The sequence below is a fragment of the Brenneria rubrifaciens genome (assembly GCF_005484945.1).
Classification (GTDB): domain Bacteria; phylum Pseudomonadota; class Gammaproteobacteria; order Enterobacterales; family Enterobacteriaceae; genus Brenneria; species Brenneria rubrifaciens.
In genome coordinates this window covers 2,709,127-2,939,812 of the sequence record NZ_CP034035.1, presented here as the reverse complement: position 1 = coordinate 2,939,812, position 230,686 = coordinate 2,709,127, and the positions used below count along the sequence as shown (strand labels likewise).

198 protein-coding genes, 6 tRNA genes, 2 pseudogenes and 1 riboswitch (2 of these 207 running past the window's edge) are annotated in these 230,686 nt (G+C 53.7%); of the genes and pseudogenes, 117 read left to right on the top strand and 89 right to left on the bottom strand.

Going from position 1 to position 230,686, the window contains the following annotated elements; genetic code table 11:
* From nrdE to EH207_RS13340, 6 genes are all read right to left on the bottom strand, one after another.
* Window positions 1-1,106, bottom strand: partial view of a class 1b ribonucleoside-diphosphate reductase subunit alpha gene (gene nrdE, locus EH207_RS13365; RefSeq protein ID WP_137714433.1) — the 5' portion only. Its footprint begins 1,045 nt before the window's first position; only the first 1,106 of its 2,151 coding nucleotides appear in the window; its start codon is at window positions 1,104-1,106; its stop codon lies beyond the left edge, outside the window.
* The gene (gene nrdI, locus EH207_RS13360; protein WP_137714432.1) at window positions 1,085-1,492 is read right to left on the bottom strand and encodes a class Ib ribonucleoside-diphosphate reductase assembly flavoprotein NrdI; all 408 of its coding nucleotides are present in this window, start codon (window positions 1,490-1,492) and stop codon (window positions 1,085-1,087) included. The genes nrdE and nrdI overlap by 22 nt, the downstream gene beginning before the upstream one ends.
* 9 nt (window positions 1,493-1,501) lie before the next feature.
* Complete coding sequence (gene nrdH / locus EH207_RS13355; protein WP_137714431.1) at window positions 1,502-1,741, bottom strand: glutaredoxin-like protein NrdH; 240 nt, start codon at window positions 1,739-1,741, stop codon at window positions 1,502-1,504.
* Between the two features lie 296 nt (window positions 1,742-2,037).
* Window positions 2,038-2,832, bottom strand: a complete 795-nt coding sequence (speD, locus tag EH207_RS13350) for an adenosylmethionine decarboxylase (RefSeq protein WP_137714430.1) — start codon at window positions 2,830-2,832, stop codon at window positions 2,038-2,040.
* Window positions 2,833-2,861: 29 nt separating this feature from the next.
* Window positions 2,862-3,725 (bottom strand): polyamine aminopropyltransferase, encoded by an 864-nt coding sequence (gene speE / locus EH207_RS13345; RefSeq protein ID WP_137714429.1) that lies wholly within the window; start codon window positions 3,723-3,725, stop codon window positions 2,862-2,864.
* Between the two features lie 107 nt (window positions 3,726-3,832).
* On the bottom strand, window positions 3,833-4,180 hold the full coding sequence (locus EH207_RS13340; protein ID WP_137714428.1) for a YacC family pilotin-like protein: 348 nt from the start codon (window positions 4,178-4,180) through the stop codon (window positions 3,833-3,835).
* A 280-nt stretch (window positions 4,181-4,460) separates the two neighbouring features.
* Here EH207_RS13340 and EH207_RS13335 point away from each other — a divergent pair, with 280 nt between their 5' ends.
* From EH207_RS13335 to hpt, 3 genes are all read left to right on the top strand, one after another.
* On the top strand, window positions 4,461-6,041 hold the full coding sequence (locus tag EH207_RS13335) for an ABC transporter permease (RefSeq protein WP_137714427.1): 1,581 nt from the start codon (window positions 4,461-4,463) through the stop codon (window positions 6,039-6,041).
* A gap of 4 nt (window positions 6,042-6,045) precedes the next feature.
* Window positions 6,046-7,107 carry an ABC transporter ATP-binding protein gene (locus EH207_RS13330; protein WP_137714426.1) on the top strand — a complete coding sequence of 354 codons (1,062 nt, stop codon included), beginning with the start codon at window positions 6,046-6,048 and terminating at the stop codon, window positions 7,105-7,107.
* Between the two features lie 224 nt (window positions 7,108-7,331).
* Window positions 7,332-7,865: a hypoxanthine phosphoribosyltransferase gene (hpt, locus tag EH207_RS13325; protein ID WP_137715355.1), complete on the top strand. Its 534-nt coding sequence runs from the start codon at window positions 7,332-7,334 to the stop codon at window positions 7,863-7,865.
* A 45-nt stretch (window positions 7,866-7,910) separates the two neighbouring features.
* Here hpt and can read toward each other — a convergent pair whose 3' ends face one another.
* On the bottom strand, window positions 7,911-8,552 hold the full coding sequence (gene can / locus EH207_RS13320; RefSeq protein ID WP_137714425.1) for a carbonate dehydratase: 642 nt from the start codon (window positions 8,550-8,552) through the stop codon (window positions 7,911-7,913).
* 128 nt (window positions 8,553-8,680) lie between these two features.
* Here can and EH207_RS13315 point away from each other — a divergent pair, with 128 nt between their 5' ends.
* Window positions 8,681-9,604: an ABC transporter ATP-binding protein gene (locus tag EH207_RS13315; RefSeq protein WP_137714424.1), complete on the top strand. Its 924-nt coding sequence runs from the start codon at window positions 8,681-8,683 to the stop codon at window positions 9,602-9,604.
* The gene (locus EH207_RS13310; protein ID WP_137714423.1) at window positions 9,601-10,371 is read left to right on the top strand and encodes an ABC transporter permease; all 771 of its coding nucleotides are present in this window, start codon (window positions 9,601-9,603) and stop codon (window positions 10,369-10,371) included. The genes EH207_RS13315 and EH207_RS13310 overlap by 4 nt, the downstream gene beginning before the upstream one ends.
* A 47-nt stretch (window positions 10,372-10,418) precedes the next feature.
* Here the strand turns inward: EH207_RS13310 and panD are convergent, their stop codons facing one another.
* From panD to thpR, 9 genes are all read right to left on the bottom strand, one after another.
* On the bottom strand, window positions 10,419-10,799 hold the full coding sequence (panD, locus tag EH207_RS13305; protein ID WP_137715354.1) for an aspartate 1-decarboxylase: 381 nt from the start codon (window positions 10,797-10,799) through the stop codon (window positions 10,419-10,421).
* A gap of 17 nt (window positions 10,800-10,816) precedes the next feature.
* The gene (gene panC, locus EH207_RS13300; RefSeq protein ID WP_137714422.1) at window positions 10,817-11,671 is read right to left on the bottom strand and encodes a pantoate--beta-alanine ligase; all 855 of its coding nucleotides are present in this window, start codon (window positions 11,669-11,671) and stop codon (window positions 10,817-10,819) included.
* A 23-nt stretch (window positions 11,672-11,694) separates the two neighbouring features.
* On the bottom strand, window positions 11,695-12,489 hold the full coding sequence (gene panB, locus EH207_RS13295) for a 3-methyl-2-oxobutanoate hydroxymethyltransferase (RefSeq protein WP_137714421.1): 795 nt from the start codon (window positions 12,487-12,489) through the stop codon (window positions 11,695-11,697).
* 152 nt (window positions 12,490-12,641) lie between these two features.
* The gene (gene folK, locus EH207_RS13290) at window positions 12,642-13,139 is read right to left on the bottom strand and encodes a 2-amino-4-hydroxy-6-hydroxymethyldihydropteridine diphosphokinase (protein ID WP_137714420.1); all 498 of its coding nucleotides are present in this window, start codon (window positions 13,137-13,139) and stop codon (window positions 12,642-12,644) included.
* Entirely contained in the window at window positions 13,139-14,551 is a 1,413-nt protein-coding gene (gene pcnB, locus EH207_RS13285; RefSeq protein WP_137714419.1) for a polynucleotide adenylyltransferase PcnB, read from the bottom strand. Before pcnB ends, folK begins: the two co-directional genes overlap by 1 nt.
* Before the next feature lie 96 nt (window positions 14,552-14,647).
* The gene (gene gluQRS, locus EH207_RS13280; RefSeq protein ID WP_137714418.1) at window positions 14,648-15,517 is read right to left on the bottom strand and encodes a tRNA glutamyl-Q(34) synthetase GluQRS; all 870 of its coding nucleotides are present in this window, start codon (window positions 15,515-15,517) and stop codon (window positions 14,648-14,650) included.
* A gap of 190 nt (window positions 15,518-15,707) precedes the next feature.
* Window positions 15,708-16,163 (bottom strand): RNA polymerase-binding protein DksA, encoded by a 456-nt coding sequence (dksA, locus tag EH207_RS13275; protein WP_137714417.1) that lies wholly within the window; start codon window positions 16,161-16,163, stop codon window positions 15,708-15,710.
* Between the two features lie 336 nt (window positions 16,164-16,499).
* On the bottom strand, window positions 16,500-17,201 hold the full coding sequence (gene sfsA / locus EH207_RS13270) for a DNA/RNA nuclease SfsA (RefSeq protein WP_137714416.1): 702 nt from the start codon (window positions 17,199-17,201) through the stop codon (window positions 16,500-16,502).
* A gap of 7 nt (window positions 17,202-17,208) precedes the next feature.
* The gene (gene thpR / locus EH207_RS13265; RefSeq protein WP_137714415.1) at window positions 17,209-17,751 is read right to left on the bottom strand and encodes an RNA 2',3'-cyclic phosphodiesterase; all 543 of its coding nucleotides are present in this window, start codon (window positions 17,749-17,751) and stop codon (window positions 17,209-17,211) included.
* 74 nt (window positions 17,752-17,825) lie between these two features.
* Here thpR and hrpB point away from each other — a divergent pair, with 74 nt between their 5' ends.
* From hrpB to fhuB, 5 genes are all read left to right on the top strand, one after another.
* Entirely contained in the window at window positions 17,826-20,270 is a 2,445-nt protein-coding gene (gene hrpB, locus EH207_RS13260) for an ATP-dependent helicase HrpB (protein WP_137714414.1), read from the top strand.
* 102 nt (window positions 20,271-20,372) lie between these two features.
* Complete coding sequence (gene mrcB, locus EH207_RS13255; protein ID WP_137714413.1) at window positions 20,373-22,829, top strand: bifunctional glycosyl transferase/transpeptidase; 2,457 nt, start codon at window positions 20,373-20,375, stop codon at window positions 22,827-22,829.
* A gap of 186 nt (window positions 22,830-23,015) precedes the next feature.
* Window positions 23,016-23,813 (top strand): Fe3+-hydroxamate ABC transporter ATP-binding protein FhuC, encoded by a 798-nt coding sequence (fhuC, locus tag EH207_RS13250; RefSeq protein WP_137714412.1) that lies wholly within the window; start codon window positions 23,016-23,018, stop codon window positions 23,811-23,813.
* Between the two features lie 2 nt (window positions 23,814-23,815).
* Window positions 23,816-24,736, top strand: coding sequence for a Fe(3+)-hydroxamate ABC transporter substrate-binding protein FhuD (fhuD, locus tag EH207_RS13245; RefSeq protein WP_137714411.1), 921 nt, complete (start codon window positions 23,816-23,818; stop codon window positions 24,734-24,736).
* A gap of 7 nt (window positions 24,737-24,743) precedes the next feature.
* Window positions 24,744-26,714 (top strand): Fe(3+)-hydroxamate ABC transporter permease FhuB, encoded by a 1,971-nt coding sequence (fhuB, locus tag EH207_RS13240; RefSeq protein ID WP_137715353.1) that lies wholly within the window; start codon window positions 24,744-24,746, stop codon window positions 26,712-26,714.
* On the opposite strand, the gene EH207_RS13235 is transcribed toward fhuB, so the two are convergent.
* On the bottom strand, window positions 26,707-27,297 hold the full coding sequence (locus tag EH207_RS13235; RefSeq protein ID WP_137714410.1) for a LysE family translocator: 591 nt from the start codon (window positions 27,295-27,297) through the stop codon (window positions 26,707-26,709). The genes fhuB and EH207_RS13235 overlap by 8 nt on opposite strands.
* Before the next feature lie 143 nt (window positions 27,298-27,440).
* Between EH207_RS13235 and EH207_RS13230 the strand changes: the two genes are divergently transcribed.
* Window positions 27,441-28,901 (top strand): aminotransferase-like domain-containing protein, encoded by a 1,461-nt coding sequence (locus EH207_RS13230; protein WP_137714409.1) that lies wholly within the window; start codon window positions 27,441-27,443, stop codon window positions 28,899-28,901.
* 9 nt (window positions 28,902-28,910) lie between these two features.
* Here EH207_RS13230 and EH207_RS13225 read toward each other — a convergent pair whose 3' ends face one another.
* The gene (locus tag EH207_RS13225; protein ID WP_137714408.1) at window positions 28,911-29,534 is read right to left on the bottom strand and encodes a glutathione S-transferase family protein; all 624 of its coding nucleotides are present in this window, start codon (window positions 29,532-29,534) and stop codon (window positions 28,911-28,913) included.
* 247 nt (window positions 29,535-29,781) lie between these two features.
* Window positions 29,782-31,062, bottom strand: a complete 1,281-nt coding sequence (hemL, locus tag EH207_RS13220; RefSeq protein WP_137714407.1) for a glutamate-1-semialdehyde 2,1-aminomutase — start codon at window positions 31,060-31,062, stop codon at window positions 29,782-29,784.
* Window positions 31,063-31,260: 198 nt separating this feature from the next.
* Here hemL and erpA point away from each other — a divergent pair, with 198 nt between their 5' ends.
* Window positions 31,261-31,605, top strand: coding sequence for an iron-sulfur cluster insertion protein ErpA (erpA, locus tag EH207_RS13215; RefSeq protein ID WP_137714406.1), 345 nt, complete (start codon window positions 31,261-31,263; stop codon window positions 31,603-31,605).
* 84 nt (window positions 31,606-31,689) lie between these two features.
* On the opposite strand, the gene btuF is transcribed toward erpA, so the two are convergent.
* Entirely contained in the window at window positions 31,690-32,514 is an 825-nt protein-coding gene (gene btuF / locus EH207_RS13210) for a vitamin B12 ABC transporter substrate-binding protein BtuF (protein ID WP_137714405.1), read from the bottom strand.
* Between the two features lie 5 nt (window positions 32,515-32,519).
* Complete coding sequence (mtnN, locus tag EH207_RS13205) at window positions 32,520-33,218, bottom strand: 5'-methylthioadenosine/S-adenosylhomocysteine nucleosidase (RefSeq protein ID WP_137714404.1); 699 nt, start codon at window positions 33,216-33,218, stop codon at window positions 32,520-32,522.
* Window positions 33,219-33,337: 119 nt separating this feature from the next.
* Between mtnN and dgt the strand changes: the two genes are divergently transcribed.
* The 7 genes and pseudogenes from dgt (at window position 33,338) to EH207_RS13170 (ending at window position 40,969) form a co-directional block, all read left to right on the top strand.
* On the top strand, window positions 33,338-34,846 hold the full coding sequence (gene dgt / locus EH207_RS13200) for a dGTPase (protein ID WP_137714403.1): 1,509 nt from the start codon (window positions 33,338-33,340) through the stop codon (window positions 34,844-34,846).
* Window positions 34,847-35,074: 228 nt separating this feature from the next.
* A complete protein-coding gene (gene degP / locus EH207_RS13195; protein ID WP_137714402.1) occupies window positions 35,075-36,508 on the top strand; it encodes a serine endoprotease DegP in 1,434 nt (477 codons plus the stop codon).
* Between the two features lie 117 nt (window positions 36,509-36,625).
* Window positions 36,626-36,898, top strand: a pseudogene (locus EH207_RS13190) (helix-turn-helix domain-containing protein); the annotation flags it as partial.
* A 259-nt stretch (window positions 36,899-37,157) separates the two neighbouring features.
* Window positions 37,158-38,168, top strand: a complete 1,011-nt coding sequence (locus tag EH207_RS13185; RefSeq protein WP_137715351.1) for a sulfate ABC transporter substrate-binding protein — start codon at window positions 37,158-37,160, stop codon at window positions 38,166-38,168.
* Window positions 38,169-38,281: 113 nt separating this feature from the next.
* A complete protein-coding gene (gene cysT / locus EH207_RS13180) occupies window positions 38,282-39,094 on the top strand; it encodes a sulfate ABC transporter permease subunit CysT (protein WP_137714401.1) in 813 nt (270 codons plus the stop codon).
* A gap of 11 nt (window positions 39,095-39,105) precedes the next feature.
* The gene (cysW, locus tag EH207_RS13175; RefSeq protein WP_137714400.1) at window positions 39,106-39,987 is read left to right on the top strand and encodes a sulfate ABC transporter permease subunit CysW; all 882 of its coding nucleotides are present in this window, start codon (window positions 39,106-39,108) and stop codon (window positions 39,985-39,987) included.
* A complete protein-coding gene (locus EH207_RS13170) occupies window positions 39,977-40,969 on the top strand; it encodes a sulfate/molybdate ABC transporter ATP-binding protein (RefSeq protein ID WP_137714399.1) in 993 nt (330 codons plus the stop codon). Before cysW ends, EH207_RS13170 begins: the two co-directional genes overlap by 11 nt.
* 141 nt (window positions 40,970-41,110) lie before the next feature.
* Here EH207_RS13170 and EH207_RS13165 read toward each other — a convergent pair whose 3' ends face one another.
* The 7 genes from EH207_RS13165 to oxdA form a co-directional block, all read right to left on the bottom strand.
* Window positions 41,111-41,788, bottom strand: a complete 678-nt coding sequence (locus tag EH207_RS13165; RefSeq protein WP_137714398.1) for an energy-coupling factor ABC transporter permease — start codon at window positions 41,786-41,788, stop codon at window positions 41,111-41,113.
* 86 nt (window positions 41,789-41,874) lie between these two features.
* Window positions 41,875-42,312, bottom strand: coding sequence for a nitrile hydratase accessory protein (locus EH207_RS13160; protein ID WP_377805053.1), 438 nt, complete (start codon window positions 42,310-42,312; stop codon window positions 41,875-41,877).
* Between the two features lie 2 nt (window positions 42,313-42,314).
* Window positions 42,315-42,968: a nitrile hydratase subunit beta gene (gene nthB, locus EH207_RS13155; protein WP_137714396.1), complete on the bottom strand. Its 654-nt coding sequence runs from the start codon at window positions 42,966-42,968 to the stop codon at window positions 42,315-42,317.
* Between the two features lie 25 nt (window positions 42,969-42,993).
* Window positions 42,994-43,599, bottom strand: coding sequence for a nitrile hydratase subunit alpha (gene nthA / locus EH207_RS13150; RefSeq protein WP_137714395.1), 606 nt, complete (start codon window positions 43,597-43,599; stop codon window positions 42,994-42,996).
* A gap of 38 nt (window positions 43,600-43,637) precedes the next feature.
* Entirely contained in the window at window positions 43,638-45,152 is a 1,515-nt protein-coding gene (locus EH207_RS13145; RefSeq protein ID WP_137714394.1) for an amidase, read from the bottom strand.
* A gap of 208 nt (window positions 45,153-45,360) precedes the next feature.
* Window positions 45,361-46,227, bottom strand: coding sequence for a transporter (locus tag EH207_RS13140; protein ID WP_137714393.1), 867 nt, complete (start codon window positions 46,225-46,227; stop codon window positions 45,361-45,363).
* Between the two features lie 23 nt (window positions 46,228-46,250).
* Window positions 46,251-47,309, bottom strand: a complete 1,059-nt coding sequence (oxdA, locus tag EH207_RS13135) for an aliphatic aldoxime dehydratase (RefSeq protein ID WP_137714392.1) — start codon at window positions 47,307-47,309, stop codon at window positions 46,251-46,253.
* A gap of 542 nt (window positions 47,310-47,851) precedes the next feature.
* Between oxdA and EH207_RS13130 the strand changes: the two genes are divergently transcribed.
* Window positions 47,852-48,781, top strand: a complete 930-nt coding sequence (locus EH207_RS13130; RefSeq protein ID WP_137714391.1) for an AraC-like ligand-binding domain-containing protein — start codon at window positions 47,852-47,854, stop codon at window positions 48,779-48,781.
* 103 nt (window positions 48,782-48,884) lie between these two features.
* On the opposite strand, the gene EH207_RS13125 is transcribed toward EH207_RS13130, so the two are convergent.
* The 4 genes from EH207_RS13125 to EH207_RS13110 form a co-directional block, all read right to left on the bottom strand.
* Window positions 48,885-48,960, bottom strand: a tRNA-Lys gene (locus tag EH207_RS13125).
* A 7-nt stretch (window positions 48,961-48,967) separates the two neighbouring features.
* Window positions 48,968-49,043, bottom strand: a tRNA-Val gene (locus EH207_RS13120).
* 42 nt (window positions 49,044-49,085) lie between these two features.
* Window positions 49,086-49,161: transfer RNA gene (locus tag EH207_RS13115), tRNA-Val, on the bottom strand.
* 65 nt (window positions 49,162-49,226) lie between these two features.
* Window positions 49,227-49,302 (bottom strand) — tRNA-Val (locus EH207_RS13110).
* A gap of 291 nt (window positions 49,303-49,593) precedes the next feature.
* On the opposite strand from EH207_RS13110, the gene gltX reads away from it, so the two are divergent.
* The 3 genes from gltX (at window position 49,594) to EH207_RS13095 (ending at window position 51,452) form a co-directional block, all read left to right on the top strand.
* Window positions 49,594-51,009 (top strand): glutamate--tRNA ligase, encoded by a 1,416-nt coding sequence (gltX, locus tag EH207_RS13105; protein ID WP_137714390.1) that lies wholly within the window; start codon window positions 49,594-49,596, stop codon window positions 51,007-51,009.
* 245 nt (window positions 51,010-51,254) lie between these two features.
* Window positions 51,255-51,330 (top strand) — tRNA-Ala (locus tag EH207_RS13100).
* 46 nt (window positions 51,331-51,376) lie between these two features.
* Window positions 51,377-51,452 (top strand) — tRNA-Ala (locus tag EH207_RS13095).
* Between the two features lie 120 nt (window positions 51,453-51,572).
* On the opposite strand, the gene ung is transcribed toward EH207_RS13095, so the two are convergent.
* Window positions 51,573-52,259 (bottom strand): uracil-DNA glycosylase, encoded by a 687-nt coding sequence (ung, locus tag EH207_RS13090; RefSeq protein WP_137715350.1) that lies wholly within the window; start codon window positions 52,257-52,259, stop codon window positions 51,573-51,575.
* A gap of 363 nt (window positions 52,260-52,622) precedes the next feature.
* Here ung and grcA point away from each other — a divergent pair, with 363 nt between their 5' ends.
* The gene (gene grcA / locus EH207_RS13085; protein ID WP_137714389.1) at window positions 52,623-53,006 is read left to right on the top strand and encodes an autonomous glycyl radical cofactor GrcA; all 384 of its coding nucleotides are present in this window, start codon (window positions 52,623-52,625) and stop codon (window positions 53,004-53,006) included.
* Window positions 53,007-53,091: 85 nt separating this feature from the next.
* Here grcA and srmB read toward each other — a convergent pair whose 3' ends face one another.
* Window positions 53,092-54,423, bottom strand: a complete 1,332-nt coding sequence (srmB, locus tag EH207_RS13080; RefSeq protein WP_137714388.1) for an ATP-dependent RNA helicase SrmB — start codon at window positions 54,421-54,423, stop codon at window positions 53,092-53,094.
* A gap of 133 nt (window positions 54,424-54,556) precedes the next feature.
* Between srmB and trmN the strand changes: the two genes are divergently transcribed.
* Window positions 54,557-55,303, top strand: coding sequence for a tRNA(1)(Val) (adenine(37)-N(6))-methyltransferase TrmN (gene trmN / locus EH207_RS13075; RefSeq protein WP_137714387.1), 747 nt, complete (start codon window positions 54,557-54,559; stop codon window positions 55,301-55,303).
* A gap of 33 nt (window positions 55,304-55,336) precedes the next feature.
* On the opposite strand, the gene nadB is transcribed toward trmN, so the two are convergent.
* Window positions 55,337-56,938, bottom strand: a complete 1,602-nt coding sequence (nadB, locus tag EH207_RS13070) for an L-aspartate oxidase (protein WP_137714386.1) — start codon at window positions 56,936-56,938, stop codon at window positions 55,337-55,339.
* A gap of 366 nt (window positions 56,939-57,304) precedes the next feature.
* Here nadB and rpoE point away from each other — a divergent pair, with 366 nt between their 5' ends.
* From rpoE to acpS, 11 genes are all read left to right on the top strand, one after another.
* Entirely contained in the window at window positions 57,305-57,880 is a 576-nt protein-coding gene (gene rpoE, locus EH207_RS13065; RefSeq protein ID WP_137714385.1) for an RNA polymerase sigma factor RpoE, read from the top strand.
* A 49-nt stretch (window positions 57,881-57,929) separates the two neighbouring features.
* Complete coding sequence (gene rseA, locus EH207_RS13060) at window positions 57,930-58,577, top strand: anti-sigma-E factor RseA (RefSeq protein ID WP_137714384.1); 648 nt, start codon at window positions 57,930-57,932, stop codon at window positions 58,575-58,577.
* Window positions 58,577-59,536, top strand: a complete 960-nt coding sequence (gene rseB, locus EH207_RS13055; RefSeq protein WP_137714383.1) for a sigma-E factor regulatory protein RseB — start codon at window positions 58,577-58,579, stop codon at window positions 59,534-59,536. The genes rseA and rseB overlap by 1 nt, the downstream gene beginning before the upstream one ends.
* A complete protein-coding gene (gene rseC, locus EH207_RS13050; RefSeq protein ID WP_137714382.1) occupies window positions 59,536-60,006 on the top strand; it encodes a SoxR-reducing system protein RseC in 471 nt (156 codons plus the stop codon). Before rseB ends, rseC begins: the two co-directional genes overlap by 1 nt.
* A 278-nt stretch (window positions 60,007-60,284) precedes the next feature.
* Window positions 60,285-62,084 carry a translation elongation factor 4 gene (gene lepA, locus EH207_RS13045; protein ID WP_137714381.1) on the top strand — a complete coding sequence of 600 codons (1,800 nt, stop codon included), beginning with the start codon at window positions 60,285-60,287 and terminating at the stop codon, window positions 62,082-62,084.
* Window positions 62,085-62,100: 16 nt separating this feature from the next.
* Complete coding sequence (gene lepB / locus EH207_RS13040; RefSeq protein ID WP_137714380.1) at window positions 62,101-63,051, top strand: signal peptidase I; 951 nt, start codon at window positions 62,101-62,103, stop codon at window positions 63,049-63,051.
* Window positions 63,052-63,242: 191 nt separating this feature from the next.
* On the top strand, window positions 63,243-63,923 hold the full coding sequence (gene rnc / locus EH207_RS13035) for a ribonuclease III (RefSeq protein ID WP_137714379.1): 681 nt from the start codon (window positions 63,243-63,245) through the stop codon (window positions 63,921-63,923).
* Window positions 63,920-64,825: a GTPase Era gene (gene era, locus EH207_RS13030; RefSeq protein WP_137714378.1), complete on the top strand. Its 906-nt coding sequence runs from the start codon at window positions 63,920-63,922 to the stop codon at window positions 64,823-64,825. Before rnc ends, era begins: the two co-directional genes overlap by 4 nt.
* 11 nt (window positions 64,826-64,836) lie before the next feature.
* Window positions 64,837-65,574, top strand: coding sequence for a DNA repair protein RecO (gene recO / locus EH207_RS13025; RefSeq protein ID WP_137714377.1), 738 nt, complete (start codon window positions 64,837-64,839; stop codon window positions 65,572-65,574).
* 81 nt (window positions 65,575-65,655) lie between these two features.
* The gene (gene pdxJ / locus EH207_RS13020; RefSeq protein WP_137714376.1) at window positions 65,656-66,387 is read left to right on the top strand and encodes a pyridoxine 5'-phosphate synthase; all 732 of its coding nucleotides are present in this window, start codon (window positions 65,656-65,658) and stop codon (window positions 66,385-66,387) included.
* Window positions 66,387-66,767 (top strand): holo-ACP synthase, encoded by a 381-nt coding sequence (gene acpS / locus EH207_RS13015; RefSeq protein WP_137714375.1) that lies wholly within the window; start codon window positions 66,387-66,389, stop codon window positions 66,765-66,767. Before pdxJ ends, acpS begins: the two co-directional genes overlap by 1 nt.
* Window positions 66,768-66,770: 3 nt before the next feature.
* Here acpS and EH207_RS13010 read toward each other — a convergent pair whose 3' ends face one another.
* Complete coding sequence (locus EH207_RS13010) at window positions 66,771-67,031, bottom strand: YfhL family 4Fe-4S dicluster ferredoxin (RefSeq protein WP_137714374.1); 261 nt, start codon at window positions 67,029-67,031, stop codon at window positions 66,771-66,773.
* Between the two features lie 360 nt (window positions 67,032-67,391).
* Here EH207_RS13010 and pdeH point away from each other — a divergent pair, with 360 nt between their 5' ends.
* Together pdeH and EH207_RS13000 are read left to right on the top strand one after the other, a co-directional pair.
* A complete protein-coding gene (gene pdeH, locus EH207_RS13005) occupies window positions 67,392-68,183 on the top strand; it encodes a cyclic-guanylate-specific phosphodiesterase (protein ID WP_137715349.1) in 792 nt (263 codons plus the stop codon).
* Between the two features lie 779 nt (window positions 68,184-68,962).
* Window positions 68,963-70,477, top strand: a complete 1,515-nt coding sequence (locus EH207_RS13000) for a sensor domain-containing protein (RefSeq protein WP_137714373.1) — start codon at window positions 68,963-68,965, stop codon at window positions 70,475-70,477.
* Between the two features lie 91 nt (window positions 70,478-70,568).
* Here the strand turns inward: EH207_RS13000 and EH207_RS12995 are convergent, their stop codons facing one another.
* From EH207_RS12995 to EH207_RS12985, 3 genes are all read right to left on the bottom strand, one after another.
* Window positions 70,569-71,933, bottom strand: a complete 1,365-nt coding sequence (locus tag EH207_RS12995; RefSeq protein WP_137714372.1) for an HlyD family type I secretion periplasmic adaptor subunit — start codon at window positions 71,931-71,933, stop codon at window positions 70,569-70,571.
* Entirely contained in the window at window positions 71,920-74,109 is a 2,190-nt protein-coding gene (locus tag EH207_RS12990) for a type I secretion system permease/ATPase (RefSeq protein WP_217496096.1), read from the bottom strand. Before EH207_RS12990 ends, EH207_RS12995 begins: the two co-directional genes overlap by 14 nt.
* Before the next feature lie 138 nt (window positions 74,110-74,247).
* Window positions 74,248-75,600: a TolC family outer membrane protein gene (locus EH207_RS12985; protein ID WP_137714371.1), complete on the bottom strand. Its 1,353-nt coding sequence runs from the start codon at window positions 75,598-75,600 to the stop codon at window positions 74,248-74,250.
* A 377-nt stretch (window positions 75,601-75,977) separates the two neighbouring features.
* Between EH207_RS12985 and EH207_RS12980 the strand changes: the two genes are divergently transcribed.
* Together EH207_RS12980 and EH207_RS12975 are read left to right on the top strand one after the other, a co-directional pair.
* Window positions 75,978-88,397, top strand: a complete 12,420-nt coding sequence (locus tag EH207_RS12980; protein WP_137714370.1) for an Ig-like domain-containing protein — start codon at window positions 75,978-75,980, stop codon at window positions 88,395-88,397.
* 91 nt (window positions 88,398-88,488) lie between these two features.
* A complete protein-coding gene (locus EH207_RS12975) occupies window positions 88,489-88,833 on the top strand; it encodes a tryptophan synthase subunit beta (RefSeq protein ID WP_137714369.1) in 345 nt (114 codons plus the stop codon).
* Between the two features lie 129 nt (window positions 88,834-88,962).
* Here the strand turns inward: EH207_RS12975 and lapD are convergent, their stop codons facing one another.
* Both lapD and lapG read right to left on the bottom strand, forming a co-directional pair.
* The gene (gene lapD / locus EH207_RS12970; protein WP_137714368.1) at window positions 88,963-90,918 is read right to left on the bottom strand and encodes a cyclic di-GMP receptor LapD; all 1,956 of its coding nucleotides are present in this window, start codon (window positions 90,916-90,918) and stop codon (window positions 88,963-88,965) included.
* Between the two features lie 3 nt (window positions 90,919-90,921).
* Window positions 90,922-91,614 (bottom strand): cysteine protease LapG, encoded by a 693-nt coding sequence (lapG, locus tag EH207_RS12965; RefSeq protein ID WP_137714367.1) that lies wholly within the window; start codon window positions 91,612-91,614, stop codon window positions 90,922-90,924.
* Window positions 91,615-91,784: 170 nt separating this feature from the next.
* Here lapG and murQ point away from each other — a divergent pair, with 170 nt between their 5' ends.
* From murQ to tadA, 3 genes are all read left to right on the top strand, one after another.
* The gene (murQ, locus tag EH207_RS12960) at window positions 91,785-92,708 is read left to right on the top strand and encodes an N-acetylmuramic acid 6-phosphate etherase (RefSeq protein ID WP_137714366.1); all 924 of its coding nucleotides are present in this window, start codon (window positions 91,785-91,787) and stop codon (window positions 92,706-92,708) included.
* A gap of 68 nt (window positions 92,709-92,776) precedes the next feature.
* The gene (gene yfhb / locus EH207_RS12955; protein WP_137714365.1) at window positions 92,777-93,415 is read left to right on the top strand and encodes a phosphatidylglycerophosphatase C; all 639 of its coding nucleotides are present in this window, start codon (window positions 92,777-92,779) and stop codon (window positions 93,413-93,415) included.
* Window positions 93,416-93,525: 110 nt separating this feature from the next.
* The gene (gene tadA, locus EH207_RS12950) at window positions 93,526-93,999 is read left to right on the top strand and encodes a tRNA adenosine(34) deaminase TadA (RefSeq protein WP_246048975.1); all 474 of its coding nucleotides are present in this window, start codon (window positions 93,526-93,528) and stop codon (window positions 93,997-93,999) included.
* A 30-nt stretch (window positions 94,000-94,029) separates the two neighbouring features.
* Here the strand turns inward: tadA and mltF are convergent, their stop codons facing one another.
* Window positions 94,030-95,475 (bottom strand): membrane-bound lytic murein transglycosylase MltF, encoded by a 1,446-nt coding sequence (gene mltF / locus EH207_RS12945; protein WP_137714363.1) that lies wholly within the window; start codon window positions 95,473-95,475, stop codon window positions 94,030-94,032.
* Between the two features lie 410 nt (window positions 95,476-95,885).
* Between mltF and purL the strand changes: the two genes are divergently transcribed.
* The 5 genes from purL to glnB all read left to right on the top strand — a co-directional run bounded on the left by purL (window position 95,886) and on the right by glnB (window position 104,533).
* Window positions 95,886-99,773 (top strand): phosphoribosylformylglycinamidine synthase, encoded by a 3,888-nt coding sequence (gene purL, locus EH207_RS12940; RefSeq protein ID WP_137714362.1) that lies wholly within the window; start codon window positions 95,886-95,888, stop codon window positions 99,771-99,773.
* Window positions 99,774-100,502: 729 nt separating this feature from the next.
* Window positions 100,503-101,939, top strand: coding sequence for a sensor histidine kinase (locus EH207_RS12935; RefSeq protein WP_137714361.1), 1,437 nt, complete (start codon window positions 100,503-100,505; stop codon window positions 101,937-101,939).
* Between the two features lie 3 nt (window positions 101,940-101,942).
* On the top strand, window positions 101,943-102,770 hold the full coding sequence (gene qseG, locus EH207_RS12930; RefSeq protein ID WP_137714360.1) for a two-component system QseEF-associated lipoprotein QseG: 828 nt from the start codon (window positions 101,943-101,945) through the stop codon (window positions 102,768-102,770).
* Window positions 102,767-104,104 (top strand): two-component system response regulator GlrR, encoded by a 1,338-nt coding sequence (glrR, locus tag EH207_RS12925; protein WP_137714359.1) that lies wholly within the window; start codon window positions 102,767-102,769, stop codon window positions 104,102-104,104. Before qseG ends, glrR begins: the two co-directional genes overlap by 4 nt.
* A 90-nt stretch (window positions 104,105-104,194) precedes the next feature.
* Window positions 104,195-104,533, top strand: a complete 339-nt coding sequence (gene glnB, locus EH207_RS12920; RefSeq protein ID WP_137714358.1) for a nitrogen regulatory protein P-II — start codon at window positions 104,195-104,197, stop codon at window positions 104,531-104,533.
* Between the two features lie 190 nt (window positions 104,534-104,723).
* Here glnB and paeY read toward each other — a convergent pair whose 3' ends face one another.
* Window positions 104,724-106,385 (bottom strand): pectin acetylesterase PaeY, encoded by a 1,662-nt coding sequence (gene paeY / locus EH207_RS12915; protein WP_137714357.1) that lies wholly within the window; start codon window positions 106,383-106,385, stop codon window positions 104,724-104,726.
* Window positions 106,386-106,798: 413 nt separating this feature from the next.
* Between paeY and glyA the strand changes: the two genes are divergently transcribed.
* The 3 genes from glyA to EH207_RS12900 all read left to right on the top strand — a co-directional run bounded on the left by glyA (window position 106,799) and on the right by EH207_RS12900 (window position 110,836).
* On the top strand, window positions 106,799-108,052 hold the full coding sequence (gene glyA / locus EH207_RS12910; RefSeq protein WP_137714356.1) for a serine hydroxymethyltransferase: 1,254 nt from the start codon (window positions 106,799-106,801) through the stop codon (window positions 108,050-108,052).
* A 145-nt stretch (window positions 108,053-108,197) separates the two neighbouring features.
* On the top strand, window positions 108,198-109,526 hold the full coding sequence (locus EH207_RS12905; protein ID WP_137714355.1) for an IS4 family transposase: 1,329 nt from the start codon (window positions 108,198-108,200) through the stop codon (window positions 109,524-109,526).
* Window positions 109,527-109,687: 161 nt separating this feature from the next.
* Window positions 109,688-110,836, top strand: coding sequence for a 3-phenylpropionate MFS transporter (locus EH207_RS12900; protein ID WP_137714354.1), 1,149 nt, complete (start codon window positions 109,688-109,690; stop codon window positions 110,834-110,836).
* A gap of 95 nt (window positions 110,837-110,931) precedes the next feature.
* Here EH207_RS12900 and EH207_RS12895 read toward each other — a convergent pair whose 3' ends face one another.
* The 4 genes from EH207_RS12895 to suhB form a co-directional block, all read right to left on the bottom strand.
* Window positions 110,932-111,732: an ABC transporter ATP-binding protein gene (locus EH207_RS12895; RefSeq protein WP_137714353.1), complete on the bottom strand. Its 801-nt coding sequence runs from the start codon at window positions 111,730-111,732 to the stop codon at window positions 110,932-110,934.
* Window positions 111,729-112,814, bottom strand: a complete 1,086-nt coding sequence (locus tag EH207_RS12890; protein WP_137714352.1) for a FecCD family ABC transporter permease — start codon at window positions 112,812-112,814, stop codon at window positions 111,729-111,731. Before EH207_RS12890 ends, EH207_RS12895 begins: the two co-directional genes overlap by 4 nt.
* A gap of 5 nt (window positions 112,815-112,819) precedes the next feature.
* Entirely contained in the window at window positions 112,820-113,944 is a 1,125-nt protein-coding gene (locus EH207_RS12885) for an ABC transporter substrate-binding protein (RefSeq protein WP_137714351.1), read from the bottom strand.
* Window positions 113,945-114,112: 168 nt separating this feature from the next.
* Window positions 114,113-114,916, bottom strand: coding sequence for an inositol-1-monophosphatase (suhB, locus tag EH207_RS12880; RefSeq protein WP_137714350.1), 804 nt, complete (start codon window positions 114,914-114,916; stop codon window positions 114,113-114,115).
* 120 nt (window positions 114,917-115,036) lie between these two features.
* On the opposite strand from suhB, the gene trmJ reads away from it, so the two are divergent.
* From trmJ to sseB, 6 genes are all read left to right on the top strand, one after another.
* Window positions 115,037-115,759, top strand: coding sequence for a tRNA (cytosine(32)/uridine(32)-2'-O)-methyltransferase TrmJ (trmJ, locus tag EH207_RS12875; protein ID WP_137714349.1), 723 nt, complete (start codon window positions 115,037-115,039; stop codon window positions 115,757-115,759).
* 134 nt (window positions 115,760-115,893) lie between these two features.
* Window positions 115,894-116,394: a Fe-S cluster assembly transcriptional regulator IscR gene (gene iscR / locus EH207_RS12870; RefSeq protein WP_137714348.1), complete on the top strand. Its 501-nt coding sequence runs from the start codon at window positions 115,894-115,896 to the stop codon at window positions 116,392-116,394.
* Window positions 116,395-116,631: 237 nt separating this feature from the next.
* Window positions 116,632-117,846, top strand: coding sequence for an IscS subfamily cysteine desulfurase (locus tag EH207_RS12865; RefSeq protein ID WP_137714347.1), 1,215 nt, complete (start codon window positions 116,632-116,634; stop codon window positions 117,844-117,846).
* A gap of 46 nt (window positions 117,847-117,892) precedes the next feature.
* Window positions 117,893-118,042, top strand: coding sequence for a Fe-S cluster assembly protein IscX (locus EH207_RS18175; protein WP_175413678.1), 150 nt, complete (start codon window positions 117,893-117,895; stop codon window positions 118,040-118,042).
* Window positions 118,043-118,134: 92 nt separating this feature from the next.
* Window positions 118,135-119,430 (top strand): aminopeptidase PepB, encoded by a 1,296-nt coding sequence (gene pepB / locus EH207_RS12860; protein WP_137714346.1) that lies wholly within the window; start codon window positions 118,135-118,137, stop codon window positions 119,428-119,430.
* A gap of 56 nt (window positions 119,431-119,486) precedes the next feature.
* On the top strand, window positions 119,487-120,281 hold the full coding sequence (sseB, locus tag EH207_RS12855; RefSeq protein ID WP_137714345.1) for an enhanced serine sensitivity protein SseB: 795 nt from the start codon (window positions 119,487-119,489) through the stop codon (window positions 120,279-120,281).
* Window positions 120,282-120,305: 24 nt separating this feature from the next.
* Here the strand turns inward: sseB and EH207_RS12850 are convergent, their stop codons facing one another.
* From EH207_RS12850 to EH207_RS12835, 4 genes are all read right to left on the bottom strand, one after another.
* On the bottom strand, window positions 120,306-121,079 hold the full coding sequence (locus EH207_RS12850; protein ID WP_137714344.1) for a MurR/RpiR family transcriptional regulator: 774 nt from the start codon (window positions 121,077-121,079) through the stop codon (window positions 120,306-120,308).
* Between the two features lie 39 nt (window positions 121,080-121,118).
* Complete coding sequence (gene sseA / locus EH207_RS12845; RefSeq protein WP_137714343.1) at window positions 121,119-121,988, bottom strand: 3-mercaptopyruvate sulfurtransferase; 870 nt, start codon at window positions 121,986-121,988, stop codon at window positions 121,119-121,121.
* A 90-nt stretch (window positions 121,989-122,078) separates the two neighbouring features.
* Window positions 122,079-123,440, bottom strand: coding sequence for a 6-phospho-alpha-glucosidase (locus EH207_RS12840; protein WP_137714342.1), 1,362 nt, complete (start codon window positions 123,438-123,440; stop codon window positions 122,079-122,081).
* A 13-nt stretch (window positions 123,441-123,453) separates the two neighbouring features.
* Window positions 123,454-125,016: a PTS transporter subunit EIIC gene (locus tag EH207_RS12835; protein WP_137714341.1), complete on the bottom strand. Its 1,563-nt coding sequence runs from the start codon at window positions 125,014-125,016 to the stop codon at window positions 123,454-123,456.
* A gap of 357 nt (window positions 125,017-125,373) precedes the next feature.
* On the opposite strand from EH207_RS12835, the gene ndk reads away from it, so the two are divergent.
* From ndk to EH207_RS12780, 11 genes are all read left to right on the top strand, one after another.
* Complete coding sequence (gene ndk / locus EH207_RS12830; protein WP_137714340.1) at window positions 125,374-125,805, top strand: nucleoside-diphosphate kinase; 432 nt, start codon at window positions 125,374-125,376, stop codon at window positions 125,803-125,805.
* A gap of 186 nt (window positions 125,806-125,991) precedes the next feature.
* Entirely contained in the window at window positions 125,992-127,188 is a 1,197-nt protein-coding gene (gene rlmN / locus EH207_RS12825) for a dual-specificity RNA methyltransferase RlmN (RefSeq protein WP_137714339.1), read from the top strand.
* Between the two features lie 136 nt (window positions 127,189-127,324).
* On the top strand, window positions 127,325-128,083 hold the full coding sequence (pilW, locus tag EH207_RS12820; protein WP_137714338.1) for a type IV pilus biogenesis/stability protein PilW: 759 nt from the start codon (window positions 127,325-127,327) through the stop codon (window positions 128,081-128,083).
* Entirely contained in the window at window positions 128,073-129,095 is a 1,023-nt protein-coding gene (rodZ, locus tag EH207_RS12815; RefSeq protein ID WP_137714337.1) for a cytoskeleton protein RodZ, read from the top strand. The genes pilW and rodZ overlap by 11 nt, the downstream gene beginning before the upstream one ends.
* Window positions 129,096-129,135: 40 nt before the next feature.
* Entirely contained in the window at window positions 129,136-130,257 is a 1,122-nt protein-coding gene (gene ispG, locus EH207_RS12810) for a flavodoxin-dependent (E)-4-hydroxy-3-methylbut-2-enyl-diphosphate synthase (RefSeq protein ID WP_137714336.1), read from the top strand.
* Between the two features lie 141 nt (window positions 130,258-130,398).
* Window positions 130,399-131,673, top strand: coding sequence for a histidine--tRNA ligase (gene hisS, locus EH207_RS12805; protein WP_137714335.1), 1,275 nt, complete (start codon window positions 130,399-130,401; stop codon window positions 131,671-131,673).
* 13 nt (window positions 131,674-131,686) lie between these two features.
* Window positions 131,687-132,307 (top strand): YfgM family protein, encoded by a 621-nt coding sequence (locus EH207_RS12800; RefSeq protein WP_137714334.1) that lies wholly within the window; start codon window positions 131,687-131,689, stop codon window positions 132,305-132,307.
* Window positions 132,308-132,317: 10 nt separating this feature from the next.
* Window positions 132,318-133,499 (top strand): outer membrane protein assembly factor BamB, encoded by a 1,182-nt coding sequence (gene bamB, locus EH207_RS12795; protein ID WP_137714333.1) that lies wholly within the window; start codon window positions 132,318-132,320, stop codon window positions 133,497-133,499.
* 149 nt (window positions 133,500-133,648) lie between these two features.
* Complete coding sequence (der, locus tag EH207_RS12790) at window positions 133,649-135,142, top strand: ribosome biogenesis GTPase Der (RefSeq protein ID WP_137714332.1); 1,494 nt, start codon at window positions 133,649-133,651, stop codon at window positions 135,140-135,142.
* Between the two features lie 76 nt (window positions 135,143-135,218).
* Window positions 135,219-136,178: an AEC family transporter gene (locus EH207_RS12785; protein ID WP_137714331.1), complete on the top strand. Its 960-nt coding sequence runs from the start codon at window positions 135,219-135,221 to the stop codon at window positions 136,176-136,178.
* A 39-nt stretch (window positions 136,179-136,217) separates the two neighbouring features.
* On the top strand, window positions 136,218-136,451 hold the full coding sequence (locus EH207_RS12780; RefSeq protein WP_137714330.1) for a zinc ribbon domain-containing protein: 234 nt from the start codon (window positions 136,218-136,220) through the stop codon (window positions 136,449-136,451).
* Here EH207_RS12780 and EH207_RS12775 read toward each other — a convergent pair.
* The 3 genes from EH207_RS12775 to xseA all read right to left on the bottom strand — a co-directional run bounded on the left by EH207_RS12775 (window position 136,443) and on the right by xseA (window position 139,401).
* Entirely contained in the window at window positions 136,443-136,793 is a 351-nt protein-coding gene (locus EH207_RS12775; protein WP_137714329.1) for a protealysin inhibitor emfourin, read from the bottom strand. The genes EH207_RS12780 and EH207_RS12775 overlap by 9 nt on opposite strands.
* Complete coding sequence (locus tag EH207_RS12770) at window positions 136,790-137,833, bottom strand: M4 family metallopeptidase (protein ID WP_137714328.1); 1,044 nt, start codon at window positions 137,831-137,833, stop codon at window positions 136,790-136,792. The genes EH207_RS12775 and EH207_RS12770 overlap by 4 nt, the downstream gene beginning before the upstream one ends.
* 182 nt (window positions 137,834-138,015) lie before the next feature.
* Entirely contained in the window at window positions 138,016-139,401 is a 1,386-nt protein-coding gene (gene xseA / locus EH207_RS12765) for an exodeoxyribonuclease VII large subunit (protein ID WP_137714327.1), read from the bottom strand.
* Between the two features lie 171 nt (window positions 139,402-139,572).
* Between xseA and guaB the strand changes: the two genes are divergently transcribed.
* From guaB to EH207_RS12735, 5 genes are all read left to right on the top strand, one after another.
* Complete coding sequence (gene guaB / locus EH207_RS12755) at window positions 139,573-141,039, top strand: IMP dehydrogenase (RefSeq protein ID WP_137714325.1); 1,467 nt, start codon at window positions 139,573-139,575, stop codon at window positions 141,037-141,039.
* A 112-nt stretch (window positions 141,040-141,151) separates the two neighbouring features.
* Entirely contained in the window at window positions 141,152-142,729 is a 1,578-nt protein-coding gene (gene guaA / locus EH207_RS12750) for a glutamine-hydrolyzing GMP synthase (RefSeq protein ID WP_137714324.1), read from the top strand.
* A 300-nt stretch (window positions 142,730-143,029) separates the two neighbouring features.
* Window positions 143,030-144,286 carry a tyrosine-type recombinase/integrase gene (locus EH207_RS12745; RefSeq protein WP_137714323.1) on the top strand — a complete coding sequence of 419 codons (1,257 nt, stop codon included), beginning with the start codon at window positions 143,030-143,032 and terminating at the stop codon, window positions 144,284-144,286.
* Window positions 144,287-144,353: 67 nt separating this feature from the next.
* The gene (locus EH207_RS12740) at window positions 144,354-144,626 is read left to right on the top strand and encodes a hypothetical protein (protein WP_137714322.1); all 273 of its coding nucleotides are present in this window, start codon (window positions 144,354-144,356) and stop codon (window positions 144,624-144,626) included.
* Window positions 144,626-145,150 carry a helix-turn-helix transcriptional regulator gene (locus tag EH207_RS12735; RefSeq protein WP_137715347.1) on the top strand — a complete coding sequence of 175 codons (525 nt, stop codon included), beginning with the start codon at window positions 144,626-144,628 and terminating at the stop codon, window positions 145,148-145,150. Before EH207_RS12740 ends, EH207_RS12735 begins: the two co-directional genes overlap by 1 nt.
* A gap of 14 nt (window positions 145,151-145,164) precedes the next feature.
* Here EH207_RS12735 and EH207_RS18545 read toward each other — a convergent pair whose 3' ends face one another.
* From EH207_RS18545 to EH207_RS12720, 3 genes are all read right to left on the bottom strand, one after another.
* Window positions 145,165-145,560 carry a helix-turn-helix transcriptional regulator gene (locus tag EH207_RS18545; protein WP_137714321.1) on the bottom strand — a complete coding sequence of 132 codons (396 nt, stop codon included), beginning with the start codon at window positions 145,558-145,560 and terminating at the stop codon, window positions 145,165-145,167.
* A 272-nt stretch (window positions 145,561-145,832) separates the two neighbouring features.
* Complete coding sequence (locus EH207_RS12725) at window positions 145,833-146,702, bottom strand: ImmA/IrrE family metallo-endopeptidase (protein WP_137714320.1); 870 nt, start codon at window positions 146,700-146,702, stop codon at window positions 145,833-145,835.
* A 2-nt stretch (window positions 146,703-146,704) separates the two neighbouring features.
* Window positions 146,705-147,097 carry a helix-turn-helix domain-containing protein gene (locus EH207_RS12720; protein WP_137714319.1) on the bottom strand — a complete coding sequence of 131 codons (393 nt, stop codon included), beginning with the start codon at window positions 147,095-147,097 and terminating at the stop codon, window positions 146,705-146,707.
* Between the two features lie 280 nt (window positions 147,098-147,377).
* Between EH207_RS12720 and EH207_RS12715 the strand changes: the two genes are divergently transcribed.
* The 12 genes from EH207_RS12715 to EH207_RS12660 all read left to right on the top strand — a co-directional run bounded on the left by EH207_RS12715 (window position 147,378) and on the right by EH207_RS12660 (window position 158,995).
* Entirely contained in the window at window positions 147,378-147,602 is a 225-nt protein-coding gene (locus EH207_RS12715; protein ID WP_137714318.1) for a DUF2188 domain-containing protein, read from the top strand.
* A 7-nt stretch (window positions 147,603-147,609) separates the two neighbouring features.
* The gene (locus tag EH207_RS12710; RefSeq protein ID WP_137714317.1) at window positions 147,610-148,611 is read left to right on the top strand and encodes a CBASS cGAMP-activated phospholipase; all 1,002 of its coding nucleotides are present in this window, start codon (window positions 147,610-147,612) and stop codon (window positions 148,609-148,611) included.
* On the top strand, window positions 148,605-149,747 hold the full coding sequence (locus EH207_RS12705; protein ID WP_137714316.1) for a CBASS cGAMP synthase: 1,143 nt from the start codon (window positions 148,605-148,607) through the stop codon (window positions 149,745-149,747). Before EH207_RS12710 ends, EH207_RS12705 begins: the two co-directional genes overlap by 7 nt.
* Window positions 149,744-151,384, top strand: a complete 1,641-nt coding sequence (locus EH207_RS12700) for a ThiF family adenylyltransferase (protein WP_137714315.1) — start codon at window positions 149,744-149,746, stop codon at window positions 151,382-151,384. Before EH207_RS12705 ends, EH207_RS12700 begins: the two co-directional genes overlap by 4 nt.
* Window positions 151,372-151,848, top strand: a complete 477-nt coding sequence (locus EH207_RS12695; RefSeq protein ID WP_137714314.1) for a Mov34/MPN/PAD-1 family protein — start codon at window positions 151,372-151,374, stop codon at window positions 151,846-151,848. The genes EH207_RS12700 and EH207_RS12695 overlap by 13 nt, the downstream gene beginning before the upstream one ends.
* 337 nt (window positions 151,849-152,185) lie before the next feature.
* Window positions 152,186-152,584, top strand: a complete 399-nt coding sequence (locus tag EH207_RS12690) for an ATPase (protein ID WP_137714313.1) — start codon at window positions 152,186-152,188, stop codon at window positions 152,582-152,584.
* Window positions 152,585-153,167: 583 nt separating this feature from the next.
* Entirely contained in the window at window positions 153,168-153,479 is a 312-nt protein-coding gene (locus tag EH207_RS12685; protein WP_137714312.1) for a DUF736 domain-containing protein, read from the top strand.
* 355 nt (window positions 153,480-153,834) lie between these two features.
* Complete coding sequence (locus EH207_RS12680) at window positions 153,835-154,632, top strand: DUF2285 domain-containing protein (RefSeq protein WP_137714311.1); 798 nt, start codon at window positions 153,835-153,837, stop codon at window positions 154,630-154,632.
* A gap of 83 nt (window positions 154,633-154,715) precedes the next feature.
* Window positions 154,716-155,003: a helix-turn-helix domain-containing protein gene (locus EH207_RS12675; protein WP_121553534.1), complete on the top strand. Its 288-nt coding sequence runs from the start codon at window positions 154,716-154,718 to the stop codon at window positions 155,001-155,003.
* A gap of 26 nt (window positions 155,004-155,029) precedes the next feature.
* On the top strand, window positions 155,030-155,875 hold the full coding sequence (locus EH207_RS12670) for a replication initiator protein A (protein WP_137714310.1): 846 nt from the start codon (window positions 155,030-155,032) through the stop codon (window positions 155,873-155,875).
* Window positions 155,876-156,278: 403 nt separating this feature from the next.
* The gene (locus EH207_RS12665; RefSeq protein ID WP_137714309.1) at window positions 156,279-156,848 is read left to right on the top strand and encodes a S26 family signal peptidase; all 570 of its coding nucleotides are present in this window, start codon (window positions 156,279-156,281) and stop codon (window positions 156,846-156,848) included.
* A gap of 203 nt (window positions 156,849-157,051) precedes the next feature.
* Window positions 157,052-158,995, top strand: a complete 1,944-nt coding sequence (locus EH207_RS12660; RefSeq protein ID WP_137714308.1) for a relaxase/mobilization nuclease and DUF3363 domain-containing protein — start codon at window positions 157,052-157,054, stop codon at window positions 158,993-158,995.
* A 93-nt stretch (window positions 158,996-159,088) separates the two neighbouring features.
* On the opposite strand, the gene EH207_RS12655 is transcribed toward EH207_RS12660, so the two are convergent.
* Window positions 159,089-159,385 (bottom strand): helix-turn-helix domain-containing protein, encoded by a 297-nt coding sequence (locus EH207_RS12655; RefSeq protein WP_137714307.1) that lies wholly within the window; start codon window positions 159,383-159,385, stop codon window positions 159,089-159,091.
* A 594-nt stretch (window positions 159,386-159,979) separates the two neighbouring features.
* On the opposite strand from EH207_RS12655, the gene EH207_RS12650 reads away from it, so the two are divergent.
* The 7 genes from EH207_RS12650 (at window position 159,980) to EH207_RS12625 (ending at window position 165,277) form a co-directional block, all read left to right on the top strand.
* Window positions 159,980-160,285 carry a putative quinol monooxygenase gene (locus tag EH207_RS12650; RefSeq protein WP_137714306.1) on the top strand — a complete coding sequence of 102 codons (306 nt, stop codon included), beginning with the start codon at window positions 159,980-159,982 and terminating at the stop codon, window positions 160,283-160,285.
* Window positions 160,286-160,510: 225 nt separating this feature from the next.
* On the top strand, window positions 160,511-161,722 hold the full coding sequence (gene wecB / locus EH207_RS12645; protein ID WP_137714305.1) for a non-hydrolyzing UDP-N-acetylglucosamine 2-epimerase: 1,212 nt from the start codon (window positions 160,511-160,513) through the stop codon (window positions 161,720-161,722).
* Window positions 161,719-162,441 (top strand): hypothetical protein, encoded by a 723-nt coding sequence (locus tag EH207_RS12640; protein WP_137714304.1) that lies wholly within the window; start codon window positions 161,719-161,721, stop codon window positions 162,439-162,441. The genes wecB and EH207_RS12640 overlap by 4 nt, the downstream gene beginning before the upstream one ends.
* A gap of 53 nt (window positions 162,442-162,494) precedes the next feature.
* Entirely contained in the window at window positions 162,495-163,139 is a 645-nt protein-coding gene (locus tag EH207_RS12635) for a glutathione S-transferase family protein (protein WP_137714303.1), read from the top strand.
* A gap of 40 nt (window positions 163,140-163,179) precedes the next feature.
* Complete coding sequence (locus tag EH207_RS18255; protein ID WP_217496094.1) at window positions 163,180-163,338, top strand: hypothetical protein; 159 nt, start codon at window positions 163,180-163,182, stop codon at window positions 163,336-163,338.
* 12 nt (window positions 163,339-163,350) lie between these two features.
* Window positions 163,351-164,475: a hypothetical protein gene (locus tag EH207_RS12630; RefSeq protein WP_217496093.1), complete on the top strand. Its 1,125-nt coding sequence runs from the start codon at window positions 163,351-163,353 to the stop codon at window positions 164,473-164,475.
* 16 nt (window positions 164,476-164,491) lie between these two features.
* Window positions 164,492-165,277, top strand: coding sequence for an SDR family NAD(P)-dependent oxidoreductase (locus EH207_RS12625; protein ID WP_137714302.1), 786 nt, complete (start codon window positions 164,492-164,494; stop codon window positions 165,275-165,277).
* A gap of 53 nt (window positions 165,278-165,330) precedes the next feature.
* Here EH207_RS12625 and EH207_RS12620 read toward each other — a convergent pair whose 3' ends face one another.
* On the bottom strand, window positions 165,331-166,239 hold the full coding sequence (locus tag EH207_RS12620) for a LysR family transcriptional regulator (RefSeq protein WP_137714301.1): 909 nt from the start codon (window positions 166,237-166,239) through the stop codon (window positions 165,331-165,333).
* Window positions 166,240-166,342: 103 nt separating this feature from the next.
* Between EH207_RS12620 and EH207_RS12615 the strand changes: the two genes are divergently transcribed.
* The 3 genes from EH207_RS12615 (at window position 166,343) to EH207_RS12605 (ending at window position 169,210) form a co-directional block, all read left to right on the top strand.
* Window positions 166,343-167,299 carry an MFS transporter gene (locus EH207_RS12615; RefSeq protein ID WP_217496092.1) on the top strand — a complete coding sequence of 319 codons (957 nt, stop codon included), beginning with the start codon at window positions 166,343-166,345 and terminating at the stop codon, window positions 167,297-167,299.
* A 68-nt stretch (window positions 167,300-167,367) separates the two neighbouring features.
* Window positions 167,368-168,488 (top strand): IS3 family transposase gene (locus EH207_RS12610; protein ID WP_137712505.1). Its coding sequence is split into 2 segments (ribosomal slippage): window positions 167,368-167,626 and window positions 167,626-168,488, totalling 1,122 coding nucleotides; the frame shifts between segments, so codons are not numbered across the junction.
* A 62-nt stretch (window positions 168,489-168,550) separates the two neighbouring features.
* Window positions 168,551-169,210, top strand: coding sequence for an SPASM domain-containing protein (locus tag EH207_RS12605; RefSeq protein ID WP_246048888.1), 660 nt, complete (start codon window positions 168,551-168,553; stop codon window positions 169,208-169,210).
* Window positions 169,211-169,844: 634 nt separating this feature from the next.
* Here EH207_RS12605 and EH207_RS18170 read toward each other — a convergent pair.
* Window positions 169,845-170,744: a hypothetical protein gene (locus EH207_RS18170; protein WP_175413677.1), complete on the bottom strand. Its 900-nt coding sequence runs from the start codon at window positions 170,742-170,744 to the stop codon at window positions 169,845-169,847.
* 255 nt (window positions 170,745-170,999) lie between these two features.
* Window positions 171,000-171,152 (bottom strand): hypothetical protein, encoded by a 153-nt coding sequence (locus EH207_RS18640; RefSeq protein ID WP_175413676.1) that lies wholly within the window; start codon window positions 171,150-171,152, stop codon window positions 171,000-171,002.
* Between the two features lie 188 nt (window positions 171,153-171,340).
* Between EH207_RS18640 and EH207_RS18635 the strand changes: the two genes are divergently transcribed.
* The 7 genes and pseudogenes from EH207_RS18635 to EH207_RS12570 form a co-directional block, all read left to right on the top strand.
* Window positions 171,341-171,646, top strand: a complete 306-nt coding sequence (locus tag EH207_RS18635) for a TrbI/VirB10 family protein (RefSeq protein ID WP_425456711.1) — start codon at window positions 171,341-171,343, stop codon at window positions 171,644-171,646.
* Entirely contained in the window at window positions 171,615-171,899 is a 285-nt protein-coding gene (locus EH207_RS18630) for a TrbI/VirB10 family protein (protein ID WP_425456710.1), read from the top strand. Before EH207_RS18635 ends, EH207_RS18630 begins: the two co-directional genes overlap by 32 nt.
* Window positions 171,900-172,160: 261 nt before the next feature.
* A complete protein-coding gene (locus EH207_RS12590; RefSeq protein WP_137714300.1) occupies window positions 172,161-173,225 on the top strand; it encodes a patatin-like phospholipase family protein in 1,065 nt (354 codons plus the stop codon).
* On the top strand, window positions 173,218-174,282 hold the full coding sequence (locus EH207_RS12585) for a cyclic GMP-AMP synthase DncV-like nucleotidyltransferase (protein WP_137714299.1): 1,065 nt from the start codon (window positions 173,218-173,220) through the stop codon (window positions 174,280-174,282). The genes EH207_RS12590 and EH207_RS12585 overlap by 8 nt, the downstream gene beginning before the upstream one ends.
* Window positions 174,282-176,048, top strand: a complete 1,767-nt coding sequence (locus tag EH207_RS12580; RefSeq protein ID WP_137714298.1) for a ThiF family adenylyltransferase — start codon at window positions 174,282-174,284, stop codon at window positions 176,046-176,048. The genes EH207_RS12585 and EH207_RS12580 overlap by 1 nt, the downstream gene beginning before the upstream one ends.
* A complete protein-coding gene (locus EH207_RS12575) occupies window positions 176,023-176,487 on the top strand; it encodes a M67 family metallopeptidase (protein WP_175413675.1) in 465 nt (154 codons plus the stop codon). The genes EH207_RS12580 and EH207_RS12575 overlap by 26 nt, the downstream gene beginning before the upstream one ends.
* Window positions 176,488-177,385: 898 nt before the next feature.
* Window positions 177,386-177,571 (top strand): annotated as a pseudogene (locus tag EH207_RS12570) (transposase); the annotation flags it as partial.
* 82 nt (window positions 177,572-177,653) lie between these two features.
* On the opposite strand, the gene EH207_RS18160 reads toward EH207_RS12570, so the two are convergent.
* Genes EH207_RS18160 through EH207_RS12560 form a run of 3 tightly spaced genes read right to left on the bottom strand, consistent with a single transcriptional unit; the run spans window position 177,654 to window position 179,294 of the window.
* Window positions 177,654-177,821 carry a hypothetical protein gene (locus EH207_RS18160; RefSeq protein WP_175413674.1) on the bottom strand — a complete coding sequence of 56 codons (168 nt, stop codon included), beginning with the start codon at window positions 177,819-177,821 and terminating at the stop codon, window positions 177,654-177,656.
* Between the two features lie 42 nt (window positions 177,822-177,863).
* A complete protein-coding gene (locus EH207_RS12565) occupies window positions 177,864-178,253 on the bottom strand; it encodes an ArsR/SmtB family transcription factor (RefSeq protein ID WP_137714296.1) in 390 nt (129 codons plus the stop codon).
* A gap of 27 nt (window positions 178,254-178,280) precedes the next feature.
* Window positions 178,281-179,294: a metal-dependent hydrolase gene (locus EH207_RS12560; RefSeq protein WP_137714295.1), complete on the bottom strand. Its 1,014-nt coding sequence runs from the start codon at window positions 179,292-179,294 to the stop codon at window positions 178,281-178,283.
* 78 nt (window positions 179,295-179,372) lie between these two features.
* Between EH207_RS12560 and EH207_RS12555 the strand changes: the two genes are divergently transcribed.
* The 3 genes from EH207_RS12555 to EH207_RS18425 are packed head-to-tail and all read left to right on the top strand — an operon-like array spanning window position 179,373 to window position 181,418.
* The gene (locus tag EH207_RS12555; RefSeq protein ID WP_137714294.1) at window positions 179,373-179,912 is read left to right on the top strand and encodes an NAD(P)H-dependent oxidoreductase; all 540 of its coding nucleotides are present in this window, start codon (window positions 179,373-179,375) and stop codon (window positions 179,910-179,912) included.
* Complete coding sequence (locus EH207_RS12550) at window positions 179,909-181,081, top strand: MFS transporter (protein ID WP_137714293.1); 1,173 nt, start codon at window positions 179,909-179,911, stop codon at window positions 181,079-181,081. Before EH207_RS12555 ends, EH207_RS12550 begins: the two co-directional genes overlap by 4 nt.
* 49 nt (window positions 181,082-181,130) lie before the next feature.
* Window positions 181,131-181,418 carry a LysR family transcriptional regulator gene (locus tag EH207_RS18425; RefSeq protein ID WP_425456730.1) on the top strand — a complete coding sequence of 96 codons (288 nt, stop codon included), beginning with the start codon at window positions 181,131-181,133 and terminating at the stop codon, window positions 181,416-181,418.
* Here the strand turns inward: EH207_RS18425 and EH207_RS12540 are convergent.
* The gene (locus tag EH207_RS12540; RefSeq protein WP_137714292.1) at window positions 181,349-182,284 is read right to left on the bottom strand and encodes a LysR family transcriptional regulator; all 936 of its coding nucleotides are present in this window, start codon (window positions 182,282-182,284) and stop codon (window positions 181,349-181,351) included. The two genes, EH207_RS18425 and EH207_RS12540, sit on opposite strands and share 70 nt — an antisense overlap.
* A gap of 122 nt (window positions 182,285-182,406) precedes the next feature.
* On the opposite strand from EH207_RS12540, the gene EH207_RS12535 reads away from it, so the two are divergent.
* Window positions 182,407-183,738 (top strand): SGNH/GDSL hydrolase family protein, encoded by a 1,332-nt coding sequence (locus EH207_RS12535; protein WP_217496091.1) that lies wholly within the window; start codon window positions 182,407-182,409, stop codon window positions 183,736-183,738.
* Window positions 183,739-183,748: 10 nt separating this feature from the next.
* Here the strand turns inward: EH207_RS12535 and EH207_RS18155 are convergent, their stop codons facing one another.
* Together EH207_RS18155 and EH207_RS12530 are read right to left on the bottom strand one after the other, a co-directional pair.
* The gene (locus tag EH207_RS18155) at window positions 183,749-183,982 is read right to left on the bottom strand and encodes a hypothetical protein (RefSeq protein WP_175413673.1); all 234 of its coding nucleotides are present in this window, start codon (window positions 183,980-183,982) and stop codon (window positions 183,749-183,751) included.
* A gap of 40 nt (window positions 183,983-184,022) precedes the next feature.
* Window positions 184,023-184,595, bottom strand: coding sequence for a chorismate mutase (locus EH207_RS12530; protein ID WP_137714291.1), 573 nt, complete (start codon window positions 184,593-184,595; stop codon window positions 184,023-184,025).
* A gap of 330 nt (window positions 184,596-184,925) precedes the next feature.
* Between EH207_RS12530 and EH207_RS12525 the strand changes: the two genes are divergently transcribed.
* On the top strand, window positions 184,926-185,705 hold the full coding sequence (locus EH207_RS12525; RefSeq protein WP_137714290.1) for a DUF3750 domain-containing protein: 780 nt from the start codon (window positions 184,926-184,928) through the stop codon (window positions 185,703-185,705).
* A gap of 187 nt (window positions 185,706-185,892) precedes the next feature.
* Here the strand turns inward: EH207_RS12525 and EH207_RS12520 are convergent, their stop codons facing one another.
* The 8 genes from EH207_RS12520 to EH207_RS12485 form a co-directional block, all read right to left on the bottom strand.
* Window positions 185,893-187,728, bottom strand: a complete 1,836-nt coding sequence (locus tag EH207_RS12520; RefSeq protein ID WP_137714289.1) for an ABC transporter ATP-binding protein — start codon at window positions 187,726-187,728, stop codon at window positions 185,893-185,895.
* Window positions 187,729-187,845: 117 nt separating this feature from the next.
* Window positions 187,846-189,630, bottom strand: coding sequence for a gamma-glutamyltransferase family protein (locus tag EH207_RS12515; protein WP_137714288.1), 1,785 nt, complete (start codon window positions 189,628-189,630; stop codon window positions 187,846-187,848).
* 20 nt (window positions 189,631-189,650) lie between these two features.
* Entirely contained in the window at window positions 189,651-190,523 is an 873-nt protein-coding gene (locus tag EH207_RS12510) for an ABC transporter permease (protein ID WP_137714287.1), read from the bottom strand.
* On the bottom strand, window positions 190,520-191,467 hold the full coding sequence (locus tag EH207_RS12505) for an ABC transporter permease (RefSeq protein ID WP_137714286.1): 948 nt from the start codon (window positions 191,465-191,467) through the stop codon (window positions 190,520-190,522). Before EH207_RS12505 ends, EH207_RS12510 begins: the two co-directional genes overlap by 4 nt.
* Window positions 191,468-191,565: 98 nt before the next feature.
* Window positions 191,566-193,077 (bottom strand): ABC transporter substrate-binding protein, encoded by a 1,512-nt coding sequence (locus EH207_RS12500; RefSeq protein ID WP_137714285.1) that lies wholly within the window; start codon window positions 193,075-193,077, stop codon window positions 191,566-191,568.
* 81 nt (window positions 193,078-193,158) lie between these two features.
* A complete protein-coding gene (locus EH207_RS12495; protein ID WP_137714284.1) occupies window positions 193,159-193,875 on the bottom strand; it encodes a FadR/GntR family transcriptional regulator in 717 nt (238 codons plus the stop codon).
* Between the two features lie 289 nt (window positions 193,876-194,164).
* Window positions 194,165-194,710 (bottom strand): NADPH-dependent FMN reductase, encoded by a 546-nt coding sequence (locus EH207_RS12490; protein ID WP_137714283.1) that lies wholly within the window; start codon window positions 194,708-194,710, stop codon window positions 194,165-194,167.
* Between the two features lie 11 nt (window positions 194,711-194,721).
* A complete protein-coding gene (locus EH207_RS12485) occupies window positions 194,722-196,113 on the bottom strand; it encodes an NAD-dependent succinate-semialdehyde dehydrogenase (RefSeq protein WP_137714282.1) in 1,392 nt (463 codons plus the stop codon).
* 358 nt (window positions 196,114-196,471) lie between these two features.
* A riboswitch (TPP riboswitch) is annotated at window positions 196,472-196,571 on the top strand.
* A 124-nt stretch (window positions 196,572-196,695) separates the two neighbouring features.
* Here EH207_RS12485 and thiD point away from each other — a divergent pair.
* Window positions 196,696-197,499: a bifunctional hydroxymethylpyrimidine kinase/phosphomethylpyrimidine kinase gene (thiD, locus tag EH207_RS12480; RefSeq protein WP_137714281.1), complete on the top strand. Its 804-nt coding sequence runs from the start codon at window positions 196,696-196,698 to the stop codon at window positions 197,497-197,499.
* A 356-nt stretch (window positions 197,500-197,855) separates the two neighbouring features.
* A complete protein-coding gene (gene psiE, locus EH207_RS12475) occupies window positions 197,856-198,266 on the top strand; it encodes a phosphate-starvation-inducible protein PsiE (RefSeq protein WP_137714280.1) in 411 nt (136 codons plus the stop codon).
* Between the two features lie 11 nt (window positions 198,267-198,277).
* Here the strand turns inward: psiE and yegS are convergent, their stop codons facing one another.
* The 9 genes from yegS to EH207_RS12430 all read right to left on the bottom strand — a co-directional run bounded on the left by yegS (window position 198,278) and on the right by EH207_RS12430 (window position 213,193).
* Window positions 198,278-199,177 (bottom strand): lipid kinase YegS, encoded by a 900-nt coding sequence (gene yegS, locus EH207_RS12470; RefSeq protein WP_137714279.1) that lies wholly within the window; start codon window positions 199,175-199,177, stop codon window positions 198,278-198,280.
* 457 nt (window positions 199,178-199,634) lie between these two features.
* Window positions 199,635-200,996, bottom strand: coding sequence for a prephenate-dependent tRNA uridine(34) hydroxylase TrhP (gene trhP, locus EH207_RS12465; RefSeq protein WP_137714278.1), 1,362 nt, complete (start codon window positions 200,994-200,996; stop codon window positions 199,635-199,637).
* Between the two features lie 126 nt (window positions 200,997-201,122).
* Window positions 201,123-202,085, bottom strand: coding sequence for a glutathione S-transferase family protein (locus EH207_RS12460; protein WP_137714277.1), 963 nt, complete (start codon window positions 202,083-202,085; stop codon window positions 201,123-201,125).
* 188 nt (window positions 202,086-202,273) lie between these two features.
* Window positions 202,274-202,996: an envelope stress response regulator BaeR gene (baeR, locus tag EH207_RS12455; RefSeq protein ID WP_137714276.1), complete on the bottom strand. Its 723-nt coding sequence runs from the start codon at window positions 202,994-202,996 to the stop codon at window positions 202,274-202,276.
* A 25-nt stretch (window positions 202,997-203,021) separates the two neighbouring features.
* Window positions 203,022-204,395, bottom strand: a complete 1,374-nt coding sequence (baeS, locus tag EH207_RS12450) for an envelope stress sensor histidine kinase BaeS (RefSeq protein ID WP_137714275.1) — start codon at window positions 204,393-204,395, stop codon at window positions 203,022-203,024.
* Between the two features lie 7 nt (window positions 204,396-204,402).
* The gene (gene mdtD / locus EH207_RS12445; protein WP_137714274.1) at window positions 204,403-205,806 is read right to left on the bottom strand and encodes a multidrug transporter subunit MdtD; all 1,404 of its coding nucleotides are present in this window, start codon (window positions 205,804-205,806) and stop codon (window positions 204,403-204,405) included.
* A gap of 3 nt (window positions 205,807-205,809) precedes the next feature.
* Window positions 205,810-208,878, bottom strand: coding sequence for a multidrug efflux RND transporter permease subunit MdtC (mdtC, locus tag EH207_RS12440; RefSeq protein WP_137714273.1), 3,069 nt, complete (start codon window positions 208,876-208,878; stop codon window positions 205,810-205,812).
* Window positions 208,875-212,012 carry an MdtB/MuxB family multidrug efflux RND transporter permease subunit gene (locus EH207_RS12435; protein ID WP_137714272.1) on the bottom strand — a complete coding sequence of 1,046 codons (3,138 nt, stop codon included), beginning with the start codon at window positions 212,010-212,012 and terminating at the stop codon, window positions 208,875-208,877. Before EH207_RS12435 ends, mdtC begins: the two co-directional genes overlap by 4 nt.
* Window positions 212,012-213,193, bottom strand: a complete 1,182-nt coding sequence (locus EH207_RS12430) for an MdtA/MuxA family multidrug efflux RND transporter periplasmic adaptor subunit (RefSeq protein WP_137714271.1) — start codon at window positions 213,191-213,193, stop codon at window positions 212,012-212,014. The genes EH207_RS12435 and EH207_RS12430 overlap by 1 nt, the downstream gene beginning before the upstream one ends.
* A 534-nt stretch (window positions 213,194-213,727) precedes the next feature.
* On the opposite strand from EH207_RS12430, the gene EH207_RS12425 reads away from it, so the two are divergent.
* From EH207_RS12425 to EH207_RS12405, 5 genes are all read left to right on the top strand, one after another.
* A complete protein-coding gene (locus EH207_RS12425) occupies window positions 213,728-214,336 on the top strand; it encodes a helix-turn-helix domain-containing protein (protein ID WP_137714270.1) in 609 nt (202 codons plus the stop codon).
* 98 nt (window positions 214,337-214,434) lie between these two features.
* Window positions 214,435-215,202: a transporter substrate-binding domain-containing protein gene (locus tag EH207_RS12420; RefSeq protein ID WP_137714269.1), complete on the top strand. Its 768-nt coding sequence runs from the start codon at window positions 214,435-214,437 to the stop codon at window positions 215,200-215,202.
* Between the two features lie 5 nt (window positions 215,203-215,207).
* Window positions 215,208-215,897: an ABC transporter permease gene (locus EH207_RS12415; RefSeq protein WP_137714268.1), complete on the top strand. Its 690-nt coding sequence runs from the start codon at window positions 215,208-215,210 to the stop codon at window positions 215,895-215,897.
* Window positions 215,894-216,586, top strand: coding sequence for an ABC transporter permease (locus tag EH207_RS12410; protein WP_137714267.1), 693 nt, complete (start codon window positions 215,894-215,896; stop codon window positions 216,584-216,586). Before EH207_RS12415 ends, EH207_RS12410 begins: the two co-directional genes overlap by 4 nt.
* Before the next feature lie 26 nt (window positions 216,587-216,612).
* On the top strand, window positions 216,613-217,497 hold the full coding sequence (locus tag EH207_RS12405) for an arginase family protein (protein WP_137714266.1): 885 nt from the start codon (window positions 216,613-216,615) through the stop codon (window positions 217,495-217,497).
* 53 nt (window positions 217,498-217,550) lie between these two features.
* Here the strand turns inward: EH207_RS12405 and EH207_RS12400 are convergent, their stop codons facing one another.
* Window positions 217,551-218,747, bottom strand: coding sequence for a NupC/NupG family nucleoside CNT transporter (locus EH207_RS12400; RefSeq protein WP_137714265.1), 1,197 nt, complete (start codon window positions 218,745-218,747; stop codon window positions 217,551-217,553).
* A gap of 261 nt (window positions 218,748-219,008) precedes the next feature.
* Window positions 219,009-220,022, bottom strand: a complete 1,014-nt coding sequence (gene galR / locus EH207_RS12395) for an HTH-type transcriptional regulator GalR (protein WP_137714264.1) — start codon at window positions 220,020-220,022, stop codon at window positions 219,009-219,011.
* Window positions 220,023-220,545: 523 nt separating this feature from the next.
* On the opposite strand from galR, the gene galT reads away from it, so the two are divergent.
* Together galT and galK are read left to right on the top strand one after the other, a co-directional pair.
* Window positions 220,546-221,586: a galactose-1-phosphate uridylyltransferase gene (gene galT / locus EH207_RS12390; RefSeq protein ID WP_137714263.1), complete on the top strand. Its 1,041-nt coding sequence runs from the start codon at window positions 220,546-220,548 to the stop codon at window positions 221,584-221,586.
* Between the two features lie 9 nt (window positions 221,587-221,595).
* Window positions 221,596-222,759 (top strand): galactokinase, encoded by a 1,164-nt coding sequence (gene galK, locus EH207_RS12385; RefSeq protein ID WP_137714262.1) that lies wholly within the window; start codon window positions 221,596-221,598, stop codon window positions 222,757-222,759.
* A 39-nt stretch (window positions 222,760-222,798) separates the two neighbouring features.
* Here the strand turns inward: galK and mgtE are convergent, their stop codons facing one another.
* From mgtE to ppk1, 3 genes are all read right to left on the bottom strand, one after another.
* Window positions 222,799-224,223 (bottom strand): magnesium transporter, encoded by a 1,425-nt coding sequence (gene mgtE, locus EH207_RS12380; RefSeq protein WP_137714261.1) that lies wholly within the window; start codon window positions 224,221-224,223, stop codon window positions 222,799-222,801.
* Between the two features lie 759 nt (window positions 224,224-224,982).
* Window positions 224,983-226,518 (bottom strand): exopolyphosphatase, encoded by a 1,536-nt coding sequence (gene ppx / locus EH207_RS12370; protein ID WP_137714259.1) that lies wholly within the window; start codon window positions 226,516-226,518, stop codon window positions 224,983-224,985.
* Window positions 226,518-228,590 carry a polyphosphate kinase 1 gene (gene ppk1, locus EH207_RS12365; RefSeq protein WP_137714258.1) on the bottom strand — a complete coding sequence of 691 codons (2,073 nt, stop codon included), beginning with the start codon at window positions 228,588-228,590 and terminating at the stop codon, window positions 226,518-226,520. The genes ppx and ppk1 overlap by 1 nt, the downstream gene beginning before the upstream one ends.
* A gap of 302 nt (window positions 228,591-228,892) precedes the next feature.
* Between ppk1 and EH207_RS12360 the strand changes: the two genes are divergently transcribed.
* Window positions 228,893-230,686 carry the 5' portion of an ABC transporter permease subunit gene (locus EH207_RS12360; RefSeq protein WP_137714257.1) on the top strand. It continues 369 nt past the right edge of the window, so the window shows 1,794 of its 2,163 coding nt (coding positions 1-1,794); its start codon is at window positions 228,893-228,895; its stop codon lies beyond the right edge, outside the window.

Here is a 230,686-nt window from a genome sequence, read left to right as displayed (position 1 = left end):
ATCATGTAGGGATAGCCGGACTCAAACTGGATCTCGGCAAGAATCTGGAAGAACTCTCTGGCCTTGATGTGTGACTTGCGGATGCGTTTGTCGTTCACCATTTCATGGTATTTTTCGCTGATACTGATTTCCGATAGCGGAACGCCATATACCTGCTCGACATCGTATGGCGAGAACAGATACATCACCTGATTGTTTTTCGCTAGCTGAAAAGTGATATCCGGGATGACGACGCCAAGCGATAGCGTTTTAATGCGGATTTTTTCATCGGCATTTTCCCGTTTGGTATCAAGGAAGCGCAAAATATCGGGATGATGCGCATTGAGATAAACCGCGCCAGCCCCTTGCCGCGCCCCCAGTTGGTTGGCGTAGGAAAACGCATCTTCCAGCATTTTCATCACCGGAATAATGCCGGATGACTGATTTTCGATGCGTTTGATCGGCGCGCCGGTTTCACGGATGTTGGTGAGCATGAAGGCGACACCGCCTCCGCGCTTGGAAAGCTGTAGCGCGGAGTTAACGGCGCGACCGATGGACTCCATATTGTCTTCAATGCGCAGCAGGAAGCAGGAAACCAGCTCGCCCCGCTGCTTTTTGCCACAGTTCAGAAAAGTGGGCGTGGCAGGCTGAAACCGGCCGCTGATGATTTCGTCCACCAGGGCGCTGGCAAGTTCGGCATCGCCGGCGGCCAGCGTCAGTGCGACCATGCAGACGCGATCTTCATAGCGTTCCAGATAGCGTTTGCCATCAAAGGTTTTAAGGGTGTAGCCGGTATAGTATTTAAAGGCGCCCAGAAACGTTTGAAAGCGGAACTTATGGCTATAAGCTTGCTGGAAGAGGCTTTTGATAAAATTGAAGGCGTATTGATCCAGAACTTCGGCTTCGTAATAGCCTTCTTCGACCAGATAGCGCAGTTTTTCTTCCAGATTATGGAAAAACACGGTGTTTTGATTCACGTGTTGCAGGAAATAACGCCGTGCGGCCAGTTTGTCCTGTTCAAACTGGATATTTCCCTCTGCGTTGTAGAGGTTCAGCATGGCGTTCAGAGAATGGTAGTCCAGCTCCGTGTTGGCTGGTTTGGTGGTCACGGATTCTGTTGTTGCCAAAATTCAATTACTCCCTTACGCACATTTGCAACGTCTTCTGCGGTGCCAAGCAGCTCGAAGCGATACAGGTAAGGCACCTGACACTTCTGCGCGATAATGTCGCCCGCGATACCGTACGCTGCGCCGAAGTTCATATTGCCTGCGGCGATGACGCCACGCAGGTAATCACGATTTTGCCGTTCGTTCAGAAAATGGATCACCTGACGGGGGACGGCGCCTTTACTACCGCCGCCGCCGTAGCTGGGAACCACCAGAATATAAGGCTGATCCACTTTCAGTGTCGGTAGCTCGGTCGCGATGGGTATTCGCAGGGCTGGTAACCCAACCTTGCTGATAAAGCGATGGGTGTTTTCCGACTGGCTGGAAAAATAGACCAGTGGGTTCATCGCGCGCCCTTACTGAAGCCGTTGGGAGGCGTGAAGCGTACTGATTTTGTCAGGACGAAAGCCGCTCCAATGATCGTCAGCCGTCATCACAACCGGTACTTGTTGATAACCGAGTGCTCTTACCTGCTGTAACGCCTGGGCATCTTCCGTTAAGTCCACCAGTTGATAGTCAATTCCCTGTTTATCCAGCGCACGGCAGGTCGCATTGCATTGAACACAATCTGGTTTGGTGAAAATGGTAATGCGCATGATTCGTATTTACCTTCTGGCGTAAAGAGAGTTTGTCGGAGCGGCTATCATCACGGGTATCTGCACCCGAACCGATCCACGAAGCAACCATCATGGGTGATGAGGTCACGCTTTGAATACTAGATGTAGTTGTTTTTAATTTCAACCATACAAGATGTAGAAATTTTTGTGTGGGTCTACGCAAAAGGCCGCTAACCCAGACGGCGCAAGGGTAAAAGCAAAAACAGGGAAAGAATAATTTTTAGGAAACGGCAAGGGTGGTTAAGGAAGGGAGCCTCGCTCCCTTAAGGAAGACGTTACAGTATGGGCAGATTTCTGCCGTAATAGATCTCCTGCATCTCGTGATACAGCAAATCAGTGATTCTTTTACGCTCGGCTTCGCTCAATGTTTCGGGTCTGACGTTAAACAGATAGTGCTTCAGATCGAAGTCTTTCAGTAACATCTTGGTATGAAAGATATTTTCCTGATAAACGTTAACGTCCATCATGTGATAAAGCGATTTCATATCTTCTGACATGAAGTTCTGAATTGAATTGATCTGATGGTCGATGAAATACTTTACACCATTGATATCCCGGGTGAATCCCCGCACGCGATAATCAATGGTCACGATGTCGGATTCCAATTGGTGAATCAGGTAGTTAAGGGCTTTTAAGGGAGAAATCACCCCACAGGTCGACACTTCAATGTCGGCGCGAAAAGTACACAGCCCGCTTTCAGGATGGCTTTCCGGGTAGGTATGTACGCAAATGTGGCTTTTATCGAGGTGCGCAACCACAGAATTGGGCAAAGGCCCCGGGTGTTCAGAGTTATCGACATCACGCGGGTCTATCGGCTCTTCGCTGACCAGAATCGTGACGCTGGCGCCCTGCGGTTCATAGTCCTGACGGGCGATATTAAGAATATTGGCCCCGATGATTGAGCAGGTTTCGCTCAGGATCTCCGTCAAACGGTTGGCGTTATACTGCTCATCAATATAGGCGATGTAACCATCACGTTCATCGTCTGTTCTGGTGTAACAGATATCGTAGATACAAAAACTCAGGCTTTTGGTCAGATTGTTAAAGCCGTGTAGTTTCAGCTTGTGCAATTTAAGTCACCCCCTTGTTGATGTGAGAATTATCGTGAACCGGATAATGCATTCAATAAATACTGTGGTAGCGCAAAGCTACCCGCATGCACTTCTGGATTGTAATAGCGACATACAATATCCGAAGCGGCGAAGCGCTGACGTAAAGTGTCTACGGTGATCTGGCGCAGCGTCGCATTATTACTGGCCCAAGCGAATGTCATGATACCACCGTAGTAGGTCGGTATGGCTGCCTGATAAAAACTCACGTCGCTGAAATAGCGACTAAGTTTTTTGTGACTGTTAACGGCTTCATCCTGTTGCAGGAAACAGACTCCGTTTTGGGCGACAAAAATGCCGCCTTCATTCAGGCAACGCGCGCATCCTTGATAAAAATCCGAGGTGAACAGGCTTTCACCTGGTCCGATGGGATCGGTGCAGTCGGAAATGATGACATCAAATTTTTCACTGCATTGACTGACGAATTTCACGCCATCGTCAATAACCAGATTGAAACGAGGATCGTCGTAAGCGCCGGCATTATGGTTGGGCAAATACTGGCGGCAGAATTCCACCACGCCAGCGTCGATTTCTACCATGGTAATGTGCTCAATGCGGCGGTGCCGACTGACTTCGCGCAGCATCCCGCCGTCGCCGCCGCCGATGATCAGCACGCGTTTGGCATTGCCGTGGGCCAGAAGTGGGACATGGGTCAGCATTTCGTGGTAGATAAATTCATCACGCTCGGTGGTCTGAACCACGCCGTCAAGCGCCATGACACGACCTAAGGCCGCGTTTTCAAAAATAATCAGATCCTGATGATCGGTCTTTTGGTGATACAACACCCGGTCAATCGAGAAATACTGACCGAAGTTGGCATGCAGGGTTTCATACCAAGTTTCTTTCTGGGACATGTTAGAGCTTCCTCCGCGATAACAGCCATGAAAATTGGCGCGCCATCATAGCTAACTCTTGCGCCGCTTGCACGGTCAAATTTCAGTCAGCGCGGAGGATGGGAAGATTATTGCGCGTAGGAAAGCAATCCGAGTGAATTACGGGCCAGTGATTGGCATTTTTTAGTCGTTGGGATCGCAATCTTGCTGAGATCGCGATAACTGTCTTCACCCATCGCCGCCATGTTATAGGCATTGTAATTGCTGAGATCCCATTTGTTCTGCCGCGCAAACGCGACTAACGTCCGGCGAATCTGCTCGTTGGGCAGATCCTGATAGCCACAGTTGTTCTTCAAATAAACGAAAATGGCAGTCAGATCGGCAAGATCTTCCGCTTCAAATTCGTTAAGCGCCTTGCTGGCGGAGGAGACGCTCATCAGACTCAGGAGGAGCATCGCCAGCGCAGAGTTTTTCATGGTTAAACCTGATCCGGGTATCGTCAGATGACGTTATCACAGATATTGCCTCAGGTTCCAAGCTTTCTTGCTGTTGCGGCGCTGCGGCAGCCAAACACGGGGAAGACGGGCTCAGGCCAGGACCGGAACGCGAGTGATGATGGCGGTTGGCTACCGGCAAGGAAAATCCTCTCAGGTTAATCGTACGATTACAGGCTATTTATCATCGATAGACGCCATGACGTCGACAGCAAGCTCTGTTATTAATAAGAGTAGCCTAATTTGATATAGCCCATATTTTATGATCTCTGGTGTCTGGCGCGTCAGCAGTTGGTTGTCGGCGGGGCTGTTGCTGCTTCTTTTAGCAACGCTTTTGTTTCAGGCTTTTTTTGCTGAAGGTCGAGGATTTACCCTGCTATGGCAAACAGGGCTAACGACTTATCTGCTGAATTCCGCCGTGCTGATGGCGGGCACGACGTTACTCAGCCTGCTCATCGGCTTGCCCGCGGCCTGGCTGATGGCGATGACCCGTTTTCCCGGCCAGCGTCTATTGCTGTGGGCGCTCTGTTTGCCGCTGGCGATGCCCGCTTTCCTGCTGGCTTATCTTTATGGCGATGCGCTGAGGTTTGTCGCGCCTGTGCGGTGGCAGTCGGATTCAGTGGCTTTTCTCAGCGGAGCCTGTGCGATTCTTGCTCTGGTTTTTTACCCGTATATTTATCTGCTGGTGCGTCATGCATTGGCGAAACAGCCTGCCAACCTGCTTTATTCTGCCCGGTTGCTTAAGCATTCCCCTTCACAGGTGATGTGGCGCGTGTGCCTGCCAATCACCCGGCCAGCCATGGTTGTGGGGGCGGTGCTGGTTGCGCTGGAGGCGTTCGGCGACTACGGCACGGCGTCTTATCTGGCGATCCCCACGCTGACGACCGCCGTGCTGGATATCTGGCAGCATCAGGGCGATCTGAGCGCGGCAGCGCGTGTTGCCGTTATGATTTTGCCCGTTATTTTTTTATTGATGTTTCTGGCGCACATTTGGCGGCGGAAACAACAAGTCTATCAAACGCATTTGCAGTCGGAACCGTTTGCCCCGCCAGTTTTACGAGGCTGGCGGAGCGGGCTGGCGCAGTTCTACTGCTGGAGTCTTGTCTGTCTGGCGTTCATTTTCCCCTTTTTGCGGCTGGCGTCCTGGGCCGTGATGGACGTTGTGCGGGGATGGGATAGGGCGTTTTTGCACGCCATCGGTAATAGCGTGCTGGTATCTGTCATGACCACGGCATTGATTACCCTCATGGCGTTATCGTTTGTGTTTTATAACCGAACGGCAGGCCAATCGGCCAACCCGCACGCTGTGTGTCTGATCAGGCTAAGCTATGCGATGCCGGGCGCTGTTTTGGCCATTGGTTTGTTTATCCTGCTGGTTTGTATCGATCACGCTATCGGGCAGTTGGCTAAAAGCGTGGCGCTATCGTTACCAGAAACGCTGTTATCACAATCGTTATTCGTCTTGATACTGGCCTACAGCGTCAAATTCAGTCGTCTGATGCTGGATGGTTTGGAGTACAGCATGGCGAAGATTCCGGTATCGCTGGATCGAGCCTGTCTGGTGTTGAAATGCTCTGCCGCAGCGCGTTGGTCGCGGGTACATCTTCCCTTGTTGAGTCGTGCCCTGCTAGGCGGTGCGGTGCTGATCTTTACAGAAAGTATGAAGGAACTGAATGTCTCTCTGCTATTGCGTCCGTTTCATCTTGAAACGCTGGCGAGCTATGTTTTCCGGTTTACTTTGGAGGAGCCGGTGATGTCGTTTGCCTTGCCTGCATTGGTGCTGGTCCTGGTGGGAATGGCGCCGGTGGTCGGCTTGAGCCGGGTTTTGAACTTCAAAGGGTAATCAAATGGTGACGTTGGTGGATATTCTGGGTGTGCAGTCATTAAGCTGTCGCTCGCCGCAGGGGGCGAGTCTGGAAAAGGTGACGTTTGCCGTGAGAGCGGATGAAGCGATCTGTTTGTTGGGCAGAAACGGTAGCGGCAAAACGACGCTATTGCAGGCTATTGCCGGGTTGTTACCGATAGAGCAGGGGGAAATTAAGCTTGCCGGGCAATCTATCAGTACACCCCAGCAGAGGTTGCCGCCGGAGCAACGTCAGATTGGCCTGATTTTTCAGGACGATACCTTGTTTCCCCATTTGACCGCCGCAGGGAATGTGGCGTTTGGTCTATATGGTCAATCGCCCGGCGAGGTGGCGCGGAGCGGCGGAGAAATACTGACGCTCTTGAAACTTGACGATGTGGCGTCCCGCTATCCTCACGAATTGTCAAATGAACAGCGGCATCGTTTGTCGATTGCTCGGATACTGGCCTGTAAGCCTGAACTGCTGTTGCTGGACGAACCTTTTCCCGGACTGGATAGCCACAGTCGTCATCATCTGATAACCGAACTGCGGCAAATACTCAAGCAGCGGCACATCGCGGCTATTTTCGCGACACATAACCGGGAAGCGGCGTTTGCCTGTGCAGATCATCTCATCTTGCTGGAAGAGGGGAGCATTGTGCAGCAGGGATATCCCTATGAGCTATACCACCGTCCTATCAACCGGTTTGCTGCGGATTTTCTGGGTAACACGAATTATTTGCCCGTGAAGATCCTGAGCGATCATCGATGGCAGAGCGCACTAGGCGAACACCATGCGAACCGTCCGCTGAATCAACCGATTAATTCAGCCTGCGACTGGATGGTGCGCCCTTTGGATGTGGCGCTGGCGCTGGATGCAGACGGCGCGGCGCAAATTGAGGATAGGCTTTTTACCGGTACGTCCAATCTCTATAAGGTAAGTCTGAATGCGCAGACGATCCTGGTTCAAACCAGCAACTGGTTTGAACCAGGACAGAACGTGCGTCTGAGCATTAAAACCGATCAGCCGGTACTCTTTCCGGTAACGCCAGACGCAGACTCATAAACCCGCAACTGAATATTCGCTATTACTATTGCGCTTAGGGTCAGCCCGGTTTTACGCCTCAATTCGTTCACCGTTAAATTTCTGGCGGAGGGTTTCTGGTATACTTCACGCCCTTGAGCGCAACCTGCCCGCGTTGATAAAAGGTCAGCATAGGGGCATCATTGGTGACAACCTTCGTCTATGCCGATGATGCGGGATTTTTCTATTTAAGAGTTATGAGTATGATGAAACATACCGTAGAAGTCATGATTTCCGAACAGGAAGTGATGGCGCGAGTTAACGAGTTAGGTCGGCAAATCAGTGAACACTACCGTAACCGCGGCAACGATATGGTGCTGGTTGGCTTACTGCGCGGTTCATTTATCTTTATGGCGGATTTGTGCCGGGCTATTGATGTTTCACACGAAGTCGATTTCATGACGGCATCCAGCTATGGCCGCGGGATGAATAGCACGCGCGACGTCAAAATCCTCAAGGATCTGGACGAAGATATTCGTGGTAAAGATGTGTTGATCGTTGAGGATATTATCGACTCCGGCAACACGTTGAGCAGAGTGCGTGAAATCCTGCAATTGCGCGAACCCGAATCGCTGGCGATATGTACCCTGCTGGATAAGCCGGAACGCCGGGAAGTGGACGTAAAAGTCGAGTGGGTGGGGTTCTCTATTCCCGATGAGTTTGTGGTGGGCTATGGCATCGACTACGCCCAGCATTATCGACATTTACCCTATGTCGGCAAAGTCGTCCCTCAGGCGTGAGACTGGTGGGATAAATGACGCCCGTTGCAGGGCGTTAACTGTAAATCAGGGCAGGGAGGAAATCGCGCGGCGGTAGCGTTGCTCCAGTGACTCTCTGCTGGTGGCGGTGACTTCCAAATCCCGCAGGCAACCGTCCTGAATACCGTAAACCCAACCGTGGACCGTGATTTTCTGCCCGCGTTTCCAGGCTGACTGCATCACGGTAGAGTGGCCGAGGTTATAAACCTGTTCAATAACATTGATTTCGCACAGCGTATTCAGCCGCTGTTCGGGCGGCAGTTCTCCCAGTAGCGAACTATGCTTGTACCATAGGTCGCGGATGTGCAGCAGCCAGTTGTTGATCAGCCCCAGTTCGGGGTTTTCAAGCGCCGCTTGCACACCGCCGCAACCGTAGTGGCCGCAGATAATGATATGTTCGACTTCCAGTACTTCGACAGCATATTGCACAACGGACAGGCAATTGAGGTCGGTGTGAATGACCAGATTGGCGACGTTACGGTGAACAAACAGCTCTCCAGGTTCGAGGCTGGTCAGGCTTTCCGCGGGTACGCGGCTATCCGAGCATCCAATCCACAAAAAACGAGGCTGTTGTGTCTGCGCCAGTCGTTCAAAATAACCAGGATCTTCTTCCACCATCGTTTTCGACCAGCGTTGGTTGTTGGCGATGAGCGTTTCAATATCTTTCATGAAAGTAAATGACCTGTAACAAACAAGGGGCGATGGGGATTAATATAAGGCAACACCCGGCGTTTGAAAAACGATAGTTTCAAAATCGAAACGGTATAACTCACGGATAATAAGGCAATCCATTTTTTATGACATATGCACTGGAATTGGCGCAATTAACCAAAACCTACGCCGGCGGCGTCAAGGCATTGCGCGGGATCGATCTACAGGTCGAAGCGGGCGACTTTTATGCCCTGCTGGGGCCAAATGGCGCGGGAAAATCTACCACCATTGGCATTGTTAGCTCATTAGTAAATAAAACCGCGGGAAGGGTACAGGTTTTTGGCTATGACCTGGATCGGGATGCCGTTAACGCCAAGCATCAACTGGGGTTGGTGCCGCAGGAATTTAACTTTAACCAGTTTGAAACCGCATTGCAGATTGTGGTGAGCCAGGCAGGATATTACGGCGTAAAACGCGGCGACGCGTTGTTGCGGGCGGAAAAATACCTCAGGCAGTTGGATCTGTGGGAGAAGCGTAATGAGCAGTCCCGGATGCTCTCCGGCGGGATGAAGCGCCGTTTGATGATTGCCCGTGCGCTGATGCATGAACCCAAACTGCTGATTCTTGATGAGCCAACCGCCGGCGTAGATATTGAGTTGCGCCGTTCCATGTGGGGCTTTCTGAAAGAGCTCAACGCGCAGGGCACCACGATTATTTTGACCACCCACTATCTGGAAGAGGCTGAAATGCTGTGCCGCAATATCGGCATTATCCAGAATGGCGAGCTGGTGGAAAATACGTCGATGCGGCATTTGCTCTCCAAACTGAAATCTGAAACGTTTATTTTCGATTTGGCCGCCAGAAGTCCGTTACCTCAGCTTGAAGGTTATCCGTTCCGTTTGCTGGATACGTCGACGCTGGAGGTGGAGGTCATGCGTGAGCAGGGTCTGAATGCGCTGTTCAGCCAGTTAAGCGCGCAGGGGATACAGATATTGAGTATGCGTAACAAGGCGAACCGGCTGGAGGAGCTGTTTGTCACCCTGGTTAACGGTAAGGGAGAAAAAGCATGATGCAGTTGTATTGGGTGGCCCTACAGAGTATCTGGGGTAAAGAAATACACCGTTTTGGACGCATCTGGGCGCAGACGCTATTGCCGCCGGTTATCACCATGACGCTGTATTTTATTATTTTTGGCAACCTGATTGGTTCGCGTATCGGTGAGATGCACGGTTTTGACTATATGCAGTTCATCGTACCCGGCCTTATCATGATGTCGGTGATCACCAATTCCTACGCGAACGTCGCCTCTTCATTTTTCAGTGCGAAGTTTCAACGTAACATCGAAGAGCTTTTGGTCGCGCCAGTGCCGACCCATGTGGTCATCGCGGGTTATGTCGGTGGCGGCGTGGCGCGTGGCGTGTGCGTCGGCATATTGGTTACGGTGGTTTCTCTGTTTTTTGTACCGCTCCAGGTTCATGCCTGGTGGATTATCGTGCTGACGCTGCTGCTGACGGCGGTGTTGTTCTCGTTGGCGGGGTTGTTGAATGCGGTATTCGCCAACACGTTTGATGACATCAGCCTGATCCCGACCTTTGTGTTGACGCCGCTGACCTATCTTGGCGGGGTGTTTTATTCCTTAACGCTGCTGTCACCGTTTTGGCAGGCGGTGTCAAAGCTTAATCCGGTGGTGTATATGATCAGCGGGTTCCGCTATGGTTTTCTCGGCATTCATGATGTCCCGCTGGTCTTAACCCTGGCCGTGCTGGTTGGCTTTATCGTGGTGTTCTATCTTCTGGCATGGTGGTTGATCGAACGCGGACACGGACTGCGTACCTGAGGGGGTTAAAAGGGTAAGAAGGCGGTGTCGCCACCGCCCTCTTCACGTCAGGCGACCTGTACCGGAATGGCCTTGGCCTGACGCTGAAGCGCGTTATCGCCGGAGAAATAGGCGACTTTGGGGCGGTGCTCTCTTGCCTGCTCGTCGGACATCTGCACATAAGAACAGATGATCAGCTTATCACCCACGCAAGCGCAGCGCGCCGCCGCGCCGTTGACAGAAATAATCCGCGAACCTCTCTCGCCGGCAATGGCATAGGTCGAGAAACGCTGTCCGTTATCCACGTTATAGATATCAATCGCTTCATATTCCAGGATGCCCGCAGCATCCATAAAATCCTGATCGATGGCGCAAGAGCCTTCATAATGCAGGTCTGCCTGGGTGACTTTTACCCGGTGCAGTTTGCCTTGCAGCATGGTACGTATCATCGCTTTGTTACCTCTGTTCATACAGTCAAATCGACCTGCTGGTTATCAATCAATCGCGCTTTGCCTAACCAGGCTGCCATGAGAACAACCGCACGCGTGCTGGCTGTTGTCAGTGGTTGTAATGTCTCGGCGTCGCAAATAAACAGTTCGTCAGGTGTAAAGCCGGCTTGCCGAAGCTTTTCTTCCGCCTGACCCAGTAAATCATCAATCTGGCGCTCCCCGCTGGCCAATCGCGCAACCACGCTAGCCATCACCTTATTTAGCCGCGGCGCGATCTGGCGCTCTTCCGGGCTGAGATAGCCATTGCGTGAACTCAAGGCCAGGCCGTCTTTCGCCCGCACAATCGGCACGCCGACAATACTGATGTCATAGCCCATGTCGCTGACCAACTGACGGATCAGCAGCAACTGCTGATAATCTTTTTCGCCAAAGCAGGCCAGGTCCGGTTGCACCATATTGAACAGTTTACTGACAATGGTGGCGACGCCGCGAAAATGACCGGGGCGGCTGGCGCCTTCCAACCGATGAGACAGACCCGGCACCTCGACAAACGTTTGCTCTTCCAATCCGTTTGGATATATCACATCCGGGCCGGGCGCGAAAACCAGATCGACGCCTTTATGATTCAATTTCTCGCAATCTTCCTGCAAGGTCCGGGGATAGTGCGCTAAATCTTCTTGTCGTTCAAACTGCATGGGATTGACGAAAATACTGACGATCACGATATCGGCGCGCACGCGGGCTTCATCCACCAAGGTCAAATGCCCATCGTGCAGGTTCCCCATAGTGGGCACCAGCGCAATACATTTCCCCTCTTGACGCCAGCGGCGAATTTCACGGCGTAGCAGCAGAGGGGTTTCAATAATCAACACACCTGACTCCTTAACGAACGGCATTAATGGAAAGAATGTTCTTCGGCGGGATAAATACCCTGTTCCACTTCGTGTACATAGCGGCGTGCGGCAGTACGAATATCGCCACTTTGCGCCAGAAAGTTTTTAGCGAATTTAGGGGTTTTGTCGCCGGTGATGCCAAGGGCGTCATGCATAACCAGGATTTGCCCATCAGTGACGTTACCGGCGCCGATACCGATAACCGGAATGGCGAGGGTTTCGGTGATACGCTGCGCCAGAACAACCGGCACGCACTCCAGAACCAGTAACTGGGCGCCAGCCTGTTCCAGCGCAAGCGCGTCATCCAGTAATTGATTGGCTGCCGTTTCGTCCCGGCCCTGAACTTTGTAACCGCCGAAGATATTAACGGATTGCGGCGTCAGACCGAGATGCCCGCAAACGGGCACCGCGCGTTCAGTCAGCATGTTGACCGTCGGCGCCAGCCAGCTTCCGCCTTCCAGTTTGACCATATTGGCGCCGGCGCGCATCAGTTCCGCGGCCTGACTAAACGTTTGCTCTGGCGTGGCGTAACTCATGAACGGCATGTCCGAAAGCACCAGTGCGAAAGGCGCGCCGCGCCGCACGCAGCGCGTGTGGTAAACCATGTCGCTGATGGTGACGGGCAACGTTGAATCATGCCCTTGTAATGTCATGCCCAGTGAATCGCCAACCAGCATCACGTTAATTCCCTGCTCATAAAACAGGCGGGAAAAGCTGGCGTCGTAAGCCGTAATCGTAGCGAATTTACGCTTTTCTTTTTTCCATTGGCGTAAATGGGAGATGGTCGTCGGTTTCATGACAGCCTTCCTAAGTCAATAGGGCGAAGAATGAAAGGCAATCATTCTAATGGAAGCGGGCGTGCAGGGATATAGCCTTATCTTGCAAGTTGTTGAAGTCTATCAAGGCAAGTGAAACGGGCCGTGAGAGAAGTGTTCTTAATGAACGCGGTTCAATCGGGGTTATCGCTATCCCACAGCGTCAAACCGTTACGGTCTACGCAGGAAAGGCGGTGAGAAAGCGGTTCGCCATCGGGGAACACCAGAGCGGGTGCGATTTCAGCCAACGGATACAGCATGAATTCACGGTTTTTCATATCGTAATGCGGAACCGTCAGCCGCGCCGTATCAATCACCTCGTCACCGAACAGCAGAATATCCAGATCCAGCGTGCGGGGTCCCCAACGGTGTGCCTTGCGCACACGTCCCTGTTCAAGCTCAATCGCCTGCGTATGGTTCAGCAACTGTTCCGCGCTCAGCCCGGTTTCCATCGCGACGACCGCGTTGAGGTAATCCGGCTGATCCTGCTGGCCCAACGGGCGACTTCGGTAAAACGAAGAACAACTGATTATCTGGGTGAGCGGGACGTTATCCAGCGCGGCCAATGCGGTTCGCACTTGCTGTAGCGGCTGTGCCAGATTGCTGCCCAGCGCCAGATAAACCCGCGTCATCAACTATTTTCTCTGTGAATCGTCGTCGGTCTGCGTGGACGGCGGGGCCGCGAGCGACGATGTGCGGTTGGGCCATCATCCAGTGATTTGAGCATGTTCTGCTGTAGCGGCGGCGCGGCGACCTGAAATTCGCCCCACCATGCGGACAGACGCAACAGTTCCTGATGGTTTTCTATTTCCGCGCGCAGACAGAGCAGGTCATAGGCGGCGCGGAATTTTGGATGTTCCATCAGCTTATACGCGCGTTTCCCCTGACGACGTGACAGACGCAGTTGTAGTTGCCAGATATCCCGCACCATGGATGTAATACGCTTGGGAATGGCCAGTGAACGGCATTGCTCGTCGAGCACGTCGTTCATGGCCAGCAAGAAGGCGTCGAAGTAGGCCAGGCCGCTTTCCTGCGCCAGCTTTTGCGCATGTTCAATCAGCGGATACCACAGCATGGCGGCGAACAGAAACGCCGGGTTAACGCGCAAACTATTTTGCAGACGTTGGTCGGTGTTACTAAGAACCTTCACGACCATCCGCTCCAGCGTCGTGTCGCCGGTTTCAGTGAAGTGACGGCTGATCAGCGGGAACAACGGCTGGAATAGCTGATATTCGCACAGCATTTTATAAGTCGGGTAACCGTAGCCCGTTTGCAACAGTTTCAGCGACTCTTCAAACATACGGGCAGCGGGAATATCGTGCAGCAACGCCGCCAGACGGGGGATCGGTTGTGCTGTTTCAGGGCTGATGGTCATTCCCAGCTTGGCGGCAAAACGCACGGCGCGCAGCATTCGCACCGGATCTTCACGGTAGCGGGTTTCCGGGTCGCCAATCATGCGAATAATGCCTTGACGCAGGTCGTTCAACCCATTGGTATAGTCACGAACGGTGAAATCGGCAATGCTGTAATACAGGCTGTTGATGGAGAAATCGCGGCGCTGGGCGTCTTCCTCAATCGAACCAAAAATATTGTCGCGCAGCAGCATGCCATTGTGGGCTTGCTGGGCGGAATTCTTGATCTCCTGCTGTTCCTGATGCTGGTTGTGATGACCGCGGAACGTCGCGACTTCAATCACTTCGGGTCCGAACATCACGTGTGCCAGGCGGAAACGGCGGCCGACCAAACGGCAATTACGGAACAGCTTGCGCACCTGTTCTGGCGTCGCACTGGTGGTGATATCAAAATCTTTAGGCTTTTTGCCCAGCAGGAGGTCACGAACGCCGCCGCCAACCAGATAAGCCTCGTAGCCCGCTTTGTTCAAGCGATAAAGTACTTTCAGCGCATTATCACTGATATCGCTGCGTGAAATATTATGCTGGTCACGCGGGATTACCGTCAGATATTGACGCGTCTCCTCATGTTCGACCGTTTCGTTCTCGCGATTCAGTACTTTACGGCAAAAATTAGCGACTCGGGTAAAGATAATACACCTCGTTAGTGATGGATAAATAAAGGCACAACCAAAAAATAGCGGCTAATCATAGCTCACCAGACCCCCTTTGAGAATGATCATGTGACTTCAGACTGCCTTAAAAGGGATTTTATCCAGCGCCCAATGCGAGATAGACCACTCAAGCAGCGCCGTAAGCGTCAAGTCCTGCCAGCTCTCCGGTAGCGGTTGATGCAAAAATTGCAACGCCGCAACCAGAATCGGGCGTGGATCGCTCTCTGGCAGCGCAGGCGCATGGTTTTGCTTGGAGAGTTTTTGTCCCGCGCTATTCAGCACCAGCGGCAGGTGAATGTAATCCGGTTCCTTATAACCCAACTGATGATAGAGCGCGATTTGCCGTACGGTAGGTTCAATCAGGTCGGCTCCGCGTACGATTTCCGTGATCCCCTGTTGATGATCGTCCACCACCACGGCCAGATTGTAGGCAAACAGCCCGTCCCGGCGATGAATGATAAAATCTTCTTCAGCCAGTGCGCGATCGGCGTGAATATCCCCGCGCAGGCGGTCATGAAAGTGAAAAACCGGCGCTGTTTGTCGTAGACGCGCGGCGGCCCGCTCAGCAGGGAGGCCGAGATCGCGGCAGTGACCGTCATAGTGGCCGCCCAGTTGCTGGATACGGCTGCGGGTGCAGGTACAGTAATAGCTCAACCCACGCCGTTGAAGCTGATTAAGCGTGCTGCGGTAATGTTCATGCCGCTGTGATTGATAGACGACGTCGCCGTCCCAATGCAGGCCGTAATGTTCCAATTGGGAGAGAATCCGCGCCGATGCGCCGGGAATTTCACGGGGAGGGTCAATGTCTTCAATGCGTACCAGCCAGCGCCCGCACTGGGCTCGCGCCTGTAAGTAACTGCCTAACGCGGCAATCAGCGAGCCAAAATGCAGTGCGCCGGATGGAGAGGGGGCAAAGCGCCCGACGTAATGGTTTGTTGCTGACATATGAAGATATACGCAGAGTGAGATGTAAGCACACTAACACAACGAGCGGCATTGAAAATGCGTGGAGTCAAAGAGACGCAACGATCGTATTCGATTGATCGTCCACTTCATGTGGCTGAAGAGCCTGTTCCATAAAGCCTGACCCTGCGCACGTATTCCACGCTTACAGGGCAGGTTTTTAACGGGATGATCATCCTGCCATTTGCTTTTCGCGTATTTCCGCCAGTGTCTTACAGTCAATACACAAATCGGCGGTTGGACGGGCTTCAAGACGGCGGATGCCGATCTCTACGCCACAGGACTCACAGAAACCAAAGTCTTCATCTTCGATTTTTTGCAACGTTTTTGCGATCTTTTTGATCAGCTTACGTTCACGGTCGCGATTGCGCAGTTCGAGGCTGAATTCTTCTTCCTGAGCCGCGCGATCCACAGGATCGGGAAAATTGGCGGCTTCATCTCGCATATGCGATACAGTACGATCCACTTCATCTCTGAGTTGGTTGCGCCATGCTTCGAGAATACGCTTGAAATGAGCCAGCTGGACGCTGTTCATATACTCTTCGCCCGCCTTCTCCTGGTACGGCTCTACTCCGGCAATTGCGAGAATGCTCAGAGAAGATGTCTTACGGCTTTGCCCTTCTTGCATGTTGCTTCTCCTACATAACACGACACGCATTATACCCTGTATATTTGAAGTTACCGCGTAGGCCGACACAATAAAAATTGCTTCTTTCCACTTACTCGAATCACCTATCTTGCAGGTCATTCGGCGCGCCTTCGTTTGCTGTTCGGCCGAACTTCAATCACTCTGGGTATATCGATCCCCTAACGGGGAAAAACAGGCCGCTATAAATAGCAGATGGAGATTAGGTTGGCAATGATTCCTGACACCGGCCTGATAAAGTGTGAGGAACGGCTAATTATCATCAGATGATAAACAACGTGTTAGCGTGTTATACCCATGCGCACTTTATTTATCTACTTATAATAATGGCAACCGATGCGTAAGCCTGATGCCATTAGGAGACAAAGTGGAGGCATAACATAAAATTTCAACCCCCTGTTGTTGCGCCGCCATGAATAATTCCGCATAGCGTGGGTCAATATGCTGAGCGGGAGAAACTTGTGCTATCCCCGAATGCAGCACGGCGAAAAACAATACCGCTCGTTCGCCATTGGCAACCACCTGTTGCAGTTCTCGCAGATGCTTCTGCCCCCGGAGGGTAACCGCATCGGGAAAGTAACCATATCCATGTTGCGATAATGTGACGGACTTCACCTCAATATAGCAGTCAATCCTGCCGCCCGCCTGTAACAGCAGATCAATACGGCTATTTTCCGCCCCATATTTCACTTCGGTTTTTAAAATGTTATAGCCAGCCAGTTCCGCTATCCGATTTTCCGATAAGGCTTCATGCAATAATGAGTTGGCGCGCAAAGTATTGACGCAAATCCATTCGTTTTGTTGCGTTTCCGTCAGTTCCCAACTGTGGGGATACTTTCGTTTGGGATTGTCGGATGTGGAGTACCAGACCGTGTCGCCCGGTGTGGCGCAACCCGTCATCGCGCCGGTATTGGCGCAATGCAGCGTGAGTATTTCGCCCTGCGGGGTGAGCACATCGGCAAGGAAGCGTTTGTAGCGTTTAATCAGTCTGGCCGACTGTAGGCGAGGAGTGAATTGCATGGGTATCCTAACGTGAGAGAGGCTGGGTCAGCGGCCAGCTTGCCAATGCCTGATAGCGGGTTTTGCCCTTTTCAAACAAAGATTGATAAAGCGAGAAATGATCCACTTTTATCCGCCAACTGAAATTCGCAGGCGGTAAGGCAACCGGTCTGGTCGCGCCGCGTAACAGCGTGATATGCGGATGAAAAGGCTGGGATGTTTGGTAACAGCCATTACGGGCGGCTTGTGACCTTAATAAATCAGCCAATTGCAACAAGCCTTGCGGCGCCTGCCGACATCCTATCCACACCACGCCGGGACGAGGCCACTGTCCGGCGTCGTTCAGGTCGACGGTAAACTCAGGCTGGCGGATTCTTCCTGCCAGCGCGCGCAGCGCCCGCTCTTTCTGTTCACTGACTTCCCCCAGGAAGGCCAGCGTCAGGTGAAGGTTGTCGGCGGCCACCGGATGACCGGCTTCCGGTAAGAAATGTTCAGCGCGCCAGCGGATAATGTCCCGCTGGATCGTTTCCGGCAACGATAACGCAAAAAACAGTCGGCGGGTGACGTGCATGTCTATCTCTCCGTTCTGATTCCATCCGATGCTACAATGCCAGCCGCTGAAAGTTAACCTTTACGGAGATTTCTGTGATTTTACCGCCCGTCAGTGCCGTTTTAAATGAGGTGATCTCGGCGCTGCATTCCTCGCCTCAGGTGTTGCTCAACGCCCCCACCGGCGCCGGGAAGTCAACCTGGCTGCCGCTGCGGTTGCTGCAACAGGGCAATCTGAACGGACGGATTATCATGCTCGAACCCCGTCGCCTGGCGGCGAAAAGCGTCGCCTGGCGGCTGGCCCGGCAATTAGGTGAGGAACCGGGGCAGACGGTGGGTTACCGGATGCGGGCGGAAAGCCGGGTGAGCGCGACGACGTGTCTGGAGGTGATCACCGAAGGCATGTTGACGCGTTTATTGCAGCAGGATGCCGAACTAAAAGATATCGCGCTGGTGATCCTGGATGAGTTTCATGAACGCAGCCTACAGGCCGATCTGGGGCTGGCGCTATTGTTGGATGTACAGCAAGGGCTGCGTGAGGATTTGAAGCTGCTGATTATGTCCGCCACATTGGATAACGCGCGCCTTTCCGCCCTGCTGCCGAACTGCGCCTGTGTGGTGTCCGAAGGGCGAAGCTATCCGGTTGAGCGCCACTTTGTGCCTTTGAACGGCCAGGCGCGTCTGGAAGAGGGCGTTGCCCGTCAGGTAAGGCGTTTAATGATGGATCAGGCGGGATCGCTGCTGCTGTTTTTACCCGGCGTCGCCGAAATCAAGCGGGTGCAGGCGCTGTTGGAAAACAACGTAACGGATGACGTGGATTTATGTCCGCTGTACGGGGCGCTGACGTTGTCAGAGCAGCAAAAGGCTATTCTGCCGGCGGAAAACGGCCGCCGAAAAGTGGTGCTGGCGACCAACATTGCGGAAACCAGCCTGACCATTGAAGGCATTCGCCTGGTTGTGGATTGCGGTTTGGAGCGGGTAGCGCGTTTCGATGTTAAAAGCGGTTTAACCCGGTTGGTGACGCAGCGTATCAGTCAGGCCTCTATGGTGCAGCGCGCCGGGCGCGCCGGGCGCGTGAGTCCCGGCATTTGCTGGCACCTCTGTTCCCGAGAGCAAGCCGAACGCGCGGCGGCGCAAAGCGATGCCGAAATACTCAACAGCGATCTGAGCAGTTTCTGGCTGGACTTGTTGCTGTGGGGATGCACAGATGTGGGACAGCTTAACTGGCTGGATACGCCGCCGTGCGCCGCGATGCAGTCCGCGCGTAATCTGCTGGAACAGTTGCAGATTACCGATCGGAAGGACAGGCTGACGTCCGCAGGACGAAAGATAGCCGCCCTGGGGTGCGATGCCCGGCTGGCAACGATGCTATGCGCCGCCGCCCGGCAAGGCGACGATGTGCTGGCAACCGCAGGTTGTCTGGCGGCGATTCTGGAAGAACCGCCCCGCGGCGGATCGATCAATCTGCTGGACTGGCTGCATCGGCCGCTGCCACACTGGTTGCGGCGCGGACGGCAACTGACACGGCGATTGTCCCCGGTTTCCGGCCGTATAGATACCGCCTGGGCCGCCTGGCTGCTGGCCCAGGCTTTTCCCGATCGCATCGCCCGGCGGCGCAGTGAGGACGGCCGCTATCAGTTGGCTGGGGGCATGGGCGCCATGATGCCGCCCGATGATGCGCTGTCTGGCGCCGACTGGCTGCTGGCGCCGGCTTTATTGCACAACGGCCACACGGCGGAGGCGCGCATCCTGCTGGCTCTGCCGCTGGACATTCATCAACTGGTACAGCAGTTGCCGGCGCTGGTGAGCGAGCATAACGTCGTGCAGTGGGACGAGGAAAAAGGCACGCTGCGCGCCAGCAAACGCAGCCAGATTGGTAACCTGATATTACAGACGCGTCCGCTGACCAAACCTTCCGATGAAGCGTTCCAACAGGCTATGCTGGGCTGGCTGCGGGAACAGGGGCTGGCCCGGTTGAATTGGGAGCCTGCGGCGGCACAGCTTCGCGCCCGCTTGCAATGCGCCCGCCAATGGCTGCCTGAGGTCGACTGGCCGCGGGTGGATGATGAAACATTGCTGGCGACGCTGGAGTCATGGCTACAGCCTTCTTTAACGGGCGTGCGTGATTTACGCGCGTTGCGGCAGGTGGATTTGAGCGAGGCGTTGCTGCGCCTGCTGGACTGGCCTTTGCGTCAGCGGCTGGATAGTGCGTTGCCGAGTCATTACACTGTGCCGGGCGGCAGCCGTTTGCCCATCGCTTATTATGAAGATAAGCCGCCGGTTCTGGCCGTACGGCTACAGGAGATGTTCGGCGAACGGCAAAGTCCGCGGTTGGCGGAAGGGCGGGTTGCGCTGGTGTTGGAACTATTATCGCCGGCTCTACGCCCCTTGCAGATTACGCGCGATCTGGCCGCGTTCTGGCAAGGCGCTTACCGTGACGTACAAAAAGAGATGAAAGGGCGATATCCCAAACATGTCTGGCCGGACGACCCGGCGAATGCGGCCCCGACCCGGCGTACCAGGCACTATCGGGATCACTAATTTCAGACGTTTCCGCTTCCTTGAAAGAAACGGCGGAAACAGAGTAGACCGCTTGAGCGCAAAGCTGGTGGCCGTTAACAACCTGATGGAGAAGTAACAGTAATGTCTCGGGACGATCGCGAACCTATCGGGCGCAAAGGAAGGGCGTCAGGACGTAAACTTACACACAGGCAGGCAATACGGCGTCGCAGGGATGATTATGAAGATGATTTGGACGACTTTGACGACGATGATGGCTATGACGATGAGGAAGAGATGACAAGGAAACCGCATAAAAAAAGACGCTGGCTGGGGCTTTTTATCAAGCTGTCCCTAGTGTTTGCGGTCGTGCTGGCGATTTATGGCGTGTACCTCGACAGCCAGATCCGCAGCCGTATCGAAGGTAAGGTATGGCAATTGCCCGCGGCGGTGTATGGCCGCATGCTTAACCTTGAGCCGGGGATGTCTTATAACCAGAAAGAGATGATCGGCCTGCTGGAAGGCATGCAGTATCGTCAGGTCAGCCGTATCACCCGGCCGGGCGAATTCAGCGTTCGGGGCAATGTCATCGAAATGCTGCGGCGTCCGTTTGATTTCCCGGATGGCAAAGAAGGGCAAATTCGCGCTCGTCTGACGTTTAGCAACGATCGTCTGGCGCAGATCCAGAATCTGGATAACCAGCGCAATTTCGGCTTCTTCCGTCTCGATCCGAAATTGATCACCATGATGCAGTCGCCTAACGGCGAGCAACGTCTGTTTGTGCCGCGTACCGGATTTCCCGATCTGCTGGTCGATACGCTGATTGCCACGGAAGATCGTCACTTCTATGAGCATGACGGGATTAGCCTGTATTCGATCGGCCGCGCGTTTTTGGCGAATATTACCGCCGGACGTGCGGTACAGGGGGGAAGTACCCTGACGCAGCAACTGGTGAAAAACCTGTTTCTCACCAATGAGCGTTCCTTGTGGCGTAAAGCCAACGAAGCTTACATGGCGTTAATCATGGATTACCGCTACAGCAAAGATCGCATTCTGGAACTGTATCTCAATGAGGTTTATCTCGGTCAGAGCGGGAGCGATCAGATCCGCGGCTTCCCGTTGGCCAGCCTTTATTACTTTGGTCGTCCGGTCAATGAGCTGAGCCTCGATCAGCAGGCGCTGCTGGTGGGCATGGTAAAAGGCGCGTCGTTGTATAACCCGTGGCGTAACCCGAAAATCACGCTGGAACGACGCAATCTGGTATTGCGTCTATTGCAGAATCAGCAGGTTATTGATGCCGAACTGTACAATATGCTGAGTGCTCGTCCGCTGGGCGTACAACCTAAAGGCGGCGTCATCAGCCCGCAGCCCGCCTTTATGCAACTGGTGCGTCAGGAATTGCAGCAGCGGCTGGGCGACAAAGTCAACGATCTGTCGGGGGTGAAAATTTTCACCACGCTTGATCCCGTGTCTCAAAATGCGGCGGAAAACGCGGTGGAAGAGGGGATTCCGGCGCTAAGGGCGGCTCGCAACGTCAACGATCTGGAGTCGTCCATGGTGATTGTGGATCGTTTCAGCGGTGAGATCCGCGCGATGGTCGGCGGTTCGCAGACGCAATATGCCGGGTTCAACCGTGCATTGCAGGCGCGCCGTCCCGTCGGTTCCCTGGCGAAGCCGCCAACCTATCTGACGGCGTTAAGCCAACCGGATGTTTATCGTCTGAATACCTGGCTGGCGGATGAACCGCTGTCGTTCAGGCAGTCAAACGGACAACTGTGGCAGCCGAAAAATTATGATCGTCAATTCCGCGGCCGCGTCATGCTGGTTGACGCGTTGGCGAACTCGCTGAACGTCCCGACGGTGAATCTGGGGATGGCTGTTGGTCTGGATCAGGTCACCGCGACGCTGAAGCGATTGGGGATACCAGACATCGCCATTCAACCCGTACCGGCAATGCTGTTGGGGTCAATCAGTCTGACGCCGATGGAAGTCGCGCAGGAATATCAGACAATCGCCGGCGGCGGTAATCGTGCGCCGTTATCGTCTCTGCGTTCGGTGATTGCGGAAGATGGCAACGTGCTGTATCAAAGCTTCCCGCAGGCGGAACGCGCTGTTCCGGCACAGGCTGCCTATCTCACGCTGTACGGCATGCAACAAGTGGTGGCGCGGGGCACATCCCGTTCACTGGCGGTTAAGTTTCCGAACTATCATCTGGCGGCGAAAACCGGTACGACCAACGATCTGCGTGACAGTTGGTTCGCCGGGATAGATGGCAAAGAGGTGGCGATCACCTGGGTCGGACGCGATAATAACGGTCCGGCGAAACTGACGGGAGCGAACGGTGCGCTGACGATTTACCGCCGCTATCTGGAAAATCAAACGCCTCTGCCGCTGATGTTGACGCCGCCTGAAGGGATCACGACCATGACGGTTGACGCCGACGGCAACTTTGTCTGTAACGGCAGCAGTGCCGGGCGAGTTCTGCCTGTCTGGACGGAGAATCCGCAGGCGCTGTGTCAGGCAGGTCAGCAATCTCAGCAACAAGAGCAGCAAAATGGCGACGGCGTGGCTGACTGGATCAAGCAAATGTTTGGCCAGTAACGGTATATTCCCCCGGGTTTTCCGGGGGATTTTCTTTACGCGCGCTTCAATCCTCCCGTCGGTAAATTTGTTGCGAAGACGATTCCGTTAGGCCTATTATGCAATCTTTATAATAATCATTATCGTTTCCCCTTGACCTGGCAACGGTTAATCATTTCCTCAAATTGCATTGAAAGCCAACACGTTATGCAAAATAAAAATAGATTACCTGATACCACGTTCGGACTGGAGGGGGTGAGTTTTTCCGTCACGGGTCGTACGTTACTGTACCCACTGTCGCTGACATTCCCCGTCGGCAAAGTCTGTGGTTTGATCGGACACAATGGCTCAGGGAAATCCACACTGTTGAAAATCCTGGGCCGCCACCAACCTGCCAGCAGTGGCCGCGTGTATCTGGGGGAGCAGCCGGCCGCAAATTGGGACAGCAAATCCTTTGCCCGCCAGGTTGCCTATCTGCCGCAGCAGTTGCCTGCCGCGGAAGGCATGACGGTACGTGAACTGGTGGCGATAGGGCGTTATCCGTGGCATGGCGCGCTGGGGCGTTTCGGCAGCGCCGATCGAGAAAAAGTGGACGAAGCGATCAGGCTGGTCGGGCTGAACGCGTTCGCCAATCGTCTGGTCGACAGTTTGTCGGGCGGCGAACGACAGCGTGCGTGGCTGGCGATGACCGTGGCGCAGGATAGCCGGTGCCTGTTGCTGGATGAGCCGACCTCGGCGCTGGACATCGCTCACCAGGTCGAAGTGCTGGCGCTGATTCAACGCATGAGTCAGACGCGTGGATTAACCGTGATTGCCGTCTTACATGATATCAATATGGCGGCCCGCTACTGTGATTACCTGATGGCATTGCGCGGTGGGGAGATGATTGCGCAAGGCGAACCTTCCGCCCTGATGCAGGCTTCGGTATTGGAAAGTATTTATGGCATCCCCATGGGTATTTTGCCTCATCCCAGCGGTGGCGCGCCGATCGGTTATGTTTGCTGAATATGTCTGATTTATTACCTTCCGTTTATTCCCCGGATCCCATGCGTCGTCGTTTGCTGACGGCGCTGATGTTATCTCCGCTTTTCTATCCCGCGTTCAGCAGGGGAGCCGCTTACCCTGACGCACAGCGCGTTGTGGCGCTGGAATGGCTGCCGGCTGAGCTGCTGATGGCATTGGGCATCACGCCGCTTGGGGTGGCCGATGTACCTAACTATCGCCTGTGGGTGGAGGAACCGGTATTGCCGACGCAGGTTATTGACGTTGGGTTGCGCACTGAACCGAACCTGGAATTGCTGACCCAGCTTCGACCCTCGCTGATACTGCATTCCGAAGGTTACGGGCCGCCGGTGGAGAGAATCTCCCGTATCGCGCCGATCATGGGATTCAGTTTTAGCGATGGCGGCGGCAAGCCGCTGACATTCGCTCAGGCATCGTTAGTCAAGCTGGCGAATGCGCTGGGAAGACCCGCGGCAGCGGACCGCCACTTACAACAATTCTCTCAGTTTATGCAGCAGGCAAAAACAAGCTTGCGTCCCTATACCCGCCGTCCGCTGTTGTTGTTTTCCCTGTTGAATACGCGCCACGCGATAGTGATTGGCAACAACAGTCTCTTTCAGGAAGTGATGGATGAGATCGGGATCGTCAATGCCTGGCAGGGGGAAACCAATTTCTGGGGAAGCGCCATCGTTGGCGTTGAACGTCTGGCCGGGATTGATGATGCTTACGCCCTCTGTTTCGATCACGGCAATGACGTGATAACGCAGCAGGTGGCCGGTAGCCCGCTGTGGCAGGCAATGCCGTTCGTGCGTCAGCAACGCTGGCAGCGTGTTCCCGCCGTCTGGATTTATGGCGCCACGCTATCGGCCATGCGTTTCTGCCGCGTGCTGGAACAGGCGCTGGAGGCACGGCGTGATATCAGTTAAAAACCGGATGTTGCCTGTCCTGCTGATTGGCCTTCTGTTGGCGCTGCTGCTGGGCATAGGCGGTTACAACTTGCAGCGGCAGTTACCTGCGGCGTTATGGCGGCAGGGATTATGGCAGCCGTCCGCCGACGATGTCCGGCAACTCCTGTTCCACTATAGTCTACTGCCGCGGATGGCGCTTGCTTTGCTGGTGGGCGCCGGGCTGGGGCTGAGCGGAATACTGTTTCAGCAGGTATTACGCAATCCGCTGGCGGAATCATCGACGCTGGGGATCGCGGCAGGCGCCCAGTTGGGCATCACCGCGGCAACGCTGTGGGCGTTGCCCGCAGGCGCGTTTATCCAGCAAATCGCCGCGTTGTTGGGCGCGTTAGCGGTCGGCGCGCTGGTATTCGGCGTCGCCTGGGGCAAGCGATTATCGCCGGTTACGCTGATACTGGCCGGGTTGGTGCTGAGCTTCTACTGCGGCGCCGTCAACCAACTGCTGGCGCTGTTTCATCATGATCAGCTTCAGAATCTGTTTCTATGGAGCAGCGGCGCGCTGAATCAGCAGGACTGGTATCACGTACGATTTGTCTTTCCCCTGCTGATCGTGGCGTTCTGTCTGACGTTATTGCTGTTACGTCCGCTCACTCTGCTGGGGTTGGACGACGGCGTCGCGCGTAATCTGGGGCTGGGGCTATCACTGGCGCGCCTGTGCGCGCTGGGACTGGCTGTCTTTCTAAGCGCGCAATTGGTCAATGCGGCAGGGATCATCGGTTTTATCGGCCTTTTTGCCCCGCTGTTGGCCAAAATGCTGGGCGCCAGACGTTTATGGCATCGGCTCTGGCTGGCTCCGCTACTAGGCGCGTTACTGTTGTGCCTGACCGATCAGGTCGTGATCTGGCTGACCGGAGTATGGCGTGAAATTCCGACCGGAGCGGCAACGGCGTTGATCGGTGCGCCGTTGTTACTGTGGTTATTGCCCCGTCTGAGAGCGTCTGGTCAGGCGCCGCTCCTGGAACGGCCCGCTTCGCGTTCTGCTGAACGTCGGCAATGGGGAGTGTGGATGGCGGGGGGCGTTGTGCTGCTGTTGGCGGCCATCGTGCTGGCGCTGCTGCTGGGCCGGGATGCGCATGGCTGGGGGTGGGCAAACGGCGAATCGCTGCCATCGCTGCTGCCGTGGCGCTGGCCGCGCGTAATGGCGGCCCTGTCTGCGGGAATGATGCTGGCGGTGGCCGGAACCCTGATTCAAAAGTTGACCGGCAATCCGATGGCAAGCCCGGAGGTCCTGGGGATAAGCGCCGGCGCGTCATTCGGTATCATCATGCTGCTATTTTTTGTGCCCGGTAATGCTTTTGTGTGGTTGATACCTGCCGGAAGCGCTGGCGCGGCGGTGACGCTGTTGACGATGATGGTGATTGCCGGACGCGGCGGGTTTTCCACCCAGCGTATGCTGCTGGCCGGAATCGCCCTGAGTATGGCGTTTTCCACCGTGATCACCCTGTTGTTGGCCAGCGGGGATCCGCGTATGGGCAGCGTGCTGACCTGGCTGTCCGGGTCAACCTATGCCGTTGAAGGGCGTGATGCCGTGCGAACCGCCGTCATTGCCGCATTGTTGTTGCTGATAGTGCCGCTGTGCCAGCGCTGGCTGCGTATTCTGCCGTTAGGCGCGACCATGTCGCGTGCAGTGGGGATCGCGGTCACGCCGGTACGTTTACTGGTATTACTGCTGGCTTCCGTGCTGACGGCAGTGGCGACGCTGACGGTGGGGCCGATGAGTTTTGTGGGATTAATGGCGCCGCATCTGGCGCGCATGATGGGGTTTGGCCGGGTAATCCCGCAACTGTGCTGTTCAGCGCTGATTGGCGGTTTACTCATGGTGACGGCAGACTGGTGCGGCCGTATGGTGCTGTTTCCGTACCAGATCCCGGCAGGCTTGCTGGCGACCTTTATCGGCGCGCCCTATTTTGTTTATTTGCTGCGCAAGCAGGTCAGATAACTTTCGTCATCGCTTCCACCAGCATCCAGATAGCGGTGGTTAACAGCGAGAGCGCCATAACCGTGTTGAACAACCGCAGTTTCCAGGCTTCCTGAAGGTGCTTGCCGATTCGGTCGCCAAGCGCCGCCCACACCAGAATGCAGGGCAGATTTAGCGCCATCAACGCGACGGTGACCGTGAAAACACCGCTGCTGGCGGTATAGAGCAACGCCACGTTACTGGCCATCAGCCAGGCTTTGGGGTTGACCGCCTGAAACAACGCGCCCTGTAGCAGCGTCATCGGCTTACTTTCACCGCGTAACGCCGGCGCGGATGCCTGCGCAATTTTCCAGGAAAGCCACAGCAGATAGCTGCATCCCAGCACAGTAAGCGGCATTCTTACCGCGCTCATCCAGCTTAGCAACAGATCCAGTCCCACGCCCATCAGCGCCGTTTGCACCGCGCAACCCAACATGATGCCCAATGACATTGGCAGCGTACGCCGTATGCCAAAATTAACGCCGGAGGTCGCCAGTAGCAGGTTATTGGGGCCGGGGGTAATCGACATGACGGCGACGTAGCTGAAAAAAGAGGGATCGAGCATTGGTCTGTCCTTTTATTTAACTCTGAATGAGAACGCCATGATAAAGGGATTGATAGCGATGGTAACAGATACACAAAAAGACTATTGTTATGAGTACAAAAGGTATTTGTCATTAATTGTACTCATCGATTAACGAGGTGATTGTGTCCATTATCGAGACGCAGGAAAGCACGCTTTATCAGCAACTGGCGGAAACCTTTGCCACGGCGATTCATCAGGGCACCTGGCCGCCGGGGAGTCGTTTACCCGCCCTGCGACGCGTGGCCGGATCGCATCAGGTCAGCGTGAATACGGTGCTGAATGCCTGGCGCATTCTTGAGGATCGCGGCCTGATCGAAGCCCGTCCGCAATCAGGCTATTTCGTTCGAGGGCGGCTGCCGTCGCTGACGAAAACCCGGCAGCACCGCGCCCAGGTTATTTCACCCGGCAGTGAGAAACTGGATCTGATCGATACGGTCTTTGCGGCGCAAAATCACCCTGATTACCTTAATATCTCTCTCGCCTGTCCGCAGAATAGCGATTTTTATCCTACCGCCAGACTCAGCCGCATTACCGCCTCGCTGCTGCGTCGCCATCCCGACATGATCGGCCGTTACGCATTACCCCCGGGTAGCGAGCGGCTGCGGCGCGAGGTGGCGCGGCGGGCGATGGATTCAGGCATCGCGTTGAGCGGTGACGACATTACGTTGACCCACGGCTGTATGGAAGCGCTGCAACTGGCGTTACGCACGGTGACCCGGCCGGGCGATTGTGTGGGGCTGGAAACGCCGACCTATTTCTACCTGTTTCCGCTGCTGGCCAGTCTGGGACTGAAAACGGTGGAGATCCCGACCGATCCGCAGCGCGGGCTTTCATTGGATGCGCTGGAGATGCTGCTTTCAGAGCAACGGCTTCAGGCGATCATCGCCATGCCCAATGTGCAAAATCCGCTGGGTTGCAGTATGACGCTGGAGGATAAAAAACGGCTGGCGAAACTGGTGAATGCTTACCAGATTCCGCTGATAGAGGACGGATTGTATGGCGAGCTACAGTTTAACTGGCCGCTTTCCCCGGCGGTCAAGGCGTTCGATCGTGAAGGCTGGGTGATTTATTGTTCCAGCTTTACCAAAACGCTGGCGCCCGACTATCGTATTGGCTGGATCGCCGCCGGGCGGTTCAGCGCGATGGTATCGCGGCTGAAAGCGGTGTCGTCGATCGCCGAGTCCGCCCTGTTGTCAGAGACGCTGGCGCAATTTCTGGCGTCAGGCGGCTACGATCACCATTTGCGAACGCTGCGGCGCCGCTATGCCGCCCAGTTGGATGAAGCCCGTGGGCTGATTGCCCGTCATTTTCCTCAGGGCACTCGCGCCACGCAGCCGCAGGGCGGTTTTGTCTTCTGGCTGGAGATGCCGGGCAACGTGGACGGCGTAGCTTTGTTTCATCGTTTGTTACAGGAGAAGATTAGCGTGACGCCCGGCGCGCTTTACACGCTGAGCGACCGCTGCAAACATGCCATTCGCCTCTCCTGCTGCTATCCCTTTGATGAGCGCTACACCTATGCGCTCAAAAGGGCGGGGGCGTTGGCCTGCGAAATGAGCGGCATTGCGCCGGGCAGCGAAAACTAGCCGGATATTTTATGGCGTGCCGTTCCGACCCCAGAGACGGTAGGCCGGGCGTTCGCTTAAACATTCATAGTAGGCGCGAACCGCCGGGTAATTCGGATGATCCAGCGGGGTTTCGTACCAGCGGTTGACGGATAAGCCGATGGGAATATCGGCCAGGGTGAACGAGGTTCCCGTCACATAGCGGCCGGTTTTTTCCAACTGTCGGTCGAGAATACTCATGGCGTGCGCCCACTCTTTGCTGGATGCGGCCAGCAGGTGTGGTTCCTGATGAGCGGGCGACTGGCGTACCAGCGACATAAACGCGTAACGCCATGCAGTATTCAGCTCGGTGCCCTGCCAGTCGATCCACTGATCGACGGGCGCGCGGGCGCGGGCATTTTGCGGATAGAGCCATTCGCCGCCGTGGGCGTTGGCGAGATAGCGCAGGATCGCGTTCGATTCCCACATGACAAAATCTCCTTCCTGAATGACGGGCACCATGGCATTAGGATTTAACGCCAGAAATTCAGGTTTAAGGGGGGGTTGATAGCCAGCGCCCCAGTCCTCGCGGTCAAAGGGAAGCGCGAGCTCGTCGCACAGCCAGAGGACTTTCCTAACGTTGATCGACGACGCGCGTCCTAAAACTTTCAACATGGATTTTTCACTCTTTCAGGGAATTGAACTTATTCATAGCTCAGCTTGGCGCACGTAGCTATACCTTAATGGAAATCATTTTGAGGCGACCGGCGAAATGGGGCAAAACGCACGCGCTTTGCCGGTAAGCGGCAGTGCTTACCGGCGATAGTTAAGATAATGGCTGGAATGAAAGGCGAGATTTTAAGGTTGCCAACGGGGTCAGGGACGTGACGCCGTTGGCAAAAAGAGCAGAAATCCGCGCGGCTTACAACCGTGCAAAGCAGCGTTGGGCCGCCGCGATGGTGCGTTCAATATCCTGCTCGCGATGAGCCAGCGACATAAACCCGGCTTCAAAGGCGGACGGCGCCAGATAGACCCCTTCTTCCAGCATCATGTGGAAGAAACGTTTGAAACGCGCCACATCGCACTGCATCACATCCTGATAGCAGGTCACGCTGTGGGCATCGGTAAAGAACAGACCAAACATGCCGCCGGCCTGATTTATCACCAGCGGGATATTTTCCGCCTGGGCCGCGGCCAGCAGACCGGCGCTCAGTTGCGCTGTCAGTGCGGTGAGTTTTTGGTGAACGCCCGGTTTGGCGACTTCCGTCAGGCAGGCGAAGCCTGCGGCCATCGCAATCGGGTTGCCGGAGAGCGTACCCGCCTGATAAACCGGGCCGGTCGGGGCGAGCGCCAGCATCACTTCACGCCGGCCGCCGAATGCGCCGACAGGCATACCGCCGCCGATAATTTTACCCAGACAGGTCAAATCAGGCCGCACGCCATAGTGAGCCTGCGCGCCCGCCAGCGCCACACGAAATCCGGTCATGACTTCGTCAATAATCAACAGCGCGCCGAACTCATCGCACAGGGTGCGTAAGCCGGGCAAGAACGCCGGCAACGGCGGAACACAGTTCATATTCCCTGCCACCGGCTCGACAATAATCGCGGCGATCTCTTGCGGGTATTGCTCAAATGCGGCGCGAACGGATGCCAGATCGTTATAGATGCAGGTCAGCGTATGACGGGCAAAGTCCGCGGGAACGCCGGGAGAGTTGGGTTGCCCCAGCGTCAGGGCGCCGGAACCGGCTTTGACCAGCAGGCAGTCTGCGTGGCCGTGGTAACAGCCTTCAAACTTGATGATTTTATCGCGTCCGGTATAGCCGCGGGCCAGGCGGATGGCGCTCATGGTGGCTTCTGTACCGGAGTTGACCATGCGTACCATATCCATACTCGGCACCAGCGAGGTCACCAGCCGGGCCATCTGTACTTCCATTTCAGTCGGTGCGCCAAAGCTCAAACCCCGCTCCGCGGCGGTGATCACCGCCTGACGGATCGCCGGATGGTTATGCCCCAGCACCATTGGCCCCCAGGAGCCCACGTAATCAATATAGGATTGACCGTCGGCGTCATAAAGATAGGCGCCGTCAGCCCGTTCGATAAACAGAGGAACGCCGCCCACGCCATTAAATGCGCGCACCGGCGAGTTGACGCCGCCTGGAATGAGTTGCTGTGCCGCAGCATACAGACTTTCAGATTTGTTCATTAAGTAGTCCTGACGTTGCTTTTATCATGGAAAGTCGGGCTATTCTAATCAACTGGCCGCGGTTATGAAATCTTTGCGAATGTCCCACGGCGGCGATGAATTCAACAAAAGACGTCAAACCTTGAACGTTGTAGTCTACTGCCGGATAATAAGCGTATGATTGGGTGTATGAAGACCCTGAGTTGGGAGTAAAAGAAGATGAGCGACGATATAGCATTGCCATTACAGTTTACCGATGCGGCCGCAAACAAGGTGAAAAACCTGATTGCGGATGAAGACAATCCAGAGCTGAAACTTCGGGTTTATATTACTGGTGGCGGTTGCAGCGGCTTTCAATACGGTTTTACCTTCGACGATCAAATCAATGAAGGCGACATGACCATTGAAAAGCAAGGGGTCGCGCTGGTGGTGGACCCGATGAGCCTGCAATATCTGGTCGGTGGTTCGGTCGATTACACGGAAGGGTTGGAAGGGTCGCGTTTCGTCGTAACCAACCCGAACGCGAAAACCACCTGCGGCTGTGGTTCTTCTTTCAGTATCTGATAAAACCAACAATAAAAACCCGTGTCGTCTGAACAGCGGCACGGGTTTTTTATTTGTGTCGTGAATAGTGAAGCGAGTGGGGGCTTAACGGCGGGATAACTGCTGGCAGATTTGCTGCGCCGCGAGCAATAAACGTGGCCCGCTGCGATTAAACCAGTCTTCATTAACCGCGATAATCGGAATATCGAGCTGAGGTCGCCAGAAGTCTCGCGTATTGGCGACCGCGACCGCTGAACCACTGATGATAATGACCTGCGGCGCGCGTATTAACACTTGTTCCCGGCTGACCTGCGGCCAGGGCACCGGGCTGTCACTGAAAATATTCCGCGCGCCGCACAGCGTCACCACCTGGCTTTGCAGCGTGTCTTTGCCGGAGGTGAATAGCGGCTGGGAGCCAAACTGTATAAAGACCTGCGGCGGACGCGTTTCGCCTGCGGATGTCTTGCCGGCGTAGCGTCGCCGCAAATCGGTTATTTTCCGACGCAATTCGGCGGCGGCGTTCTCCGCCTGGGCCGGATGGTTGCTGTATTTTGCCAACTGTTGCAGCGCGGCGGGAATATCTTCCAGCGTTTTGGGGTCAAGATAAACGATCGGGATACCAAAATTGGCCAGTTGTTCCAGCGGCCGTTGCGGATTGCCTTCGCGCCAGGCCAGAATGAGGTCGGGCTTGAGCGCCAGGAGCCGTTCCAGATTGATTCCCTGCCAGGAAGCCACCTGTTCCAGTTTTTTCGCTTCGGGCGGATAGTCCGACCAGGCGCTGACCGCGACCAGTTGTTCTCCCATTCCCGCCGCATAAGCGAACTCCGTGGCATGCGGCGCCAGACTGATCACCCGTTTGGGCGCGGCGTTTGCCGCCGCCAACAGCAAAAAAAACAGCAGGCCCGGCAGACAGCGCTTCCTTGACGCCATGAACATCAACGCTTGGCCAGCGCCTGTAACATGGTTTCCACCATCCGGGTCGATTGTTCGGCGGCCACGGTCAGGAACGCGTCAAAGTTCAGGTGAGATTCCTGATCGGCAATGTCGGAAATGGCGCGTACGATAACAAAGGGAACACCAAACTGATGGCAAACATGCGCCACGGCGGTCGCCTCCATTTCTACGGCGATAGCCTGAGGGAAGGTGTTGCGAATACGCGCCAGCGGTTCGGCGCCGTTGATAAAGGCGTCGCCGCTGATCACCAGACCGCGCACGGCATTGAGTTGCAATTTATTAATGGCGTCCTGAGCCAGCGTAATCAAGCGCTCATCGGCGATGAACGCCGCCGGGCAGCCAGCCATCTGACCGGGCTCATAGCCAAACGCGGTAACATCGGCGTCGTGATAGCGAACTTCATCGGACACCACGATGTCGCCCACTTTCAGCGTAGGGGAGAGTCCGCCGGCGGAACCGGTGTTAATTACCGCGTCTGGCTGGCAGTGTTCCAGCAACAATGTGGTTCCCAGCGCGGCAGACACTTTGCCAATCCCGGATTTCAGTAATGCGACATCAATGCCGTTTAACTGCCCGCTGTAAATTTCACATCCGGCGCGCTGTAAGGTTTGACGGTTTTCGATGCGATCGCGCAGCAGAGTCACTTCTTGTTCCATGGCGCCGATAATGCCGACTTTCATAAAGATCCCCACAAAATTTGTTATAAATGGCATGAGTATAGCGCCGACTAGTCTATCATGGCTGGCAGGGGTAAATGGAGCGAGTGAACTGACGTTAGCGGGATAACATGGAGAATCATATGTCAGATATCGATTTTGCGAAAAAGATAAGTTTCCAACGGCCTTTCAGCGCAGAGATCGTGCCCGAGGATGACTATGCCGTCGTTCGTCAGTTTGAAAGCGATCGCGGACGTATCGTCAATTCCGCCGCTATCCGTCGTCTACAGCAAAAAACACAGGTTTTCCCGCTGGAGCGCAATGCCGCCGTGCGCTCGCGTCTGACACACTCTATGGAAGTTCAACAGGTGGGGCGCTACATCGCCAAAGACATTCTGCATCGTCTGAATGAAGGCAACCGGCTTAAAGAACTGGGATTGGAAAACAGGGAAACCCCGTTTGAAAGTATGGTGGAAATGGCGTGTCTGATGCATGACATCGGCAATCCGCCCTTTGGACATTTTGGCGAGTCCGCGATTAATAACTGGTTCGGACAGTTAATGGACATGACCTATCTTGGCGAGGACGCCGCCCCTGAAGATCGGTGCCGGGTCGGTTTCTTGCGCATGCAGGATGACGGATTAAATGAATTACGCGGCAGAATTCGTCAGGACTTAAGCTCTTTTGAAGGCAATGCGCAGGCTATCCGCATGGTGCATACCTTACTCAAGCTCAACCTGACCTATGGTCAGGTCGGCTGCATATTGAAATATACCCGTCCGGCATACTGGCGCGACAAAATTCCTGCCGAATATAGTTATCTGATGAAAAAACCGGGTTATTACCTGGCTGAAGAGGCTTTCGTCACCCGGTTGCGCGACGAATTATCCATGGGGGAGTTTCACCGCTATCCGCTCACCTACATTATGGAGGCGGCGGACGATATCTCATACTGTATCGCCGATTTGGAAGATGCAGTGGAAAAAGACATTCTCACCGTAGAACAACTCCATGATCGTCTGCGTGACGCATGGGGAGGGGTACGAGCCGGGGATCTGTTCGCCAAAACCGTTGGCAGAGCATATGAAGGGCGTGAGCGTCGACCCTGGCGCGGTATGAACGATCAGTTTTTTATGCATCTGCGGGTGAACACCGTGGCCAGAATGGTGCCGCACGCGTCGCAACGCTTTATCGATAATTTGCCGGCTATCTACGCCGGGTCGTTTAACCATGCTCTGCTGGAAGATGACAGCCCGCAGAATCGCCTGTTGAAAATATTTAAAAATGTTGCGCTGAAGCACGTTTTTAATCACCACGAAGTGGAACAGCTTGAACTACAGGGATATCGGGTTATCCGTGGGTTATTGGATATCTACAGTCCGCTGCTTGAGATGTCATATCGGGATTTCAGCCTGCTGGTCAAAGAAGATCGCCACAAACATTATCCTATCGAAACCCGGCTGTACCATAAATTATCCAGAAAACATTGTCTGGCTTACGGTGAAGCGGTGGAAAAACTGCAAGCATTACCGGACAAAGAACGGGAAATCCGCGAGTATTACTATCGCGCCCGTTTGATTCAGGACTATATCAGCGGCATGACCGATTTATATGCTTATGATGAGTATCGGAAATTGATGGCGGCGGAATAAGCGCTTTTTTGTAAAGAGGTTCAATATTTTCTTACGCTTCTCGTCTTCACTGGATGAACTTTGTGAGTTCATCTTTAATCTCATACAGCACGACCGCTGCATGTATCCGTTGTCGTTCAAGCGGCAGGTATATCGACCGCATTCGTTTGCCGTCTCCCTGCGCGTTGAGAGTGATTGGGTATAAAAGGCCGTAAGACTCGCAGGTTGATTAATTATGAGAATATCCCTATGAAAAGAAAATCATTGGTTCTAAGTGCGCTAACCTTAAGCCTGGCGATGGCAATGGGGCCGGTCGCCGCCGCGAATGCCGCAGAGTCGGTTTCGTCATCCAGCGGACAATTGCCCAGTCTTGCTCCCATGCTGGAAAACGTGATGCCTTCGGTCGTCAGTATCTATGTGGAAGGTCATACCAATGTCGATAAAGCGGGAATCCCTCAGCAGCTTCAGCCTTTCTTTGACGAGAATTCTCCGTTTTGTCAGGAAGGTTCCCCTTTCCTGGAATCACCGATGTGTCAAGGAGGCGGCAATGATGAAGGACAGCCCCCCAGACAGCAGAATTTCCAGGTGTTGGGCGCGGGGGTGGTGATCAACGCGGAAAAAGGCTATGTAGTGACCAATAGCCATGTAGTGGAAGACGCGGACAAAATTCAGATTAGACTCAGCGATGGCCGTAAATATGACGCCAAGGTCATCGGTAAAGATCCGCGTTCGGATATTGCGCTGGTGCAGTTGAAAGATTTTAAAAACCTGACAGCCATTAAACTGGCCGACTCGGATCAGCTACGCGTCGGCGATTATACCGTGGCGATCGGTAACCCTTATGGATTGGGAGAAACGGCCACCTCAGGCATCGTTTCCGCGCTGGGACGCAGCGGACTGAATATTGAAAACTATGAAAACTTTATTCAGACCGATGCGGCGATCAACCGGGGAAATTCCGGTGGTGCGCTGGTGAATCTCAACGGTGAATTAATTGGCCTGAATACGGCTATTCTGGCGCCGGAGGGCGGAAATATCGGTATCGGTTTCGCGATCCCCAGCAATATGGTGAAAAGTCTGGTCGCACAGATGGTTGAATTTGGTGAGGTGAAACGCGGCGAACTGGGGATTACCGGGACGGAGCTGAATTCCGAACTGGCGGAGGCGATGAAAGTGGACGCACAGCGCGGCGCCTTTGTCAGTCAGGTTCGGCCCAAGTCCGCGGCGGCTGAAGCCGGTATTAAAGCAGGCGACGTGATCGTCTCGTTAAACGGCAAAGCCATCAGCAGTTTCGCTGCATTGCGGGCGCAGGTCGGCTCAATGCCCGTCGGCAGCAAGCTGTCGTTGGGATTGTTGCGCGACGGCAAACCGGTGACGGTCGAGGTGACGCTCCAACAAAGCAGTCAGACCCAGGTGGCCTCCGGTAATCTCTATTCAGGTATTGAAGGCGCCGAATTAAGCAATACCGAGCTGAACGGTCAGAAAGGCGTCAAGGTTGATAACGTCAAGGCAGGCACGGCCGCCGCGAAAATTGGTCTGAAAAAGGACGACGTCATTCTGGGCGTAAACCAACAGCCGGTGCAAAATATCGGTGAGCTGCGTAAAATTTTGGACCGCAAACCGGCGGTGCTGGCGCTGCATATCCGGCGTGGCGAGAGCAATATCTATCTCTTGGCACAGTAACGCCTTTCTGATGCCGGGTACGTTTGTACCCGGCTTCTTACCCACGACTTGTGAGTTCTCCCCAGATTCAAACGAATCCGTCATTCTTTGGTCATTTGTACAATGTTCGGCGCGCCGCGTGACGTTATGCTGCCGCTATCGCTGGATAGTTTGCGCGGCGATGGGCAGGCGAATGAATGGCAAGGGTTTGTTGCGCCGGACGTGGGCGCCTGGTTTCGCAACAACGTTCATCCCGGCGCGACAGCTAACACCCTGTTTATTTACCTTAATACTCTGGACTACCGGCTTAAACGTATTTCCGAACTCACCGGGCTGGATCTGGGAAATTTCGACGATCGCTTGTTGCCGTATGTCGCGTTGCGACTGAATGAAGAAGACTTATTTACTTAGACTGAAAACTATTACATAACCATTAACAATATAACGCGATAGCATAAATTATCGCGAAACAATATTTTTGCCACTTTCCCATATCCTCTATTGTCACTCCCTGACTATCAGCCTGATGGCTGTGTTGGTAAACCGCGTAGACCAGTAGCATCCGTCGTTATTTTCAAATTCATCGGACCCGATACCGTCAGTCACGATAACGAATAAGAGCGGCGGTTTAGTCGGGTAGATACATTTCAAATGTTAGGGAGTGATAATGATGTCAATACGTCGTCTGGGGCTATCTGTCGCTACGGCAGCACTGCTATTTTCTGGCGCGGCAACGGCTGCGACTGAATTATTAAACGTGTCTTACGATCCTACTCGCGAATTATATCAACAATATAACGCGGCTTTTATTAAGCATTGGAAAGCGACGACGGGCGAAGATATTTCTATCAAGAATTCTCACGGCGGTTCAGGTAAGCAGGCGCGTTCCGTTATCGACGGCTTACAGGCTGATGTCGTCACGTTGGCGCTGGCCGGAGATATTGATGCGCTCAATCTGAATCAACAAATTATCGATCCCAAATGGCAGACTCGCCTGCCGGATAACAGCACGCCTTATACCTCCACCATTGTGTTTCTGGTGAGAAAGGGCAATCCGAAACAAATCAAAGACTGGGGCGATCTGGTGAAGCCCGGCGTTGAGGTCATTACGCCGAACCCGAAAACGTCCGGCGGGGCGCGCTGGAATTTCCTGGCTGCCTGGGCTTATGCCAAAGCGCAACCCGGCGGCAACGATGAAACGGCGCTGAAGTTTGTGACCGATCTCTACCGTAACGCCCCTGTTCTGGATACCGGCGCCCGCGGCTCGACGATCAGCTTTGTGCAGCGTCAGCTCGGCGATGTCCTGCTGGCCTGGGAGAACGAGGCGTACCTTTCCCTGAAAGAGCAGGGCGGCGATCAGCTTGAGATTGTCACGCCATCCTTGTCGATTCTGGCGGAGCCGCCTGTCGCCGTGGTCGATAAAGTGGTTGAGCGCAAGGGAACGCGGAAACAGGCGGAAGCTTATCTGCAATACCTCTATAGCGATGAGGCGCAGCGCATCATCGGTAAAAACTTCTATCGTCCACGTAACGCCAAAATCGCCGAGGAATTTAAAGGTCAGTTCGCGCCGGTGAATCTGGTGACTATCGATAAAGATTTCGGCGGCTGGAAAGCCGCGCAGGACAAATTCTTCAATGATGGCGGCGTGTTCGATAAGATCTTCCAGGAAATTAATAAGTAAGCAACGAGACGGATTTCTGATGTTGGTAAGCCGCTGTGTTTTGCAGCGGCTTTGATTCGTCGGCAAGGATTTGATTTGCCGGAATCATCGAGTATGACTATTAAAGGCACTGTATGTCACAACGTAGCTCCCCGGTCATCCCCGGTTTCGGCTTAACGCTGGGTTTCAGCCTGAGTTATTTAGGGCTGATTGTCCTGATTCCGTTAGCCGGTATGTTTCTTTATGCCAGCCAACTGACGCTGGCGCAGTTTTGGGAACTCATTACCAGCCGGCAGGTGCTTTTTTCCCTCAAGCTCTCATTTGGTACGGCGCTGGCCGCCGCCTTGATCAACGGTATTTTAGGGACGTTACTGGCGTGGGTATTGGTTCGTTACACCTTTCCCGGCCGTAAGGTCATCGATGCGATGATCGATATGCCATTTGCGCTGCCGACGGCGGTCGCGGGGATTGCATTAACGGCGCTCTATGCGCCGAACGGCCTGATTGGTTCTCTGTTTCCATTCAAAATTGCCTATACCGGCATCGGCATTACGCTGGCGTTGATTTTCGTCACGCTGCCGTTTGTCGTCCGCACACTGCAACCGGTACTGGCGGATATTCCGAAAGAAATCGAAGAGGCGGCCGCCTGTCTGGGCGCGCGGCCGCTACAGATATTTCGACATGTTTTGATTCCCACGCTGCTGCCGGCCTGGTTGACGGGTTTTGCGCTGGCTTTTGCACGCGGCGTGGGAGAATACGGCTCTGTGGTATTCATTGCCGGCAATATTCCGTTTAAAACGGAAATTCTGCCGCTGCTGATCGTCTCTAAACTCGACCAGTACGACTATAAAGGGGCCACCGGGATTGGCGTATTTATGCTGCTGGTTTCTTTCATTATGCTGCTGCTGATTAATGTGTTGCAGCGCCGCATTCAACCGAAACTGTAAGGCAGGCCGCCATGGAACAGATTATTTCCGCTCAGACCCGTGCGCCGAAATCCAGAAAAAATCCTGTCAGCTACTATGTTTTGGTGTCGTTGGCGTGGGGCGTGTTTTTCCTGATTTTGGTGCTGCCGCTGCTGATGGTGGTGACTCAGGGGCTGGATAACGGCGTGGGGGCTCTTTGGGACGCTATCTCTGAACCGGATGCGGTTTCGGCGCTGAAACTGACCTTGCTGGCAACGGTGATTTCCGTCCCGTTGAACATGGTTTTCGGTTTGGCGACCGCATGGTGCGTGACCAAATTTGAATTTCGCGGCAAGAGCCTGCTGCTGGCGCTGATCGACCTGCCATTCTCCGTTTCACCGGTGGTGGCCGGGCTGGTCTATGTGCTGCTGTTCGGCGCGCAAAGCAAGCTCTACCCGTTTCTGACCGCCCATAATCTGGAAATCGTTTATGCGGTGCCGGGCATTGTACTGGCGACCATTTTCGTGACGTTGCCTTATGTTGCGCGTGAACTGATCCCGCTGATGGAGCAGCAAGGCTCACAGGAAGAAGAGGCGGCGAGGCTACTGGGCGCTAATGGTTGGCAGATGTTCTGGCACATTACGTTGCCGAATGTGAAGTGGGCGCTGATTTACGGCGTGGTGCTGTGTACCGCCAGAGCGATGGGCGAGTTCGGGGCCGTTTCGGTGATCTCCGGCCATATTCGCGGCTTGACCAACACGCTACCGCTGCACATTGAAATTCTTTATAACGAATACAACATCGTCGCCGCTTTCAGCGTCGCCATTCTGCTGCTGGTCATGTCGCTGGTGGTGTTGCTGTTACGTCAGTGGAGCGAAAGCAGGTTGACGAAGCAAATGCAGAAACAACAGGAGTTGACCAAAAATGAGCATTGAGATCCGCAATATTAATAAACAATTTGGTCAGTTTCGTGCCTTGAACGAAATCAATCTTGCTATTCAAAGCGGTGAACTGGTGGCGCTGCTCGGGCCGTCCGGGTGTGGTAAAACCACCTTGCTGCGGATTATCGCCGGTCTGGAACAGCCGGACAGCGGCAGCATTATCTTCCACGGTGAGGATGTCTCCGTTCACGATGTGCGCAAGCGGAATGTCGGCTTTGTTTTCCAGCATTATGCGCTGTTCCGGCATATGACCGTGTTCGACAACGTGGCGTTTGGTCTGCGGATGAAACCGAAGCGCATTCGCCCCTCAAAGCGGGAAATCGAACGGAAAGTTCATGAGTTACTGAATTTGGTACAGTTGGATTGGCTGGCGGATCGCTATCCTGAACAGCTTTCAGGCGGACAGCGGCAGCGCATCGCGCTGGCTCGCGCGTTGATTGTCGAACCGAGCATTTTGCTGTTGGATGAGCCATTCGGCGCGCTGGACGCCAAAGTGCGTAAAGAGTTGCGCCGCTGGTTATCCCAACTGCATGAAAATATCAATCTGACATCGGTTTTCGTCACGCACGATCAGGAAGAAGCAATGGAAGTCGCCGATCGCATTGTGCTGATGAACAAAGGCGTGATTGAGCAGATTGGTTCCCCGGATGATGTCTATAACCGGCCGGCAACGGAGTTTGTTTATCACTTTTTGGGCGACAGCAACCGCTTGAGGATCGCGCAAGGTGATAAAACCATTCTGTTCCGTCCGCATGAGGTGGCTTTGTCCACCCAGGCTCAGGAAGGCTACCAGCCCGTGGTGGTTCGGGATATTCGTCCGCTTGGCGCGTTGACCCGCCTGTCGCTGAAACTTGGCGATGAGCAAGAACTGATCGAAGCGGAAGTGGCAAAAGACGATTTGAGTCTGCATGGTTTGCAAAAAGGGGATGTCATCCAATTCAAACCCAAACGTTATAATCACGACTGGGAAATTTAACTCCCTTCCTTTTTGCGCCGGATGATCAATATGTTCCGGGTTCGGATGCGCAGTGATGACATTGGCCCCAGCGCGGTAACGTCGCGCTGGGGCCGATTTACGCGCAAGCCATTTTTGATGGATGGCGCGATGCGGACTGAGTTATGCGGATTGATAAAGCCGTTTTTCAACCAGCGCGCTGCCTTGCAGCCGACCGGCCGCCTTCGCGACGGCCAGCACCGCCAAATCCACCAGCGGCTCAACGATAACGACCATCATATAAGCGCCGCCGAATGACAGGACGGACGCGGTATTCCCGGCGGTGAAACCCTGACCGTACACGGCCCAGAAAGCCACCCAGGTGACGATACCGGCCTGATAAGCCGTTGAGAGCGCCAGCGCCTGCCGATACGTTAGCTCGACATAAGGGGTATCCGGCCGGATGATGCGCTTAGCCAGCGCCGATAGCGCAAACAGCGGCACCAGCAGCGTGGTGACGTTCATGCCGTACTGCGGCAGATCGAACGGCGCGAAGAACAGACCCTGGGTGAGCAGCCCCAGCGCCAGACCGATGGCCGCGGGTGCGGCGCCGAACAGCAGGAACAGCGTCGAACCGAGGATGAGATGCACCTCGGAGACACCCACGGGCTGGTGCGGCATCACCTCGAAGAAACAGAAAACCAGCGCTGTGCTGGCAACCGCCCGTGACGCGAGCGAGAGGAGTCCGCGTTCACGCGCCGCCGCCAGTGCGAGCTTGAGCGTATAGGTTCCGGCGCCTGCCGCCGTGGCATAACTCAGCCAGATTTTACCGGCTTCAACCACACCTGGTTCGATATGCATTGTTGACTCCTTTGCCGTCCTGAGTGACGGCCTTGAATGAAATCGCCGCGCCAGACGTCCACGGGTCGAAAGGCGCTGCTCTTTTTTCAGCCGCCAAATGCCCGACTGACCGCCACCGGCGCACGATGCGGCGAGTGGTCGTGATGGTGGCCGTGCGGCGGCGGACAACTGGCATGCGCCAATAGCACCGGTTGCCCGTGAGGGGTATTGAGATAAGCCTGTCGCCACGCCTGCGCCCGCCTTGAAACGTCGTCCTCGCCGGTTAAACCGAGGGAAGTGATCATTTTTTCCATGGCCGTCGTCCATTGGCGGTAATAGGCGTCGTTCACACTTTCATCGGGTCTGGCCGGCGACGCCTTGATCTCATCGCTGAATGCCTGTACCCAGTCGCGCCAGGTGAAGCAGCCTGCCTGATGCAGATGAACCGTCAGGGAGAAAACCTGCGCCTGCCACGGCTTGTCAAATACCGGGCCTGCTTCGTCCCTCGGCAAGCCAACTGCCTCATAGTGGTTGTGCATCGTCATGCTCATGCCTCCTCCAGATAGTCATCCCACAGGTCGATGTAGACCTTGTCCGACCGCGCTTCACCCCACAATTCCTGCGCGGTGAAGCTCACGCTGTAAACATGCTGGGGATGCTCCCCCAGCCCGTGCGCCATGGTGTCCGGCGTGGCGAAAACGCCGTGATCGATCTCGATCGTCCCGACTTTACCGCGCACATAGCGGGGCAGGCGGGTGTGCGTGGTCGGGTTGATGTTCTTCGCCCGCACCCGATCGCCCACGATGAAAAACGCGGGCGTGTCGTGAGCGACCCGGGCGGAGGCGCCGGTGTTGACCACCTGCGACACCATATCTTCGGTCAGCACTGACGGGGCCGGCGCGCGCTGAACCGTGTTAACCGCGCCCTGAAGCTCGGCGGCGGAGATCACCCCTTTTTCGCACAGCAGCGTCTCTATCGCATGCAGCCAGTGTTCATAGTAGCTGGCGAGCAGATAATGGGTGGGTTCCATACGCTCCATAGCGTGACGGAACTCATCCACATTGAAATGCCCGCCGGCGAACAGCGCCGGGAACAGGGCGAACATCCTGCGCTCCCACTCATGGTGGAAGAAAGGTTCGTTCTCTTCGGCGAGGATCGGGCCATGCCCATGCATCCCGCCCAGATCGTGTATACCGTTCATGCGTTGCTCCTCATGCTTTATGGCATCATCGCGGGGGCAAGGGCAGGCCCGTGCCGATCATGGAATCCCGCGTGACGAGATCGGCCAGTTTTTCCTCGCTCCAGCCATCGGTTCCCGCCGGGCGTTCCGGCAGCACCAGATAACGCAACTCGGCGCTGCTGTCCCAGACGCGGATCTCTTTGTCTTCGGGGATGGTCAGCCCGAACTCCGCCAGGACGCTGCGCGGATCGATCACGACGCGCGATCGGTAAGGGGCGGATTTGTACCAGGCCGGCGGCAGCCCCAGCGTCGGCCAGGGGTAGCAGGAGCACAGCGTACAGACCGTCACGTTATGGACCTGCGGCGTGTTCTCCACCACCAGCATGTCTTCGCCTTGAACGCCGGAAAAACCCAGTTCGGCAATCGCCGCCGTCGCGTTGTCCAGCAACCGTCGCTTATATTCCGGGTCGGTCCAGGCTTTGGCGACGACTTGCGCGCCGTTGCGCGGTCCGATTTTGTTCTCGTAAGTGTCTATCAGCGCGTCGATAGCGGCAGGGTCGATCAGCCCCTTCTCGCGCAGCAGCGACTCCAGCGCCTTGACGCGCAGTTCGATCTCCTCGGGCGGTTCGGTGTGATCGTGCTTATGGCTCATATCATGCTCCTTACTATTTAGGGGCGCATACGCGGCGGTTAGATTTTTTGCCAGTCACAATCCGCTTCAAATGCGGCGGCGGCCTGATAGATAGTGCTTTCGGCATAGTGACCGCCGACCAGCATCAGTCCTACCGGCAGGCCGTCGACCAGTCCGCAGGGGATGGACATGGCCGGGTGGCCGGTGATGTCCTGCGGGGCGGTGTTGCCGATCATTTCAAACGCCCGCGAGATGTACTCGGTGACGGAACATCCCGGCTCCGGCAGCGGCTGGGCGGTGATGGGCAAGGTAGGCATCACCAGCAGGTTGTAGCGGGACAGGGCATTGTCGTAGCCGGCGCGGGCTTTACGCGCCAGATTCTGGGCTTTGGCATAGTAGCGGCCGTGATAGTGCTCCAGTCCGTATTGGCCGACGAACATACAGACCTTGAGGGAGGCGGAAAGCGCGTCGGCGCTGTCGCGCCAGTTGGCGTGCTTGTCCAGCAGACCGACATCGTACAGGCCCTTCCAGTTAAAGCCCATACCGTTGCCGTGCATCATCTGCGCGGTCAGCCCCTCGCAGCCGATCGGAGACCAGAGCGCTCCCGCCAGACCATGCTCAGGCACCGATACCTCCTCGACCACCGCGCCTAGCGCTTCCAGACGGGCGATGGCTTCACGCACTTTATCGGCGACGCGGGTATCGAGGTTGGTCAGTTGAAACCCCTCGCTCAGCATACCGATTTTCAGACCTTTGACGCCACGGCTTAGCGCGTCGCTGTAAACTTCGACCGGCGGGGCATACTGGCGCGGGTCCAGTCCGTCCGCTCCGGCCAGAACTTCCAGCATCAGGGCGTTATCGCGCACGCTGGTGGTGATTGGGCCGGCGTGGTCGATGGTGGCCTCAATGGGCATGATGCCGCTATAGGGCACCAGACCGTGGGTCGGCTTCATGCCATAGGTGCCGCAGAAGGCGGAAGGAATGCGGATAGATCCCCCCTGATCAGCGCCGATGGCCATGTCCGCATCCCCGGCGGCGACCAGCGCGGCGCTGCCAGAGGAGGAGCCGCCTGCGGCATAGCCGCGGCGACGCGGGTTATGCACCGGGGCGGGATCGGAGGTGTGGCTGCCGCCGGAAAGACAGAAGTGTTCGCAGGTCGCTTTACCGATGATGGTGGCGCCAGCGTCAAGCAGGCGGGTAACCACGGTGGCGTCGAAGGCTGGAACGAACCCTTCCAGCGTTGATGTGCCGTTCATCATCGGCACGCCGGCCAGTGCCACATTGTCCTTGAGAACCACGGTGCGGCCAGCCAGTTTACCGTTAGCGGCGCCTTTCACCTCGGATTTGTAGTACCAGGCGTTATGGGGATTCTCGGCGCCGACCGGCCGGTAGCCAGCGGTGCGCGGATAGCGTACCTCCGGCACCTCGTCGGGCAGCGAGTCGATCAGGTCGTAGGCGTCGAAATTAGGCTGCATCAAAGCCAGGTATTCGCTGGCCTGTTCCGGCGTCAGGCGCATATGCAGACGGCTGGCGATAGCCTGGAGTTGATCGATGTCGGGGCGAGTGATGGCCATAAGTGTTCTTGTCCTTGTCTTGTACCGGGCACTTGCCCGGTAGGGAAAATGTTCGCTACATGTGGTAAGCGGCGACGCTCGCGCTGAAGCCGATGCGGAAACCGAGGCGGCGTCAGATTTCAATATAGGGTGCTCCCCCCAACGATGCTTGGCCCGGAAGGACAGCCGTTTGGCTGTGACGGACAGTCCGCGCCGCTGGGCGGAAGCATCAAAATACCCTGGCGTAGCGCAGGTTCAGGCGAAAATCCTCTTTGGCGCCGTTCTCCACCGACAGATCCCGGCCCAACTGTATCTGCATCTGGTCTCTGGACGTGACGAACTTGGTGGCGGTGAGGCGAATATTGGTGGTTTCCTGTTTGTTGTCCTGCGCGACGCTGGCAATCTTGGTTTCTCCGCCCCAGTTATGGCCGAAGCCGATACCGAAGGCGGTGGTGGCGTCCGGCATGTAGCGTCCCATAAGCTGGGCGCTGTAGGAGATATTCTGCTCCAGACGAACCGAATTGGCGCCATAGTCGTTGTTGTCGCCGTACCAGATGGCGTCGCCGACCAGATCGATGGCCCACTTGTCCGAGAAGTGCTTGACGTAGGCGGCCTGGAGGTCGATTTTCCAGCGGTTTTCGCCGAGATTGAGCGCGTCCTGCTTGTGGTAACGGCCGGTGGGCACGTAGAGGTAAGGGGCGACGCTGAGCGTATCTCTGGCGCTGTTGAGGCGCAGTTTGACGGGTGCGGTCAGGATCAGGTCGCCAGTGCCGCTGGTATCCCCCAGCGCGGAGGCGTCGGCGCTGCCCGACAAGCGTCCGAAGGGCAGCAGGAATTGCGGGTCGATGGTGACGGTGTCGCTCAATGCATAGACGTGCAGCAGACGCAGCATGCCGATATCGGATGTCAAATTGAAATCCGGGCTGGTCTTGCGGCCCTGGGCATAGAGGGTATCGGTGGTGGCGTGTTGATAGTAAAGCAGACCCAGCGTCGTACCCACAGGCAGTTGCTCATAGTCGCCCGGCGTGACTTCGACCGCCTGAGCATGGAGTGCGGGCAGCAGCGCGGCGAGAAGGAGAGAGTGTGACTTGCGCATGGTGATGCTCCTGTGTAAAAGCGTCAGTTTCCGGCCGGTTGCGCATCGCGCAGCATACCGGTCTGCGGGTGGCAGTTAATGTATTCGAATACCTGGTGGTGTCCGTCCGATACCGATACCTCGTGGTACAGCCGCAGTTTCGACAGGCCGGCCGCCACGCGAAAAAAGGTGGTGAAGATCCGCAGGTGGGTGGGGTGGGATTCCGCCCAGCGTTCAAGCTTTTCGAGCGAACGCCAGTGGCCGATGTTATAGCTCAGATCGAGAAAGTTTCCCTCCAGGTCGATATTGCGCACGAAGCGGTTGCTGTAACATCCCACCGTCTGACCATTGTCACGCAGAAAATCCATGCCGGCTTGCAGGGTCGGCAGAATTTCGTCGAGATACAGCGAGCGTTCGTCCGCCTCGGCGTCCACCCAATCCTGACCGGAACGGATTAGCGCGATGTTGTCATGGCCCTGCACCACCACGCGTCCCCCTTTGGCGGGATTGCCGACGATGATTTGCAGTTCGCCGGACGGCTGTATCCAGTCTGTCTGGGAGAGCGGGAAGCGGTCGCGCATCGAACCCCAGTAGCCATGTTCCTCGATCTCGCCGCTGATATCGTCCATAACGGCCCCGACGCCGGGCAGGTTGTCGCGAAAGGCATACAGGGTTTCAAATTGTTCGGCGCGCGGCGCCACGATCTCGCGGAAGTAACCCAAACCTTCGTTAAGACGTTCGTCGGAGGTCCACCATTCGGCCACCGTCGGGGAACGGAGCCAGCGGCAGTGGGCGGCCGGATCTTTCCAGTAACCGGCGATCATCAGGTTCTCGTAGCCTTGATTGTCGATGTGGTGGGTGAGGTCATAATGCAGCGGGCCATCAGGGAGAGCGTAACTGGACACCATATGGCGCAGGGCTTTTAAAGCGGCCATGCGTTGCGTCTCGCCGCGAAATTGCACGCCGAGATAACCCATCACCACTTGTTGCAGTTGTTCGTCGGCGCGCCCCACCCACATGGGAAATGGCGGCTGGTAGTCGTCGGGGACGCGGCGGGACAGCGTCCGGGGACACTTAAGGTGTTTGTCGATTGCGGACTCCATGAGGGCTCCTGTTCTGGTTCATCAAGTTCGGGCTTGCCGATGAGGGTTTTCACATCAGGTTCGGCGTTCTGCTGACGCAAACCAGCCGTGCCTGCTCTCTTTGATCGGGGGAATGGAAACCTCGACAGGCCAGAGGTTAACCCCTGTGGTTCGCGGCCCGCTTGTCTCAGAAAGACAGAAGTTTGGTTGACAGGGACACCCGGTGGATGTCTTCCCGGCGGGACAATGGCAAGAGGCGCGTCGTGTGATGTCGTGAATTCCGATGGTGCGTGATTGAACTATTTTGGGGCAGGGCCGTTCCGGGATACGGTGTCGGCGCCTGGACGATTTTATGGCCCGGATGACGTTTCGCCATGCGTCAGGTGACCGGAATTTGGTAATAAAATGAAAGCCGGCCAGCTGTCGATGTATATCCCCGCGGCATGTAAGGAGGATTTACCCATTTCAGTTGGGTGGGGGGCGGGATGTGTTCTGGCATGGTATTTGCCTTAGTTAAAAAAGTGTTTACTGTTTACAGGTAGTTTGTTGCCGTGAGGTGGGACATGAGTAATACGCAATATTCGACTGCCGAGGTTGCCGTGCCACAACGCTTTGAATACTGGAAAGAAGTGGTGCTGCGTCATTGTATTCCCGCCGCCAGCAAGCCTTTATCCAACAGCGATTTCGACGGTCGGCTCAAGGTGCATGGCGTGGGGCTGCTGGATATTTGCACGTTGTCCGCGCCGCTGCACTACTGGGAACGAACGCCGCATCATCTGCGCACCGGCCCCAACGATGATCTCTGGCTGGGTTTCACCCGCAACGGTCATGGACAACTGGAGCAGGGGGGCCGCCGGGCGGCGCTGGCGGCGAACAGCCTGGTGCTTTACGATGCTTCCCAGACTTTTCGCTTCAGTCTCGGCGGCGTCGATAATCATCTGGTGCGCATTCCCCGTCACCTGCTGAGTACCCGGTTGCCCGGCGTCGAACATCTCACTGCCGTGGTGCTGGACGACAGGCGTCCGGGCGTGGTTCCATTGCGTGAAATGTTGTGTCAGGTTGCGGCTGAGCCGATTGGATTACAGGATGGCGATATTTCCTGCCGATTTTCCCAAACGCTGCTGGATCTGCTGGTATTGAGCCTTGAACTTCAGGATTTGGGAAAAAATGGCGCAGAGCGCGATCTGTATGCGCGGATGATGAACTACATTCGCCGCCACCTGACCGAGCCCAATTTAACCATTGAGCGTATTGCCGACGCGCATCATGTTTCCAGCCGCACTGTCACCAGAGCGTTTGCGCGCCATCAGAAGACGCCGATGTCGGTCATCTGGCATGAGCGCTTACAGGCCAGCCGGAACGCCATTGAGCGCGGTAACGTACGAAGCATTTCCCAGGCTGCGCTGGATTTCGGCTTCTCCGATTTCTCCCATTTCAGCCATGCTTTTCGCAAAGCCTTTGGCGTGGCGCCTCACTCCCTGCTACGGCGATAGCGGAACGCTATCGTCATCTTCGGCATGACGCTTCTTGAGATACAAATTCAGGTAGATTTATTTCAGGGTGGATCGACTTCAGGGTGGGGATACTCTGGGGAATTGGTGGGTCGTGCAGGATTCGAACCTGCGACCAATTGATTAAAAGTCAACTGCTCTACCGACTGAGCTAACGACCCGCAGAAGTGGTGGGTGATGACGGGATCGAACCGCCGACCCCCTCCTTGTAAGGGAGGTGCTCTCCCAGCTGAGCTAATCACCCACTTCTGTACTTCATCAAACAGGAAAACAGCTGGTATGAGATTGGTGGGTGATGACGGGATCGAACCGCCGACCCCCTCCTTGTAAGGGAGGTGCTCTCCCAGCTGAGCTAATCACCCAATCTCAAATCTTCCTGTTTCACACAGTAAAATTTACTTCTCACACAACGCGGCATTCAAAATAGTGGTGGGTGATGACGGGATCGAACCGCCGACCCCCTCCTTGTAAGGGAGGTGCTCTCCCAGCTGAGCTAATCACCCTCGCTGTGTGGAGTCGCATTATAGGGATAGTTGAAAGTGAGTCAACGCTTTTTAAAACTAAAGCGTGTGTTCGTTGTAAAATTAGTCAGGACGCTATATTTCTGGCGACTGGCGCCGTTTCCTTATTCAAATCTGCGGGTAATCAACGGATATCCGGTTTAATAAACACAGGTGTGACAAGTTACAGCGTTGAGGATTCGGGGCAGAATGATAGAATGCTCCCCACTGTTGTTATCTGAACTCATGTCGGTATTCGCCGGCAGCCGTCGCGTAATAAGGCTTCAATCCCAAATGAAAATCAAAACCCGTTTCGCACCCAGTCCAACTGGTTATCTGCATGTCGGCGGTGCCCGTACCGCACTTTATTCCTGGCTGTTTGCCCGTCATCAGGGCGGTGAGTTTGTTCTGCGTATTGAAGATACGGATCTGGAACGTTCTACCCAGGAAGCGATCGACGCCATTATGGATGGTATGAGCTGGCTGAATCTGGACTGGGACGAAGGCCCGTACTATCAGACCAAACGTTTCGACCGTTATAACGCGGTTATCGATCAGATGCTGGAAAACGATACGGCCTATAGATGCTACTGCTCAAAAGAACGTCTGGACGCATTGCGCGAGCAGCAGATGGAAAACGGTGAGAAGCCGCGCTATGACGGTCACTGCCGTGACTCCCATGAACATCATGCCGATAATGAACCGCATGTGGTGCGTTTTCGTAATCCGCAGCATGGTTCCGTTATTTTTAATGACCGTATCCGTGGGCCGATTGAATTCAGTAATCAGGAACTGGATGACTTGATCATCCGTCGTACCGATGGTTCACCGACCTATAACTTCTGCGTGGTGATTGATGACTGGGATATGGAAATCACCCATGTGATTCGTGGTGAAGATCATATCAACAATACGCCGCGCCAAATCAATATCTTGAAAGCGTTGGGTGCGCCAGTACCGGAATATGCGCACGTTTCCATGATTTTGGGTGACGATGGTAAGAAACTGTCCAAGCGTCATGGCGCGGTCGGTGTGATGCAGTACCGTGATGATGGTTATCTGCCTGAAGCCTTGCTCAATTATCTGGTTCGTTTGGGGTGGTCCTCCGGCGATCAGGAGATTTTCTCGGTTGACGAGATGAAAAACCTGTTTTCATTGGATGCGGTCAGTAAATCGGCCAGCGCTTTCAATACGGAAAAACTACAGTGGCTGAATCACCACTATATTAATCATCTCCCCGCGGAATACGTGGCAACCCACCTGTCATGGCACATCGAGCAGGCCGGTATCGATACCCGCATGGGGCCGCAACTGAGCGAACTCGTGACACTGCTTGGAGAGCGGTGTAAAACGCTAAAAGAAATCGCGGCTTCATGCCGCTATTTCTACGAAGATTTTGATCAGTTCGACCCCGACGCCGCGAAGAAACATTTACGTCCGGTTGCTCGTCAGCCTCTGGAACGGGTGCGCGCGAAGCTGGCAGATATCACTGACTGGACGGCGGAAAATATCCATCATGCCATTCAGGGAACGGCCGATGAACTGGGACAGGGAATGGGCAAGGTTGGTATGCCGCTGCGCGTGGCCGTTACGGGCGCGGGCCAGTCTCCAGGCGTTGATGTGACCGTAAAAGCAATAGGGCAACAACGTGCTCTGGCGCGTATTGATAAGGCACTGGCGTTCATTGCCGATCGCGAGGCTCAGCAATAATCGCTTTCGCCGAACCCGTCGTCAAAAATAAAATCCTAGCCCCGGACCCTCCGGGGTTTTTAATGGTAAAAATGTACGGCGCCTGGTGCGCTTATTACTCCTTTACTTTGAATGGCTGCGGGTGTTTGGCGGCTTTTTCAGCGGTTGGCCGCATAAAAAGATTTAGCCGTTGACACTGTTAAGCGGGTTTCATATTATGCGACCCGTTCCCACGGAACCCTATCTAACAGGGGGCTGTAAGAGACGGGGCTATAGCTCAGCTGGGAGAGCGCTTGCATGGCATGCAAGAGGTCAGCGGTTCGATCCCGCTTAGCTCCACCAAACCTTGACGGTTTGGTTTTCAATATGACGAACATTCCACATATGTGGGGCTATAGCTCAGCTGGGAGAGCGCTTGCATGGCATGCAAGAGGTCAGCGGTTCGATCCCGCTTAGCTCCACCAAATCAGAATCCTTGTTCTACACTCCCTGAATTATCATTTCCGAACGCTATCTGTAAACTTACATTTAAAAAACACAATTTTACTGCCTCCTGTCACGAAGGCAGACAGTTTTTTATTACACTACGCGGTTTCAGATAGACGTGGTGTCCAATCAATCGGAGTTAAACCTTGTTTTTCGATAAACTGATTAGCTTGAGAAAAATGTTTACATCCAAAAAATCCACGATGTGCTGATAACGGGGAGGGGTGTGGAGCCTTCAATATATGGTGCCGCTGACCGTCAATAATGCTGCCTTTTTTCTGCGCATGGGAACCCCATAGTAAAAAGACAATGCCTTCCCGGTTTTCATTCAATGCCGCAATTACACGGTCGGTAAAGGTTTCCCAACCCAAATTGGCGTGTGAATGCGCGTGTCCTGCTTCAACCGTCAACACGGTATTGAGCAGTAAGACGCCTTGTTCAGCCCAACTTTGCAGAAAGCCATGATGGGGGATCTCAAACCCTGGGATGTCAGTGGCCAACTCTTTATAGATATTCACCAGCGACGGTGGCGCCGGAATACCGGGCCGAACGGAAAAGGATAATCCATGTGCCTGGTTGGGGCCGTGATACGGGTCCTGACCCAGAATGACAACTTTAACCTGATGCAGTTCGGTAAACCGGAATGCGTTAAACACATCTTTCTGTGGGGGATAAATGGTCTTTCCGGCTGCGCGTTCTTTGCCAACAAATTCAAGCGTATTAATAAAATAAGGTTGCCTTTTTTCTTGCGCCAGTACGTCATGCCAGGTTAGGGAAGTCGTCATCATGCACTCTCTGTCCATAGGGTGAATTTGCTGCCAATAGCTTACCGTTCAATTGTGCAGAGGTAAAATCGGAAAGATAGAAGAGAGACATAGCTATCGGTTGTTTTTGAAAAAAAATTTAAAATTTACAAAAATATTTTTAGCACAGATGATTGTTAAATTTGATATAAAACAATAAATTATATTAATCGCTTGATATCTGCTGGCTTTTGGGTTGATTTAAATCAAAGATTGCCCATCCTTGTACTGGTATATAAAGAATCAGATTCAGTTGATTTTATTCAAATGTTAAATACTAACGGCAGTATGTTACTGATACCGATTTTCAATTAAGATATTACACGCCGTTTTACGGAGGCAATAATGGTTACTGGTATTCAAATCACCAAGGCAAACAACAGCGCTCTGATCAATTCATTTTGGTTGCTGGACGAAGAAAAATCCCAGGCACGTTGTGTTTGTGCAAAATCCGTTTATAACGAAGATCAGATTGTTCCAGTAAGCGATCTGGGCCAGATCGAATATCGTGAAGTACCGCTGGAAATTAAACCGGAAGTACGCGTTGAAGGTGGACAACACCTGAATGTCAACGTTCTGCGTCGTGAAACGCTGGAAGATGCGGTTAAGCATCCTGAAAAATATCCACAGTTGACTATCCGTGTTTCCGGCTATGCTGTGCGTTTTAACTCTTTGACGCCAGAACAACAACGCGATGTCATAACGCGTACTTTTACCGAAAGTCTGTAAGTCTCTATTTCGTTTTACTCAAGAAAATTCAAAGGGAGCCAGAAAAGGCTCCCTTTTACGTTAGCGCATTCTTAACAAACGTGCGTTATTCGTTAGTTGATTCATCCGCTTTTTTCGCTGGCTGGCGGCGCTTACCGATGTTTTTACTATCGCGGTGGCGCACTTTCACCCTTACTTTAGCTTTTTCCTTATCCTGCTCTTTTTTCTCTTTTCGTTTGGCCAACGCTTTCTTCGATGGTTTTCCGGTAGCTTTTGCATTGGGCGCTTTGGTTGCCGGCCGCAGCTCATCAACGATTCTGGGTTTCAGCGGTTCATTTAAATAACGGGAGATCTTGCCGAGCAGCAGATGGTCGTGTGCTTCGACGAAAGAGATTGCGCAACCTTTGCGTCCTGCGCGACCAGTTCGTCCGATGCGATGGAGATAGGTATCCGCCGTTCGCGGCAGGTCAAAGTTAAATACATGGCTGACATCGTTGATGTCGATGCCGCGAGCGGCGACATCGGTGGCAACCAGCACGTTTACCCGGCCTTCGCTCAGGCGTTTGATTGCTTCATTGCGTTTGGCCTGCACCATTTCACCTTCGAGATAGCAGACGGTAATCCCTGCATCACGTAGCCAGGCTACCAGCTCATGAACGCGCTCGCGTTTGCGAACAAAAATAATCGAGCGCGTCACATCCGGTTGCTTCAACTGGTGGCAGAGCAGGGCGATTTTGTGTTTGATGTCGTCAGCACGGTAATACCATTGCAGAATTTTTTTGCGTTCCCGGCGAGAGGGATCGGCCTCCACCTCGACAGGATCATTCAACAGACGCTCGGCAAAATCTTTAATCGTCTCGCCTTCCAGCGTCGCGGAAAACAACAACGTTTGCTTGCGCCAGCGGGTTTCACCGGCAATGTGTTCGATATCCTGGGCGAATCCCATGTCCAACATTCTGTCAGCTTCATCCAGAATCAGCGTTTCAACGGCGCGGCAGTCAAAATTTTCTTCTTTTATGTACTGTAGCAGGCGGCCCGTTGTCGCAACGACCAAATCCTGATTTTCGCTGAAGACTTCCGCGTGGTTCATGTACGCCACTCCGCCGGTAATCGTCGCAATATCCAAACGAGTATGCGCTGCCATTGCGCGTGCCTGGTCAGCGACCTGCATGGCGAGTTCACGGGTTGGCGTCAGGATCAAAATACGAGGCGGCCCGGATTTTTTTCGAGGAAAATCTAAAAGATGCTGTAAAACCGGTAGCAGATACGCTGCGGTTTTACCGGTGCCTGTCGGGGCGGAGCCCAGCACATCACGACCGTCCATTGCGGGTGGTATGGCTGCCAGTTGGATGGCTGTCGGGCGTTCATAACCCATATCACGCAGTGCGTCTAACAGGCTGTCATCAAGATCAAGCTCGGAAAAATTTGTTGCAGTCATGGTCTACCTCTGTTTGGGGCGCTGATTATAGACGCATTAGCTGGGTTCTTCACCTGTTTAAACAGACAACGGCGCTTTTACTGTATTGAGGATTAACTTATGCTACGGCGGTTTTAGTCGGGAACCGTCCATAATGAGTTATTGTTCTGATAATAAACCGACATTGCGTCGAGATGGATTTACCTTCAAGCAATTTTTTGTGGCGCACGACCGCTGTGCCATGAAAGTCGGTACTGATGGCATTTTGCTGGGAGCCTGGGCGCCGGTATCTGGCGTGCAACGCATACTGGATATCGGTTGCGGTTCGGGATTGATTGCGCTGATGCTGGCGCAGCGCACGGGTAGCGATGTTCATATCGATGCCGTTGAGCGGGAGACGTCGGCAGCTCGGCAAGCTTTGGAGAATATCGTGGCGTCCCCGTGGGCCGATCGTATGTGCGTTTATGCTGACGACATTGTGAATTTCGCCGCCGCCAGTGAGAACGCCTATTCGCTGATTGTCAGTAATCCGCCTTATTTCCCGCCGGGCGTCGCCTGTGCAGGCGAGCCGCGTACTCAGGCCCGTTATACCACGTCACTGACGCATGAAGTCCTGCTCGACTGTGCTCGGCGGCTGATTGCCGCAGACGGGATATTTTGTGTGGTGCTGCCGGTTCAGATTGCGGAAGGTTTCGCGCCGTTGGCGCAGCAGTATGGTTGGTTTGTTCGCCAACGTATTGCGGTGAGTGAATTCAATGCGCGGCCCGCACATCGCGTATTACTGGCATTATCCCTCCAGCCCGGAGATTGCCTGGTACAACCGCTGGCGATCCGCGATACTGACAATCGCTATTCTGCCGATTTTCGGTATCTGACAAAAAACTTTTATTTGTTTATGTAGACGTCTGTCGGCGTCTACATAAATGAGGTGGTGTTAGGGCATCAGAATGGTGGGCTGTGGCGCATCGAACTGTTCTGGGTAATCCAGCGTATAGTGCAGCCCGCGGCTTTCTTTTCTTTCCAGCGCGCAGCGTATAATCAACTCGGCAACCTGAACCAAATTACGTAACTCCAGCAGGTTATTGGAAATGCGAAAATGGGCGTAATACTCATCAATTTCCTGTTGCAGCATGATGACGCGCCGCCGTGCCCGTTCTAGTCGTTTAGTGGTTCGGACGATACCGACATAATCCCACATGAACAGACGTAACTCATGCCAGTTGTGCTGAATCACAACCTGTTCGTCCGAGTTATCGACCTGGCTTTCATCCCATTCGGGCAGTTTTTTGATGGGTTTTATCTGCGGCAGACGTTGCAGAATGTCTTCTGCCGCCGACCAGCCATACACCAGACACTCTAATAGTGAGTTTGATGCCATGCGGTTGGCGCCATGCAGACCGGTATAGCTGACCTCGCCAATCGCATATAATCCGTCAAGATCGGTACGCCCATGCTGGTCGACCATAACGCCACCGCAGGTATAGTGTGCAGCAGGAACGATAGGAATCGGCTCCTGGGTCAAATCGATGCCCAGCGATAACAGCTTTTCATAGATGGTTGGAAAGTGTTGTTTGATGAATTCCGCCGGCTTATGACTGATATCCAGATACATGCAGTCTGCACCGAGGCGTTTCATCTCATGGTCGATTGCTCTGGCAACCACATCACGCGGGGCCAGTTCACCTCTGGCGTCGAAGTCCGGCATGAAGCGACTGCCGTCAGGACGCTTCAAGCGAGCACCTTCGCCACGTAACGCTTCCGTCAGCAGAAAGTTACGCGCCTGCGGATGGAATAAACAGGTCGGGTGGAACTGGTTGAATTCGAGGTTTGCCACCCGGCAGCCAGCACGCCAGGCCATAGCAATACCGTCGCCGGATGAAATATCCGGGTTGGTGGTGTACTGATAGACTTTGGAGGCGCCTCCGGTAGCCAGAACCACGGTTTTCGCCCGGCAGGATTCCACGATTTCCCGTTCGCGGTTCCAGATATAAGCCCCGACAATACGCCGCGTACCGGGCAGCCCCAGTTTATTGGAGGTGATCAAGTCAACGGCGTTACAGCGCTCCATGATGCGGATATTCGGATGCGCCAGTACCTTGCCGACCAGTGTATTTTCAACTTCTTTCCCCGTTGCATCGGCGGCATGCAGGATCCTGCGGTGGCTATGTCCACCTTCACGTGTAAGATGATAACGTTCTTCACCGCTGGTATTGGTTTCGGTATCGAACAGTACGCCTTGTTCGATTAGCCACTGTACACAGTGTTTGGCATTACCGGCGATGAATTCGACGGTTTCACGTTCGCACAAACCATCGCCCGCGATTAGCGTGTCTTCAATATGCGAGTCGATACTGTCGGTTTCATCGAAAACAGCCGCAATTCCGCCCTGAGCATAAAACGTCGAGCCTTCATTAAGCGGACCTTTGCTGAGAACGGTAACGTTTGCCTCAGAGGAAAGGCGAAGGGCAAGGGAAAGCCCGGCAGCGCCGCTGCCGATGATTAATACATCACAGGAGTGTTCTACGGTCGGTTGCATGTTCAGGTGCCATTGATGCAAGAAAGAAGAGGAGATTTGATGGTATCACCCAATGATTTATTCATGTATTGATTTTTCAACCCTGTAAAGATGTATAAATACCGGGCGTCAGGATGGCGGGAGCCGTGCTAATGCATGGAATTTATCGTATGATCGTTTTTTATATTTTTCTGATAAATACAAAAAATGGATGGTGCCGGTTTCTGCATTCGAAGGTGATAAAGAGATCGTCACCGAAGAAAAAATGATTACAGGGAACTTTATGCCGGGTGTTGGCTCTAAGCTAAGCTTGCTCAGGTATAACTTAAATATGGCTGGCAGTACTATTTTACGCGTGGAGAACGGTTTGAGGAGATATTACCTCGGATGAGTGAGCAGCTGGCAGATCAGGTTCTGGTCGAGCGAGTCCAGAAAGGCGACCAAAAATCGTTTAATTTGCTGGTCGTTCGTTACCAGCATAAGGTAGCGAGTCTGGTGTCGCGTTATGTGCCCCAAGGGGATGTGCCTGACGTGGTGCAGGAATCGTTCATCAAAGCATATCGCGCGTTGGAATCATTTCGTGGCGATAGTGCGTTTTATACGTGGCTGTATCGTATTGCCGTCAATACTGCGAAAAACTATCTGGTAGCTCAGGGGCGGCGTCCCCCTCCCAGCGACATTGATGCCAATGATGCTGAAAACTATGAAAATGCGGGCGCTTTAAAAGAAATTTCGAACCCTGAGAATTTAATGTTGTCAGAGGAGTTGAGAAGTATCGTTTTTCGTACTATTGAGTCTTTACCGGAAGATTTGCGATTGGCGATTACGCTGCGCGAATTAGATGGATTGAGTTACGAAGAGATAGCCGTGATTATGGATTGTCCCGTCGGCACTGTTCGTTCTCGCATCTTCCGGGCACGGGAAGCAATTGATAATAAAGTACAACCGCTTATTCAGCGCTAGCGACTATTCGCATGATTAATGATGGATTTGACAAGGTAAGGGTATCGGTATGCAGAAAGAGAAGCTTTCCGCTTTAATGGATGGTGAGGCAGTCGATTCTGAACTGCTGAATGTCTTGTCACGTGATGACAAGCTACAGCAAAGTTGGCAAAGTTATCATCTAATCCGCGATACGCTGCGTGGTGATATTGATGAAAAAGTAGTTCATCTGGATATCGCCTCCTGTGTTGCCGCTGCAATTGAAAAAGAACCGGTTCGCCTGTTCCCGCAGGCGCAGCCCGAATCCCAGCCACACCCTGCTTTTTGGCCTCAGATGGCGTTTTGGCACAAAGTTCGTCCCTGGGCGAATCAGTTGACTCAGGTTGGCGTTGCCGCCTGTGTGTCGCTGGCCGTGATTGTCGGCGTTCAAAGTTATAATAGTTCGAGTGTTTCCGAAGGAACAAGCGAGTCTGCCTTGTTCCGCACATTGCCCGCGTTGGGAACCGCCTCTCCGGTCAGCCTGGGCGCTCCGTCAGACAGCGTGTCCGCCCCTAACGGACAGCAAAAGCCCGACGCGCAGCGTAACCGGCTCAATGCTATTTTGCAGGACTATGAATTACAGCGCCGGTTACATGCAGAACAGGTTCAGCAGCATGACGATCAGCAAGCCGCCATTCAGGTCCCTGGAACTCAATCATTAGGAACTCAGCCTCGGTAATGAAGCGTGTCTTGTTTGCCGCCTGTGTGCTGATTGGCAGTTTGTTCTATTCCACCATCGCCCCGGCTCAGACTCAAACTGAGTCCGGGGCGTTGTTGCAACAGATGAACAGCGCCAGTCGCTCATTAAATTACGAACTCTCTTTTATTAACATCACCCAGCAAGGATTCGAGTCGGTCAGATACCGTCACGCCAGACTGAATAATCGTTCTTTGGCGCAGCTTGTTCTGATGGATGGGCCAAGGCGTGAAATCGTACAGCGTGGTAATGAAATCAGCTATTTTGATTCCGGACTTGAGCCCTTCACGCTGGTGGGGGATCACATTGTTGACTCGTTGCCGGCCTTGGTTTATGCAGATTTCAAAAAGCTGGCCATGTTTTACGATTTCGTTCCTGCGGACGGACGGGTACGTATCGCCGATCGTCTGGCTGTGGGTATTCGGATCATCTCCAGGGATGCGACGCGATATAGCTATGCCGTCTGGATTGACGCCCAGTCCAAATTGCCTTTGCGGATTGATCTACAGGATCGAAATGGCGAGCGTCTGGAGCAATTTTTGGCGACTTCGCTGATCATCAACGATGAGATCGTAGAAGCCTTGCGGCCTTTGGATAAGGTTGACTTGCCCCCTTCATTACCCGCTCCAACGCCGGAAAATGACAATTTCGCCTGGAGTGCGGAGTGGCTGCCTGTAGGGATGAAAGAAATTTCGCATAGTCGCAGAATACTGCCGGGGAGCAATCTTCCCATTGAGATGCGTTTATACAGTGACGGTTTGTTCAGTTTTTCGATTAATGTCAGCCCTGTTCCTGAAGTACGCCCCGAACAGGCAATACGTAACGGAAGACGCTCAATATATACGGAAATCCGTAATAATAACGAGATCACGGTGGTCGGAGAGATACCCCCCGACACGGCTAAACGTATTGCAGACAATATTATCCAGAAGGCGCAGTAATGATTAAAGAGTGGGCGACGGTTGTATCATGGCAGGATGGCATGGCTGTCCTGCGTTGTGACCAGAGTTCAGGATGTGGAAGCTGTAAATCCCGGTCTACCTGTGGCACGGGGTTGCTGAATCAGCTTGGTGCGTCTGCCGAACATCTCCTGACGGTGCCTTGCGCGCAACCGCTTGAGTCAGGGCAGCGAATTGAATTGGGCATTGCCGAAGCCAGTTTGTTGCGTTCCGCAGTGATGGTTTATTTTTTGCCTTTGCTGGGGCTGCTTATCGGTTCGGCGTTGTTTCAGATGTTTTTGGGCAGTGAGTTGTCTGCTATTATCGGGGCATTTATCGGCGGAGCGCTGGTTTTTGTATTGGTAAAACATTGGGCTAAGCGGGCAGGCAAAAATAATTATTATGAACCTGTTATCCTGCAAATTGCGTTACCCGGCGAGTTCCTGCAAATCAAATCGCTTCCCCAATCGTAGCGCCTTATTTATGACTTATGACTTTGTTGACTCGTCTTGATTATCTCTAAGGTTCTCACCAATTATCATCCGTTTATTTTCTTCTTTTGCCTTGCTCCTCCGCCATAGTGAATAAAACCGCCATAATCAATGGCAATGCACTGGACATGACTAGGTTTTCGCTCTTCTGACATGTAGAATGCTGCGATTCGGGTGGAGTAACATCGCGGAAGTTTTCACCCAGTGCGCATGCCCACCGGCAAGAATTTCAGAAATATCAAGGTAGAAAAATTTTTATAATGAAGCACATACGAAATTTCTCCATTATTGCCCATATCGACCACGGTAAGTCGACATTATCCGACCGTATTATCCAGATTTGCGGCGGTTTAAGCGAACGCGAAATGGCTGCGCAGGTTCTGGACTCCATGGAGTTGGAACGCGAACGCGGTATTACGATCAAAGCACAAAGCGTGACATTGGATTATAAAGCGCAAGATGGTCAAACCTATCAGTTAAATTTCATTGATACTCCCGGACACGTTGACTTCTCCTATGAAGTTTCTCGCTCACTGGCGGCCTGCGAGGGGGCGTTGCTGGTGGTTGATGCCGGTCAGGGGGTTGAAGCGCAGACGCTGGCGAACTGCTATACCGCGCTGGATATGGATCTGGAAGTGGTGCCGGTTCTGAACAAAATCGACCTGCCTGCCGCCGATCCGGATCGGGTTGCTCAGGAAATTGAAGACATTGTGGGTATTGATGCGACGGATGCGGTTCGCTGCTCAGCGAAAACGGGCGTCGGTGTGCCGGAAGTATTGGAACGTTTGGTACGTGATGTTCCGCCGCCTGAAGGCAGCGCAGAGGCGCCGCTACAGGCGCTGATTATTGACTCCTGGTTTGATAACTACCTGGGTGTTGTCTCGTTGGTCCGTATTAAAAATGGCACCATGCGTAAAGGAGACAAGATTAAGGTGATGAGCACAGGTCAAGTCTATAACGCCGATCGTTTAGGGATTTTTACGCCTAAGCGCGTTGATCGCGATGTGCTGAACTGCGGTGAAGTGGGCTGGTTAGTCTGCGCCATCAAAGATATTCTCGGCGCGCCGGTTGGCGATACCCTGACGCTGGCTCGTCAGTCTGCGGAGAAAGCGCTGCCGGGCTTTAAGAAAGTGAAACCCCAGGTTTATGCGGGCCTCTTCCCAATCAGCTCCGATGATTATGAAGCCTTCCGTGACGCGTTGGGTAAACTGAGTCTGAACGATGCTTCCCTGTTTTATGAACCGGAAAGCTCTACAGCACTGGGTTTTGGTTTCCGTTGTGGCTTCCTCGGTCTGTTGCACATGGAGATCATTCAGGAGCGTCTGGAGCGCGAATATGATCTCGATCTGATCACCACGGCACCGACGGTTGTCTATGAAGTAGAAACAACCGCCGGTGAAACGGTTCATGTGGATAGTCCTTCCAAACTGCCGCCGCTGAATAATATTCAGGAACTGCGCGAACCTATTGCTGAGTGTCATATGTTGATGCCGCAGGAATTTCTGGGCAACGTCATTACACTGTGCATCGAAAAACGTGGTGTACAGACAAACATGGTTTATCACGGCAATCAGGTGGCGCTGACGTATGAAATTCCGATGGCGGAAGTGGTTCTCGACTTCTTTGACCGCTTGAAATCAACATCCCGCGGCTATGCCTCGCTGGATTACAGCTTCAAGCGTTTCCAGGCTTCTGACATGGTACGCGTAGACGTGTTGATTAACGGCGAACGCGTTGATGCGCTGGCGCTGATTACGCACCGGGACAATTCTCAGTACCGTGGCCGTGATCTGGTGGAAAAAATGAAAGATCTCATTCCGCGTCAACAGTTTGATATTGCGATCCAGGCGGCCATCGGCAATCACATTATTGCTCGCTCTACGGTTAAGCAACTGCGTAAGAACGTATTGGCGAAATGCTATGGCGGTGATGTCAGCCGTAAGAAGAAACTGTTACAGAAACAGAAAGAAGGTAAGAAGCGTATGAAACAGGTGGGTAATGTTGAGTTACCGCAGGAAGCATTCCTGGCCATTTTGCACGTCGGTAAAGACAACAAATAAATCCTGAGGAGTTGGAATGGCCAATATGTTTGCCGTGATTTTGGCATTGGTGACGCTTGTTACGGGTATCGTCTGGTGTTTGGAACGCTTTATGTGGGCGCCTGCACGTCGGAAAAAATTAGTGGTATCGGATGAGCAGGCTGCGCTGTCAAAATCAGCAGCACAACCTGGATGGATTGAAACGGTCGCATCGATATTTCCGGTCGTTGCGTTGGTGTTAGTGGTGCGTTCATTCATTTATGAACCCTTTCAAATACCGTCTGGCTCAATGATGCCAACGTTGCTGATTGGTGATTTTATACTGGTAGAGAAATTTGCATACGGTATTAAAGAGCCTTTTACTCAGCAAACATTAGTTGAAACCGGCCATCCGAAACGTGGTGATGTGGTGGTATTTAAATACCCGTCCGATCCAAAGGTTGATTTTATCAAGCGTGTGGTTGGCCTACCGGGCGACCGCGTCAGTTATAACCCGATGAGCAAGCAGGTGACCATTTACCCTGCCTGCGATGGTTCGCAACGTTGCGATAAAGCGCTGACCGTGACCTACGACAATGTGCGGCCCAGTGACTTTGTTCAGACGTTTGATCAGCCTAACCTGGAATCGCGAAGCGGTTTTTATCAGATTCCGCAGAGTGAAAATAATGCCGACGGTGTCCGTATGGGCGTTCGTAAGGAATCTCTGGGCAACCTGACGCATAACATTCTGGTCGTTCCGGGCGTGCAGGACCAATTGGGCGGGTATTATCAGCAACTCCGGCAGCCGCTTGCGACCTGGGTTGTGCCAGCAGGCCATTATTTTATGATGGGAGATAACCGCGATAATAGTCTTGATAGCCGTTATTGGGGGTTTGTTCCAGAAAGAAATCTTGTCGGTAAAGCAACGGCGATCTGGATGAGCTTTGAAAAACAGGAAGGTGAATGGCCTACCGGCGTTCGATTGAGCCGTATTGGTGGTATTCATTAATCAAAGCGATAAACACGCAGCATTATTATGTTGTCCGTTGTAGAATATTTACCGAAACACTATTTTTGAAACATTAACGCAGGCTCCCGGCCGGGGGCCAATGCAAACGAAACAGTTTTGACTGAAAACTAGCAATACAGTGCTGTTCCGTATGCTGCTGTTTTTGACGCTCGTTGATCTATTGGTAACACATGAACCCCATCTTGATAAATCGTCTACAAAGAAAGCTCGGCTATACTTTCCAGCAGCATGAGCTTTTGTTACAAGCTCTGACACATCGCAGTGCCAGCAGCAAGCACAACGAAAGACTCGAGTTCCTGGGTGATTCCATTCTCAGCTTCGTTATCGCAAATGCGTTGTATCATCGTTTCCCCAAAGTTGACGAGGGAGACATGAGCCGGATGCGTGCGACGCTGGTGCGCGGCAATACGTTGGCGGAAATTGCGCGTGAATTTGAATTAGGCGAGTGTTTGCGCCTTGGCCCAGGTGAATTAAAGAGCGGGGGTTTCCGCCGGGAATCCATTCTCGCCGATACGGTAGAAGCGTTGATTGGCGGTATTTTTCTCGACAGCGACATCCAGACTATCGAGCGTTTGATCCTTAATTGGTATCAAAGCCGACTTGATGAGATTAGTCCTGGTGACAAGCAAAAAGATCCCAAAACGCGGTTGCAGGAGTTTTTGCAAGGGCGTCACTTACCGCTGCCAACCTATCTGGTGGTCCAGGTTCGTGGTGAAGCGCACGATCAGGAATTTACTATCCACTGTCAGGTCAGTGGTTTTAGTGAATCGGTAGTCGGTACGGGGTCGAGCCGCCGGAAGGCTGAGCAGGCTGCGGCAGAACAAGCGTTAAAAAAACTGGAGCTTGAATGAGCGAAGAACAGACATACTGCGGTTTTATCGCGATTGTTGGTCGGCCCAACGTTGGTAAATCAACCTTATTGAATCAACTGCTGGGTCAGAAGATTTCGATTACGTCGCGTAAACCCCAAACAACACGTCATCGTATAATGGGCATTCATACCGAAGGCCCCTATCAGGCTATCTATGTGGATACCCCGGGTTTGCACATTGAAGAGAAACGAGCGATTAACCGTCTGATGAACCGGGCGGCCAGCAGTTCGATTGGCGATGTTGAGCTGATCATTTTCGTGGTGGAAGGTACGCACTGGAATGCCGATGACGAGATGGTATTGAACAAGCTCAGAGATCAGAAGCATCCTGTTTTGCTGGCAATTAACAAAGTGGATAACGTTACGGATAAAACCAAGCTGTTACCGCATATTCAGTTTATCAGCCAGCAAATGAGTTTTCTGGATGTGGTGCCGATTTCCGCGGAAAAAGGAACGAATGTCGATACGATTGCCAGCATTGTGCGTAAGCACCTGCGGCAGGCCGATCACCATTTCCCGGAAGACTATATCACCGATCGTTCACAGCGTTTCATGGCGTCAGAGATCATTCGTGAAAAACTGATGCGTTTTCTCGGCGAAGAACTGCCTTATTCCGTAACGGTTGAGATTGAGCGTTTTGCGACCAATGAACGCGGTGGCTATGACATCAATGGCCTGATCCTGGTTGAGCGGGAAGGCCAAAAGAAAATGGTCATCGGAAACAAAGGCGCCAAGATTAAAACGATCGGCATTGAAGCTCGCCATGATATGGAGCAAATGTTTGAGACTAAAGTTCATCTCGAACTTTGGGTAAAAGTAAAATCAGGTTGGGCGGATGACGAACGCGCCCTGAGAAGCCTGGGTTACAGCGAAGATTTGTAAGGCCCTTGCCGATGGAAGGCTGGCAACGCGCATTTGTCTTGCATGGGCGACCTTATAGCGAAACCAGTTTATTGCTGGATTTGTTTAGTGAAAGCGATGGCCGGGTCCGGGTACTGGCAAAAGGCGCTCGTGCGCGACGCTCCAGTTTGAAAGGGTGTTTGCAGCCTTTTACGCCTTTACTGGTGCGCTGGAGCGGCAGGGGAGAAGTGAAAACCCTGCGTAATGCAGAACCGGTGTCGTTGGCGCTTCCTATTTCCGGCGTCATGCTTTATAGCGGTTTATATGTGAATGAACTGCTGGCGCGTGTGTTGGAACACGAAACCAATTATTCCGCCCTCTTTTTTGATTATCTTCAATGTTTGCAACAGCTTGCTGTTCAGAATGCGTCACCTGAGCCTGCGTTGCGCCGTTTTGAACTGGCGCTGTTGGAGTATCTTGGCTACGGCGTAGACTTCCTGCACTGCGCGGGAAGTGGAGAACCGGTATCCGACACCATGACGTACCGGTATCGTGAGGAGAAAGGATTCATCGCCAGCCTAATTATTGATAACAATAGTTTTACCGGTTATGAACTGCGTGCGCTGGCATCACGTGAATTTCCTGATACGGTGTCGTTGCGGGCGGCAAAACGTTTTACCCGCATTGCATTAAAGCCCTATCTTGGCGGTAAGCCGCTGAAAAGCCGCGAGCTTTTCCGTCAGTTCGTCCCTGCATCAAGGGGAGCCAAACCGTCTTCTTCCGAGAAATAATACCGCTCCCCATGTACCCAGAAACCTGCACATCGGTGTAAACTGCGGGGCATTACGCGTTTGTTCTTTTGAGGATTTATCATGGCTGAATTATTGCTAGGCGTTAACATCGATCATATCGCCACCCTGCGTAATGCCCGTGGAACGGCCTATCCTGATCCGGTTCAGGCCGCGTTTATGTCTGAACAGGCGGGGGCGGATGGCATTACCGTACACTTGCGTGAAGATCGACGTCATATTACCGATCGTGATGTACGTATTTTGCGGGAAACGATCCAAACCCGCATGAATCTGGAAATGGCCGTGACGGAAGAAATGCTGAGGATTGCCTGTGAACTGCACCCCCAGTTTTGCTGCCTAGTGCCGGAAAAGCGTCAGGAGGTCACCACTGAGGGGGGGCTGGATGTTGCCGGGCAGCAGGGGAAAATCAATGACGCTGTCGCCAGATTGACTCAGGCGGGTATTTTAGTTTCCCTGTTTATCGATGCTGATGAACGTCAGATCGATGCTGCTGTCACCAGTGGTGCGCCTTATATCGAAATACACACTGGTGCGTACGCGGAGGCATTCAGCGACAGTGAACGTCGGTATGAATTTGAGCGTATTCGTCATGCGGCAACCTATGCTGCGGGAAGAGGGCTGAAAGTGAATGCCGGTCACGGGTTAACATATCACAATGTCCAGCCGATCGCGGCTTTACCGGAAATGCATGAATTGAATATTGGCCACGCCATTATTGGCCGTGCGGTGATGAGTGGACTCAGTGAAGCCGTTGCAGAGATGAAACGACTGATGAAGGAAGCCCGTCGTTAATGCCGATTCTTGGATTGGGCACCGATATTGTCGAAGTCGTTCGTATTCAAGCTGTGATTGAACGCAGCGGTGAGCGTCTGGCACGCCGTATCCTGACGGATGCGGAGTGGTTGCAATATCAGCAACATCAGCAACCGGCGCGTTTTCTCGCTAAACGTTTTGCAGCTAAAGAAGCGGCGGCGAAAGCGCTTGGTACGGGAATCCGCAATGGTTTGGCGTTTTCTCAGTTTGAAGTATTCAATGACGAACTGGGCAAACCCTGTCTGCGTTTTCTCGCCAACGCAGCGAAGCTTGCGGATCGCCTGGGGGTGATATATGTGCACCTAACCCTGGCGGATGAGCGTCGCTACGCTTGTGCCACGGTTATTATTGAAAGCTAGCGTTTACAGTCTGTCTGCATGGTGCATTATGACGAATTTTTCCCATAGTTGCTCATTACCTTCCAGATGTGCAGGATCTTTGATGATGGTGTTATCAATTGGACAGACTTTCTGACAGGTCGGTGTGTCATAATGCCCAACGCACTCGGTGCATCGGTCTGCATTAATTTCATAGATATCCATACCCATCGAGATGGCCTGATTGGGACATTCCGGTTCACACATGTCGCAGTTGATACATTTATGGGTGATGAGTAGTGCCATGATAGTCTTCTGTCTTCAAACGGGGCGCAGATTATACCTTTTGGAAACCGTTTAAACACGCGTAACCGTTACTCATGGATAAATAGATGGTTAAGTTACAGGGTAAAATAACCATCTGTTCGTTACATTGGTTTTCTTTTTCTTCATTAGACTGTTTAGATCAGCTAGGGAAACGGTGATTCTCAAGTTGTAATCTGCTGATTTATAAATTGATTAGTTTTGATTGTAATATCAATATTCTTATTTCATGAGGTTGTCCGTATTGATTTGATTGGTATCACCGATAAAGTTTGTGTCGGGAAAGCCGATAACGGTATATATCCGTATGATGTGTTTTTTATAACTTACAGTGTCATTCTAATGGCGGAACGCATAGTGCAGCAGGACGGTAACCTCAATTATTTTGAGCCATTGTTTTCCCATCAAGTAAATGTCGAATCATTAAGCGTTGATTATTGGCATCAATGCCAACGGCGGTATACTTTTCAGCCAATTTACCGAACATCAGGTAAATTGATGGCTATTGAGTTGCTAACCTCCGTCTCCTCTCTTACCTCACCTCAGAAGTTTATTTCGCCGGAAAAATACTTTGCTAATATTAACGTCGATGCACGTTTGCAGATTATTGTAGAACAACTACAGTTATTGTCACATTGGCATTTACGTTTTATCCGCGAAGGTCTGCTTGCGTCTGTGAATATTGATGGTATGACGCTGTTGGCGTTACAGAAAAGCCATGAGGCAAAGCAGCTGATCTCTTCCATGCCCTGGATTCGTTTTGAAATGGTGGAAAATCAGGGGGGATTACCAAAAGAAACCCTGACCATCCTTCCAGAGACTCAAATGCTCTGGCTGGATGATTTTGGTTGTGGCATGGCGAATTTTTCATCATTGATGCTGGCGCAATATGACTGTATTAAAGTGGCGCGAGAGCTGTTTATTTTACTACAACAAAGTGAGGAAGGGCGTTCTGTTTTCCCAACGTTAATCTCGCTGCTTACTCGTTTTTGTAACCATGTCGTGATCGAAGGAATCGAGACTAAAGAAGAATGGGCGATTGTCAAAGCTTCCCATGCGGATGCGGCACAGGGTTACTATCTTTCCCGTCCTCAACCATTTGATAACTTTGAGGCGCTAAAATTGGAACTTTGAGGTTCAATCGATCATGCTGCGCGATTGACATACCGTTTTAATGTAACCAATTTCTCCCTTGAATTTCGCCTTGTTTTTTATCAGATACAATTTTCTTTCATAATGTTTTCTCGTCATAAAAAGCATATTCTGCGAAATACGTGAGGTTTGCGGAGAAAAGCTAATGAATTTATCTATTAACATAGTATTTTATTCTTATGAGTTTATTAATTATAGTTCTTTATGTTTATACATAGAAGAATGATAATTTTTACGACTTTTTTAATGATGCTTTGCCATTCTCGTGGCATAGACGGTTGAATGATATTGATGTTTATTTTAAATTTATGATTTTTAATGATAAAAAATAACAGCCTTCGCTGATAACGATCGAAAACCATTTTGTGATAGATTTTGTTGATTAAAAGAATGATACTTATTGGTATAATTGATTTGCTTACAAAAAATTGATGTTCAAAATATATCACCATGAATCCGGTGAAATATTTTCCTATTCCATTAACAAAACTTATAACACGAACAATTATTAATACTAAATCAATACATTTTTAAGCTTATTATTCTTATTTGCGCACAGTCACATGCGGGGGCATTATGCTGACGTTCTTATGTATCTGAATACTCCAGCAATATGGAGCATTTTTCTTTCATCCTTCCCGCTCTCCGGAAATGTACCAATCCTGAAAATCAATGGGATAGGGGATTGTTACCGGGATTTTTCGTCATCAATACTGTGATTTGTACGATCAGGACCGCTTGGGCCTGAGGAGAGTGTTATTGTGTATGAAATGATAATAACCACATTATTATTGCTGCTGTTCTTTTCTTCTGTAAGGAATAGAAAAATCAAACAAAAATTTGATATTGAGCGAAAAAGGCAAGATTTTATAAACATGATTTTCTTTGCGACGGAATATAGCCCTGCATCGATTATAATTGCGGATGAGAATTGTGAAATCATTTACGTAAATCGTCAATTTATTGCCTTGTCTGGTTATATGCCGGATGAAGTGATTGGCAAAAAGACGAATATGTTTAAGTCAGGGATGACCAACGCAAACGTCTATGAAGATATGTGGGCTACCATAAATAAAGGTGATATTTGGAGCGGTGAGTTTATTAACCGTCGTAAAGATGGGCAACTCTATTGGGAAAAAGCCAATATCGTCAAAATATATAACAAAGCGACTCACTCAACCCAATATGTTGGCGTAAAGCTGGATATCACAGAAAGAAAGTCACAAGAACATCATGACAACTCCTATAATCGCGCTCTAGAGCTTTTGTCGAGTGGCGCACCACTCAAAGATATTCTTGATGCGATAATATTCAGTGTTGAAGAGAAAAACCCCGGTCGTATCGTCTGTTCGGTGTTGCTGGTTGATAAAGATAAAAAATGCCTGACTTTGGGGTCGGCGCCGAGTTTGCCGGGATTCTATAAAAATGCCATCCACAACGTTAATATTGCTGACGGCGTCGCATCGTTTGGGACGGCTGCATCCACGGGAAAGCGAGTCATCGCGGGCGATATTTCTATCCATCCTGATTGGTCTCAACATAAGGGATTGGCATTATATGCCGGGTTGCGGTCATGCTGGTCTGAGCCTATTTATGGACAAAATCAAGAAATACTCGGGGTGTTAAATGTTTATCATCGTAAAGTGTACGTTCCCACAGAAGAAGAAATTCTTTCTGTAGAAAAATCAGCTCAACTTATTTCTATCGCCATCGAGCGTTATCGGGCGATAGACATGTTGCGCCGGAGCGAGGAACATTACCGCCAACTGGCCCACTATGATTCGCTGACTTCACTGGCGAACAGTTTAACGTTTGCCGAGCAAATGGAACAGGCTATATTGCTGTCCAAGCAAACGGGCAGAAAAATTGCGCTGATGTTTCTCGATTTGGATAAGTTTAAGCAGATCAATGATTCTTTCGGCCATGCCGTGGGCGATTTACTATTAAGAGAAGCCGCAGCGCGTATGCGTGGCGCGGTAAGGGATTCCGATACAGTGTATCGACGCAGCGGTGACGAATTTATTATTCTGCTGCAAGGCATTAAAGAAGTTGATAATACGTTGTATGTTGCAGATAAAATCCATAATGCTCTAAATAAGACCTTCGAGATTGAAGGCAAAAAGCTGGATATATCGTGCAGTATCGGTATTGCACTCTATCCTGAGCATGGAACTGACTCTTTGACATTGGCAATCAACGCGGATTCAGCAATGTATCAGGCAAAATCAATGGGACGTAGTCAGACTCAAATTTATCAAGACGTCAATACACATTAATAATTGATAAGACTGTGATGATTATTTTTTAATAGAGCACCTTAGCGTGCTCTTTCTTTTATTTTCTCTTGCCATTCTCTTTCTTGTTCTATTACCTTTCTCGCAATGATTCTGCTCTTGCCCTGATGATGGGTTTTAAAAGGTAGCTGAGAATTGTTTTCTTCCCAGTGATGATATCTACCGATGCCACCATGCCAGGAATAATAAGCAGAGGTTTATCCGCGCTGCCCAAATAGTTTTTATCGGTGCGTAAACGGATAATATAAAAACTGTTCCCTTCTTTGTCGGTAACGGTATCTGGACTAATCTGCTCAAGTTGACCTTTTAGCCCACCGTAGATGGTGTAATCATAAGCCGTTAGTTTAATAATCGCTTCCTGGCCGGGGTGCAAAAACGCGATATCTTGCGGACGAATTCTGGCTTCAACCAGTAATTTGTCATCCAGTGGCACAATTTCCACCAAATCACTCCCCGGCTGAATAACGCCCCCAATGGTGTTGACCAGAATTTGCTGAACAATACCACGCACCGGCGAAACCACCAGCGTCCGGTTTACGCGATCTTCCAGCGCTCTGCCGGTTGCGGTAATTTTGTTCAGATTGGTTTGCGCTTCATTCAATTGTGATAACGCATCACTTTTATAGCGCCCGCGCGCTTCCTCAATTTTATTTTCAATTTCTTTTATCGCCGACTCTGCCCTGGGTATCGACAGCCTGACCGAATCAAGTTGGCCTTTGGTTTCGACCTCCGCCCGTCTTAAACGTAGTACCTCTACTTTTGAGATGGCGCCTTCGGCGATAAGAGGCTCCGACATCCTGATTTCCTGTTGTAGTAAATTCAGGCTATTACGAAACTGAATCTGTTTTGCGGAAAAGTCCCGTAATTCCTGATGGCGTTGCACCAATTGCTCTTTGAGGCCGGCTATCTCGTTATGAAATTGTTGGCGCCGGCTGTTGTAAAGCTCCCGTTCACCATTGGCGACTTCCGGTGTCAGTTGGGTGACTTCCTCTGATAAAATAAATTCACGATCGTTGATTTCAGCGTTAAGACGTTCGATTCTTGAAATCAGCGCCAGTCTATCGGCTTCGGTTTCACCGACGTTTGAGGCAAACCGGGTATCGTCCAGGCGTAGTAGCGGATCGCCAGCGTTGACGACCTGACCTTCATGAACAAGTACTTCCGTGACGATGCCGCCTTCCAGGTTCTGGATCTTTTGCAGTCTTGATGATGGGATGGCTTTTCCATCTCCCCGGGTTACTTCATCAATGTCAGCAAACGCCGCCCAAAGGATGAAAAACAGGAAAAAAGCACCAATAACCCAAAGTGTGATGCGGGCAATTCTGGGGGAATCTTCGATCAACGCACGGCTGACTTCCGGCATCGTCTGAAGGTTCTCATGGTTATCATCACCTGTGAAGTAGCGTTTGATACGTCTAAGATATTTAGCGAGACGCATTGATTTGTCCCTTCTTCAAGGCGTCCATCACGATGGCCTTCGGGCCGTCGGCAATAATGCGGCCTTTATCAACAATAACCAGGCGATCTACCAGCGCCAACATAGAGACCCTGTGTGTCACCAGCAATAGCGTTTTATTGACGAGCACTGGCGCCAGAACCTGTTTCAACCGGTCTTCACTGGTATTGTCCATTGAACTGGTGGGTTCATCAAAAACCAAAATAGGGGGATCGAGTAACAGTGCTCTGGCTAATGCTACTGCCTGACGCTGACCGCCGGAAAGTTGCTGACCGCGTTCGCCAACCTGAAGGTTATAGCCATCCGGATGCAGGCGGGCGAATTCATTTACGCCGGCGATTTCCGCAGCCAACAGCATCGCTTCATCTTCGACATAGCGCGCGCCGCTGATCAGATTGTCACGCAGCGTGCCGCTGAACAGTTGAATATCCTGTGGGACATAGCCGATATTGTGCCTGAGGTCGCTGACGTCGAGCTGGCGTGCATCGACGCCATCAATCAGCAAGTTACCCGTTGAGGGCTGGTAAAGATTGACGATCAGTTTTTGCAGCGAACTTTTACCGGAACCGCTTCGTCCGATAATGCCCACTTTCTCACCGGGGGCGATGCTCAGGTTGATGCCTTGCAAGGAGCTGTTTTTCTGTTCCGGGTAGTTAAACGTGACATCGCGAAACTCAATGCTGCCGCGAATGCTTTCACGCTTGAGCGGATGTTCGTTGTCGCTTCGCTCTTGCGGCAGTTGCATCATTTGTTCAGTGGTATCCATCGTCAGGGAAGCCTGCTGGTAACGGGTTACTAATCCTGACAGTTGGCCCAGCGGCATTAGCGCTCTGCCGTTCAGCATGTAGCAGGCAATCAATCCGCCCATACTGAGGTTGCCGTTAATCAGCATGTAAACGCCAGCCACAATCATGGCGACACCGGCAAACTGCTGAAACCCAAGCGTCAGGTTAACCGCTAATGAGGATAGCGTTTTTGCCCGTAATTCGAGCTTGCTGAGACTGCCGATAGTCTGTTCCCACTGGTACTGCCGTTCACTTTCCGCATTATTGACTTTTATCGCGTCCAGGCCACCGAGTGTTTCAATCAACGTTGCCTGCCGTTCACTGGCAAGATGCATGGTTTTTTCAATGGTGGATGAGAGCGGTTTTTGCAGTGCCCAACTGGTGAGCAGAGCAAGAGGGTAAGTGAGAATCGAAACCCAGACCAGCGGACCGCCGATGAATCCGATTACTAGCAATAGCAGTAAGGTAAAAGGGAAATCAATCAGGGTGGTCAACGTCAATGAAGAAAGGAAATCTCTGAGCGACTGAAATTCATGAATATTCTGTGCAAAACTGCCTACCCGGGCGGGTCTGGCTTTCATCGACATGCCGGTGATTCGTTCAAACAGCGTGGCGGAAATGATCAGATCGGTTTTTTTCCCCGCCATATCCAGGCAGATCCCACGCAGGGTTTTTAGCACTAAATCAAAGAAAAAAGCGCCAGTAATACCGATAGCCAGCACCCATAGGGTCGCCGTTGCCTGATTGGGAACCACCCGGTCATAAACATTCATGACAAATAGCGGTGTTGCCAGTGCGATGATATTGATAAGCAGGCTGGCGAGCACGGCATCCAGATACAAAAAACGCGAGAGTTTAAGCGTATCTTTGAACCAGGATTTTGTCTGTTTGATTAAAGAGTGATGTTGAATATCAAACTGATGGCGAGGTTGGGCGAACATCACCAACCCGAGGTAATTCTGCTGTAATGAGTCGTGATCGACCGCAATTTCTCCCCCCTCTGTCTCACTGGGCATGATGCGGGCGCTGCCGTCGGCATTCCAGCCCAGCAGAATAGCGGCTCTTTCTTCACGCAATAGCAGCATGGCCGGTAGGGACATGGCTGGAATTTTGTTCAGCGCTCGCTTGAGCACCCGGCCTTGTAAACCGGCGCGGGCCGCTGCACGGGGAAGCAGTTGGATGGTCAGACGCTGATTGGCAAGAGGAAGGCCGGCTGTCAATGTGCTTCGACTGGCGGATTTTCCCTGTAAAGCACAAAGTATCAACAGACCATCCAATAAGGGATCATCATGGCGATTGCGAGGATCGCTGTGTTTATGGACAACCGTTTCGTCAGGGTTGTTACTTTCATCTTGTTTGGAATGCAACTTCATTTAACAGAACTTTCCTTACGCCAGGCAATCTCTGCAATGACAATATGCAGACAGATGCTTTCCAGCAAGATCAAATATATTTATTCGCAGCACCAATAATGCTTACGGAGCAACGATCTTCATTAGTGCGTGAATATATTAATTCAGGTTTGGCAACCCTGCGCGAGTGGTCACGTTCGTAAGACTTTTACCCGCCGCAGGCTCAGGAATCGATAAACTCTTCAACAGATCTCCCATGCGCGATTTTATCCGATACTCGGTAAATCGCCCGATAAAACGTACTTCAACCAGACGGCGTTGTGCGGTGAACAATTCATTTTCACTGTCCAGCAAATCCAAAAGCGTCCTTTCGCCTAAACTGAATTGTTTCTGATAAGCCGAACGCACTTTCATACTGCGTTCGGCATATTCTGCCGCAATAGGAAGCTGCTGGCGTGCATTATTTAACGCAGACCAGGAAAGACGCAGTTCTTCATCAAGTAAACGCAGAGCATTATTTCTGACATCTTGTGCTTCTTTGATCTGGTAGGCTTTTGATTCCATGTTGGCTTTGCCGGAGCCGCCTTGATACAGATTGTATTGCATTCTCAGCATGGCCTGCCATTCGTTATTGTGACCACGCGAACCGTCGATGTTATTGTCCATGCTGCGCGCCAGTTCAACATTGACTCGTGGATAAAATGTCGACTTGGATGCTTCGTATTGCTTTTCCGTTGCTTCAACATCAGATTCCGCGGATTTCAATGCCGGGCTGTTAGCCAGCATGATACGCCGCGCTTCTGCCAGCGATGCGGGTACGGAAAGCATGGCGCTATCTGGAAGAATTAGATTGTCAGGTTCTTTGCCGACCACGCTCAGATAATTGGTTATCGCGTCGTCCAGATTGGTTTTTTCTGTCAAAACGTTATTCCGTGCCTGGGCGAGACGTGCTTCCGCCTGTTCCATATCAGCCAGACGGCCCACGCCTTGCTCGCTGCGTAGCCTGATCTGATCGTAGATGCGTTCATGGCTGGCGAGGTTGGCTTCGGCAAGCCGTACAAATTCCTGACGCTGCAAGACAGAAAGATAGACCTCAACCGCATTTAATGCGGTAGTTTCACTGGTATTAAGCACGTTGTATGCGCGAGAGTTCACGGTAGCTCGCTGCCGGGCAACTTCACTGGATGTCGCAAACCCATCAAATACCATCTGGCTCAGATTGATGCTGGATTCACTTCGTGTCAGTTCAACACCATGATTGCCGCTGAACCTCGTTGAGCTACTGTCTGTCTCCTCGCGCCCCACGCCCGCATTTAATGTTACGGAAGGAAGGTAGGCTCCTTTGGCGGCGCTCAGATCATGTTCGGCTGAAAAGCGGCTGTTTATGGATGCACTGACCTCAGGGTGGGTATTAAGCGAGTGCTTTATCGCTTCCTGAATAGTATCGGCATAGGCTGTATTGGCAAAAGCGACAATTAGCGTCATTAAAGCAACATTATATTTACGTATCATTAGCTGTTTTCCTTCACAAAGGCTAATTTGTGATTATTCCTATTAATTAACAGGGTAAATATATTAATTTGTAATTAATTTAATAAAAAAAATCCCAGTAAAATCAATGTGTTTATTTATAATTAAATGCATCCCGATAGATAGGGAAATATTATTTACACTTAGTGAGTAAACTTCTGGAAAGAATAATCTGAATTTTTTATTATATCAGCCACTGAGTCAAGCGATTGACGCATACGAAAGTCAAATTATAGCGGTATCCCAACCATTTGCTCAGGATGACACTCAGCAATTCACTTCATCTGGATGATGCCGGAAGATAATTATTAAAATGTCCCTGCACCATAAATATTAATAGATATCAAGGAGAAGCTATTATGAATAGCGTAATCGGTATCATCAAATTTGTGATCGGTCAGGTCTTCGTTGTCGCTTTAGATGGAAGTCAGCGGTTATTGACCGCAGGTGATCGCATCTATAGTGGTGAAGAAATTGTTACCGGCGACAATGGTGCAGTTTCCATAACCTTGCCAGATGGACGTACTCTGGATTTAGGTCGTGATAGCCGTTGGAGTGGTGGTATTGATGCCACATCGCAGAAAACGGAAGAGGCTGTAGAGGATGTTGCTGCTTTGCAGGCAGCCATTGCGCAAGGGGCAGATCCAACACAGGCGCTTGAGGCTACCGCGGCAGGTAATGATGACACTGGCGAGGCGGGTGACGGTGGCGGAGGCCACACTGCCGTGGTGCTCGATCTTACTGCTAAAACTATCGATGTATCAACTAGTTATGATTCTTCAGTCTTGGAGGTTAGCGCTGCCACGACACTAAGAGAGAGTGACAGCGCCCTAACTACACTGGCCCCAGCGAGCAGTTATGCCGAAGATAGCACACCTGCTGCGTTGACTGTCGCAATCAATGATGGCGGTACAGTCGTCTTTACATTCACAAAATCACCTGTCGGTTTTGATTTCAGTGACATCACCGTTGAAAACGGCACATTATCGAATTTGGTTCAGGATCCTAACGATACCACTCAGTGGACAGCGGTATTGATACCTTTCTCTAATTTTGAAGGAGAGGTTCGGGTTAGCGTACCGGATGGCAGCTATACCGATGAAACCGGGCTCTCTGGTACTGGCGGAAGCGATACAATCGTTGTTGATACGCTGCCGCCGGCGGCTTCAATTGGCATTAATGCTCTTACGGGTGACGATATCGTCAACGCCGAGGAAGCGGGTCAGATGCTTTCGGTATCCGGTCAGGTGGGTAACGATGTGCAGACCGGTGATACGGTCACCGTGACCGTGGGATCGAATAACTATCTGACGGCCGTGAATGCGGACGGTAAAACCTGGAGCGTCAGTGTCCCCGGCAGCGTGCTGGCGGCCCATACTGAAGTCAACGCCAGCGTCACCACTCGGGATGCGGCGGGGAACAAAGCGACAGCCGATACGATCCGCGCTTATGCCGTAGATACTACTGCGCCTAGAGCATCGATCAGCATCAATACGCTTGCGGGGGATGATATTGTCAATGCCGATGAAACGAGTCAGACGATCGCGGTGACCGGTCAGGCGGGCAATGACGTTAAAGCGGGCGATACGGTGACCGTGACCGTCGGCGCCGAGTCTTATCAGACCACGGTGGATGCGGACGGCCGGAGCTGGAGCGTCAGTGTCCCCGGCAGCGTGCTGGCGGCCTATACCGAGGTGAGCGCCAGCGTGATCACCGTTGACGCGGCAGGCAATCAGACCACGGCGGATACTACTCGCGGTTATAGCGTAGATACCACCGCGCCCGAAGCGACCATCACCATTGATACCCTTGCCGGTGACGATATCGTCAACGCCGTTGAAGCCGATCAGACGATTGTGGTCACCGGTCAGGTGGGTAACGAGGTGCAGGCCGGTGATGCGGTGACCGTGACTGTCGGCGCTGAGATCTACCAGACCATTGTGAATGCCGATGGTCAGCGCTGGAGCGTGAATGTGCCGGGCAGTGTACTGGCGGCCCATACCGAGGTGAGCGCCACGGTCACCACCGTTGATGCGGCAGGCAATCAGACCACGGCGGATACTACACGGGGTTATAGCGTAGATACGGCCGCACCCGACGCCGTTATTACTATTGATACGCTTGCCGGTGACGATATCGTCAATGCCGAGGAAGCCGATCAGACGATTGTGGTCACCGGTCAGGCGGGCAGCGACGTGCAGGCCGGTGATACGGTCACCGTGACTGTGGGCTCGAACACCTATCAGACGGCCGTGAATGCGGATGGTAAAACCTGGAGCGTGGCGGTGCCGGGCAGCGTGCTGGCGGCCCATACCGAAGTGAGCGCCACGGTCACCACCGTTGACGCGGCAGGCAATCAGACCACGGCGGATACTACTCGCGGTTATAGCGTAGATATCACCGCGCCGGAGGCGTCTATTACCATCGATACGCTTGCCGGTGACGATATCGTCAACGCCGAGGAAGCGGGACAGACGCTGACGGTGTCCGGTCAGGTGGGCAGCGACGTTAAAGCGGGCGATGCGGTCACCGTGACCGTGGGCTCGAACACCTATCAGACGGCCGTGAATGCGGACGGCCAAAGCTGGAGCGTCAGTGTCCCCGGCAGCGTGCTGGCGGCCAATACCGAAGTGAGCGCCACGGTCACCACCGTTGACGCGGCAGGCAATCAGACCACGGCGGATACTACTCGCGGTTATAGCGTAGATACCACCGCGCCCGAAGCGACCATCACCATCTATACCCTTGCCGGTGACGATATCGTCAACGCCGAGGAAGCGGGGCAGACGCTTTCGGTGTCCGGTCAGGTGGGCAACGATGTGCAGGCCGGTGATACGGTCACCGTGACCGTGGGCTCGAACACCTATCAGACGGCTGTGAATGCGGACGGCCGGAGCTGGAGCGTGGCGGTGCCGGGCAGCGTGCTGGCGGCCAACACCGAAGTGAGCGCCACGGTCATCACCGTTGATATGGCAGGCAATCAGACCACGGCGGATACTACTCGCGGTTATAGCGTAGATATCACCGCGCCGGAGGCGTCTATTACCATCGATACCCTTGCCGGTGACGATATCGTCAATGCCGAGGAAGCGGGACAGACGCTTTCGGTGTCCGGTCAGGTGGGCAGCGATGTGCAGGCCGGCGATACGGTGACCGTGACAGTCGGTTCCGAGACTTACCAGACCACGGTGAATACGGATGGTCAGCGCTGGAGCGTGAATGTGCCGGGCAGCGTGCTGGCGACCCATGCCGAGGTGAGCGCCACGGTCACCACCGTTGACGCGGCAGGCAATCAGACCACGGCGGATACTACTCGCGGTTATAGCGTAGATACCACCGCGCCGGAGGCGACCATCACCATCGATACCCTTGTCGGTGACGATATCGTCAACGCCGAGGAAGCGGGACAGACGCTGACGGTGTCCGGTCAGGTGGGCAGCGACGTTAAAGCGGGCGATGCGGTCACCGTGACCGTGGGCCCGAACACCTTTCAGACGGCCGTGAATGCGGATGGCCGGAGCTGGAGCGTGGCGGTGCCGGGCAGCGTGCTGGCGGCCAATACCGAAGTGAGCGCCACGGTCACCACCGTTGACGCGGCAGGCAATCAGACCACGGCGGATGCCACACGCGGTTATAGCGTAGATACGGCCGCGCCGGATGCCGCTATTACTATTGATACCCTTGCCGGTGACGATATCGTCAACGCCGAGGAAGCGGGACAGATGCTGACGGTATCCGGTCAGGTGGGCAATGACGTTAAAGCGGGCGATGCGGTCACCGTGACTGTCGGTTCCGAGACTTATCAGACCACGGTGAATGCGGATGGTAAAACCTGGAGCGTGGCGGTGCCGGGCAGTGTGCTGGCGGCTAACACCGAAGTGAGCGCCACGGTCATCACCGTTGATATGGCAGGCAATCAGACCACGGCGGATACTACTCGCGGTTATAGCGTAGATATCACCGCGCCGGAGGCGTCTATTACCATCGATACGCTTGCCGGTGACGATATCGTCAATGCCGAGGAAGCGGGTCAGACGCTGACGGTGTCCGGTCAGGTGGGCAATGACGTTAAAGCGGGCGATGCGGTGACCGTGACTGTCGGCGCTGAGATCTACCAGACCATTGTGGATGCGGACGGCCGGAGCTGGAGCGTGAGTGTCCCCGGCAGTGTGCTGGCGGCCCATACCGAGGTGAGCGCCAGCGTGATCACCGTTGACGCGGCAGGCAATCAGACCACGGCGGATACTACTCGCGGTTATAGCGTAGATATCTCCGCGCCCGAAGCGACCATCACCATTGATACCCTTGCCGGTGACGATATCGTCAACGCCGAGGAAGCGGGACAGACGCTGACGGTATCCGGTCAGGTGGGTAATGACGTTAAAGCGGGCGATGCGGTGACCGTGACTGTCGGCGCTGAGATCTACCAGACCATTGTGGATGCGGACGGCCGGAGCTGGAGCGTCAGTGTCCCCGGCAGCGTGCTGGCGGCCCATACCGAGGTGAGCGCCAGCGTGCTCACCGTTGATGCTGCAGGCAATCGGACCACGGCGGATACTACTCGCGGTTATAGCGTAGATACCACCGCGCCGGATGCCGCTATTACTATTGATACGCTTGCCGGTGACGATATCGTCAACGCCGAGGAAGCGGGTCAGACGCTGACGGTGTCCGGTCAGGTGGGCAACGATGTGCAGGCCGGTGATACGGTCACCGTGACTGTGGGCCCGAACACCTATCAGACGGCCGTGAATGTGGATGGTAAAACCTGGAGTGTGGCGGTGCCGGGCAGCGTGCTGGCGACCCATGCCGAGGTGAGCGCCACGGTCACCACCGTTGACGCGGCAGGCAATCAGACCACGGCGGATACTACACGCGGTTATAGCGTAGATACCACCGCGCCGGATGCCGTTATTACTATTGATACGCTTGCCGGTGACGATATCGTCAACGCCGAGGAAGCGGGTCAGACGCTTTCGGTGTCCGGTCAGGTGGGCAACGATGTGCAGGCCGGTGATACGGTCACCGTGACTGTGGGCCCGAACACCTATCAGACGGCCGTGAATGCGGATGGTAAAACCTGGAGCGTGGCGGTGCCGGGCAGCGTGCTGGCGACCCATGCCGAGGTGAGCGCCACGGTCACCACCGTTGACGCGGCAGGCAATCAGACCACGGCGGATACTACACGCGGTTATAGCGTAGATACCACCGCGCCGGAGGCGACCATCACCATCGATACCCTTGTCGGTGACGATATCGTCAACGCCGAGGAAGCGGGACAGACGCTGACGGTGTCCGGTCAGGTGGGCAGCGACGTTAAAGCGGGCGATGCGGTCACCGTGACAGTCGGTTCCGAGACTTATCAGACCACGGTGAATACGGATGGTAAAACCTGGAGCGTCAGTGTCCCCGGCAGCGTGCTGGCGGCCAATGCCGAGGTGAGCGCCACGGTGACTACCCGCGATACGGCGGGGAACGAAACGACCGCCGATACAATCCGTACTTATACCGTGGACACGGCCGCGCCCGAAGCGACCATCACCATTGATACCCTTGCCGGCGACGATATCGTCAATGCCGAGGAAGCGGGTCAGACGCTGACGGTATCCGGTCAGGTGGGTAACGAGGTGCAGGCCGGTGATACGGTGACGGTCAAAGTGGGTGACGAGACTTACCAGACCACGGTGAATACGGATGGTAAAACCTGGAGCGTCAGTGTCCCCGGCAGTGTGCTGGCGGCCAATACCGAGGTGAGCGCCAGCGTGCTCACCGTTGATGCTGCAGGCAATCGGGCCATGGCGGATACCACACGCGGTTATAGCGTAGATACCACTGCGCCGGAGGTGACCATCACCCTTGATACCCTTGCCGGCGACGATATCGTCAACGCCGAGGAAGCGGGTCAGACGCTGACGGTATCCGGTCAGGTGGGTAACGACGTGCAGGCCGGTGATACGGTCACCGTGACTGTGGGCTCGAACACCTATCAGACGGCCGTGAATGCGGATGGTAAAACCTGGAGCGTGGCGGTGCCGGGCAGTGTACTGGCGGCCCATACCGAAGTGAGCGCCACGGTCACCACCGTTGACGCGGCAGGCAACCAGACCATGGCGGATACTACACGGGGTTATAGCGTAGATATCACCGCACCCGAGGCATCCATCACCCTTGATACCCTTGCCGGTGACGATATCGTCAATGCCGAGGAAGCGGGACAGACGCTGACGGTGTCCGGTCAGGTGGGCAACGATGTGCAGGCCGGCGATGCGGTGACCGTGACAGTCGGTTCCGAGACTTACCAGACCACGGTGAATACGGATGGTAAAACCTGGAGCGTGGCGGTGCCGGGCAGCGTGCTGGCGGCCCATACCGAGGTGAGCGCCACGGTCACCACCGTTGATATGGCAGGCAATCGGACCACGGCGGACACTACACGCGGTTATAGCGTAGATACCACCGCACCCGAGGCATCCATCACCCTTGATACCCTTGCCGGTGACGATATCGTCAATGCCGAGGAAGCGGGACAGACGCTGACGGTGTCCGGTCAGGTGGGCAACGATGTGCAGGCCGGCGATGCGGTGACCGTGACAGTCGGTTCCGAGACTTACCAGACCACGGTGAATACGGATGGTAAAACCTGGAGCGTGGCGGTGCCGGGCAGCGTGCTGGCGGCCCATACCGAGGTGAGCGCCACGGTCACCACCGTTGATATGGCAGGCAATCGGACCACGGCGGACACTACACGCGGTTATAGCGTAGATACCACCGCGCCGGAAGCGACCATCACCATTGATACCCTTGCCGGCGACGATATCGTCAACGCCGAGGAAGCGGGGCAGACCCTGACGGTATCCGGTCAGGTGGGCAATGACGTTAAAGCGGGTGATACGGTCACCGTGACCGTGGGCTCGAACACCTTTCAGACCACGGTGAATACGGATGGTAAAACCTGGAGCGTCAGTGTCCCCGGCAGCGTGCTGGCGGCCAATGCCGAGGTGAGCGCCACGGTGACTACCCGCGATACGGCGGGGAACGAAACGACCGCCGATACAATCCGTACTTATACCGTGGACACGGCCGCGCCCGAAGCGACCATCGCCATCAATACCCTTGCCGGCGACGATATCGTCAATGCCGAGGAAGCGGGTCAGACGCTGACGGTATCCGGTCAGGTGGGTAACGAGGTGCAGGCCGGTGATACGGTGACGGTCAAAGTGGGTGACGAGACTTACCAGACCACGGTGAATGCGGACGGCCGGAGCTGGAGCGTGGCGGTGCCGGGCAGCGTGCTGGCGGCCAACACCGAAGTGAGCGCCACGGTCACCACCGTTGATACGGCAGGCAATCGGACCACGGCGGACACTACACGCGGTTATAGCGTAGATACCACCGCGCCCGAAGCGACCATCACCATTGATACCCTTGCCGGCGACGATATCGTCAACGCCGAGGAAGCGGGGCAGACGCTTTCGGTGTCCGGTCAGGTGGGCAACGATGTGCAGGCCGGTGATACGGTGACGGTCAAAGTGGGTGACGAGACTTACCAGACCACGGTGAATACGGATAAAACCTGGAGCGTCAGTGTCCCCGGCAGCATGCTGGCGGCCCATACCGAGGTGAGCGCCACGGTCACCACCGTTGACGCGGCAGGCAATCAGACCACGGCGGATACTACACGCGGTTATAGCGTAGATACGGCCGCACCCGACGCCGTTATTACTATTGATACCCTTGCCGGTGACGATATCGTCAACGCCGAGGAAGCGGGTCAGACGCTGACGGTATCCGGTCAGGTGGGTAACGAGGTGCAGGCCGGCGATGCGGTCACCGTGACAGTCGGTTCCGAGACTTATCAGACCACGGTGAATACGGATGGTAAAACCTGGAGCGTCAGTGTCCCCGGCAGCGTGCTGGCGGCCAATGCCGAGGTGAGCGCCACGGTGACTACCCGCGATACGGCGGGGAACGAAACGACCGCCGATACAATCCGTACTTATACCGTGGACACGGCCGCGCCGGAGGCGACCATCACCATCGATACCCTTGTCGGTGACGATATCGTCAACGCCGAGGAAGCGGGACAGACGCTGACGGTGTCCGGTCAGGTGGGCAATGACGTTAAAGCGGGCGATGCGGTAACGGTCAAAGTGGGTGACGAGATCTATCAGACCACGGTGAATACGGATGGTAAAACCTGGAGCGTCAGTGTCCCCGGCAGCGTGCTGGCGGACAATGCCGAGGTGAGCGCCACGGTCACCACCGTTGACGCGGCAGGCAATCAGACCACGGCGGATACTACTCGCGGTTATAGCGTAGATATCACCGCACCCGAAGCGACCATCACCATCGATACCCTTGCCGGTGACGATATCGTCAATGCCGAGGAAGCGGGTCAGACGCTGACGGTATCCGGTCAGGTGGGCAATGACGTTAAAGCGGGCGATGCGGTCACCGTGACAGTCGGTTCCGAGACTTATCAGACCACGGTGAATACGGATGGTAAAACCTGGAGCGTCAGTGTCCCCGGCAGCGTGCTGGCGGCCCATACCGAGGTGAGCGCCACGGTCACCACCGTTGACGCGGCAGGCAACCAGACCACGGCGGATGCCACACGGGGTTATAGCGTAGATACCACCGCGCCCGAAGCGACCATCACCATCGATACCCTTGCCGGCGACGATATCGTCAATGCCGAGGAAGCGGGACAGACGCTGACGGTGTCCGGTCAGGTGGGCAATGACGTTAAAGCGGGCGATGCGGTCACGGTGACAGTCGGTTCCGAGACTTATCAGACCACGGTGAATACGGATGGTAAAACCTGGAGCGTCAGTGTCCCCGGCAGCGTGCTGGCGGACAATGCCGAGGTGAGCGCCACGGTCACCACCGTTGATGCGGCAGGCAACCAGACCACGGCGGATGCCACACGCGGTTATAGCGTAGATACGGCCGCACCCGACGCCGTTATTACTATTGATACGCTTGCCGGCGACGATATCGTCAACGCCGAGGAAGCGGGACAGACGCTGACGGTGTCCGGTCAGGTGGGCAATGACGTTAAAGCGGGCGATGCGGTAACGGTCAAAGTGGGTGACGAGACTTATCAGACCACGGTGAATACGGATGGTAAAACCTGGGGCGTCAGTGTCCCCGGCAGCGTGCTGGCGGACAATACCGAGGTGAGCGCCACGGTCACCACCGTTGACGCGGCAGACAATCAGACCACGGCGGATGCCACACGCGGTTATAGCGTAGATACCACCGCGCCCGAAGCGACCATCACCATCGATAGCCTTGCCGGCGACGATATCGTCAATGCCGAGGAAGCGGGGCAGATGCTGACGGTATCCGGTCAAGTGGGTAACGACGTTAAAGCGGGCGATGCGGTAACGGTCAAAGTGGGTGCCGAGATCTATCAGACCACGGTGAATGCGGACGGCCGGAGCTGGAGCGTGGCGGTGCTGGGCAGCGTGCTGGCGGCCCATACCGAGGTGAGCGCCACGGTCACCACCGTTGACGCGGCAGGCAATCAGACCACGGCGGATGCCTCACGCGGTTATACCGTCGATACGACTGCTCCAGAAATCGACATTACTGATTTAGCTGGCAATGACGGTTATATCAGCCAGCTCGAACTGACAAATACTGTTATTGGCGGCACCAGCAGTGAGAAGATGGTTGATCTGATCTTCACCGATGTTAACGGTGAGTCCGTTACGTTGGACGATGTGCCGGTCGTTGATGGAAAATGGTCCGCATCACTCGATCTCAGTTCATTGTCTGAAGGGAAGATCGCGGTCGATGCCATTGTAACCGATGCCGCGGGTAATCAAGCTCAAGCCAGCAGTCAGGCGATGATGGACATTCAGTCACCCGTTGCCCATGACAGTGAGATTACCGGTGTCGAAGATACGTCGCTGGCTATTGGTTGGAACGATCTGGGTGTTTCTGGCGATACGTCCAGCATCGTGATTGCCTCACTGCCCCAAACCAGTGCCGGTACGCTGTACTTTAATGAGGGTGGCGAATGGAAACCGGTGACGGTCGGACAGATATTTACCGCGGATGACGCTGAATTGCGATTCGAGCCCGCGCAAAACGTGGCAGGTACACCTCTTAGCGGGTTTGATTATAAACCGGTTGATAGCGCCGGTAACATCGGCGATAGCGCTTCCGTAAACATCAAGATTACGCCAGTCGCGGATGCGCCTGTGGTGACGTTGAGTATCACCAGTGGTGAAACGACGCCGTCTACGTCTGAGATCATTGAAGTCAATGGCGGAAGTAAAAATGGCGGGTTTGATATTCAGGACGGCCAGATTATCGCGATCGGCGACGGGGTGCGCGTATGGCTGACTGAAGGGGATCTGGTGCCGACAGTGGTAGGAACCGGTACGGTTTCCTATTACAGTCAGGGAAATGTCAACGGGAGTGGTAGTTCCTCCGATATCTATGTTGTGCATGACGGCTCTGGGTATATGCAGGACGGCACCAAGCGTGGCTTGAATGCGGTCAACGGCAATGGCGGTTCGGAATCATCCGGCACGTCGCCGGACTATATCTTTCTTCAGCACGGCGATAAGACCAAATACAGCGTCAGTACTTCAACCAACAATAATGCCGCGAATAACGTCAACACTTTTGACGGTGTGAATGTTTATGGCAGCAGTCAGCTAATCAGCAGCGGCAACCAGTTGGAAGGCATTATCTATGGTGATGGTTCCACCGTTTTGGCGGATAGTGGCGACACGACTACCGTTGAAGTGATTCCCGCTCAAAGCGGATTTCAGGAGCACACGATCAGCGTCTCCGCTGCGTTGACGGATCTTGATGGCAGCGAAACCCTGTCCGGCATTACCCTAACAGGGATTCCCGTAGGCACGGTGTTGACCGATCACATCAGCAATGTGACCTATACTGTGGGCAGCGACGGCGCCTATCTCATTCCTAACACGCAAGGAGTGTCCGCGCTTGCCGGGCAAATTACCCTTGTTGTGCCTGTCGAGGCGGGGAAATTCAATGTGGTGGCGCAAGCGACGTCAACCGAATTGACAAATGCCGATACGGCGACCGGATATTCATCTGAAGGGGTTGAGCAGTTCGGGTTGAGCATCGGAACGACCGCCAGCGACACTATTTCGGGGACGCCCAGCCATGATGTGGTGATTGCCGATGTGTCCGGGTTGCAGATTGTCGAAGGGCAAAATTATAACATTGCTTTTATGGTCGACTCTTCGGGCAGTATAACGTTCAGCGATATTGAGAAAATTCAGGCGTCGCTGACCGATGTGTTCAATAGTTTGACAAAAAGTGCCAATGTCATGAATGCGGGAACGGTTAATGTCTTTTTAGCGGACTTTGATACGCAGGTGGGCAGGACCGTTTCTGTAAATCTGCACGATCCCGATGCATTAAGCCAATTGACTAACGTCTTGAATTCAATGGTCGGTGGTTCATACTTCGGTGGTGGCACTAATTATGAGGACGTATTCAAAACCACGGCAAACTGGTTCCTCAGTGATATGGTTAAAAATAATGTAGGGAATAACCTGACGTATTTTATCACCGATGGCGAACCGACATACTATCAGACCCACGAGAGCGATGAGGTGCGCGTCAGTGACTGGTGGCAGTCGCTCAATATTGACAATATTGCCTATACACCGGGCCAGTCCTACTATATGAATGTGCGGGGCGCGATGCGTGAAGTGATCGATGAGCAAGGAAATGTTTATCAATATAACGGCGGCCACTGGAATAGTGTTACCAGGACGGTTATAGGTCAGGTTCATGCCCAGGGAGATGGCACCTATGAAATCTCTTCGCGGGGCGGGACCGGAAATAATGGTTACTGGGCGATGGATATTCGCGGGTATCCGTATTGGGTCGATAATTCAGGGAATGGTGATGTCAGCAATGCCCATGCGGTAAGCGCCTTTTCTTTGTTGAAAGAACTGTCCGCCGTTGAAGCGATTGGTATTGGTTTCGATCTGAACGCGGCCAGCCTGAAACATTATGATACTGACGGCGTGGTTCAGGACCATATCGATCCCAGCGATCTCAATGAGGCTGTTCTTGGCAGTAACCAGCCGATGAAAGGCGGTGACGACGAGCTTAACGGTGACTTGGGGAATGACATCCTGTTTGGCGATGTGGTGACATTTAATAACATTGAAGGCAATGGCTTCCCCGCATTGCAGAGTTATATCGCCGAGCGGTTGGGCGTTAAGGAAACGCCGATGGCAAAAGAGATACACAATTACATCTCGACCCATAGTGCTGAGTTTGATCTGTCCTCCAGCTATGGCGGTAATGATACTCTTAATGGCGGCAAAGGGAATGATATCCTTTTTGGTCAGGGCGGTAATGATACCCTCCTCGGCGGAACCGGCAACGATCTGCTGTATGGCGGCGACGGGGATGATGTGCTGATTGGTGGGCCGGGGAGTGATGTATTGGTCGGCGGCGCCGGTGCGGATACCTTTAACTGGCAGTCTGGTGACATCGGGAATGATCTGATTAGGGACTTTAATGCCAGTGAAGGAGACAAGATCGATTTGAGTGACCTTGTCGGTGAACTGGAGGAAGGAACCGACATCAGCCGTTATATCCGTATTCTGGATAACGCTGGTTCTGCAACGATTGAAATCAGTACGGAAGGCAATTTCACCGATGACAAAAACGGTACGGTAGCGGTGTCAATCACGCTTGAGAATTACAGCGGCGCGCTGCCCTCGCTAGACAGTTTAATCAGCAAGCCCGACCAGACCGGAAGCTGATAATAATAACGGGTTCGCCTCAGTATGAGGCGAGTCACGGTTTTGCGTCCTTCATGCGTTTTATTCAAGAACACGAGAAAGGTCTCTGAATATGTTTTATGTCCAGCGCGATAGTGATGGTCAATTGCTCAAGGTTGATGAGAGTCCTTTTACCGGGATGAATGGCGAATTGCCTGACGACTCCGTAGAAGCATTGGTCTGGTTCAAAAACCATGACGTTGCGATAGCCAGTTTGCAGCAACTGCGTCAGAGCGACCTGGAAATGGTTCGTGTACTTGAAGATTTAATTCAGGTTTTGATGCAAAAAGGGTTAATCAATATTACCGATTTCCCGCCAGCGGCGCAGCTTAAGTTGATCAGCCGTACTCAGGCGCGTGAAGCGTTAAACGGCGATCTGAACAAGTTGATCGGCGATGAGGAGGACGGGATGATCTGAGTGCCGCAGAGACAGGGCGGGCATCTTCTTTGAGGCTGACGTTGTGAACGCCCCGGCTATCCCGCTTATCGTAAGGTGAGATCGACGGCGCGCGTATTTCCCGCCGCATTTACTGGCGCGGATAGGCGTTTATTTCAGAATCTCGGTGGCCGGAGCCGGTTCGCCCAGCAAACGCCCCATCGCACCTTGTAACCCCATTTCCTGAAGTACGCTAAATTCTCCGGCGGTTTCTACGCGTTCAGCAATCAGCGGCAGCGCAATGCTATTGGTGGCGCGATACAGGGCTTCGATGAACATCTTTTTATCCCCTTCCTGATCAATATTGCGGATATAGCTGCCATCGACTTTCAGGTAGGCCAATCCCCATTGGGATAAATTACCGATCATATCAAACCGGCCACCGAAGTGTTGAAGCCCCAGCGTGCAGCCGTGTTCATTCAGTAATTTGATTAATGCCTCAAGTTGCGTGGCGTCTGGTAACTGATTTTCATCCAGTTCCAGAATCAGGCGCTTCGCCAGCGTCGGCTGTTGCTTTAACGGGGCAAGCAATTGCGCCGTTAAAGACAAATCAAGAACGGTACTGCCGGACAGACTGAGAGCCAGATTGCCTTTATAGTGGCGTAAAAAATTCAATACCTGTTTCAACATTACCTGATCCAGCCGGGTGTTCCAGCCAAAGCGCTGGACCCAGGGAAGGAAGCGGCCGGCGGCAATGCTGTTTCCCTGCTCATCTTCGATTCGAGCCAGCACTTTATGGTGTAGTGCCCGATCGGGTTCAAGACAATCCACCACAGGTTGCAGGAACAGTTGCAGGCGTCCTTGTTCAAGAATGGAATCAAGCCGGTGAAACCACATATGCCGATCGGATTCAACCGGGGATGACGTCGGCCGAGTTTCATTGGGAATAGTGATATCTGAACTACTTTCGGCTTGGGTGAGCGCATGATCCCCCTGAACCAGCAGCGATTGCGCCGAATCGCCGGGGCGGAATGGCACCATACCAAATCTGGCTACCGGCGATACGTCAGTTTCGCCGGTGAGATAGAGCGTCTCAATGTTGTGCGTCAGTTCACCAATCAGCGCGTAGGCTTCTTTATCCATCAGACCGGGACACAACATGGCGAATTCACCGCCACGGATACGGGCCAGAATGCTTTCTGCTTCCGTATGCCGCTTTTGGATTTTACGCATCAGATGACCAATCGAAGCCAGCAGTGCATCGGTACGCTGCCCCCCCAGACGCTGGTTCATCCCGGAAAGATCCTGCACACGGAGCAGAATCAGGAAACCGGGTGGGGTGTCTTCATCGGAAAGTTTGTCATTAAGCTGCATATCGAAAGCGCGACGGTTAGCCAGCCCGGTCTGCGGGTCTTGATAGGCTTCCTGGCGTAAGCGCTCGCTTCGTTCCGCTTCTTCTTCAAACAGGGTTTTCAGTTGGCTGACCATCTGGTTCATCGCCTGCGCGACACGGCGGAATTCCGGGGTATTGGGTAAATCAGGCTGGCTGAGAAATTCCCGACGGGTAATCGCCAGCGATTGTTCGACAATATAATCCAGCGGCCGTAACTGACGGCGCAGCATGACGGCGCCAATCAGTACCCCCAGCGTTCCGCAGCCAAGCAGCCACAAGAGGATCGCCGAGCTGCTTTGCCATAAACGGGAAATGGCGAACATCGGGTGACTGATAACCTCGACTTTGGCCGCCTGTTCCCAACCTCGCATGACAATAGCATCGCCCGCGCCAGGCTGGAGGTTTACCAGACGAACAAACCAGACGGGTACGTTGGGTATATGCGGCGAAGCCGTACGTTCCAGCGTAATTTTATCGGTTTTTAAATCTCTAATCCGGATGCTGGAGAAGTAGCCGCTGTCAAAAATGGAGCTGACCATCAGCTCGACCATTGCCGGATCATCAATATTCGGGGTCAGGGATAACCCCAGCGCGGTTGCCGCATCCTGTGCGTGGGAATGAAGCTGGTTATTGTATTGCTCGCGTGAGTTTTCCAGACTGACGAAAAAACTCCCGCTGAAAATAATCAGCACGAACAGGCAGATGGCTATCAGTAATTGTTTGTATAAAGACATAGCCTAATCCAACTCCTTAATTGAAAATCCTTCGGCACGCATTTTGGTTAATAAATCCTGCCAGCGTGAAAGTCGTTTACTGTCACCCACACGCTTATTGCCGCTCGTGCCCGGTAACCATAGCCCCTCGCCGTTAAAGGAATAAACCGGCAGCAAATCATTGCGCTGCGTCGCGGGTTGAATCTTATCCGTCAGGTTATCCAGTACCAGCGGGATAGATGTCGGTGTCGGATAATAGGTGAGCACCATATGAGCTCTGTTGAGTCGCAACGCTTTAACGTAAGTAATACGCAGTTTTTCACCGGGCACCCCTAAATGGCGCAGGGTAAAATATTTGGCAATAGCGTAGTCTTCACAGTCCGCCGCGCCTTTACGCAACGCTTCGATCGGACTTGCCCAGTAATCTTCCTGATTCCAGATGACGGTATCATCCTGAAACAGCAACCGGTCATTAAAAAAACGGTTAACGGTTTTTAACTGCTTTAGCTCTTCCACATGACGTTGGGGAATCAGTAACGCCTGCCACTCTTCAATCCGGCGGCTCGCTTGCGGCGTAGCTGGGCCGTAAAGCTGTTCGGTCCGTTTGACGATGGTAACAAAGTCCCAGTCGGCGCGCAGGGAGCCCGCCAGCAGAAATAGCAGACAGCAGATAAAAAACAGCTTGTAATAATGAAGCCTGGGCCAGTGATATTGCACTGATTTTCTCTGATTACTTACAGGATACACGCCAACCGCGTGAGAAGCGTCAGCCTGAATACTGAAATCTATTGAGTATACATGCCGTTGCAGAATATCTTACTTTTATAGCGGCAAAAAGAGATTACTATGTGCGCAGATGACGCGATAACGAACCGTGAGGGCGCAGAATGAACGCAGACGCATTGAATTGGGGCGAGCGCGGTCTGGGCGAATGGGTATCCGAAACCCGAAACCCTGCCACCATGAATTTGGACACGCTCTCTACGTTGGACATGATGCGAGTGTTTAATCAGGAAGACCAAAGGGTGCCGGAAGCCGTTCGGCAGGTATTGCCGATGATTGCCGAGGCGGTCGATCTGGCGGCGGATGCGCTGAAGGCTGGCGGGAGGCTGATTTATCTGGGCGCGGGCACCAGCGGGCGGCTGGGCGTGCTGGACGCTTCAGAGTGTCCGCCGACGTTTGGCGTGCCGCATGGAATGGTGGTGGGGCTGATTGCGGGCGGACCGGGGGCGCTGCTCAAGGCCGTTGAAGGGGCGGAGGACAATCCGCAATTTGGCGAAGCGGATCTGGCCGCTCTTAATCTGACGTCTGATGATATGGTGATCGGTCTGGCGGCTTCCGGCAGAACGCCATATGTTATCGGTGCGCTGCGTTATGCCGCCCGGATAGGCTGCCGTACCGCGGCGATATCCTGTAATCCGCATGCGCCCATTGCGCAGGAAGCGCAGGTTGCTATTTCTCCCGTTGTCGGGCCGGAAGCGTTAACGGGATCGACGCGGCTGAAGTCGGGAACGGCGCAGAAACTGGTGTTGAATATGATTTCCACCGGCGTCATGGTGAAGTTGGGCAAGGTGTATCAGAATCTGATGGTGGATGTGAAAGCAACCAACATCAAATTGCTGGATCGTGCCTGCCGCATCGTGATCGAGGCGACGGGGGCGCAACCGGATGTGGCGCGGCAGGCGCTGTTGCAGACGGAAAATGAAGTAAAACCGGCGATACTGATGATTCTGAGCGGTCTGAGTGCGGAAGCGGCCCGGCGGAAGCTGGCGCAGCATGACGGTTATTTGCGAGAGGCGTTGATGAGTTGACCTTATGACCGCGCCGGATCGGGGGAAACTTGTAGCATGGTGACATTTTTTGACCTGGGAGTGATGTTTTGAGCGAAAAGGTAAGCCCGAGAATTGTATTTTTTGATCTGGATGGCACGCTGCATCAAGAGGATATGTTTGGCAGTTTCCTGCGCTTTTTGCTCCGTCGGCTGCCGCTCAACCTCTCACTGGTGATCCCGCTGCTACCCGTCATTGGTGTGGGGCTTTTGTTAAAGGGGCGCGCTGCGCGCTGGCCGATGAGTTGGCTGTTGTGGGCGATCACCTTCGGACGTAGCGAAGCCCGGCTGAGCAATCTGGAAGCGCGGTTCGTCAATAATTTCCGGCGTCAGGTTACGCCTTTCCCTGAGGTTCAGCAGCGGCTCACGGCATATTTGCAGGACACGCAGGTTCAGGTGTGGCTGGTCACCGGATCGCCTCAGCGTCTGGTCGAACAGGTTTATCATGATTCGCCTTTCTTGCCTGGGGTGCGGCTGATGGGGAGTCAAATGTCGCGCCGCTACGGTGGTTGGGTACTCACTTTGCGCTGTCTGGGACAAGAGAAAGTCATTCAGATGGAGCAACAACTGGGCGCACCGCTAAAGCTTTACAGCGGCTACAGCGACAGCAAACAGGATAATCCGCTGCTCTATTTTTGCGAGCACCGCTGGCGCGTGACGCCAAACGGCAGCTTGCAACAACTGGAGTAATGTCTCTCCGGTTGGTTGCGGCGAACCTAATCGCTATAATGCCTGCCGCAAAACGTTACCTGGAAGATAAAGAGGACAGGGTGAGCCACATATCGGATGATGAATATTGGATGCGCCATGCGCTGGCGCTGGCCCAGCGAGCTCAGGACGAGGGTGAGGTTCCGGTCGGTGCGGTATTGGTGTTAAATAATCAGGTGATTGGCGAAGGCTGGAATCGCCCGATAGGTCATCACGATCCGACCGCCCACGCCGAGATTATGGCATTACGACAAGGGGGGATGGCGTTACAAAACTATCGCCTGTTGAGCGCCACGCTTTATGTGACGTTGGAGCCCTGCATTATGTGTGCAGGCGCGATGATCCATAGTCGTATTGGTCGACTGGTTTACGGCGCGGCGGATGAAAAAACCGGTGCGGCGGGGTCGCTGGTGGATATTTTGCGCCATCCGGGAATTAACCATCAGATCGCCATTGATGCGGGCATACTGACGGATGCGTGTTCCGCTAAGCTCAGCGCCTTTTTCCGTATGCGGCGCGAACAGCACAAAGCCCGCCGTGACGCCGAAAAAAAGGCCGAGAATTGATCGCGGCTTTAGTGAAAGTCGCGCTGCGGCCTAATCCGGTATCTCATTGGGTGGAATGACGGGATAACCCTGGGCGGAAAGCTGCTGTTGTTTCGCTTTGTTCTCTTTTTCGGTCAGATACCCCTCTAGGCTCACCATATAACGGCGAATGTTTTCCACATATTTATATGCCTGGTTTCCGCGAGCGTAGCCATAAGAGGTTTGCGTGTAATAGCGCCTCTGACTCAGCATCGGCAGGCGCATTTTTACATCAACCCAACTGTTGGGATTACCTTTCTGTTTTTTGGTCAGCTTTATGGCATCCAGCAAGTGCGCATATCCCATGTTGTATGACGCCAGCGCAAACCAGATTTTTTCGTCTTCAGGTATGGTATCCGGCATTTTTTGCATCATATGGGACATGTATTGCGCGCCGCCGCGAATGCTTTGTTCAGGATCGAGGCGATCGGTAACATCCAGACTTTCCGCCGTATTGCGGGTAAGCATCATCAGTCCCCGTACGCCTGTCGGCGATGTCGCCAGCGGATTCCAGTGCGACTCCTGATAGGAAATCGCCGCCAGTAATTTCCAGTCGATTTCGGTCGCATACTTTTCAAACAGCGGCTGAAAATCTGGCAGCGTTTCATCGATGGCGCTCAGAAACGTCGTGGTATCAACGTAATCAAATTCGCCAACGTGACCGAGGTATTTTTCTTCCAGACGTGCCAGCGCGCCGTCTTCAACCATCTGGCTGAAAAAATCCAGCAACGCCGCCGAAAGGCTATCGTCATTGAAACGCCGCATATACCAGGTCACGGGTTCTTCATCGCTCAAATCGAAAGCGACAGCCAACTGCGGGCGGATACGCTGCATTAGTCCGATGGTGACGGAATCAGCAAGGGTGTAGTCCAGTTTGCCATCCGCCACCTGTTTCAACAGATCCTGCGTCGTCAGGTCGGAAGCCGATTCCCAATTGATCCGGGGATATTTCTCCGCTTTCAGATCGCGCAGCGTAGCAATATAAGCGGAGCCGGATGTCACGGCCAGCCGCCCCTGTAGCTTATCCAGTTTTTTGGGGCGCGGTGTACCCAGGCGATAGACCAACTGTTGTGAAACGGAGTAATAGCTCGGTCCGGCTCGAAAACGCCCCAGCCGTTCGTGGTTGTATAGCAGACCGGCAGCCAGCAGATCCGCCTTGTCGTCATCCAGATCGTCAAACAACTCGTCAAGATTTTTACGTGACGTTACCACCAGCTTGACGCCCAGATAATCGGCGAAACGTTTTGCCAGTTCATAATCCAGACCTGCGGGGCTTCCGTTACTGGTATAGTAAGTCAGCGGCGAGTTAATCGTACTGATACGTAATTCGCCGCGTGAGATAATCTGTCTGATCTGCGTGTCCTGACTACTACGCCAGGGGATCGATGGCCACAAAGCCAGCGCCAGCAGTAACGTGATAATCCCGATGAAAAAATAGTTTAATTTTAAAGGCTTCAAATAGTTGTCTCTCGGCGGCCTAAAAATTTGTCTATGCGGCAGTTTTTTTGAGTGGGTTATCCCTGCCTGCTAGTTGCTTCACAATGCTAAAAATCGTTCCTGGTGATTTTTTATGAAGGCTATCCCTGCCCGCCCACTTCGGGCCGTCGCAAGCGACGTTAAAAATCGCGACAGGCGATTTTTTATACAGTTAATTCCAGAGTTGGGGCATTTTGCGTAACAAACCGCCAGTGTGCAACTTTTATTGATTCGATTAATGATTAACCGCCGCCGTCATGAGATGTTTAATAATAGCAGCGCAAACGGTTTCGTCCGGGGGCAGGATTCTCTATAATGGCGCGCGTTTCCCCCCTGTAGCGCCCAACGACTACACCGTAGTCAGTGCATCAAAGACGAGAGAACTTTAGATTATGGAAATACTGCGTGGTTCACCTGCTTTGTCGGCATTTCGTATCAATAAATTGCTCACCCGCTGCAAAGATCATATTTTGCCGGTTAGCGATATCTATGCCGAATACGTGCATTTCGCCGATGTCAGCGCCCCGTTGAACAACGATGAGCAGGCTAAACTGACACGTTTGCTGAAGTATGGTCCTTCTCTCGCCGGGCATGAGCCGCAAGGCCGTCTGCTGCTGGTGACGCCGCGTCCCGGCACAATTTCTCCCTGGTCTTCCAAAGCGACCGATATTGCCCATAACTGTGGACTGGACAAGGTGCTACGGCTCGAACGGGGTCTGGCATTCTATATTCATGCGCCAACCTTGAATGACGCGCAGTGGGGGCAATTGGGCGCGCTGCTGCACGATCGCATGATGGAAAGCGTGTTTAACGAGATGCGGCAGGCCGAGCAACTGTTTGTTCATCACCAGCCTGTGCCATTCAAACGAATTGAAATCTTGTTACAGGGGCGTCAGGCGCTGGAAGAGGCGAATGTTCGTCTGGGGCTGGCATTGGCGGAAGATGAGATTGATTATCTGCTGGCCGCCTTCAATAAATTGAAGCGTAATCCGACGGATATTGAGCTGTATATGTTCGCACAGGCGAACTCCGAGCACTGCCGCCACAAAATTTTTAATGCTGACTGGGTGATTGATGGTGTTGAGCAACCGAAATCGTTGTTCAAGATGATCAAAAACACCTTTGAGTATACGCCGGACTATGTGCTGTCAGCGTATAAAGATAACGCCGCCGTGATGGAAGGCTCCGCCGTGGGGCGTTTCTATACCGATACGCACGGCAAATATGACTATCATCAGGAAGACGCGCATATCCTGATGAAAGTCGAAACGCATAACCATCCGACGGCTATCTCCCCGTGGCCGGGCGCGGCAACCGGATCCGGCGGCGAGATCCGTGATGAAGGCGCCACCGGCCGCGGTTCCAAGCCTAAAGCCGGGCTGGTCGGGTTCTCCGTTTCCAATCTGCGCATACCGGGCTTTATCCAGCCGTGGGAAACGGAAGAATTCGGCAAGCCGGATCGTATTGTCAGCGCGCTGGATATCATGACCGAAGGTCCGCTTGGCGGCGCGGCGTTCAACAATGAGTTCGGGCGTCCCGCGCTGACCGGTTATTTCCGTACCTATGAGGAGCGTGTTGATAGTCACAACGGTTCCGAATTGCGCGGCTACCACAAGCCGATCATGCTGGCGGGGGGGATCGGTAATATCCGCGCCGACCACGTCAAGAAAGGCGACATCGGCGTGGGCGCAAAACTGATCGTGTTGGGCGGGCCGTCCATGAATATCGGCCTGGGCGGTGGCGCGGCATCATCAATGGCGTCCGGCCAGTCTGATGCTGATCTGGATTTTGCCTCCGTTCAGCGTGATAACCCGGAAATGGAACGCCGCTGTCAGGAAGTGATCGATCGCTGTTGGCAACTGGGTGAAGAAAACCCGATTCTGTTTATTCACGACGTGGGCGCGGGCGGTTTATCCAACGCGATGCCGGAACTGGTCAGTGACGGTGGCCGCGGCGGGCGTTTTGAACTGCGTGACATTCTGAATGACGAACCGGGTATGAGTCCGCTGGAGGTCTGGTGTAATGAATCTCAGGAGCGTTATGTGCTGGCCGTTGCGCCAGAACAGTTGGCGCGTTTCGATGAGATCTGCCGCCGTGAGCGCGCACCGTACGCGGTGATCGGCGAGGCGACTGAAGAGTTGCATCTGACGCTGAATGACCGTCACTTCAACAATCAGCCGATCGATCTGCCGCTGGACGTGTTGCTGGGCAAAACGCCGAAAATGCTGCGCGACGTTGAGCGCAAGCAGGCTGACGGCACGCCATTGAAGCGCGATGGTATCTATCTTGCCGAAGCCGTGGAGCGCGTACTTCATCTGCCGGTCGTGGCCGAAAAAACGTTCCTGATCACCATCGGCGACCGCACCGTTACCGGTATGGTCGCGCGCGACCAGATGGTCGGGCCGTGGCAGGTGCCGGTGGCGGACTGCGCGGTAACCACCGCGAGTCTGGACAGCTATTACGGCGAAGCGATGTCGATTGGTGAGCGTGCGCCTGTGGCGCTGCTTGATTTCGCCGCGTCTGCGCGTCTGGCGGTGGGCGAAGCCTTGACCAATATTGCCGCGACCCATATCGGTTCGTTGAACCGGGTGAAATTGTCCGCGAACTGGATGGCGGCGGCCGGACATCCGGGTGAAGATGCCGGTCTTTACGACGCGGTAAAGGCCATTGGTGAAGAGCTGTGCCCGGCGCTGGGGCTGACCATTCCGGTCGGCAAAGATTCGATGTCGATGAAGACGCGCTGGCAGGAGGGGGAAGAAGAACGCACCATGACATCCCCGATGTCGCTGGTGATTTCCGCGTTTGCCCGTGTGGAAGATGTGCGTGCTACGGTGACTCCGCAACTGCGCACCGGACAGGATAATGTGTTGCTGTTGATTGATCTGGGCGCGGGCCACAAGGCGCTGGGCGCCACGGCGCTGGCTCAGGTTTATCGCCAGTTGGGCAGCGAAACCGCGGATGTTCGTAATGCCACCCAACTGGCCGGGTTCTTTAATGCTCTCCAGCAGTTGGTGGCGGATAAAGTCTTATTGGCGTACCACGACCGTTCCGACGGCGGCTTGCTGGTGACACTGGCGGAAATGGCGTTCGCCGGACACTGTGCCGTGAATGTTGATATCGCCACGCAGGGTGAGGATGTCCTGGCGACATTGTTTAATGAAGAACTGGGCGCCGTGATTCAGATCCCCGCGTCGCGTCGCGCCGAGGTGGAAAGCGTGTTGGCCCTGAACGGTCTGGCGGAGTGCGTTCACTATCTTGGTCAGGCGGAAGACGGTTCTCACTTCATTATTAAGTGTGGTGACGCTGTTGTTTATCACGAAAACCGCACCACGATGCGCGACTGGTGGGCTGAAACAACCTGGCAGATGCAGCGCCTGCGTGATAACCCGCAGTGTGCCGATCAGGAACATGTTGCCAAGCAGGACGATAACGATCCGGGCCTGAATGTGGTGCTGACCTTCGATCCGCAGGAAGATATTGCGGCCCCCTACATTGCCAGGCAGGTTCGCCCCAAAGTCGCCGTATTGCGTGAGCAGGGCGTCAACTCTCATGTGGAGATGGCGGCGGCCTTCCATCGTGCGGGTTTTGATGCCATGGATATCCATATGAGCGATTTACTGGCGGGGCGTCGTGACCTGTGGGACTTCCATGCGCTGGTTGCCTGCGGCGGCTTCTCGTATGGCGACGTGCTGGGCGCGGGCGAAGGCTGGGCGAAATCCATTTTGTTCAACTCACGTGTGCGTGATGAGTTTGCCGCGTTCTTCCAACGTCCGCAAACGTTGGCGCTGGGGGTGTGTAACGGCTGCCAGATGATGTCGAACCTGCGTGAGCTGATTCCGGGTGCCGATCTGTGGCCGCGGTTTGTCCGTAATAAGTCTGACCGTTTTGAAGCTCGTTTCAGTTTGGTGGAAGTCGAAAAAAGCCCCTCTCTGTTCATGAACGACATGGCGGGTTCACGGATGCCTATCGCGGTTTCTCACGGCGAAGGACGTGTTGAAATCCGTGATAATACTCATCTGAGTGCGCTGGAACAGCAGAATCTGGTGGCATTGCGTTACGTGAATAACTACGGACAGGTGACGGAAAATTATCCGGCCAACCCGAATGGTTCACCAAACGGTATTACCGCGATAACCAGCGCCAGCGGTCGCGCAACCGTGATGATGCCGCACCCTGAACGCGTATTTCGTACCGTCAGCCACTCCTGGCACCCGGAAGAGTGGGGCGAGGATAGCCCGTGGATGCGTATGTTCCGCAATGCGCGCAGACAACTGGGTTAATCACCCTCTGGTCACAGAACAAGTAAAACACGACAAGGGCTTCGGCCCTTTTTTGCTGGCTAGGGGTAACAGTAAAGCGACTAAATGGCGATAAAAACAGCGAATAAATAAGTTTGTCGTGTTTTTACGACAAACGTCTATCTCACTGTCTCCAATAGAAGACATTTAATTAGTTGATTTATAAGAAATGAAATGTATGGCGGGCAAGGTGTCTGTTTTTGACGACAGAAAATCGTGTTCAGGCTTACGTCCGGCGCTGCTATCCTGTTTTATAACCCATTTTTAAATAATAAGTTGTTTAAAATTAACTGGTTAAATATTAATTAAAAGGTTGGCACGATAGATGCATAATCTTTAGCGTTGCTCATTCAACTGGTTATGATTGCGTTCTGCTGTTTGGCAGAGATTTTCGCTCATAACACCGGAATGACGCCAAAAGAAAGGGTGCCTATCGTCCACCAGACCGATAACAGAACGCGCAAGCGGACTTTATCAAACATCGGGCGACACGTTGAGTGAGGCACCGCCTATTCAGTTACGCGGCCTTTCGGCCGCGTAATGCCTAATCTTCCTTCTGCTTTACTCTTCCGTTGACGACCGGGCTTGCCGCGCCCTTCCGCTTTCTACTTGGCTGTGACACTAAATTGGAATGCGTTATGCAATGTTAAAAAACGTTCCTGACGTTTTTAGCAGATTCAGTTAGCATCAAGCGGGTTGATAGGTAACGAGATGATTTCTTTGAAACGATGGCGTTTTTTCCCGCGTTCTCTGCGGCAATTGGTAATCATGGCTTTCTTGCTGGTGCTGTTACCGTTACTGGTATTGGCTTATCAGGCTTATCAGAGCCTGAATATGCTGAGTGAACAGGCGGCGGACATCAATCGAACCACTTTGACGGACGCGCGTCGCAGCGAGGCGATGACCAGCGTGGCGCTGGCAATGGAGCGTAGCTATCGACAGTATTGTGTGCTGGATGACCAAACGCTGGCGACACTGTATCAGAATCAGCGTAAACAATACGCTCAAATGCTGGATGCCCACGCGGCTGTTTTGCCGGACCCGCGCTATTACCAAACGCTGCGTCAGTATCTAACCCAGCTTGCAGAGTTGCACTGCAACAACAGCGGCCCAGATCAGAACGTGCCTGGGCTGTTGGCGAATTTTTCCCGGGCGAACGGAGAGATGGTGCAGGTCACTCGTGATGTCGTGTTTTCCCGCGGGCAACAACTGCAACAGGCCATTGCCGAGCGCGGTCAGTTCTTTGGCTGGCAGGCGCTGCTGCTTTTTCTGGTGAGCGTGCTGTTGGTGATGCTGTTCACCCGGATGATTATCGGCCCGGTCAACGGGGTTGAGCGGATGATCAATCGCCTGGGGGAAGGGCGCTCGCTGGGCAATACCAGTACTTTTAAAGGTCCCCGTGAAATTCGCTCGCTGGCGCAGCGCATTATCTGGTTGAGTGAACGCCTTTCCTGGCTGGAGTCTCAACGACATGAATTTTTGCGGCATATTTCTCATGAACTGAAAACGCCACTGGCAAGTTTGCGTGAAGGGACGGAATTACTGGCCGATGAGGTGGTGGGGCCGCTGACTGCCGATCAAAAAGAAGTGGTCGCCATTCTCGACAGCAGCAGTCTGCACTTGCTGCAACTGATCGATCAACTGCTGGACTATAACCGCAAGCTGGCTGATACCCCGACCGAGCTGGAACGGGTGGAGATTGAGGAAATCGTTGATATTGTCGTGTCGTCCCATAGCTTGCCCGCGCGGGCCAAAATGCTGCATACCGGTGTTGAACTGAACGCTGAACAGTGCTGGGCCGAGACAACGCTGTTGATGCGCGTGATTGATAATCTCTATTCCAATGCGGTGCACTATGGCAAGGAATCCGGTAACATTTGGATCGCTAGTCGTCAGATAGGCAATCGGGTACAGATCGATATCGCGAATAGTGGTACGCCCATCCCTGATGCGGAACGCGGCATGATCTTTGAACCTTTTTATCAAGGAAGTCATCAGCGTAAAGGGGCTGTCAAAGGCAGCGGTCTGGGGCTGAGCATCGCCCGGGATTGTATTCGTCGTATGCGGGGGGAACTCAGCCTGATTGTGGTTGACTATGCTGATGTGTGTTTTCGTATTGAACTGCCTTTAACCTCTGAGAATGAATAAATAATGAATGCATGGTTTGCCCGTCCTTGTCCGCAACGCGTCCTGTCTGATGTTTCTTTGAACCGAGTGTTAAAGGCCGTGGTGATGTTCTTTCCCATATTACTGACGGCATGCAATAGCCACGTGAACGGCAACCTGTTGTCATGGAACGCGGAAAGTCCGTCACCGAAAGAGCGGGTGACAAATTACCGCATTGCTCAATGTGATCACTTGTGGCAAGTGGACGATCCGGAAGCGATGGATAATGCGCTCTACTGGCTGCGGGCGATGGACTGTGCCGGGCGTTTAACCCAGGTTCAGGCCCGTGAAGAAGCGCAGCGTCTGGAAGGCGAGAGTTGGGCGCATGCCTTCAAGCAGGGCATTTTGCTGGATAACTCAGGTATCACCCAGTCGGAACGGCGCCAGATGCTGAAACAAATCAATGTGTACCGGCTGGATTTTCCGGCGGCATTAAGACCGCTGGTACAAACCTGGCGCGATCGCCAAACCCTGTTGCTGGCGTTATCTGACGAGCATTTACGCTACAAACGTTTGCAGGAATCCAGCGATAGGCAGTTGGATGCGTTGCGTACCCAGCAACGTCACCTGCAATATCAACTCGAAACCACTGCCCGGAAACTGGAAAACCTGACGGATATCGAGCGTCAGCTTTCGTCTCGTAAACAATTGTCGGGTGAATTGCCAGAAAACGATGTCGATCATCGTGCTAATGCGAGCGGGAACCGTTCAGCGCAAAAATCGACGGCGGCGCCGACCAAAGCGGATGACACTTACACGCCGGCAGCGGAGACGGGTAACGCTACGACGAAGAAGGGGCCGAAAAACCCATGACAACCCGTAAATCGGCGAATTTACTTCTGGTGGATGATGATCCCAGCTTGTTGAAGTTATTGGGAATGCGTCTGGCCAGTGAAGGTTTCAGCGTTATGACAGCGGAAAGCGGTCAGGAAGCGCTGCGGCTGTTAAACAGAGAGCAGTTCGACCTGGTTATCAGCGATCTTCGAATGGATGAGATGGATGGCATGGCGCTTTTTTCGGAAATCCAGCGCTTTCAACCCGGCATGCCGGTCATTATTCTTACCGCGCACGGCTCAATTCCTGATGCTGTAGCGGCGACGCAACAAGGTGTATTCAGTTTTCTCACCAAGCCCGTCGATCGTGACGCTTTGTACAAAGCGATTGATGAAGCCCTGGCGTTATCTGCCCCGGCGGGGGATGAAGGCTGGCGTGAAACCATTGTAACGCGCAGCCCGTTAATGTTGCGCCTGCTGGAGCAGGCCAGAATGGTGGCCCAGTCGGACGTCAGCGTATTGATTAACGGCCAGAGCGGAACGGGAAAAGAGGTCTTGGCGCGGGCTATCCATGCCGCCAGTCCGCGTGCGAAAAAAACCTTCATCGCCATTAACTGCGGCGCGTTACCGGAACCTTTGCTGGAGTCTGAGCTTTTCGGCCACGCGAAAGGCGCTTTTACAGGGGCGGTCAGTAGCCGTGAAGGGCTTTTTCAAGCGGCGGAGGGCGGGACGCTGTTTCTGGATGAAATCGGGGATATGCCGCTGTCGTTGCAGGTAAAACTGCTGCGTGTTCTCCAGGAGCGCAAAGTTCGTCCACTGGGCAGTAACCGCGATCTGGAGATTAATGTGCGGATTATTTCCGCGACTCACCGCGATTTGCCAAAAGCGATGGGAAAAGGCGAGTTTCGTGAGGATCTCTACTATCGGCTAAATGTGGTTAACCTGAAATTGCCCGCCCTGCATGAGCGGGCAGAAGATATTCCGCTGTTGGCCAATCATCTGCTGCGTGAGTCGGCGTCCCGGCATAAACCTTTTGTGCGTACTTTCTCAACGGACGCCATGAAACGGTTGATGACGGCGAGTTGGCCGGGTAACGTGCGGCAACTGGTTAACGTGATTGAGCAATGCGTGGCGCTGACCAGCGCGCCCGTCATCAGCGAAGCCCTGGTGGAACAGGCGCTGGAAGGTGAAAACACCGCATTGCCGACGTTTGTCGAAGCCCGTCATCAATTCGAGTTGAACTATCTTCGCAAACTGTTGCAGATAGCTAAAGGCAATGTCACGCAGGCCGCGCGTATGGCGGGACGCAACCGGACGGAGTTTTATAAACTGTTGGGCCGTCATGAATTGGACGCTAATGACTTTAAAGAATAGTGTTAAGAGGTTGTAATCTTGGATTCTGACAATCTTCTTGTTCGCTGTGCCTGGCTTTAGCCGCCCTATAAGTAATACTAAGGTTCTTTGATGAAAAAAATTGATGCGATTATTAAGCCGTTCAAACTGGACGATGTACGTGAAGCGTTAGCTGAAGTGGGCATCACAGGAATGACGGTAACGGAAGTAAAAGGATTTGGTCGTCAGAAAGGCCACACCGAGTTGTATCGTGGCGCTGAGTACATGGTTGATTTTTTACCCAAGGTGAAAATTGAGATTATTGTTGCCGACGATATCGTTGATACCTGCGTGGAAACCATCATGCAGACGGCACAGACGAGCAAAATTGGCGATGGCAAAATCTTTGTCTTTGACGTGACGCGGGTGGTGCGTATCCGCACCGGCGAAGAAGACGAAGAAGCAATTTGACAGGCAGGCGTGACGTTGCGCGGAGCGCGGAGAATGTGCGTGCTTTGATCATCCTCGCTGTTTTCCCCGAGATCCCCATCTTGTTTCCCTGTTTCCTGAAGCCAGCCCTCATCAGACTGGCTGCTTTCAAACATGTGGTTTTTCGACATGAACAAGAAGACGCGCGTTGAACCAACCGTTTGTTTTAGGGTTATTGCTGATGTTTGCTGACCAGGTTGCCGGCCAGCATTTTTAGTTCCGGCGCCTGCCGGATGGCATCGGCGACAATTTCCGCGACGGCGACAGCCCCTTTTTTCTGAAAGTGCGTGGTATCCGGTTTGGTCAGGCTGCCCACCCGATCGCAGTAGAAGGGATATTTTGCCGGATCGACTGCCAGCCAGTATTGCTTCCAGTGATTACGGCCCCCCTTATTGGCCAGAGCAATCGTGGCGGTTTCGATATCCAGCACAATGATTTTGTTGGCAACGGCCGTGTCTTTGATGGTTTTAGTATAATCGCCGACAAAAGCATACCCTCCATCGCTGTTCTGTTGAGTAAAGTGACTGTGAACGGCGGGCGTGCCGTTTTTGCCCTCTGCCGTGCGCACGTTAGCGGTGGGCGTCAGCAGCACCGGCGTCATTTTATACTGGCGGGCAAGATCGATATAACGTTCCAGTGACGTCTGGAATGACATATCAGGTTTACCCTGCGGTGCCTGACGTTCACCCACGGCATCATTGGGATAAGTACACAGATTGGCGACGTCGGCCGCGCCACGAATCGGTTTGGCGCTGTTACAGTTTTGGTCGTTATGCCCCATTTGAATAAACAGGAAGTCACCCGGCTTCATCAGCGGTTGCATCTGACGGAACCAGCCTTCGTGAAAGTAATCACGCGAACTGCGGCCGGGACGTGCGCCATTGACGACTTTTATGCCGTGGTCTTCTTTAAACTGCTGTTCAAAAACCTGTCCCCATCCCATCTGTGGAAACCGCGCTTTTTCGTAGGTTGCGGCTGTGGCGTCGCCAACGAGAAAAATACGGGTTCTGGCTTTCTGGATCGCATCCAGTCGTTGGCGGGCCAAGTGATAATCCAGCGGTTCATCATCCCGACCATCGTTTATATCAACGATAGGACGGTAATGGCTATCGGTAAGCACCGTGCGCCCGGAATAACCGGTGTTGTCGTCATAATTGCGATTATGATTAATGACCTCGATAAGCCTGGTCGCCGCTTCCTGCTGTGCGGCTGGGTAGGTCAGCGGATCGAAATACGAAGGGGAGGTGATGCCCGCCTGTTTCAGCGCAGAGTTGAAAGCGGTGTGAAAGACGGCATACGCCTTTTTCCATGCCGCTGCGTCCAGCGTTGGCGAGGCGGCATTGTCGGCCAGTTGCTGTGGGCCGGTGTAGCCCGCGGCGGTGGCGACATCAGAAACGATACGGTCGGTTAGCGGATTGATGTTGGCGATATTATCCTTGCCCGATCGTAATGACGGCGCCAACGCCGTCAGGCAGATGGCTCGCGGAATATAATTGAGCAGGCAATTGTTACCGCCGGATTCAATAGCCGACAGGCGCAAAGGCGGGGTTAACCCTGAAACATCAATATGGTAGTGGCCTTGCTCATCCGTTTGGATCTGTCTGCGTTGCCCTTGCCGATCCCTGATAATCACGGTTGCGGGAAGATGAATTTGGCGGTGTGTCAAATGGCCGGTGAGGGTGGTTTGTTCCCCCAGTTCGATGTTGGATATGGCCTCATTGCCGCTTTGTGGTTTGGCGCCGTGTGCGGGTTCGGATGACTGCGCATGTACCATCGTCCAGGGAACTGAAAACAAAATGGCGTAAGCCATCCTTTCAGAAAAACGTTTTAGCATGATTAGACATATCCCTTGTTGTATGGACCGGAAAAATGTTGGACGGATTTCACCCGTTGTCAAACAGGCCCCTAAGATTTTGTAGATGCATCACTTGAAAAGTGCTGTTTTTTGTGACTAACCATTTTTTACCGGCGTGGGGAAGGCGAGCGGCTTTAACGCGCGATCGGCAACAGGCAGCGTTGCATACAATGTCAACATGAAAAAAGAACAGGTTTAAAATGAAGAAAACTCTCCATCCTAGAGTCAGCATGAAATCTTCTCAAGCCTTGTGCTGCCTGGGACTAATCGTTTGCGTAAAAACCTCTGTCAAGGCCTATCCTCATCAGGGAGAAACGGTTTACACTATAGGCCAATACCCAAACGGGTGATGGTTTCCCAGTATATTAAGTTAGCTGAGTCAGGAGATGCGGATGTTAAAGCGTGAAATGAACATTGCCGATTATGATGCCGAACTGTGGCAAGCAATGGAGCAGGAAGTGGTGCGTCAGGAAGAACATATTGAACTGATTGCGTCAGAAAACTACACCAGCCCACGCGTCATGCAGGCTCAGGGTTCTCAACTGACCAACAAATATGCTGAAGGCTATCCCGGCAAACGCTATTACGGCGGCTGCGAGTATGTGGATGTGGTTGAGCAGTTGGCTATCGATCGCGCCAAAGCGCTGTTCGGTGCTGATTATGCCAACGTGCAGCCCCACTCCGGCTCTCAGGCTAACTTCGCTGTTTATACCGCGCTGTTACAGCCGGGTGATACTATTCTGGGAATGAACCTGGCGCACGGCGGCCACCTGACTCACGGCTCTCCGGTCAACCTGTCTGGCAAACTCTACAACGTGGTTCCTTACGGTATTGATGCAAGCGGCAAGATTGATTACGAAGAAATGGCTGAGTTGGCTCGTACCCACAAACCCAAAATGATCGTTGGCGGTTTTTCCGCCTACTCTGGTGTGGTTGACTGGGCCAAAATGCGTGAAATTGCCGACAGCATCGGGGCTTACCTGTTCGTTGATATGGCGCACGTTGCGGGTCTGGTTGCCGCAGACGTGTATCCGACCCCGATTCCTCATGCGCATATTGTCACCACCACGACCCACAAAACGCTGGCGGGTCCGCGTGGCGGACTGATTCTGGCGAAAGGCGGTGACGAAGAACTGTACAAAAAACTGAACTCCGCAGTATTCCCGGGCGGTCAGGGCGGCCCGCTGATGCATGTTATCGCGGGTAAAGCGGTGGCGCTAAAGGAAGCCATGGAGCCCGAGTTCAAGGTTTATCAGCAACAAGTGGCGAAAAACGCCCAGGCTATGGTCGAGGTCTTCCTGTCTCGTGGTTATAACGTGGTTTCCGGCGGCACCAGCAACCATCTGTTCCTGCTGGATTTGGTGAGCAAAAATATTACCGGTAAAGAAGCTGACGCCGCGTTGGGCCGTGCGAACATCACCGTTAATAAAAATAGCGTGCCGAACGATCCCAAAAGTCCGTTCGTTACTTCTGGTGTGCGTATCGGCACGCCCGCAGCGACGCGACGTGGTTTTAAAGAAGCGGAAGTTCGTGAACTGGCCGGTTGGATCTGTGATGTGCTGGATAACATCAATGATGAATCCACCATCGAGCGCATTAAACAAAAAGTTCTGGATATCTGCGCTCGTTTCCCGGTTTACGCATAATCTCCTCTTTTTCCTGATGCTCATCATCGTCGGGGCATTTTTAAAACGTCAGCCTGTGCTGTAATGCCGATCAGTTAAGGATCGGTTGACCGATCCAGTGGCTGTGTAAGAATCCGGAAATGCTCACCCGTTTCCGGATTTTTTTATGCACATTGGACAGGCTCTTGATCTGGTATCCCGTTACGATTCTCTGCGTAACCCGCTGACTTCTCTGGGTGATTATCTGAACCCGGAACTCATTTCCCGCTGTCTTGCCGAAGCCGGCACCGTCACCCTGCGCAAACGTCGTCTGCCGCTGGAAATGATGGTCTGGTGTATCGTCGGTATGGCCCTTGAACGTAAAGAACCCCTCCATCAGCTCGTTAATCGGCTGGACATCATGCTGCCGGGCCGTCGTCCCTTTGTCGCACCCAGCGCTGTGATCCAGGCCCGTCAGCGTCTGCGAAGCGAGGCCGTCCGCCGCGTGTTCACGCAAACAGCGCAGCTCTGGCATAACGCCACGCCGCATCCGCACTGGTGCGGCCTGACCCTGCTGGCCATCGATGGTGTGTTCTGGCGAACACCGGACACGCCAGAAAACGATATCGCCTTCCCCCGCCAGACGCATGGCGGGAAACCAGGACTCTACCCGCAGGTAAAAATGGTCTGTCAGATGGAGCTGACCAGCCATCTGCTGACGGCAGCTGCCTTCGGCACAATGAAAAACAGCGAAAATGAGCTCGCTGAGCAACTTATAGAGCAAACCGGAGATAACACCCTGACGTTAATGGATAAAGGCTATTACTCACTGGGGCTGTTAAATGCCTGGAGCCAGGCGGGAGAGCACCGCCACTGGATGCTTGCTCTCAGAAAGGGAGCTCAGTATGAAGAGGTCGGAAAACTGGGTAAAGGCGACCATCTGGTGAAGCTGAAAACCAGTCCACAGGCACGAAAAAAGTGGCCGGGTCTGGGAAATGAGATGACAGCTCGTTTGCTGACCGTGACGCGCAAAGGAAAAGTCGTCCATCTGCTAACGTCGATGACGGACGCCATGCGTTACCCCGGTGGAGAAATGGCAGACCTGTACAGTCATCGCTGGGAGATCGAACTGGGATACAGGGAGATAAAACAGACGATGCAGCTGAGCAGGCTGACGCTGAGAAGTAAAAAGCCGGAGCTTGTGGAGCAGGAACTGTGGGGGGGATTACTGGCGTATAATCTGGTGAGATATCAGATGATAAAAATGGCGGGACATCTGAAAGGATACTGGTCGAATCAGCTGAGCTTCTCAGAGTCATGCGGAATGGTGATGAGAATGCTGATGACCCTGCAGGGCGCTTCACCGGGGCGAATCCCGGAGTTGATGAGTGATCTTGAAAGTATGGGGCAACTGGTAAAGTTACCGACAAGAAGGGAAAGGGCCTTCCCGAGAGTGGTAAAGGAGAGGCCCTGGAAATACACCTCAGCCCCGAAAAAGGGCCAGTCAGTTGCTTAACTGACTGGCATTACAGCCTGTGCTGGCGTTTTTTATTGCCCCAAAATTGCCGTTCTGACAGAGTAGCGGGCGAGGAAAAACCGCAGAAGCGATTTCCAACGCCGCATACGACGGCCCGTAGGGTGGCGGACAGGATCGCCCGCCGCAAATGGGGAGGAGCCATGGTTCTGCAATCAACGTATTGGCTGGCGCTAAGTTATTTCACTTACTTTTTTTGCTATGGCGTTTTTCTACCGTTCTGGGGAGGGTGGCTAAAAGGAGAGGGCTTGTCCGCGGAATCTATCGGTATGTTGCTGGGGGCCGGGCTGGTTGCCCGTTTCGCTGGCAGTTTGTTCATTACGCCCAGCGTCAAGGACCCGTCGAGGCTGATTACCGTACTGCGCGGCTTGACGCTATTGACGCTGGCATTGTGCGTGGGCTTCTGGCAGGGGAGTACCTGGCTGTGGCTGATGTTTGTGATGATCGGTTTTAATCTGTTTTTTGCGCCATTAGTTCCTTTAACCGATGCGCTGGCCGCCAGTTGGCAACGTCAGATTGTGATGGATTATGGCAAGGTGCGCGTGTGGGGTTCGATCGCCTTTGTTATTGGTTCGGCCGTTACCGGAGAACTGGTGGCGATCTGGGGACATTCTGCGATCCTGGTCATTTTGAGTGCGGGGCTAATTGCCATGATGCTGGGTATGTTGCTTCGGCCGAGCGTCATGCCGCAGACGGCTGTCTCTTCCGAACGCTCCACTGCCGTTACGCCCTGGAATATTTTGCTGAAGGAGCCTGCGGTGTGGCGCTTTTTGCTTTGTGTCTCGCTATTGCAGGGAGCGCATGCGGCCTATTATGGTTTCAGCATGATTTACTGGCAGGATTCCGGCTATTCCGCCTCGGTCATCGGCTATCTCTGGTCGTTGGGGGTGGTAGCGGAAATCGTCATTTTTACCTTCAGCCAGCGCTTGTTCAGACGCTGGAGCGCCAGACGGCTGCTGTTGCTCTCTGCCGTGTGCGGTGTTGTACGCTGGGGATTGATGGGGGCGACGGTGGCGATGCCGTGGATGATTGTGATGCAGATATTGCATTGCGGTACGTTCACCGTTTGTCATCTTGCGGCGATGCGTTTTATCGCGGCGCGCACCGGCGGCGACGTGTTGCGCTTGCAGGCGGTGTATTCGGCATTGGCGATGGGCGGAAGTATCGCGGTGATGACGATGGTTTCCGGTTTTCTGTTTGAGTATCTACAGAGCGGTACCTTCTGGGTGATGGCGCTATTGGCCATACCTGCGTTATTTATTCGTCCCTCGGTCAGTCATCACACGACCTGATCAACTCCGAGCGCCGGTTTTATTGTTGAGGAATGACTTACCGGATGTTGACCGCGATAGGCACTGACGGGTGTTTTCGCCAGTGCCTGCTTGACTTAAAGGGTGGGTTCGGTGACCAGCCCATCGATAATGACCTGTGGTACGCCCTGCGAGCAGCGTTCGATTCTTCCCCGCACGCCATAAACCTTAGCCAGACTTTCCGGGCTGATGACGTCAGCAGGTGGGCCATCCGCAATAAGATCGCCGTTTTGCAGCATCAGAACATGATCGCTGTGACGCAGGGCGATATTAATATCATGCACCACCACGACGGTGATGATATTGCGTTTGCGGGTTTCCCTGCCTACCAAATCCATCACGTGAAACTGATAGTTCAGATCCAGCGCGCTCAGAGGTTCATCGAGTAATAGCAATGACGGCTGGCGGATCAATGACTGAGCGAGCCCGACGAGCTGTTTCTGTCCGCCGGAAAGTTGATCGAGATAGCTCAGGGCCAGATGCTCGATACCCAACTGTTTCAACAGCGTCATGACCTCCGCCTCACTGTCGCTATTGTGCAGTCCGCCGGAAGCTCGCTGAGCAACAATAATCGACTCCAGTACGTGGAGATGCACGCCCGCCGGCAATGACTGTGGCAGGTAAACCACGTTCTCCGCCCGCCGGGAAAACGAAAGTTGCATCAGGTTGCAGTCGTCCAGCCACAGTTCGCCTTCAGAAGGGTTCAGACCCGCCAGGGATCGCAGAAGCGTGGATTTACCGCTACCGTTCGGGCCAAGCAAAACGGTAATTTTTCCGCGTGGTAACAAGGGCACGCAAAGATCGCGGATCACCTGACGTTTCGGGTAGCCCGCGCGAAAATGGGACAACCTTAATCCCGATACGCATGACTGGCTCATACATTCCCCCTATTGCGCAAAATGATGCTCAGGAAGAAAGGCACACCGACCAGTGAGGTAACGATGCCGACCGGAATGATTACGCCGGGGATCAGGTTTTTTGAGGCGACGGAAGCCATCGACAGCACCAGCGCGCCAATCAGGGCGCTGGCGGGCAGATAAAACCGGTGATCTTCCCCAAACATCATGCGTGCGATGTGGGGCGCGACCAGCCCGATAAAACCAATCGGCCCGACAAACGCCACCGACAGCGCGGACAACAAACTGATGCGCAGTAACGTGGCCAAGCGTAGCTGACGTACATTGATGCCGAAACTGACGGCACGATCTTCGCCTAGTCGCAACGCGGTAAGCTTCCATGAACTCATCAGCGACAATGGCATGATGACGGCGAATACCAGCAACAGGATGCCCAGTTTTTCCCAGGATGTGCGCGCCAGGCTGCCCATCGTCCAGAAAACCAAACCCTGCAATGTGTCTTCGTTGGCGATGAACTGCAACATGGAAACCAGTGCGTTAAAAGTGAACACCAGCGCAATGCCAAATAGCACGACCCCGGAGGTGGCGACCTGAGTCCAGCGCGTAATGCCATCAAGCAGCAGTACTGCCATCAGTGCAAACAAAAAAGCATTGGCGGAAATAAACCACTGGGATGGAATACCGGGAATGCCGATGCCTAACACGATGGCCAGTGCCGCGCCAAACGCGGCCGCTGATGACACGCCCAGCGTAAACGGGCTGGCCAACGGGTTATTCAGGATGGTTTGCATTTCAGCACCCGCGAGACCGAGAGACAGCCCGACGACAATGGCCATCAGTGCATAAGGCATACGGATATCCCATACGATAACGCGCGTGCCCGCGTCAGCGTTGGCGGGATCGGTCAGCGTCTGCCATAGCACGTCCAGCGTCAACCCTGATGGACCCATCGTGAAATCCAGCAGTAAAGAGCCGAGGATAATCAATAGCAATATCCCGATGGTGACAACGCGGCGGCGGACAATACTGTGATAATTGTCCATAACGTTGCCGCTATCCTGAACGGCATTGCAGATAATCGGTGGTTCAGTGGTCGTACTCATAAAAATTACTCACCTTGTTTCCAGGCGAAAATAAAACCATTGTCAGGCAATGACGTAAAGTGCTTGATGATGTAACGGTAGGTTTCATCAGGATTCAGCGATGGGAATACCTGCGGGTAAATGGCTTTGGCCAGATACTCTATGCCGACGATGTTGTAAGGGTGGTTATAGAACGGGTGGTAGATGCCGAATACCTGTTTTTTCTGTACCGCGGGGATCTGGTTGATGCCGGGACGCGCCAGCAGGTTTGCTGCTTTGGCCTGAATGTCGGCGGCATCGGCGTCATAACCCAGCGGCAGCGCATTGCTTGTGCCGGACCTTCTCTTGGCGCCGGTCATGATGTAGGTATGGGGTTGCATGCTGATGAGTTTTTCCAGCGAGACATAGCCGTTGGCGCCGGGCAGAAGCGCCGAACCAATATTGATGGCGCCGACCGCTTCAATCATTCCGCCCCAGCCGTTGTGCGCATGGCTGAAACAGCAACTATCCGAACGTCCCGCCCAGGCTTCAACGAACACATTCGCCTTCTTGGTTAGCGAGGCGGTTTTCTGCTGGATGGCCGCCAGACGCTGGTGATAGAAGTCGGTGTAGGCTTTGGCGTTGTCTTCCCTATCCAGTACCTTGCCCAGCAAATCGATGCTGATCGTGGTGTTTTTCACCGGATTGATCTCTGAATCGATGAACATCACCGGGATATTGAGCGCCTTGAGTTTATCCAGCACGCCGCTTTGACTGAGTGACGGTTTGGCGCGCAGTTGGGCAATCATCAGATCCGGCTGTTTGGACAACACCGTTTCCAGTTCAACCTCGCCGTTATCACTTAACCCCATATCCAGAACGCTTTCGGCCTGCGGCCATTTGGTTTTCAGCATATTCCAGGTGGCGATGTCGGATTTTTTAGGAATATTATTCCAGGCCACAAGACGCTGGAACGGATTCTCCCGATCCAGCAACGCCATTGTCGTGATGTCCCGTCCGTCTTGCAGCACGATCCGCTGAGGTGCCTGTTTTACCTGAATCTGCTGCCCGTCGATATCGGTCACCGTCAAGGGATACTGCGTGGCGTAACCATTGAAGGAAAAGCTGAAAAAGGTGGTCAGCAACAGAGGCGTGAAAGACTTTCTTAACATGATCAATTCCTGAAATATTTTCCATTGAAAGTAAATGATTCTAATTATTATTATCATCAATGGGTAGTGTCTATGGTCTGATTAATGCGGATTATTGGTCTATGTAAGTAAAAAAAATACGCCAGCGCGAGGCTGGCGTGGGGAATGGGAATATTGCCGGAAAATGAATCAGCGTTTCAGCGCGTCGCCCAGTTCGTCACGCATCGTTGACAGCATACATTTCACCACGCGCGGGTTACCTGCAACCAAGTTTCCCGAAGAAAGGTAGTTATGGCCGCCAACAAAGTCGGTCACGACGCCGCCCGCTTCACGCACCAGCAGTTCGCCGCCGGCAAAATCCCACGGTTTCAGGCCGATTTCAAAGAACCCGTCAACGCGGCCGGCAGCGACATACGCCAGATCGAGCGCCGCTGAACCGGTGCGGCGGAAATCCGCGCATTGGGTAAACAGGGCCGCGACGATGTTGATGTAGCTTTTGGCGTGTTGCTTCACTTTGAACGGGAAGCCCGTAGCCAGAACGGTGCCATCCAGATCGCGCGCATTGCTGCTGCGCAAGCGATAACCGTTCAACTGCGCGCCTTGGCCGCGGGTCGCCGTGAACAGTTCATTTCGCATCGGATCATAAACAACGGCGACTTCCGTACGGCCTTTGATGCGTACAGCAATGGAAACAGCGAAGTGAGGGAGGCGTTTGATAAAGTTGGTGGTGCCATCCAGCGGATCGATAATCCATTGTATATCCTGATCTTCAGCAGCCAGCTCACCACACTCTTCACCAATAATGGTGTGTTGCGGATAAGACTTGCGGATGACTTCGATGATCAGACGCTCAGCATCCCGATCGACATTAGTGACAAAATCGTTGCTGCCTTTTTGACTGGCTTCTACGGCGTCAGGCGTTTCGTAATTTTTTGCAATGAGATTACCGCCTTTACGCGCAGCGCGTATAGCGATATTGAGCATCGGATGCATGGTATCGTCCACTAGAATGTTAAAGAACAGAAAGCGGGGCGCAGTATAGCAGGGGAAAAGGAAAATATCTAAGTTTGTGTTAGAATATTCCGATTTCCTTATTCGCATGATTGAGTCCGCATGTTACACAATATTCGCATTGTTCTGGTTGAAACTTCCCATACCGGCAACATGGGGTCCGTTGCCAGGGCAATGAAAACCATGGGATTGAGCAAGTTGTATCTGGTCAACCCGCTGGTGAAGCCCGATTCTCAGGCCATCGCTCTGGCGGCGGGCGCCAGCGACGTTATTGGCAACGCCGTTCTGGTTGATTCGTTGGATCAGGCGCTGGAGGGGTGCAGTTTGGTGGTGGGAACCAGCGCACGTTCACGAACCCTGCCCTGGCCGATGCTCGAACCGCGTGAGTGCGGCGTTCGCGCCGCACAGGAAGCGGAGCAGGCGCCGGTGGCGCTGGTTTTCGGCCGTGAGCGCGTTGGCCTGACGAATGACGAATTGCAGAAATGTCATTATCATGTCGCCATCCCTGCTAATCCTGAATACAGTTCGTTGAACCTGGCGATGGCCGTGCAGATTCTGGCCTATGAAGTGCGCGTCGCGCATCTGGATCGTTTTCAGGCAAATAAAGAAGCGCACGGCGAAACGTTTTATCCGTTGGTGGACGATCTGGAGCGTTTTTATCAGCACCTTGAGCGAACTTTGCTGGAAACCGGCTTTATCCGTCAGGCGCATCAGGGACAGGTGATGAACAAGCTGCGTCGGCTGTTTACCCGAGCCCGACCGGAAAGTCAGGAATTGAATATACTGCGCGGAATATTAAGTTCGATTGAGAAAAAGAACGATTAGACACCCTTGAATAATACTTGAGTAAGTTACCCGGTTAAATAGTTGACTAAAACACTCAGGAATGTCAGACTCGAATTACGTTTTTACCAACACATGTTTTCATAATACATGTTTTATCTACAGGTATCATTATCATGAGACTGACATCTAAAGGCCGTTATGCCGTTACCGCCATGCTTGATGTGGCGCTGCATTCCCAGGAAGGCCCGGTTCCGTTGGCTGACATTTCTGAACGCCAGGGTATTTCACTTTCCTATCTGGAGCAGTTGTTTTCGCGCCTGCGTAAAAACGGTTTGGTTGCCAGCGTGCGAGGCCCGGGTGGTGGTTATCTGCTGGGTAAAGGCGCTGATGAAATCGCGGTTGGCATGGTGATCTCCGCCGTGGATGAATCTGTCGACGCGACGCGTTGTCAGGGTCGTGAAAGCTGTCAGGGCGGCGATCGTTGCCTGACTCATACCTTGTGGCGCGATCTTAGCGACCGTATTACAGACTTTTTGAACAGCATTACATTGGATGAACTGGTCAATAATAAAGAAGTGCTGGACGTCGCTGACCGGCAGGATGCGGATACACGCCGTACCGCCACCGCGAATGGCCGTATTCAGGACAAGATCAACGTTAATCTGCGCGCCTGAAATAAAAACGCCGGAACATTTTCAAACTCATAGCTTGGCGGGCAGACAAGCCCGCTATAAAAAAACGCGGAAGCGTTTTTTTATATTGCGCGACGATGACGCTAAAAGGCATGGCGAAATTTTCGCGAGCAGTTTTTAACAACGTATCGCATTGCCCCACAGGGTAAGAGTAGTATAGCCCGTCATATGAACAAGACGCTTTGCACGTTTTGAAGTGATGTACGGAGTTTATGAGCAATGAAGTTACCCATCTATCTGGATTATTCAGCGACGACGCCGGTTGATGCACGCGTTGCTGAAAAAATGATGCAGTTTTTGACCCTGGACGGAACGTTCGGCAACCCGGCTTCCCGTTCTCACCGTTTCGGCTGGCAAGCAGAAGAATCCGTCGATATCGCTCGTAATCAAATTGCTGAATTGGTCGGCGCCGACCCGCGTGAGATCGTCTTTACCTCTGGCGCGACCGAGTCGGATAATCTGGCCATCAAAGGCGCCGCCAGCTTCAATCAGATGAAAGGCAAGCACATTATCACCAGCAAAACAGAACACAAGGCCGTGCTGGATACCTGCCAACAGTTAGAGCGAGAAGGGTATGAAGTCACTTATCTGGCACCGCAGCGCAACGGTATTATCGACCTGAACGAATTGGCGTCCGCTATGCGTGATGACACCGTCCTGGTTTCCATCATGCACGTCAACAACGAAATCGGTGTGATTCAGGATATCGCGGCCATCGGTGATATGTGCCGTAGTCGCGGGATCATTTTCCATGTCGACGCTACTCAGAGCGTGGGTAAGCTGCCTATCGATCTGAGCCAGTTGAAAGTCGATCTGATGTCTTTCTCCGGTCATAAAATTTATGGGCCGAAAGGCATCGGTGCGCTGTATGTCCGCCGTAATCCCCGTGTTCGTATCGACGCGCAAATGCATGGCGGGGGGCATGAGCGCGGTATGCGTTCCGGCACCTTACCTGTCCATCAAATCGTCGGCATGGGTGAAGCCTACCGCATCGCGAAAGAAGAAATGGCTACCGAGATGGCGCGCCTGCGCGTGCTGCGCGATCGTCTCTGGCGCGGGATTAATGATATCGAAGAAGTCTATCTGAATGGTGACATTGAGCAGGGCGCGCCGAATATCCTGAACGCCAGTTTCAACTATGTTGAAGGTGAATCGCTGATTTTGTCGCTGAAAGATCTGGCCGTTTCGTCCGGTTCCGCCTGTACGTCAGCCAGCCTCGAACCCTCCTACGTATTACGCGCGTTGGGTATGAACGATGGATTGGCGTATAGCTCGATCCGCTTCTCTCTGGGACGTTTTACCACTGAAGAAGAGATCGACTACGCCATTGAGCTGGTTCGTAAATCCATCAGTCGCCTGCGCGATCTTTCCCCGCAGTGGGAAAGGTTCAAACAGGGCGTGGAGATCAACAGCGCCGAATGGCTACATCATTAATTCATCAGACTGGCGACGACGATTGGGGCATACAACGAAAAAGTCATTGAACACGACGATAATCCACCCAACGTTGGCTGATGTGTGTTATGGAATTGAAAGGGATGGCAGTCGCGCGATCATTGAAGCGCCGGAAGCATCCAATGAAAAAATTCTGGAAGCGATCCCGCTGGTCTGGTTAGATGAGGCGGAATAACGGTTGATAGTACGGGCTGCCTTCGGCGGCCCGCTTTATTTTTGGATGACGACCCAATGAGGGCGTCTAAAAAAACAATCAGGAGCAGAATTATGACAAGCGAAGCTATGCTGATTTCACTCTCCAGCCAACCGGCGGATGCACGCTGGGGTGAGAAAGCGCCGTTAAGTGTGAATGAAAACGGTTTTACCATTCATCTGAATGGGAATTCCCCGCAGACGGTTATTCAACGAGCGGCCCGTAAAATTGACGCTCAGGGCGTCAAGCACGTTAAACTGGCAGGCGTTGGCTGGGATTTGGAAAACTGCTGGGCATTCTGGCAAGGGTATCGTGCGCCTAAGGGGAAACGCACGGTGGAATGGGCTGAACTGAACAGCGCTGATCAGAAAGAACTGGCCGATCGCCTCAAGATCGTTGACTGGGTGAGGGATACGATCAACCTGCCGGCAGAAGAGTTGGGGCCGGAGCAATTGGCGACGCGCGTGATTGATCTGCTGAACGATGTCGCCGGTGACGTCTTCAATTACCGGATCACCAAAGGCGACGATCTGCGTACGCAAAACTATGCCGGGCTTTATACGGTCGGTCGTGGTTCCGATCGTTCTCCCGTGCTGCTGGCGCTGGATTACAACCCGACCGGTAATCCAGATGCGCCGGTATTCGCCTGCCTGGTCGGTAAAGGCATTACCTTTGATACCGGCGGCTACAGTCTGAAATCCAGCAGTTACATGGACTCCATGAAATCAGATATGGGCGGCGCGGCAACCGTGGTGGGCGCGTTGGCGCTGGCGGCAGCGCGTGGATTGCAACAGCGGGTGAAACTGTACCTGTGCTGCGCGGATAATATGGTCAGCGGCAATGCGTTCAAGCTGGGTGACATCATTCGCTATCGCAACGGCAAGAGCGTTGAGGTGATGAACACGGATGCGGAAGGGCGTCTGGTACTGGCTGACGGTCTGATCGACGCATCGGAGCAGAATCCGCAGTGGATCATTGACTGCGCGACGCTGACGGGAGCGGCAAAAACCGCCCTCGGTAACGATTATCAAGCCTTGTTCAGTTTCGATGATGAACTGGCGGCGGCATTGCAGGACAGCGCGAAACAGGAAGACGAACCATTTTGGCGCCTGCCGCTGGAAGAGTTCCACCGCAGCCAACTTCCTTCCAACTTTGCGGATTTAAACAATATCGCCGGGGCTGCGCACAGCGCGGGCGCGAGTACGGCGGCGGCGTTCCTGTCGCATTTTGTAAAGCATTATCAGCGAGGCTGGCTGCACATTGACTGTTCCGCAACCTATCGCAAAGGGGCGGTGGAGCAATGGTCCGCGGGGGCGACCGGGCTGGGCGTTCGGACGCTGGCGAATCTGCTGCTAAGCAAGGCCGAATAATCAGGATTAACCGGGCCAGTACCCGGTTTTTAACGCAGTTAAGGTTGAGGAGCGTTATGGATTTTTCACCACAAAATAAACTGGAAGAACTGCTGGTTCTGGCCGCAACCGAGCCAGCGCATCGGCCTGAGTTTTTCAGCGAACTAATGGACGCGACGGTATTTGTACTAGGCGGCAGTGACGAAAGCGACGCGCCCGGTGAAAAGATCCTGCATGCAGGCAGTAACGTGCAGATTCAACACTGGGAGAAAGCCGATGGCTCCTCAGCCATTCCCTTTTTCTCTTCGCTGGAAGCCTTGCAGCAGGTGATTAGCGAAGAGCGCCCTTTTCTGGCATTACCGGCGCGTTCACTGTTCGAGATCACGCTCGGCGCCACGCTGTTCCTGAATCCTAAGCTGCCGTATGGAAAAGAGTTTTTACCGCAGGAAGTCGAGCATATGCTGTCCGGCGAAGGAACCGGGTTGGTTGAGCAGCGGATTATCGAAGAGGATACTCAGGTATTGATTGGCCAGCCCGCGGCAATGCCGGTACAGATGATTGACTCACTGACCCAGTTGTTTACCCGGTATCGGCACGTGCGCCGTGCATTTCTTGCTCAAATCCATGAACCGAATGAAAAAGAGCCGCATCTACTCATCGGGATTGAAGCGGATCAGGATAGGGAAGAGATTATCCGCGTCGCCGGCAGTGTAGCCAGCGATACGCTACCGGACGAGCGTCCGGTCGATATCTGTCTGGTTAAAGAAAATGAGCCGGGCATCAGCCACTATCTGATCAAACACACCACGCCGTTTTATGAGCGCAAGTGGGGCAGCTTTCTGCGAGATTTCAAAAGCACCGGCCGCGCCTGAATAGAGGGGCGGTACAACGGTGGATTATGAGTCCACCGTTGTCGCCTGTAACAGCAACAGGTCGATCATCATCACCAGATTTGATTCAAACGAGCTAATCTCCGCGGCCTCCGCCGCATAATGCACCGCGTCGTCATAGAGCCGAAAATGCAGATCGGCCAGTTCGCCCAATGAATTCAGAGATGCTCTGGTGAAGGCGATCACCTGCATGCCGATATTTTTGGCAATCCGTGCCTTATCCAACACCTGCTCGGTTTCACCACTACGGGAAATGGCAATGAACACCTGATATTTCGGCGCATTATTGAGGAAAATCCCTCTGCTGTCTCCCAGCCCGGAAGAGAAAGCATCTTTACCCAAAACCTGAAGTTTTTTCGTCAGATATTCGGCGAACAGATGTGAGAAACCCGCGCCATAGAGAAAAAAATGGCTTTCCTGCCGCAGAATCCGGCTGAACGCCGCCATTTCTTCGGCACTAACATAGGAGAAGGTGTGCTGGTAATTGTCCATAAAGCGCTGAAACGCAGCCGGAATATGATTAACGGCGGCAGGCGGCAACCGCGGGGGCGTCGCCAGCAGTTGTTTACAGTGATAAATAAATTCGCTGTAGCCGCTGAAGCCTATTTTCTGACACAGGCGCATGATGGTGGCGGTAGAGACATACGTTTGTTGCGCCAGCTCCCGAACGGTCATTTTCCCTACCAGAGAAGAGTGCTCCGCGATAAAGGCAAGTACGCGATATTCCGCGCGGGTAAGCGCCTGACCGCGTTGCATCAGGGAGGCCAGCCGGTTGTCCATGATATGCTCCTCCTGATACCGTTCATGGCAGACGTGGAATCAATTAAGCGTAATAGGCAGGTCGTCGCGGCTGCCCCAATCGCTCCATGCACCGTCATACAGCGTTACATTTGGTACATTCAGTACGTGTAGCGCCAGAATAACCACGCAGGCGGTAACGCCGGAACCGCAACTGGCAACAACAGGCTGACTGAAATTCACACCATGCTTATGCAGAATGGTCGCCAGTTCCGCATTTGGCTTCAACGTCCCGTCGGCGACCAGCTCGCTCCAGGGAACATTCAGGCTGCCGGGGATATGTCCGCGATGCAGGCCGGGGCGAGGTTCGTCCACTTCGCCGTTAAAGCGGGCGGCAGGGCGGGCATCAACAATTTGTGCGGATTGGTCACGGCTGATCGCCAGCACGTCTCCGCGCTGCCGGATCGCCGTTTCATTTAGCCTGGCTTCAAAAACGGCGGGTGCCCGTTCGACATTGCCCTGCTCCAGCGGCAGGTTTTGACTTTTCCAGCCAGCCAGTCCACCAGCGAGGATCGAGATCTTTTCAATGCCAAATATGTGCAGCATCCACCAGGCACGCGGCGCGGAAAACAGATTGCCTTCGTCGTAGATAACAACGTGTTGCTGATGGCTGACGCCGAGCTTGCTCATGGCGCGGGAGAAATCATCGCCGCGGGGCAGCATATGCGGTAGCTCGGTATTGTGATCGGACAGCGTTTCAATATCAAAAAATACCGCGCCGGGTAAATGACCGGCACGGTATTCCGCGTTGATATCACGGGTTGTTTCACCCGGCGGCAACATGCGGGCGTCAAGGAGAGCGATTGTGCTGTCGTTAAGGTGCTCGGCAAGCCAGGTTGAGGAAACAAACCCTCTATTGGAAACAGATAACTCAGAAGAAGACATTGTCATAATCCCCTCACGCTGGGGCCGACGGATTCAGCCCCGATGTGAAATAAGGTTTCATTGTCAGCGATTTCTTCTGTCCCGACAAGCATGCGTTTACGGCGCGGCAGCGTCGCGGTAGGCCTGATTTAGCCGCGGCCAGTATTCGCGGTTTGCTTCAATCATATCGTCCAGAATCGCTTTCGCATGTTGCATGGTGGGCACCGTGCGGTTCAGCGTGAAAGCCTGCAACGCTTTTTCGTAGCTGCCTTCCAGCGTTGCCTCAACCAGCAACTGTTCCGAAGCCAATTGCTGTTCCAGCAGCGCCCGATGGAACTGCGGGACATTCCCCATACGTACCGGTTCAGGCCCTTGCGCGGTGATGTACGCCGGGACTTCGACCATTGCATCGTAAGGCAGGTTGGCTATCACCCCTTTATTTTCCACAATAACCAGATGACGCTGGCGCAGATCGAAGGCCAGCGAGCAGGCCACATCAACGATAAACGCGCCATGTACGCCGACATGGAAAGCCTCCGGCAGAACACCGGTTTCTTTATATTTGGCGGCGGCGGCGAATAGCTTCTTCTCGCGTCCGTCCATCACTTCGTTGGCGCGGGTGTAATCAGGGTTCTGATGCTCAACAAGCTGATTCGGCATCAGGTAATACTGCAAATAAGGATTCGGCACGAATTCGGGGAAATGATCCATGATCGGCTTGATATTGCGCCAGGTTTTGACCCAAGAGGGATCGGCATGCTGGGGATCGGTATCGGCTGCATCGGCGGTCAGCAGACCATAGCGGGCAATATGCTTGCGCAGTTCGGGCAGACGATCGACACCGTCCACCCATACGCGGGTAAACCAGCCAAAGTGATTCAGGCCGAAGTAATCCACCGTGATGTCTTGTTGATCGACGCCCAGCACGGCGGCGATATTACGCATCGATGCCACCGGCATGTCGCAAATATTCAGTACCCGCGCGGTGGGGCGCAGGCGGCGAATACCTTCGGCGACAATGGCCGCCGGGTTAGAATAATTGACGATCCATGCATCCCGATGGGCGTGGCGTTCCACCAGATCGATCAGTTCAACCATCGGCAGGATCGTACGCAGACCGTAGGCCAATCCGCCGGGGCCGCAGGTTTCCTGACCGACCACACCGTGGCGCAATGGAATTTTCTCATCCAGCTCGCGCATCCTGTACTGACCGACGCGCATCTGTGCGAACACAAAGTGCGCGCCGCGAAGCGCGGTTTCAGCATCGGTGGTGACGGTGCAGGTAATCTCGCGACTATGATCGCGGATGATTTTTTCGACCACTGGCGCAATGGTGTCCTGCCGCTGGCCGTCAAGGTCGTACAGACGGATTTCCGCCAACGGAAAATCCGCGAGGCGCAGCATGAGACTTTTTACGATGCCTGGCGTATAAGTGCTGCCGCCGCCGGCAATAGTTAGAATGAACGGGGGTTTCGTCATGGTCGGTCTCCTGTTAAAGCGCGTTTTCAACTGCTTCGCGTAGGGTTTTGACGTGAAGTCCGTATACCACCTGGACATGGTTACCCTGACGGATAACGGCTTTGGCGCCGGTGGTTTTGAGTTGTTGATCATCAACAATGGTGGGATCCAGCACCGTGACGCGCAGACGGGTGTAACAACTATCCAGCACGTCGATATTCGGTTTGCCGCCAAGCCCGGCAATGATGGTCAGGCCGACGAGACGCGCATCGTCTTTGAGCTGTTGCTGGGCTTTTGCCTGATATTCCGTTTTGGAGTACAGACGGGTTTCTCCCTCGTCGGATTCCCGTCCTGGCGTCGGCATATCGAAATAGAGAATCAGAAAACGAAAGACGAAGAAGTAAATTACCGACAGGATCAACCCAACGGCGATGTACATCGGCCAGTTGGATTTCTCAATACCCAGCGGCAGGTTGTAAAGCAGAAAATCAATAATGCCGTTGGCACCAATCGCATGCACGCCGAGGACAGAAAACAGCATCATACCCAGACCCGTCAGGACGGCGTGAACGACAAACAGCAGTGGTGCGACGAACAGAAAGGAGAACTCCAGCGGTTCAGTCACGCCGAGCAGGAAGGAGGTAAAGGCGGCGGGAATAAGGATCGCTTTGGCCGCCAGGCGTTTTTCCGGCTTTGCGGTAACGTACATCGCCGCCGCCGCCGCCGTCAGACCGAACATTTTACTGATGCCGCGTGCATCCCACGCCACCGTCGGACTAAGTTGCCTGACGCTTTGGCAAGCCATTTCAGCAAAGTAGATGTTACGCGCGCCCTGATACACCTTGCCGCACACATCGGCAGTTCCCCCCAATTCGGTATACAGGAACGGGGTGTAAACCAGATGATGCAAACCGGTTGGGATCAGGATACGTTCGAGAAAGCCATAGATGGCGACGCCGAAGGCGCCGGCACCTTTGATGGCGAAGGCCAGATGGCTAATCCCCTGCTGGGCGAACGGCCAGATGGCGCTCATCGTAAAACCCAGGGCGATAGCCAGCGGAATGACCAGAATGGCGACGAGGCCGTGGCCGGAATAGATAGCCATGACGCCGTCGAACTGTTTACCGGCGTAGCGGTTATACAAATAACCGGCAATGGCCCCGATCAGAATACCGGCGAAAACGCCCATCTCCAGTACCTGAACGCCGAGCGCCATACCTTGTCCGGCAGCGCGCATCTCCGCCGCAGGCACTAGCTTTCCCTGGAGCTGGAGCGTAATGTTCATCGCGTTGATGAAGATGATGAACGTCACCAGTCCGATAAGGGCCGCATATCCCTTATCGCGTTTTGCCAGTCCGATGGGAATGCCGACAGCAAAGACCAGCGCCAGATTCGCCAGAATAGCGACGGCGGATTTGGAAATCAGTTGACCAAAATCCTGAATTAGCGGGTGGTTGAGCAGGGGAATATAACCGGCCAGATTGCCGTTACCGAACACGTTGCCAAAGGCGATAAACAGCCCGACGATCGGTAATATCAACACTGGGCCATACAAGGATTTACCAAAGTTCTGCAAGGCATTGACCGCGTTTTTCATTATCAGCCCTCTTTGTGGCCATTATTGGGGGTACAAGGTAAGGCTAGCAGCGAATAGGGAAAGATATCTAGTTATCCTATTGTTTTAAAAACAAATAACGCGTAACGTTACAAGTGACGTTCAGAACTGTGATCGCCGATGATTTGTTACATTTTGCCGGTGTCCCTGAATGAAAGAGAACAGGGCATCAGCGGCAAACCAAATAAGGCAGGGCGAAGGATAATGTTTTCTAATAAAATGTTATTTCGTCGATAGGCAACGGGTGCCGCTAACCCTATAATCTGCGCCACTTGCACTGGCTGGTATTAGCCTTCTTCCAATCCGGCTGCTATCTAATAGTTATTTGATGAGGTCAATATGACGGTAGAACGTACCTTTTCCATCGTGAAACCTAACGCGGTAGCCAAAAATGCGATTGGCGCCATTTATGCGCGTTTTGAAAGCGCGGGTTTCAGCATTGTTGCCGCCAAAATGCTGTGTCTGACCCGTGAACAGGCCGAAGGCTTTTATGCCGAACATCGGGGCAAACCATTTTTTGACGGTTTAGTCGAATTCATGATGTCCGGCCCGATCATGGTGCAGGTGCTGGAAGGTGAAAATGCGGTTCAGCGTAACCGTGACATTATGGGCGCGACCAATCCGGCAAATGCGCTGGCCGGTACGCTGCGCGCCGATTTTGCCGACAGTTTGACTGAAAACGCCGTCCATGGTTCTGATTCTCATGAGTCCGCTCAGCGCGAGATCGCCTATTTCTTCAGCGCTGACGAAATATACCCGCGCAACAGCTAATCCAGTGCGGCAGGAGCGATTTCCGATGTCGCCTGCGACGGCCCGCCATAAAAAATGCGGCGAGGGTAGCTTACCTGTTTTAAACTTTGTACAATGCTCCGCCCCGGATGAGCCTGCGCTTACCGGGCGTTTCTTTATCATCCTTCTTTAGCGCCATAACGTGTAATAACGAGGCCAAGAGTCCCTATGTCTCAACAAATTGTGTCTGAACAAACCGTGTCCGAATTTTCACCGGCGTCTGCCGCTGCTTCTCAAGTTGCGAAAACCCATGCGGAAAAGGTCAATCTGCTGGATCTTAACCGTCAGCAAATGCGGGAGTTTTTCGCCTCCCTGGGAGAAAAGCCTTTTCGCGCCGATCAGGTGATGAAATGGATTTATCATTATTGCTGTGATGATTTCACACAGATGACGGATATTAACAAAGCCTTCCGTAACAAATTACAGGAAGTCTCAGAAATTCGGGCGCCTGACGTGGTGGACGAACAGCGCTCGGCTGATGGCACCATCAAATGGGCTATTCTGGTCGGCGGCCAGCGCGTCGAAACGGTGTACATTCCTGAAGAAGATCGCGCGACGCTGTGCGTGTCTTCACAGGTCGGCTGTGCGCTGGAGTGTAAATTCTGTTCAACCGCGCAGCAGGGATTCAACCGTAACCTGCGGGTATCTGAAATCATTGGCCAGGTATGGCGCGCGGCAAAAATTATCGGCGCGTTCAAAGTCACCGGCCAGCGTCCAATCACCAACGTGGTGATGATGGGCATGGGGGAACCGCTGCTCAACCTGACCAATGTCGTCCCGGCGATGGAAATCATGTTGGATGATTTCGGTTTCGGCTTGTCAAAACGCCGCGTCACGCTGTCAACGTCAGGGGTTGTGCCCGCGCTGGACAAACTGGGCGACATGATCGATGTCGCGCTGGCTATCTCCCTGCATGCGCCAAACAATGAAATTCGTAATGAGATCATGCCGATTAACAAGAAGTATGATATCGGGGTGTTTTTGAGCGCGGTACGTCGCTATTTGGAGAAATCCAACGCCAATCAGGGACGCGTGACGGTTGAGTATGTGATGCTGGATCACATCAACGACGGTACTGAGCATGCTCATCAATTGGCGGAATGTCTGAAAGATACCCCGTGCAAGATCAACCTTATTCCCTGGAACCCGTTCCCCGGCGCGCCTTACGGCCGTAGTTCGAACAGCCGCGTCGATCGGTTTTCAAAAGTTCTCATGGGGTATGGGTTTACCACCATTGTGCGCAAAACTCGCGGTGACGACATCGACGCCGCCTGTGGTCAACTGGCCGGTGAGGTGGTGGACAGAACGAAACGGACGCTGAAGAAAAAAATGGCGGGTGAACCTATTACGGTTAAAACGGTCTGACACCTAATCGTCCTGGTAATATCGGGAAGTGATGCTATTTTTGCAGTGTTAATCTTACGATAGCGGTGACCTGTCAGGAATTAAGATAGTATGTCGTTGATATGACGGGCTGGATGACGATAAAAGGAAGTCAGGAATGACACGGCAGTTAAGACAGGGAAAGGTTTGGCGGCTGATCATCGTCGCAATGCTGTTGGCAGGATGCGCTCATTCTTCCCGAGAAACGATAAATCCGGCGGTAGCGCATACGCGTTTACAATTGGGCCTTGAGTATCTGGCTCGCAATAATCTGGATGCGGCGCGTCAGAATCTTGAAAAGGCGCTGGCAATCGCCCCGCAGGATTATCGCACCCAGTTGGGCATGGCGCTTTATGAGCAGCGGATCGGGGAAAATGAGTCCGCGGGGCGGCGTTATCAGCGCGCGTTAACGCTGGCGCCGGAAAGCGGTAGCGTCATGAATAATTACGGTGCGTTTCTATGTGGTTTAGGGCAGTATGATGCGGCGCAACGGCAGTTTAGCGCGGCCGCTCAACTCCCTGATTACAGTCAGGTTGCTGATGCGCTGGAAAATGCGGGGTATTGCTTTTTCAAAGCCGGGCAGAATGATGAGGCGCGCAACCTTTTAAGCAGGGCGCTAAAGTATGATCCTGCCAAAGGCGTTACGCTGGTGGCAGAGGCTGATAAACAGTTTTCCACCGGAAATCACGAGCGGGCCAAATTGCTCCTGGATATTTATCAGCATATTCTTCCGGCCAGTGCCGAGAGTTTATGGTTACAGATTCGTTTCGCCGCGTTAGCAGGCCATGATGGCAATATTGAACGTTATGGCAAATCGCTGGCGCGAAGTTTTCCACAATCTAAACAGTACCAGCAATTCTTAGCTAATGAATACTGAAGCCACTAAAAACAATACGGAATCAACTCTTCCCGGCGAACGGTTACGTCAGGCGCGCGAGCGTCTGGGGATGACTCAGCAGACGGTTGCAGAACGTTTGTGTCTTAAGCTTTCCACCGTTCGTGAGATTGAAGAAGGCAATACGCCGACAGGTCTGGCGCCGACGTTCTTACGCGGCTATATCCGTTCCTACGCAAAATTGGTTCACTTGCCCGAAGATGAATTGTTGCCGATGCTGGATAAACATGTGGTGCCGAGGGCAACCAATGTTGCTCCCATGCAAAGCTTCTCTCTGGGTAAAAGCCGCAAGAAACGCGATGGCTGGTTGATGACCTTCACCTGGCTGATCGTGATTGTGGTGCTGGGATTTACAGGCGCATGGTGGTGGCAGAACCATCAGGAGCAGCAGAAGGAGATCAGCAGTATGGTCGACCATGCCAGCGCGATGCAGGCGCAAAATGGAGGTCAGGCCGTACCGCTGATGAGTAACAGCGAGCCGCAAGCTCCCGCAGATTCTGATCCAGCTAGATCAACGCCAGTCGAACCGCCCGAGAACACCACGTCCCAGGCGTCAGACAATCCTGTGACGGCGCAGTCTGCGCCACCACCTTCCGCGACGGATTATCCCCAGTCAGCTACGCCATCCCCCGCGCCGCAGCCCGACGTTTCCCGGCCGGCTGATAGTGCGCCTTTACGTTCCGGCGCGGTTGCTCCCGAGACAGGCGCGGTTTCTCCGGATAATCCCCCTCCTTCAGCTGTATCTTCCGAACCTGCGCTGGTGATGAATTTTAACGCCGATTGCTGGTTAGAAGTGATCGACGCCAGCGGTAAAAAATTGTTCAGCGGTATGCAACGTAACGGCGGTTCACTGAATCTTAATGGGCAGACACCGTACACGCTTAAAATTGGCGCCCCAGCAGCCGTACAGATCCAGTTCCAGGGTAAACCGGTTGATTTGAGCCGGTTTGTAAGAAGCAATCAGGTTGCACGTCTTACGCTGGCTGCGGAATAACGTAACCTTTAAGTGATGTTGCAATCTTGGAGAAGACGTAATGCATAACGCTGCACCCATAACCCGTCGGAAATCAAAACGGATTTACGTCGGTAAGGTGCCTATTGGTGATGGCGCGCCGATCGCGGTGCAATCCATGACCAACACCCGAACCACCGATGTTGAAGCGACCGTTAATCAAATCATGTCACTGGAGCGTGTTGGCGTTGATATTGTGCGTGTGTCCGTTCCAACGATGGAAGCGGCTGAAGCGTTCAAACTAATCAAACAACGCGTGAATGTGCCGCTCGTCGCTGATATCCATTTTGACTATCGTATTGCCCTGAAGGTGGCCGAGTACGGCGTCGACTGTCTGCGAATCAATCCCGGTAATATCGGTAATGAAGAACGTATCCGTTCTGTTGTTGATTGCGCGCGCGATAACAACATCCCGATACGCATTGGCGTGAACGGCGGTTCGCTCGAAAAGGATTTGCAGGAAAAATATGGCGAGCCGACGCCGGAAGCGTTGCTGGAGTCCGCCATGCGTCATGTTGATATTCTGGATCGTCTCAACTTTGATCGGTTCAAGGTCAGCGTGAAGGCTTCAGATGTGTTTCTGGCGGTACAATCTTACCGTCTGCTGGCCGCGCGTATCGATCAACCGTTGCATCTGGGGATCACGGAAGCGGGCGGCGCTCGCAGTGGCGCGGTCAAATCGGCTATCGGCCTCGGCCTGCTGCTGTCCGAAGGCATTGGTGACACCTTGCGTATTTCACTGGCCGCCGATCCGGTTGAAGAAGTTAAAGTGGGTTTCGATATTCTGAAATCACTGCGCATTCGGTCCCGCGGAATCAACTTTATTGCCTGCCCGACCTGTTCCCGTCAGGAGTTTGACGTGATTGGCACCGTGAATGCACTGGAGCAGCGACTGGAAGATATCATCACGCCGATGGACGTTTCGATCATTGGCTGTGTGGTGAATGGGCCCGGGGAGGCGCTGGTTTCCACCATTGGCGTTACGGGCAGCCACAATAAGAGCGGATTTTATGAAGACGGAGTTCGCCAGAAAGAACGTTTTGATAACGAGCAGATGATCGATCAACTGGAGGCCAAAATTCGCGCCAAAGCGTCCATGATGGATGAAAGCCGGCGCATTACCGTTAATCTGGTCGATAAATAGACGGCCTTGTTGGTGCGGACTTCGGTCATCGCTCGCATAATTTATCATTCCTTAATCCGATGAGGTTCGGCCCGCATTGAAGATGCGCCGTGAATCCTCCTATAATCGGGTTTGTTTTTGAAAAACGCATAGAGAACTGACGTGGCAAAAAATATTCAAGCCATTCGCGGCATGAACGATTACCTGCCAGCCGAAACGGCTTTGTGGCAGCGTATTGAAACCAGCCTTAAACAGGTGCTCAGCAGTTACGGCTATAGCGAAATTCGTTTGCCTATCGTTGAGCAAACGCCGTTGTTTAAACGCGCCATCGGTGAAGTCACCGATGTGGTTGAAAAAGAGATGTACACCTTCGAGGATCGCAACGGTGACAGTCTGACACTGCGTCCAGAAGGGACAGCGGGTTGTGTCCGCGCCGGCATCGAACATGGCATCCTTTATAATCAGGAACAGCGTCTGTGGTATATCGGACCCATGTTCCGCCATGAGCGTCCGCAAAAAGGGCGCTACCGTCAGTTTCATCAGTTGGGTTGCGAAGTTTTCGGTCTGCATGGGCCGGATATCGATGCCGAACTGATTCTGCTCACCGCCCGCTGGTGGCGCGCGCTGAGCATATCCGAACATGTCAGGCTGGAACTGAATTCGATTGGATCGCTGGCAGCCCGTGCGACATACCGCGAGGCACTGATCGCGTTTCTTGAGCAGTATAAGGACAAACTGGACGAAGACTGCCTGCGCCGCATGTATACCAATCCGCTACGCGTTCTGGATTCAAAAAATCCGCAGGTGCAGACCTTACTCAACGATGCGCCGGTTCTGACGGATTATCTTGATGAAGAATCTCGTGCTCACTTTGCCGCGTTGAGTGAACTTTTAACACAGTCAGGTATCCCATATACCGTTAATCCACGTCTGGTTCGCGGCCTGGATTATTATAACCGTACCGTGTTTGAGTGGGTCACCACCAGCCTTGGGGCTCAGGGCACGGTTTGCGCTGGCGGCCGATACGACGGAATGGTGGAACAACTGGGCGGGCACGCGACCCCAGCGGTGGGTTTTGCGATGGGATTGGAGCGCCTGGTGCTGCTGGTGCAGTCGGTCAACCCTGAGTTTAAAGTGCATCCGGGTGTGGATGTTTACCTGATTTCCTCTGGAGAGGGAACGCAGGTGGCGGCCATGCAACTGGCTGAAAAATTACGTGATACGCTGCCGCAGATGAAATTCATGACCAATTACGGCGGCGGCAATTTTAAAAAGCAATTCGCCAGAGCCGACAAATGGGGCGCGCGCGTTGCGCTGGTTTTAGGTGAAAACGAAGTTGCGGCAAATCAGGTTGTGGTCAAAAACCTGAGTAATGGCGAGCAGGATACATTGGCGCAGGCCGACGTTGCCGCGCGTCTGGCAACGTTACTGAATTGAGGAGAAAGACATCGTGGAAGCCTATACGACAGAGAATGAACAGGTTGATACACTGCGTCGTTTCCTCGCGGAAAATGGCAAGGCGCTGGTGGTGGGGGTGGTGCTCGGTGTAGGCGCGCTGGTTGGCTGGCGTATTTGGCAAAGTAACCAGAGCGACAACGCAATGGCGGCTTCCGCCTCATACCAGCAAATCGCCGAGAAATTAGCCGATGGCAAAGCGGACGGCGTAGCGGCAGCCGAGAAATTCACTGCCGCGAATCAGAACAGCTACGGCGCGCTGACCTCGCTGGAGCTGGCTCGCCATTATGTCGACCAGAAAGATTTCGCCAAAGCTGAACAACAGTTGGTTTTGGCCCAATCCCAGACTAAAGATGCGGACCTGCTTGCGCTGGTGAACCTGCGTCTGGCGCGGATTCAACTGCAAGAGAAGAAAACGGACGACGCGCTGAAGACGCTGGATGCCATTAAACTCGATGGCTGGGTTGCGCTGGCGGCAGACGTTCGTGGCGATGTGCTGGTCGGCAAAGGGGATAATAAGGCCGCGCGCGACGCATATAACAAAGGTTTGTCTGCCAATCCACCGCAGGCATTGAAGGCATTGCTGACAATGAAACTAAACAACCTGTCCAGCTAAGAGGAATTCCATGCAATTGCGTAAAACACTTTTAGTAGGACTGGTTTCTGTTGCCCTGCTGAGCGGATGTTCGCTGTTTAACAGCGAAGAAGATGTTGTCACCATGTCGCCACTGCCCACAGTCGAAAATCAGTTCACGCCGACCAAGGTATGGAGCCGTTCGGTAGGCAGCGGCACTGGCGAGTTCTTCGCTAATCTGCATCCGGCATGGCAGGACAATCGCGTATTTGCCGCTGATCGCAAAGGGATCGTCAAGGCGCTGGATCTGAACGACGGCAAGGAAATCTGGCAGACCGATCTGTCTGAGAAAACCGGCTTTTTTTCCCGCAATAATCCCGCCCTGTTGTCCGGCGGCGTTTCCGTTTCCGGTAACCATGTGTATGTCGGCAGTGAGCGGGCGCAGGTTTTTGCGCTGAATCGCGATGATGGTTCCGTGGTATGGAAGGCCGGCGTTGCGGGTGAAGCTGTTTCTCGTCCGGTCGTCAGTGATGGTGTGGTATTGATTCATACCAGCAACGGCATGTTGCAGGCGTTGAACGAAGCCGACGGCGCGATCAAGTGGACCGTCAATCTGGATATGCCGACGCTTTCCTTGCGGGGGGAGTCCGCGCCAACGACGGCGTTCGGCGCGGCCATTGTCGGCGGGGATAATGGTCGGGTGAACGCGGTGCTGATTAACCAGGGACAGTTGATCTGGCAGCAGCGTATTTCCCAGCCGAGCGGCGCCACGGAAATCGATCGCCTGAACGACGTCGATACCACGCCGGTTGTGGCGGGTGAGGTCGTCTACGCATTGGGCTACAATGGCAATATTACCGCGCTGGATCTGCGTTCAGGTCAAATCCTGTGGAAACGCGAGCTGGGGTCGGTACATGATTTCATCGTTGACGGCGACCGTATTTACCTGGTCGATCAGAGTGACCGGATCGTAGCGCTGAATACCAATGGCGGCGTCAACCTGTGGCGTCAGAGCGATCTGCTGCATCGTAATCTGACCGCGCCGGCGTTGTTCAATGGCTATCTGGTGGTGGGCGATAGCGAAGGATATTTACACTGGATGAATACAGCGGACGGTCGCTTTGTCGTTCAGCAGAAAGTGGACAGTTCAGGCTTATTGAGCAAGCCGATCATTGCCAGCGACAAGCTGCTGATTCAGGCGAAAAATGGCGAAGTGTACGCTTTTAGCCGCTAGTTATAACATAACACGTTTGGATCCTCTCTGCCGTTGGCAAAGGTGATCCCGAAACGGCTCCTGACAGTATCAGGGGCCGTTTCGTCTTTTTATCGTCAGCGAGTGTTCTCGTTGTAACGTACTGAAATATAAGTAATGAGGTTGTAACAATGATACCTGTCGTCGCGCTGGTCGGACGTCCGAATGTGGGAAAGTCCACGCTGTTTAACCGCTTAACGCGCACTCGTGATGCATTGGTGGCGGATTTCCCAGGGCTGACTCGTGACCGCAAGTATGGTCGTGCTGAAGTTGAGGGCCATGAGTTTATTATCGTTGATACCGGCGGTATCGAGGGGACGGAAGACGGCGTTGAAACGCGCATGGCCGGTCAGTCGCTGGTGGCGATTGAAGAAGCGGATATCGTCCTGTTCATGGTGGATGCGCGCGCCGGATTGATGCCTGCGGATGAAGGCATCGCCCAGCATCTGCGTAGCCGTGAAAAAATCACCGTTCTGGTCGCTAACAAAACCGATGGTCTCGATCCCGATACGGCGACGGCGGATTTTTACTCGCTCGGTATTGGTGAAGTCTATCCGATCGCGGCGTCTCACGGACGTGGCGTGACCTCTTTGTTTGAGAAAGTCTTGCTGCCGTTCGTGCAGGATGAGGTGACAGAACCGGTTGAGTTAACCGAAGAAGAAGAGAACGCGGCTTATTGGGCGGAACAACTGGATAAAAAACTTTCCTCGGAAGACACGAGCGCTGAGGAAGATGACTTCAACCCGGAAGATTTGCCGATAAAACTGGCGATAGTCGGACGCCCCAACGTCGGTAAGTCCACATTGACTAACCGGATTCTGGGTGAAGAGCGGGTGGTGGTTTATGATATGCCGGGCACTACCCGCGACAGCATTTACATCCCGATGGTGCGTGATGAGCGCGAATATGTCCTGATTGATACGGCAGGCGTGCGTAAGCGCGGAAAAGTTACCGATACGGTTGAGAAATTCTCCGTGATCAAGACGCTGCAAGCCATCGAAGACGCCAACGTCGTGCTGTTGGTTATCGATGCCCGCGAAGGTATCTCCGATCAGGATCTCTCGTTGCTGGGCTTTATTCTCAATACCGGGCGTTCACTGGTGATAGTGGTCAACAAATGGGATGGTTTGTCGCAGGAAGTGCGTGACGAAGTGAAAGAAATGCTGGATTTGCGGCTTGGCTTTATCGATTTTGCCCGTATTCACTTCATCTCCGCGTTGCATGGCAGCGGCGTGGGCAACCTGTTCGAGTCTGTCACAGAAGCCTACACCTGTGCGACCCGTCGCGTGGGCACCTCCATGCTGACCCGTATTATGCAAATGGCGGCGGACGACCATCAGCCACCGCTGGTGCGCGGTCGCCGCGTGAAGCTGAAATATGCGCATGCGGGCGGTTACAACCCGCCAATTGTGGTGATCCACGGAAATCAGGTAAAAGATTTGCCTGACTCTTATAAGCGCTATCTGATGAACTACTATCGCCGTTCATTGAACGTCATGGGAACGCCGATTCGTATTCAGTTTAAAGAAGGCGAGAATCCCTTTGCCGATAAGCGCAATACGCTGACGCCAAACCAGCTACGCAAGCGTAAACGTTTAATGCAGCATCTTAAAAAAGGTAAATAATTGATTGGCGGGGTGAATAGCAATATTCGCCCCGTTTTGACAGACAGAGAACAGTGTTTAGCCAAAAAGGTAAATCATGTCCTGGGAAACCTGGGGTTTTGCGTTTCACGTTACCATGCCCAATCTGTTGCTCTTGCTGATAGGCATGGGGTTACGCCGGTTGAGTCTGTTGGATGACGCATTCTGCGATGCGGCGATGAAACTGGTATTTAATCTGGCTTTGCCTTGCCTGCTTTTTTTCAGCGTAGCAACCAACCATCAGTCGATGGCCGATCATCTGCCGATGCTGATCTATGGCACGTTAGGAACCATCGCCACGTTCCTGTTGCTGGAATTCGTTGCCGTCTATCTGGTGAAAGATCCACGAGAGCGGGGGATCTTCGTTCAGGGAGGCTTTCGTTCCAATACCGGGATTATGGGGCTGGCGTTTGCGATGAGCGCATACGGCAGCGAGGGCGTTGCAGTAGGTTCTCTCTACCTGACGGTCACGGTTATTCTCTTTAATGTTCTGTCGGTGATTACGCTGACCCGCAGTTTGCGTCGTAACGAGCAGGGTGGGAAGATCAGTAAGAAAGCCCTGTTGGTCAGCATCGTGACCAACCCGCTGATTATCAGTCTGCTATTGGGACTGATTTATTCGCGCAGCACGCTTCCGATGCCGGATGTAATCAAACAGACCGGGAATCTGGTGTCGTCGCTGGCTTTACCCCTGGCGTTACTGTGTGCGGGAGCCAGCCTTGATCTCCGAACCATGCTGCGGACTTCCAACGTCGCGGCCCTTTCCTCCGCCGCCAAGCTGCTGCTTGTGCCGGCGTTGTTGACGCTGGGCGGCTGGGCTTTTGGCTTTCGTGGCGTATCGCTCGGCGTTATTTTCCTGTTTGCCGCGACGCCGACCGCTGCCGGGAGTTATGCCATGACGCGCGCGATGGGCGGAAACGCGACGCTGGCGGCGAATATCATCGCCATGACCACCGTCGGCTCGTTTTTTGTGACCGCGATTGGACTGTATTGCTTACGTTCGCTGGGTGTGATTTAACGGCGGATATCAAAAGATGAAGATGCGGGAGGCGATAACATGGACGCGATTTGTCCGCGCTGCGACAGCGCCATGAACTGGCAACACGGCAACACGTTTCAATGCGCCGTCTGCCGGCAGCGTTATCTTCGTGAGGCCAACTGCCCTGACTGTCAACACGCGCTTCAGGTGTTAACGGCCTGCGGCGCGGTGGATTATTTGTGTCAGCAACACGGGCTGATTTCAAAAAAACGTGTGCTGTTCAGCTACCTTCCTGCCAACCCATCAGCCTGACGACGGTATGCCGTTACGCCACAGTTCCGTCAGTTCTGACGGGGCGATGTCTTCTGGTATCAACAGTATGATGTCGGCGGGCTGGTCGCGCTGCGGGTGGTTATAGCTGATGTGAATTCGGTAATAGAACCGATCACCGCGCCCGGGGCCATCTGGCTCACCGGGTTCGCGCGCCTGCGGAATCGCATGGCGGATTGCGCTACAGATTCGTTCTCGCTCAGATGCCGGGACACTGGCGAGCACGAAACGGCGTAGCCCCGCCAGTTTGGGAATCCAGGCAATGCCCCCTTCGCGGGCTAATTCTATGACCGCATCGTCGTTAAGCTCCGGCAATGTTTTCATAAAAGCTCCTGTCTCACCTCCACACCTACCGTTTTCCACGATTGTTGAACGGTATCGGCAACGGTCTGGTCGAATCGTTGGGCCGCATGACGAATAGTGTAGCGGGCGAAAATCTCAAAATCCGCATTCTGCGGCAGTGATTCATCGCACAAGGTGTCATACCAGATTTTACCGGCTTTTTCCCATGCGTGGCCGCCCAGCGCGGTGGCCGCCAGATAGAAAGCGCGGTTAGGAATGCCGGAGTTCAGGTGAACGCCGCCGTTGTCTTCGCGCGTGTTCACATATTCATTCATATGGGAAGGTTGGGGGTCGACGCCCAACAATTGGTCGTCGAATGCTGTGCCAGGATCCGACATGGAACGCAGCCCCATACCGTTAATGCCCTCCGCCAGCAAACCCGCCCCGACAATCCAGTCTGCCTGCTCGACGGTTTGTCCCAAATGAAACTGTTTTACCATTGAGCCAAACACGTCAGACAGGGATTCGTTCAGCGCACCTGACTGCCGGAAATAAATCAATCCAACTTCGTTGTCGATAATACCATGCGCCAATTCATGTGCGACCACATCAATAGCGATGGTGAAACGGTTTAATATTTTGCCATCGCCGTCACCAAAAACCATTTGCTGTCCGTTCCAGAACGCATTCTGATAATTCTGACCATAGTGCACTGAACCCGACAGCGCCAGCCCCTCATTATCAAGTGAATTGCGCTGGAAAATCTGCCAGAAAAAATCGTAGGTGACGCCAAGGTAGTTATAGGCCTCATCAACGGCGATGTCGCCATTGCTGCCTTGGCCTTCTGTACGTACCAGTTTGCCGGGCAACTGCTGTTGATTTTCGGCATCGTAAATATCGCGCTGCACCTGTCCGGCGGGCCGCGTTGCATGTTGTTCCGGCCGGGGATGATGACTCACCATCAATGACTGAACGTGCATTAGGGTCTGCTGGGCGCAATGTCGTTGTTCCTCTGAGCCGCCAGCGACAATACGATGCAGGATATAGGGAGGGATCACGCTATAAATCTGTCTGAACTTCATACCATATCTCCTTAATAAAGGCGATTGTCGGTGAACGCAGACGATGAGCCAATCTCACTCATTCTTACTCACGCTCTTAGAATCAGTGGGCAGCAGGAGAACAGTTTAGTTCAGACGTTACAGGGAATATTGGGAGATATCCGCTCTTTTAGGACAAATCTCCCTACGGTGATTATGACGTTTTAGGGCGCTTTTTTCGTGGGTGTGGCGGCGGTAATTGTGCTTTGCGGGACGAGTGCGGTGACCTGGCTTTCCGCCCAGCCATCTTGCAACCGGGTTTTTAACGTTTCGCCCAAGGTAATTTGTGCAATGTTTTTCAGCACGTTGCCATCCGGCGCGGTGGTAATGTTATAGCCGCGCGCCAGCGTAGCCAGCGGACTCACGCCTTCCAGACGTGAACAGACGACCCCCAGCCGTTGCTGATGCTTATTCAGGTTACGTTCAACGACGCTCTGTATCTGATAGCGTAATTGCTGTAAACGCTGCTGCGCGCGGTGAATTTTTGGCAATGGCTGCTGTTGAAACAGGCGCTGTTCCATGCACTCATGGCGGCGAAAAATCTGTCGCAACTGTGACTGCATGGCATCATCCAGACGCTGGCGGAGTTTGACCAATTGGGCCTGCTGGCGTGCCAGCCGCAGTTGTGGATGCTGTTGCTGCAAGCGGTGATGCAGACGGGTGAATTCGCGATGGCGCTGGGCAAGGTAGTAATCCATGGCCATTTCCAGACGCTGGCGCTGGGATTGTATCTGGCGAAGTAGTTCCAACTGATTCCGGCTCACCAGTTCAGCCGCAGCAGAAGGCGTGGGTGCGCGCAGATCGCCGACATAATCGGCAATGGTCACGTCGGTTTCATGGCCCACCGCACTGACGATAGGGATTCGGCTGGCAAAAATGGCGCGTGCGACTCGCTCATCGTTGAAGCTCGATAAATCTTCCAGCGACCCGCCGCCGCGGGCGACGATCAGCACATCACACTCGTCACGCAGGTTAGCCAGTTCAATGGCGCGAACAATCTGTAGCGGCGCTTCGCTGCCCTGTACGGCAGTGGGATACACCACGACGGGCAGTGAAGGGTCGCGCCGCTGTAACACCTTTAAGATATCGTGCAGAGCGGCGCCGCTGGCGGAGGTAATCACGCCGACTTGTCGGGCCGGGGAGGGCAGGATCTGTTTAAACTGCTGATCGAACAAGCCTTCGGCCGCGAGACGCTGCTTCAGTTGTTCAAACTGCTGCTGCAACAGGCCATCCCCGGCGGGCTGCATACTTTCGGCCAGCAGTTGGTAATCACCGCGCGGTTCATAAAGCGTAATGGTGGCGCGAATCAATACCTGCTGCCCGTTTTGCGGACGAAAGGTCACCCGGCGGTTGGTGGTGCGGAACATGGCGCAACGCACCTGAGCACGCTCATCTTTGAGGGTGAAATACCAGTGACCGGAAGCGGGCTGAGAGAAATTGGAAATTTCGCCGGAAAGCCATATCTGCCCCATTTCCATTTCCAACAGTTGTCTAACCGTCTGATTCAAGCGGCTAACAGTGAAAATTGCAGAAGAAGGGAATTGAGACATTGTGAGCCAGATCAAATTTTAAAACAGAGACTTAATTGACTGATATTACCTGCCTTAAAACGGTAATCAAGCACTTTAGTAAAATAATGCTGGAGGCAACCGATTACGCTCTGTATAATGCCACGGCAATATTTTATCTATTCTTACATCCACCTTGGTGAGATATTGCCCATGCTACGTATCGCTAAAGAAGCACTGACGTTTGATGACGTTCTCCTTGTGCCCGCACATTCCACTGTCTTGCCTAACACGGCTGATTTGACTACCCAACTGACGAAAACTATCCGACTAAACATCCCTATGCTGTCGGCTGCGATGGATACCGTCACCGAATCTGGTCTGGCGATTGCGCTGGCACAGGAAGGCGGCTTGGGCTTCATTCATAAAAACATGTCTATCGAGCGACAGGCGGAAGAAGTCAGCCGCGTGAAGAAATATGAAAGCGGCGTGGTCACTGACCCGCAAACCGTTACACCCGATACAACATTGCGTCAGGTAAAAGAATTGACTGAACGTAATGGCTTCGCGGGTTACCCGGTTGTTGCCGAAGGCAATGAACTGGTGGGGATTATTACCGGTCGCGACGTGCGTTTTGTCACCGATCTGGCGTTGCCTGTCAGTGCCGTCATGACGCCGAAAGAACGTCTGGTCACGGTGAAAGAAGCTGAGACGCGCGACGTTGTTCTGCAAAAAATGCATGAAAAACGCGTGGAAAAAGCGCTGGTAGTGGATGATAAATTTCGTCTGCTCGGCATGATTACCGTAAAAGATTTCCAGAAAGCGGAACGTAAACCTAACGCCTGTAAAGATGAGCATGGACGTCTGCGCGTCGGTGCGGCGGTTGGCGCGGGCGCCGGCAACGAAGAGCGTATTGACGCGCTGGTCGCGGCGGGGATTGATGTGCTGCTGATTGACTCTTCACACGGTCATTCCGAAGGTGTATTGCAACGCATCCGTGAAACGCGCGCCAAATATCCCGATCTGCAAATCATTGGCGGCAACGTGGCAACCGGCGCGGGCGCCAGAGCACTGGTGGACGCGGGCGTCAGTGCGGTGAAAGTCGGTATCGGCCCCGGTTCCATTTGTACCACCCGTATCGTAACCGGCGTGGGCGTGCCGCAGATCACCGCCATTTCTGATGCGGTTGAAGCATTGGAAGGCTCCGGCGTGCCGGTTATCGCCGACGGCGGTATTCGTTTCTCCGGTGACATCGCCAAAGCCATCGCGGCGGGCGCGGCCTGTGTGATGGTCGGTTCCATGCTGGCAGGTACGGAAGAATCTCCGGGTGAAATCGAGCTCTATCAGGGGCGTTCATTTAAATCCTATCGTGGTATGGGTTCGCTGGGCGCAATGTCCAAAGGCTCTTCCGACCGTTATTTCCAGAGCGACAACGCAGCAGACAAGCTGGTGCCGGAAGGCATTGAGGGCCGAGTGGCCTATAAAGGCCGCCTGAAAGAGATCGTTCATCAGCAAATGGGAGGCTTGCGTTCCTGCATGGGGCTGACCGGATGCGGAACCATTAATGAACTGCGCACCAAAGCCGAGTTCGTGCGCATCAGCGGCGCCGGTATTCAGGAAAGCCACGTCCACGACGTCACCATCACTAAGGAGTCGCCGAACTACCGTATGGGTTCATAAGGTGATTTGCGAGCTGATTTAACCCGTTAAACCCGGCGCTATTTTGAACAGTTGAAGGCTGTTAGCCGGGTTTAATCACTTTTGTTTTTTCGTATTTTGGAATACGCCTCTCATGACAGAAAACATTCATCAACATCGCATTCTCATTCTGGATTTCGGCTCGCAGTACACGCAGCTGGTGGCTCGGCGCGTTCGTGAACTGGGCGTTTATTGTGAACTTTGGGCATGGGATGTCACTGAAGCGCAAATCCGCGAATTCAATCCTAACGGGATTATCCTTTCCGGCGGCCCGGAAAGCACCACTGAGTTTGACAGCCCGCGCGCGCCGGAATACGTCTTCCAGGCTGGCGTCCCGGTATTAGGCGTTTGCTACGGTATGCAGACCATGGCGATGCAACTGGGCGGATGTGTCGAAGGCTCCAGCGAACGCGAATTCGGCTATGCGCAGGTGGAAGTGAAAACGGACAGCTTGCTGGTTCGTGATATTCAGGATGCATTGAGCGCCGCTGGCGCACCGCTGCTGGATGTGTGGATGAGCCACGGCGATAAAGTCACGGCGATCCCTGAGGGATTTGTGACCGTTGCCAGTACGGATACCTGTCCGTTCGCGATTATGGCTAACGAAGAAAAACGTTATTACGGCGTACAGTTCCACCCGGAAGTGACCCATACCCGTCAGGGACAACGCATGTTAGAGCGCTTTGTCCGGGATATCTGCCAGTGTGAAGCCCTGTGGACGCCCGCTAAAATCATTGATGATGCGGTTGCCCGCATTCGTCAGCAAGTGGGCGATGATCAGGTGATTCTCGGTCTGTCCGGCGGTGTTGACTCCTCCGTAACCGCGATGCTGCTGCACCGCGCGATTGGCAATCGTCTGACCTGCGTTTTTGTGGATAACGGCTTGCTGCGCCTGAATGAAGCCGATCAGGTACTGGAAATGTTTGGCGATCACTTTGGCCTGAACATTGTTCATGTCCCGGCGGAAGATCGTTTCCTGAACGCCCTGGCGGGAGTGGATGAACCGGAAGCGAAACGTAAAATCATCGGTCGTGTCTTTGTTGACGTGTTCGACGAAGAAGCCAGCAAACAGTCTGAAGTGAAATGGCTGGCGCAGGGAACCATTTACCCTGACGTTATCGAATCTGCCGCTTCCGCAACAGGCAAGGCCCATGTCATTAAATCTCACCATAACGTCGGCGGTTTGCCGAAAGAGATGAAGTTGGGTCTGGTCGAGCCGTTGAAAGAGCTGTTCAAAGACGAAGTGCGCAGAATCGGCCTGGAACTGGGCTTGCCATACAATATGCTGTACCGCCATCCTTTCCCGGGGCCGGGTCTGGGCGTGCGTGTGCTGGGCGAAGTGAAAAAGGAATACTGCGACTTGCTGCGTCGTGCCGATGCGATTTTCATTGAAGAACTGCATAAAGCCGAGCTGTACGATAAAGTCAGTCAGGCTTTCACCGTCTTCCTGCCGGTGCGTTCCGTCGGCGTAATGGGCGACGGTCGTAAATATGACTGGGTGGTCGCGTTGCGCGCGGTAGAAACCATCGATTTTATGACCGCGCACTGGGCGCACCTGCCGTATGAGTTCCTCGGTCGCGTCTCCAACCGCATTATCAACGAAGTGGACGGCATTTCCCGTGTGGTTTATGACGTTTCGGGTAAGCCACCGGCGACCATTGAGTGGGAGTGATCCAAGGTTCTTCAAGAACTATCGCCAACTATTGAAAAATCGCCATAACAGTTTGATTTATAATTAAATAGGTTTTGGCGACTATCGGTGACTATCGCCGGCCAGCGGAACAGGCTGGCGGTAGACGCGACGGTAAATCAAGAGACCCGGATTATGACCCTCCCGTTGATGATTGATTCTTTTTCGGTCATGACGGTAAAAATCCCCGCCAAAAGCTAGACGTGATGCGGCTTTCGGGGCATCTTCAGACTTCCTGACCCCTGACGGTAAAAACCGCCATTGAACAGGAGGAAAAGCGCGATGCTCACCGACACCGCACTACGCAATCTCAAGCCCAAAGCCAGACCGTACAAGGTTTCCGACCGGGATGGCATGTATGTCATGGTATCCGTCGCCGGTACCGTTACCTTCCGCTATGATTACCGTCTTAATGGACGGCGCGAAACCCTCACTATTGGCCGCTACGGCCCTGCCGGTATTTCTCTGGCGCTGGCCCGCGAAAAGTTGCTGGATGCCAAGCGTGCAATTAGCGAAGGGCGTTCCCCGGCACATGAAAAACAGCGTGAGAAACGCCGTTTGACCGCAGCCAAACATTTTGATGATATGGCGGCCCGCTGGCTGGTGGACGCGCGCATGGCCGATAGTACTCGCTCCATGCGCAAAAGCATCATGGAGCGCGATATCCTGCCGGTTTACCGTAACCGGCTACTCACCGAAATCAGCCCAGATGATTTACGTGCCTTGTGCAACAAGGTTAAGGCGCGTGGCGCTCCGGCGACGGCGGTGCATATTCGCGATATTGTTAAACAGATTTATGGTTTTGCCATTTTGCATGGGGAGAAGGTCACTAACCCGGCCGATGAGGTCAAAGCCGCCTCGATTGCCACTTTCGCACCGAAGGAAAGGGCGCTCTCGCCAACCGAGATCCGCCTGGCGTTCCATCAACTTGAGTCTGTGGCTTCTTACCCGACCATCCGTCTGGCTCTGCGTCTGGTTCTGTTGACCCTGGTACGCAAAAGCGAGCTGGTGGAGGCTACCTGGAATGAAATCGATTTCGAGAACGCTACCTGGACCATCCCTAAAGAACGGATGAAGCGACGAAACCCACATGTCGTTTATTTATCCCGACAGATGCTGGATATTTTCGTGGCGCTGCATACCTGTGCCTCCGGCTCAAGATTCGTGCTGCCTTCACGTTATGACGGTCATCGCAGCATGTCGCACGCCACGCTTAATCGGGTCACGCAGCTTGTGGTTCAGCGTGCTCAGGCCAACGGTTTACCATTGGATCCGTTTACCGTTCACGATTTGCGCCGCACCGGCTCTACATTGCTTAATGAGGTGGGGTTCAACCGGGACTGGATTGAAAAATGCCTGGCGCATGAAGAAGGTCGCTCCTCGCGCTCGATCTACAACAAGGCTGAGTATGCAGAGCAGCGTCGGCATATGCTGCAAGAGTGGTCCAACATGGTCGAAGCCTGGATTGATGGCCGGAACTACGTACCAACGCTGATGCCGGAAAGTGTCACGGTGCCGGTATTGAGAGCATCGGTATGAAGCATTCAATATTATTGGGTTGTCATTTGACAACTATGGCATCACAATCCATACTGGAGATCGATAAATGACCCGTCCTTCACATCCGAAAAAAGAGGTTGAGAAAGCGCTCCGATATGCTGAAGAGCAGGGCTGGCGAATTGAAGTCGGCGGCAGTCATGCTTGGGGAAAGATATATTGTCCTTACAATGACCATGAGTGCCGTTGCGGAGAGTTTTGCATCACCAGCGTCTGGAGCACGCCGAAGAATCCGGGCAACCATGCGCGCGCGTTGCGCCGGGTAGTGGATAACTGCACCTCGCATCGTAAACAGCGTGATCCTGACGATGAGGAGTCATGATGGAATACATCTTTACCTTAAAATATCAGCTTGCCGCTGACGATAGTCAGCCAGATGCGATTGTCGAACGTCTTGGTGAGGCCGGATGCGACGATGCTCTGGTTGGCGTTGGATTGCCGGGCCGATTGGCGTTGGAATTTACCCGCGAAGCCGCCAGTGCTGAGGGCGCCGTATGCAGTGCGCTAGCAGATGTTCGACACGCAGTGCCTTCAGCGAAGTTGATCGAGGCGGCACCGGATCTGGTTGGTCTGACCGATGCGGCAGAAATTGTCGGCGTATCGAGACAGAATATGCGCAAACTGATGCTGACCTATCCGGGCAGCTTTCCAGCGCCGGTTCATGAAGGCAGCGCATCAATCTGGCATCTGGCGGATATTTTGTCTTGGTTGCAGAGCCGAGGGAATTACCGATTACCGCAAGATGTGCTGGAGGTCGCGGAGATAGCGATGCAGGTTAATCTGGCAAAAGAAGCTCGCCGTTTACCGCCTCCTGCGACCAGAGATCTGGAAGCTTTAGTTGGCTAATGCCACCAAGGCTGTCATTTTTGATGCGAACCCGCCCGTACCGGGCGGGTTTTTCGTAAACGGACATCAGGCTTTATTGCCGTTCTTGCTGAAGTTGTGGGCATCGCTTGTTTGCGGGATTCGATCCATTTTTCTACTTCATCCAGATCCCATACAACGCAGCGCGGAGTCAGATTGAAACGCTGTGGAAATTCCCCACGACGTTCCATCTCGTAGATCGTTGTTTCCGATAACGGCACGATTTGACGCAACTCCTTTCGCCGGATAGTCCGGCGAAAGGGAAGGGGGCAATGCCGGGGATATTGTGGCAGCGCTTTGTAAGCTGAAGTGCCAGGTACGGGTGATGTGCTGTTGGAATGCCGTTCCGTGGTGCTTGCTGTCGCCTCGGGTGGTTGCGTAGGGTATTTCATCTTCGGCTCCTCCAAATCGCTAGACGGCGTAATCAGGGGATATGGTGACTTTTGCTACCTATTGGGGCAACTTGCTGTGGCGTAGATTGGCGAAGTGAGCCGAAGTGGTATTGGTCATAGTTAGTCGAGAGACTTCAGATATGGCCTCTCAACCTCTATAGGATATAACTATTATGTTTTCGCAATGAAACTCAAAATGAACGAAGAAAATTGATTTGTTGCTGCATTAAATAAATGGCAACAGGATTTGTCACGATGCTAGCGTGAATTCTCTAACGTCGCTTACTTCTTCCTGGCCATGGCAACTCCCCGGTAAGTTCTGGCAGGCCACCATCATCTTCGACACGTGAGCCGAACTTATTAAATTTCACCTCAGGTAAGTCTTCATTGTCGAACCATAACAATGAGATGGTGGTATCGGTACGCTCGTAATGCCTGGCAAGCTCCCAGAGATCAAGGCCTTTTCCCCAGTTATCAAACCAGACATCCTGCGAAACTTCAGCTGTCTCCGTGGAACTACGACCTGAAGAACGGAGACGGCGAGCCACGGAACCAACAGGCATTGATGACCGTGGTGATATCCATGCACCTGCCCGTCTTAATGAAGTCGAACGGGCAGCGTACCGAATACCACCGCGTTCCATCGTAACAAATGCGCAAGGGAGGTCGCTTAGACTGGCGAACCTCGATGCAGCAGCTGGAAATGATGTACCAAACATGTCAGCCATATACTGGATAAGCTCGAATGAAGGCTCTTCCTTTGGAACTTCCAGTAACCATTGCTTGTAAGGCATAAGAAGTTCTGCAGCGAATGTGTCGCATGCAATTTCGTTCTGATGTCTCTTAGCATAGGACCATGATGGGACTTCCTCATGACTCGAGGGCAAATTGAGTAGTATGTGAGCTAACTCATGGCAGACTGTGAACCGCTGGCGCTCCTCGGTTTCTATCGAATTTACCGTGATGATATGCTTTCCGTTCGGCTTGGTTAGGGTAAATCCAGACTCCCCCTTACCCAGCTCTTCTTTTCTGACTTTTGCATTAGCTGCTGCCACATATGGGGACAGATCATCGCGGATACTTGATGCATCGACTTTTGCAACAAATGTACGAGCTTGCTGCCGAACATACGCTTCGTCCATACTCAATCATCCTCGTCGTCATCCTCAAACGCCCGTTTGATCCGGGCAATCAACGTGGCCGGATCTGGTCTGATCGTTCCTCTGTGCCTGATTCCAGCGGCAGCGGAAAATATGTCTGCACTGATAGTAGGATCTTTTAGCACAAATTCGACTAGCTTGGGATCTGCATCGGTATGGTCAACAAGCCACTTAACGATTGCAGCGTCTCGCTCTCCTGGTTTTAGTACTTTTAACAACCTTTCGACTAAGTCCTGTGATGGATTCGCCTTCTCACCAGTTTCAAGTCGGTGGACGTATGCATGGTCAACTGATGATAACTGGCTGACTTCGCGTAGTGTAAGGGTTCTTCGCTCTCGTAATATTTTGAGTGCGACACCTAGGCCTGTCTGTGGCATGAGTTTTGTTCCTTGCGGCTCTGAAGATTAGACAGAATGGAGCCACCCTATGTCGTGTCCAACCTAAAGGCAATAAATTTCAACCGTTGCAATAATACGTATGCTTTGATATGTTGTTGTCTGTCTAGACAACAACGTGAATTTTTACTAATGATAAAGGTTGAATCAGCTTGACTACTCTGTTGTTTGTGTGAGCAACGTATTTTGCTACAACGGGGAGGCTTTATCAACCTAGCCACCCGGCTGAGACTACGGTAGTTTGACTTTGAGGAGATTCATCATGGCAAGCAAAAACCAACACGTCGTTCCGCATAAGGATGGCTGGGCAGTCAAGGGGGCGGGCAACCAACGGGCGACCTCTGTACATGACACTCAGCAACAAGCGGTAAATGCTGCGCGCGAGATAGCTAGAAATCAGCAATCCGAACTCGTTATCCACCGCCCAAATGGTCGTATACGTGATAAGGATAGTTACGGTAACGACCCTTTCCCTCCAAAAGGCTGAAGCAACCATGACTGATATTCCTACCTACCATGTGCTAGCACTCTCAGGGGGCGGTTATCGCGCCTTGTACACAGCGACGGTGCTTTCTATGCTGGAAGATGTGCTAGGCCGCCCCATAGCTTCGCACTTTGATCTGATCTGCGGTACTTCGGCGGGAGGAATGTTGGCCTTGGGATTGGCTGCTGAAATCCCAGCTTTTGAACTTAAGGCATTGTTCGAAAACGAAGGTAGTCGCATTTTTGGATGTCGCAGTCTTCCCAGACGGTTGCTGGGATTCTGGTTGTCTGCCAAGCATAACTCAAAGGGGCTGAGGGAAGTTCTGACCGAGCGATTCCAGGACACAACTATCGGCGATTTGAAGCATCGAGTCCTTATACCGGCGGTTAACTACACGACAGGTCGCGGTCAGTTTTTTAAGACGCCACATCACCCAACTTTTGAACTAGATCATCGCATGAATATTGTTGATGTCGCGCTGGCTACTGCTGCTGCCCCAGTGTATTTCCCTCTATCGCGCAATGATCGAGGCGTTTTTGCCGATGGCGGTTTGGTTGGTAATGCTCCTGGCTTATTTGGCTTCCATGAGGTTAAAACGTTTCTGGCACCCAATCAAAGATCGCTGGTTCGGGTCTTAGCTATTGGCACAATGACTATCGGGGCAACCGTTCGTGGCGGCGCAAATCTCGATCGAGGTTTTGGTCGATGGCGAGGAGGGCTATTCGATCTGGTGATCTCCGCACAAGAATCATCTGTTGACTATATGCTGCGGCAATCATTGGGAGAAAATTACTATCAGATTGACGACAAGGCCACTCCTGACCAAAGTCGCGATGTCAAGGCCTTGGATCGAGTGTCTATTGGTGCAACCAATACGCTCAAAGATCGTGGTGTTCATGCTGCGCAACGCGCGCTTGGCGACCCTCTTTTTCAACCGTTTCGTGCGCATCAGGCCGTTGCCCCTATGTTCTTTCACGGCCCAAACAAGAACACTTTGGAGGATAAATGCTGAACTTAAGTCCACTTTTCTTCACTACTGTCAACAACGAATCCTGCATGCATGATGCGCTTGATTTGAGTCCCGAACAGCGCGCCTCAATTGCTGATGTTAGGACTGAAGTCAGAAATTGCCTGAAAACAGGTATTCCAAGAGTTCTTAGGGCGGAAGGATATACCGAAGATGTTCCACAGCCGCGTTTTTTCACTCAAGGTTCTTGGGCATATAAAACGCTTAACTCACCAGCAAAACGACCTCAGCAAGCTGACGTAGATGATGGTTGTTACTTACCATTGAGCTTTGTATCGCAGACCAAACGTCCTAGCGTAGCTGCCGCTGTGTTCTTCGCTGCTGCGGAAGAAGCATTAAGACCTTTAGTTGAGGATAACAACTGGAAGCTCGTCACGGACAAAGCTACATGCATACGTATTGTTATTGCGTCGTATGCCCACATTGATATCCCACTGTATGCTATCCCAGATAAGGAGTTCGTTACTCTTGCAAAAGCTTCAATGGAGAGCTATGGCTATGCAACGCTAGACGAAGCGGTAAGAAAAGCAGAGCGAGATGTATGGACTGCATTGCCAAGCGACAAGGTTCTCCTTGCTCACCGTGAGTGCGATTGGATGAAATCAGATCCAAGGCCGGTCAAAGAATGGTTCCTTGGGGAGGTCGACGCTAAAGGGGAACAGTTTCGCCGCGTGGTCCGCTATCTCAAGGCGTTTCGCGATTGGAAATGGTCTAGTGGCGGCCCTTCTTCCATTTTGCTGATGGCAGCAGCTGCTCCACTTTTCGAAAAGCGTGACCGGCGTGATGATCTTGCCTTATTGGATGTAGTGGCTGCATTGCCGGCAAGTCTTGCTGCTGGTGTTAATAATCCTATCGACGAAACTGAGTCTTTAACAAATCGCCTTGGAAAAGATGGTGTTAAGGAAGCTGTCAAAGCCTTCGAAGGTTTCGAAAAGGTTCTTCGTGGCGCCATTGATGCGGGCAGTTGCTCCCAAGCATGCATTTGGATGTGTAGTGAGTTTGGGCCGCGCTTTCCGAATGAACCAGACCGTGTGAAAATAGTTTCGGTGGCTGCCTCTATTGCAGCCGCACCTGCAGCGGCTGGGCCTAGCGAGCTTGTGGGGAGAACGAAAGCAGGATGAGCGACGTTACCATAGTCACTGAGGTTATCGAGGCCTTTAAAGAAAAAGGTTTTGATTTCATGGGAAAATCGCATGACGGCTGGTTCAGATTGTGTGGGCCATTAATGCCACCTCAGGTGACGCACGGCTATCTATGCGAAATCCAACTTGACCCAAGTTTTTTCGATTTACCTCGTGTCCGGATCTTGGAACTACCGCCGAAACTACCTCTGGTGGTTCCCCACCTCGGTGCAGATGGATGGCTTTGTTATATCGCTAAGGGGACGGTAGTTTTGGACATCTTCGATCCCGTCGGGCAGTCGCTTGCCTGCCTAGATCGTGCGGCATATGTGTTCGGTCAAATCATGAAAGGAGAGATGGTCGAGGATCTTGAAGAGGAATTCTATGCCTACTGGCATGGACCTTTCTGCTTGGTTGATCTACAAGGTAAAGATCTTGGCCAGCAACAATGCATCGTTACAAAATGCGGTGATAGCTCTTTCTGGTTCATTACCGACAATAAAGAGCGAACGACAAATAAGCTTAAGTTTCTTCATCATCAAGTCACTGATAAAACAGTATTAACCTACCGCGTGCGCACTAATGTACGGCCTCGTCCATTAACTACCGATTGGCCGCCTCGAACTGTTCAGGATATTCTGACATGGCAGGGAGTGCTTGATTCGAGGTGTCGTAGAAAAATTCACCAGCGCGTTCAAGAAGGTAATATCAAAAAGGCTAATGGCGTCTTGATTCTGGTTGAATCTCCATTGATGACATACGGATTTGTAGTTTTCTATAAACGCCAAGAAAGCCATAGCCACGGGAAGAGAATTAAATTAGGTGATCGAAGAGACCTTACTTATGGATTGGAAGTAATGCCAGTGTCTGTTGTCAGGATTGATGATAGATACCTTTCTGAGAGAAATATACCGAAATTACAAACGTTTGCTGGAAAGAATATTGCGATTGTTGGCTGTGGCACGATCGGAGGGTATCTTTCAGAAATGCTTGTTAAGGCTGGGGCAGGAACTTCAGGAGGGAAGCTCACTTTAGTGGATTTTGATTGCCTCTATCCGCAGAATATTGGGCGTCACCGACTTGGGTTTCCCGATTTGTTTTCTAACAAAGCCATTGCGATGGCAAATGAGTTAAAAAGACTCTCTCCTGGCAGTAATGTTCGCGCGTTGCCTGTTGATGCCAGGCAAGCCCAACTGGGACCGTTGGACCTGTTAATCGATGCTTCTGGTGAAGAGTCCCTTGGACATTGGCTTTGCGGGAATTACCTATCGAGTACATCTATGCTTTCAGTTTGGATAGAGGGACCTGGTACTGCTGTTAGGGCGTTGCTAAAAACAAATCGTTCGGGTGCTTGCTATCGGTGTCTGTGGCATAGTAACAAAAATGGGAAACTGCGTACTGTCGTAGGTCCTCTCCCCGTTTTGTTGGCGGGGCATGGGTGCGAAGGGCTGTATGTACCATTTCCAGCCTCGGTTTCTGTACATGCTGCAAGCTTGGGGGCGGAAATGGCACTTGACTGGGTAAATGGCATTTACTCTCCGTCGCTACGAACAAGGCTGATCGACGCGAACTACCAGCTAGCAACACCTGACTGTGACCCTCCCAGTGATACGGACTGCCAAGCATGCAGTTCATGAGTTCATGGGCGACCGAAGATCGACGAGTACTCTTAAATTTCTCAGATGATGTACTTGAGACATTTCGGCAATACATTCAGTCCGAAGATTTTGAAAGCGAGGCTGGGGGTATTTTGCTCGGTACTATACATGGCAATAATATGCTTATTACTGCAACCACGATTCCAACTGTATGGGATAAACGATCCCGTTATTTTTTTGAGCGATTGCCTTTTGGTCATGATGCTATTGCGTTAGCTCATTGGATGGCCAGTCAAGGTACTGTTCGGTACTTAGGTGAATGGCACACGCACCCGGAAGACTATCCTAACCCGTCTGGTCTGGACCGTTCTGAATGGAATCATCTATCATTGAAACGACAGGATAAGCGCCCAATGCTCGCTGTGATTGTTGGACGCAAAAATTTGTATGTGAATCTGGTTCCAGGTTCAGGGCCGGGATTAGTAATGATTCCAGTGAAATAGTCAAATGTGTGAATGTTTAAGATAGTCCAAGCAATCTGCTGTCGGGCTTGTAAGTTATGCACCGGAACTCATTCTGAGTCCCATCTGTCCTGCTTCGAAAACTAAGATCACCTACTATTATGTACCTGCGCGCTACTCTTGCCTGTCAGTAGCAGTAGCTCCTGTAGGAGATGGGGCCTCTTGCTGTATCACCGAATCTTACCACGTCGTTCTCGCCGTCAAGGGCTGCGCGCTTTGCGCTTGCGGCCACGGCCGTCTGCGACCCTGTGACGGACTGCGCTGCGCCGTGCTGGCGACGGTGCCGGGCAATTTCGCCTGAGCAACCGGAGATAAGACCATGAACGAGAAATCGCACGTTTCGCTGGAACAGCATGTCTGCCTTGTATGTGGCACCAATTTTGATACCGGCAACATCTTGCTCGATAAGCGCCTGCGGGCAAGTATGGATCGCTACACGACAACGGCTTGGGGCTTATGCTCTGAACATCAGCGCCTGTTCGATGAGGGTTATATCGCTTTGGTAGAATGCGATCCGCAACGCAGTGGGTCGCCATCAAAAACGGGACCTCTAAAACCTGAGCAAGCTTACCGGACGGGGCGCCTTGCTCATCTGAAACGTGATGTGTTTACCGACATGTTCAATGTATCGATTACGACCAATCAGGCTTGCGTTTTTGTTGAGCCGGGCGTGATTGAACGGCTTCAAATGATGAAGTCGATAGTAGATCAATCATAATAATGATCCTTTACGCCGTCCTGCTCACTGTGGGACGGCTTATTTTTTTGCTTTACTGAGTATCTTCATTAGCTGACGCGTTGTCGCACTCCTCGATTTGCTGCATCAAGTTGCCTAATGTCTCGCCGTTTGAATACTGTCGGCTTATGGTTTTTGAGTACGAAAAGGATATACCTCCGGCATGTCGCTCGACCTGTCAGTGCGCTTCATGCCTTAGGATCACTGTTGGAGGAAGGAGGCATTCTTGCTTGTTGTGAGGAAGTTTGTCCTCGCTGCATTAGGTGCAAATCGTCGAAGCCACTGTGCTGGAAGCCGAGATTGCCACCGCTTCTTTCGGACTAGTCTGCCCATACGCGCCTTAAGCTGGTTGTGAATGCTGGCAAGGACCGGCCTTGATGGCTGCAACCGGGAAACACAAACAATTTCCCCTCCGTTAAGCGGATTCCTCGCCAACAAATTCTTTGTGTTTCCCGGTCCTTCATTGCGTTACGGCCGTAAGCGGTGCAGCCAGACCGGACCCTGCCGAACGGTTCACAACAAGGACGCGATGGGCGCGACCTTGTAACCCGAAAGGAGCAATATCATGGCTAACATCGGCACCTTCACTGCACAAAGCAATGGCTTCACTGGCACCATTCATACTCTGACGCTTAATGTTAAGGCCAAATTTATTCCCATCGACAGCAGTAGCGAGCATGCTCCCGATTACCGCATCCAGAGTACCGGTGGCTACGATATCGGTGCGGCCTGGAAGAAAATCAGCCAGACGAAACGGTCTTACCTTTCAGTAATCCTCGACGATCCCTCCTTCCCGTCAATAATTTATGCCCGCCTGATCGAGGAAGAAAACGGTGCATACAACCTGATTTGGTCGCGTAGCAAATCGACGGCCTGACGCCATATATAGCTATCCCGTCCATTGCGGCGGGGTAGTTATATAACATAATCAGTGGTCAGATAGGTTGATTGCGATAATTTCGATCTAATTCAATATGATATCGATCTTAATCTGGATTCTGGTACCCAAGATTTAAAATCTGATCTATTTAGTCATGATTTCCGCGGAGGGTGGTGCCAACCTCTTGGAACTGAGGGTTATTTGTTAGTTGTGCATCTGTCGCGAGCGGACAATTTTACGGCGCTGGTTATCGAATCAGTGCGGCATGCTTTCTATATGGCGTAGTGACTATTTCATCGATGATTATTCATTGCCCGTGGCGACGATCCCTGTTTTTGACGGGAGGACTGTCATGGAAAAACCAACTTCTGGCTATGGGAACCCAACCGCCGGCTATCTTTATATCCTCCATCTTGATGGTTCCGCATTAGCTTGGGAATATCTACGCCGTAACCCTGATTACCGGCGAGCCTGGTTGTGCCATCAGCGGCAACCGGATACAGCAAGACGCTGGGGATTACATCAACTGGAAAATCCAGCGTTAGATGCGCGCGATGCTCATCCTGCCTGGTTATCAGACTATAACGCCGCAGTGCAGCTATACCCGGATGCAGATCCTCCACTGAACGCTATTTCTTTCAAGTTCTGGCACATACCTGGGCGCAAACAATTGCTACACGATGGAAAGCGGTTGATGTTGCAGTCCTACTGGCCGAGCTGTTGCCTGCGATTAGCACTAATGTCGGATCTGGCTGATGGTATGGCTTATCTATATGCGTTCAGTGCTGGTGTCGCACCTTATTCCCGTAACCGGACTATGGCAGCCGAATTGGATAAGTGTATCGCTTCGGCAATGGTGACTCCTGTGGCAAAAGCGTGTACTCGTCCATCGCCAACCGCTTTGCTGGAATTACATACTCTTCAAGCGCTTGATGCCACTCTGGCGGGTGCCTCTTTACGGGAGGTGGCTGAGGTGTTGTTTGGCATGGATGCAGTGCGTGAGGGTTGGTATGCCGATAGCGGTCTGCGCTCCAGAACAAGACGATTGGTGCGCCGTGGCAAATGCATGAGTCGAGAAGGCTATCGTCGCCTGGCACAGCAAGGTTCCCCAGCGAAGGGCCGTTTTGCCTTAGTGGAAAAACGACCCTGAACAACTGACATCGCTTGCTTGAAACTGCCTTTGTCTGGCCGCGCTGGTGTGGCCGATGCTATTAATTGATGGAGGCTTATACCATGCGACCCGCACCTATACGACCTGATGCCGCTATCCCACAATCTCAGGCGACATCGCAACCACCACGTTATCTGACGAATGACGAAGCCGCCGAATATTTGCGGCTATCACCCCGAACGCTCGAAAAACAGCGCGTTATTGGTGGTGGGCCTCGATTTCGTAAATTTGGCCGACGCGTCATGTATGCGGTATCCGATCTCGACATTTGGGCAAATCAGCACAGCTTCGAGACAACGTCTGATCCTGAATATGCCGAGCACCATTCGGCTGATAGCCGTGTACGCTGAACGATGGCGGCCCGGTAACAATCGCCATGCTCAGACCACAGCAATCTTCCGCTCAGCAAGCACACGAACCGCTCGATCTTTTTCGGGCACTACCGGGCGATATGGCACCGCGCGATGCGCAGGACTTAATGGCCTATCCGTTTTTTTCGCTGGCAAAATCACGGCGTACAGCGCCGATCGATTATTGTGCAGGCGGTATCACCATTCGTGTAGAAGGCACTGCCGAACATGGCATTGCCACCATTTGGGATGCCGACATTTTGATTTGGGCGGCCAGTCAGGTCGTCGAAGCCAGAGACGCAGGTATTTCGACTTCGCGTCTAATGCATGCGACGCCTTACGAAATCCTGAAATTTATTGGGCGCGGCACATCGCTGCGCGACTATCAACGTTTGAAAGCCTCCTTGGATCGTTTGCAATCGACCTCGGTAGCGACATCTATTCGTGCGCCAGTAGGGCGGCGCTTGCATCGTTTCTCCTGGATCAACGAATGGCGGGAACGAGCCGACGCGCGGGGGGCGCCACAAGGGATCGAGTTGATCCTGCCGGATTGGTTCTATGCTGGCGTGCTCGATTCAACTCTGGTGTTAACAATCGATCCTGCGTATTTCCGACTGAGCGGGGGCATCGAACGTTGGTTGTATCGTCTGGTACGCAAACACGCTGGCAGGCAAGTCGGGGGATGGCGATTCGATTTTCGGCACTTATACCGCAAATCCGGCAGTACAGCTCGGCCTTCCGATTTTGCCTACGATCTGCGCGCGCTGGTCGCCCGGCAGTCACTACCGGGTTATGTCCTGACCATCGAACGTATATCAGGCGGAACCGAGCTACTTATCTTCAAACCGGTGTTGTCAACGGCACGGGGATAACTGTGGAAAAAACTGTGAAATCCATCGTGCTATCAGACGTGGCAGGCTTCGTGCTATCGGAGGTAACACTATCGTGCTATCAAGCGTGCCGAACGGCATATAGCCCAGTGATGGCGCGGGTTCCGGTGTTCTCTAACAGATCTAACATTAAAGATCTAACTTATTGTGAAATAGCGTATTTTCCGTGGATAACCAGCAAACGGCACGTGAAAACCATAGGTGCCCACCAGCTTTTGTTTATCAGATGGCTAGCTGTGGTATTCAGGCGCCAAGCCGAATTTGGCTCGGTGTACTATCGATATTCCCCTTATGCTTGGCGCGCCTATCAAGCCGTTACACTCCGCGTGATGCTGGTGGAACAACCGTGTTTGTTGTTGGAACTGATAGTACCAGGAGACTGTGCATGAACGTTTTCTTTCTATTCGGTACAACATCTTATGCTTGTCTGCGCCTGCTGGTTATTGGTCTTTCCGCTTGCGGTATTGCTGCACTGGCTTGGGCTTCCTTCAACACGCCGATACCGCGTGTGGTTTACAACCCAACAGATAGCGTGGCGGTTGGCTGGTATCGCATAGAGCCGATTGGTTCAATGCAGCAGCCATTGTCCGCGGGCAGCATTGTGTTAACCCATTTGCCAGCAGACGCTTGGATTCTTGCTGCACAACGCGGTTATCTGCCAGCGCATATTCCGTTACTTAAACGCGTGGGCGCGGTTGCGCCGCAACATGTATGCATCGTGAATGGAGAAGTACGTGTCGATAGCAGACCTGTAGCTGTCGTACTGCTTACTGATAGTCATGGCCAGTCGCTATCCCCTTGGCCGGGATGCCGACAGCTCAAATCCGGTGAGCTTTTTCTGCTAAGTACCGCCAGTTCCGCATCGTTCGATAGTCGCTATTTCGGACCGGTCCGCACTTCAAGTTTGAAGGGCATCGCACGACCACTCGTACCTGAAATGTTTATCGGTGATTGACGTTCGGTACGGTTGTCCTAAGTCAGACGAACAGCAAGGCAAGATAAAAGCTTGCGGCACCTCGGCGCGCAAGAGGGCTGGTCTGCACATGGGGGAACGCGGCACGCGCCAGAAAGAAACTGCGTGCCGCGATAGCGGTATCTGTCTTGTCAGCATTGAGCTGAAGATGTGCTGTCTCGGACTTTTATTAGATGGTGAAGGCCATGAATCAAAATGACGACGATCGTTTTCGTCCTCGTATGGGAAAAAACCGACAGCGAGGCGATCCTTTTATCAACCGAGTGATACGGCAGACTAATAAAGCCGGTGCGAAAGCAGCCAAAGCAGGGCTACGGCCTGGTTCTCGTCTTGGCCGCGGCCATGTTGCTGCGAGCTTTGCCAGTGATTTTCGCACACCGAACGATCGCCGCGTCACTATCAAAACTCGGCTGGTTAACCTAAGAAAAGCCGGTGCGCGTTCAACGTCAACCCATCTGCGCTATATCGAGCGTGAGGGGGTCGGCCGTCACGGCGAGCCGGGGAAAGCCTACGGTCCGATTACCGACGAAGCCGATTTGAAAGAGTTTGACAAACGCGGACGGGAGGATCGACACCAGTTTCGTTTTATCGTCTCACCAGAAGATGCGGAGCAAATCGATGATTTGCGTTCCTATACCCGACAATTGATGGCGCGTATGGAGGCCGATCTGGGGACCGGCCTGGAGTGGGTGGCAGTCGATCACTGGAACACCGACAATCCGCATACTCATATCGTGTTGCGCGGCAAGGATGATAACGGTAAGGATTTGATCATCTCTCGCGATTACATCGCTGAAGGTATGCGAATGCGAGCGTCGGCATTAGCAACTGAATGGTTGGGGCCGCGAACTGAGCTGGAGATTCAACTAACGCGGCTACGTGAGGTGGAGCAAGAGCGCTGGACCACTCTGGATCGTATCTTGATGCGTGAAAGGGCCGATGATGGGCGGATATACATCGAACGTTTTGCCGCGCCGCGTTTGCAAAGCCAACGACAGATGCTGATTGGTCGTCTGCAACGTTTAACTCGCATGGGATTGGCATCCGAACACCAGTCCGGTATCTGGCAAATACATGCCGACGCAGAAACGACGCTACGCGCAATGGGCGAGCGCGGCGATATCATCCGGACTATGCAACGCACTATGAACGGCAAGCCGCGTGAACTGATGGTATTCCAGCCCGATAAGGGGGACTTCCTCGTTGGCCGTGTGGCAGGAAAAGGGTTGGCTGACGAACTGTACGACAAGGGTTATCTGGTCGTCGATGGACTTGACGGTAGAGCGCATTATGTGACGTTGCCGCCGCGGGCGGAGCTGGAGCAATATCAGACCGGCTCGGTGGTGGAGGTAAAGCCTGCGGCATATCTGCGCCCCTCTGATCAAAACATTGTCGCGCTGGCCGCTGGCGGTTTGTACCGTGCCGACCATCATCTGGCCGTTGCCAGGCAGCAAAATGTGCCCGACCGCGATCCGCAAGAGTTAGTGGCATCCTATGTCCGTCGACTGGAAGCCCTGCGCCGGGCCGGTATTGTGGAGCGCATGGCCGAAGGCGTCTGGCGTGTGCCGGGCGATCTGCCCGAACGCGGTCGCCAGTATGACGTCCAGCGTCTGGGCGGTGGTGCTGTGGTGGAACTGAAGTCGCACTTGCCCATTGAGCGTCAGATCCGCGTAATCGGCGCAACCTGGCTGGACCAGCAGTTAATTGGCGGCGGCAGAGGGCTGGGCGATATGGGATTTGGAGGCGAAGTGAAAGACGCTCTGCGGCAGCGCGCCAATTTTCTGATCGAACAAGGGCTGGCCGAGAAGCGCGGACAGCGAGTCTATCTGGCTCGCAACCTATTGGAGACATTACGTGATCGAGAACTTGTGAAAGCTGCTCTGGATATCGCAGCTGAAACTGGCTTGGAACATCGTCATGTCACTGATGGTAAAAGAATTAGCGGCATTTACCGGCGTAGTATCAAACTTGCTAGCGGACGTTATGCGATGCTGGAGGATGGCAAGGGATTCAGTCTTGTTCCATGGAAACCGGTGGTTGAAAAGCGGTTGGGAAATGAAGTTTCGGTGATGGTGCGTGGTAATCGTGTTTCGTGGGATATTGGCCGGCGGCAAGACTTACATTTATAGCTGTTATGAATTCGTTATGTGTTTGACTATACGAAAGTGGGCTCGGAATAAACGCCTGAATTTTAGTATGTTATCCGCGGATCTGATCGTGGCCTAAACGTCTTTTTGAGTCCCTGGAATCTGGTTTTCTGTCTCAGCCATGAGCACGGCGGTACTGCACTTAAGCGCACGCGCAATTTTAAAGATGTTTACCAAAGTTGGCATATGTTCGCCACGCTCTACTTTACCTAAGTGGGAACGCTCAATCCCGGCCAGGTTAGCCAGTGATTCTTGTGCTATTCCACGTTCTATACGCAGTTTACGGACAGCCGCGCCGAAAGCATGGGCCAGTTCGGCGTCAAAGGTGGTTGTGCCGGCTGGTCGGCCGCGTTGAACAGTTCGCTTCTGCATAGGCAGAAGAGTCGGGCTAAAGCATAATTAAAACCACGTTATATTTAACTCATTTTCTAATTTCATCTACGCATTGCTTTTTTTAGGAACCTGACTGTCTACGGAGCGTAACGAGATTTACTGGTGGTTTGAGCTCAATACAACTGCTTCCAAGCATAAAAAATCGCCGCTTGGCTTTTGCAATACTAGGGCAAGAGGCGATGTGATGGGCTGAAAACGGCCATCAGTTAAAATTAATTCACTCTATTTTCAGCGTTCAGTTGGGCCCATGTTGTTATGAGGGGAACGCTGATATCTAATTTTTTAAGTTAAGTTTAACTCAAAAAGGATTAAATTTAACTCTTAAGAGTTAAATTTAACTTAATATTTGGCATGAAAGTATTATTAAAAATAATTATTTCCATATGTAAAAATTATATTTGAATTATTTTCAAAGGTGTTTTTACCTACGTAATGTTTACGGGGGAAGAGTTGGAAAATATGCTGATATTACCTTGTTAGCATTCTCCCCAATTAAGTATGACGAGGGGGGGCAAAGGTGTTGAGAGGATATCTATATATATTCGATCCTGTTAAATAGGAAGGAGATATATTATGACTAGTAAAGTCCTTACCGTTGTCGCTCAATTGACCGCAAAGCCTGGTCAGGAAGAAGAACTTGGCCGTCGACTGCGTAATATGATCCCTCCCACTCGAGTGGAAAAGGGATGTATTAATTATGATCTGCATCGTTCTAACGATGATCCCGCAACATGGATGTTTTATGAAAACTGGGAATCAAAAGAAGATTTGGACGCTCATATTGCGGCTCAGCATTTTACTGATTTTCAAAAAGTGAAAGATGAAGTGCTGGCGAAAGAGATGGTTGTTCAGTATTTCTCTCCAATTAAAGGTGATTAATTTGGTTAATAAAAATTGGGTGTGTGTTTAAATGAATACTCATTCCACACTGGTTATTATTTTTTTCTATTCTGTTTTAATTGGTTTTTGTGAGTCTTATTTCTGTGGAATGAGTTGTTCATGCGAATGCTCATAAATCAAGAACACGATTAATACCGTTTCTTTTATATAATTTCGATTAAATTGAGTTTATATACAGAAGCGAATCATAGAAGGAAATAAGGCATGCATACTGTTGCATTTGTTATAGGCACTCGCCCAGAGGCTATTAAATGCGCTCCGGTGATTAATGCAATGGCGAGTAGTGAATATCTCAGGCCGCTAGTGGTTTCCACCGGGCAGCACCGGGAAATGCTCGATACGACATTAGCTGTTTTTGGGATAAAAGCGGATATCGATTTGGCCGTTATGCAGCCCCGGCAAAGTTTAACGGAAGTCACTTATCGAATATTACAAGGCCTCCCCTCGGCATTGGCTTCTCATTCAATTTCTGCAATTGTCGTTCATGGTGATACAGCAACAACGTTGGCTGGGTCACTTTATGCTTTCCAAAACCATATTCCCGTTATTCATATTGAGGCCGGTCTTCGGAGCGGAAATATCAAGTCACCATTCCCGGAGGAAGCCAATCGCCGGCTGGTTGCTCAAATCAGCGCCTTGCATCTTGCTCCTACCGGTGGCAATTACCGAAATTTATTACATGAAGGTGTGGACCCCTCGAAAATAGTCATAACAGGGAATACCGTGGTTGATGCGTTGCGCTGGGGCGTGCAGCATGCTGTGGATTATGGTGATCCTGATTTAATGGATCTCGATAGCGACAATAGACGAGTCATTCTTGCATCTGCGCATCGACGTGAATCTTGGGAACATCTTTCTGAAATTGCAGAAGCTTTATCTGAAATTTCATTGGAACAAGATGTACGCGTCGTCGTCCCTTTACACAAAAACCCCGTCGTACGGGAAAAGATTCAGGCCCGCCTACAAAAAAATCCAAACGTATCGCTGGTTGAACCCTTGCCGTACCTGGCATTCTGCAAACTAATGCAGCGAAGTTATCTGATTATTTCCGATAGTAGCGGGGCGGAAGAGGAAGGTCCCACCCTCGGTAAACCCACTTTGGTATTGCGTGAGGTCACTGAGCGTCCCGAAGCCGTCAATCTTGGGACGGCCAAACTTGTAGGACGTGCCCGTGAAGGCATTGTCTCAGAAGCTATCGCACTTCTGCGGGATGAAAAGCGTTATCTTCGTATGGCAGTGCCGATTAGCCCATATGGGGATGGTAATGCGACAACGAGGACTCTTGAAGCTATTACATCATTTCTGATGAAAGATCAGCGTTTGGTGGAAGGGCCTTGGTATAAGGAAAATAGCCGCATTGATACTCAGCATCTGGAAAAACCGATAATAAGTAAATATTGTGGAGGCGTGAAATGATCAAGCCTGTATCCGATACACAACGACCCCTTTGTTTTTCTGGAAAATTGCTGGACGCTAGCGTTATATTCTCACCTGAAAATTTTTATGTGGAAAATGACACTATCGTTGTTAATCCGGCGAATGAATATATTCGGGTCGATGAAGACCCTGGGTATGGAATACCACCATTATCTTCTAGCATATTGCGACATGTCCATATTTCAAGCCCCTACCCAGTAATTGTTTTAAGAAAAATTGAAATATCGAATGTTCGTGACATATGTTTTGAACCAGGATGGCAGCGTTATGATTTATTTCCAGATGAGTTGTCTCAATCTCTGGAGTTATGGAAGTCATCCCAAGATGAGGTGGGAGAGTTATCTTTTCCTGTAGGCAACCACACTCCAGTTCATCTAATAAATTTATTTGGTTCCAGAGATAGGTTTTTACTTAAGTTGAATTTATGGTTTGCGCCGGCAGGAACAAATTGTTTTATTCATAATGAACATGATTTCATTGAGATTCACACTCAAGTTTCAGGCATCGGATATATGCAAAAGTTTCATAATAATTCTTATGACTCGTTATTTGAATCAATTGGCATGCATCCTGGTTTTTCCACTGCTCAGCCATTTTGTGTTGCTGGTGAAAAAGGTAAATATATTTACCCCTGGCACCAGTATTTTGCTGAGACAGATTGTGTTTGGATGGCGGTTGAATATCATCCTGCAATTTAAGTGTTATTTGAATAGAGAATTATAGTTAATAACTCCATTAAAAGGAGGATGGTATGTTGCGTTTTTATTATGCTCCAGGAACAATATCCTTAGCACCACATATTATCTTAAATGAATTAAACCTTCGTTTTGAACCTGTTCGCGTGGAAGTGGCCGATAATCGTCTAAAAAACTATAAGACCCCCGATTTTATAAAGATAAACCCTGCTGGATTGGTCCCGGTGTTGATAATTGATGGATCGACATTAACTGAATCGTTAGCGATAATGCTTCATCTTGTTTGGCGAGAAAAAAATAACACGCTGCTACCGAAATCCGGTACTTGGGATGAAGCCAGGGCGATGGAGTGGCTTGCATGGTTAGCAACCAGTGCTCACCGTACTATTGGCGCTTATTTTCGTCCTGAGCACTTGGCTGATGATGAGCAAACCCAACAGCGCTTGCGTAAATATGCTCGAAAGCACATGAAAGAGCTGGCCTCATATATCGAGCGAAGAATTGCACATGATGGGAAATATGCGACAGGTTCCAATTTTACTTTGGTGGATGCATTTCTGCTCGTCTATTACAGGTGGTTTCAGGTGATTGGTTTGCCTGTGGAGGAGCAACCGAATTGGCGGAGGGTGACCGAAAGTTGTCTGGCCCGTCAGTCTGTACAAAAAACGCTACTGACTGAAGGTATCGCTGTTTCAGTCTGATCTAGGTAAATGAGGTAAGTATATTCGGAGATCTACAGCCATGGCGAAATTCACGTCACAGGCGGGGTTCCCGCCAAAGTTTACTAAACAGGTTGTGGCCGAACGGCTGCGCGATGGTTACTGGGTTCAGGCTCTCGATGTAGCAGGGCGGGGGCGCCACGATTTGGTCGGTTATGGACCAGGTATTGGAGAGATTTAGTGGTATGAAAATATGCCGATAGGCGATGCCATTCAGTGGAAGCGTCATCTGCTGGCTGATGGCATACCTATGCCGGTGGGCATGGATAATGCTGATGTAAAGGGCGTAGGACGACAAGATGTGATTGTTTGCTACGACCTATATGGCGCCGGTGGTACCTTTCACGATCCGTCAACTGATGGCGGGAAAATTGATTGGTTGGAAAATCCGGGGCCAAACGTCGAAGAGGGAACTCGATGGAAACGTCACTATATTGGCCATGTGCCTGCGACGCATCGATTAAGAATAGGTCATTTTACAAGGGAAGATAAACTGGAGGTCATTGCCTTCCCTATTGTATCTCCTACGGCAATGCACGGCGTAATCAATGTTGCGTTGTTCACTAAGCCAGATGATGTCTTACAGGTTGATAATTGGCCGATGAGCATCGTTAATGCCTATTCGTTCCGCTTTGTCCACGGAGTAGAAAAAAAACTGAATTTAATACCGGGCTCTTCCCTTGACTCGTTAATCGTTTCGTCCGATGAAGGCGTAAGCTGGCTTTACTATGACGAACGAAACCAGCGTTGGGCTCGGCATTTGATTGGCGTCGGAGAACTTGGTCAGGTTGAGAATACGCACTTTAAAGGTAGCGGCGATGCAGATGTAGGCCGCCTCGGAAATGACGCATTTGCTTATGTCGCTGCTTTAGAGCCATTTCACGGTAATACGGTGGTCGTTTACTGCAAAAAGCGTGGCGAAGACCCCGGTTCAGCACAATGGAAACGTTATGTGTTGGATGTGTTCAGCGATCCTGACGAAGAAGGCGAAAGTCCAGGGCATTGTGTCGTTTGCGCTGATTTTGACGGTGATGGTGACGAAGAGTTTTTAGTAGGGTTACGTGGCCCGGCGCCCTGGCAAGGCGTCATGTATTACAAAGCCGTCGATGCAGAGAATGGCGTTTTCCTCAAATGGCGCGTTGGCGACGAGTCGGTAGCTAGAATTGCTTTGGGCGATTTCAAGCAACGAGGGGTAATCGATTTCGCGACAATTGGTTATTCAGTGCCACATTATTATGAAGCCGCCAATCCTAAAGTAGTCGTTTACTACAATGAAAGCACAGGAATTTCTTCTTCGTCTAAATCTGGTTCTGACTAATTTGGAGTGAACAGCTATGAATATCAACCTTTTCGGAAAGCGAGCGTTAGTCACTGGTTCATCCAGCGGTATTGGTTATGCGATTGCATCAGGGTTATTGGCCGCTGGAGCTGATGTGGTGATTAATGGCCGCTCGGCAACACGGGTGGATGAGGCAGTGGAACGGCTAGGCGGCACGCCAAAGGTTACAGGCATCGCTGCGGATGTCGGTACAGCGACGGGATGCCAGACCCTGATCAGCCATCTTCCTGAGATCGACATTCTTGTCAACAACGCGGGTATATTCCGTCCTCGCCCGTTACTGGAAATCGAAGACAGCGAATGGACCGAAATCATGGAAATCAACGTCATGAGTGGCATTCGTTTAACTCGGCACTACCTACCGAATATGATGCATACCGGCTGGGGGCGAGTCGTGTTTGTTTCAAGTGAATCTGCCTTGCAAATTCCTCCGGAAATGGTGCACTACGGTGTGAGTAAAACCGCTCAGCTTGCCGTTGCTCGAGGTTTTGCGGAAGCGGCTGCTAACAGTGGCGTAACAGTAAATAGCATATTGCCAGGACCAACGCTGAGTGAAGGGGTTGCGGCGTTCGTATCCGATCTGATGGGCGATGTTGCGTCTAATGCTGAAGAGGCGGGGGCGTTATTTGTCAGAGAACACCGGCCTTCATCGCTATTAGGACGACTTGCGACAACGGATGAAGTTGCGAGTCTCGCCGTGTTCCTGGCGTCTATACAAGCATCGGCAATCACTGGCGCTGCGTTGAGGGTGGATGGCGGGGTACTGAGGACGGTGGTGTAGGCCAATGATGTCCTGAACTAGCTGGAGCCTGGTGTTGATATTTTATGGCTGCTTCAGCGCACATGGCATCGTTCTGCGATAAAGTCGAGGAATACGCGTACACGGGTCGGGAGCTGCTTGCCCGGTCCGATAAAGACCGCATGTATTTCTTCTTGATCGCCAGGATTATAGTTCTCCAGCAGTGGTACGAGTCGTCCGGCCTCTATGTCCTTTTTAACATGAAAATGCGCTAGTCGGGCCAGGCCAAGGCCGGCGATTGCGGCGTTACGCATGGTTTCGCCGTCACCTAACAATAAGTTTCCGGATGGCGGAAGCAGGTGTGGTTCATCAAGCCCATTGAATGGCCACACTTTGATATGGCGGGTGAAACCGAAGCCGAGTCGGTGATGCCTCACCAGTTCTGCCGGTGTCTTCGGGATGCCTTCACGTTCAAGATAGGCGGGGGCAGCGACGACCACCATTCGGCTACTCCCTAGACTGCGCATCACCAGACGCGAATCGGTTAACGGACCGGTTCGGATGGCGACATCAGTGCGATCGTCTAATAGATCAACTACTTGATCACAAAGAACGATATCCAGCGTTATTTCCGGATACCGTTTAAGGAATTCCGGGATCTGTGGCATCAGATAGTGTTTGCCGAACGCGACGTGCGAATTGACGCGGACACGACCACGTGGCGTTGCGCCTCGCGTCGCTTCCATCTCCGCCGAAGAGATATCGTCCAGTATGCGCAAGCAGCGCTCATAGAATAGGGAGCCTTCCGGAGTGAGCTGACGCTTGCGTGTGGTGCGATTGATCAGACGAATTCCCAGCCTGGTCTCAAGCCGGTGAAGAAGTTTGCTTACCGCAGAAGGCGTCATGTCCAGTTTCCGTGCAGCGGCAGAAATGCTCTCTGACTCCACAACCTGAACGAATGTTGCCATTTCAGTAAAGTGATTAGAACGGTTGTACTGGTGCATGGATTCGTGAATTTATTTCCAAGGTCCATTGACCGTTGAATTATAGTTCAAAAGCACGAAGTCTTCTAAAGTTACCGCTACACTTTTCTGCTTGGAGATAAACGTGCAAGTTCGTTCGCATAATCCAGCATTGTGGGCGTTGATGCTCAGCGCTTATGGCATCGGAACCACGGAATTCGTTGCGGTGGGCATTTTGCCCAATATTGCGCTTGATATGGGCATTGATATTCCTGTCGCAGGCCTCGTAGTAAGTCTATATGCCCTGGGAGCTACCGTTGGCGCGCCTGTTTTGACTGCGTTGACGGGGCGGGTGCCGCGCAAGACGTTACTGCTGTCGCTAATGGCATTGTTCACTATCGGTAATATGGTCGCGGCGACCAGCGTCAATTATGGTGCTCTGCTTGGGGCCAGAGTGGTTACTGCATTCTCACATGGCGTTTTTTTTGCCATCGGCGCCACTATCTCTGCGAGTTTAGTTTCTCATGACCGCCGAGCTTCAGCTATTGCCATGGTGTTCTCCGGGTTGACTATCGCCATCGCCACGGGGGCGCCTATTGGTACCCTTGTGGGTCAACAATGGGGGTGGCGGACAACTTTCTGGATGGTCGCCGGCCTGGGGTTGATTTCATTCATCGGCATCGCCTTGTTGTTGCCGCGTACGATTAACGTTGACCGTCCCGGAAGTTTGCGAGACCAGGCCAAGGTATTGAGCAGCGGACGGCTGTTAATCGCGTTTTCCATGAATCTGTTCGGTTATGGCGGAACGTTCGTTGCGTTCACCTACTTAGCGCCATTGCTGGAACAGATAAGTGGATTCCAGTCGAGCAGTATCGGTAAGATCTTGTTTCTCTACGGGCTATCGGTGATAGCGGGGAACGTTATCGGCGGGCGTATCGCCAACCTTAAACCGATACCCGTACTCGTCGTGTTTTTCACGCTACAGGCTTTGGGGCTGCTGATATTTAGTTTTACCGCCTATTCCCAAGTAGGCACGCTTATTACCTTAGCGTTCCTGGGGGGGCTTTGCTTTGCCAATGTACCGGGGCTGCATTTGTATTGACCTGCTCCCCGTTGATTAATACACACCGATGTTAGTAATGTCTTCATAAGTCACATGAGGACGTCACCATGAAGAAGCGTTTTTCCGACGAACAGATCATCAGTATCCTCCGCGAGGCCGAAGCCGGGGTTTCTGCCCGGGAACTCTGCCGCAAGCATGCTATTTCAGACGCCACCTTTTACACATGGCGCAAGAAGTTTGGCGGCATGGAAGTCCCCGAAGTAAAGCGACTCAAGTCCCTTGAAGAGGAGAACGCCCGTCTCAAGAAGCTACTCGCTGAAGCCATGCTGGATAAGGAGGCGCTTCAGGTGGCTCTGGGCCGAAAGTTCTGACGACAGACCAGAAGCGGGAAGCCGTGGAAGTCATGTGTGAGACAACGGGTCTGTCGCAACGTCGTGCCTGCAGGCTGGCAGGCCTGTCCCTGTCAACCTGCCGTTATTCGGCCCAGCGTCCGGCTGCTGACGCGCAGCTATCCCTGCGCATCACTGAGATTGCATTTGAACGCCGCCGCTTTGGTTACCGGCGTATATGGCAGCTTCTGCGGCGTGAAGGTCTTTGCGTTAATCACAAGCGGGTTTACCGCATCTATCACCTTAATGGCCTGAGCGTAAAACGCAGACGGCGTCGTAAAGGGCTGGCGACTGAGCGGCTTCCGCTCCTGCGCCCGGATGCACCGAACCTGACCTGGTCAATGGATTTTGTCATGGATGCACTCTGCAGCGGTCGCCGGATTAAGTGCCTTACCTGTGTGGATGATTTCACGAAGGAGTGCCTGACGATCACCACAGCATTCGGGATTACAGGCGTGCAAGTGACACGCATTCTGGACAGCATTGCGCTGTTTCGTGGCTACCCTGCGACGATAAGAACCGATCAGGGCCCGGAGTTTACCTGCCGCGCTCTCGATCAATGGGCCTTTGAGCATGGTGTTGAGTTGCGATTAATCCAGCCAGGTAAGCCAACTCAGAACGGATTTATTGAGAGCTTTAACGGTCGCTTTCGGGATGAGTGCCTGAATGAGCACTGGTTCAGCGATATTCTTCATGCCCGGAAAATTATCAATGACTGGCGGCAGGACTATAACGAGTGCAGACCTCATTCCTCGCTGAACTACCAGACACCGTCTGAATTTGCAGCAGGCTGGAGAAATGGAAAATTAGAAGGTAAACAAACCGATATTACTAACTGATCGTTGTATCTAACACTGGGGGCAGGTCAATCGTTCCGAACTTCACTACTAATGGTCGTGGGTTGAGTAATGAAATACTGGAGGCTACGCGGCAGTATTGTGGCGCGGTAGCTGTTTCTGCATATCCACCATATGATGAGACTGCTGAAACTATAGCAAGATTGGTTGTAAAAAATATCAAAGTCAACGTGCATTTTATCTTAGATGCTGACAGCATTGACATTGCGATAGGATGGCTCAGCGAACCTCCCGAATTTCTTTCTGGCATTAATGCCATCATTTTTCTGAATTATAAACCATCCGGTCGAAAGGTTTTTGAAACGAAAATGTTGCGAAACAGTTCGAGACTGGATGAATTTTTCGAGTTGGCAACTTCTCCTCGTAGAAAATTGAAAGTTGGGTTTGACGCTTGTTGCGTCAGTGGTGTATTCGCAAGAACGAATGCCAATACGGTAATGGTGGATGCATGCGACGCGGGTAGATTCTCTATGTATGTTTCAGAAGATCTCAAAGTGTATCCCTGCTCATTTCAGAGTGGTTTGGTTGACGGAGATCAATTGAACGATAATACGTCACTTTTGGATATTTGGACAAAATCTCCAAATATGCAGTCGTTTCGCAGTTATTTTAGCTCGGATCGATGTGGCGGATGCAGACATAAGTCGACATGTATGAATGGTTGCCCGTTATTTGAACATCTTGTTGTTTGTGGAAATCGATGAGTTGTGTTGCTCTTAAAATAGAGTTGGAGGGAACATGGAAAAATGCTGCTAAATGGTTTCATGCCGTCCGAAGGTAGGATACAAGGAAATTTATATATACATATATAGAAGTGCTCGCCAGCCTAAAAATTGTTTTCAATCTAATGTTCGCAGCGAAAAAGCCGCAGTGTATCCTACTAACTTAGTCAACGTTTTGTCAGGGCCTAAATTACTCATGCAATCTATAATCTTCTCTTTCCTCGCAAATAGTATTAATTATATATTCATTGGGAGCAGTCGATAGAATTCCCATTAACCACCCATAGTGTCTCATGTTGCCAATTAATATATTACCTAAAATTATGGTTATTAATTAACGGAGCGTTAGTCAGAGTGATGAATAGTCGACAGAAGTCGCTGGTGAGCAGAAGCTCTGCTCGTTGTAATGGGACATGTTGATATACCCGAATGATTTCTCAATGTGGGTGGATTGCCACCAGATGTCGTGATCAGAAGTGACCGTCTTTTAAAACGACCTATTCAGGGTTTGTGGTTGATCTTTCCCAATTCCCGATCTTTCTTGGGGCTATAAGTTGCCGTCGAAGACTCAATTTGAGTGCAGAAATGATATGCCGGAAGAGGACTTTTGGGTTAGTTAAAACAATCCCCTTACAAAGGTGAATATGCGTTCGTAATTAATCATTGCTACGCCGATCGCTGCAATTACAGTAAACGCAGTAGTGATTGGACTATTCTTTACCAGTTCCAGCAGTGCTACAGGATGTATACCGTACTTGTCCATAAAGCTTGCCTTGGTGACTAGGCTTTTTTGATGTGTCCGGTCAAATACATTCGCAAGGACGTCGACTTTGCGGAGAGTAGATTGATGAAGTTTGATAAAATCACCGTTGACAAACGCATCAGCTTCCTCCGCTCCCTGAAGAGCGTCAACATCAGCGATTTTGTTCAATTCGATGATGCTCATCAGACGCCCTTTGCGGCCTTTGGGGGATGTATGAGGGGCATATTGGCGTCCATATAGAGTTACTAACTCTCGTGCTAAGTCTAATTTGCGATTATCAGGTAAAATAGTTGGAGTACCCCCAAGAACGCGATAGCGATGTTCCAAGGCTGAAAAGCCGTAATTATCATCGCGCATGTTCCAGTGAATAAAAGTGCTGTCAGAATGGGTGGCTAAAAATTGAAAGTATCCATCCAACATATCTCGCTCAAGCGGATCGAGGATTGCAGACGTCTGTGCTGGGGTAAAAGTCGTCTGCCTACCTGCTGCAAGTGACGTCAAAGTCACAAGTTGGTTAAGCAGTTCTGCTGATTTCTGAATGGACCAAGTCTTGGTCTGCGCTGACTTCAGATTTCTGATTGCAATACACGTCACCCGAGTTGAGTGGCCGACAGGGGGTTGACCAGGGGCTGAGTAAAATGATTCACACGAATAGTGTATTAGATACGAGTTCATCGAATCAGCGTAAATTTCGTTTATTCTCTTTTGCGATTTCCCCCGTTCTTTAATGCGTGCAATCTCAGACGAAGCCATGCTAATCCCTATGTTTTTTGTAATATTGCTGCAAAGAATTGACAGCGAAAATAATTAGTTATCTCATATTGTAACCTTTGCATGGAAAAATATGAATATGGAGTTGCCCCTCCGATAGGTGAGCTGACACTCCAGACTGAAATCTCGATAGAGTTACGGATTCTTGATCCTACGCACTCACCTGTGAAACCGGCCACCGACATGGCACCCGTGCCGGGACCGTCAATGTTTTAATCTGGACGGGTATCCAGCGCTTCACCTGCCGGACAGTATGCCGTTGATGTTAAATAGCTGGCGTGGCAGAAAGAAGCGGAAGATGCTCCGTATCGTCGGTATTTTTCGCAGCAGCAATCCTCGGGCGACGGTTAACGCGTAAACAACGCCATCCAGCGGCTTCGTCTTCGCCAAATATCCTCTCTGACCCACTGGCGGCAGGACCGCCTCAACAATACCGTAGGCCACTGATCCAACTACTACTCAGAACCAGCAGGATCAGAAAGAGGCATTCCAGAAAGGAAGCCTTACGACAACCAGTAACTCAAGGGATATTCATCAGCCTATCTCGCTATAGGTGATGGTTGGAACGGTGATCGCTGGTGACGCGCATCAAATCTGATCTTCCAGGCGATGTAATCGCCACGGTGACCGAACCGGTCTACGACATGGACAGCCAGCTGCCGTTATCTATTATCCCACAGTGCTCGCGCACCTTGAGTATGTACAACAGTCAGATAAGCTATGGGCAAAGTAGGGCTCAAGTGGTGTTGAACCGTATCATTTTGCCTGATACTTCGTCGTTAATACTGGACATTTGGTCTAAACCGAACCAGCCGGCTATTACACCAGACTGGAGGATGACGCCGACTGGCATTGGGATCTGGTTATCGCCGGTGCGGCGATAATCACACAACGCTAGGCGTTGGCGCCGAACTGGCTGCACCGGAGAACCGCCAGGATGGCGACTGCAACACCATCGCTGGGCGTGATAGCTTACAGGATACGGTGAATCGGGTGGGGCAGGAAGTCACACGGCATAATCTTGATATCCAGCCAATGCTGACCGAACGGCCGGGACTGCCTGTGCGGATTATTGTGAATCGGGATTTGGTGCTGAGGCCTTATCAGCAGTTGTTCTATCAACGTGGAGGCGTTTGATAAATCTACACACATGCCACCACTGGGAACGCAGTCTAGCATTGCACATGTGAAACCTACCTTCACTTTCCCGTAAAGTGCAATTTACGTGTAGGACAAGCAATGTTGGTTAACTACTTGGCCTATGGCATAAAATCTATGTAGTGGTATCCCCTTGAAATTTTATCTTATGATACTATATTTAGTGCTATGTCTAAATATTGAGGTCTATATATAGTGTCTGTGGAGCCGTTCCGTGTTTTGTGCCTAGATGGAGGTGGGATGCGTGGCGTTTATCAGGCGACGTACCTTAATACGTTCATACAGCGGCTGCGTGTCTCCGGTGCCGGGGAAATCGATCCGGGCAGAGCGTTTGATCTGCTGGTAGGAACCAGTACAGGCGGGATAGTTGCATGTGCCTTGGCTGCGGGAATCCCGCTCGGTAAGGTTCTGGCTCTGTATCAAATTCATGGACGGGAGATTTTTCCGCGGCAATGGCTGCGTGCAGTCCCCAAACTGGGGAAATACGTCCGTGGTATGTTCTCCGGCCTTGCCTCGGGTAACCAAGCCTTGCGAGCTGTGCTTGTTGATGCCTTTGGTGCCGAAACAATGGGGCAAGTCTACGTGCGCCGTGGAATCGGTCTAGCTATCACCACCGTAGACTTGAACCGCCATTCCTCCACTGTGTTCAAGACCCCGCATATGGACCGTCTCAACGGGCGCGACAATGATCGGCTATTAGTGGATGCCTGCATGGCGACTAGTGCAGCTCCCATTCTGAGGTCAATCGCACGTCTGATTGAACCCGGAGACGGGGGCGCCACGGTTGACTACGTGGACGGTGGGCTTTGGGCAAATAATCCGGGGGCGGTGGGTATGATAGAAGCCCACGAGATTCTTCAGCGAAGGGGGGATAACGATCGTCCGATTCATTTGTATATGCTCGGTACGCTTCCCGTTCAGGGTGGCGAAGAGCTCAAAAGTGCTCGCAAGCTGCACCGTGGTGTGTGGGGATGGGGCGGCGGTATCAAGGCCATTGCAGCGAGCATGAATGCACAGGCAGTTGCGTACGACTACCTCGCGCGAAAAATTGCGGAACTGCGGGGACACGGCAGTTTCGCCTACCGGCTGCCAGCGCAATGTCCGTCTGGCGAACTCCACAATTATTTGGAAAACATGGATGACGCACGTCCTAAGGTTCTAAATGCGCTTGCTCGGCAAGCCATCTCCGATGTCGATTTCGCCTGGGCTACGGCTGAATCAATCGATCAGATGAGCGAGTTTCGCACTGCGCTGGCGAACGCTTCCGACCTCAGTCGCCATCAATCTGAGGATAAGTATGACTAGTATTGACTTTAATAAAGAGATGAAAGGGTATCACGCGGACGAGGTGAACCTCTCGAACGGAGAGCAGGCGGAGATGCGTAGCCGCCGCGACAACGGTCGAACGCGGCTCAAGAATGGGTTGACTAAGGCTGGTCATCTCTTGCCGAAGGAGTTCAGCTCGCAGGGTTCCTATGCGATGCGTACCATGGTCCAGGATGATGCGTGCGACTACGACATTGATGACGGCGTGTATTTTGATAAGGAAGACCTGAAAGACACAGATGGCTACTACCTTGATGCGCATGATGCCCGCAGGAGGGTTTGTAACGCATTGAAGGACGAACGATTAGCCTACAATGCTGTTGTAAAAACAAATTGTGTGCGTCAGCCGTATCCCGATGGGTATCACATTGACATTCCCGTCTATCGTACGATTCGGGCGAAAGACATATGGGGCAATGAGATTGTCGAGTACGAACTGGCCAGCGACGATGACTGGGTCAAATCGGATGCACGTAAGGTGACTCGTTGGTTCAACGACGCCGTTGGCTCCGAACTCAAGATGGGGCAATCCGATACTAGTCAGTTGCGCCGGGTTACCAAACTGACCAAGAAGATGGCCCGCAGCCGTGCTGTCTGGAAAAAGAAAACTGCCAGTGGCATCTGCATTTCGAAACTGGTTGTGGACCAATTCGTTGCACGTCCTGGCCGGGACGATGACGCTCTGCACGATACCTGGCAGGCGATCAAATCGCAGTTGGACTTCAGCCAACGTATTGATCATCCCGTGTATGCGGACAAGAACCTTGCGGAGGACGGAGATGAGTGCGTGATCTTTTTCCGAGAATGTCTGAGCGATGCGCTGGAGGTACTGAAGGTTCTCGACGAGTACGACAGCACACGTAAGAAAGCTAGTGATGCTTGGGATGAAGTATTTAATACAGATTATTTCAGCATCCAGGCCGATAAAGGTGATATCACGTCCAGATCGCTGCTGCGGCCTGCGGCAGCTGTCACCGCTAGCCTCACCTTCCCCAGTCATCCAGTACAACCTAACAAGTCTTCGGGGTTCGCCTAATGAAGTGGGCCATGGAGGATCCCGCTCGCTTCCTGCGAGAGAAGGAGGAACTCGAACATCTCGAAATCAAGGTTGGTTGGCTGAGTCTGGCCTGGCGTATATCAGAAGATGGAGCGATCGTGGTCGATATCGATATGACCATTCATGGTCGTGTCTTTGCGGGGATAATGACGTATCCGGACGTATTTCCGGACTCTCCACCGTACATCCGCCCGCGAGATAAGTCTGAGCGATGGTCTAACCACCAATATGGCGAGGGCGGTTCGCTTTGCCTGCAATGGCGGGCAGATAATTGGCATCCCGACGTGACAGGTGCTGATATGGTACGTAGCGCGTACGAGTTGCTAAGTACAGAACAGCATCCTGAACTGCCTCATGCAGTACCGTCTGCGCATAGCCTGACTGAGGGACAGGGCCTACGCTGGATATTCCGGCGTTTCGTTGCCACCATCGAAGTACTCTCCACGTGGTTAATGCTTCCGCTTCCATCCCAAACCCGATTGACATCGGTGACCGTGTACAATGGTGGCGCTGCCGTCATGTTCGCAGCGAAAGTCGCCGACGCACAGGATGTGTTGCAAAACGTGGCCGATATTCCGGAAGGTATCAGTAAGCCCTTTAGTCTGTTCTCACTGCCCGGTGAGGGATGGGTCTTTCGAAGCGATGATTTCGATCAAATGCAACCAGTTGAATCTGTTGAGGCATTGGTCCAGGTGTTGATTAAAGCCGGGTTCGCCACCGACGATGTTCTGGTTCAGGAGGCAGGAAGGTATATAGCTAGGACGATCATACTGCTGGGTAAGGAGTGGGGATCGCTGCGGGTGTTTTTGATCAACTCCGGGGAGCAGCCAGAGTTGCTGGAACATAGGGTTGTATGGCCCTCGCGTTTTGGCTCTAGACTGTCGAAGGAGTCACAGAAATTGAGTAAAATCCGCGTCGGCATTGTCGGACTCGGATCCGTAGGCAGCAAAGTCGCGGTTTCATTGGCTCGATCCGGCGTTCGGCGGTTCCTATTGGTGGACGACGACTACCTTGCGCCCGGCAACATAGTACGTCATGAGTTGTCTTGGGCCCATGTGGGCGCGCATAAGGCGTGGGCCGTAAGTCACGCGTTGGAGCTGGTTGCGGCGGGTGTGCAGGTGGATGTGAATACCATTCGTCTCGCGGGTCAGGAATCGGCAGTGAAGACCGAGGCCGCACTAAAGGATCTGTCAAACTGTGACCTGTTGATTGACGCCACCGCTAATCCGGAGGTTTTCCTGTTGTTAGCTGCGCTTGCGAAGCGAAATGGGATACCGCTGTGCTGGGGGGAGATATTCGCCGGTGGTTACGGCGGAATGATCGCGCGGGCGCGTCCGAGGCACGATCCGAACCCATTGGCTGTTCGTGATGCCTATTACGCCCATTTGTCGACTCTTCCCGAATCCCCCTTCAAGAACGTGGCGAGCTACGATGGGAATGAGGAACAACCGCTTGTCGCATATGACAGCGATGTAGGTTTCGTTGCTACCGCGTTGACCCGCTTGGCGATCGATACAGCATTGTCCAGATCACCAAGTGAGTTTCCGCATTCGGTGTATCTGTTAGGCATGTGTAGAGAGTGGATCTTTGAAGAACCGTTCGATACACGTCCGATCGACGTGCAGGGTCAGGGCTGGGGGCGCGACGAAAACGCGGTGAGCGATGAAGACAAGGTTACAGTTGTAAAGGCGTTGCTGAATATGTACGAAGGAGATGTTAGTGATAACACTGATCCTTCCTCGTGAGCAGCATCGGTTGCTGACGGCGACCCTCCGGAAGGCTGGCCGGCGCGAAGTCGGCGGGATTTTGATGGGCGAGCATGTTGGACCGAACATCTTCGCCGTCCGGGAGATGACTGTGCATCGTCGTGGTGGATTATCGTCCTTTGTGCGAAGAATAGGGGATGCCATTGGAAACCTTCGTTCATTTTTTCGGGAATCGGGCTACGACTATGAGCGATTCAACTATATTGGAGAATGGCATTCTCACCCGTCATTTTCACCTTACCCAAGCAGGACGGATGACCTGTCGATGCTGCAAATTGTTCAGGACGAAGCTGTTGGCGCGAACTTCGTGGTATTGTTGATAGCTAAGCTTGGAGTTGAAGGTGAGCTGGTTTCAACCGCCCATACCTACCTTCCCGAAGGTGCCCGGATACTTTCTATAATAAAGGTCGAACGATAGTGGATGATCAGTGCATCAGCGGATTCCACATCTGCAAAACCTAAACGTATGGAAGTATAAACCTTGTCATGCTGGCGTCTGCCACAGCTTTCGTTATGTCAGTATATAGCTCGAGTCCAAGTGAATGATGTCTCACAGCTTGGCGAAGTGAACTAAACCGCTGAGCCTATCACGACTTTATGATTAAACCGTTCTTGGCTTAAAAATTCAGTTAGTTCGCTATAATGAAATCTGATTGACAATAAACCCGAAAAGTCAACGCCTCGCAAACGGCCCATCTCCCGCGTCAGCCAAAGATGTGTGCCGTTGACGGTAAAAGCGACGGTATCGACCTTAAGTCAATCACTACCAAACCTTTACCCAAGCGGGTTTTAGAAGTCTGTTGATTATCGAGTGGGAATAAGTTTTTAGCATCCACTAAGTTCCCCTAACGTCTGAAATCGCCAGAAAAATCAAGTGATTTACTGGCGATTTTTGTTTTCTGACGGCTATCGACTTCCATCCTGTTTCAGCCATTTTTACCGTGAAAAATAACGGTAAAAACTTTCCCTCCATGATCTATACGTGTTTTTACCGTGGGTGTTTACGGTAAAAAACAGAATAGGTAGGGGTATGTTGGCGGAAACTAAGCTTAAGGCGTTAAAGCCCAAAGACAAATCTACAAGGTATCGAACTGGCGCAGAAGCAGGGTTTGCCGTTAGGGGACATTACCATCCACGATATGCGCCGCATGGCATCTACGCATCTGCATGAAGCTGGGTATACTCGGACTGGATTGAAAAAGCCTTAGTGTAAGTATCCCACTTCATCGAACCATCCATTTTTAGAGGTTTTCCGTCATGCTAACTAGGTTCCTGAGGAGATCACCATGCGTAAAGCCTGATTCACCGAGCGCCAGATCATCGCCGTTCTGAAGTTAGTCGAAACCGGACGCACAGCTAAAGATGTCTGCCGCGAAGCGGGAATATCTGAGGCTTCGTCTTACAACTGGGAAGCAAAGTACGACGGTATGGAGGCTCCTTATATCAAAAAGGTGAAAGACCTTGAGAACGAAAATCGTCTTCTTATACAGATGGTTGCCGACTGAAATTCGCTCTTACTGAAGCTATAGAAAGCTTGTCGAATGCCTCAGGGCGTGAAGCGGGCAGACGCGCGAACTGGCGGTGTTAGAGCCGGGCGAGGAGGGCCGTACCATCATCGGTCGCGTGGCTGCCAAGGGCTTGGCCGACGAGCTGCCCGAGCGTGATCGTCAGTTCGATGCGCAGCGGGGAGGTCAGTAACTTGCCGCCACGGTACGCGGCGGCGGGGTGTCGTGGGAGATTGGGCGGCGGCATGGACTTTCTCTTGGTTAGCAGCCTGTTGCGCAAAGGAGATCGCTACCGTTGTTTCTTGCCGGGTGGCGGCTGCCAACTGGCAACCAGTGCAAGCAGTCCCGGAAAGCGCGCTTCAAGGTCTTCGCTGCGCAGCCGGCTACGCCGCTCCAGCCCATACTGCCGCTGGCGGATTACGCCCGCTTCGCGCAGCGCCTTGAAGTGGTGAGTCAGCGACGATTTGGGGCGGTCGAACCCGAACCAGCCGCATGGATGATCGTATGCCTGCGCTTCCAGCATCAGCTTGCGCACGATGGTCAGGCGCAGGGGATCGGCCAGCGCGCCCAGGATGGTTTCAAGGCGCAGGTCTGCGATATCCGGTTCCGGCAACGGGTCGGGCAGATCGGCGGGTTCGCCGCCAACTGCAACCGATTCGGTTTTTCTGACAGTGCTCATGGGGGGATTATAGCGACTGTACGAGAATTATCGAACAGATTTATCCCACACTCGTGTCCAGAGTTCTGAGAGGGTAGTTCGGAGATCCATGTCGGAGGGCAACTGCTGCGGCGGCGAGACTTCGCCCCACTGATCCCCAGTGCGCTCGGCGACCACGAAGTTGAAAAGGTAGCCCGGCTCGTCACCCATTCGAAGGTCTGACAGCACGAGACGACGATCATCATCCACCCTGGCACGCATATAGCCACCATTGAACCCTGTCAGACGCTCGACCGCCGGCAAGTTCCGCACTGCGGCCAATGCTTCGGTGTCGGAGGCATGGGCGCGAAACTGCATCGGTTCACGGTCAGTCAATAGCGACCGTTCACCGACCAGATAACCATCGGGCGTCATCACCACGACGCGCCACACCAGGGTCGTGAGCGGCATCGGTATTGAGAATCGCGGTGCATGTTGCTGACCTGTAATGGACAAGGCTGCAACGGCGTCCCGTTCGACCATGACCTTTGCGAGTAGCGACCACCCAAGGTAGCCCGAACTCAACAGCAGGCCGACCAGCAGGCAGGGGGCGCCAGCTCGCCGCGCGCCGACCCAAGCGGTATGCAGCACGCCAAGGAGCAGTGGCACGGTATAGCCGGGATCGACGATGAACATGCTCGACAGTGACATCGGACCAACGGGCAACGGCCATAACAACTGCGTACCGTAAGCGGTGAAGCTGTCCAGCAGAGGATGTGTCAACAAAGCCAGTTGGATCGCCCACATCCAGCGTTGCGGCGCTTGCTTCACGGGAAGCCAGCGCCATCGCAGCATGGCCCAGATCAACCATCCCACGAACGGCAGCACCAGCAGCGAGTGGGTGGGCGCGCGGTGCCAGGTCATGCGCGTGACCGGATTGTCGATCAGCATCAGCGGCAGGGTATCGAGGTCCGGCAGCGTTCCCAACAACGCGCCGGCCAGTAGTGCCGCCCGTCGATGGGTGGCAGGTACGGCGAGCGCCGCGACGGTGCTTCCAAGAGCGATCTGGGTCAGTGAATCCATGTCAGTGCCGAGCCTTTTTGCTATACGAGTTTTATCGAACTATAGTATAGTACGATAAAATTCGTATACGAGTCCATTGTGTCCAACCCTTTGGTTATCGTCGCCCACCCCGACCTCTCGCAGTCGCGTATCAATGCCGCGTGGATTGCCGCCTTGCGGCAGGCGCCGGCCATCGCCGTGCATGAACTGTACGGTCGCTATCCCGACGAGGTGATCGACGTGCAGGCCGAACAGCAACGGCTGTCATCGCATGAGCGCATCGTATTGCAGTTCTCTTTCCACTGGTACAACTGCCCGCCGCTGTTGAAGAAGTGGCTGGATGTCGTCCTCGAACACGGCTGGGCCTACGGCCCCGGTACGGATGCACTCAAGGGCAAGCAACTGGTCATCGCGGTGTCCACCTGGTCGAAGCCAGAGGACTACCGAAAGCACGGGCGCTACGGGCGGACGATGAAGGAATTGACAAGCCCGTTCGAGGTCACTGCTCTGCGCGTAGGGATGCGTTATCTGCCGGGTTTCTTTCTCAATGGCGTGGGCGATATTGACGACCGGCAACTGGCCGCCAATGCCTTGGCGTATCGCGCTTATGTGCGACAAGGTGAGAGGGCTTCCCAATGAAAGCCGCGCCTGCGCCAACCGGCCTCTGGGCCGCCGCCTGGGTGGTGACAGCCGTTTTTATGCTGTCCAACTCGCCCACGCCGCTGTATGTACATTGGCAGCAACAGCTTGGGTTTTCATCGGGCATGCTGACGGTCATCTTCGCGCTGTACATCGCAGGATTGCTGGGGACGCTGCTGGTCGCCGGCCAGCTTTCTGATCGCTACGGACGCAAGCTCGTCCTCATCTCAGGGCTATTGGCGGCCCTGGTTGCGTGTCTGCTGTTCGCTTCGGCCAGCTCGGTCATGATGCTGGCGATCGGCCGGTTCCTGGCCGGTATCGCCGTAGGCGTGATCGTATCGGCGGGCATGGCTGCGGTGGTCGATATGGGTGGTGACGAACACAAGCGACGGGCGGCGCTCCTGGCTTCGGTGGCGATGGTGCTGGGTGCCGGGCTTGGGCCTCTGCTGGCCGGGGGGCTTGCACAAAGCCTGACGCAGCCGGTGCTTCCAATCTTCGGCATCAATGCACTGGTACTGCTCAGCGCGCTGGGCATCGTGTGGTGGCTGCCGCTGCGCCGTCCGATCTTATCCGGCCCCGCACGGCTGCGCCTGCCCACGGTGCCGCAGGCCAACCGTCGGCAGGTCGCCTGCGGCATTGCCACCTTCGGCCCCGGCATCACCGCCACGTCTTTCGTATTGGCGCTGGGGCCTTCGCTGCTGTCGCATCTGCTCGACGTGCGCAGTCCATTGCTGGCCGGCGGAATGGCATGTGCGATGTTTCTGACCGCTAGCGGCGTGCAGTTCGCGGTGCGCCAGTGGCCGATACCGCGCATCTTCGCCGCCAGCATTGCGGCGACGGTGCTGTCGATGGTTGGGTTGGCGCTGGCGATCCATGCCTCGCTGATACCGGCGCTGGTCGCGTCCGCACTGCTCGCTGGCGCCGGTCAGGGTCTAGGTCAACTGGGCGGCTTGACGCTGATCGGCCTGCATGTCCCGGACAGCCATCGCGCGCAAGCCAATGCAGTCCTCAACATCGGTGGCTACATCCCGGCTGGCTTGCTGCCGGTAGCGACGGGTTATCTGATGGATGCGGTGGGACTGGCGACGGGGGCCACACTGTTCGCGCTGGTGCTGACGGTCACTGCGCTTGTCGGCGGCACCTGGGCCACGCGGCAAGCAGGCGACTGAACCAGCGTCGGAGGAAAGGCACATGGGATTCCGCCTTCTGCGCTGATTCCTGTCCGTCGCCGAAGAACCGCACTTCGCCCGTGCAGCGGAGAAGCGGCATATTGAACAGTCGCCGCTGTCGCACGCCATCAGGGAACTGGAAGAAGAATTGGGCGTGGTGCTGTTCGCCCGCACCACGCGCCTGACTCGCGCGGGCAAGCTGTTCTTCGATCATCTACCGCGAATGTCTTTTCTGCCTTGCAGGACGTGCGATGTCGCCGAATGCGATCAATGCGCACCGATATCAACCTTCTCGACCAGAAAGTCCAGGAAGGCACGCACGCGCAGCGGCAGATAGCCGCCCTGGCCGACGTACACGGCATGTACTTCCTCGACGTCGCCGGGATTGCAGTCTTCGAGTACCGGCAGCAATCGACCGGCGATGATGTCCTCGCGCACCTGAAACGCGGCCAGGCGCGCCAACCCCAGGCCGGCCAGGCGCGCCAACCCCAGGCCGGCCAGGGCCAGCCGACGCAGCGCCTCGCCATCGCTGGCCTGCGCGTTGCCGGTCACGGGCATCACGATGTCCTCGTCGTCTTGTCGCAGCGGCCAGCCGGGCTGCGCCCGCACGTAGTTCGCGCCCAGGCGGTTGTGGGTCAGCAACTCGTCCGGCGTGGTCGGCGTGCCGTGACGGGTCAGATAACCGGGCGCACCGACGATCACCATGCGCGTGGCGCCCAGCTTGCGCGCCACCAGGTTCGAGCTTTTCAGCGGGCCAGCACGCACGGCGACGTCGGTGCGCTGCTCCAGGATGTCGATCACTTCATCGCTCAGCACGATGTCCAGTGTCACATCGGGATGGCGCGCCAGGAACTCGGGGGCCAGCGGCAGCAGGAAGTGATGCCCGAAAGGCACGTTGGCATTGACCCGCAGCCGGCCGCGCGGCGCGGTGTGCGCGCTGGCGCAGCGCTCGGCTTCTTCCAGATCGGCCAGGATGCGCACGCCGCGTTCATAGAACGCGCAGCCTTCGGGCGTCAGTTGGAGTTGCCGGGTGGAGCGGTTCACCAGCCGCGTGCCCAGGCGCTGTTCCAAACGGGCGACCAGCTTGCTGACAGCCGATGGCGTCATGCCACAGGCGCGGGCGGCGGCGGAGAAACCGCCCAGCTCGATGACGCGCACGAACACTTCCAGCTCGCCGGATCGGTTGGCTTCCACTCGGGCCATGTGTGCCTCTTAGGTGATCTCAATTCACAAATGATGTTCATTCGGCCAGTCTATTCCAATTCGGTCTTTGAGTTTATGATTTTTCCATCAATAGGCTTTGAGTTCACTAAAAGGGAAAACCCATGAAATCACTTTCCAGGGCTTCTGCTTCGGCCATGCTGACCTTGGCGGTTGCGGCAGGCGGAGCTATCTCCGCCACGCCTGCGATGGCTGTCGCGCCAGCTTGGGTGGCGACTTGGCAGGCAAGCCCGCAACCCACCTGGGATTCAGACTTTCTGTTTCCCAGCAATGTCCCGGCGGTACTGCATGACCAGACCGTGCGCCAGGTGACGCGCGTCAGCCTGGGTGGACAACGCCTGCGCATCGTGTTGTCCAACACCTACGGTCGCGAGCCAGTCGTCGTGGGCAAGGCCAGCATCGCACGGCCAACCGAAGACGGCGCTGTTGCCGCTGACAGCCTGCGCCTGGTGACGTTCGGCGGGCAGCAGGCGGCGACGATTCTCCCTGGGGCATCGCTGGTCAGCGACCCCGTGGCCTTGTCGGTTCCTGCGCTGGCGCAGGTGGTCGTCAGCCTGCATCTGCCGCAGACCACGCCGATCACGACGTTCCACTGGGATGGCCGCCAGACGGGCTGGATCGTTGCCGGGGATCAGACCGGCGCATCCACTCTGCGGATGACGGATCGAGTCCAGCAGAGCACTACGGCCCGTCCGCTGCTGGCGGGGATTCAGGTCGAGACTGCACGAGCGGCACATGCCGTCGTGGTCATTGGCGACTCCATCACCGACGGCGCTACGGCCAGCCTGGACCAGAACAGCCGTTGGCCGGACTTCCTTGCCGCGCGTCTGGCACCGCATGGCGTGGCCGTCGTCAATACCGGCATCTCCGGCGCGCGGCTTCTGTCCGATGGCATGGGCGTCAACGCGCTGGCGCGGCTGGAGCGCGACGTGCTGGCGCAGCCAGGCGTGTGCAGCGTCATCGTGATGCTCGGTATTAACGACATCGCCTGGCCAGGCACCGCCTTCGCGCGCGATACGCCGCGCCCGACGTTGGGCGCTCTGACAGCGGGCTACAGCCAGTTGATCGCGCAGGCTCGCAGCCGGGGGCTTCGCGTTATCGGCACGACGCTCGCGCCGTTCGAGGGGGCGCTTCCCGGTACGCCATTGGAGGACTACTACCATCCCGACAAGGACGCCCTGCGCCGGCAGGTGAACGATTGGATCCGCAACAGTGGCGTGTTCGATGCCGTCATCGACTTCGATGCAGTCTTGCGCGATCCCGCGCACCCGGCGCGCATGGCCGCGCGCTTCGACTCGGGCGATCGGCTGCATCCCGGCGACGAAGGCAACCGGGCGATGGCCGATGCCGTCGATCTTGACGCTCTGCTGCCCGGCTTCGACACTTCGCCGGCTTCCGGCGCAACGCCGGCCGCCGCCACCTCACAGGAACGTTGAGCCATGCTGTTCACCCATTACTGTGGAACTGCCCAACCGCATCGTCATGCCGCCCATGACCCGCTCGCGCGCCGCAAGCAGAAACGTGCCCAGCGCGCCTCGGCGGGCTGACTCTCGCGATGGTGATCGGCGTGCCGCTGGGCAGTCTGATCGGCAATGCGCTGGGCTGACAGGCGCCGCGCACATCACGGCCAGCCGGGAACAGGGGAGGCGAGCGAACAAAAAAAACCGCCAGTAAAATCATAGGGTTTACTGGCGGTTTTTGTTTTGTATCGTTGTCGGCGCTACTTCAATTTGACCTGATTTAACGCCAAACAAAGCGCTTCTTTATCGGATGTTTTGAGATTATGCCGTTGTATCGCACGGATAGATGAACAGTAATCGATCTTGGCGCCGCGATTGCTTTTGAGTTCCTTTGCGATCTCCCGGAATGTGTCGCCACCCAGCGCGCTGATCTTTTGTCGGATGTTCGCCAAATCCTGCGGTTTCCAATTTTTCTCCGGCGCGGATAGCCAGTCAGCGCGATAACGATATTGAATGGCTTTGGCGACATTTATTTGCGCGTTCATAAAGTTCTTAACGGACTCTCCCTCCAGGCCAAAAGACTCGGCCTCGGTCAATGATTTTTCAATCACTTTGCGTTCCTGGGGCAAATCCTCTATGGGTAAATGATTTTCAGCTTTATACCCCGCGACATCTTTCATATACGCCAATCGCTGATCAATCAACTGCGCTATTTTTTCATGTTCGCCAGCTTGGGCGTTCAACGCCCAAAAAGGAAAGAGAGCCAAACATAAAACATGTTGTTTAGTAACATATTGAAAAAAGTTAGATAATTTACTATTGCCCTTAGTCATAAAAATCCTTCTTTATTGATTGACGGAAAATTGCTCCTAAATATACCCCGGATCACTCCAGTTGCAAGCCTCCGTTCTTCAGCCTGCCAAACTTTGGACATTTCAGCACGGCGTTATCGCGTTACGCTTTCTTAACCGGTTAATTCTTGATGGCCTTTTCACTGAAAAGAGGGCGCGGAAAGGCAACGGTAGCTGGGCTTGAAGAACGAATATGCCATCCCTTTTTTATAGCAGACGAGGTTATGGCGATCTGCTTGCGTAAGAGGTCACCAAGCGGCAGGATAGATATCAATAAGGCTTCCGTTGCGTGTTCAGGAGTAAAACGAATCGATGAACTACCTCAAAGCGTTGGCGCTGGGTTTTATGTGTGTGTTGCTGTTGTCATTGGGGCAGAGTCTGGCGCAGGCAGCGCGTAGCGGCGAGGGATTCACCGGCCAGAGTTGGTGGGGGACCCGGCGCGATTCAGCCGGGATTGCGCCGGACCCGGTGCAATTTAGCCAGACTGCGATCGTTCAGGTGTATGCTGCCCAGGCTTATGGCTGGCGAGGACGGGTGGCCGTCCATCCCTGGATCATTTTCAAACCGGCAGGGGAAACCCGATATCGCCGATACGAGGTTACCCGTTGGGGCGGCGACAGGAATAATGTTGTTCGCCTTAACCGTGAACTGCCAGATGGATTTTGGTTTGGCGCCCGGCCGGTTCTGTTGGCGGATCATCGCGGCGCCGAGGCTGAAGCCATGATCCCGCAGATTGAGGCCGCGATCAAAAGCTACCCCTGGCCGCACACGTATCGTGCCTGGCCGGGCCCAAACAGTAATACTTTCATCGCCCATATCGGCAGGGAAGTACCGAAACTGAGGCTGGATCTGCCCGCTAACGCCATCGGCAAGGATTATCGATCGTTAACGCGTCCGATCGGCTTACCCCCTTCTGGCAAGGGGTTGCAAGTCTCGCTACTGGGCGTACTGGGTTTTACCGTGGGTGTGGAAGAAGGGGTCGAGGTCAATGTGTTGGGCGCCAGTCTGGGCGTAGATTTAAATCCTCCGGCGCTGCGTTTGCCTTTTATCGGCCGGCTGGGGTATGGCAACGTGAAAGAGGACGAAAGCTGAGTCTGGCATCTCCCTATCCGTGGGCGGCGAAAATGCCGGTATCCGCATTCCCGTCCCACGCGGGGATGCGGCCAGTGACAGACGGCAAATATGACTCTACTTTCACGTTACACCCGGGGTGGCAGTGTTTCCCCGCGTCCCGATCTGGCGACAGTCTGCCAGACAGCTGTTCGTGACGGGCGGTGGATCACGGCTGCAACACCCTGTGTCCTGGTGATACCTCGATAAAAGTACGTTGCGGATGAACATAGCCGAGAGGGCGGACCGGGCTTTTCAACTCCTCTATCGGCGCATTGCGGCGCAGCCCCCGGCGCGCGGGGTCCGGCACCGGCACCGCGGCAATCAGCTTTTTGGTATAAGGATGCTGCGGATTGGCGAAAATGGCGGCGCGCGGGCCGATCTCGACGATTTCGCCCAGGCACATTACCGCTACCCGGTGGCTGACGCGCTCCACCACCGCCATATCATGGGAAATGAACAGGAACGCGATATTGAACTGTTGCTGGAGATCCAGCAACAGGTTGCAAACCTGCGCTTTGATCGATACATCAAGCGCGGAAACGCTCTCATCGGCAATGATAATCTTGGGATTCAGCGCCAGTGCCCGGGCGATCGCCACGCGCTGGCGTTGACCGCCGGAAAACTCATGCGGATAGCGATTCATCATGGCCGGCGATAAGCCGACCCGTTCCAGCAATTCGGCAACCTTGCGTCGCGCTTCGCCATGGGAGGACGCCAGCCGATGTTTGATCATCGGTTCGGCGACGGCGGCGCCCACGGTCATGCGCGGGTTGAGACTTGAGAACGGATCCTGAAAGATCATTTGTACGCTGCGCCGCATGGTGCGCAGTCCGATAAGATCGAGGTTCAGGACATCGTACCCGTCAAGCGTGATTTCGCCGCTGCGGGGTTCGATCAGGCGGGTGATCGAACGACCGGTAGTCGATTTACCGCAGCCGGATTCGCCCACCAGCGACAGGGTTTCCCCCTGAAACAGATCGAACGAGACGTTCTCCACCGCGTGTACCGCACCGCTGGCGCGTCCAAGCAGGCCGGAGCGAATATCGAATCGCGTCACCAGATTCTTCACTGATAACACCGGGGTCTTGCCGCCTTTGACCGTGTCCGGCACGTCTTGGGCCGCGAAAATTTCTCCGCTGGCCATGTCGACGCGCGGGAAGCGCAGCGGCCAGTCCTGTCCCTCCATCGATCCCAGCTTCGGCACGGCCGCCAGCAAAGCCCGCGTATAGGGATGTTTTCCATGATGGAAAACATCGGCGGTTTCCCCGGTTTCCACCTGATCGCCGCGAAACATGACAATGGTGCGGTCGGCGATTTCCGCCACCACGCCCATGTCGTGAGTGATGAACAGCACGGCCATCCCTTCTTCTTCCTGCAACTGTTTGATGAGATCCAGGATCTGACCCTGAATGGTGACATCCAGCGCGGTTGTCGGCTCATCGGCAATCAGTAGTCTGGGCCGTGACGCCAGCGCCATGGCGATCATCACACGCTGGCGCATACCGCCGGAAAACTGGTGGGGATATTCGTCGAAACGGCCGCTGGCGTTAGGAATGCGAACCTTTTCCAGCAGACGGAGGGTTTCCGCCCGCGCTTCCGCCTTGTCCATGTCTTGATGACGTATCAACACCTCTGAAATTTGCCTGCCGATGGTAAAGACCGGGTTGAGGGAGGTCATCGGCTCCTGAAAGATCATCGCGACATCATTGCCGCGCACGCTCCGCATCGCCTTTTCCGGCAGGGAGAGAATATCCCGGTCGTTAAGCATGATTTTTCCTTCAATCCGGCTTGATCGGGGATCGAGCAGGCGCATCACCGAAAGCGAGGTCACGCTTTTGCCGGAGCCGCTCTCGCCGACCACGGCAACGGTTTCTCCAGCTTTCACTTCGAAGGAAATATCACGAACAACACGTTTCCATTGTCCGTCCACCAGAAAGGAGGTGGTGAGATTTTGCACCGAAAGTACGGTTTCGGGTTGCGGCGTTATCTCGTTTATGGTCATGGTTCTTTTCCCGTTATCAGACTGCGGTATTCGGCGAACCGAACGAGGATGCCTCGCCGTTCGCCGGCTGAATCGCCCGTTTCATTGTGTCTGGCGCGATAATCGCGCTCATGTTCATCACCTGCCGATCGCGTACGCTTGCATCAGGCGGGGGGTGGCGGCCGCGCGCAACAGGCCATCGGCGTCGCGGCGGGCGGCCGTCAAACGTCCGATCGTCCAGGGATCGGCGACGGAAATTTCATGGCCCCGGGCTTTCAGCGCCGCAAGGGTGGTTTCACCAAAACTGCTTTCGATCATCACATTGCCCGGCTGACGGGTGCGCGGATAGAACGAGCCGGGGAAGTGCGAGGTATGGAAGAGCGGCAGGTCGATCGCCTGTTGCAGATTGACGCCAAAATGCGCGTAGCGCAGGAAGAATGAGAGTTGCCACTGATCCTGCTGATCGCCGCCGGGGGTGCCGAACGCCAGTGCCGGCTTGCCTTCATAAAGGCCGAGCGAAGGCGTGAGCGTGGTGCGCGGGCGTTTGCCGGGCGCCAGCGAGGTGGGCAGGCCGGGTTTCAGCCAGAACATCTGGGCGCGGGAATTGAGGCAGAAGCCAAGCCCCGGAATGGTGGGCGACGATTGTAGCCAGCCGCCCGACGGCGTGACCGAGACGAAGTTGCCCTCGCGATCGATCACATCGATGTGTACCGTGTCGCCGCGTTTCTCTGTGAGGTGCGACATGGTGGGTTCGTAGACGGCGCCGGTGTCGCGCATTGAGGCGAGCATCTGCATGGTCAGATCGTGTTGCGCTTCAAAGCCGGGTAAACGGCCGGGACGCAAATCCATCGACGCCATGTCGGTGATCAGCCTGCGGCGTTGTTGGTTGTAGCTATCGGAAAGCAGTGTCTGCATCGGCACCTGCGCGAATGCGGGATCGCCGTAATAGACCTCCCGGTCGGCATAGGCCAGTTTCATCGCCTCCACCACGGTATGGACGAACGTCTCGCTCACCGGCCCCATCGCGCCGATGTCGATATCCTTCAGCAACGCCAGCGATTGCAGCAGAACCGGTCCTTGTCCCCACGGGCCGGTTTTGGCGATGGTCCAGCCGTGATAGTCATAAGTCACCGGTTCTTCGACGGTCGCGCTCCAGTCGGCCAGATCCCCGGCGGTCAGCACCCCCTTGTGGCGTTCGCCGCTGGCGTCCATCACGTCGGCGGTTTTTAGAAAGTCGCCGATCGCTTCGGCCACAAAGCCGCGGTAGAAGGCATCCCGTGCCGCCTCAATGCCCGCCTCGCGGCCCGGCCTGGCTTCGGCCTCGCTGACGATCCGCCGCCAGGTGGCCGCCAGCACCGGATTCTTGAAATTCGACAGCGCCTGTGGCGCTACGCCGCCCGGTAGCCAGGTGTCGTAGGAGGTCGGCCATTCCTGGCGGAAAAATTCGCCCAGATCGTTGATGGTCGCGGCGACGCGCGGCAGCAGCGGGTGACCGTTTTCCAGATAATGGATGGCCGGTTCCAGGACATCGCGCACCGTCATGGTGCCGTAGTCGCGCAGCATCAGCATCCAGCCGTCAAAGGCGCCGGGAATAACGGTGGCGAGCAGGCCGTCGCCGGGGATCAGATCAAGACCTTCGGCGGTGTAATGCTCAATCGTGGCGCCTGCCGGCGCCGTGCCTTGCGCGCAGATGACTTCTACCTGGTTTTTTTTGCTGGAATAGATGAGCGCCGGCATATCCCCGCCGGGACCGTTCAGATGGGGTTCGACCACGTGTAGAACAAAACCGGTTGCGACGGCGGCGTCAAAGGCGTTGCCGCCTCTTTCCAGCATGCTCATGCCGACAGCGGAGGCGATCCAGTGGGTGGAGGTCACGACGCCGAAGGTGCCGAGGATTTCGGGACGTGTAGTGAAAGCGTTCATTGCCATATCCTTCAGTATTTTTAGTTTTCGCGCGGATCGAGCGCATCGCGCAGACCATCGCCAAGCAGATTGAAGCCGATGACCACCAGGAAAATGGCCGCGCCCGGCCACATGGCCATCCAGGGCGCCTGCGTCAGAAAGTTTTTGGCCACGTTGAGCATCGAGCCCCAACTGGCGGCGGGCGCTTGCTGACCGAGGCCGAGGAAAGACAGGCTGGCTTCGGCAATAATGGCGGTTGCCACCGTCAGCGTCGCCTGAACGATGATCGGCGGCAGAATATTCGGCAGAATATAACGCAGCAGGATATCGCCGTGGCCCAGGCCGATGGATCGCGCCCCTTCGATATAGTCCTCGGTTTTTACCGCCAGCACCTGCGAACGCGTCAGGCGTACGAAGATCGGCACGGCGGAGAGGCCGATGGCGAGCATGGCGTTGGTCAGGCTTGGCCCCAGAAAGGCGGCCAGCGCAATTGCCATGATAAGGAAAGGCATGGCAAGAAACGCTTCGGTGACGCGGGAGATAACCTGATCGATCCACCCGCCGAAGTAACCGGAAACCAGGCCGAACGGGACGCCGATCAGCACGGCGATGGCGACAGAGATCACGCCGGCCATCAGCGACGCCTGAGCGCCCCATACCATGCGGGAGAGCACATCGCGGCCGATATCGTCGGTGCCGAGCCAATGGGCGGCGGAGGGCGCCTTGCGGAGCGCGCTCCAACTGGTGGCGTAAGGATCGGCCAGCGGCAGGAAAGGCGCAAAAACCGCCAGCAGGGTGAAAAAGACGATGATGATCAATCCGGCAATTGCGCTGCGATTGCGTTTCATCTTTTTCCAGGCGCGGTACTCCCGCACGGGCCGGGCAGCGGACAACGATGGGTCGGAAACACTCATAGGGCGCTCCTCATACGCGGGTTGAGCAACACGGCCAGCACATCGGCCAGCAGATTCATGACAATGAACCCCACCGCGGTGCAGAGCACTACGCCCTGAACCACCGCATAGTCGCGGTTGAACACCGCATCGACGATCAGTTTGCCGAAACCGGGAATGGTGAAGATTTGCTCGGTCAATACCGCACCGGCAAGCAACTCGCCAAACAGCAGCGCCGTCAGCGTGATGACGGGTGAAAGCGCATTGCGGAAGGCGTGGCTGAGCACCACATCGCGGTTGGAGAGCCCTTTGGCGCGCGCGGTGCGGATATAATCCGACTTCATGACGGAGAGCATGGCCGAACGGGTATGCCGCATCAGCGTCGCCGCCAGCGACGTGCCGAGCACAAAGGCGGGCATAAGGGTGGTTTGCAGCGAGCGCAGCGGATCGACGAACAACGATTCGTAACCCGATGCGGGCAACCACCCCAGTTGCACGGAAATCAGCAGGATCAACATGATGCCGAGCCAGAAATTAGGAATGGACAGGCCGGAAAGGGCCACGACATTGGCGAGATAATCAAGCGTCGTGTTTTGCTTTACCGCCGCCAGAATACCGATCGGCACGCCGATAATCAGCGCGAAGAACATCGACATTACCGCAAGCTGGAGGGTGACCGGCAGTTTTTCGCCAATCAGTTCCAATACCGGCTGATTGGTGCGCAGCGAAACGCCGAAATCCCCCTGGAGAACGGCGCCGAGCCAATAGAAATATTGATAAACGATGGGATCGTTCATCCGGTACTTCTCGCGTAATAATTCGATCACCGCCGGATCGCGTTCTTCTCCGGCCATCGCGAGTATCGGATCGCCCGGCAGGAGATTTTGCAGTGAGAAGACGAAAATGGATATGATCAACAGCGTCGGTATCGCTACCAGCAGCCGTTTGCCGATATAGATGTGCATCAGTACAACTCCTTTACAGACCATGCGCCGCCCGGATAGCCCGGGATGCGGAATACTACGTCATCCCAGGCGTCATCCAGGCCGTTGACAAAGCCGGCTTAGTCGCCGTTCTTGACGCCCGTCAGACGGATCATGCCGTCAGCCGACGGCGCGAAGCCGGAGATGGTTTTGGCGTAGGCATACAGATAGGCCTGATGACCGAGATAGATGAGCGGCAGATCGTCATTCAGAATGGCGGTCGCCGCATCGTATTTCGCTTTGCGCACCGCATTGTCTGTCGATGCCCGAGCCTCGTTCAGCAGCTTGTCAACTTCCGGGTTGCAATATTTGGCGTCGTTGATGCCGCCCTTGCAGGTGACGAACTGATGGATGTTGCCGTCTGGATCAGGGCGGCCGGACCAGTCGGAGCGCGACAGCACGTAATTACCCGCGGTCTGCTCGGCAAGCAGGGTGGCGAACTCGGTAGCCTTCAGTTTGACGTTGAAGCCGGCTTCGGCAGCCATCGACTGAACAACCTGCATCATCTGCGTTTGCGTAGTGTTGTTGGCGTGCTGAAGCTCGATATCGTATTTTTCAAAACCGGCTTCCTTCATTAATGCCCTGGCTTCTTTCACGTCCCGTGCCGGGAGCGGTAGGTTCTTGTTGTACCACGGACTGCTTGAAGGCCACGGCTGGTTACCCGCCAATGCCGTTCCCTCGAACACCACCTGATTGATGGCTTCACGGTCGATGGAGAGCGAGAAAGCCTGACGCAGACGCTTGTCCTTGCCGAAGGGGTTATCCGCTTTCGGACCGTTGCCGATGTTGACGTACAGCGCCATGTAGCCCGGTCCGATGACTTTGCCGTAAACCAGATTGGCGTCTTGCTGGACGGCGGCGGTGTCGGATGCGGAAATGCGCTCGATGAGATCGAGCTCACCGGATTGCAGGTTGGCAAGGCGAACGGTGGTATCTGGAATGGGAAGGAATGTGACCTTGTCGATAAAAATATTGTCGGCATTCCAGTAGTCGGCGAACTTCTCCAGCACGATACGATCCTGCTGAATGCGCTGAACGAATTTGAAGGCGCCTGAACAAACCGGGTTGGCGCCGAAGTTGGCGCCCATTGCTTTGCCGGCTTTGGGCGAAATCATCATACCGGCGCGGTCGGACAACTGGGCCAGAAGGCTGGCGTCCGGGCGCTTGAGCGTAAATTTGATCTGGTGTTCGCCTGTCGCTTCAACGCTGGCGATGGAGGCCAGTTCGCTCTTGCGGCGCGATTCCGGCATGGTCTGGTAACGTTGGATATTATAGACGGCGGCTTCGGCGTTGAAAGGCGTTCCGTCATGGAATACCACGCCTTCGCGCAAGTCCATGGTCAGCGTGCCGCCATCGGCGCCCCATTCCCATTTGGTGGCAAGCTGGGGAATAATTGAAAGGGTGTTATCGACATCAACCAGCTTGTCGCACAGGCTGGTGTAAACGATTCGGCCCACGAAAGTACGGGACTGCGCGGGGTCCAATACGTCCGCGTCGTCCTGTAGGCCAATGCGCAATTCCGCCGCAAGAGCAGGAGATATTGTCATGATCCCGGCCAGCAAGAGCCCGGTTATTTTAGTCAGTTTATTCATGTTGTTTTCCTCTGGTCAGGTGTTGCTGGCCGATTTTCCGGCTCTTGGCTTAATTGCAGACAGGCCGGGCCTGCCTGAACATCAGCGCGATACGTCTCCCCTTGATGACGGCACGAAGTCACCCAGGGACGTCTGACGTATTAATCGCTCCTCCAGTGTCAGCAGGTGCTGACGCATCGCCTCGCCCGCCCTTACCGGGTCGCGCGCGGCGATAGCTTCTATGATTTCGGTATGTTGGGCATGCGAAGCCGTGGGCGACGCGTTCTGTCTGCGCGCGCGTTCGCGCATGGCCTGCCATGCCGGGTCTTGTCGAACGCGGTTGACGACGTCAAACAGCGAAAGAAAGAGCTGGTTGCCGGCGCTTTGCGCAATCAGACGATGGAGCGAACCATCCCAGAGCTCGCGCCAGTCCGCGTCGGTACGCTCGTAGATCTTGTCCCTGAGCGCACGCATGCGTTCGATGTCTCCCGGCTTGGCGCGCAGTGCCGCCAGTTGCGCCAGTTGCGGCTCGATACGAAGCCTCACTTCCATGATCTCCATGAAATTGGTTTCTTCCACCAGATTGGCTGCATGAGCGCTCCAACTGTCCGGTTTTTGCCCGAGAAATGTGCCGGCTCCCTGCTTGCGCCAGATCAGACCCTCCGCTTCGACAACCTCCAGCGCACGGCGGACTTCCCGCCTGCCTACGCCCCAGATCTCCGAAAGCGCACGCTCCGTCGGGAGTTTTCCATTCGGCTCGATGGCGCTCACGCGCAGCAGTTCCCGCAACCGCTCCAGCGCATAATTTGAATTCTCCATGTTGTTTCTCTCTGAGGTTTTAATCATTGGTTCGTTCCAATTCTAGATTGGTTCAAAAAGAGCATGCTGTGATGATGAAGTCAAGGTATTTTGTTGTTCCTCGCCATGTCATGGCTGGTAATTTGACGAGCGGGTCTTGCAAGGGGGAAAACGTGACGGCAAGGTGCGAACGTTCAGGCGTGGGTTATCCGTGCAGGATGATCCGCATTTGAGATGACCTGACAGCAGGAAAAATACCGTCTTTCAGCCGGAATGGGGCAGACAGACGGCATGCGTGGTGGGGGCGGAGTTATTTCTTCCGGGCGATAACCTCGGCGAGCGCCTTCATTTGTCCGGTAATCAACGTCACGATTTTCTCGTCTTGCAGATTACCTTGCTCATCAAAGCTACCGGCAAAGGCATTTGAAAATACTTCCGGCTTATTCAGCGGATGAATGTTCAGGAAAACGCAGGTTTGACGCAGATGGTATTGCGCGCGGGAGGTGCCCATTCCGCCACCGGCACCCATCAAAGCGGCAGGCTTGTCGGTCATGACGTCGGTATCGGGAAGACGCGAAAGCCAGTCGAGAATGTTTTTGAGCGCCGGGGCCACGGAGTAGTTATATTCCGTACAGGCGAAAACGAAACCGTCCGCGTGCTGCGCCTGGCGGGCGATACGCTGTACGGATTCGGGCAGGTCGGTAAGGTCGGCGTTATAAAAAGGCACATCCCGCAGATCGGCGATTTCCAGCGAGACGCCCGCCGGAAGAACGGATTGGGCGGCGCGCAGTAACCCGCGGTTGGTAGAGGTTTGGCGCAGGCTGCCTGCGATACCTAACAGTTTAATCGTACTCATCGCGTTGTCCCTTAAAATTCAGCATCGATATCGACAATAGAAATCAATTTGTGATTCACAAACTCTTTGATACCCAGTCCGGTTAGTTCTCGTCCGTAGCCCGAACGCCGAACGCCGCCGAAGGGCAGATCGGCTTTCACTCGCGTCGGGTGGTTGATGAACAGCATGCCCGCGGAAACTCGCTTCGCCACTTCCGCACCGTGTGCCGTGTCGCGCGTGAAGATGGAAGCGCCGAGGCCAAAGGGTGAGTCATTGGCGATGTTGACCGCATCATCTTCATCTTTGGCGCGAAATAGCATGGAAACCGGGCCGAAAAATTCCAGGTAGTAGGCGGGATTATCCGGCGTTATGTCCGTCAGGATCGTCGGCTGAACGAAAGCGCCCTGTTTCGGCACCGCAGGCCCGACCTCCAGCGCGTTCGCGCCGTGCGAAACCGCCAACTGGATTTTTTGTTTCACTTCTTCCACCGCTTTAGGTGAAGCGAGCGGGGCGAGCGTGGTGTTTTCATCAAACGGATCGCCGGTGCGCAGCGCCGCGACACCCTGGGCATAGTGATCCAGAAATTCGTCGTATACCGCGTCAACGATGATCATGCGTTTGGAAGACACACACACCTGGCCGCCGTTCCAGTGGCGGCCAAACACCGCCCATTTAGCCGCTTTCTTCACATCGGCGTCGGCCAGCACGATAAACGCATCGGTGCCGCCTAATTCCAGCGTCGATTTCTTCAGAACTTTAGCCGCCTGTTGAGCCACCCGCGCCCCGGCGTCTTCTGAGCCGGTTAATGCTACGCCCTGAATCCGGGGATCGTTCAGAATCAAGTCAATATGTTGACGCGTGGCGTACAGATTGATGAATGCGCCGTCCGGCAGGCCGGCGTCTTTCATCAGTTGTTCGAAACGGGCGGAGCTTTGCGGTACGTTAGAGGCGTGTTTCAGGAGAATGGCGTTACCCGCGGAAAGCTGCGGCGCAACAATGCGGGCGATCTGATAATACGGGAAGTTCCAGGGTTCAATGGCCAACAGCACGCCTAATGGTTCATGAACGAGTTGCGCCGTCGCTTCTTCCGGGTTGGCGACCGGAAGCGTTTCAGGCGCCAGCAGGCGCTCTGCATGGTGAACATAGTACTCGAAGATTTGTGCGGACAGTTCGACTTCCGCGCGCGCTTCGCCAATCAGTTTCCCCATTTCCAGCGTCAGCAAGCGTGCGAGTTCTTCTTTATGCCGGCGCAACAGATCGGCGGCTTTTTGCAATATCGCGCCGCGTGTCGAGAAGGCGGCATTTTTCCAGTCAAGAAAGGCGTTATGGGCTTTCGTGATGGCGTCAGCGACGAACGCGTCTGTGGCGTCAGGGAACGTTTTGATCGTTTCGCCGGTATACGGGTTGGTTGTTGCATATCCCACTACAAACCTCCTGAAAACAAGGTACTAAAAAGTCCCATCCACTGAATTAGGGCATGTTTCGCCAACGTGATGGACAGAGCCGAAGACTCGCGCTCCGCCAATAAACTATAGCCAATAGATCTCAAGATACGGCCAATGTCCCTGAAACTCGGAAAAAGATGAGTAGGAAATAAGTATTCGCCTAACGGATTGCCAAACCCGTGGGGAAAAGCGGACATAACCTTCTGTCGCCATGAGGGAAACGGGGAGATGAAAGCGGCAATGAAAGAATAGCTATTGCTGTTCTTTATGCGCTTATATACCCTTTTGCCTGTTGAGCCGCGTTGAACGCGGTTCCACATCGGTTTTACAATTATTCGTCAATGACTCGGGGTGCCTTTGCGGTGGCGCAGGGCTGAGAAATACCCGTATTACCTGAACTGGATAATGCCAGCGGAGGGAAGTCACGGTATGCCAGCCGGTTACCGCCTTCTTGAACGCCGGTTGGGAGAATAATGAACACTCGACCTGTCTCTTTTACCCGCCGCCTGTGGGGTGGCCTCTCTGATTCCTTACATGCGCTGCCTGCGCGCCGGGGGCGGCATGAAGCGGATTAACGCGTTAACGATCGCCGGTACCGATCCCAGCGGCGGGGCGGGCATTCAGGCCGATTTAAAAACATTTTCCGCGTTGGGGGCTTACGGCACGACGGTGATTACCGCGCTGGTGGCGCAGAATACGCGCGGCGTCCAGTCGGTGTACCGGATTGAGCCTGACTTTGTCGCGGCACAACTGGATTCAGTGCTGAGTGATGTCCGTATTGATAGCGCCAAGATCGGGATGCTGGCGCAGGCGGATATTATCGAAGCCGTCGCCGAACGTCTGCGCCATTACCGGTTGCCTTGCGTGGTGCTGGATACGGTCATGCTGGCAAAAAGCGGCGATCCGCTGCTTTCGCCTGACGCCGTGGCGTCGCTGCGGCGTTTACTGTTACCGGTGGTCTCGCTGATTACGCCGAACTTGCCGGAAGCGGCCGCGCTGCTCGATTGCCCGCCAGCCACAAGCGAGCAGGCGATGTGCGAACAGGGTGAGGCATTGCTGGCGATGGGGTGTCAGGCGGTACTGATGAAGGGAGGGCACCTGAGTGAAGAGGAAAGCCCGGACTGGCTGTTCAGCCAGCAGGCATCCCCCTTGCGTTTTGCTTCCCCGCGAATCAATACCCGGCATACGCATGGTACGGGGTGTACGCTCTCTGCCGCCCTTGCCGCGCTGAGACCTCGGCACACGTCCTGGGCGGAAACCGTGCGCGAAGCCAAGGCGTATCTGCAACAGGCGTTGCAACAGGCGGATTCGCTGGAGGTTGGGCAGGGCATCGGGCCGGTGCATCATTTTCATCGTTGGTGGTGAAAGGTATTCAGTTATGTATCTAAACCTAAAATACTTCGGGTTGCAGGAGGGCGGCGACACAGCGAATCCCCAGGGGCTTACATGAGAAAGCGACCGGGGTGAGCGAGGAAAGCCAGCTTGCATGCAACTTGAAGTAGGATGGGTAGGCACTAATTCAATTAAATTAAGGAATAAAACGCGTGGACATTGCGAACCGCGCTCGGTAATTTTTCCCGGTACAAGCAGGTTGGCCGATCTATGGGTGCCATCGGGCCGTCCTCTCGTGGGTATTTCGGAAGGATGGCCTGGCCAGATAAGCAAGATGATAACAACAACTTGCTTTTGATAAGTGAGTAATACGACGTGAGGGAATGGATATGGCAGGTTCGGCTCGCAGTACTCTGGCCGCTAATGTGCTTCAGACGATATTAAATATTGGGTTGCTGGTGTTGGCGACGATATTGGTTATTTTTTTGGTGAAGGAGACGGTGCATCTGGCAAAAGTTTTGTTGACGACGACTAACGAAAAAGAGTCCTCCTATCAGTTGATAGAAGGGATTGTGATCTATTTTCTCTACTTTGAGTTTATTGCGCTGATCGTCAAGTATTTTCAGTCGGGCTATCATTTTCCACTGCGTTATTTTGTCTACATTGGCATCACCGCGATTATCCGGTTTATCATTGTCGATCACAAAAGCCCATTGGATACGCTGGTGTACGCGGCGGCGATTTTGCTGCTGGTCGTGACACTCTATCTGGCCAACACTAACCAACTGAAACGCGAATAATCATGGCGCCCCTATCCCAGCAACGCGCACTGCGGCGGCAGGCGACACTGGATAGCGGCTGGCAGTACCTCGATAAGAAAACGTTTCGCTTTGATCGGTTCACCGTCCAGATTGAAAGTCATTTCGTCTGGCGCGGTGATTTCCAGCCAGGGCAACGTAGCGGAAATCATGTTCTGGTTTTCGCTGCCGGTGAACCAAGCCTGGAGCATATTGGGCAGCAGTTCCTGCGCGGAAAGCACGCTGAGCTCCAGAAATCCGTCGTTGATCAGCGCCTCCGGGCAAAGCTGCTGCCCCCCGCCCGCCTGACGCCCATTCCCCACGGCAATGACCAGCGTATCGCCAGACCAGCTAAAATCCGGCCCGCGGATTTCGCAGCGTTCGGATTGCAGCATATCCATACGAAACAGCGCATGAAGCACATAAGAGGCGCCGCCTAAAGCCGATTTCATCCTGGTTGGCGTTTCTGCCGTGATCCGTGTGGAGAACCCGCCCGTCGCCATGTTGATGAAATAGTGTTCATCATTCACTTTCGCCATATCTATCGCCGCCGGCCGGCCTTTGATGGCCAGCGTCAGGGCGTGGCGCGGTTCAGCCGGGATTTGGCAACTGGCCGCGAAATCATTGGCGGTTCCCAAAGGAACAATACCCAGACAAGGCCGATGCTTTTCAGACAGTTTGGCAAGCGCTGCTGCCACTTCATTGACGGTGCCATCGCCACCGGCGGCAATCACGTTGTCGGCTTTCAGTTGAATCGCCTCGTTGACATAGCGTTGCGCATCGCCAAATTCCCAGGTTACGCGCACATCAAGATGATAGCCTTCCTGACGAAGCGCCCCTATCGCCTCGCGAAGTTCCTCATTACCAGCGCTTTTTCCGTTCAGTATCAGCAAAGTCATCGGGCGTTTATCCATAGCACTCTCCCTATCAGGGCATTCAGATGAAAGACGGCGGGTTAAAACCTTGATAATCATAGTCAGGAAATACCACCATAGGTATCAGAAGAATCGGTGAATTGAGAACCGCCGTGTACACTTAAGACCATGATATTGCGGTGACAAACGACAAGAGAGCGGGAAAGAAAAAGCCAGCTCAAGGGAGATTGAGCTGGCTAAGGAGGTGGTTCCTAGTAGTGTCACTACGCTTATTTTTCATTCTAGATTTTCTCAGCAGGTTTATACTAACCAAAAGGTTTACCCATTGGTGTGATCTGATTCTAATTTTTGTCTAATACCCTGCTTTTTGTGGCTATATTAGTCACCTTCCACCTTGCTTTGCGGAGGGGGTGGCTGGCCGGACCCAGCGGTGATGCGGGATAGGGCCGCTGGCCTGCCGCCAGATTAACGACGATAATCCGGCGGCGATATCGCACTATTTCGCGTTTGGATTGCGTGTGGTGGTTCCGGGCAAATTACGCAACAGCAGCGCATAATCCAACGCGATGTCATCGGGAACCGGCAAATAGACAGTATGCCCGTTCCCCGGCGCGACGTCCGTCGTCTGGCCTTTGGCATTTTGCATGGCTTCAAGGGTGAACTGAATATTGCCGCCGGGCGTCATCATTTCCACGCTATCGCCGCAGGAGAATTTGTTTTTTACCGCCACTTCCGCCAGACCGTCACGGCGCATGCCGGTAAATTCGCCCACAAACTGCTGGCGTTCGGAGACGGAATAGCCGTAATCGTAATTCTGATAATCCTCATGTACATGGCGGCGCAGGAACCCTTCGGTATAACCCCGGTGGGCCAGGCCCTCCAGCGTTTGCAACAGCGTCGGATCGAAGGGTTTTCCCGCGGCGGCGTCATCAATGGCGCGACGGTACACCTGAGCGGTGCGAGCGCAATAGTAGAAGGATTTGGTTCGGCCTTCAATCTTCAGTGAATGAATCTGCATTTGCGTCAGACGCTCCACATGCTGAATCGCACGCAAATCGCGGGAGTTCATAATGTAGGTGCCGTGCTCGTCTTCAAAGGCGCTCATGTACTCGCCGGGGCGCTGGTTCTCTTCCAGCATAAACACTTTGTCGGTAGGCGCGCCGATACCCAGCGTGGGCTCAACGTTTTTCACCGCGATAGGTTCATGCTGGTGGACGATATTGCCCGCGTCGTCTTCTTTTCCTTCCTGTACGTTATATTCCCAGCGACAGGCGTTGGTGCAGGTGCCCTGATTGGGATCGCGCTTGTTGATATAGCCGGACAGCAGGCAACGGCCGGAATAGGCCATGCACAGGGCGCCGTGGACAAAGATCTCCAGTTCCATTTCCGGCACCTGGCGGCGGATTTCCTCAATCTCTTCCAGCGACAGCTCGCGGGATAAAATCACGCGGCTCAGCCCCATTTGCTGCCAGAATTTCACTGTTGCCCAGTTCACCGCGTTGGCCTGCACGGAAAGGTGAATCGGCATATGCGGGAAGTTTTCCCGTACCAGCATAATCAGGCCCGGATCGGACATGATCAGCGCATCCGGTTCCATGTCGATCACGGGTTGCAGGTCGCGCAGGAAGGTTTTCAGCTTTGCGTTGTGCGGCGCAATGTTAACCACAACATAGAATTTCTTACCCAACTCATGCGCTTCATTAATGGCTTGCGCCAGCGTCTGATGGTTGAATTCGTTGTTACGGACTCGCAGGCTGTAACGGGGTTGACCGGCATAAATCGCATCGGCGCCATAGGCAAAGGCGTAACGCATATTTTTCAACGTACCGGCCGGAGAAAGTAATTCCGGTTTGAACATGGCGGTGTCTCGATTCTGATCACAAGTCAGGCTGCTCCCGGCGGGAGCAGTAAAGGCGGGGATTCTAGCGCTAATAAGCAAAAAATGCAGCAGACGGCCCACAAAAAGCGGGTCTATTGCGTCATCTTATTTACCCAACGCCACGACCGGCTCACCAAGCCGATCCCGGTTGTGCAGACGGTGCAGATCAAGCAACGGACCTTTCGGAACGATGCCGGTAGGGTTCAGCCACAAAATGCCATAATAACCCGCTTTGATGTGATCGAGATTGACGGTTTCTTTTATCCCCGGCCACTGATAAAGGTCGCGCAGGTAGTGGGACAGGTGGGGGTAATCCTCGATATGGCGCAGATTACATTTGAAGGCGCCGTAGTAGGCGACATCAAAGCGAATCAGGGTAACGAACAGGCGCCAGTCCGCTTCGGTCAGCGTATTACCGGCAATATAGCGGCGGACGGCCAGGTGTTTTTCGAGTTCATCCAAGGCGTTGAACAGGGTGGTTACTGATTGATCGTAGCTCTCCTGCGTCTTAGAAAAACCAGTTTTGTACACGCCGTTATTCACATTGTGATAAATCTTTTCGTTCCAGTAGTCGATCTCGTCACGCAGAGCGGCGGGGTAAAAATCCAGACGGTTACCGTTCAGATCGTTAAAGGCGTGGTTCAAAATGCGGATGATTTCTGCGGATTCATTGTTAACAATTCGGCCTTCCTGACGATCCCACAACACGGGAACCGAGACTTTCCCCGTGTAATGCGGTTCGCTGGCGGTATAAAGCTGGTGCAGAAAACGGATCGGCGCAACCTGCTCGCCCACGTCCTGCGGGACGGCGAATTCCCAGCCGTTATCGCCGATGCGCGGTTCCGTTATGGAAAGCGAAATCATGTTTTCCAGCCCTTTCAACTTGTGGAAAATCAAGGTACGCGACGCCCACGGGCAGAGATATGAGACAAAAAGCTGGTAACGCCCGGATTCGGGGACAATCTCGGTTTGCCGAAATCGGGTTTCCTGCCGATGAAAGGCGCCGTTTTTGATTTCTTCGGCCGCGACATCGCCGTTGACCCATTTGCCGTCTACTAAACCTGACATTGTTCTCTCCCTCGATCTACTGTGCGTGAGTCATTATTTTAGACCTGAAAGTCTAACAGCCATGAAGCAAGAGAAAATGCTAAATTTTTAACCCTGTCGGACAGATTTTTTGACCGGACGCGAGTGACCAGGCTGTGGCTAAGGTGCGGATGTTTGATTTTTCCTGGCCAATCCCGGTCGGCAATGGGTTAGACCAGCTCGCAAGGCGCCGCTTCCCAGCGATAGCCCATACCATAGACGGTGCGGATGAACGAGGCTTGCTCATCAAGCAGTTCCAGTTTGCGGCGCAGGTTTTTGATATGGCTGTCAATCGTGCGATCGGTGACGACGCGGTAGTCGTCATAGAGTTTATCCAGCAGTTCTTCACGGGAAAAAACCTTGCCCGGTTCCGTGGATAAGGTTTTTAACAGCCTGAATTCCGCCGGGGTCAGATCGAGATTCTGACCGAGGTAGCTGGCCTGAAATCCGCTTTTATCGATCTGTAACGCGGTTTTTTCCATCGGTTGTCGAGGATGGGTTTGCCAACCGCAGCGGCGCAGTAACGTTCTGACTCTGACCACCACTTCCCGTGGGCTGAACGGTTTGCAAATGTAGTCATCCGCGCCGATTTCCAATCCGAGCAGGCGATCGATCTCCTCGCTGCGGGCGGTCACCATAATGATCGGTACGTTGGAGAACTGACGGATGGTGCGGCAAAGGGTCAGACCGTCGCAGCCCGGCAACATCAGATCCAGCAGAATCAGCGCGGGCGGGGTGTCGCGCACCCAGTCAACGACGTCATTGCCGTTGGTGATCCAATGGGTTTGATAATCCGCAGCCTGAAGATAATCGACCAGTAATTGTCCCAACTTAGGCTCGTCTTCAACGATCAATACAGGTAAAGGATTAGTGAAAGCCGATTCAGTTGTCATCTGTTTTTGATTCTGTGGTGGCGCATTATCCTGATGAATACAAAGGCAGCTCGACAGTTATCATCAGGCCACCCAACGAGGCGTGTTCAGCATACAGTCGTCCGCCATGCGCCTCAACGATATTATTGCAGATGGCCAGCCCCAGCCCGGAGCCGCCGCTGGCGCGGTTACGCGAGCTTTCCGCCCGGTAAAACCGTTCAAAAATCAGCGTAAGCTGTTCATCGGTGACGCCGGGGGCGCTGTCCTGCCAGATGATTAACAACTGTGTCTGACGCAGCGCAACCTGTATGGCGAGCTTTCCGTGTTCATCGGTATAGCGCAGACTGTTCTCAAGCAGATTATTGAACAACTGGCCCAACCGGTCAGGGTCGCCGAAAACCGTTGCCCGCGCAGGCAAATCCATCGTCAGCGCGAGGTGTTTTTTCTGATAGCGTTCGCTAAACGCGGCAATGGCGATATACAGCAGTTGCACAATATCCACGGCGCGCCGGCGATAGGCCAGCGCCCCCAGATCGGAGAGCGACAGTTGATGAAGATCGTCCACCAGCTTGGTTAACGTCGCGACTTCGGCCTGTAGCGAACTCAGCGAACCGGCGTCAGGCAGACGAACGCCATCCTGTAACGCTTCGAGTTCGCCGCGCAGCACCGCCAGCGGCGTTCGCAATTCGTGGGAAACATCGGCCATGAAATCCCGCCGGGACTGTTCATTTTTTTCCAATGCGCTGGCGAGCTGATTGAAATCCTGCGCCAGACGGCCAAGCTCATCATGGGTAGTGGCGCTCACGCGCGCGCTGAAATCGCCGGCAGCCAGACGGTGCATGCCATTCACCAGCCGTTTCACCGGCGCCAGCAGGCCGCGAGAGGTTAACCAGGTGGCAATAACAGCCAGCAGCGTCGACAGCGCCACAATCAGCCAACTGGTTCGCTGCTGCTGTCTGTCAAAATTGATATCGGCGTTGCGGGTCAGCCGCTCGCTGGGGGCGGCGACGACCCAGCCGACCGTTTGATTCCGCACCCTGATCGCTTGCCACTCGCCTTCCCTGGGGAGTGGCGCCTGTGAGCCAAACAGCTTGTTTTTTGCAGCATCAAGCACCCAGAGACGAACGCGCCAGCCCTGTATCCCGAGGTTGGAGTTGTCGCCGGCATTTTGATCCATCGAATGCAGTATTTTAAACACCAGACGTTCGTTATTACGCAGAAACGACCAGTCGCCGTGTTGCTGATACTGCTCGGCCAGGGCGTTGCGTAGCTGAACGACCCGTTGTTCGTTGCCGTGTTTGATGTAGTCGATGAATCCGCGCTCAAAGCTCATGCGCACGCCCCAATGCATGGTGATCAAGACCAGCATGCAGGTGGCGAAAATCGCAAAAAAGAGTTTGGCGGTAATTCCAAATTTCATGGCAACCTCACGATCGGCGGGGAAGTGTCGATTGTTTGACGGTATCCGGCGGTACGCGATTAAAAATCAAGGCCGGCAGCGCGATGATGACCATCATGCTCAGGTAGGTAGAGAGGAACACGGTGTGTGTTTCTGAGGCGCCCATGTTGGTATGCTGCTGTGAAAACATCCCCAACAGGAGCCCGGCCACGCTGACGCCCAAACTGGATGAGAGCTGGATGGTCATGGAGAGCAGGCTGTTGCCGCCGCTGGCGAGGGTATCGGGCAAATCTTTCAGCGTCAGGGTATTCAGGCATGAAAAGCGAATTGAATTCATAATGCCGAGGAAGAACAGCACCACAGGCAGCAGCCACATCCACGCCATTAACGCCGCCAGTGCAAAAAGCAACGTCACCAGCGCCAGCAGCAAGGTTGACGCCACCAGCACGCGGCGATAGCCAAACCGGTTCACAATCTGCACCACGACGCGTTTGATCCCCATGCTGCCCAGCACCATGGGGATCATCATCAGCCCGGCATTGAACGGTGAAAACCCCATCCCGACTTGCAGGAATAACGGGGTGGTAAACGGCAGCATGCCGCTGCCGATGCGGGCCAGCAGCCCGCCGGTCAAGCCGATGGAAAAGGTCTGCGTATTAAACAGCCGCAGGCTGAACAGCGCCCGGCTGTTGTTGCGGGCGTGCAGCCAATAGCTCAGCAGGGAAATCAGGCCGACCGCGATCAACGCGACGATAACAATGGGCGGAATGCCGAGGCTGTTGTGCCCGTCCAGCGCCAGCGTCAGCGTTGCCATTCCCGCCGCGAGCCACAGGAAACCGCGCATATCAAAACGCTGGGTTTGCATCCTGTAGTTCGGCATCAGGAACCAAGTGACCAGCGCGCCGACAATGCCCACCGGCAGATTGATAAGGAAAATCCAGTGCCAACTGGCGTATTCCACCAGAAAGCCGCCGAGAGCCGGACCCATCAACGGACCAATCTGACCGGGGAGGGTGACGAAGGTCATGGCGGCCATATACTGGTCGCGCGGCACAATCTTCATCACGGTCAGGCGTCCCACCGGCACCATCATCGCCCCGCCGACGCCTTGAATCACGCGGGAGATCAGCAGTTCGTTCAGGGTTCCCGCCCGGGCGCACAGCAGCGAGCCCAGCGTAAAGAGCAGGATAGCGGAGAAGAAGATATTTTTAACCCCGATCCGGTCGGCCAGCCAGCCGCTGGCCGGCAGCATGATGGCGACGGTCAGCACATAGGAGACGATCACCGAGTGCATACGCAGCGGGTTTTCATTCAGGCTGGCGGCCATCGACGGCAAGGCGGTGTTCACGATGGTGGTATCCAGCGCTTGCATAAAAAAGCCGAAGGCGACGATCCAGAGTTGCCAGCGAACGGAGGCGGGTTGAGTGACCATTTTTCAGGATTCCTCTGGTGACTGAATTGAAAAATCCCTGAGCTTGTCGAAAAACAAGTACACCACCGGTGTGGTGTAGAGCGTGAGTAGCTGGCTTACCACCAGCCCGCCGACAATGGTAATCCCCAACGGCTGGCGCAGCTCGGCGCCGTCGCCGCTGGCGAGCATCAACGGTAAGGCGCCGAACAGCGCGGCCAGCGTGGTCATCACAATCGGGCGGAATCGCAGCAGGCTGGCCTGAAAAATGGCGTCTTTGGCGCTAAGTCCGCCGGCACGCTGCGCCGCCAATGCAAAATCCACCATCATAATGGCGTTCTTTTTAACAATGCCTATCAGCAACATAATCCCAATCAGCGCGATCAGACTGAATGGCGCGCCAAACCACTCCAGCGCCAGCAACGCGCCCACGCCTGCGGAAGGCAGGGTGGAAAGAATGGTTAACGGATGCACATAACTTTCGTACAGCATACCGAGCACAATATAGACTGTAACGATCGCCGCGAGAATCAGCATCAACTGAGAGGATTGCGACTGCTGGAAGAGTTGTGCCGTACCGGAGAATTGACCACGTACCGTAGAGGGTACGCTCAGCGCAGTCATCGCCCGCCCGATCGCGGCGGTGGCCGCCGAGAGCGTTGACCCTTCCGGCAAGTTAAAGGCGATCGTCGACGCCGCGGACAGACCTTCATGGTTGACGGACAGCGGCGCATTCGTCGGCTGCCAGCGAGCGAAGTATGCGAGCGGGATCGGTTTTCCGTCATTGTTGATGACGAACATGTTATCCAGCGTGCTCACATCCTGCGTATAGGCGGAATCCGCCTCCATCACCACCTTATATTGGTTGAGCGGCTGGTAGATCGTGGAGATCTGCCGCTGGCCGAACGCGTTGTTCAATAATGCATTCACGCTGGAGACGCTGATCCCCAGTTTCGCCATCGCATCGCGATTGTAGGTCAGCGCCATTTCCGACCCTTTGTTTTGCCGATCGGAGTTCACATCGGCCAGTTCGGGCAGTTTGCTCAGGGCATCACGGATTTTCGGCTCCCAGGTGCGCAGATCGCCAAGATCGTCAGACAACAGGCTGAACTGGTAGCCGGCGTTCGCTTCGCGCCCGCCGGTGCGGATATCCTGCACCGACATTAAAAACAGGTTGGCGCCCGGTTCCTGCGACAGTTTGCTTCTCAGGCGGCTGATGACCTGCTGGGCGCTGACATGACGTTCGGATAGCGGCTTGAGGGAAATAAACATCGAACCGCTGTTGGTGCGCGATCCGCCGGTAAAGCCGGTCACGTTATCCACGGCGGGATCGTTGTGAACGATAGTCATAAAGTCCTGGAGTTTCCCCTTCATCGCCTGAAAGGAAATGCTTTGGTCCGCCTGAATGAACCCCATAAGCCTGCCGGTATCCTGCTCAGGGAAGAAGGTCTTCGGAATGCTGATATACAGCCAGACATTCAGCGCCACCGTTCCCAATAGCAGCACCAATACCCAGCGGGCATGGTTGAGCGCCCACTTGAGCGAACGCCCATACTGCTGCTGCACGGCCATGATGACACGGCTGAAACCGCGGCGGCGCGGTTGGCTGCGTTTGGGCGCGGCGCGGAGCAACCGGGCGCACATCATCGGGGTCAGCGTGAGCGAAATCAGCAGGGAAATCATGATCGCCACCGACAGCGTGACGGCGAACTCCCGGAATAGCCGGCCTTCCAGACCCTCCATCAACAACAGCGGAATGAAAACGGCGACCAGCGAAAGACTCATCGACAGTACGGTGAAGCCCACTTCGCGGACCCCTTGCAATGAGGCTTGCAGCGGCTTCATGCCCGCCTCAATGTGGCGGGCAATATTTTCCAGTACCACAATGGCGTCATCCACCACAAAACCGGTGGCGATGGTGAGCGCCATCAACGTCAGGTTATTCAGACTGAACCCGCACAAATACATGGCGGCAAAAGTCCCGATCAGGGAAACCGGCACCGCGATCGCGGGAATGAGCGTGGCGCGGCCGGAGCGCAGAAACAGGAACACCACCAGAATGACCAGCGCGACAGCAATCACCAGCGCTTGCTCCACCTCGGCCAGCGAAGCGCGGATGGTGGGTGAGCGATCCTGTGCGACATCAAGTTGAATCGATGCCGGCAGGCTGGCGCGCAGTTCAGGCAAGGCGGCGCGGATAGTATCCACGGTCTTGATGATATTGGCGTCGGACGTGCGGCGGATAACCACCAGAATGGCGGGTTTGGCATTAACCATCCCGGCGTTACGCACGTCCTGCACTGAATCTTCAACGGTTGCCACGTCGCTCAGTCGTACCGCCGCCCCGTTGCCGTAGTGGATGATCAGCGGCTTGTAGGCATCAGCGGTCTTCAATTCATCGTTGGTCTGTATCTGCCAGTTCTGCTGGTGGTTTTCAATATTGCCCAGCGGCTGGCGCACATTCGCCTGACTGATGGCCTGCCGCACGTCATCCAGCGAAATACCCTGATTAAACAGCGCGCTCGGATTGAGCGCGACACGTACGGCGGGCAGCGAACTGCCGCCAATCGAGACATCGCCCACGCCTTCCATCTGGGAAATTTTCTGCGCCAGCCGGGTCGAGGCAAAATCATAGAGCCGTCCCTGATCGTAGGTTTCCGAGGTCAGCGTCAGGATCATAATGGGCGCATCGGAAGGGTTCACCTTCCGGTAAGTCGGGCGGCTCGCCATGCCGGACGGCAACAGATTCTGAGCGGCATTGATCGCGGCCTGCACATCACGGGCGGCCCCGTTGATATCCCTGTCGAGGTTGAACACCAGGATAATGCGGGTACTGCCGAGCATACTGCTGGAGGTCATTTCGCTGATGCCGGCAATCCGGCCCAGCGAACGCTCCAGGGGCGTGGCGACCGAGGAGGCCATGGTTTCCGGCGAGGCGCCCGGCAGCGAAGCGCTGACCGAGATAACCGGAAAATCCACCTGCGGCAGCGGGGAAACCGGCAGCAGGCGAAATCCGATGACGCCGCAAATGGCGATCGCCAATGTCAGCAGCGTGGTGGCAACGGGCCGATGAATAAACAGGGCCAGGAATTTCACTCGGTTTCTTCCCCCTGACGCGGCACGCGGCGGAAATGTTGCGACAGGCTGTCAAACAGCAGATAAATCACCGGCGTGGTGAACAGGGTCAGAATCTGGCTCATCACCAGACCGCCAACCATACAGATCCCTAGCGGCTGGCGTAACTCCGCGCCCACGCCGGTGCTCAGCATCAGCGGCAGGGCGCTGAGCAAGGCCGCCAGCGTGGTCATCAGGATCGGTCGAAAACGCAGCAGACAAGCCTGATAGATGGCGTCATAGGGTTTCATCCCCTGTTCCCGCTCGGCGGCCAGCGCGAAGTCGATCATCATGATGGCGTTCTTCTTCACGATGCCGATCAATAAAATGATGCCGATAATGGCAATCACATCCAGTTCGCTGCCTGCCACCATCAGCGCCAGCAAAGCGCCGACCCCGGCGGTGGGCAAGGTTGAGAGAATGGTCACCGGGTGGATGAAGCTTTCATACAGCACGCCAAGCACAATATACATGGCGACCACGGCCGCCGCGATCAACCAGACCGTGCTGCCCAGCGCCGACTGAAACGCCAGCGTACTGCCCTGAAAACGGGTGGTGATATCCGCGGGCAGATCCATTAACTGCTCTGCCTGCGTGATGGCGTCCACGGCCTCTCCCAGCGAGTAGTCGGGGTTGACGTTAAAGGAGATCGTGCTGGCGGGAAATTGATCGATGCGGTTGATCGCCAGCGCGCCCTGACGCGCCTCTATGGTCGCGATACTGCTGAGCGGAATGGCGGCGCCGTCGCTGCTGATTAACCGCACGTCGTTCAGCGCGTCCAGTGCGTTGTGGTTGGTGGCGGCGTTATTGTCCGTATTGTGTTCCAGCACCACGCGATACTGGCTGGCCTGGGTATAAATCGTGGAAATCAGGCGCTGACCGAAAGCGTTGTACAGGGCGTTGTCAACCTGCGACATGGTAATCCCCAGGCGGCTGGCGCTGTCGCGGTTGACGTTGACAAAGGCGACCGGCGCCCGATCCTGCCAGTCGCTGCTGACGTCTTGCAACTGCGGCAGTTTTTGCAGTTCCGCCATAAGCTTGGGCACCCACAGGCTTAGCGCGTCCAGCGACAGGGTCTGCAACGTAAACTGATATTGCGTGCGGCTGATCTGCGTATCGATGGTCAGATCCTGAACCGGTTGCAAATAAAGCCGAATGCCGGGGATCTGGGCGGTCTGCTGTTGCAGCCGGGCAATGATGTCGGGAATGCGTTCGCTGCGCGCGTTGAGCGGTCGCAGGTTGATCTGTAGACGGCCGCTGTTGAGCGTCGCATTGGTGCCGTCGACGCCCACGAAGGAGGAGACGCTCTGCACCGCCGGATCTTTCATGATGATCGAGGTCACCTGCTGCTGGCGGTCGGCCATATTACGAAACGAGACCGACTGCGGCGCCTGCACCGTTCCCTGAATAATACTGTTGTCCTGTACCGGAAAAAATCCTTTGGGTATCCACAGGTAGAGCAGGATGGTCATCAGCAAGGTGGCTAACGCGACGCCCAGCGTCAGCCACGGGTGATTCAGCACGATACGCAGATAACGGCCGTAAGCCTCCACCAGCCGGGTGAAGAATCGCTCGCTGGCGCGGGTAAAACGGTTCTGCTTGTGCGGTGACTGAGGGCTGAGCATACGCGCGCACATCATGGGGGTGAGCGTGAGCGAGACAAACGCTGAAATCAGAATGGCGACGGCCAGTGTAATGGCGAATTCACTGAACAGACGACCAATAATGTCACCCATAAACAGCAGCGGGATCAGCACGGCTATCAGCGAAAATGTCAGCGAGATGATGGTAAAACCGATTTCCCCGGCCCCTTTCAACGCCGCATTGAGCGGTTTTTCCCCTTTTTCGATGTAGCGGGAGATGTTTTCAATGACCACGATCGCATCATCCACCACAAAGCCGGTGGCAATGGTGAGCGCCATTAGCGTCAGGTTGTTGATGGAAAAACCGAGAAAATAGAGGGCGGCGAAGGTGCCCATCAGCGACAGCGGCACCACGATGCTTGGGATCAGCGTGGCGACGGCGTTACGCAAAAACAGATAAATCACCATCACGACCAGCGCGATTGCCAGCAGCAGCTCGAACTGTACGTCTTTGACTGACGCCCGGATGTTGGTGGTGCGATCGGTCAGCGTGACGACATCAACCGATTTCGGCAGGCTGGCGATCAATCCCGGCAACATGTTGCGGATACTGTCGGCGGTGGTGATGACGTTGGCGCCCGGTTGTCGCTGAATGTTGATAATGATGGCCTGCTGGCGGTTGGCCCAGGCAGCCAGATGGGTGTTTTCCGCAGCCTGCTCAATGATGGCGACGTCACGCAGGCGTACCGGCGCATCGTTACGCCAGGCGACGATAAGTTGCCGATAGTCCTCGACGGATTTCATCTGATCGTTGGCGGACAGCGTGACGGAGCGCGTCGGGCCGTCGAGACTGCCTTTCGCGGAATTGACGTTGGCGGCGGCGATGGCGGTGCGAATCGTTTCGCTGGTGAGCCCATAAGCCGCCAGCGCGGGCGCGTTCAGTTTCACCCGGACGGCGGGACGTTGCCCGCCCGCCAGCGAAACCAGACCGACGCCGGACACCTGCGAAATTTTCTGCGCGATGCGATTATCGACCATATCCTGCACCTGCGTCATCGGCATGGCGCTGGAGGTGACCGCCAGCGTCATGATCGGCGGATCGGCCGGATTCACCTTGCTGTAGGTTGGCGGATAGGGCAGGTCGGTGGGCAGCAGGTTGGTTGCCGCATTAATGGCGGCCTGAACATCTTGCTCCGCGATATCCAGCGACAGTTCCAACTGGAATTGCAGGGTGATGACCGACGCCCCACCTGAACTCTGGGTCAACATCTGTTTCAGCCCGGACATCTGACCGAACTGACGTTCCAAGGGCGCGGTAATCGCCGAGGTAATCACCTCGGGGCTGGCGCCGGGATAAAGTGTGACTACCTGAATCGTCGGGTAATCGACTTCCGGCAAGGCCGAAACGGGCAGTGCGCGGTAGCCGATGATCCCCGCCAGCAGGATGGCGACCATAAGCAGCGTGGTGGCGACCGGACGCAGTATAAAAAGCCGTGATGGGCCGCCGCCACTGGCTGGCGCGTTAGCTGGCATCAGGATTTCTCCCCGGTGAGAACCGGTGTTTTCTCTGTTTGGGCCGAGGGCAGCACCTCGACTTTCGCCCCGTCCGTCAGGCGGTCAATGCCATCGGTCACCACCTGCACGTTGGCATCCAGACCTGCGGTAATCACGATTTGCTGACCGTATTGAATGCTGGTCGTCACCAGCCGTTTGCTGACTTCCCGCTTATCGTTGAGTATCCAGACGAAACGTCCTTCGTTCCCCATTTGCACGGCGGCAGTCGGGGCGATCACGGCGTTTTGCAGCGTATCCACCTTCATGCGGATATTAACGAACTGATTAGGAAACAGCGCATCGTCCAGATTTTCAAAGCGTGCTTTGAGCTTGATGGTGCCGGTGGTGGTATCGATCTGGTTGTCCATGCTAAGCAGGCTGCCCTGCGACAGCTTTTCCTGATTGGCGCGGTCCCAGGCTTCGACGATCGGCGGTTGCTCTGATTTCTGCGCGTTCAGAATGGTGGCAATCTCGCCTTCCGGCACGGTGAACACCACATCGATAGGGTGGGTTTGCGTGATCACGACAAGCCCGTTGGTATCGCTGCTGGTAATGTAATTGCCTGCGTCAACCTGCTTTAGCCCGACCCGGCCGCTGATTGGCGCGGTAATCTTGCTGTAGGCCAACTGGAGTTCCGCACTGGCAACCGCGCCTTCATCCGCTTTAAGCGCCCCTTCCGCCTGGCGCACCTGCGCGGTCTGCGCATCCAGCTCCTGGCGGGAGATGAGGTTGGTTTTTACCAGTTGCTGATAGCGGGATAGATCCTGACGGGCGTTTGCCAGCGCCGCCTGATCTTTCGCCAATTGTCCCTGTGCCTGAGTCAGTTCAACCTGAAAAGGACGCGGATCGATCTCGGCCAGTAAGTCCCCCGCCTTTACCTGCTGACCTTCCTGAAAGTGCAGGGCCATCAGTTCACCGTTCACCCGGCTGCGGAGGGTCACCGTGTTGGCGGCGGTCACCGTGCCGAGGCCGGAAAGGTAGTAGGGAACTGAGGCCGATTGCGTCAGCGCGACCTGTACGGGCGGCAATGTCTGCATGGCCGCAGGTCGGCTGCCGCTATTTTTCGTGGTCTGGGGTTGATTGACGTGACGCCACAGCAGGGCCGCAATAATGATGGCGGCAATGGGTATTAACAGACGTGAGAGGCGTTTGGCATTCATAATAGTGGACTAATTTCTCCAGATTGCGCCGAGAATGGCTCAGGTTCCATAAATAGCAAGACGCTATATAAAACCACTGATCATACTAGTTTAAACAGTACATACCGGATAAAAATGAAGGAAATATGGAAGATGTGTCAGGGTTTGTAGGCCGCGCGCTGGCCGCAACCTGACGCGGTTCCGCCCTCCTACCGCGATGCACCAAAGGAGTGGCGCGCAGCCCGCTTAGGATGCATTACGCCGAGAAAAATGAACCTTTATGCAACGTTATGGATTGACCTGGCTAACCTGCATCCCGCTTAAAAATAGTCTATAGACATATTTCTTCTGATTTTCTGCCAGCGCACTATGGTGGTGTAAAACGGTTTTTTTATACTTAATATCAATGATATTAATGAATTTATCTTCATTTCCTGAATAATTTTCGCATCAGTTGAGTCTGGCAATAAAATGTGTACGCCGCCAGAAAAACAAGATGGCATAAAATGTGCTTAAAATTTAAAAGTTACCTAATATGCAACTTGAGAATCAGCGATGTCCTCTGTACTTCCTGTGAGCGAATTTGAGAAAGATCAGCATACCCCTGCCGGCGCTGACTTCAATGTCGGCATACGTCTGCGAGCGATTCGCAAAGCGAAAGGTATGCGTATTGAGGATGTCGCTGAGCAAGTTGGCGTCAGTAAATCTTTTATCAGCCGCCTTGAGCGTAACGTGGCTCAAGCCTCCATCGCCACGTTGTTGCGTGTCTGCGAGGTGGTGGGCATTACGCCGTCAAAACTGTTTGATCCCCCTTCGACAAATTTTGTGCCTGCCGGTCAGGGAACCCCGATCAGTCTCGGTGGCGAAAAGATGCGGGAATATTTAATCAGCGGCGCCGGCAATGAAGAAATGATGGTGTTGTTGTCTGAAATTGATCCTCTCGGGGGGTCTGGAGCGGAGCCTTATACCCTGAAAGCGGCGGCGGATATGGTGCATGTTCTCAGCGGCAGCCTTGAGATCGTGGTTGAAGAACAGCGGTATTTATTGGCGAAGGGCGACACGCTGACGTTCAATCCTTCCTTGCCCCATGTCTGGCATAACAACTCCACCACGGAAATCTGTACCGCTATCTGGGTCATCGTGCCGCCCCCGAGGGGAAATTAAGCCCGGCGGCAAAGGCCGAGGCAACGGCGAACCCGTGATTATCAAATCTGTGCTTGTCTTGATCTGATGTTTTAAAACCCACCACACCAGAGGATGTAATGATGAAAATATCAAAAATACTGTTGGCAATCGCGGCCCTGGGGCTTGCTGGCTCGGTTTTTGCGGCTGATGGGAAAGTGACTATCGCTACCGATGCGACATTCCCGCCGTTTGAGTCGGTGGACGCGTCAGGCAAGCTTGTCGGCTACGATATCGATCTGGCCGAAGCAATATGCCAAGCCGCCGAGCTTGAGTGCAATATTATCAACGCGCCCTGGGATGGCATGATCCCCGGCCTGATTAACCGCAAATACGATGCGTTGATCTCTCAACTGACGGTGACCGAGGCCCGCCGCAGGGTGATGGCGTTCAGCGATATTTATCAGCATCCGGTATTTCGTTTTGTGGCGCGTAAAGGCGCTATCACCGATACCAGCCCTGAAGGACTGAAGGGGAAAGTGATTGCGGTGCAGACCGGTACGCCGATGGATGCCTACGTATCAAAAAACTACCGGCAGAGCATTATCAAACGCTATGACGGCGGCAGCGCTCCCTATCTTGAGCTTACCGCAGGCCGTGCCGACGTGCACATGAGCTACGAAGCACAGATTGTCAGTAGCTTTCTGGAAAAGGAAAACGGCAAAAACTATGCGTTGGTCGGCCCGCGTCTGACCGGAAAAGATGCGCCTGAATTCGGTGAGGGAGTGGCGATCGCCATTAATAAAAACAACACGGCGTTGCTGAATAAAATCAATCAGGGGTTAGCCAAGGTGCGGGCCGACGGCCAGTTGGATGCGCTGAACAAGAAATACTTTCCTGCTGAGTGACCGATATGTCAAGCGACTACTTCTTCATGGTTCTGGATGCAGGCTGGGTAACAATCCAACTGGCATTGTTAGCCCTGCTGTTGGCGGTGGTTCTCGGCCTGCTGTGCGCATTGGGTAAACAGTCCGGCAATCGCTGGCTGAATTATATGATTGCGCCCTATACCTTGCTGGCCAGGGGAATTCCGGATCTGGTGTTGATGTTGCTGGTATTTTATAGCCTGCCCGCATTGCTTAATAACATAATAGGGCAGCTTGGCGGTGGTCATCATCTTGAGTTCAGCCCGTTTATGGCGGGCTTTATCACTCTCGGCCTTATTTTTGGCGCCTATATGACGGAAACATTCCGCTACGCGCTGATGAATATTCCCTATGGTGAAATTGAAGCCGCCCATGCCTTCGGTTTTAGCCCATTCAAAACGTTTTGCAGAATTATCCTGCCGCAAATGATCCGCCTGGCGCTGCCCGGTTTTACCAATAATTGGCTGGTATTGGTGAAAGCCACCGCTCTGGCTTCCCTGCTCGGGCTGGAAGATATTATGTTCCGCGCCAAAGGCGCGGCGGAGTCGACCGGCCAGCCGTTTACCTTTTATTTGCTGGCCGGCGGTTTTTACCTGGCGATTACGCTGCTGTCGGTGTTAATGCTGACGTGGCTGGGGCAACGTTACGCGTTGGTTGTCCGGGAGGCGGGACAATGAACTGGGGCGTGATTGCCGAGAATTTCGCGCTGTATGCCCATGGCGCCGGGCTCACGCTGCTGCTGACTTTTTTATCGCTGGGCGTCGGTTTCTTCCTCTCACTGGCCCTGGCGCTGGCTCGTAACGGCGCTCCCAAAGCGATCCGTGGCGTGATTGCGCTGTATACCCTGATATTTCGCGGTACGCCGTTACTGATCCAGTTATTCCTGATTTACTACGGGCTGGCCCAGTTTGATCTACTGCGCGCCAGCGTACTGTGGCCCTGGCTATCCAGCCCGTTGGTCTGCGTATTGCTGGCGTTTGTGCTCAACACCACGGCTTATACCACGGAAATTTTTGCTGGCGGCCTGCGCCATTTGCCCGCCGGTGAAATCGAAGCGGCCAAAGCCTTTGGTATGTCGTCTCCTGTGGTGGTGAGACGCATTTTATTACCGGCGATGCTGACGCGTTCGCTTTCGTTATACGGCAATGAAACCATCATGATGCTGCATGCCACCTCGCTGGCAAGCACCGTCACGCTGATGGAAATCACCGGAGTGGCGCGCAATATCAGCCTGAATTATTACATTCAGTTTGAGCCCTATGTCGCCGCTGGCGTGATTTATCTGATTCTGACCTTGCTGCTGGTTGCCGTGTTCCGCTATGCCGAGAAACGTTATGCCGGCTATCTGAAGTCACCACGCGGCTAATACTTTTTCCGCTTATTGAGGTTGATATGAAAAGTAAAAGGCAGTTTGATTTATGGGGGATTCCGTTCGATGGCGAATCTACCCTGGGTTGGCCTGGTTCGCGTTATGCGCCTGCGCGAGTGCGTGAATGCGCGCGCTGGATCAACATGCGTATTCAGCAAGGGAAAATTTACTGCCTGGAAACCGATACCGAGATGGACGTCGGGGAACAACTGCTGATCGACCGGGGCGATGTGAAGGTTATCCCCAACGATACCCTGAAAACTTTCGCTGCCACCTGTGAAGCCGTCAGTGCCTCGATTGAACGTGGACACGTCCCTATCATGATCGGCGGTGACGACAGCCTGCTATTCCCGGTGGCGAAGGGCGTACATGATTCCCTGCCGGGGCGAATTGGCATTATTCACTTCGACGCGCACCTGGATTTGATGGATGAAAGTGAGCGGCAGGGGCGTCACAGCCAATCAAGCGGTATGCGCCGTTCACTGGAACTGGATCGTATTGCGCCCACGGATTGTATTCAGGTGTGTGAACGTCACTTTAATTTCCCCGCGTCAGGTCAGTTCAAGCATGAGCATGATTTAGTGCATCTTTCCGCCCGGGAAGTGTTGAAGCTGGGGCCGGAGGCGACGGTTGAACGTATTCTGGATCGGGTAAAACACGCCGATCATCTGTTCCTGTCATTTGATATTGATTCGGTCGATCCCGCTTATGCACCAGGCGCCGGTGCGCATGAACCCGGCGGTATCAGTTCCGATCAGGCATTGCATATGGTGGCGATGCTGGCTCAGCACTGCGCGGCAATGGCGATTACCGAAGTCAATCCGACGAAAGATGTGGGCGATATGACGTCGACGCTGGCCGCTTATCTGGCCTTTACTTTCGCGGTGTACGGCAGTCAGGCGCAATAGCGAATCGTTCAGGGATAAACCGGGAACAGCGTATTCCCGGTTTATCCATCGTGTTACAGCACCAACCCTGCAATGGACGCGGAAAGAATACTCACCAGCGTTGAGCCGTAAACCAGCTTCAGGCCAAAGCGGGAAACCACGTTTCCTTGCTGTTCATTCAGACCTTTAATCGCGCCGGCGATAATACCGATCGATGAGAAGTTGGCGAAAGAGACCAGGAACACGGACAGGATACCCACGCTGCGCGGCGACAGGGTATCCGCCACTTTTTGCAGTTCCAGCATGGCCACGAATTCGTTGGAAACCAGTTTGGTCGCCATGATGCTGCCAACCTGCAAGGCTTCATGGGAAGGAATACCCATAATCCAGGCCAACGGGTAGAACGCGTAGCCGAGGGTTTCCTGGAAGCTTACGCCGAAGACGGCGCTGAAAATGGCGTTAATGGCGGCGATCAGGGCAATAAAGCCAATCAGCATGGCGGCAACGATAACCGCGACCTTGAAACCGGCCAAAATGTATTCGCCCAGCATTTCAAAAAAGCTTTGCCCTTCGTGCAGGTTACCTAACTGAAGCTCTGGCTCGTCGTCCACGGTGTAAGGGTTGATAAGTGATAGCACGATAAAGGTGCTAAACATATTCAGGATCAGTGCGGCAACCACGAACTTGGCATCCAGCATGGACATATAAGCGCCGACGATGGACATGGAAACCGTCGACATGGCGGTGGCGGCCATGGTGTACATGCGTTTTTCGGACATCTTGCCCAGAATGTCTTTGTAGGCGATGAAGTTTTCGGACTGGCCGAGAATCAGTGAACTGACGGCGTTGAAAGATTCAAGTTTCCCCATGCCGTTCACTTTGGACAGTACCGTACCGATCAGGCGAATGATGATGGGCAGCAGTTTGATGTATTGCAAAATCCCGATCAGCGCGGAAATGAAGACGATAGGGCAAAGCACTTTGAAGAAGAACGAAACCAGGTTCTTTTCACTGTTGACCATATCACCGAAGACGAAGTCCGTTCCCTGACCGGCGAATTCGAGCAGTTTATCGAAGAGCGACGCGACCCCTTTTACCGCACCCAGCCCGATATTCGAGTAGAGGAAAAAATAGGCAAGCAGAATTTCAACAACCAGCAGTTGGATAATAAAACGAATGCGGATGCTTTTACGATCCTGGCAAACCAGTAGCGCGAGAGCTGCAACCACAATCAACGCCAAAATAAATTGCGCAATATGGGATAGGGACATGTTGGCTCCAGATATGAGGCAGACCAAGTTTTCCACGCCATTCTATGTAACATGTACATTAAAAATGAGATGGAGAACTCAAAACCGCAATTATATCTTTGGCGGGCCACTAAACTAAATGGCGCATCTTGTTATTAGGGCGCTTTTGTTCATTCATTATTCTGATGGCACCCTTGACGGCGATATTTGCATCAATAAAAGCGCGTTAACCCTGTCAGATTCGTCCAGTGCCATTCAGACAGGGTGACGCCACGCTTTGCGCTACCTTTTATTTTGCGGCGGCGCGCCGACGGAATGGCGGCGAACCAATGTGGGGATGAAGATATTGGTGGTTTTTGGGTGCGGCGTCCCCTCGGAGAGCGCCACGGCCAGCTCCGCCGCGTGCATGGCCATCGCTGTAACCGGATAATGTATGGTGGTTAACCGCGGGCGCAGATAACGGGCGAGCAGGACATCATCAAACCCCACCACGGACATATCCTGCGGCACGCTGATACTGTTATCGCTCAGCACCGACAGGGCGCCGGCCGCCATCGCGTCGTTGTAGCACACTATTGCCGTCATATTCCCGCCGCGGCTGAGCAATTCGGTCATCGCTGATTCGCCGCCCGACTCATCCGGTGATGCCCGTGCAATCAGGCGTTCATCCGGCGCGATACCGTGCTCATGTAAGGCATCGATATAGCCTTGCAGACGATCGAATGCGTCGGAAATCTGGTGGTCCGAGCAGAGAAAACCGATTTTCTGATGTCCCTCCTGAATCAAATGGCGGGCGGATAGCCACGCACCGTAGCGGTCATCCAACGCGACACAACGAGAGTCATAACCCGGCAGCGTACGATTGATCAACACCATGTCAGGAATATGCCCCATTAACGCCGCCAGTTCCTGATCGGGAATCATCTTGGCGTGCACCACCAATCCGGCGCAGCGATGACGAATCAACTGCTCGATCGCCTTTTTCTCCCGATCGGCATTGTGATAGCCATTACCGATGAGCAGGAATTTTCCTGTCGTCTGCGCGAAATGCTCCACGGATTTTACCATGGCGCCGAAGAAGGGATCGGAAACATCTGCGACCACAATGCCAAGCGTTTTAGCACGTTGGTGGGCAAGGGCGCTTGCATTTGCATTGGGATGATATTGTAACTCCGCCATTGCTTTATGCACGGCGTCGCGTGAAGCGCTGCTGGCTTTCGGGGAGTCATTGATGACCCGGGAAACCGTCGCAACGGAGACGCCTGATAGACGAGCGACATCCTTTATTGTTGCCATTAAGCATTCCTGAACGGTGAAATGCGTTGTCGTGTGACATAAACGCCAGAGATTTTTATGATTTATATTCCTTTTTCCTTGAAGTCGCCGCAGGCCACTCCAATGAATTTAGGTATATAGCCCAATCCACAGGTTAAAAAGAAGAAATAGGTACGTTGTCGAGTCTAAATGTCCGATTTTTTATTAATGTTACCTATTCCTCCTCTTTTCGCGGTATTGGGATCGTACTTATGTGATCGGCAGCAACAATTGCGTTTGACAGCCGCTTTCCAAACGGTATGCCGAGGTTTAAATTTAGGGTAACCGATTACACCTAAATGATAAATTAATGAGGTTGTTTTCACGGACGCTGCCGCGCTGAGGATATCCGTGGTTTCCTTTTTGTGAAACTGATTACACCTTGTTGGGCCGTTAGCGCATCCGTCCTATTTTCCTGACAAAAGCGATGGCGTGGGACATCCGGGCAGACGGCTGACATCCGCGCTCATACCGGGTTTATGTCACGTTTTGGGGGAATGATCTTATGCTGTTTGAACCAACCGAACATCCGCACCGCCGTTTTAACCCGTTGAAAGGAGACTGGGTGCTGGTGTCGCCACATCGGGCCAAACGCCCGTGGCAAGGGCAGCAGGAAGCGCCCGATCGCAATACCCCGCCGTCCTATGACCCGGCCTGCTACCTGTGCGCGGGCAACAGCCGGATTACCGGCGACATTAATCCGCCGTATCAGGGAACGTTCGTTTTTACGAACGATTTTTCCGCCTTGATGGAAGATACACCGACGGTGCCTTTCAGCAACGATCCGCTGTTTCGCGTTGAGCGGGCCAGGGGCGTCAGTCGCGTAATCTGCTTCTCGCCCGATCACGGTAAAAGTTTGCCTGAGCTATCCCTGCCTGCGCTGAGAGAGGTGATCAACACCTGGAGCCAGCAAACATCGGCATTGGGAGAGCGTTATTCATGGGTTCAGGTTTTTGAAAATAAAGGCGCGATGATGGGTTGTTCCAATCCGCATCCGCACGGACAGGTATGGGCCAACGATTTTTTACCGAATGAAGCGCAGTGTGAAGATCGGCGACAGCGTGACTACTTAGCTCAATATGTTTCACCGCTGCTGTTGGACTATGCCCGGCGCGAACGGGCGGAGGGAACGCGTCTGGTGGTGGAAACGGAATGTTGGCTGGCGGTTGTCCCTTATTGGGCGTCCTGGCCGTATGAGACCTTGCTGCTGCCCAAGTTTGCCGTACAACGGCTGCCGCAACTGAACGATGGCCAGCGAGACGATCTGGGTGTGGCGTTGAAAAAACTGACCAGCCGTTATGACAATCTGTTCCAGTGTTCATTTCCCTATTCGATGGGGTGGCACGGCGCGCCCTTTAACGGCCAGGACAATGCTCACTGGCAACTGCACGCTCACTTTTATCCTCCGCTATTGCGTTCCGCCAGCGTGCGCAAGTTTATGGTCGGCTATGAAATGCTGGCCGAGGCGCAGCGCGATTTGACGGCAGAGCAGGCCGCTGAACGTCTGCGCAGCGTTAGCGATATTCATTTTCGTGAGCAAATTTGAGGTCATTTTATGAGCCGCATCGATTCTCTGCGACAGTCTGTCGAATCCGTTTTTGCCGGGATGTTCGGCTATGCGCCGGACGTCAGTGTCCAGGCGCCTGGTCGGGTTAACCTGATTGGCGAACATACCGACTATAACGATGGTTTTGTTTTGCCCTGCGCGATTGACTATCAGACGGTGATCGCCGCCGCCGTGCGGCAGGACAGCCTGGTGCGGGTGGCGGCGATAAACTGCCATAACCAGCAGGACGAGTTCGATCTTGCCTATGACATTGAACGTCATCCTGAATACACGTGGGCCGACTATGTGCGGGGAACCGTCAAGTTTTTACGGGCGCGCGGATTGCCGCTCAGCGGTATGGATATGGTGATTTTAGGGAATGTGCCGTCGGGCGCGGGTCTGAGTTCTTCGGCTTCGCTGGAGGTGGCGATCGGTCAGACGTTCAAAACATTGAACAGCCTGAATGTGAGTCAGTTGGAGCTTGCTCTGGTGGGGCAGCAGGCTGAAAACGCGTTCGTGGGCTGTCGCTGCGGCATCATGGATCAGTTTATTTCCGCGCAAGGGCGGGCGGGCCATGCGCTGCTGATCGACTGCCGCTCTCTGGAAGGACGCGCGGTACGGATGTTGGCGGGCGTGGACGTGCTGATTGTCAATTCCAACGTGCGCCGCGGTCTGGTGGACAGTGAATACAACACCCGCCGCCGGCAGTGTGAAGCGGCGGCGGGTCATTTTGGCGTCAAGGCGCTACGCGATCTTTCTCTGCCGCAATTTGAGGCGGGCGCGGCGGGTCTTGATCCGCTGGCGTTCAAGCGCGCCCGGCATGTCATTACGGAAAACCGGCGCACACTGGAAGCCGCTGATGCGCTGTCGCGTCAGGATGCGAAACGTTTGTTCAGGCTGATGGCGGAATCGCACGTCTCCATGCGCGATGATTTTGAAATCACGGTGCCGCAGATCGATGCGCTGGTTGCGCTGATTCAAGACTATGTCGGCAAGCGTGGGGGCGCGAGGATGACCGGCGGTGGTTTTGGCGGCTGTGTGGTGGCGCTGATCCCATCGGCGCTCACGGATGAGGTGGTTCAGGTAATTGAACGCGAATATCCGGCCCGCACCGGCTTAACCCCCGCGATTTATCCGTGTCAGCCTTCCGATGGGGCTGGGAAACTGCGTTAAGATTAAGCCCTGATTTTGGCGTAACGTGGCTGATGCCTGTCATGGTAATAAAAATACCGTCGCCAGACCCAGAAAAATAAAAAATCCGCCGGTATCGGTGATCGCCGTGATCAGCACGCTGGACCCCACCGCAGGGTCGCGCCCAAGCGCCATCATCGACAGGGGAATCAGTACGCCCATCAGCGCCGCCAGCAGCAGGTTGAGCAAGATGGCCAGCATCATCACACCGCCCATGGCGGCATCACCGTACAGTGCATAGGTCACGACACCCATAACTGATCCCCATACCGCGCCGTTGACCAGCGCCACGCCCAGTTCTTTCAGCAACAGGTAGGACTTTTTGCCATGTTCTAACTGGTGCAGGGCCAATGCCCGGACAATCAGGGTTGTCGTCTGATTGCCTGTGTTGCCTCCGATACCGGCGACAATGGGCATCAGCGTCGCCAGCGCCACCAGATGGGCGAGCGTATCTTCAAACAGGCCGATGACGCGTGAGGCGATCAGCGCGGTACACAGATTGATGGCCAGCCAGATCCAGCGGCTCCGCACCGCTTTGTAGACCGGTGCGTAGACATCTTCGGAAGGGGCTAATCCCCCTGAACGGCGCAGATGGCTGTCGCTTTCTTTATTCACCACGTCCACAATATCTTCAACCGTCAGGCGTCCCATCAGTTTGCCTTTGCTATCGACGACGGCGGTGGAAATCAGGTTGTAACGTTCAAATGCGCCTGCCGCTTCTTCAAGGCTATCTTCGGGCTGAAACATCAGCGGATGGGTTTCCATTACCGTCGAAACCGGCGTTTGAGGCGAGTGCAGTAAAATATCGGCCAGAGAGAGCTCACCAACCAGGGTATTCTTTCGATCGGTAACGAACAGCTTATCAGTGGCGTCGGGGATGGATTTGCGATAACGCAGGTAGCGCTGAACCGTGGCCAGCGTCACATCGGCACGGACGGTGAGGAGTTTAAAATCCATCAGATAGCCGATGCAATCTTCGTCGTAGTTGATGGCTTTCTGTAGTTGCGCCCGCTGCCTGGTTTCCAGCGCGGTCAATATTCTCCCCAGCAGATGGCGGGGCAAGCGACGTGATAGCTGCGCCTGTTCATCCACATCCAATATGCGCACGGCTCTGAGGATTTCTTTATCCTTCATGTCGTTGATCAGGTCGTCAGAAATGTTATCCGACACCTCAATCAACACGCGTCCGCGTTTTTCTATGGGGATCAGACGCCATAACGCCAGACGTTCATCATGCGGCAATGATTCCAGAAGATCGGCAAGGTCGGCGGCGTGTAATTCGGCGATCAACAGGCAGATTTCGGCTGTTTGATCGATCAGGGCCTTGTTTTCTTTGTCCCTATCGCGGGGCCGCCGGCTGATAATGTCTTCAACCAGCGCCCTGTTTTCCAATAATAGAAGTGAGATACGCCGCCGCTGGGCGCTGAGCTTTTTTACTGTCGACATGAGTGATTTCCGCTTTATATATTGGAATTCCCGGCCTGTTTTTTATTTCCGTTGTCTTGTCTTTGACGTTTATGCAGAGGTATCACATGGAGCGCGTAACCCAGTGAATCTCCATTCATGAATAAATGTAGCGCAAAATCAGAGAATTAAGAATATCCGAGTTTCGATGGCGTAGGGGGATCGGAATGATGACATGATGTAGGTCGCCAGATAGGATATATCGCGGAAGAGGGGCGTAACAGGGCGAAAACGTAGGCGTCCTGGTTAATCACAATCAGAATATAAATGGGGCGGAGTTGGAATAGGTTTGGCGTTATTCTTTCTTATAAATTGGCACATCCCCAGCAGACGTGAAGGAGTGTTCGATACGCGGTTGTTGTTTGCTCTGATGATAAGAAAATGCGCTGACGGTGGAGTAGGCGAAACGACCTAAGAGAATGATAAAACTGATGAGTAATACGGCACGAGCAATACGGGAACCACTTCGTCGAGGGCGTATTGATATTCGTCGTTTATGGGTAAGCGTGGACATTACCGGTAAGTCTCCAGTGGAAGCGGACATTCGCTAAGGTTTATTTAGACACAAGCAGCGGAATAGGTCAATCAGTCGGGGTAAAAAAGCGGCGCCGCTTTTTCATTATCGGTAACAGACGGTAAGCTTTACTCTCTTTTTTCAGCAGAGCAGGCATCAAGTGCCGGGGGGAATCGTCACCAACAATGCTGGAAAATCGTTCGGCGCCAGCATTGTTGGCGTGGTGATCAGGCTTTTTCTTCTTCAATAATCAGTTTCCAGCCTGTCACATCCTGCCAGTATTCCTGTTCACGCTCTAAATCAAGCTGAACCAACGTGTTCTGGGCAAAGAACCCGTGCGGGAAGATCAGCGTCCAATAGCTGTCGTCCGTCACCAGCCTGAGCGTTTCCGGCGTGGTGGTCGCCTGCCGCTGGTTATTGAGCAACGTCGCCAAACGCAACACTTGCACCATCGGCAAGTACTGTTTCTTTTTAAAGAGATTCAAGCGCGGCAACTCTTCCAGCTTAATGGCCTTACGGTGCAGACGCACTATCAGCGAAAGCAGGAATTGTTGCTCCTGATTGAAGCCGGGCAGGTTGGTATTTTGCAGAATGTAGGCCGAATGGCGATGCAAGCCGCTGTGGTTGATGCTCAGCCCGACTTCATGCAGCATTGAGGCCCAGTTTAGAATGGCTTCAAGTTGCGGATGAATCAGACTTGGGTTTTGCTCCGCCCATTGCGAATACAGCCGCTCGGTGGTTTCTTTGACGCGGCGGGCCTGTTCACGATCGATATTGTAATGGCTGGCGAGGCTCTGTGCGGTGCGGATTCGGATATCCTGATGGCGGAAACGGTCTTCCATTTCATACAGCACGCCTTCACGCAGGGCGCCATCGGACAGACGAAGTTCTTTGATGGCCAGCGCGTCGAAGATGCCGCACAGAATCGCCACACCGGGAACCAGCACCGACTGACGATCTTCCGGCAAACCCGGCAGGCTCAATGATTTAAAGTTTTTGAACTGTAAAATCTGACCGCGCAGCATCTCCAGACGCTCCGGGGTAATCAGGCCGTCTTTCTCACCCATCTCCACCAGAATTTCGTGCGTGGCCTTGATCGTACCGGACGCGCCGAGGGCGTATTGCCAGCCGTAAATACGGTATTGCCAGGCCAGTGTTTCCAGTTTTTGTGCGGCCGCTAGCCGGGCGCGTTTGAAGTTGGTTTCGCTGATTTCGCCATTAGGGAAGAACTGCTGCGCGAAGCTGACGCAGCCCATGCGTCGGCTTTCTACCAGCATCGGCTCAAAGTCTTCACCGATAACCAGTTCGGTAGAGCCCCCACCGATATCGATAACCAGTTTGCGCCCCTTTTCAGCTTGAGTATGTTCAACGCCCATAAAAATCAGACGGGCTTCTTCATGGCCCGAGATGATTTCAATCGGATAGGGGATGATGTCCGCGGCGCGGCGCAGAAATTCCTGCGCATTCGCCGCCTGACGCAAGGCATGCGTACCCACAATGGAGACGTTAAGCGCGGAAAAACCCTGTAGCCGTTCGGCGAACAGCGCCAGACAGCTCAGACCACGCTCCATGGATTCCTCACTGAGCATGTTCTGGCTATCCAGGCCATCGACCAGGTGAACCCGGTGTTTTAAACGGCTGAGCACCTGAAGCGCGCCGTTTACCACGCGGGCCACCACCATATGAAAACTGTTGGAACCCAGATCGACTGCGGCAAATTCCTGGGGTTTTACATCGTCTTTATCTTTATTCGTTAATGGCATTATTCAGGTTTATCTCCGGGTTGCTCAAGCGCCTTGATGTAATAATAGATGGCATTTTGCGCACGGACTTTACGCCGGTTGCCGCGCGCCACATAGCGGTTACTCAACTCTTTATCAACGACGCGGGCTTTCACGGTATCGCTGAACAGGATATTCAAAATTTCCAATACCCGGTTTTTCAATATAGGGTCGAGCATTTCGACTGCCACTTCAATTCGATAGTCAATATTGCGCGTCATCCAGTCGGCGGAAGAGAGGTAGACCTTCTTATCGCCGCCGTTGTGGAACACATACACGCGGTCGTGCTCCAGATAACGATCGACAATGCTGGTTACCTGTATATTTTCGCTGATGCCGGGTAAGTTCGGGATCAGCGAGCACATGCCGCGAACCAGAAGGTTGATCCTAACGCCTGCCGAGGAAGCCTGATACAACTTTTCCACCAGCCCTTTATCGACAAGATTGTTAATCTTAAGCTTTATGCCTGCCTCGATCCCCGCCTGTGCGTTGTCGATCTCTTTATCGATTAATTTATAAAGCTTGTCACGCGAGTTTTGCGGCGAAACCAGCAAGTACTCAAAAGTGACCGGGCGATAAGGGTTCTCGATGAAGTTGAATACCCGGCGTACCTCGTTGGTGATTCGCTCATCGGCGGTAATCAGCGAGTAATCGGTGTACAGGCGGGCAGTTTTTTCATTGAAGTTACCAGTGCCGATATGGGCGTAACGCACAATCTTTTCTCCCTCGCGGCGCGAGATTAAAAACAACTTCGCGTGAATTTTCAGTCCCGGCACCGAGAAGATCACATGAACGCCGGCTTCGGTCAGCCGCTTGGCCCATTGGATGTTGGCCTCTTCGTCGAATCGGGCCTGCAACTCCACGACCACGGTGACTTTCTTGCCGTTGTACGCGGCATGGATCATCGAATTGATGATACGGGAATCTTTCGCCACGCGGTAAATATTGATTTTGATAGCCAGTACGCTGGGGTCAAACGAAGCCTGCCGCAGCAGTTCCAGCACATGCTCGAAGGTATGGTAAGGATAATAAAGCAGGACATCCCGTTCGCGGATGGCGTCAAAACCATTACGGAAATGGTTGAACCAGTTGTGGCGCAGACGTGGCAACGGTTTGTTGACCAGGCTGGCGCGGCCCACATTCGGGAAGCTAATGAAGTCTTTAAAGTTATGGTAGCGGCCGCCGGGGATGACCGAGTCGTAGGAGGAGATCCCCAGTTTTTCCTGTAGCACCGTTACCATGGCGTCGGGCATATCGCGCTGATAGACAAATCGCACCGGTTCCGCGGTGAGGCGCTGTTTCAGACTGGATGACATCAATTCCAACAGGCTGGATTCCATTTCCGTCACCAGATCGTACTCCGCGTCGCGGGTCATCTTCATGGAATAGGCGTTCAGGGCGTCGTAATCGAAAAAGCCGTTGAAGATGTCATCCAGACAGTAGCGCAGAATGTTATCGATCAGGATCATGGTCTTGCGGCGGCGAGGCGCTTCCGCCGGCAGATTGACGAAACGCGGCACTTTGTCCGAGGGGATTTCCAGCAGCGCGTAATTGATTTGGTCGCCACGGATGATTTCGACCGCCAGATAGGTGTAGTCGTCTTTCAGGAACTGTACTAGATTGGTGTCGTGCAGGATCAGTATCGGCGTGATGAGCGGGCGTAAAAACTGCCTGAAGTACTCTCTTAACCACTCCTGTTGATTCGGTGAGACTTGGCGCTCGTTGACCAGGAAAATCTGGTTGCGCGCCATTTCGAGCAATAATTCGTTGTAAAGACTATCAAATATCTGGTCTGTTTTGAGTACGCGGGCCTGAATCTTTCCCAAAAGGCGGCGTAGATTACCGTCCAACCCCTGTTCTTCGTTAATCAGAATTCGCCTTTTAAGATCGGCAAAACGGACTTTGTAAAACTCATCAAGGTTGCTGGAGTAGATGCCAAGAAAGCGCATGCGCTCGATTAATGGGTTGCTTTTATCCGCCGCTTCCTGAAGTACGCGTTCATTAAAGGACAACCAACTTAACTCTTTCTCAATGTAGAGTTTGTCCTGACTCATTGTTACTCCATTCAATTAGTATGCTGAGGTCTATCCGATTATTCTTATTTCAGTAGGTTTCAAGGTGCGATGACGCCGCTTGAAAAGTTCGGCCCGTCCAGTGACCGATAGGCAACGCAACTGTAACTTGAAACACTCAATATATAACAACATTATGGCGCGCTGATGACGATAAAATCGAATACGCCCGCTGACTTACCATTGTCATATTATGAGTGTAAAGGCAACATATGTTATCCGCTTTTTCTGCGGGAGAGTAATGTATATCTCATTTTGACGGCAGACCCCTAACGGCGAGTTCAATGGCACATACAGGAAACAGATTACAGCATCGGGATCGCCATCGGGTTTTGATGGATCGTCTGACTCGCCGCGTGGTGGTGGGCGGCGGATTGCTGGTGCTGATGGCGCTGCTGTTGATTTTTTTCTATCTGCTGTATGTCGTCACGCCGCTGTTTCTTGCGCCGTCTGTCCGGGATCAAAAATCGCTGTCGCTAAACCTGAGCTACCCGGCAGTGGCGATCGGCATCAGCGATAACGGACAGACCGGGTTTCGGATCGATCGGCAAGGCTACGGCGAATTCATCTCGCTGGCGTCCGGCAAACCGGCGGCACGCATTCCTCTGGCCTCTTCCGTGGCGCAGGCGGCCGAGAGCCTTGGCGAACGGCAGATTTATGTGCTGGGCCAGTTGGATGGCAGGGTCCGCGTTGTGCAACCGGTTTTGCCGCTGCGTGATCTGCCGCCCGCCTACTGGCGATATCCGTTTGGTAAACAGCCCTTGTCGCTGGGGTTACCTGCGCAGCCGCTGCGTCGTTTGGCCGTGGCGTCCGTCGCGGAAGATCGTCTGATAGTGGCGGCGATAACCCAGGATAATCGTCTGTCGCTCACGGAAGTGGGGGAGAACGGCGTACAGCAAAAAGCGCAGGTCGCGCTTGCGAACAGAACCGTCGAGCAACTGCTGCTGACGCCGGATGGACGGCAGATTTTCCTTCTTGATGGGACGGCAATCAGCCTGTGGCAGTTTGAGTCAAATTCATTGCGGCTGCGGGAAATCCAGCGGTTGAACGTGCCGGGGCCGTTACGTCTGGCGTTATTGTCCGGCGGGCGTTCACTGCTGGTTCAGTCCGCCGATGGGCGCATCAGCCAATGGTTTGATGTGCCGACAGACAAGGGCATGCAACTGACGGAGATTCGCCAGTTCCCTGCGGCACCGGCGACATTACTGGTTGCCGAAGCGCAGCGGCGGGTATTTGCGACATTGACGGCCCAGGGGGATCTGTCGCTGTTTGCCAGCAAACAACCGGGCGCGCAGTTGACCAAAACATTGCCGCCGAATGTGCGGCAACTTGCGTTTTCCCCGCGCGGTAGAGCGATGCTGGCTGAAACGGCGCAGGGCTGGCAGGTCTGGCAGGTTGATAACCCTCATCCCGATATCGGTTGGCGCGGTTTGTGGCAAAAGCTGTGGTATGAAAACTACCCGGAACCGGATTATATCTGGCAATCCACATCGGCGGAAAACAGCTATCAGGCAAAGTTCAGTATGATGCCGCTGATGCTGGGCACCTTGAAAGCCGCGGTTTACGCCATGCTTTTCGCCACGCCGCTGGCGCTCTCGGCGGCCGTTTATACCGCCAGCTTCATGTCGCCCGCGGTGCGCCGCTGGATTAAACCCGCGATGGAGATCATGGGCGCGTTGCCTACGGTGGTGATCGGCCTGATTGCCGCCATCTGGCTGGCCCCTCATTTTGAAACCTATCTTTCCGCCATTTTGGTTATGCCGGTGCTGTGGGGGCTTACCGTACTGGGCTGCGGTTGGCTGATTGAACGCCTTCCTGCCTGCATTCATCGCGAGTTTCCCTCCGGGTGGGATGCCTTGATCCTGCTGCCCGCCATTTTCCTGACCCTGATTTTCGGCTGTTGGCTTGCCCCGATACTGGACATGTGGATATGGGGGCAGCCCTTGTACCAATGGTTGGGGGAGTGTTTTGTCCAGCGCAATACGCTGGTGGTGGGCGTCGCGCTGGGGTTTGCGCTGACGCCGCTGATTTTTTCGCTGGCTGAAGATGCGTTGTTCAGCGTACCTCCCCGGTTGAGT

Excerpts from the sequence above, each read along its gene's own strand:
- nrdI (WP_137714432.1), bottom strand. The coding sequence starts at position 1,492 with ATGAACCCACTGGTCTATTTTTCCAGCCAGTCGGAAAACACCCATCGC.
- nrdH (WP_137714431.1), bottom strand. The coding sequence starts at position 1,741 with ATGCGCATTACCATTTTCACCAAACCAGATTGTGTTCAATGCAATGCG.
- speE (WP_137714429.1), bottom strand. The coding sequence starts at position 3,725 with ATGTCCCAGAAAGAAACTTGGTATGAAACCCTGCATGCCAACTTCGGT.
- EH207_RS13340 (WP_137714428.1), bottom strand. The coding sequence starts at position 4,180 with ATGAAAAACTCTGCGCTGGCGATGCTCCTCCTGAGTCTGATGAGCGTC.
- EH207_RS13335 (WP_137714427.1), top strand. The coding sequence starts at position 4,461 with ATGATCTCTGGTGTCTGGCGCGTCAGCAGTTGGTTGTCGGCGGGGCTG.
- EH207_RS13330 (WP_137714426.1), top strand. The coding sequence starts at position 6,046 with ATGGTGACGTTGGTGGATATTCTGGGTGTGCAGTCATTAAGCTGTCGC.
- hpt (WP_137715355.1), top strand. The coding sequence starts at position 7,332 with ATGAAACATACCGTAGAAGTCATGATTTCCGAACAGGAAGTGATGGCG.
- can (WP_137714425.1), bottom strand. The coding sequence starts at position 8,552 with ATGAAAGATATTGAAACGCTCATCGCCAACAACCAACGCTGGTCGAAA.
- EH207_RS13315 (WP_137714424.1), top strand. The coding sequence starts at position 8,681 with ATGACATATGCACTGGAATTGGCGCAATTAACCAAAACCTACGCCGGC.
- EH207_RS13310 (WP_137714423.1), top strand. The coding sequence starts at position 9,601 with ATGATGCAGTTGTATTGGGTGGCCCTACAGAGTATCTGGGGTAAAGAA.
- panD (WP_137715354.1), bottom strand. The coding sequence starts at position 10,799 with ATGATACGTACCATGCTGCAAGGCAAACTGCACCGGGTAAAAGTCACC.
- panB (WP_137714421.1), bottom strand. The coding sequence starts at position 12,489 with ATGAAACCGACGACCATCTCCCATTTACGCCAATGGAAAAAAGAAAAG.
- folK (WP_137714420.1), bottom strand. The coding sequence starts at position 13,139 with ATGACGCGGGTTTATCTGGCGCTGGGCAGCAATCTGGCACAGCCGCTA.
- gluQRS (WP_137714418.1), bottom strand. The coding sequence starts at position 15,517 with ATGTCAGCAACAAACCATTACGTCGGGCGCTTTGCCCCCTCTCCATCC.
- dksA (WP_137714417.1), bottom strand. The coding sequence starts at position 16,163 with ATGCAAGAAGGGCAAAGCCGTAAGACATCTTCTCTGAGCATTCTCGCA.
- sfsA (WP_137714416.1), bottom strand. The coding sequence starts at position 17,201 with ATGCAATTCACTCCTCGCCTACAGTCGGCCAGACTGATTAAACGCTAC.
- thpR (WP_137714415.1), bottom strand. The coding sequence starts at position 17,751 with ATGCACGTCACCCGCCGACTGTTTTTTGCGTTATCGTTGCCGGAAACG.
- mrcB (WP_137714413.1), top strand. The coding sequence starts at position 20,373 with ATGTCTCGGGACGATCGCGAACCTATCGGGCGCAAAGGAAGGGCGTCA.
- fhuC (WP_137714412.1), top strand. The coding sequence starts at position 23,016 with ATGCAAAATAAAAATAGATTACCTGATACCACGTTCGGACTGGAGGGG.
- fhuD (WP_137714411.1), top strand. The coding sequence starts at position 23,816 with ATGTCTGATTTATTACCTTCCGTTTATTCCCCGGATCCCATGCGTCGT.
- fhuB (WP_137715353.1), top strand. The coding sequence starts at position 24,744 with ATGTTGCCTGTCCTGCTGATTGGCCTTCTGTTGGCGCTGCTGCTGGGC.
- EH207_RS13235 (WP_137714410.1), bottom strand. The coding sequence starts at position 27,297 with ATGCTCGATCCCTCTTTTTTCAGCTACGTCGCCGTCATGTCGATTACC.
- EH207_RS13225 (WP_137714408.1), bottom strand. The coding sequence starts at position 29,534 with ATGTTGAAAGTTTTAGGACGCGCGTCGTCGATCAACGTTAGGAAAGTC.
- hemL (WP_137714407.1), bottom strand. The coding sequence starts at position 31,062 with ATGAACAAATCTGAAAGTCTGTATGCTGCGGCACAGCAACTCATTCCA.
- erpA (WP_137714406.1), top strand. The coding sequence starts at position 31,261 with ATGAGCGACGATATAGCATTGCCATTACAGTTTACCGATGCGGCCGCA.
- btuF (WP_137714405.1), bottom strand. The coding sequence starts at position 32,514 with ATGGCGTCAAGGAAGCGCTGTCTGCCGGGCCTGCTGTTTTTTTTGCTG.
- mtnN (WP_137714404.1), bottom strand. The coding sequence starts at position 33,218 with ATGAAAGTCGGCATTATCGGCGCCATGGAACAAGAAGTGACTCTGCTG.
- dgt (WP_137714403.1), top strand. The coding sequence starts at position 33,338 with ATGTCAGATATCGATTTTGCGAAAAAGATAAGTTTCCAACGGCCTTTC.
- degP (WP_137714402.1), top strand. The coding sequence starts at position 35,075 with ATGAAAAGAAAATCATTGGTTCTAAGTGCGCTAACCTTAAGCCTGGCG.
- EH207_RS13185 (WP_137715351.1), top strand. The coding sequence starts at position 37,158 with ATGTCAATACGTCGTCTGGGGCTATCTGTCGCTACGGCAGCACTGCTA.
- cysT (WP_137714401.1), top strand. The coding sequence starts at position 38,282 with ATGTCACAACGTAGCTCCCCGGTCATCCCCGGTTTCGGCTTAACGCTG.
- cysW (WP_137714400.1), top strand. The coding sequence starts at position 39,106 with ATGGAACAGATTATTTCCGCTCAGACCCGTGCGCCGAAATCCAGAAAA.
- EH207_RS13170 (WP_137714399.1), top strand. The coding sequence starts at position 39,977 with ATGAGCATTGAGATCCGCAATATTAATAAACAATTTGGTCAGTTTCGT.
- EH207_RS13165 (WP_137714398.1), bottom strand. The coding sequence starts at position 41,788 with ATGCATATCGAACCAGGTGTGGTTGAAGCCGGTAAAATCTGGCTGAGT.
- EH207_RS13160 (WP_377805053.1), bottom strand. The coding sequence starts at position 42,312 with ATGACGATGCACAACCACTATGAGGCAGTTGGCTTGCCGAGGGACGAA.
- nthB (WP_137714396.1), bottom strand. The coding sequence starts at position 42,968 with ATGAACGGTATACACGATCTGGGCGGGATGCATGGGCATGGCCCGATC.
- nthA (WP_137714395.1), bottom strand. The coding sequence starts at position 43,599 with ATGAGCCATAAGCACGATCACACCGAACCGCCCGAGGAGATCGAACTG.
- EH207_RS13145 (WP_137714394.1), bottom strand. The coding sequence starts at position 45,152 with ATGGCCATCACTCGCCCCGACATCGATCAACTCCAGGCTATCGCCAGC.
- EH207_RS13140 (WP_137714393.1), bottom strand. The coding sequence starts at position 46,227 with ATGCGCAAGTCACACTCTCTCCTTCTCGCCGCGCTGCTGCCCGCACTC.
- oxdA (WP_137714392.1), bottom strand. The coding sequence starts at position 47,309 with ATGGAGTCCGCAATCGACAAACACCTTAAGTGTCCCCGGACGCTGTCC.
- EH207_RS13130 (WP_137714391.1), top strand. The coding sequence starts at position 47,852 with ATGAGTAATACGCAATATTCGACTGCCGAGGTTGCCGTGCCACAACGC.
- gltX (WP_137714390.1), top strand. The coding sequence starts at position 49,594 with ATGAAAATCAAAACCCGTTTCGCACCCAGTCCAACTGGTTATCTGCAT.
- ung (WP_137715350.1), bottom strand. The coding sequence starts at position 52,259 with ATGACGACTTCCCTAACCTGGCATGACGTACTGGCGCAAGAAAAAAGG.
- grcA (WP_137714389.1), top strand. The coding sequence starts at position 52,623 with ATGGTTACTGGTATTCAAATCACCAAGGCAAACAACAGCGCTCTGATC.
- srmB (WP_137714388.1), bottom strand. The coding sequence starts at position 54,423 with ATGACTGCAACAAATTTTTCCGAGCTTGATCTTGATGACAGCCTGTTA.
- trmN (WP_137714387.1), top strand. The coding sequence starts at position 54,557 with ATGAGTTATTGTTCTGATAATAAACCGACATTGCGTCGAGATGGATTT.
- nadB (WP_137714386.1), bottom strand. The coding sequence starts at position 56,938 with ATGCAACCGACCGTAGAACACTCCTGTGATGTATTAATCATCGGCAGC.
- rpoE (WP_137714385.1), top strand. The coding sequence starts at position 57,305 with ATGAGTGAGCAGCTGGCAGATCAGGTTCTGGTCGAGCGAGTCCAGAAA.
- rseA (WP_137714384.1), top strand. The coding sequence starts at position 57,930 with ATGCAGAAAGAGAAGCTTTCCGCTTTAATGGATGGTGAGGCAGTCGAT.
- rseB (WP_137714383.1), top strand. The coding sequence starts at position 58,577 with ATGAAGCGTGTCTTGTTTGCCGCCTGTGTGCTGATTGGCAGTTTGTTC.
- rseC (WP_137714382.1), top strand. The coding sequence starts at position 59,536 with ATGATTAAAGAGTGGGCGACGGTTGTATCATGGCAGGATGGCATGGCT.
- lepA (WP_137714381.1), top strand. The coding sequence starts at position 60,285 with ATGAAGCACATACGAAATTTCTCCATTATTGCCCATATCGACCACGGT.
- lepB (WP_137714380.1), top strand. The coding sequence starts at position 62,101 with ATGGCCAATATGTTTGCCGTGATTTTGGCATTGGTGACGCTTGTTACG.
- rnc (WP_137714379.1), top strand. The coding sequence starts at position 63,243 with ATGAACCCCATCTTGATAAATCGTCTACAAAGAAAGCTCGGCTATACT.
- era (WP_137714378.1), top strand. The coding sequence starts at position 63,920 with ATGAGCGAAGAACAGACATACTGCGGTTTTATCGCGATTGTTGGTCGG.
- recO (WP_137714377.1), top strand. The coding sequence starts at position 64,837 with ATGGAAGGCTGGCAACGCGCATTTGTCTTGCATGGGCGACCTTATAGC.
- pdxJ (WP_137714376.1), top strand. The coding sequence starts at position 65,656 with ATGGCTGAATTATTGCTAGGCGTTAACATCGATCATATCGCCACCCTG.
- acpS (WP_137714375.1), top strand. The coding sequence starts at position 66,387 with ATGCCGATTCTTGGATTGGGCACCGATATTGTCGAAGTCGTTCGTATT.
- EH207_RS13010 (WP_137714374.1), bottom strand. The coding sequence starts at position 67,031 with ATGGCACTACTCATCACCCATAAATGTATCAACTGCGACATGTGTGAA.
- pdeH (WP_137715349.1), top strand. The coding sequence starts at position 67,392 with ATGGCGGAACGCATAGTGCAGCAGGACGGTAACCTCAATTATTTTGAG.
- EH207_RS12995 (WP_137714372.1), bottom strand. The coding sequence starts at position 71,933 with ATGCGTCTCGCTAAATATCTTAGACGTATCAAACGCTACTTCACAGGT.
- EH207_RS12990 (WP_217496096.1), bottom strand. The coding sequence starts at position 74,109 with ATGAAGTTGCATTCCAAACAAGATGAAAGTAACAACCCTGACGAAACG.
- EH207_RS12985 (WP_137714371.1), bottom strand. The coding sequence starts at position 75,600 with ATGATACGTAAATATAATGTTGCTTTAATGACGCTAATTGTCGCTTTT.
- EH207_RS12980 (WP_137714370.1), top strand. The coding sequence starts at position 75,978 with ATGAATAGCGTAATCGGTATCATCAAATTTGTGATCGGTCAGGTCTTC.
- EH207_RS12975 (WP_137714369.1), top strand. The coding sequence starts at position 88,489 with ATGTTTTATGTCCAGCGCGATAGTGATGGTCAATTGCTCAAGGTTGAT.
- lapD (WP_137714368.1), bottom strand. The coding sequence starts at position 90,918 with ATGTCTTTATACAAACAATTACTGATAGCCATCTGCCTGTTCGTGCTG.
- murQ (WP_137714366.1), top strand. The coding sequence starts at position 91,785 with ATGAACGCAGACGCATTGAATTGGGGCGAGCGCGGTCTGGGCGAATGG.
- tadA (WP_246048975.1), top strand. The coding sequence starts at position 93,526 with ATGCGCCATGCGCTGGCGCTGGCCCAGCGAGCTCAGGACGAGGGTGAG.
- purL (WP_137714362.1), top strand. The coding sequence starts at position 95,886 with ATGGAAATACTGCGTGGTTCACCTGCTTTGTCGGCATTTCGTATCAAT.
- EH207_RS12935 (WP_137714361.1), top strand. The coding sequence starts at position 100,503 with ATGATTTCTTTGAAACGATGGCGTTTTTTCCCGCGTTCTCTGCGGCAA.
- qseG (WP_137714360.1), top strand. The coding sequence starts at position 101,943 with ATGAATGCATGGTTTGCCCGTCCTTGTCCGCAACGCGTCCTGTCTGAT.
- glrR (WP_137714359.1), top strand. The coding sequence starts at position 102,767 with ATGACAACCCGTAAATCGGCGAATTTACTTCTGGTGGATGATGATCCC.
- glnB (WP_137714358.1), top strand. The coding sequence starts at position 104,195 with ATGAAAAAAATTGATGCGATTATTAAGCCGTTCAAACTGGACGATGTA.
- paeY (WP_137714357.1), bottom strand. The coding sequence starts at position 106,385 with ATGCTAAAACGTTTTTCTGAAAGGATGGCTTACGCCATTTTGTTTTCA.
- glyA (WP_137714356.1), top strand. The coding sequence starts at position 106,799 with ATGTTAAAGCGTGAAATGAACATTGCCGATTATGATGCCGAACTGTGG.
- EH207_RS12905 (WP_137714355.1), top strand. The coding sequence starts at position 108,198 with ATGCACATTGGACAGGCTCTTGATCTGGTATCCCGTTACGATTCTCTG.
- EH207_RS12900 (WP_137714354.1), top strand. The coding sequence starts at position 109,688 with ATGGTTCTGCAATCAACGTATTGGCTGGCGCTAAGTTATTTCACTTAC.
- EH207_RS12895 (WP_137714353.1), bottom strand. The coding sequence starts at position 111,732 with ATGAGCCAGTCATGCGTATCGGGATTAAGGTTGTCCCATTTTCGCGCG.
- EH207_RS12890 (WP_137714352.1), bottom strand. The coding sequence starts at position 112,814 with ATGAGTACGACCACTGAACCACCGATTATCTGCAATGCCGTTCAGGAT.
- EH207_RS12885 (WP_137714351.1), bottom strand. The coding sequence starts at position 113,944 with ATGTTAAGAAAGTCTTTCACGCCTCTGTTGCTGACCACCTTTTTCAGC.
- suhB (WP_137714350.1), bottom strand. The coding sequence starts at position 114,916 with ATGCATCCGATGCTCAATATCGCTATACGCGCTGCGCGTAAAGGCGGT.
- trmJ (WP_137714349.1), top strand. The coding sequence starts at position 115,037 with ATGTTACACAATATTCGCATTGTTCTGGTTGAAACTTCCCATACCGGC.
- iscR (WP_137714348.1), top strand. The coding sequence starts at position 115,894 with ATGAGACTGACATCTAAAGGCCGTTATGCCGTTACCGCCATGCTTGAT.
- EH207_RS12865 (WP_137714347.1), top strand. The coding sequence starts at position 116,632 with ATGAAGTTACCCATCTATCTGGATTATTCAGCGACGACGCCGGTTGAT.
- pepB (WP_137714346.1), top strand. The coding sequence starts at position 118,135 with ATGACAAGCGAAGCTATGCTGATTTCACTCTCCAGCCAACCGGCGGAT.
- sseB (WP_137714345.1), top strand. The coding sequence starts at position 119,487 with ATGGATTTTTCACCACAAAATAAACTGGAAGAACTGCTGGTTCTGGCC.
- EH207_RS12850 (WP_137714344.1), bottom strand. The coding sequence starts at position 121,079 with ATGGACAACCGGCTGGCCTCCCTGATGCAACGCGGTCAGGCGCTTACC.
- sseA (WP_137714343.1), bottom strand. The coding sequence starts at position 121,988 with ATGACAATGTCTTCTTCTGAGTTATCTGTTTCCAATAGAGGGTTTGTT.
- EH207_RS12840 (WP_137714342.1), bottom strand. The coding sequence starts at position 123,440 with ATGACGAAACCCCCGTTCATTCTAACTATTGCCGGCGGCGGCAGCACT.
- EH207_RS12835 (WP_137714341.1), bottom strand. The coding sequence starts at position 125,016 with ATGAAAAACGCGGTCAATGCCTTGCAGAACTTTGGTAAATCCTTGTAT.
- ndk (WP_137714340.1), top strand. The coding sequence starts at position 125,374 with ATGACGGTAGAACGTACCTTTTCCATCGTGAAACCTAACGCGGTAGCC.
- rlmN (WP_137714339.1), top strand. The coding sequence starts at position 125,992 with ATGTCTCAACAAATTGTGTCTGAACAAACCGTGTCCGAATTTTCACCG.
- pilW (WP_137714338.1), top strand. The coding sequence starts at position 127,325 with ATGACACGGCAGTTAAGACAGGGAAAGGTTTGGCGGCTGATCATCGTC.
- rodZ (WP_137714337.1), top strand. The coding sequence starts at position 128,073 with ATGAATACTGAAGCCACTAAAAACAATACGGAATCAACTCTTCCCGGC.
- ispG (WP_137714336.1), top strand. The coding sequence starts at position 129,136 with ATGCATAACGCTGCACCCATAACCCGTCGGAAATCAAAACGGATTTAC.
- bamB (WP_137714333.1), top strand. The coding sequence starts at position 132,318 with ATGCAATTGCGTAAAACACTTTTAGTAGGACTGGTTTCTGTTGCCCTG.
- der (WP_137714332.1), top strand. The coding sequence starts at position 133,649 with ATGATACCTGTCGTCGCGCTGGTCGGACGTCCGAATGTGGGAAAGTCC.
- EH207_RS12785 (WP_137714331.1), top strand. The coding sequence starts at position 135,219 with ATGTCCTGGGAAACCTGGGGTTTTGCGTTTCACGTTACCATGCCCAAT.
- EH207_RS12780 (WP_137714330.1), top strand. The coding sequence starts at position 136,218 with ATGGACGCGATTTGTCCGCGCTGCGACAGCGCCATGAACTGGCAACAC.
- EH207_RS12775 (WP_137714329.1), bottom strand. The coding sequence starts at position 136,793 with ATGAAAACATTGCCGGAGCTTAACGACGATGCGGTCATAGAATTAGCC.
- EH207_RS12770 (WP_137714328.1), bottom strand. The coding sequence starts at position 137,833 with ATGAAGTTCAGACAGATTTATAGCGTGATCCCTCCCTATATCCTGCAT.
- xseA (WP_137714327.1), bottom strand. The coding sequence starts at position 139,401 with ATGTCTCAATTCCCTTCTTCTGCAATTTTCACTGTTAGCCGCTTGAAT.
- guaB (WP_137714325.1), top strand. The coding sequence starts at position 139,573 with ATGCTACGTATCGCTAAAGAAGCACTGACGTTTGATGACGTTCTCCTT.
- guaA (WP_137714324.1), top strand. The coding sequence starts at position 141,152 with ATGACAGAAAACATTCATCAACATCGCATTCTCATTCTGGATTTCGGC.
- EH207_RS12745 (WP_137714323.1), top strand. The coding sequence starts at position 143,030 with ATGCTCACCGACACCGCACTACGCAATCTCAAGCCCAAAGCCAGACCG.
- EH207_RS12740 (WP_137714322.1), top strand. The coding sequence starts at position 144,354 with ATGACCCGTCCTTCACATCCGAAAAAAGAGGTTGAGAAAGCGCTCCGA.
- EH207_RS12735 (WP_137715347.1), top strand. The coding sequence starts at position 144,626 with ATGGAATACATCTTTACCTTAAAATATCAGCTTGCCGCTGACGATAGT.
- EH207_RS18545 (WP_137714321.1), bottom strand. The coding sequence starts at position 145,560 with ATGAAATACCCTACGCAACCACCCGAGGCGACAGCAAGCACCACGGAA.
- EH207_RS12725 (WP_137714320.1), bottom strand. The coding sequence starts at position 146,702 with ATGGACGAAGCGTATGTTCGGCAGCAAGCTCGTACATTTGTTGCAAAA.
- EH207_RS12720 (WP_137714319.1), bottom strand. The coding sequence starts at position 147,097 with ATGCCACAGACAGGCCTAGGTGTCGCACTCAAAATATTACGAGAGCGA.
- EH207_RS12715 (WP_137714318.1), top strand. The coding sequence starts at position 147,378 with ATGGCAAGCAAAAACCAACACGTCGTTCCGCATAAGGATGGCTGGGCA.
- EH207_RS12710 (WP_137714317.1), top strand. The coding sequence starts at position 147,610 with ATGACTGATATTCCTACCTACCATGTGCTAGCACTCTCAGGGGGCGGT.
- EH207_RS12705 (WP_137714316.1), top strand. The coding sequence starts at position 148,605 with ATGCTGAACTTAAGTCCACTTTTCTTCACTACTGTCAACAACGAATCC.
- EH207_RS12700 (WP_137714315.1), top strand. The coding sequence starts at position 149,744 with ATGAGCGACGTTACCATAGTCACTGAGGTTATCGAGGCCTTTAAAGAA.
- EH207_RS12695 (WP_137714314.1), top strand. The coding sequence starts at position 151,372 with ATGCAGTTCATGAGTTCATGGGCGACCGAAGATCGACGAGTACTCTTA.
- EH207_RS12690 (WP_137714313.1), top strand. The coding sequence starts at position 152,186 with ATGAACGAGAAATCGCACGTTTCGCTGGAACAGCATGTCTGCCTTGTA.
- EH207_RS12685 (WP_137714312.1), top strand. The coding sequence starts at position 153,168 with ATGGCTAACATCGGCACCTTCACTGCACAAAGCAATGGCTTCACTGGC.
- EH207_RS12680 (WP_137714311.1), top strand. The coding sequence starts at position 153,835 with ATGGAAAAACCAACTTCTGGCTATGGGAACCCAACCGCCGGCTATCTT.
- EH207_RS12675 (WP_121553534.1), top strand. The coding sequence starts at position 154,716 with ATGCGACCCGCACCTATACGACCTGATGCCGCTATCCCACAATCTCAG.
- EH207_RS12670 (WP_137714310.1), top strand. The coding sequence starts at position 155,030 with ATGCTCAGACCACAGCAATCTTCCGCTCAGCAAGCACACGAACCGCTC.
- EH207_RS12665 (WP_137714309.1), top strand. The coding sequence starts at position 156,279 with ATGAACGTTTTCTTTCTATTCGGTACAACATCTTATGCTTGTCTGCGC.
- EH207_RS12660 (WP_137714308.1), top strand. The coding sequence starts at position 157,052 with ATGAATCAAAATGACGACGATCGTTTTCGTCCTCGTATGGGAAAAAAC.
- EH207_RS12655 (WP_137714307.1), bottom strand. The coding sequence starts at position 159,385 with ATGCAGAAGCGAACTGTTCAACGCGGCCGACCAGCCGGCACAACCACC.
- EH207_RS12650 (WP_137714306.1), top strand. The coding sequence starts at position 159,980 with ATGACTAGTAAAGTCCTTACCGTTGTCGCTCAATTGACCGCAAAGCCT.
- wecB (WP_137714305.1), top strand. The coding sequence starts at position 160,511 with ATGCATACTGTTGCATTTGTTATAGGCACTCGCCCAGAGGCTATTAAA.
- EH207_RS12640 (WP_137714304.1), top strand. The coding sequence starts at position 161,719 with ATGATCAAGCCTGTATCCGATACACAACGACCCCTTTGTTTTTCTGGA.
- EH207_RS12635 (WP_137714303.1), top strand. The coding sequence starts at position 162,495 with ATGTTGCGTTTTTATTATGCTCCAGGAACAATATCCTTAGCACCACAT.
- EH207_RS18255 (WP_217496094.1), top strand. The coding sequence starts at position 163,180 with ATGGCGAAATTCACGTCACAGGCGGGGTTCCCGCCAAAGTTTACTAAA.
- EH207_RS12630 (WP_217496093.1), top strand. The coding sequence starts at position 163,351 with ATGCCGATAGGCGATGCCATTCAGTGGAAGCGTCATCTGCTGGCTGAT.
- EH207_RS12625 (WP_137714302.1), top strand. The coding sequence starts at position 164,492 with ATGAATATCAACCTTTTCGGAAAGCGAGCGTTAGTCACTGGTTCATCC.
- EH207_RS12620 (WP_137714301.1), bottom strand. The coding sequence starts at position 166,239 with ATGCACCAGTACAACCGTTCTAATCACTTTACTGAAATGGCAACATTC.
- EH207_RS18170 (WP_175413677.1), bottom strand. The coding sequence starts at position 170,744 with ATGGCTTCGTCTGAGATTGCACGCATTAAAGAACGGGGGAAATCGCAA.
- EH207_RS12590 (WP_137714300.1), top strand. The coding sequence starts at position 172,161 with ATGCGTGGCGTTTATCAGGCGACGTACCTTAATACGTTCATACAGCGG.
- EH207_RS12585 (WP_137714299.1), top strand. The coding sequence starts at position 173,218 with ATGACTAGTATTGACTTTAATAAAGAGATGAAAGGGTATCACGCGGAC.
- EH207_RS12580 (WP_137714298.1), top strand. The coding sequence starts at position 174,282 with ATGAAGTGGGCCATGGAGGATCCCGCTCGCTTCCTGCGAGAGAAGGAG.
- EH207_RS18160 (WP_175413674.1), bottom strand. The coding sequence starts at position 177,821 with ATGCCGCCGCCCAATCTCCCACGACACCCCGCCGCCGCGTACCGTGGC.
- EH207_RS12565 (WP_137714296.1), bottom strand. The coding sequence starts at position 178,253 with ATGAGCACTGTCAGAAAAACCGAATCGGTTGCAGTTGGCGGCGAACCC.
- EH207_RS12560 (WP_137714295.1), bottom strand. The coding sequence starts at position 179,294 with ATGGATTCACTGACCCAGATCGCTCTTGGAAGCACCGTCGCGGCGCTC.
- EH207_RS12550 (WP_137714293.1), top strand. The coding sequence starts at position 179,909 with ATGAAAGCCGCGCCTGCGCCAACCGGCCTCTGGGCCGCCGCCTGGGTG.
- EH207_RS12540 (WP_137714292.1), bottom strand. The coding sequence starts at position 182,284 with ATGGCCCGAGTGGAAGCCAACCGATCCGGCGAGCTGGAAGTGTTCGTG.
- EH207_RS12535 (WP_217496091.1), top strand. The coding sequence starts at position 182,407 with ATGAAATCACTTTCCAGGGCTTCTGCTTCGGCCATGCTGACCTTGGCG.
- EH207_RS18155 (WP_175413673.1), bottom strand. The coding sequence starts at position 183,982 with ATGATTTTACTGGCGGTTTTTTTTGTTCGCTCGCCTCCCCTGTTCCCG.
- EH207_RS12530 (WP_137714291.1), bottom strand. The coding sequence starts at position 184,595 with ATGACTAAGGGCAATAGTAAATTATCTAACTTTTTTCAATATGTTACT.
- EH207_RS12525 (WP_137714290.1), top strand. The coding sequence starts at position 184,926 with ATGAACTACCTCAAAGCGTTGGCGCTGGGTTTTATGTGTGTGTTGCTG.
- EH207_RS12520 (WP_137714289.1), bottom strand. The coding sequence starts at position 187,728 with ATGACCATAAACGAGATAACGCCGCAACCCGAAACCGTACTTTCGGTG.
- EH207_RS12515 (WP_137714288.1), bottom strand. The coding sequence starts at position 189,630 with ATGAACGCTTTCACTACACGTCCCGAAATCCTCGGCACCTTCGGCGTC.
- EH207_RS12510 (WP_137714287.1), bottom strand. The coding sequence starts at position 190,523 with ATGAGTGTTTCCGACCCATCGTTGTCCGCTGCCCGGCCCGTGCGGGAG.
- EH207_RS12505 (WP_137714286.1), bottom strand. The coding sequence starts at position 191,467 with ATGCACATCTATATCGGCAAACGGCTGCTGGTAGCGATACCGACGCTG.
- EH207_RS12500 (WP_137714285.1), bottom strand. The coding sequence starts at position 193,077 with ATGAATAAACTGACTAAAATAACCGGGCTCTTGCTGGCCGGGATCATG.
- EH207_RS12495 (WP_137714284.1), bottom strand. The coding sequence starts at position 193,875 with ATGGAGAATTCAAATTATGCGCTGGAGCGGTTGCGGGAACTGCTGCGC.
- EH207_RS12490 (WP_137714283.1), bottom strand. The coding sequence starts at position 194,710 with ATGAGTACGATTAAACTGTTAGGTATCGCAGGCAGCCTGCGCCAAACC.
- thiD (WP_137714281.1), top strand. The coding sequence starts at position 196,696 with ATGAAGCGGATTAACGCGTTAACGATCGCCGGTACCGATCCCAGCGGC.
- psiE (WP_137714280.1), top strand. The coding sequence starts at position 197,856 with ATGGCAGGTTCGGCTCGCAGTACTCTGGCCGCTAATGTGCTTCAGACG.
- yegS (WP_137714279.1), bottom strand. The coding sequence starts at position 199,177 with ATGGATAAACGCCCGATGACTTTGCTGATACTGAACGGAAAAAGCGCT.
- trhP (WP_137714278.1), bottom strand. The coding sequence starts at position 200,996 with ATGTTCAAACCGGAATTACTTTCTCCGGCCGGTACGTTGAAAAATATG.
- EH207_RS12460 (WP_137714277.1), bottom strand. The coding sequence starts at position 202,085 with ATGTCAGGTTTAGTAGACGGCAAATGGGTCAACGGCGATGTCGCGGCC.
- baeR (WP_137714276.1), bottom strand. The coding sequence starts at position 202,996 with ATGACAACTGAATCGGCTTTCACTAATCCTTTACCTGTATTGATCGTT.
- baeS (WP_137714275.1), bottom strand. The coding sequence starts at position 204,395 with ATGAAATTTGGAATTACCGCCAAACTCTTTTTTGCGATTTTCGCCACC.
- mdtD (WP_137714274.1), bottom strand. The coding sequence starts at position 205,806 with ATGGTCACTCAACCCGCCTCCGTTCGCTGGCAACTCTGGATCGTCGCC.
- EH207_RS12435 (WP_137714272.1), bottom strand. The coding sequence starts at position 212,012 with ATGCCAGCTAACGCGCCAGCCAGTGGCGGCGGCCCATCACGGCTTTTT.
- EH207_RS12430 (WP_137714271.1), bottom strand. The coding sequence starts at position 213,193 with ATGAATGCCAAACGCCTCTCACGTCTGTTAATACCCATTGCCGCCATC.
- EH207_RS12425 (WP_137714270.1), top strand. The coding sequence starts at position 213,728 with ATGTCCTCTGTACTTCCTGTGAGCGAATTTGAGAAAGATCAGCATACC.
- EH207_RS12420 (WP_137714269.1), top strand. The coding sequence starts at position 214,435 with ATGATGAAAATATCAAAAATACTGTTGGCAATCGCGGCCCTGGGGCTT.
- EH207_RS12415 (WP_137714268.1), top strand. The coding sequence starts at position 215,208 with ATGTCAAGCGACTACTTCTTCATGGTTCTGGATGCAGGCTGGGTAACA.
- EH207_RS12410 (WP_137714267.1), top strand. The coding sequence starts at position 215,894 with ATGAACTGGGGCGTGATTGCCGAGAATTTCGCGCTGTATGCCCATGGC.
- EH207_RS12405 (WP_137714266.1), top strand. The coding sequence starts at position 216,613 with ATGAAAAGTAAAAGGCAGTTTGATTTATGGGGGATTCCGTTCGATGGC.
- EH207_RS12400 (WP_137714265.1), bottom strand. The coding sequence starts at position 218,747 with ATGTCCCTATCCCATATTGCGCAATTTATTTTGGCGTTGATTGTGGTT.
- galR (WP_137714264.1), bottom strand. The coding sequence starts at position 220,022 with ATGGCAACAATAAAGGATGTCGCTCGTCTATCAGGCGTCTCCGTTGCG.
- galT (WP_137714263.1), top strand. The coding sequence starts at position 220,546 with ATGCTGTTTGAACCAACCGAACATCCGCACCGCCGTTTTAACCCGTTG.
- galK (WP_137714262.1), top strand. The coding sequence starts at position 221,596 with ATGAGCCGCATCGATTCTCTGCGACAGTCTGTCGAATCCGTTTTTGCC.
- mgtE (WP_137714261.1), bottom strand. The coding sequence starts at position 224,223 with ATGTCGACAGTAAAAAAGCTCAGCGCCCAGCGGCGGCGTATCTCACTT.
- ppx (WP_137714259.1), bottom strand. The coding sequence starts at position 226,518 with ATGCCATTAACGAATAAAGATAAAGACGATGTAAAACCCCAGGAATTT.
- ppk1 (WP_137714258.1), bottom strand. The coding sequence starts at position 228,590 with ATGAGTCAGGACAAACTCTACATTGAGAAAGAGTTAAGTTGGTTGTCC.